Source organism: Salinicola salarius (genome assembly GCF_002179555.1).
Classification (GTDB): domain Bacteria; phylum Pseudomonadota; class Gammaproteobacteria; order Pseudomonadales; family Halomonadaceae; genus Salinicola; species Salinicola salarius_A.
Window position 1 is genome coordinate 1 of the sequence record NZ_NHOU01000007.1, and the last position, 195,956, is coordinate 195,956.

160 protein-coding genes, 1 tRNA gene, 1 pseudogene and 1 riboswitch are annotated in these 195,956 nt (G+C 62.8%); of the genes and pseudogenes, 92 read left to right on the forward strand and 70 right to left on the reverse strand.

All coding sequences use genetic code 11. The features are described from left to right. Window positions 1-4: 4 nt before the first annotated feature. Window positions 5-943 carry a hypothetical protein gene (locus CCD76_RS07335; RefSeq protein WP_218776989.1) on the reverse strand — a complete coding sequence of 313 codons (939 nt, stop codon included), beginning with the start codon at window positions 941-943 and terminating at the stop codon, window positions 5-7. Next, a complete protein-coding gene (locus CCD76_RS20635) occupies window positions 940-1,302 on the reverse strand; it encodes a site-specific integrase (RefSeq protein ID WP_332779561.1) in 363 nt (120 codons plus the stop codon). The genes CCD76_RS07335 and CCD76_RS20635 overlap by 4 nt, the downstream gene beginning before the upstream one ends. Here CCD76_RS20635 and CCD76_RS07345 point away from each other — a divergent pair. Next, window positions 1,227-1,634, forward strand: a complete 408-nt coding sequence (locus tag CCD76_RS07345) for an amidohydrolase family protein (protein WP_256961190.1) — start codon at window positions 1,227-1,229, stop codon at window positions 1,632-1,634. The two genes, CCD76_RS20635 and CCD76_RS07345, sit on opposite strands and share 76 nt — an antisense overlap. Next, complete coding sequence (locus CCD76_RS07350) at window positions 1,631-2,419, forward strand: 2-keto-4-pentenoate hydratase (RefSeq protein ID WP_087718882.1); 789 nt, start codon at window positions 1,631-1,633, stop codon at window positions 2,417-2,419. Before CCD76_RS07345 ends, CCD76_RS07350 begins: the two co-directional genes overlap by 4 nt. Before the next feature lie 424 nt (window positions 2,420-2,843). Here CCD76_RS07350 and istA read toward each other — a convergent pair. Continuing rightward, window positions 2,844-3,481 (reverse strand): annotated as a pseudogene (istA, locus tag CCD76_RS07355) (IS21 family transposase); the annotation flags it as partial. 393 nt (window positions 3,482-3,874) lie between these two features. Next, on the reverse strand, window positions 3,875-4,072 hold the full coding sequence (locus tag CCD76_RS07365; RefSeq protein ID WP_087718883.1) for a hypothetical protein: 198 nt from the start codon (window positions 4,070-4,072) through the stop codon (window positions 3,875-3,877). Between the two features lie 225 nt (window positions 4,073-4,297). Between CCD76_RS07365 and CCD76_RS07370 the strand changes: the two genes are divergently transcribed. From CCD76_RS07370 to CCD76_RS07380, 3 genes are all read left to right on the forward strand, one after another. Beyond that, complete coding sequence (locus tag CCD76_RS07370; protein WP_087718884.1) at window positions 4,298-4,981, forward strand: GntR family transcriptional regulator; 684 nt, start codon at window positions 4,298-4,300, stop codon at window positions 4,979-4,981. A 717-nt stretch (window positions 4,982-5,698) separates the two neighbouring features. Continuing rightward, window positions 5,699-5,772, forward strand: a tRNA-Gly gene (locus tag CCD76_RS07375). 175 nt (window positions 5,773-5,947) lie between these two features. Then, window positions 5,948-6,175, forward strand: coding sequence for a hypothetical protein (locus CCD76_RS07380; RefSeq protein WP_087718885.1), 228 nt, complete (start codon window positions 5,948-5,950; stop codon window positions 6,173-6,175). A 653-nt stretch (window positions 6,176-6,828) separates the two neighbouring features. On the opposite strand, the gene CCD76_RS20030 is transcribed toward CCD76_RS07380, so the two are convergent. The 3 genes from CCD76_RS20030 to CCD76_RS07395 form a co-directional block, all read right to left on the reverse strand. Then, entirely contained in the window at window positions 6,829-6,978 is a 150-nt protein-coding gene (locus tag CCD76_RS20030) for a hypothetical protein (protein WP_179208873.1), read from the reverse strand. Window positions 6,979-7,049: 71 nt separating this feature from the next. Further along, window positions 7,050-7,247: a hypothetical protein gene (locus tag CCD76_RS07390; RefSeq protein WP_087718887.1), complete on the reverse strand. Its 198-nt coding sequence runs from the start codon at window positions 7,245-7,247 to the stop codon at window positions 7,050-7,052. 123 nt (window positions 7,248-7,370) lie between these two features. Further along, the gene (locus CCD76_RS07395; RefSeq protein WP_087718888.1) at window positions 7,371-7,691 is read right to left on the reverse strand and encodes a hypothetical protein; all 321 of its coding nucleotides are present in this window, start codon (window positions 7,689-7,691) and stop codon (window positions 7,371-7,373) included. A 313-nt stretch (window positions 7,692-8,004) separates the two neighbouring features. On the opposite strand from CCD76_RS07395, the gene CCD76_RS07400 reads away from it, so the two are divergent. Together CCD76_RS07400 and CCD76_RS07405 are read left to right on the forward strand one after the other, a co-directional pair. Then, window positions 8,005-8,259 (forward strand): hypothetical protein, encoded by a 255-nt coding sequence (locus tag CCD76_RS07400; RefSeq protein WP_087718889.1) that lies wholly within the window; start codon window positions 8,005-8,007, stop codon window positions 8,257-8,259. 219 nt (window positions 8,260-8,478) lie between these two features. Next, window positions 8,479-8,637 (forward strand): YqaE/Pmp3 family membrane protein, encoded by a 159-nt coding sequence (locus tag CCD76_RS07405; RefSeq protein ID WP_075569000.1) that lies wholly within the window; start codon window positions 8,479-8,481, stop codon window positions 8,635-8,637. A gap of 50 nt (window positions 8,638-8,687) precedes the next feature. Here the strand turns inward: CCD76_RS07405 and CCD76_RS07410 are convergent, their stop codons facing one another. Next, window positions 8,688-9,176: a DUF6314 family protein gene (locus CCD76_RS07410; RefSeq protein ID WP_087718890.1), complete on the reverse strand. Its 489-nt coding sequence runs from the start codon at window positions 9,174-9,176 to the stop codon at window positions 8,688-8,690. On the opposite strand from CCD76_RS07410, the gene CCD76_RS07415 reads away from it, so the two are divergent. Further along, the gene (locus CCD76_RS07415) at window positions 9,175-10,065 is read left to right on the forward strand and encodes an EamA family transporter (RefSeq protein ID WP_087718891.1); all 891 of its coding nucleotides are present in this window, start codon (window positions 9,175-9,177) and stop codon (window positions 10,063-10,065) included. The genes CCD76_RS07410 and CCD76_RS07415 overlap by 2 nt on opposite strands. Here CCD76_RS07415 and CCD76_RS07420 read toward each other — a convergent pair. The 3 genes from CCD76_RS07420 to CCD76_RS07430 form a co-directional block, all read right to left on the reverse strand. Further along, the gene (locus tag CCD76_RS07420; RefSeq protein ID WP_179208874.1) at window positions 10,001-11,023 is read right to left on the reverse strand and encodes a DUF1853 family protein; all 1,023 of its coding nucleotides are present in this window, start codon (window positions 11,021-11,023) and stop codon (window positions 10,001-10,003) included. The two genes, CCD76_RS07415 and CCD76_RS07420, sit on opposite strands and share 65 nt — an antisense overlap. 86 nt (window positions 11,024-11,109) lie before the next feature. Beyond that, entirely contained in the window at window positions 11,110-11,697 is a 588-nt protein-coding gene (locus CCD76_RS07425) for a cell wall hydrolase (protein ID WP_256961191.1), read from the reverse strand. 28 nt (window positions 11,698-11,725) lie between these two features. Beyond that, window positions 11,726-12,061, reverse strand: a complete 336-nt coding sequence (locus CCD76_RS07430) for an antibiotic biosynthesis monooxygenase family protein (RefSeq protein ID WP_087718894.1) — start codon at window positions 12,059-12,061, stop codon at window positions 11,726-11,728. Between the two features lie 219 nt (window positions 12,062-12,280). Between CCD76_RS07430 and CCD76_RS07435 the strand changes: the two genes are divergently transcribed. After that, window positions 12,281-13,201, forward strand: coding sequence for a LysR family transcriptional regulator (locus tag CCD76_RS07435; protein WP_087718895.1), 921 nt, complete (start codon window positions 12,281-12,283; stop codon window positions 13,199-13,201). 31 nt (window positions 13,202-13,232) lie between these two features. Here the strand turns inward: CCD76_RS07435 and CCD76_RS07440 are convergent, their stop codons facing one another. From CCD76_RS07440 to CCD76_RS07475, 8 genes are all read right to left on the reverse strand, one after another. Then, window positions 13,233-14,105, reverse strand: a complete 873-nt coding sequence (locus CCD76_RS07440) for a VOC family protein (protein WP_087718896.1) — start codon at window positions 14,103-14,105, stop codon at window positions 13,233-13,235. Window positions 14,106-14,193: 88 nt separating this feature from the next. Further along, a complete protein-coding gene (locus CCD76_RS07445) occupies window positions 14,194-15,321 on the reverse strand; it encodes an aminotransferase class V-fold PLP-dependent enzyme (RefSeq protein WP_087718897.1) in 1,128 nt (375 codons plus the stop codon). Between the two features lie 149 nt (window positions 15,322-15,470). Further along, a complete protein-coding gene (locus CCD76_RS07450; RefSeq protein WP_087718898.1) occupies window positions 15,471-17,030 on the reverse strand; it encodes an aldehyde dehydrogenase family protein in 1,560 nt (519 codons plus the stop codon). Continuing rightward, entirely contained in the window at window positions 17,027-17,938 is a 912-nt protein-coding gene (locus CCD76_RS07455) for an NAD(P)-dependent oxidoreductase (RefSeq protein ID WP_087718899.1), read from the reverse strand. The genes CCD76_RS07450 and CCD76_RS07455 overlap by 4 nt, the downstream gene beginning before the upstream one ends. 94 nt (window positions 17,939-18,032) lie before the next feature. Continuing rightward, a complete protein-coding gene (locus tag CCD76_RS07460) occupies window positions 18,033-19,193 on the reverse strand; it encodes a M20 aminoacylase family protein (protein ID WP_087718900.1) in 1,161 nt (386 codons plus the stop codon). Window positions 19,194-19,353: 160 nt separating this feature from the next. After that, complete coding sequence (locus CCD76_RS07465) at window positions 19,354-20,649, reverse strand: DUF3100 domain-containing protein (protein WP_087718901.1); 1,296 nt, start codon at window positions 20,647-20,649, stop codon at window positions 19,354-19,356. 204 nt (window positions 20,650-20,853) lie between these two features. Next, window positions 20,854-23,022 (reverse strand): pyrroloquinoline quinone-dependent dehydrogenase, encoded by a 2,169-nt coding sequence (locus CCD76_RS07470; RefSeq protein ID WP_256961192.1) that lies wholly within the window; start codon window positions 23,020-23,022, stop codon window positions 20,854-20,856. A gap of 11 nt (window positions 23,023-23,033) precedes the next feature. Then, window positions 23,034-23,399: a hypothetical protein gene (locus tag CCD76_RS07475; protein WP_087718903.1), complete on the reverse strand. Its 366-nt coding sequence runs from the start codon at window positions 23,397-23,399 to the stop codon at window positions 23,034-23,036. Window positions 23,400-23,683: 284 nt separating this feature from the next. Between CCD76_RS07475 and CCD76_RS07480 the strand changes: the two genes are divergently transcribed. From CCD76_RS07480 to CCD76_RS07505, 5 genes are all read left to right on the forward strand, one after another. Further along, complete coding sequence (locus CCD76_RS07480) at window positions 23,684-24,565, forward strand: NAD(+) kinase (protein ID WP_087718904.1); 882 nt, start codon at window positions 23,684-23,686, stop codon at window positions 24,563-24,565. Window position 24,566: 1 nt separating this feature from the next. After that, a complete protein-coding gene (locus tag CCD76_RS07485; protein WP_179208875.1) occupies window positions 24,567-25,544 on the forward strand; it encodes a metallophosphoesterase in 978 nt (325 codons plus the stop codon). A 371-nt stretch (window positions 25,545-25,915) separates the two neighbouring features. Beyond that, window positions 25,916-26,812 (forward strand): rhomboid family intramembrane serine protease, encoded by an 897-nt coding sequence (locus CCD76_RS07495; protein WP_087718906.1) that lies wholly within the window; start codon window positions 25,916-25,918, stop codon window positions 26,810-26,812. After that, on the forward strand, window positions 26,809-27,075 hold the full coding sequence (locus CCD76_RS07500) for a YeaC family protein (protein WP_087718907.1): 267 nt from the start codon (window positions 26,809-26,811) through the stop codon (window positions 27,073-27,075). Before CCD76_RS07495 ends, CCD76_RS07500 begins: the two co-directional genes overlap by 4 nt. Next, entirely contained in the window at window positions 27,063-27,947 is an 885-nt protein-coding gene (locus CCD76_RS07505) for a DUF2797 domain-containing protein (RefSeq protein ID WP_087718908.1), read from the forward strand. Before CCD76_RS07500 ends, CCD76_RS07505 begins: the two co-directional genes overlap by 13 nt. 19 nt (window positions 27,948-27,966) lie before the next feature. Here the strand turns inward: CCD76_RS07505 and CCD76_RS07510 are convergent, their stop codons facing one another. Next, window positions 27,967-29,454 carry a RimK family protein gene (locus CCD76_RS07510; RefSeq protein WP_087718909.1) on the reverse strand — a complete coding sequence of 496 codons (1,488 nt, stop codon included), beginning with the start codon at window positions 29,452-29,454 and terminating at the stop codon, window positions 27,967-27,969. A gap of 258 nt (window positions 29,455-29,712) precedes the next feature. Here CCD76_RS07510 and rimI point away from each other — a divergent pair, with 258 nt between their 5' ends. From rimI to CCD76_RS07550, 8 genes are all read left to right on the forward strand, one after another. Beyond that, window positions 29,713-30,198 (forward strand): ribosomal protein S18-alanine N-acetyltransferase, encoded by a 486-nt coding sequence (rimI, locus tag CCD76_RS07515; protein WP_087718910.1) that lies wholly within the window; start codon window positions 29,713-29,715, stop codon window positions 30,196-30,198. Between the two features lie 62 nt (window positions 30,199-30,260). Beyond that, complete coding sequence (locus CCD76_RS07520; RefSeq protein WP_087718911.1) at window positions 30,261-30,746, forward strand: YajQ family cyclic di-GMP-binding protein; 486 nt, start codon at window positions 30,261-30,263, stop codon at window positions 30,744-30,746. Window positions 30,747-31,069: 323 nt separating this feature from the next. Beyond that, window positions 31,070-34,072, forward strand: a complete 3,003-nt coding sequence (locus CCD76_RS07525; RefSeq protein ID WP_087718912.1) for a xanthine dehydrogenase family protein molybdopterin-binding subunit — start codon at window positions 31,070-31,072, stop codon at window positions 34,070-34,072. After that, window positions 34,069-34,893 carry an FAD binding domain-containing protein gene (locus tag CCD76_RS07530; protein WP_087718913.1) on the forward strand — a complete coding sequence of 275 codons (825 nt, stop codon included), beginning with the start codon at window positions 34,069-34,071 and terminating at the stop codon, window positions 34,891-34,893. Before CCD76_RS07525 ends, CCD76_RS07530 begins: the two co-directional genes overlap by 4 nt. Window positions 34,894-34,912: 19 nt before the next feature. Next, window positions 34,913-35,434, forward strand: a complete 522-nt coding sequence (locus tag CCD76_RS07535; RefSeq protein WP_087718914.1) for a (2Fe-2S)-binding protein — start codon at window positions 34,913-34,915, stop codon at window positions 35,432-35,434. Then, window positions 35,422-36,951, forward strand: coding sequence for an AMP-binding protein (locus CCD76_RS07540; RefSeq protein WP_087718915.1), 1,530 nt, complete (start codon window positions 35,422-35,424; stop codon window positions 36,949-36,951). The genes CCD76_RS07535 and CCD76_RS07540 overlap by 13 nt, the downstream gene beginning before the upstream one ends. Window positions 36,952-36,983: 32 nt before the next feature. Next, entirely contained in the window at window positions 36,984-37,787 is an 804-nt protein-coding gene (locus tag CCD76_RS07545) for an enoyl-CoA hydratase/isomerase family protein (protein WP_087718916.1), read from the forward strand. Between the two features lie 60 nt (window positions 37,788-37,847). Next, window positions 37,848-39,119, forward strand: a complete 1,272-nt coding sequence (locus tag CCD76_RS07550) for a benzoate/H(+) symporter BenE family transporter (protein ID WP_087718917.1) — start codon at window positions 37,848-37,850, stop codon at window positions 39,117-39,119. A gap of 20 nt (window positions 39,120-39,139) precedes the next feature. Here CCD76_RS07550 and CCD76_RS07555 read toward each other — a convergent pair whose 3' ends face one another. Then, complete coding sequence (locus CCD76_RS07555) at window positions 39,140-40,039, reverse strand: alpha/beta fold hydrolase (RefSeq protein ID WP_143543261.1); 900 nt, start codon at window positions 40,037-40,039, stop codon at window positions 39,140-39,142. A 77-nt stretch (window positions 40,040-40,116) separates the two neighbouring features. Between CCD76_RS07555 and CCD76_RS07560 the strand changes: the two genes are divergently transcribed. Then, window positions 40,117-40,968: an AraC family transcriptional regulator gene (locus CCD76_RS07560; protein WP_087718919.1), complete on the forward strand. Its 852-nt coding sequence runs from the start codon at window positions 40,117-40,119 to the stop codon at window positions 40,966-40,968. On the opposite strand, the gene CCD76_RS07565 is transcribed toward CCD76_RS07560, so the two are convergent. Then, on the reverse strand, window positions 40,946-41,749 hold the full coding sequence (locus tag CCD76_RS07565; protein ID WP_087718920.1) for a DODA-type extradiol aromatic ring-opening family dioxygenase: 804 nt from the start codon (window positions 41,747-41,749) through the stop codon (window positions 40,946-40,948). The genes CCD76_RS07560 and CCD76_RS07565 overlap by 23 nt on opposite strands. A 217-nt stretch (window positions 41,750-41,966) precedes the next feature. Here CCD76_RS07565 and CCD76_RS07570 point away from each other — a divergent pair, with 217 nt between their 5' ends. Both CCD76_RS07570 and pepN read left to right on the forward strand, forming a co-directional pair. After that, window positions 41,967-42,377: a YbaN family protein gene (locus tag CCD76_RS07570; RefSeq protein ID WP_306298797.1), complete on the forward strand. Its 411-nt coding sequence runs from the start codon at window positions 41,967-41,969 to the stop codon at window positions 42,375-42,377. Window positions 42,378-42,598: 221 nt separating this feature from the next. Then, window positions 42,599-45,265: an aminopeptidase N gene (gene pepN / locus CCD76_RS07575; protein ID WP_087718922.1), complete on the forward strand. Its 2,667-nt coding sequence runs from the start codon at window positions 42,599-42,601 to the stop codon at window positions 45,263-45,265. Between the two features lie 104 nt (window positions 45,266-45,369). On the opposite strand, the gene aldA is transcribed toward pepN, so the two are convergent. The 3 genes from aldA to nfo all read right to left on the reverse strand — a co-directional run bounded on the left by aldA (window position 45,370) and on the right by nfo (window position 48,302). Continuing rightward, the gene (gene aldA, locus CCD76_RS07580) at window positions 45,370-46,845 is read right to left on the reverse strand and encodes an aldehyde dehydrogenase (RefSeq protein WP_087718923.1); all 1,476 of its coding nucleotides are present in this window, start codon (window positions 46,843-46,845) and stop codon (window positions 45,370-45,372) included. 176 nt (window positions 46,846-47,021) lie between these two features. Next, on the reverse strand, window positions 47,022-47,309 hold the full coding sequence (locus CCD76_RS07585; RefSeq protein ID WP_087718924.1) for a hypothetical protein: 288 nt from the start codon (window positions 47,307-47,309) through the stop codon (window positions 47,022-47,024). 144 nt (window positions 47,310-47,453) lie between these two features. Next, window positions 47,454-48,302, reverse strand: a complete 849-nt coding sequence (gene nfo, locus CCD76_RS07590; protein WP_087718925.1) for a deoxyribonuclease IV — start codon at window positions 48,300-48,302, stop codon at window positions 47,454-47,456. Window positions 48,303-48,538: 236 nt separating this feature from the next. On the opposite strand from nfo, the gene CCD76_RS07595 reads away from it, so the two are divergent. Next, complete coding sequence (locus tag CCD76_RS07595) at window positions 48,539-48,742, forward strand: putative motility protein (RefSeq protein ID WP_087718926.1); 204 nt, start codon at window positions 48,539-48,541, stop codon at window positions 48,740-48,742. Between the two features lie 124 nt (window positions 48,743-48,866). Here CCD76_RS07595 and CCD76_RS07600 read toward each other — a convergent pair whose 3' ends face one another. From CCD76_RS07600 to CCD76_RS07610, 3 genes are all read right to left on the reverse strand, one after another. After that, a complete protein-coding gene (locus CCD76_RS07600) occupies window positions 48,867-49,664 on the reverse strand; it encodes an HpcH/HpaI aldolase family protein (RefSeq protein WP_087718927.1) in 798 nt (265 codons plus the stop codon). A gap of 135 nt (window positions 49,665-49,799) precedes the next feature. Continuing rightward, the gene (locus tag CCD76_RS07605; protein WP_087718928.1) at window positions 49,800-50,777 is read right to left on the reverse strand and encodes a tripartite tricarboxylate transporter substrate binding protein; all 978 of its coding nucleotides are present in this window, start codon (window positions 50,775-50,777) and stop codon (window positions 49,800-49,802) included. Window positions 50,778-50,893: 116 nt separating this feature from the next. Then, entirely contained in the window at window positions 50,894-51,391 is a 498-nt protein-coding gene (locus CCD76_RS07610) for an Lrp/AsnC family transcriptional regulator (protein ID WP_087718929.1), read from the reverse strand. A gap of 236 nt (window positions 51,392-51,627) precedes the next feature. Here CCD76_RS07610 and CCD76_RS07615 point away from each other — a divergent pair, with 236 nt between their 5' ends. Beyond that, window positions 51,628-53,331, forward strand: a complete 1,704-nt coding sequence (locus tag CCD76_RS07615) for a 2-isopropylmalate synthase (RefSeq protein WP_087718930.1) — start codon at window positions 51,628-51,630, stop codon at window positions 53,329-53,331. A gap of 145 nt (window positions 53,332-53,476) precedes the next feature. On the opposite strand, the gene CCD76_RS07620 is transcribed toward CCD76_RS07615, so the two are convergent. From CCD76_RS07620 to CCD76_RS07630, 3 genes are all read right to left on the reverse strand, one after another. Continuing rightward, entirely contained in the window at window positions 53,477-54,019 is a 543-nt protein-coding gene (locus CCD76_RS07620) for a FlgO family outer membrane protein (RefSeq protein ID WP_256961194.1), read from the reverse strand. 25 nt (window positions 54,020-54,044) lie between these two features. Then, window positions 54,045-54,704, reverse strand: coding sequence for a hypothetical protein (locus CCD76_RS07625; RefSeq protein ID WP_087718932.1), 660 nt, complete (start codon window positions 54,702-54,704; stop codon window positions 54,045-54,047). A 189-nt stretch (window positions 54,705-54,893) separates the two neighbouring features. Then, window positions 54,894-55,742, reverse strand: a complete 849-nt coding sequence (locus CCD76_RS07630; protein ID WP_087718933.1) for a formate/nitrite transporter family protein — start codon at window positions 55,740-55,742, stop codon at window positions 54,894-54,896. Window positions 55,743-55,895: 153 nt separating this feature from the next. On the opposite strand from CCD76_RS07630, the gene CCD76_RS07635 reads away from it, so the two are divergent. From CCD76_RS07635 to CCD76_RS07650, 4 genes are all read left to right on the forward strand, one after another. Beyond that, the gene (locus CCD76_RS07635) at window positions 55,896-56,570 is read left to right on the forward strand and encodes an MgtC/SapB family protein (protein ID WP_256961195.1); all 675 of its coding nucleotides are present in this window, start codon (window positions 55,896-55,898) and stop codon (window positions 56,568-56,570) included. A gap of 70 nt (window positions 56,571-56,640) precedes the next feature. After that, on the forward strand, window positions 56,641-57,831 hold the full coding sequence (locus CCD76_RS07640) for a multidrug effflux MFS transporter (protein ID WP_218776992.1): 1,191 nt from the start codon (window positions 56,641-56,643) through the stop codon (window positions 57,829-57,831). 198 nt (window positions 57,832-58,029) lie between these two features. Further along, a complete protein-coding gene (gene yegS, locus CCD76_RS07645; protein WP_256961196.1) occupies window positions 58,030-58,959 on the forward strand; it encodes a lipid kinase YegS in 930 nt (309 codons plus the stop codon). A gap of 145 nt (window positions 58,960-59,104) precedes the next feature. Beyond that, on the forward strand, window positions 59,105-59,545 hold the full coding sequence (locus CCD76_RS07650; protein WP_087718936.1) for a nucleoside deaminase: 441 nt from the start codon (window positions 59,105-59,107) through the stop codon (window positions 59,543-59,545). A gap of 112 nt (window positions 59,546-59,657) precedes the next feature. Here CCD76_RS07650 and CCD76_RS07655 read toward each other — a convergent pair whose 3' ends face one another. Then, the gene (locus CCD76_RS07655; protein WP_035471072.1) at window positions 59,658-59,864 is read right to left on the reverse strand and encodes a cold-shock protein; all 207 of its coding nucleotides are present in this window, start codon (window positions 59,862-59,864) and stop codon (window positions 59,658-59,660) included. Between the two features lie 508 nt (window positions 59,865-60,372). On the opposite strand from CCD76_RS07655, the gene CCD76_RS07660 reads away from it, so the two are divergent. Continuing rightward, window positions 60,373-60,789 carry an NINE protein gene (locus CCD76_RS07660; RefSeq protein WP_256961197.1) on the forward strand — a complete coding sequence of 139 codons (417 nt, stop codon included), beginning with the start codon at window positions 60,373-60,375 and terminating at the stop codon, window positions 60,787-60,789. Window positions 60,790-60,860: 71 nt separating this feature from the next. Then, on the forward strand, window positions 60,861-61,439 hold the full coding sequence (locus CCD76_RS07665) for an exopolysaccharide biosynthesis protein (RefSeq protein ID WP_087718938.1): 579 nt from the start codon (window positions 60,861-60,863) through the stop codon (window positions 61,437-61,439). A gap of 140 nt (window positions 61,440-61,579) precedes the next feature. On the opposite strand, the gene CCD76_RS07670 is transcribed toward CCD76_RS07665, so the two are convergent. Beyond that, entirely contained in the window at window positions 61,580-63,556 is a 1,977-nt protein-coding gene (locus CCD76_RS07670) for a transglycosylase SLT domain-containing protein (RefSeq protein ID WP_087718939.1), read from the reverse strand. Window positions 63,557-63,930: 374 nt separating this feature from the next. On the opposite strand from CCD76_RS07670, the gene CCD76_RS07675 reads away from it, so the two are divergent. The 19 genes from CCD76_RS07675 to CCD76_RS07765 all read left to right on the forward strand — a co-directional run bounded on the left by CCD76_RS07675 (window position 63,931) and on the right by CCD76_RS07765 (window position 96,062). Further along, the gene (locus CCD76_RS07675; protein WP_256961198.1) at window positions 63,931-64,266 is read left to right on the forward strand and encodes a YkvA family protein; all 336 of its coding nucleotides are present in this window, start codon (window positions 63,931-63,933) and stop codon (window positions 64,264-64,266) included. 93 nt (window positions 64,267-64,359) lie between these two features. Then, entirely contained in the window at window positions 64,360-66,258 is a 1,899-nt protein-coding gene (htpG, locus tag CCD76_RS07680; protein WP_087718940.1) for a molecular chaperone HtpG, read from the forward strand. Between the two features lie 344 nt (window positions 66,259-66,602). Beyond that, window positions 66,603-67,319 carry a glucosaminidase domain-containing protein gene (locus tag CCD76_RS07685; protein WP_256961199.1) on the forward strand — a complete coding sequence of 239 codons (717 nt, stop codon included), beginning with the start codon at window positions 66,603-66,605 and terminating at the stop codon, window positions 67,317-67,319. A 118-nt stretch (window positions 67,320-67,437) separates the two neighbouring features. Further along, complete coding sequence (locus CCD76_RS07690) at window positions 67,438-68,910, forward strand: protein adenylyltransferase SelO (RefSeq protein WP_087718942.1); 1,473 nt, start codon at window positions 67,438-67,440, stop codon at window positions 68,908-68,910. Window positions 68,911-69,722: 812 nt separating this feature from the next. Continuing rightward, the gene (locus tag CCD76_RS07695) at window positions 69,723-77,657 is read left to right on the forward strand and encodes a malectin domain-containing carbohydrate-binding protein (RefSeq protein ID WP_143543262.1); all 7,935 of its coding nucleotides are present in this window, start codon (window positions 69,723-69,725) and stop codon (window positions 77,655-77,657) included. A gap of 874 nt (window positions 77,658-78,531) precedes the next feature. Then, window positions 78,532-79,542, forward strand: a complete 1,011-nt coding sequence (locus CCD76_RS20360) for a putative Ig domain-containing protein (RefSeq protein ID WP_256961209.1) — start codon at window positions 78,532-78,534, stop codon at window positions 79,540-79,542. 1,062 nt (window positions 79,543-80,604) lie between these two features. After that, window positions 80,605-82,176 (forward strand): Re/Si-specific NAD(P)(+) transhydrogenase subunit alpha, encoded by a 1,572-nt coding sequence (locus tag CCD76_RS07705; RefSeq protein WP_087718945.1) that lies wholly within the window; start codon window positions 80,605-80,607, stop codon window positions 82,174-82,176. Window positions 82,177-82,192: 16 nt separating this feature from the next. Further along, complete coding sequence (locus CCD76_RS07710) at window positions 82,193-83,635, forward strand: NAD(P)(+) transhydrogenase (Re/Si-specific) subunit beta (protein WP_087718946.1); 1,443 nt, start codon at window positions 82,193-82,195, stop codon at window positions 83,633-83,635. A gap of 180 nt (window positions 83,636-83,815) precedes the next feature. Then, window positions 83,816-84,865: an NAD(P)H-dependent glycerol-3-phosphate dehydrogenase gene (locus CCD76_RS07715; RefSeq protein ID WP_087719031.1), complete on the forward strand. Its 1,050-nt coding sequence runs from the start codon at window positions 83,816-83,818 to the stop codon at window positions 84,863-84,865. Next, window positions 84,865-85,329 carry a phosphohistidine phosphatase SixA gene (sixA, locus tag CCD76_RS07720; protein WP_087718947.1) on the forward strand — a complete coding sequence of 155 codons (465 nt, stop codon included), beginning with the start codon at window positions 84,865-84,867 and terminating at the stop codon, window positions 85,327-85,329. The genes CCD76_RS07715 and sixA overlap by 1 nt, the downstream gene beginning before the upstream one ends. Window positions 85,330-85,561: 232 nt before the next feature. Next, a complete protein-coding gene (locus CCD76_RS07725; protein WP_218776994.1) occupies window positions 85,562-86,530 on the forward strand; it encodes a LacI family DNA-binding transcriptional regulator in 969 nt (322 codons plus the stop codon). Window positions 86,531-86,729: 199 nt separating this feature from the next. Continuing rightward, window positions 86,730-87,860, forward strand: coding sequence for an L-talarate/galactarate dehydratase (locus tag CCD76_RS07730; RefSeq protein WP_087718949.1), 1,131 nt, complete (start codon window positions 86,730-86,732; stop codon window positions 87,858-87,860). A 171-nt stretch (window positions 87,861-88,031) separates the two neighbouring features. Further along, on the forward strand, window positions 88,032-89,360 hold the full coding sequence (locus CCD76_RS07735) for an enolase C-terminal domain-like protein (protein WP_087718950.1): 1,329 nt from the start codon (window positions 88,032-88,034) through the stop codon (window positions 89,358-89,360). 306 nt (window positions 89,361-89,666) lie between these two features. Continuing rightward, on the forward strand, window positions 89,667-90,668 hold the full coding sequence (locus tag CCD76_RS07740) for a TRAP transporter substrate-binding protein (protein ID WP_087719032.1): 1,002 nt from the start codon (window positions 89,667-89,669) through the stop codon (window positions 90,666-90,668). A 73-nt stretch (window positions 90,669-90,741) separates the two neighbouring features. Then, window positions 90,742-91,263: a TRAP transporter small permease gene (locus tag CCD76_RS07745; protein ID WP_087718951.1), complete on the forward strand. Its 522-nt coding sequence runs from the start codon at window positions 90,742-90,744 to the stop codon at window positions 91,261-91,263. A gap of 4 nt (window positions 91,264-91,267) precedes the next feature. Further along, window positions 91,268-92,548 (forward strand): TRAP transporter large permease, encoded by a 1,281-nt coding sequence (locus tag CCD76_RS07750; RefSeq protein WP_087718952.1) that lies wholly within the window; start codon window positions 91,268-91,270, stop codon window positions 92,546-92,548. Window positions 92,549-92,639: 91 nt separating this feature from the next. Beyond that, a complete protein-coding gene (locus CCD76_RS07755; RefSeq protein WP_087718953.1) occupies window positions 92,640-93,449 on the forward strand; it encodes an NAD-dependent epimerase/dehydratase family protein in 810 nt (269 codons plus the stop codon). 120 nt (window positions 93,450-93,569) lie between these two features. After that, a complete protein-coding gene (locus CCD76_RS07760; RefSeq protein ID WP_087718954.1) occupies window positions 93,570-94,313 on the forward strand; it encodes a FadR/GntR family transcriptional regulator in 744 nt (247 codons plus the stop codon). A gap of 171 nt (window positions 94,314-94,484) precedes the next feature. Then, on the forward strand, window positions 94,485-96,062 hold the full coding sequence (locus CCD76_RS07765) for an aldehyde dehydrogenase (NADP(+)) (RefSeq protein ID WP_087718955.1): 1,578 nt from the start codon (window positions 94,485-94,487) through the stop codon (window positions 96,060-96,062). Between the two features lie 140 nt (window positions 96,063-96,202). Here the strand turns inward: CCD76_RS07765 and CCD76_RS07770 are convergent, their stop codons facing one another. Continuing rightward, the gene (locus CCD76_RS07770) at window positions 96,203-97,150 is read right to left on the reverse strand and encodes an AEC family transporter (RefSeq protein WP_087718956.1); all 948 of its coding nucleotides are present in this window, start codon (window positions 97,148-97,150) and stop codon (window positions 96,203-96,205) included. Between the two features lie 332 nt (window positions 97,151-97,482). Between CCD76_RS07770 and CCD76_RS07775 the strand changes: the two genes are divergently transcribed. From CCD76_RS07775 to CCD76_RS07785, 3 genes are read left to right on the forward strand one after another with little or no spacing between them, the layout of a single operon-like run. After that, the gene (locus CCD76_RS07775) at window positions 97,483-98,289 is read left to right on the forward strand and encodes an alpha/beta fold hydrolase (protein ID WP_087718957.1); all 807 of its coding nucleotides are present in this window, start codon (window positions 97,483-97,485) and stop codon (window positions 98,287-98,289) included. Beyond that, window positions 98,286-99,167 (forward strand): alpha/beta fold hydrolase, encoded by an 882-nt coding sequence (locus CCD76_RS07780; RefSeq protein WP_256961203.1) that lies wholly within the window; start codon window positions 98,286-98,288, stop codon window positions 99,165-99,167. The genes CCD76_RS07775 and CCD76_RS07780 overlap by 4 nt, the downstream gene beginning before the upstream one ends. Then, a complete protein-coding gene (locus CCD76_RS07785; protein WP_087718959.1) occupies window positions 99,164-100,240 on the forward strand; it encodes a patatin-like phospholipase family protein in 1,077 nt (358 codons plus the stop codon). Before CCD76_RS07780 ends, CCD76_RS07785 begins: the two co-directional genes overlap by 4 nt. Window positions 100,241-100,249: 9 nt before the next feature. Here the strand turns inward: CCD76_RS07785 and CCD76_RS07790 are convergent, their stop codons facing one another. Beyond that, window positions 100,250-100,819, reverse strand: coding sequence for a Smr/MutS family protein (locus tag CCD76_RS07790; RefSeq protein ID WP_087718960.1), 570 nt, complete (start codon window positions 100,817-100,819; stop codon window positions 100,250-100,252). A 155-nt stretch (window positions 100,820-100,974) separates the two neighbouring features. Here CCD76_RS07790 and prmB point away from each other — a divergent pair, with 155 nt between their 5' ends. Both prmB and aroC read left to right on the forward strand, forming a co-directional pair. Then, on the forward strand, window positions 100,975-101,931 hold the full coding sequence (gene prmB, locus CCD76_RS07795; protein ID WP_087718961.1) for a 50S ribosomal protein L3 N(5)-glutamine methyltransferase: 957 nt from the start codon (window positions 100,975-100,977) through the stop codon (window positions 101,929-101,931). A gap of 35 nt (window positions 101,932-101,966) precedes the next feature. Then, window positions 101,967-103,058, forward strand: a complete 1,092-nt coding sequence (gene aroC, locus CCD76_RS07800; RefSeq protein ID WP_087718962.1) for a chorismate synthase — start codon at window positions 101,967-101,969, stop codon at window positions 103,056-103,058. A gap of 230 nt (window positions 103,059-103,288) precedes the next feature. On the opposite strand, the gene CCD76_RS07805 is transcribed toward aroC, so the two are convergent. Both CCD76_RS07805 and CCD76_RS07810 read right to left on the reverse strand, forming a co-directional pair. Then, window positions 103,289-104,548 carry a tripartite tricarboxylate transporter TctB family protein gene (locus tag CCD76_RS07805; RefSeq protein WP_087718963.1) on the reverse strand — a complete coding sequence of 420 codons (1,260 nt, stop codon included), beginning with the start codon at window positions 104,546-104,548 and terminating at the stop codon, window positions 103,289-103,291. Window positions 104,549-104,603: 55 nt separating this feature from the next. Then, complete coding sequence (locus tag CCD76_RS07810; RefSeq protein WP_087718964.1) at window positions 104,604-105,503, reverse strand: LysR family transcriptional regulator; 900 nt, start codon at window positions 105,501-105,503, stop codon at window positions 104,604-104,606. Window positions 105,504-105,860: 357 nt separating this feature from the next. Here CCD76_RS07810 and leuC point away from each other — a divergent pair, with 357 nt between their 5' ends. The 18 genes from leuC (at window position 105,861) to CCD76_RS07900 (ending at window position 126,150) form a co-directional block, all read left to right on the forward strand. Beyond that, the gene (gene leuC / locus CCD76_RS07815; RefSeq protein WP_087718965.1) at window positions 105,861-107,309 is read left to right on the forward strand and encodes a 3-isopropylmalate dehydratase large subunit; all 1,449 of its coding nucleotides are present in this window, start codon (window positions 105,861-105,863) and stop codon (window positions 107,307-107,309) included. Between the two features lie 12 nt (window positions 107,310-107,321). Beyond that, complete coding sequence (gene leuD, locus CCD76_RS07820) at window positions 107,322-107,966, forward strand: 3-isopropylmalate dehydratase small subunit (RefSeq protein ID WP_087718966.1); 645 nt, start codon at window positions 107,322-107,324, stop codon at window positions 107,964-107,966. Beyond that, window positions 107,932-108,735, forward strand: coding sequence for a class I SAM-dependent methyltransferase (locus CCD76_RS07825; protein WP_256961204.1), 804 nt, complete (start codon window positions 107,932-107,934; stop codon window positions 108,733-108,735). Before leuD ends, CCD76_RS07825 begins: the two co-directional genes overlap by 35 nt. A gap of 30 nt (window positions 108,736-108,765) precedes the next feature. Next, window positions 108,766-109,845, forward strand: coding sequence for a 3-isopropylmalate dehydrogenase (gene leuB / locus CCD76_RS07830; protein ID WP_087718968.1), 1,080 nt, complete (start codon window positions 108,766-108,768; stop codon window positions 109,843-109,845). 257 nt (window positions 109,846-110,102) lie between these two features. Beyond that, window positions 110,103-111,218 carry an aspartate-semialdehyde dehydrogenase gene (gene asd / locus CCD76_RS07835; RefSeq protein WP_087718969.1) on the forward strand — a complete coding sequence of 372 codons (1,116 nt, stop codon included), beginning with the start codon at window positions 110,103-110,105 and terminating at the stop codon, window positions 111,216-111,218. A gap of 146 nt (window positions 111,219-111,364) precedes the next feature. Further along, window positions 111,365-113,707 (forward strand): type IV pilus assembly protein FimV, encoded by a 2,343-nt coding sequence (locus CCD76_RS07840; RefSeq protein WP_087718970.1) that lies wholly within the window; start codon window positions 111,365-111,367, stop codon window positions 113,705-113,707. A gap of 24 nt (window positions 113,708-113,731) precedes the next feature. Further along, window positions 113,732-114,697 (forward strand): tRNA pseudouridine(38-40) synthase TruA, encoded by a 966-nt coding sequence (gene truA, locus CCD76_RS07845; protein ID WP_087718971.1) that lies wholly within the window; start codon window positions 113,732-113,734, stop codon window positions 114,695-114,697. After that, window positions 114,694-115,428 (forward strand): phosphoribosylanthranilate isomerase, encoded by a 735-nt coding sequence (locus CCD76_RS07850; RefSeq protein ID WP_087718972.1) that lies wholly within the window; start codon window positions 114,694-114,696, stop codon window positions 115,426-115,428. Before truA ends, CCD76_RS07850 begins: the two co-directional genes overlap by 4 nt. A 10-nt stretch (window positions 115,429-115,438) precedes the next feature. Then, window positions 115,439-116,653, forward strand: a complete 1,215-nt coding sequence (gene trpB, locus CCD76_RS07855; RefSeq protein ID WP_087718973.1) for a tryptophan synthase subunit beta — start codon at window positions 115,439-115,441, stop codon at window positions 116,651-116,653. Window positions 116,654-116,701: 48 nt separating this feature from the next. Then, window positions 116,702-117,532: a tryptophan synthase subunit alpha gene (gene trpA, locus CCD76_RS07860; protein ID WP_087718974.1), complete on the forward strand. Its 831-nt coding sequence runs from the start codon at window positions 116,702-116,704 to the stop codon at window positions 117,530-117,532. A gap of 128 nt (window positions 117,533-117,660) precedes the next feature. Next, window positions 117,661-118,596: an acetyl-CoA carboxylase, carboxyltransferase subunit beta gene (accD, locus tag CCD76_RS07865; protein WP_256961205.1), complete on the forward strand. Its 936-nt coding sequence runs from the start codon at window positions 117,661-117,663 to the stop codon at window positions 118,594-118,596. A gap of 14 nt (window positions 118,597-118,610) precedes the next feature. Further along, on the forward strand, window positions 118,611-119,897 hold the full coding sequence (locus CCD76_RS07870; RefSeq protein ID WP_087718975.1) for a bifunctional folylpolyglutamate synthase/dihydrofolate synthase: 1,287 nt from the start codon (window positions 118,611-118,613) through the stop codon (window positions 119,895-119,897). Between the two features lie 82 nt (window positions 119,898-119,979). Then, window positions 119,980-120,720: an SPOR domain-containing protein gene (locus tag CCD76_RS07875; RefSeq protein ID WP_087718976.1), complete on the forward strand. Its 741-nt coding sequence runs from the start codon at window positions 119,980-119,982 to the stop codon at window positions 120,718-120,720. After that, window positions 120,720-121,343 carry a CvpA family protein gene (locus CCD76_RS07880; RefSeq protein WP_087718977.1) on the forward strand — a complete coding sequence of 208 codons (624 nt, stop codon included), beginning with the start codon at window positions 120,720-120,722 and terminating at the stop codon, window positions 121,341-121,343. The genes CCD76_RS07875 and CCD76_RS07880 overlap by 1 nt, the downstream gene beginning before the upstream one ends. A 29-nt stretch (window positions 121,344-121,372) precedes the next feature. Beyond that, a complete protein-coding gene (purF, locus tag CCD76_RS07885) occupies window positions 121,373-122,887 on the forward strand; it encodes an amidophosphoribosyltransferase (RefSeq protein WP_087718978.1) in 1,515 nt (504 codons plus the stop codon). Window positions 122,888-123,108: 221 nt separating this feature from the next. Beyond that, the gene (locus CCD76_RS07890) at window positions 123,109-124,341 is read left to right on the forward strand and encodes an O-succinylhomoserine sulfhydrylase (RefSeq protein WP_087718979.1); all 1,233 of its coding nucleotides are present in this window, start codon (window positions 123,109-123,111) and stop codon (window positions 124,339-124,341) included. A 583-nt stretch (window positions 124,342-124,924) separates the two neighbouring features. Further along, window positions 124,925-125,479: a cytochrome b gene (locus CCD76_RS07895; protein WP_087718980.1), complete on the forward strand. Its 555-nt coding sequence runs from the start codon at window positions 124,925-124,927 to the stop codon at window positions 125,477-125,479. A gap of 89 nt (window positions 125,480-125,568) precedes the next feature. Further along, window positions 125,569-126,150 (forward strand): YceI family protein, encoded by a 582-nt coding sequence (locus CCD76_RS07900; RefSeq protein WP_087718981.1) that lies wholly within the window; start codon window positions 125,569-125,571, stop codon window positions 126,148-126,150. Window positions 126,151-126,286: 136 nt separating this feature from the next. Here CCD76_RS07900 and CCD76_RS07905 read toward each other — a convergent pair whose 3' ends face one another. After that, window positions 126,287-127,429, reverse strand: a complete 1,143-nt coding sequence (locus CCD76_RS07905) for an FAD-dependent oxidoreductase (protein WP_087718982.1) — start codon at window positions 127,427-127,429, stop codon at window positions 126,287-126,289. 231 nt (window positions 127,430-127,660) lie between these two features. On the opposite strand from CCD76_RS07905, the gene dkgB reads away from it, so the two are divergent. Next, the gene (gene dkgB, locus CCD76_RS07910) at window positions 127,661-128,473 is read left to right on the forward strand and encodes a 2,5-didehydrogluconate reductase DkgB (RefSeq protein WP_087718983.1); all 813 of its coding nucleotides are present in this window, start codon (window positions 127,661-127,663) and stop codon (window positions 128,471-128,473) included. A 184-nt stretch (window positions 128,474-128,657) separates the two neighbouring features. Continuing rightward, entirely contained in the window at window positions 128,658-129,092 is a 435-nt protein-coding gene (locus CCD76_RS07915; RefSeq protein WP_087718984.1) for a hypothetical protein, read from the forward strand. A 100-nt stretch (window positions 129,093-129,192) separates the two neighbouring features. Here the strand turns inward: CCD76_RS07915 and CCD76_RS07920 are convergent, their stop codons facing one another. Continuing rightward, window positions 129,193-130,383 carry an amino acid aminotransferase gene (locus tag CCD76_RS07920; protein WP_087718985.1) on the reverse strand — a complete coding sequence of 397 codons (1,191 nt, stop codon included), beginning with the start codon at window positions 130,381-130,383 and terminating at the stop codon, window positions 129,193-129,195. Window positions 130,384-130,532: 149 nt separating this feature from the next. Further along, complete coding sequence (locus tag CCD76_RS07925) at window positions 130,533-131,519, reverse strand: aldo/keto reductase (RefSeq protein ID WP_087718986.1); 987 nt, start codon at window positions 131,517-131,519, stop codon at window positions 130,533-130,535. Window positions 131,520-131,664: 145 nt separating this feature from the next. Here CCD76_RS07925 and CCD76_RS07930 point away from each other — a divergent pair, with 145 nt between their 5' ends. The 3 genes from CCD76_RS07930 to CCD76_RS07940 are packed head-to-tail and all read left to right on the forward strand — an operon-like array spanning window position 131,665 to window position 139,100. Then, window positions 131,665-133,116, forward strand: coding sequence for a hypothetical protein (locus CCD76_RS07930; protein ID WP_087718987.1), 1,452 nt, complete (start codon window positions 131,665-131,667; stop codon window positions 133,114-133,116). A gap of 3 nt (window positions 133,117-133,119) precedes the next feature. Continuing rightward, window positions 133,120-134,094: a hypothetical protein gene (locus tag CCD76_RS07935; RefSeq protein ID WP_256961206.1), complete on the forward strand. Its 975-nt coding sequence runs from the start codon at window positions 133,120-133,122 to the stop codon at window positions 134,092-134,094. Then, complete coding sequence (locus tag CCD76_RS07940; protein ID WP_087718988.1) at window positions 134,091-139,100, forward strand: hypothetical protein; 5,010 nt, start codon at window positions 134,091-134,093, stop codon at window positions 139,098-139,100. The genes CCD76_RS07935 and CCD76_RS07940 overlap by 4 nt, the downstream gene beginning before the upstream one ends. Window positions 139,101-139,566: 466 nt before the next feature. On the opposite strand, the gene cfa is transcribed toward CCD76_RS07940, so the two are convergent. Then, window positions 139,567-140,718 carry a cyclopropane fatty acyl phospholipid synthase gene (cfa, locus tag CCD76_RS07945; RefSeq protein WP_071232162.1) on the reverse strand — a complete coding sequence of 384 codons (1,152 nt, stop codon included), beginning with the start codon at window positions 140,716-140,718 and terminating at the stop codon, window positions 139,567-139,569. A 421-nt stretch (window positions 140,719-141,139) separates the two neighbouring features. Between cfa and CCD76_RS07950 the strand changes: the two genes are divergently transcribed. Further along, window positions 141,140-141,442: an MTH1187 family thiamine-binding protein gene (locus tag CCD76_RS07950; RefSeq protein ID WP_087718989.1), complete on the forward strand. Its 303-nt coding sequence runs from the start codon at window positions 141,140-141,142 to the stop codon at window positions 141,440-141,442. Window positions 141,443-141,514: 72 nt separating this feature from the next. On the opposite strand, the gene CCD76_RS07955 is transcribed toward CCD76_RS07950, so the two are convergent. Next, entirely contained in the window at window positions 141,515-141,895 is a 381-nt protein-coding gene (locus CCD76_RS07955; RefSeq protein WP_087718990.1) for a hypothetical protein, read from the reverse strand. Window positions 141,896-142,040: 145 nt separating this feature from the next. Then, a complete protein-coding gene (locus tag CCD76_RS07960) occupies window positions 142,041-142,949 on the reverse strand; it encodes a LysR family transcriptional regulator ArgP (protein ID WP_087718991.1) in 909 nt (302 codons plus the stop codon). Window positions 142,950-143,041: 92 nt separating this feature from the next. Here CCD76_RS07960 and CCD76_RS07965 point away from each other — a divergent pair, with 92 nt between their 5' ends. Continuing rightward, window positions 143,042-143,665 (forward strand): LysE/ArgO family amino acid transporter, encoded by a 624-nt coding sequence (locus tag CCD76_RS07965; protein ID WP_087718992.1) that lies wholly within the window; start codon window positions 143,042-143,044, stop codon window positions 143,663-143,665. Window positions 143,666-143,693: 28 nt separating this feature from the next. Here the strand turns inward: CCD76_RS07965 and CCD76_RS07970 are convergent, their stop codons facing one another. Further along, window positions 143,694-145,061 (reverse strand): TrkH family potassium uptake protein, encoded by a 1,368-nt coding sequence (locus CCD76_RS07970; protein ID WP_087718993.1) that lies wholly within the window; start codon window positions 145,059-145,061, stop codon window positions 143,694-143,696. Between the two features lie 46 nt (window positions 145,062-145,107). Further along, window positions 145,108-145,764: a potassium channel family protein gene (locus CCD76_RS07975; protein ID WP_179208876.1), complete on the reverse strand. Its 657-nt coding sequence runs from the start codon at window positions 145,762-145,764 to the stop codon at window positions 145,108-145,110. Between the two features lie 260 nt (window positions 145,765-146,024). Between CCD76_RS07975 and CCD76_RS07980 the strand changes: the two genes are divergently transcribed. Then, window positions 146,025-147,470: a sodium-dependent transporter gene (locus tag CCD76_RS07980; protein ID WP_087718995.1), complete on the forward strand. Its 1,446-nt coding sequence runs from the start codon at window positions 146,025-146,027 to the stop codon at window positions 147,468-147,470. A 371-nt stretch (window positions 147,471-147,841) separates the two neighbouring features. On the opposite strand, the gene CCD76_RS07985 is transcribed toward CCD76_RS07980, so the two are convergent. Continuing rightward, window positions 147,842-148,663 (reverse strand): SIMPL domain-containing protein, encoded by an 822-nt coding sequence (locus CCD76_RS07985; RefSeq protein ID WP_087718996.1) that lies wholly within the window; start codon window positions 148,661-148,663, stop codon window positions 147,842-147,844. Window positions 148,664-148,799: 136 nt separating this feature from the next. Between CCD76_RS07985 and CCD76_RS07990 the strand changes: the two genes are divergently transcribed. Then, window positions 148,800-149,720, forward strand: a complete 921-nt coding sequence (locus CCD76_RS07990) for a cobalamin-binding protein (RefSeq protein ID WP_179208877.1) — start codon at window positions 148,800-148,802, stop codon at window positions 149,718-149,720. A gap of 136 nt (window positions 149,721-149,856) precedes the next feature. Here the strand turns inward: CCD76_RS07990 and cobO are convergent, their stop codons facing one another. The 4 genes from cobO to CCD76_RS08010 form a co-directional block, all read right to left on the reverse strand. Then, on the reverse strand, window positions 149,857-150,456 hold the full coding sequence (gene cobO, locus CCD76_RS07995) for a cob(I)yrinic acid a,c-diamide adenosyltransferase (RefSeq protein ID WP_087718997.1): 600 nt from the start codon (window positions 150,454-150,456) through the stop codon (window positions 149,857-149,859). Window positions 150,457-150,514: 58 nt separating this feature from the next. Continuing rightward, window positions 150,515-150,823, reverse strand: a complete 309-nt coding sequence (locus CCD76_RS08000) for a winged helix-turn-helix domain-containing protein (protein ID WP_087718998.1) — start codon at window positions 150,821-150,823, stop codon at window positions 150,515-150,517. Between the two features lie 88 nt (window positions 150,824-150,911). After that, complete coding sequence (locus CCD76_RS08005; protein WP_087718999.1) at window positions 150,912-151,901, reverse strand: SDR family NAD(P)-dependent oxidoreductase; 990 nt, start codon at window positions 151,899-151,901, stop codon at window positions 150,912-150,914. A gap of 85 nt (window positions 151,902-151,986) precedes the next feature. Continuing rightward, window positions 151,987-153,609, reverse strand: coding sequence for an ArnT family glycosyltransferase (locus CCD76_RS08010; RefSeq protein ID WP_143543263.1), 1,623 nt, complete (start codon window positions 153,607-153,609; stop codon window positions 151,987-151,989). A gap of 226 nt (window positions 153,610-153,835) precedes the next feature. On the opposite strand from CCD76_RS08010, the gene CCD76_RS08015 reads away from it, so the two are divergent. After that, entirely contained in the window at window positions 153,836-154,498 is a 663-nt protein-coding gene (locus tag CCD76_RS08015; RefSeq protein ID WP_087719001.1) for a response regulator, read from the forward strand. After that, window positions 154,495-155,895, forward strand: a complete 1,401-nt coding sequence (locus CCD76_RS08020) for an ATP-binding protein (protein WP_087719002.1) — start codon at window positions 154,495-154,497, stop codon at window positions 155,893-155,895. Before CCD76_RS08015 ends, CCD76_RS08020 begins: the two co-directional genes overlap by 4 nt. Window positions 155,896-155,969: 74 nt before the next feature. On the opposite strand, the gene CCD76_RS08025 is transcribed toward CCD76_RS08020, so the two are convergent. The 4 genes from CCD76_RS08025 to fnr all read right to left on the reverse strand — a co-directional run bounded on the left by CCD76_RS08025 (window position 155,970) and on the right by fnr (window position 159,956). After that, window positions 155,970-157,727, reverse strand: a complete 1,758-nt coding sequence (locus CCD76_RS08025; protein ID WP_087719003.1) for an ArnT family glycosyltransferase — start codon at window positions 157,725-157,727, stop codon at window positions 155,970-155,972. A 15-nt stretch (window positions 157,728-157,742) separates the two neighbouring features. Then, on the reverse strand, window positions 157,743-158,039 hold the full coding sequence (locus CCD76_RS08030; protein ID WP_087719004.1) for a lipid-A-disaccharide synthase N-terminal domain-containing protein: 297 nt from the start codon (window positions 158,037-158,039) through the stop codon (window positions 157,743-157,745). Then, window positions 158,036-158,851: a glycosyltransferase family 2 protein gene (locus CCD76_RS08035; RefSeq protein WP_087719005.1), complete on the reverse strand. Its 816-nt coding sequence runs from the start codon at window positions 158,849-158,851 to the stop codon at window positions 158,036-158,038. Before CCD76_RS08035 ends, CCD76_RS08030 begins: the two co-directional genes overlap by 4 nt. Before the next feature lie 334 nt (window positions 158,852-159,185). Further along, window positions 159,186-159,956: a fumarate/nitrate reduction transcriptional regulator Fnr gene (fnr, locus tag CCD76_RS08040; protein WP_087719006.1), complete on the reverse strand. Its 771-nt coding sequence runs from the start codon at window positions 159,954-159,956 to the stop codon at window positions 159,186-159,188. Window positions 159,957-160,393: 437 nt separating this feature from the next. Between fnr and glgP the strand changes: the two genes are divergently transcribed. Further along, the gene (gene glgP, locus CCD76_RS08045; protein ID WP_087719007.1) at window positions 160,394-162,919 is read left to right on the forward strand and encodes an alpha-glucan family phosphorylase; all 2,526 of its coding nucleotides are present in this window, start codon (window positions 160,394-160,396) and stop codon (window positions 162,917-162,919) included. 232 nt (window positions 162,920-163,151) lie between these two features. On the opposite strand, the gene CCD76_RS08050 is transcribed toward glgP, so the two are convergent. Further along, complete coding sequence (locus CCD76_RS08050) at window positions 163,152-164,225, reverse strand: NAD(P)-dependent alcohol dehydrogenase (RefSeq protein WP_087719008.1); 1,074 nt, start codon at window positions 164,223-164,225, stop codon at window positions 163,152-163,154. Window positions 164,226-164,544: 319 nt separating this feature from the next. Between CCD76_RS08050 and CCD76_RS08055 the strand changes: the two genes are divergently transcribed. Then, the gene (locus CCD76_RS08055) at window positions 164,545-164,961 is read left to right on the forward strand and encodes an Hsp20/alpha crystallin family protein (protein WP_087719009.1); all 417 of its coding nucleotides are present in this window, start codon (window positions 164,545-164,547) and stop codon (window positions 164,959-164,961) included. A gap of 68 nt (window positions 164,962-165,029) precedes the next feature. Here CCD76_RS08055 and CCD76_RS08060 read toward each other — a convergent pair whose 3' ends face one another. The 4 genes from CCD76_RS08060 to CCD76_RS08075 are packed head-to-tail and all read right to left on the reverse strand — an operon-like array spanning window position 165,030 to window position 170,404. Continuing rightward, window positions 165,030-166,145: an ABC transporter permease gene (locus tag CCD76_RS08060; protein ID WP_087719010.1), complete on the reverse strand. Its 1,116-nt coding sequence runs from the start codon at window positions 166,143-166,145 to the stop codon at window positions 165,030-165,032. 1 nt (window position 166,146) lies between these two features. After that, the gene (gene rbbA, locus CCD76_RS08065; protein WP_087719011.1) at window positions 166,147-168,867 is read right to left on the reverse strand and encodes a ribosome-associated ATPase/putative transporter RbbA; all 2,721 of its coding nucleotides are present in this window, start codon (window positions 168,865-168,867) and stop codon (window positions 166,147-166,149) included. Then, on the reverse strand, window positions 168,864-169,940 hold the full coding sequence (locus CCD76_RS08070; RefSeq protein WP_087719012.1) for an HlyD family secretion protein: 1,077 nt from the start codon (window positions 169,938-169,940) through the stop codon (window positions 168,864-168,866). Before CCD76_RS08070 ends, rbbA begins: the two co-directional genes overlap by 4 nt. Next, on the reverse strand, window positions 169,937-170,404 hold the full coding sequence (locus CCD76_RS08075) for a universal stress protein (RefSeq protein WP_087719013.1): 468 nt from the start codon (window positions 170,402-170,404) through the stop codon (window positions 169,937-169,939). Before CCD76_RS08075 ends, CCD76_RS08070 begins: the two co-directional genes overlap by 4 nt. Window positions 170,405-170,503: 99 nt before the next feature. On the opposite strand from CCD76_RS08075, the gene CCD76_RS08080 reads away from it, so the two are divergent. Continuing rightward, window positions 170,504-173,338 carry a cation-translocating P-type ATPase gene (locus CCD76_RS08080; RefSeq protein ID WP_256961207.1) on the forward strand — a complete coding sequence of 945 codons (2,835 nt, stop codon included), beginning with the start codon at window positions 170,504-170,506 and terminating at the stop codon, window positions 173,336-173,338. Between the two features lie 152 nt (window positions 173,339-173,490). Here the strand turns inward: CCD76_RS08080 and CCD76_RS08085 are convergent, their stop codons facing one another. The 6 genes from CCD76_RS08085 to CCD76_RS08110 all read right to left on the reverse strand — a co-directional run bounded on the left by CCD76_RS08085 (window position 173,491) and on the right by CCD76_RS08110 (window position 180,324). Then, entirely contained in the window at window positions 173,491-173,955 is a 465-nt protein-coding gene (locus CCD76_RS08085) for a universal stress protein (RefSeq protein ID WP_087719015.1), read from the reverse strand. A gap of 153 nt (window positions 173,956-174,108) precedes the next feature. Then, the gene (locus tag CCD76_RS08090) at window positions 174,109-175,182 is read right to left on the reverse strand and encodes a PA0069 family radical SAM protein (RefSeq protein WP_087719016.1); all 1,074 of its coding nucleotides are present in this window, start codon (window positions 175,180-175,182) and stop codon (window positions 174,109-174,111) included. 162 nt (window positions 175,183-175,344) lie between these two features. Next, window positions 175,345-177,198, reverse strand: coding sequence for a TonB-dependent receptor domain-containing protein (locus tag CCD76_RS08095; RefSeq protein WP_179208878.1), 1,854 nt, complete (start codon window positions 177,196-177,198; stop codon window positions 175,345-175,347). A 185-nt stretch (window positions 177,199-177,383) separates the two neighbouring features. After that, window positions 177,384-177,654, reverse strand: a riboswitch (cobalamin riboswitch). Window positions 177,655-177,706: 52 nt separating this feature from the next. Then, entirely contained in the window at window positions 177,707-178,564 is an 858-nt protein-coding gene (locus tag CCD76_RS20365) for an OmpA/MotB family protein (protein WP_087719018.1), read from the reverse strand. After that, on the reverse strand, window positions 178,561-179,379 hold the full coding sequence (locus tag CCD76_RS08105; RefSeq protein ID WP_087719019.1) for a motility protein A: 819 nt from the start codon (window positions 179,377-179,379) through the stop codon (window positions 178,561-178,563). The genes CCD76_RS20365 and CCD76_RS08105 overlap by 4 nt, the downstream gene beginning before the upstream one ends. 141 nt (window positions 179,380-179,520) lie before the next feature. After that, window positions 179,521-180,324 (reverse strand): glycerophosphodiester phosphodiesterase family protein, encoded by an 804-nt coding sequence (locus tag CCD76_RS08110; protein WP_087719020.1) that lies wholly within the window; start codon window positions 180,322-180,324, stop codon window positions 179,521-179,523. 383 nt (window positions 180,325-180,707) lie between these two features. Here CCD76_RS08110 and CCD76_RS08115 point away from each other — a divergent pair, with 383 nt between their 5' ends. From CCD76_RS08115 to CCD76_RS20370, 3 genes are all read left to right on the forward strand, one after another. Then, window positions 180,708-181,280: a hypothetical protein gene (locus CCD76_RS08115; RefSeq protein ID WP_087719021.1), complete on the forward strand. Its 573-nt coding sequence runs from the start codon at window positions 180,708-180,710 to the stop codon at window positions 181,278-181,280. A gap of 115 nt (window positions 181,281-181,395) precedes the next feature. Then, a complete protein-coding gene (locus tag CCD76_RS08120) occupies window positions 181,396-182,373 on the forward strand; it encodes an NADPH:quinone reductase (protein WP_087719022.1) in 978 nt (325 codons plus the stop codon). A 235-nt stretch (window positions 182,374-182,608) separates the two neighbouring features. Continuing rightward, on the forward strand, window positions 182,609-183,187 hold the full coding sequence (locus CCD76_RS20370) for a septal ring lytic transglycosylase RlpA family protein (protein ID WP_256961208.1): 579 nt from the start codon (window positions 182,609-182,611) through the stop codon (window positions 183,185-183,187). A 488-nt stretch (window positions 183,188-183,675) separates the two neighbouring features. On the opposite strand, the gene CCD76_RS08130 is transcribed toward CCD76_RS20370, so the two are convergent. The 5 genes from CCD76_RS08130 to betA all read right to left on the reverse strand — a co-directional run bounded on the left by CCD76_RS08130 (window position 183,676) and on the right by betA (window position 195,891). Next, entirely contained in the window at window positions 183,676-186,144 is a 2,469-nt protein-coding gene (locus CCD76_RS08130) for an acyl-CoA dehydrogenase (protein ID WP_087719023.1), read from the reverse strand. A gap of 195 nt (window positions 186,145-186,339) precedes the next feature. Further along, on the reverse strand, window positions 186,340-189,441 hold the full coding sequence (locus CCD76_RS08135) for an efflux RND transporter permease subunit (protein ID WP_087719024.1): 3,102 nt from the start codon (window positions 189,439-189,441) through the stop codon (window positions 186,340-186,342). Continuing rightward, on the reverse strand, window positions 189,438-192,557 hold the full coding sequence (locus tag CCD76_RS08140; protein WP_087719025.1) for a multidrug efflux RND transporter permease subunit: 3,120 nt from the start codon (window positions 192,555-192,557) through the stop codon (window positions 189,438-189,440). The genes CCD76_RS08135 and CCD76_RS08140 overlap by 4 nt, the downstream gene beginning before the upstream one ends. After that, window positions 192,554-193,810 carry an efflux RND transporter periplasmic adaptor subunit gene (locus CCD76_RS08145; RefSeq protein ID WP_087719026.1) on the reverse strand — a complete coding sequence of 419 codons (1,257 nt, stop codon included), beginning with the start codon at window positions 193,808-193,810 and terminating at the stop codon, window positions 192,554-192,556. Before CCD76_RS08145 ends, CCD76_RS08140 begins: the two co-directional genes overlap by 4 nt. 392 nt (window positions 193,811-194,202) lie before the next feature. Beyond that, window positions 194,203-195,891: a choline dehydrogenase gene (betA, locus tag CCD76_RS08150; protein ID WP_087719027.1), complete on the reverse strand. Its 1,689-nt coding sequence runs from the start codon at window positions 195,889-195,891 to the stop codon at window positions 194,203-194,205. Window positions 195,892-195,956 lie beyond the last annotated feature (65 nt).

A 195,956-nucleotide genomic window follows, 5' to 3' on the forward strand; every position in this document is an offset into this window, starting at 1 on the left:
ACCGTCATCCACCAGATTTGACAATAACTCCAGTCATCCGATCAACAGCGGCAATGAAGGCAGCGCAAGTAGACATGCTCCAATCGATGGGCGCTGCAGTGTCGGGTTGCTCACGTTTCAACCAAAGACCAGTTCTCAGGAGAAAACTGTAATTACTTTCACGTGTGTGGGGACGTAAGGTGGATGTATCACGCCAGCGACGACACCACATTACCCAAGCTGGGTCGATGCCTTCGATGCTTTTTTCTCGCCAACTGATATAGCCTCGCATACGAATAGGTTTCGACAGGATGCCCATTGCAGCTAGTCCGTGAGATACCTTTCCAATCGATCTCGCAACACCTTCGCTTCGATGCTGCTGACCCTTCAAAAGCAGTTCCTCAGTGAATGTCTCCAGTCGCGGATCGCCATTTTCCAGCATCAATGTGCCCAGTACGCTGGAAAGGAACTGTTCAAGATGAAGCGCAGCATAACCTAGCGATCTCAACGCTCGGCTTAATCGAACGTGCTCATGTCTGAATACTTCATGGCCAAAGATAAAAGAGGCGTATGTCGCCGGGTGCCGGAATTTATCAAGGCGCTGTGGTACTCGAAAACCGCCAAGGTGATAGGCAACAGAAGCAAGGTAAGGTCGTGATCCTGCTTTGCTAATGAGTAAAGTCAGCCACTGTGACTCAGTCCAAAGCCAGTGGGGTTTGCCAGTCTTGCTGATATTCCAGAGAATGGCTGCCACCGAAATGATTGCTAAACGCATGGAAACCCCACTGTGAGTCGCCAGGTCAATGAGCGGTCTCATGAGTCCGGGTATCTCCGATTGTAGATAGCACCAGTCCGAACGGTAAGAACGATTGGAAAGTATGGTCAGTTCCAGATTCGATAGAGTAGTTTGACGTTCGTATTGACTCACATCGAATGGAATATAGTCGGCGGAAGAGGTGTTCATTGTGATACCTCATTCTCGAAGAGTTCACAAAAAATCCGAGCATCTAGGCTGCTTACAGAGTGCGACATCTTTGCAGTTAAGTCTGCTCCCGATAGATGGAGGTAAGCCAACGTGGTTTTGGGATCGCGATGTCCTGCATAGGTGGTTAATTCATGAAGCTTCCAGCCGGCCCGGGCCAGATGGGTCAGACGAAGATGACGAAAGGTATGAGTGCTAATGTGCGATAGTTGTGCCTTCTTTGCCCAGCCTTCAACTGTTTTGCTCCACGTCCAATGAGTCAATGATGAGCCACGATTGCGGTCCGATTCTGATCGAAACAGCGAACCACTTGACCAGCCGGCACGGCGAAGGACATGCATATGCTCGATTAATACTCACATCTACCAATGCCGCCAAGATGTATGGTTTGTACCCACGCAAAGGCAGCATCGCAATCGGGGCGGATGCTGACCTGGTCATCTGGAATGAAGGCGACCCGGTACGGGTTACCAACGACATGTTGCATCACAACGTTGATTACACCCCCTATGAAGGCATGCAGCTAAGTGCATGGCCTGCAGTAACGCTGGCACGAGGCGAGGTCGTCTGGGACGGCGAACCAAGGGCTAAGCCGGGGCATGGGAAGTTTTTAACCTGCGAAAGGCCTGTTCCCGCTCAATCCCGTCGTCGTCAAAATGAACTGCCGCTATGAATGGCACGACCGAGGTAGCAGCGGCATTGCTTCATGCTTGGCGAGAGCGGCGAAATTTGCCGCATGATGGGCTCGGTTTGATGACCGAAACCGACGCTTATCGGGTTCAGCAAATCGTCGCCTCGGAGCTTGGTTGGTTCAGTGAGTCTTCGGTGACAGCCTGGAAGCTTGGTGGAAGCCCAGGGAAGTTGGTCAGCGCCGCGCGTGTCCCGAGCCGCGCAATTCATCTATCAGGTTGGGAGGTTCCTGATGGCTATTGCAACCGGTTCGGAATCGAGGGTGAACTGATCGTACAACTTGGACGAGATGTCGATGGCGATGTCGATCGCGCGGCAGTATATGAAGCGATCGAAGCATGGCAGGTCGGGATTGAGTTGTGCGATACGCGTTTTCAAAATGGTGAGCGAGCTCATCCATTGCTTCGTCTGGCCGACCAACAACTCAACCGCGCGTTGGTTTTAGGGGAAATAATCCACCCTCCCGCAGACTGGTCGGAGCAGGCTGTCGAGGTTTGGGTAGATGGGAGACTGCAGATCTCCGGTATTGGAAGCCATCCCTTCACGGACCCCTTGGCTTCGATACCATGGTTGGCGAGGCATGCAGCGACTCAGAACCGGCCATTGAAAGCTGGTGATTTGTTCGCCACAGGAAGCTGGACAGGCCTGCTTTGGGCCCGGCCAGGCGCAAATGTGAAAGTTGCGTTTCCAGTCTTAGGAGAGGTGTTGCTCTCAACCGGCCCGCTTAGAAACGATTTGAAGATGCCACCCTTGATTTCATGGGGTTGAATCACGATGTTCATACAAACACGGTGAGTTATGGCGAATTGCGCAATCTGATGACGGAGCTGCGCGACAGCTTCTGAAGGTGAGGCGAGCAGGCTCGCCTCTGGTTTTTCGGACAGCCCGTTTTCGGCCGATTCTGTTGAAAAAGTAGCTGTTTCCCCATGCCGCCGGTAAAGCTCTTTCACCGGCACACCGGCCCCTGCCTGCTTGAGAAGTCGAAAATCTGTTCTCCCGTAAAATGCTTTTCACTGCCGTCTCCCGCTCGGAAAACGGACTCCACTAACTTCAGCTTGGGACTGAAATCGGGGAGCAGGTCACTTGCTACTTCAATCGCGTGTTATTAAAGAATCGAATTTATGAAAAAGTCTCCTCCAATACACATGAAGTCACCTTGTAAAAATAATTTTTACAGCAGTGTTCTATTGGATGATTTGCTCACCGCGCTGCGCAGGTTGTCCGGCACCACGATCTCCGGCACGCCGCCGAGGAAGGCGAAGCAACGGGTGTGCGAGCCCAGCCAGTCCGGCAGTTGCTGCGACCAGGTGGCTTCGGCGAAGGTGTAGCCGGACGCACCAAGCACCGCGACGAACATCTGCTCCTGGCGGATCTCGCCGCTATGGCGGTCGATCACCGGCACCGTCTGGCCAGCTTAGTCGACGGATAGCTTCTCGCCGACGCGGTGCTCCTGACGCATCACCACGTCCAGCTTGCTCTGCCAGACTCGGTAATTTTCGCAGAACCAGCTGTACCGGAAGCCCTGCGGCTGGCTCAGGCGGTACTCCTGCCAGAGCAGCGCCAGGGTTACGCCGGGGCGGCGCAGTTCGGCATGCACCCATGCCCAATCGGGCAGGGGCCGCTGCTCACTGGCAACCGCAGGGGCCGGCGGGAACAGTTGCTACTCCAACTCGGCATTCGACAACGAACAGGGCCAGGTGAGACCGCTGGTGGCAAAGCGGCAGAGATAATCACCGGCACTGCTGTGGCTAATGCCCAGGCTGCGGGCGATCTTGCGCACGGACAGGCCTCAGTCGAACTGAGGCGCAACATCTCTCGGATTTTACGCATGGATAAACGCTCCACGGCGACCTCTTCGCTTTGAAAAAGAGGCCGATGGTAGCGAAATCCTGCGTAGCTGCCTGCCAGAAAAGTGTCCGGTTGGCCGTAGAATCACTGTCCGGATGTGCGTGGAATGGGTGTCCGAGTTAGCATGGAGTCCGCTATTTTGCAGAGCCTCCGCGCCGCGTCAGCCGCAGCCCGAGGACTTCATCCGCGGCGACCGCCTGGTGGGTGTACGAGCGCGTCGCCCAGGGGATGGCGGCTGCGCAGAAGTCCGGGGTGTTGGAACTGGGTGGGCTTCGTGACCGACCCGGGCAGCGACCAAGGTGAGCCGAAAGACACCCCCATGAAACTGCATCGGCACGCCCGCTGACGCTGGCGTGTCATCGTCGGCTGCACCGATCACGGACACCAGCATGTGTGAGCGCCTTCGTCGAAGATTCGACGATCACCGATGATGACCAGGCGCGCGGCACGGTTGACGGCGTCGTCCGCTGCCAGTTTTGCCGTCAACTCGGCGCTGATGCCGGCAGGGTCGCCCATGGCCAGGGCGATGATCGGCAGCTCGGATACGTCGTGACGCGGGGGGGAAAGAGCCATGGTGTCTCCTCATCGTGGGGAGCAGCACTTCGTGGGAAGCACTCGCTTGAGGAGGAGATTGCGCTCAAATCTAAAATGTATACATTATACGTTGGTATGGAGGCAGAAATTGGTCAGGGCGCAGTATGATGGCTTCAGACTTTTCGCGGAGGCGTCCTTCATTGAGCGCTTCCAAGCTGAATCGATACATTCCATGCATCAATTTCAACTACTGGTCTGACATTCATGAAGAAGACAACCGTGTCCGCCACGTCATCGCCTCGATCCGCGATTGCCCGGCATTCGCTTCATGATGCGATTACCAGCCACCTTCGTGACATGATCATCGAGGGGGAGCTTGAACCGGGTAAGCGCATCTACGAAGGCCCGTTGTGCGAGCGTCTTGGCGTATCGCGGACCCCCCTGCGGGAAGCGCTGCGCTATCTGGCCAGCGAGGGCCTGGTTGAGCTGACACCACAGCGTGGCGCCTCGGTTCGCCGCTTTTCGGCCAAGGACATTCAAGACATGCTCGTGTTGATTCGCGCGCTCGAGGAGCTGGCGGGGCGCCTGGCCTGTATCGAAGCGAGCGACGAGGAGATCGCCGAGGTGCGAAAGCTTCACGACGACATGCTGGATTACTATCGGGAGGAAAATCGGCTCGATTACTACAAGACCAATCAGCGTATCCACTCTGCCATCGCGGCGTTGAGTCATAACGAGTCGCTGATTCAGGTTCATGCCTCGCTGCAATCAAAGCTCAAGCGCGTACGGTTCATCGGACACGAAGGGCGGGAAAAGTGGGCGGCGGCGGTCGCCGAGCATGAGTCGATGATCAAGGCCCTCGAGGGGAGAAATGCGCCAGCGCTGGTTAATGCGCTGAGCGAACACCTCGAACATGCCTGGGAGCGAGTGCGTGATGTCGTGTCGTAATCGCGGCCAAAGGGTTAAGGAGGGGATTTCCGACATCCATATACTCATAAACCAACTTGCATTGTCGGCAATCTCTTACACGAAAATCAGATCTTAGATCTATTTACTTCCAAGCCGTGGCGCTATGATTTTGGTCCGTTGTAGATCCTTGGGCTCCCCCCGACTTCGGTCGGGGGTTTTTATACCAGGAACTGACCTCCATTTTTTTCAGTCGTCAGCCAGCTGGCCAGAAAATTTAGCCCAGACGGCGCTTTCGACTATTCGGATTTGTCGGTACAAAAGTTACCTCTAAATTAGATATGTTATTTAACACAGGATAATTTATTTTGGGTGAGCGGGGTTTAACGGGCTCATGGGTTGGCAACGAAGCTTATTGGCCGGGTAAAGTCATCCATAACTGAAGCGGATAGATTGAAGAATAGCGGTAACAGCCGCATTCAGGGATAGCGGCATTGAAGCGATCTATTGGATAGATCGCCTTTACTTTCTTTCAAGGATGGCGGTAGAGGAACCCGTGAAGGAAGACGGAGCCATGGAAGCGGTACAGAGCAGTCCGCGACTTTCAGCAAGTTAGGCGTGTGCTGATCGAAAGCCCGGCCGGCCAGCGATGATCGGTCGGGCTTTCTCTTGTCTGATGGGGAGAGCCCATCCTGGGTATCACTACTGGCATGGAGAAGCTTGCAAGTCTAAGTGGTTGGATTTACTATCAAAACCGTTGCGGGTGTAGCTCAATGGTAGAGCAGAAGCTTCCCAAGCTTAAGACGAGGGTTCGATTCCCTTCACCCGCTCCATCCTTGTTTATCCGTCACCTTATCTTATTGCTTATAAATGATTGTTTATAAAGAACAATCGTGATCTTTTGCTCCGCTTGGCCCAGCTTAGGCGCCGGATGGCAGACGAGGCAACGCGAATCTACAGTAGATCCGCTACGCTGATGAGGACAGCTCAGAAAAAGGAGACGTCCTCATGGCAGAAGCCCTTACCAAATGCCCGAAATGTGGTAACGAAACGCTTGATGTTCCCTCTGGCGATGCACCGGATCAGGAGGTTCGTTGTACGTCCTGCGGTGCCGTCGTTGGTAAGAGATCGGACTTTACCAGTGACATGCAGAAGCGAGAGGAGGCTTTCGTCAAGGAAGAGGTTGCAGACAAAGTCGATAGATCGCTTCCGGGCAGCGATACGACGAAAAAGTAAACATTGACTCGTGAGCGGTGATCAAGATCAATAACGCCACTCTCCAGGAGTGGCGTTGTCGGTCACTTCCTGTCATTCATGCCTGGGGCGGCCTTGCGGTCCTATCGGATTTTTGAGCGCCAGGCGAATGGCATTGTCTCTATCAAAGCCTTGGTCGGTCAATTTCTTTACCCGCGTCTTGAGTGTGCCTAGAGGCATCCCGTGTTGTTCGGCGAGAGCTGCCAGACTTTTCTTATCAGAGGTTATCCTTTTTTTTATGAGAGGCTCCACTCGATCCTTCACCATCATCCTCATTACGACCTCATTGTCAGCCATTTGCGATACGCAATATCTCCTATTACGCATTGATATATAAACGGCAGGAGGCCAAGAAAATTTAGGCTTTATATGACTATCAGACAAACTTATTCAGTATTGTCTTCGATGGACGGCTTCTCGAGGCCCAATCAAGGAGCTTGGCCTTGTTATTTGGCTTATTTGGAAGAACTCATACGGCGCTGCTGAGGTCACTGACTCCTGGAAACAGAGTCGAAGAGAGGCTAGATAGCATCGATTAGAGAGCGTGTCATGAAATTGAGCGGTGAGGCGGTGGCCTAAGGCAGGGTGGCGGTTGTTCGCGAGACGCCACAGCCGCCACGATCCTGCGAGGAGCTTTAGCGGGGATTACGATCCGAGCCGGGTTTCGGACCGTTTTTACGCTGTTGGTACTTGTCATAGGCTTGTTTGGCCGTGCGTTTGGCTTTTTCCCGGTTCTCCGGCTTTCTTAGCCAGCTGGCGATGGCCGCGCCGATCATCTTCTTCATGTCATCCTCCTGATTCGGAGTGGTCGAAACACCGGTGCGTTGTTGCAGGATCCCATCTGCGGGAGCCTGGCTCAATCGACGCTCCCGATGGGTGACGTGTCATTACCGTTGAGGCGTTCGGCCTCCATCTCGGCCTCCTCCGAAAACGCATGGCGGGAATGGATCCAGCGGTCATCGCCGCTTTCGTCATAGCGGCTGTCGACGACCAGCCATTCAGGAGCTTGTTGCGTTTCGTTGATGTCGGAATGACGCACGACGAATGAGTTCACGGAATCTCCCTGTCTTGACCGCGTTCTGTCTTGATGATGGCGTCAATCTTGGCAGCTATCCTGCTGATGCGACACCGTTGACATCGAAAAGGGGCCGAGGCCCCTTTGGCTCGCCCCGCAGGGTCACTGGCTCTCGATGGCGTCACCGGCCGCGTCGCTTTGACCTTCGGCGTTGATATCATCGAGCTGGTCGGAATCGGGAACGTCGGTCGTTTCGTCCGTCTCGGACTCGACGGCGTTCAGAGACTCTTCCGTGGCCTGGCTATGGCCCGACGCCGCATCCGACTGCTCGCCGCTGGATTCGGTGACACCGCTACCTTCGGTCAAAGGTTCTTCATTGGCTTCGTAGGCTTCCTCCATCGCCTCGCTCTGCGCGAGCGCGTGGCCTGCTGCGCCCATCAGTAGCATGGCAGTCAAGGAGGCAGTGATCAGATTCTTTCTCATGACAAGGTCCTTTTGCTAGAGATCTACGTGATTAAGAGAACTACGGTGATATAGAGAACGACAGCGTCGAAGATGACGATACCGAACACGATAGGAGGTGGACACGGCAACCACCTACAGTGTCACGCACCTTCACTATAGTTCATAAACCCGATCTGACGGGAGGAATCCATTCCTTATGGCGCTGTTGGCGCCGTTGTCACTAGGGGATGTCGTTGTCGGCTTGAAGTAGGGCGAGGTCGTCGCCATCTCTCGTCATTATGGATTCACGCGTTGTGCGTGGATCCGACGTGGCGGCCAGGAGGATCTGACCATGAATGCTCAAGATTATCTTGCCAAAAAGGGAATCGCGCTCGACAAGGAAGAGGAAAAGCCGCAGTCGCTCGAGGAGAAGGCCTGGGCCCGAGCCAGAGAGGCCATGGAGCATGGCCCTCGCAGCGGCACGCCTCATGACTGGGAGGACTGGGAGCGCCATCATGAGGCGCTGGCTTCCGAGTCCCGCTCGATCAGCGCCAAGGTCAGCTCGCGTCGCTCGTCTCGCGAGGCCCCGGAAGACGATCACGAGTGAGAAGAGCGCCCAGGTCGGCAGCGTTGGAGGCGAAAGAACGCTATGCTGTGACCGGGTGAATCAAGATTTTTCAACGGGATGTCGTCATCTCGTCTACTTTGAGAATCCAAAGGTTTCGGTTTCTCGAAGCACTGGGATTTTTCGAAGTACTGCGATTTTTCGAAGCACTGCAACGGATTGTCGAACACAAACGATGTCGTTCCGAGCATAGGAGGCCATATGGACATCATTCGCATCATCTTCGCTATTCTTCTACCGCCGGTTGGGGTATTCCTGCAGGTGGGGCTGGGGCTGCAGTTCTGGATCAACGTCGTGTTGACGTTGCTGGGGTACATACCGGGCATCATCCACGCGATCTGGATCATCGCGACGCGCTGAGGCTGCGCAGCGACTCGTTCATCGGCTTCCTTCGGGAAGCCGATGTCGTTTCAGCGACTCCGATAATGGTAAAGAATCCGTTCGTCCTTGCGCGGCCCGACGATGCGCCACGCGAGATCGATCCCGTCCTCCGTCAACGTCAGTCTGGCGCTATAGGCATCGGCAGCACACTGATGTACCTCTGCGCTGACCAGGGTGTCATCGTTTTCGACGACCAGGTCGAAGAGCGAGACGGCATCCTCAACGCCACGGCGCTCGTGGGAAAGCGCAATTCGATCCGGGTGGATATCCCAGCGGTAGACGTTGCGCATGGGTACGCTGCGGGTCTGGCCATCCAGGGTGAAGGTGCCCGACTCGAAGAAGCGCACGCTGTGGTTCTCTCGAGTCACCTCGATCCTGCCTTCGCCACGACCATTCCAGCCTACCGCCGAGGCCTGGCCCGATTGCGCGCTGAACACGAAGCGCGAGAGGTTGGGCAACAGCGACTCTAGCCGTATAATGGCTGTCAACTTGTCGTTTTCATAAGGTTGACCATTCATGTCGTATCTCGTCGGTGTCACGGCGTTGTGGGCTTTTTCGTTCAGTCTGATCGGTGTCTATCTCTCCGGCCAGGTCGACAGCTACTTCGCCGTCATGGCGCGAATTTTGCTCGCGACCGCGATTTTCCTGCCGTTTCTGCGTCCCGCTGCCCTGCGCTGGTCTTCCCGCCTCGGCTTGATGGCCATCGGCAGTCTCCAGCTTGGCGTGATGTACCTTTTCTTCTACCAGTCCTTCCTCTTGCTTACCGTGCCGGAAGTGCTGCTGTTTACCATTTTCACGCCGCTTTATATCACGCTTGTCGATGACCTGCTGGCGCGGCGCTTTTCGCCACGCTACCTGGTGGTGGCAGCGTTGGCCGTGGTGGGCGCGGCCGTCATCCGGTATGACGGCGTCACGAACGATTACTGGCTGGGGTTCCTGGTCGTGCAGGGCGCCAACCTGAGCTTTGCGCTGGGGCAGGTCGCGTATCGGCACCTGGCACGCAGCCTGCCCGATGGCGTGGCGCATCGCCACCTGTTCGGCTGGTTCTATCTGGGAGCGCTATGCATCGCCATACCGGCTTTCTGGCTGCTGGGAGACTCGGCGAAGTTGCCCACGACGCCGCTGCAGTGGGGCGTTCTGGGGTGGCTGGGTCTCGTCGCCTCGGGGCTGGGTTATTTCCTCTGGAACAAGGGGGCCTGCCGCGTCGATGCCGGCACGCTGGCGATCATGAACAACGCCCTGATTCCCGCCGGGTTGATCGTCAACCTGGTGATCTGGAACCGGGACGCCGACCTGGCCCGCCTGGGGATCGGTGCCGTGATCCTGGCCGGTTCGCTGTGGCTCAATGCGCGCTGGGCGAAGCGCTCCGGGGTGGTAGCGGCAACGCCGGCGGCCAGTCGTCCCTGACCAAGAAGAGCCGGCATCGCCGATCATCTGGAAGGATCAGCAGCAGATGCGCGGGCCTGCCGGGAGCGCTGAAAGAGTGGGCCAGTTCATGGTCCAGCATCGCCAGCGGCATCGGTTCGGTCGCGGGCGGCGCAAGCCAGTGAGGCTTGGCCAGCCGATGGCCGCGAGTCCCTTCCGGCAGCAACCGGATCAGTGAAGGCCAGGCTTGCCAGTGACACCACAGGCCCTGCTCGGCCCGGGCATTGGCCAACTTCGGCAGTGGCAGACGCCGATTCCACGGGTGATAAAGACATCCCGGCATGATGATGCGCTGTTGCAGCGCTCCAGTGGCGTCCAGGGCCTGGCGCTCGCGATCGGCTGCCGGGGATCGGCCCCCGGGGAGCTGATGAGACGCCAGGCGATGGCATTTGATGGCCAGTGAGTCGAAGCTGCCGATGCCGATCCAGCGCGCGGCATTTCGGTCGTCGCCCGGACCTTGGGGCAGGCCGAGAAAAAACTTGATCGCCAGCTCGGCATGGAAGGTCTGTGGATCGTGGCAACCTCGATTCGCTTCCGTCACCGAGCCCTCGGCCCACCCGGAAGCGTAGAGCAGGTCGAGCTCGCCAAGGGTCTGCCTATTCTCGCGCAGCGCCACGTTATGGGCCAGAAGCCGGGTGCGCGGTGCGTGATCCAGAATCCATTGCCATAGCGTTTCGTGATAGATACCCAGACGCTGTGATCGGCGTGCCAGGCGCCTTTGCTGGAAGCGCTCCCCTTGATCCTCTTGCTGACGCAGCCAGGTGCGCCTTCGTCGCGGTTCCTCCAACCCGAGCTCGGCCAAGGTGGGCCGGCCGACATAGTCCAGCGTCGCCATGTCTGGCGCATGCAGCAGCCAGGCGATATCGCGGACCCAAGGCTGACGAAGCGATGCCAGATCTTCCCGCAGCGCGTCATCGAGAGGGACGAAGGCATCGAGCAAGAGGGAGGCTCCGTGGGGTCGTGCATTGGCCGGCATGACGCTGTACGCCTTCGGTACTCCGCGGTCTCGTCATCGACGGCATTCCATCATTCGGGCTCGCGGTAGAAGTTGAATTCGCGTGTCCGCGCCGTCCGCTCCAGGGTAGCCATCCAGCCCGGTGAGATGCTGCGGTGATGGAAGAACAGCGCGCCGTGGGTGATGTCGGGAAGGGTACCGTTGAGCGCACGGCGCGCCACGTCTCTTGCCGCCGCGTATTGCTCGGGCTCGGTGGCTTCGTCGGGGCGGCCATCGCACCACCACGAGAACTGGCACTGCCCGGTCTCCGAGCCTTGCTGGACGATGTCGCACAGGCTCGATGGAAATTCCGGATTTCCCAGCCGGTTCATGATCACGTTGGCTACCGCCTGCATCTCGCGCTGATCGGTGCCCTTGGCTTCCCAGTAGATCGATCTCGCCAGGCAGGTAATGGCGTCGTCGAGCGGTGCCAGGCCGCGAGGGTCGACCGCCTCCGTGCCCGCTGGTGTCAGTCGTGCCGCGTCCGGGGCCGGTTCGATCTTGTCCGTCTCGACGACGCGCTGTTCGAGCTGCTCGGCTTTCTGGCGGGCGATCTCGGCTTTCGTCAGTGGCGGTTCGGCCAGTGCCGACGCGCCTTGCAATAGCAGACCCGTCAGCAAGAGAGCTCCCGTCAGGCGCCGATATCGATCAGATGGCCTGATCATCGCTGCCGATCGTCTGGATGACCTCGAAGCCTTCGAACTTGGGCGGCCCGAGATAGAGACCCTCGCGGCGGCTCTGGCCGGCGTTGGCGTGGGCGGCACGGAAGGCCTCCGAGTGCGTCCACGCCTCGAAATGCTGGCGGGTGCGCCAGAGGGTATGGGAGGCGTAGAGAACGTGATCTTCCTCCGCCGGACCGCGCAACATGTGGAATTCGACGAACCCGGGCAGCCCCTGAAGATGCGTTTCGCGCTCCAGCCACAGCGTCTCGAACTCCTCGGTGCGTTCCGGATTGACGCGAAAGCGGTTCATGGCGATGAACATGAGTCGACTCCTGATTGGGAAAACCGGCGCCCGGCGGCGAGGGAGCCGTATGAACGAACCGAACGAACGACGTCGCCGCGCGTTTTCGGACATGACCGAGCAACATTGCCAGCATCCGGTGGCAAAAGTCGAGCCGGCAAATGGCGAGTCGGGTCCGTTGACGTCCATGCGAGTTAGTGGACTAATCGAGGCAACAGTTCCCGCTCCCGGTCATCATCCATGGATATTCCGCACCAGCGCCTGGTCTACTTTCGCGTCACGGTCGAATCCGGCTCGTTGCGCAAGGCGGCGGCAAGGCTCGATATCGCCCCCTCGGCAGTCAGCCGACAGATTGCGCTGCTGGAATCGGCCTTCGGGGCGCCATTGCTCGAGCGCACGCCGCGAGGGATCAGGCCCACGCCCGTCGGTGAAATGGCACTGGATTATTGCCGCAGGCGAGGGGAGCTGGACGACGATTTCATCACGCGGCTGGAGGCCTATCAGCGCCTGGAAACCGGTACGATCTCGCTGGTCGTGGGCGAGGGCTTTATCGACGACCTGATCGATGCGCCGCTAAGAGCCTTCGCCGAGCGCTACCGCGGGATACGTCTCGACATCGAGCAGGCCGGCACCGACGAGATCATCGAGTCCGTGGTCGAGGATCGGGCGCATATCGGGCTGATGTTCCATGAGCGAGTGCATCCGCAGATCCGCTTCTGGGCCTCCAGCGGGCAGCCGCTGCTGGCGATCTGCCCCGTCGATCACCCCCTGGCGCGGGAGGCGCATCCGGTCTCGCTGCAACGGCTCGGCGAGATGCCCATGGCGCTGTGGAACACCGGGCATGGTGTTCGTCGGCTGGTGGATCAGGCCTTCGTGCAAGCGGGGCTGCGTCCGCAAGTCGCCGTGGAAACCAACTCGATGGCGGTGCTGCGCCGCGCCGTGGTGGCGGGAATGGGGATCACGCTACTGCCGCGCTTTGCCGTCGCTCGTGAACTGGCCGAAGGGAGTGTCGTCGCCGTTCCCGTTGCCTCGATGCTTTTCCAGAACTCCCAGGCGCACATGATCACTCGGGTGGGTCGGCGTCAGCCTGAGGCCAGTCTCAAGCTGCTGCGTCATCTGAGCGCCTGGATGCAGGCATTCCGCTCGCCCGGCGATCCTTGACTGCCCGGTGTCGGCGTCGTTCGGGTCGTATCTAACGTTGCTCGAAGCGGAGTAGCGTCCCCAGTACGCCGGACGCGATGTCGGCCTGGGTCTCGCTGTGACGGTGGTAGTCGATGCCCTGGCTGTCCCAGCAGGCGATCGCCGCATCCAGGTCTCGGCAGGTAAGCGTAAGCGCCACGGCGCGCGGCGGTTCCGGTTCGATATCGCCGAGGGTCGGGAAGGTCGCCGCCAGTGTCTGGCGATCGAGCAGGTGACAATCGCCCTTGTGGGTATGGATGGTCCAGGCGGTGTCGCTGCCGCGGACCGAGCTGTCGCCGTGAATGCGCCGGAAGTGCTCGATGTCGTAAGCCGGGTCGTCGCTGACGTACCAGACATCGGCGATCGAGGTTGCGGTATTGGCATGAGCTTCCTGCGTCGGATCGACACGAAACAGCTCGGGGCGCAGTTGCTGGCAGAGGAACTGGGTCAGAAAGGGACGTTCCGGATCGTGCAGCATGTCCAGCGCCACGCTCACTTCCTCGTTGCGGCCGCCGGGCAGATGCGCCATGCGGCGGAAGATGATCGGGCACGCCTCGGAAAATCCCCGTGCCGCCACCAGAGCGTGATCGCGCTGGATGCTGTCGCTGTCGAGCGCCACCATGGCGATGCCGTCACCCACCGTGATCAGGCGCGCCTCGATCAGACGACCAAACTGGAAACCGTTGTCGTCCTGATAGTCCAGGCATTCCGGGCGACCGATGCCGATCAGCTCGATGAAGTTGTTGCTGAAGAACAGCAGATGGTTGTCTGTGCCCCAGGGGTGCCGGTGGCGCGAATTGACGTTGAAGCCGAGATCTCTCGCCGCCTGGGCGGCGTGATCGAGATGATTGACCGCCAGTAAGGGGTGATCGATGCCGAAGCTCATGAGCCTTTCATCCGTGGTGTGGTTGTCTGCAGTATTGCCCAATATCGGAATTCCTGAAGGCAGGGTACGGGATAAGCCTTCGGTTTTCTCACCTCAGCGCCGCCATGGCGCGGTCGATGTCTTCCTTCGTGTTGTGCCAATGCGGCGAGATCCGCACCAGGGCGCCGGCGGTCGGCAACCTGACGTTCAAGGGTTCGGCGGCGGTATCGCATACCTTGGCAACGATGCCGGCCGCATCGAGCTTCTGGTGAATCTGTAACGGTGCAGCGTCCGGCAGGTGGATCGTGGCGATGCCGCTTTCCGGCCGTTGCAGCAGCGGCCGAAACCCTCGTTCGCGGGCCAGCTCGTAGACCCGCTCGGTCAGCGTCGTCAGATGTTCGCGCAACGCCTCCAGCGTGATCTGCTGCAGTTCGTTGATCGCCGCTGTCAGCGCGACCTGATTCATGATCGAGACGTCCGAGGCATCGAAGCGCCGCGCCTGGGGGAGGTCGAGAAAACGCTGGGTTTCCCGGTCCAGCCGCAATCCCGCCAGTTCCGGCGCCGGGTTGGGATGCATCATGGCCACTGCCGGCTGGCTGACGTAGAGCAGCGCCATGCCGCGGGGGCCACGGAGCCACTTGCGAGTGGTGGCGACCAGTACGTCGCAGCCGAGCCGGCGCACATCGACTTCAGTCTGACCCAAGCCCTGGGCAGCATCCACGATCAGCGGGCAGTGTGATGGTCGAGGCAGATTCCCCAACGCTTCGACATCGTAGCGACGGCCTTCGATACTGGTCACCAGCGGCGTCAGAATCGCCGCCACGTCCTCGCCGATCTGACCCGCGATCGCCACGGGATCGAACTGACCGTCGGCATCGGTCGCCAGCAGCTCGATGTTGCGTGGCGACTCGTCGCTAAGGCGTCGCAGCAAGACGATATTAGAGGCCCACTCGCCGGGTGCGATCAGTAGACGCCGGCCGGCGAGATTCAGATTACCGACCACCTGGGCCATGAGCTGGGACGTGCTCGTGCCGAAAGCGACCTGAGGTTCGGGAGCGCCGATCAGGGTGGCGGCCCGGGTTCTCGTTGTCGGCAGGTCCCAGATCGCACTTTCGAGACGCTGGCGCGGGTAGGCCGCCATCTCCGCTTCCAGCCACTCTCCTAGACGTGCCGAAACCGCCGGGCTTTGCAGACCGACGGAGGCGTTATTGAGATAGCACAGATCGGATGGCTGCACGGGAGTTCCTGCCTTGGCGGTCGGGTTCACCCTGTATGCTGCCGGGGAATCGCTACCCGCGCCACCTCAATGGGTGCGAATCGAGCAGGATGCCTGCCTCGTTCCAACGAATTCGGGGCAGGCGGGCGACCGAGGCCGCCCGGAACCGATTATTCGTGGCCGCTGCCGTAGCCCATGGCGACGCTGGCTTCGACGCCGGTCTCGACCCAGACGCTCTGCGGTACGGTGTACTCACGCAGACCGTCGAGGCCGCTGGAGCGGCCAAAGCCGCTATCGCGGAAGCCACCGAAGGGCGACATCACGTTGATCGCCTTGTAGCTGTTGATCCAGACGGTGCCGGCGCGCAGTTGGCCGGCGACACGATGCGCCTTGGCCGGGTCCTGCGTCCATACCGCGCCGGCGAGTCCGAAGCGGGTGCCATTGGCGAGACGAATGGCGTCGGCTTCGTCATCGAACGGCATGGCGACCACGACCGGGCCGAAGACTTCCTCGCAGGCGATCTCCATCGAGGCATCGACATCGGCGATGACCGTCGGCGCGAGATAGTAGCCGTCGGCGCCTTCCGGCAAGCCCAAGGGGCGCGTACCGCCGGTGACAACGCGAGCGCCAGCGGCCCTGGCGCGCTCGATCATGCCGGTGACGTGCTCGAACTGGCGCACATTCTGCAGTGGGCCCATGCGGGTGGCTTCGTCTGCCGGCAGGCCGACGGTGATCTGGCTGGCGGCGCGGCCGACGCGTTCGACCACGGCGTCGAAAACATTCCGCTGGATCAGCAGCCGCGACCCGGCCACGCAGCTCTGCCCGGCTGCGGCGAAAACTGCCGCCTGCGCACCCGCCACGGCATCGTCGAGCCGGGCATCGTCGAAGATGATATTGGCCGATTTGCCTCCGAGCTCGAGCACGCTGGGGACCAGCCGACGGGCGCCAGCTTCGGCGATCAGGCGGCCGCTGTCGGGAGAGCCGACGAACACTAGCTTGCTGATACCGTCGTGGCCGGTTAGTGCCGCACCGGTGGTCGGGCCGAGGCCGTTGACGATGTTGATCAGGCCTTGCGGCAGGCCGCCGGATTCGAGCAGGCGGGCGATGACGACCGAGGAGAACGGCGTCAGCTCCGATGGCTTGAGTACCACGCCGTTGCCCGCGGCGATCGCCGGTGCCAGCTGCCAGGCACAGGTGAACATGGGCGCGTTCCACGGCGTGATCTGACCGACCACGCCGAACGGCACGTGGCGCACGTAGTTGAGGTGCGAGGTGGGCACCGGGATGACCTCGCCGTGCTGCTTGTCGCACCAGCCGGCGTAGTACTCGAACATTTCGCGAACCTTGCCGACCTCGCCGCGGCAGTCGCGGATCGGCTTGCCGGCGACCACGCTCTCGAGCTGGGCGAGCGCCTCTTCATGGCCCTCCAGGCGACGAATGGCAGCGTTCATGCGGCGGCCGCGTTCGCTGGCAGTCAGCGCCATCCATTCGACCTGAGCGCGCGAGGCGGCTTCGACAGCCTGGTCCAGCAGGTCGGCGCCGGCATCGCGGTAGGTGATCAGTTCGCCGCCGGTAGCCGGATTCGTCAGCGCGATGGCCTCGCCCCGGCCGGCGACCAGATCGCCATCGATCCAGTTGGAGCAGGGCAGCCCTCCGGCTTCCGGCGACAAGCCGAATTGGGTCAGGAGATCGCTCAACGTCTGCCGTGCCTGGATATCCAGTGCATTCATGCGGAGATCTCCTCGTCGCTGGCAGAGGATTGGACGAAATCGATGCCGGCCTGGGCCAGGATCGGTGAGGTGATGTGGTTGAAATCATCGCCGTCAGCAGGTCGCGTCGAATCAGCATGCCAACCTTCGACGACACGCTGCAGCAGTTCAAGATCGAGCTCAAGGCCACTGGCGGCATCGCGCGCCAGGCGCAGGTCCTTGCGCATCAGGCCGCTGGTGAAGCCGGAATCGAAGCGCCCGGAGAGAATCCACTCAGGGAAATTGACTTCGCTGACGGCACTGCGGCCCGAGCCGCTGTTGAGACCGGCCAGACAGGCCGCCGGGTCGACGCCGGCCCTGGCGGCAAGGGTCACCGCTTCGGCGGTGGCGATCAGGTTGGTGGCGCAGAGATAGTTGTTGGCCAGCTTGACGACGTGACCGCTACCCGGCCCGCCCACATGAGTGCGCTTGGCGGACATCGCTTCCAGCATCGGCATGAGGCGCTCGATTGTTGCCATGTCGCCGCCGAGCAGCATGCCGAGCTGGCCGTTCGCGGCCCCCCTGGGGCCGCCACTAACCGGCGCATCCAGCCATTCGAGACCGGCATCGATCACCTTGGCGGCGAGTTCGCGGCTGACCACCGGATCGCTGGTGGAGGAGTCGACGATGACGCTGCCCTTGGGGGCCAGTTCGAGCAGCCCGGGTGACCTTTCGATGACTTCACGCACATGTTCAGAGGTGGGCAGTGACAGAAGGTACACATCGCTGGCCGGCAGGGATTCAGGGTTCACGGTGGCAAGACCCTGCTCGGCGAGGCGCTGGCGCGCCGCTTCGAACACATCGCTGCCGGTGACGTCGAAGCCGGCGCCGTGAAGCGTCAGCGCCATGTTGCCGCCCATCTGGCCAAGGCCAATGACGGTGATTTTCATGAAGCTCTCCTGGATTGTTCTTGGAATGAATCGCTCTGGAATGAATTGCTTCGGTATGGCGAAACCGAAACCGAAACCGAAACCGACGCCGTCGTCACTCGTTCAGCAGTTTCTGCACTAGCGCCTGCCAGTAGGCAACGCCGAACGGGGCGATGGCGTCGTTGAAGTCATAGGCCGGGTTGTGCAGTGCTGCGCTGTCGCCGTTGCCGAGCCAGATGTAGGCCCCCGGGCACTGCTCCAGCATGAAGGCGAAATCCTCCGATCCCATGCTGGGCGCCATGTCACGGTGGACCTTGCCGATACCCGTGAGCGTCTCGAGCACTTCGGCACAGCGCGCGGCATGCTGGGGAGTATTGATCGTCGCCGGATAGCGTGCCTGATAATCAAATTCGGCCTTGAGACCATGAAACTGCGCGGTGGCATCAACGGCGTCGCGAAAGCGCTGCTTCAGCTTGGCCTTGAGTGCCGCATCGAAGCAGCGCACGGTGCCGCGCAGCTCGACCGTCTCGGGGATGACGTTGTAGGCATCGCCGGCATGGAACTGGGTAATGCTGAGCACGGCGGACTGGTGCGGCGGCGTCTCCCGGCTGATCAGCCCCTGCAACTGGTTTGCCAGCTGGCAGGCGGCGAGCACCACGTCCGTACCCAGATGCGGCATGGCCGCGTGACAGCCTTGCCCCGTCAGGCGCAGGGTGAAGACGTCGAAGGCGGCCATGACCGGGCCGTCGTGCACCGCCGCCTCGCCGACGGCGAGCCCTGGCCAGTTGTGCAGGCCGTAGACCGCATCCATCGGGAAGCGCTCGAACAGGCCTTCCTCGACCATCACGCGGCCGCCGCCTTCGCTCTCTTCGGCGGGCTGGAAGATACAGTGAACCCGGCCGGCGAAGTCCGGAGCTTTCGCCAGTGCGCAGGCAGCGCCCAGCAGCATCGTGGTGTGGCCGTCGTGGCCGCACGCATGCATGCGACCCGGTATCGACGAGCGGTAGTCGATATCGTTGAGTTCCTCGATCGGCAGGGCATCGATATCGGCACGCAGCCCGATGGCACGGCCCGGGCCTCGGTTCCCCTCGATGGTGACAACGACGCCGGTGCCGCCGCCCAGGCCGGTGACCGGATCAAGGCCGTGTTCGCGCAGAATCTTGACGATACGTTGGCTGGTGCGGGTCTCCTCGAAGGCGATCTCCGGATGACGATGGAAATCGCGGCGCCATTCGGTCAATGTTTCAGGATCGGGATAGACAGCGGGTTGATTCATGATCTCCTCCGGCAATGGCTCATGATCTACTCGGATCATCGAGTGGCGCGCTCTGCATAGGTTGGGCTTGCAGAGGTGGAATAGGCCGAGCGCGCCGATGAAAGGACGTTTACAGCAGTGTCTGGTTTACAGCAGCACCTGATTTACAGCAGCGCTTGATTTATAGCAGTACCTGGGCCACGACCGCCGAACCGACATAGGTGCCGGTGAATACCAGCAACGAAATGATGATCAGCTTCCAGCCGGTCTGGCGGAACATCGTGAATTCGCGACGGCTGAGCGCCAGACCGGCGTAGGCGAGCACCGGCGTGACGATGGCGAGAAAGTTGACCGCGGCGAGCTGGTCGACGATCCATCCGCTGCCGGGGAAGAACGGCAACGTCATGACGATACTGACCAGCGATACCCAGGCGACGCCGGGCAGATAGAACGGGGCCGCCCGCGTGATCACCAGGCCGATCAGGGTCATGACGTAGAGAATGATCATGCCCGGCAGGGCGTCGATCAGCGAGGCGCCGTTGATGGTGTTGGCGATCCAGCCGACCACGCAGGCCATGGCCAGTACCGCGGCGGTCTTGCCGAGATGGGCCTCGGGGCGTTCTTCACTGGGGAAATCGGCATCATTGCCATTGGCGGCCATGGCGCCGACCGAACTCGTCGCACGACTGCGCCCACCCAGGCGACGATACAGCCATTCAGCCATGGGCAGCGCGATGAACAGCGAGACATAGAGCCCGGTAGCGTAGGTCAGCAGGTTGCTGGCACCGGCGAAGGCGAGCAGGTCATCCGCGAGATCGGGCGCTGCCCCGGCCAGCGCGCCGGAACACGCCGCGACCATGCTGCCGCTGCCCACGCCGCAGGCCATCGCCAGTGCCCGCGGATCGAACCAGTCCAGCGAGGCCAGATAGCCGGCCATCAGCGCGAACCATAGCGTGCCGAACATGGTACCGACGACATACACGCCCATGACGCCGATCCCCTCCGGCCCCTTGAGGCCGTACTTGTCGGAGATGATCGCGATGTTGGGTTCGCGGGCGATCGAATAGGTGGCACCGATCGCCTCCCGCCCCATCTTGAGCACCAATACCGCTACCGGCAACGCGACCAGCATGGTGCCGAGGTTGCCCAGCTCCTGCAGGATCAGGGCAGGGCCGGCGCTGATGATCTGATCGATGGCGGGGCCGATGGTCGAGCCGAAGCGCGCGATGAACGGCATGATCGAGATCAGGATCAGCGGGGTCGCTGCCTGGCTGAGGCTCTCGGGGAGAAATCGCTTCGTCCCGGAGAACAGGTGCGGATTGAGCAGTACGCCGAGAACGAAGGCGTAGAACAGCGGCAGCAGGAGCAGCGTGCCGGGCCCGAGCGGAATCTTTAGAATGCCGACCCATTCGCTGAGCAGTGACAACACGACGACCAGCAGGTGCAGCCGCCAGTTGAGCAGTTGGGAGAGGGGCATCGATCTTTACCTCTTTGTTGTTGGTGGTGAGGTCATCCACCGAGTATCCAGAGAGAGCGTGATCGAATGAAAGGCGTGAGGTGTTCTGTTTTTTGGATGACTGGAACGGGATCAGCCATTCGCAACGAAAAACGGGGTGAGCCAAGGCCCACCCCGTCAATGCGATCATGATCGCAGCTGCCCGTCGGTTATCGGGCTAGGCGATCACTCTTCCGGCAGTGCGTACACCACGACCTGATCGCCGACCTGATCCTTGAGGATCGTGTTGCCGCCGGCCACGAAAGCGACGTACTGGCGGCCTTTGTACTCGTAGACCGAGGGATTGGCGACGGCAGGCGCCTGGGCCTGGTCTTCCCACAGCTCTTCACCGGTCTCGAGCGAGTAGGCACGCAGCTTGGCATCCATCGATGCGCCGATGAACACGACACCACCCGCGGTCACGGCCGGACCACCGATGGTCGGCGAGCCCCACCTCTCGGGCATGAAGAAGCCGTACTGTTGAGAGGCGCCGACCGGCTTACGCCATTTCACGTCACCGGTATGCATGTCGATCGCCACCAGTTCACCGAAAGGCGGTTCCCAGCACGGCATGCCGAGCCAGTTCATCGCCACTTTCAGGCGCATGCCATAGGGCGCACCTTTCTGGGGGGCGAAGCCACTTTCGTTGCCGGAGCCGCTATCGGCCTCTTCGTAGTCTTCACGGTTGTACAGCTTGACGTACTGCACGATATGCGAGGTGTTGACGATGGCGGTCTGGCTTTCGGGATCGAACGCCACGCCACCCCACTGCACGCCGCCCGAGCTGTCCGGGTAGGTCAGTGCACCTTCGCCTTTGGTGGTCGGCGGCGTGTACATGCCTTCGTACCAGAGGTCGTCCCACAGGCGCGAGCATTGGCCGCCGCCCACGGCGTCGGCGAGACCCCAGATCTTGGGTTTCTCGGATTGATCCAGCAACGGCGCCGGTTTGGTCGGGAAGGGCTGCGTCGGTGCATAGACTTCACCCTCGACGGTGCCGTCGCCCTGCGGTACCGGACGCTCCTCGATCGGCCAGACATCTTCGCCGGTCAGACGGTTGACCACGAACAGGAAGCCCTGCTTGGTCGCCTGAACCAGCGCCGGGATCTGCTCGCCGTCGACAGTGATGTCCATCAGCGTCGGGGCGGAGTTGATGTCGTAGTCCCAGATATCGTGGTGAACCCACTGGCGGGACCACACGACTTCACCGGTCTCGATATCGAGCGCAGTGGTCGAGGTTGCCAGCGGCGCCTCTTCGGTGCGGTTGCCGCCCCAGTAGTTCGGTGACGGCGAGGAGACCGGCAGGTAGAGCAGGCCGCTCTCGCGGTCGGCGGACATGTGCGTCCAGACGTTGGCGGTACCGCTCTTCTCGCGCATCTCGTCGGAAAGCGCCTGGAACGTCCATTCGAGCTCGCCGGTCTGGGCGTCGAGCGAGAAGATCGTTCCCGGCGGCGCCTGTTCGTAGGCCCAGTCCATGCCGGCCCAGCCGAGCATCAGATGGTCGCCGACCACGGTCGGTGGCTGGAGCACGGAAAGCGGCCACTCGGCGTGGGTGTCGTTCCACTGGTTGACGTTGAGCACGCCGTTGTCGGCGAAGCCCTTGCAGAGTTCGCCGGTATCGGCATCCAGCGCGAACAGCTGCGCGTCCATGGTGCCCATGTAGACGATCTTCTGGCACGGTTCGCCGGCGACCGGATTTTCGGCTTCCCAGTAGGAGACGCCGCGGTTCTTCAGCACCGGCTGGGTCAACGCCTCGCGCGAGGATTTCGTGTCGAAGCTCCACTTCTCTTCGCCGGTGCCCGGGTCCAGCGCAATCAGACGATAGAAGGGCGTACCGATGTAGATCGTGTCGTTGGCGAAGACCGGGGTCGCCGACCATACCGTCGCCGGGATGTCGCCGGAGCCGTCGGAGATATCGCCGGTGTGGTACTCCCAGACTTTCTCCAGTTCGCCGACGTTATCCGCCGTGATCTGGTCGAGCGGGCTGTACTTCTGAGCGTTGAGCTGACCGTGGAAGCTGTCCCAGGTCGGCTTCTCCGGCACCAGCGGAATCGGCGGCCGGTTGGCATTCTCCTGGTCGCTCGAGCCCGCGACGCTGACGTTCTGTGACCCAGAACTCTGGGAGTCAGAACTCTGGGAGTCAGAACTCTGGGAGTCAGGACTTTGGGAATCAGAGCTCAGGGAGTCGGACGACGACTGAGCGTCGCTCTGGCCCGATGTCTGGCTGGCGTCGGCTGGCTGATCCTGGGCGAACAGCGGGACCGGGGCGAGCAGTAGCGCCAGTGCCGTGGCGGTCCCCAACCGCTGTGCGGTGAGTTTCAGTGCAGGCACGGGCATTTGGGGCAAGGAAGTTGGCATGAATCGGCTCCTCATAAATGGGCTGGTGACTTGGAAGCAGCTGGACTGGCCATGTCCAGCAGCAGGCCGATCAGGCCAACCACCATGGCGGCCGTCAGCCACCACTGATGCAGCAATAGCCCGGCGAAACCGGTGCCGACGAGATCCAGCAGGATCAACACTCGCAGCGCCACGCGTCCGCTGCGGCAGGAAAGCGGAGCCAACACCAGCGTCATGATGACCAGCGCAATCGACGTGAGGATGACGACGAGGGCGCCAAGCGTACCGTCGACGCCGGTCAGCGGAGTGAAATAGGCATAAAGCGATACGGCGAGCCCGGCAAGCGAGGCCACCAGCAGCACTATGATGCCCGCCCTGAATGATCGAGATTGGGACATGAGGTCGTTGTCTCCTGATGAGATCGATTGGTGCACCTGGCGGCTGTTTCTGCATCGTTCTGATGTTGCATCAGGCCAATTGATAGTGTCGAAACAGTCGGGTGTGGTTACGTGTGCGCGGAATCCACACGCCAGGCAGACTAAAGTGTAGGATATTTTCGGACGTTAGCGTGGAAACGATTGATTTTTTTGACGGAAACTTTGAGCGTCGCGGCGGTCCGTTTGCGGCAAAGCAAGCGCAGCCAGCATAATGGCCGACCGTCACGCCGCGAGAGTCACGTTGTATGGAATCGTTCAACACCATCGGTCTGATTGGCCGTCTGGGCAGCGACAAGGTGGTCGAGACGCTCAAGCGCCTGGTGATCTTTCTCGAGCGTCATGGTCTCGAGATCGTGATCGAGGATCGTACCGCCGCACTGCTTTCCGGCCATGGCCACAGGGAAGCCCGGCGCCGGGAGCTGGGCACGTTGTGCGATCTGGTGATCGTGGTGGGCGGCGACGGCAGCCTGCTGGGGGCGGCGAGGGCTCTGTGCCATAGCGCGACGCCGGTACTCGGCATCAACCGTGGGCGGCTGGGCTTTTTGACCGATATCTCTCCCGACGAGGTCGAACAGAAGGTGGCCGAGGTGCTGGAAGGGCAGTACGACACCGAGAGACGATTTCTGCTCGAGGCGGAGCTCTATCGCGGCGAGCGTCTGATCGGTTCCGGCACTGGTCTCAACGACGTGGTCGTGCATCCCGGCAAAGCTGCTCGGATGATCGAGTTCGAGCTTTTCGTCGACGACCGCTTCGTCTATTCCCAGCGCTCCGATGGCCTGATCATGGCGACACCCACCGGTTCCACGGCCTATGCGCTTTCCGGTGGCGGTCCGATCGTGCATCCGGGGCTGGAGGCGATCACGCTGGTGCCGATGTTCCCGCATACGCTCTCCAGCCGGCCGATCGTGATCGATGCCGCCAGCGAGATTCGCGTGCATATCGGCGATATCAACCAGGCCTATCCCCATGTCAGCTGCGACGGCCAGACTCGCGTCGTCTGCAAGCCTGACGACATCCTCTACGTCCGTCGCCACGCCGAGCGCCTGACGCTGATTCACCCACGCGGGCACAGTTTCTTCGAAGCCTGCCGCTCCAAGCTGGGTTGGAGCAGCAGGCTGGGAGACTGACATGGCGCAGGACAGCGAGATCGACGGCTACGATCTGATCGGAGATGTCCATGGCTGCGGCCGGAGCCTGATCCGGCTGCTGGAGAAACTCGGATACCGGGCAGAAGATGGGGTGTTTCGCCACCCGCGCCGCCGGGTCATCTTTCTGGGCGACCTGATCGATCGCGGGCCCACCATCCGGCTGGCGGTTTCCGTTGCCAAACGCATGGTCGACGCCGGCGAGGCGCATATCGTGATGGGCAATCATGAAGCCAACGCGCTGGCCTACTGTCACGAGGCGCCAAGCGACAGCGAGCGCGAATGGCTTCGCGATCATACCCCGCGCAACAATCGCATCATCGGTCGTACGCTGGAGCAGTTTCACGATTTTCCGCTGGAGTGGGAAACCTGCCTTTCCTGGTTCATGACGCTACCGCTGTGCCTCGATCTGGATGGCCTGCGGGTGGTGCATGCCTGCTGGGACGAACTGTTGATCGCCGACTTTCTGGCGCGTTGTCCCGATGCCCGAATCGACCGCGATTTCCTGGTCGAATCGACACGGCATGGCAGCCTGGCGCACCGCGTGCTGGATCGCCTGACCCGGGGCACCCAGATGCCGCTGCCGCCCGGCGTCGAGATTCGTTCGGGGGACGGATTCACGCGGCGCTCGTTCCGTACCCATTTCTGGTGTCGAAACCCGCGCACTTACGGGGATGTGGTCTTCCAGCCCGACAATCTGCCGCTGGGACTCGAGGATCGCCCGCTGGACGACAGTGAACGGGAACGGCTGACCTACTACCCGGAATCGGCGCCGCCTCTGTTCGTGGGGCATTACTGGTGCAAGGGCGTACCGGCGTTGCCGCGAGCGAACATCGCTTGCCTCGATTACAGCGCGGTGAAGTACGGCCGGCTGGTGGCTTATCGCTGGGACGGGGAGTCGCGGCTCGATGCCAATCGCTTCGTCTGGGTCGACGTGTCTCAGGAAGGGATTCATGACTGATGCCGTTGCGGCATATCAGGGAAATTGCATTTTTTTACATTAGCCGCAGCTAACTGATTTGGCGGATTTTTTACCGTTACATGAAACGGATCAGGGAAAAAATGGGAAATTTTTCGCCGCGTGCGGGAACTCCTGCCACTGACGACCCTCAAAGTCAGTGTTCCCTTGAATGATCCCTTGCTCTTATCCGGCGGCCCTCCCGCCGGATTTTTCTTTGTTGGGTCTGTAAAATTTCGCGGTGCCTGTAGAATGGCGATTTCGAACCCGTCACGGGTTCGCGCTCCATGACATTTCCATGCTGGGCTTCAGCGCCCTGCGTCTCAGCATCGGGCTTCTCGATATTCTCTCGGTAAGCGGGTCGGACATCTTCCATGTACAAACTCCTCGAACTGCCTGGCGATCTGGATACGCGTCCTCTGAGGCAGGCGCTCTGGGCGCACCACATCGGCCATCGCTTCACGCATCAGGAGAATCGGCAGGTGCTGTGGATTGCCGATCCCGATCAGAGAGACGCGGCCGCGCGACTGATCGAGCTCTGGCACCGGGGGGAGCTGGACACCGCTTCCACGACCGGAGCACCACGGCGTCGGCCCGGTATCACCCGCCAGGCGTTCGGACAGGCACCATTCTCGGCCGGGCTGATCGCCGTCTGCGTGCTGATCTTCCTGGCCATGATCTTCGCGGGCGATGCCATCGTTCGCGCTTTCACCATCGTGCCGCTCGACATCGTCGGCCAGCGGCTGGTGGCGGGGGATCTCGTCTCCGACACCCTGGCCGGCGGCCAGATATGGCGTCTGTTCACGCCGGCGCTTTTGCACTTCGGCTGGATGCACCTGATCTTCAACATGCTGTGGGTATGGTATTTCGGCCGTCAGGTCGAAGCGATCCAGGGATGGCGCCGGCTCGGCCTCATCGTGCTAATCGCGATGCTGGCTTCCAACCTGGCGCAGTACGTCACCGGCATCGTGCTGTTCGGGGGCATGTCGGGGGTGGATTATGCGCTGCTCGGCTACGTGTGGCTGATGTCTCGCCGCCGGCCGGAAAGCGGCTTCTTCGTGCCCCAGATGCTGATGGTCTTCATGCTGGTCTGGATGGTCTTTACCATGACCGATCTTGCCGGGGCCTTCGGCTTCGGTAACGTCGCCAACGAGGCGCATCTGGGCGGATTGCTGATCGGGCTGTTCATGGGCTGGTTCGCCAGCCGCAATGCATCGGGAGGCGCCGGGCACGACGCTTCAGGAGAAAGCTCTTCAGGAGAAAATAAGTGAGCGAGATGAATTTCGACCGCATGGTCGCGCAGATGACCCAAGAGATGTACGAGAATTTCAAGCAGGCCATTCAGTTGCGTAAATGGCCCGACGGCCGCCGCTTGACCACCGAGCAGACCGAGCTGTGTCTGGAAGCGGTCATCAAGTACGAAATGATCCATGAGGTGCCGGCGGAACAGCGCGTCGGTTATCTCGAGCGCAACGAATGCGCCTCCGGCAATCACGCCTCCGCCGAGGAAGCCGCGGTCAAATGGATCAACTGATCCCGGCCGCGCAGGTCGCGAGCGAGTCCGGCCGCTTTGCCAGCGGCCAGCTCCGCAAGCTCGATATCCGGTTGCCGGCAGAGAACGGCCAGGCGGACTACACCCTGCGGGCCGGCGAGCAGCGGATGGGGCTCAATGCCTGGCTGGGGCAGCGTGTCCGGTTGCACCATACTGGCGAGATCCACTGCGTCGAATGCGGGCGATCCACGCGCAAGAGTTTCGGTCAGGGGCATTGCTACCCCTGCTTTTCCTCGCTGGCGCATTGCGATCTCTGCATGATGCGTCCGGAGACCTGTCACTACTTTCAGGGCACCTGCCGCGATCCGGCCTGGGGCGAACGGCACTGCTTCCGCCCGCATACCGTTTACCTGGCCAACGCCTCGGGTCTCAAGGTCGGTATCACGCGAGGCACCAATACACCGACGCGCTGGCTGGATCAGGGGGCGATCCAGGCGCTGCCGATTCTCGATGTCGACACGCGGCAGCAGTCCGGGCTGGTGGAGACGCTGTTCAAGTCGCACGTCTCCGATCGCACCAACTGGCGTGCGATGCTCAAGGGCGAGGTCGAGCCGCTCGATCTGATCGCCGAGCGTGACCGCCTGCTGGCCCGGCTCGAACCGGGGCTGGCAGCGCTGCGCCAGCGCGTCGGCGAGGACGCCATCCGGACGGTCGACGACGCGCTGCCGCTGGCGATCGACTACCCCGTGCTCGAATGGCCGCGCAAGATCGTCTCGTTCAATCTCGACAAGTCGCCGACGGTCGAGGGCACCCTGATGGGGCTCAAGGGGCAGTACATGATCCTCGATACCGGCGTCATCAACCTGCGCAAGTTCGCCGGCTATCAGGTCTCGGTGGCGGCCGAGGCCGCGTGATGACGCCAGGCCGGGCGGATCAGCGCGGCTTGTGCTCGAGCTGGCGCTCCATGCGCTTGAGAAATACCGACATGACCTGCTCGTAGAGCGCATCCTTCAGCACCACGTCTTCCACGCCGGCATCCAGGTTGGGATTGTCGTTGACCTCGATGACCACCACGCGATCACCGATCTGCTTGAGATCGACCCCGTAGAGGCCGTTGCCGATCAGCTTGGTCGCCCGCAGCGCCGCCTTGACCACCTGCGGTGGCACCTCCGACGGATCGTGGGTGGTGAAGCCGCCGCTGCGGGTCTTGCCGCTGGAGTGGTCGTAGATCTGCCAATGGCCGCGTGCCATGTAGTAGCGGCTGGCGAAGAGGACCTGGCCGTCGAGCACGCCGATGCGCCAGTCGAAGTCGGTCGGCAGCCACTCTTGCAGCAGCAGCAGCGCCGAAGACTCGAACAGCTTGGGCGCTTCCGCCTCCAGCTCTTCACGCGAGCGAATCTTGACCACGCCCTTGGAAAAGGCGCCGTCCGGCACCTTCAGGACCAGCGGATAGTCCAGATGGGCGAGCTTCTCGTCCAGTCGGCTCATGTCGCCGCGATGAAGCAGCTGGCCGCGAGGCGCGGGAACCTTGTGAGTGCCCAGCAGCTCGTGGAGAAAGATCTTGTTGGTACAGCGAAGGATCGACTGAGGATCATCGATCACCACCAGCCCCTCGTGCTCGGCCTTCTTGGCCATGCGGTAGGTGTGATGGTCCAGCCGAGTCGTCTCGCGGATGAACAGGGCGTCGAACTCGGCCAGCCGGCCGGCGTCCCGATGGGTGATCAGGCTGACATCGATGCCCAGCCGCCGGCCGGCGCGAATGAAACGCTTGAGCGCCCCCTTGTTGCTGGGCGGCAACTTCTCTTCCGGATCGATCAGGATCGCCAGATCGAAGCGATAGCGACGGCGTGCGCGTGGCGTGCGCCAGACCCGGGTCGAATGGCGGTTCAGCGCCGTCGCGAACAGGTCTTCCTCGCCGGACTGCAGCGCCGTCAGCGCGATGGGCTTGAGCCGCGCCAGGCGCCAGACGTTCTGGCGCTTCTCGAAGCGGGCTTCCAGCAGCGGGTGAGGCAAGCGCTCGAACAGGCGCCGCGCCAGGCGCTGCAGCTCCGGTTCCCGGCACTCGCCGAAGAAGACGCGCAGCGTGAAGGATTCGCCCTCGAGAACGCCGCGCTTGTTCAGCTCCATCAACAGCGGGTCGATGGCGGCCAGCTGCATGTCGATCAATGCCTTGCGCGAGAGCTGGTTGAGCGTTTCCACGCTGGGCAGAACACGCTGGTTGCGCGCCTGGGCCAGCAGCGAAACGTAATAGCCGGTTTCCAGATAGTCGAGATTGGCGCACAGGTTGATGACGTGCGTGGCGTCATCCGCCGTTGCCGCGCCATCCAGCGCGAGAAACTCATCGGCGCTGATCAGATCCTCGGAGGGGTAGTAAGGTTGCCAGTCGGCAAGGCGATCAACGACGATACGCAGGCGTGACATGAATCGGTGGCTCCTTTTCCGACATCTTCCCGTTGGGGTGGTCGGCGATCGATGCGGCAAGCTGCCGGGGCTGCAAAAGGGAAATAGCATGCGATGATGTGAAGGCGGCGACAAGTCGTTGCCGGCGTGAAATAATTTCAGCATCGTCGGCGTCATCGCCTCGGCGACTGCCCGCCTGACGGGCCACCGGCGCGGTCCCGGTCGAACGAAGGCCGTGGCTGCACCCAGATCCCAGATGAATCAGATGAGAGCGCACGCATGCTCCGCACCATTCGCTACGGCCTGCCTGCCGATTGCGACGCCTTGTATGAATTGGAAGAACGCTGCTTTGACAGTGATCGCTTCAGCCGCCGCCAACTCGCACACCTGCTGACCCGGGCCAACGCCGCCAATCTGCTGGCGGTCGCCGAAGACCAGCGAGTCATCGGTTACGGCACGCTACTATTCCGGCGCAACAGCACCACGGCCAGACTCTACTCGTTCTGCGTCGATCCGGCCGCTCGCGGTACCGGCCTGGGACGGGAACTGCTCCAGGCGCTGGAGGATACGGCGCGAGAGCGGGGCAGCCAGCGCATGCTGCTGGAAGTTCGCGCCGACAATCGCGTGGCGATGGGGCTCTACCGCCGGATGGGGTTCATCGCTCATCGCTGGCTGGAGGACTATTATGCCGACGGCTGTGCCGCCTGGCAGATGGATAAGCGACTCGACCCGCCCGAGCCGCCCGAGTCGCCGGCTGCCGACTGATACCGGCCGCGGACCGATTCTGGTCGCATCGCGGCTCCACTTTTGATTGAGGACCGAGGCTCATGCCATCTTTCGACATCGTTTCCGAATTCGATCGCCACGAAGCGACCAATGCCGTCGACCAGGCGAGTCGTGAAATCCAGACCCGCTTCGATTTTCGCGGCGTCGACGCCAGCTTCACGCTGGAAGGCGAGACCGTCTCGATCGAGGCGGACGCCGAATTTCAGCTCCAGCAGATGATCGACGTACTGCGCAACAAACTGATCGCCCGCGGCATCGACCCGCGCTGCATGGATATCCAGGACGCCCAGACTTCCGGCGTCAAGGCGCGCCAGCAGATCAAGCTCAAGCAGGGCCTCGAACAGCCCGACGCCAAGGCGATCGTCAAGCTGCTCAAGGATTCCAAGCTCAAGGTCCAGGCCGCGATCCAGGGCGACAAGGTTCGCGTCAGCGGCAAGAAGCGCGACGACCTGCAACAGGCGATCGCGCTGCTCAAGAGCGAGGACGGCCCGGACCTGCCGCTGCAGTACGATAATTTCCGGGACTGACTGTCGTTATTCTTGCTTCCCCTCGCTGCTTTTCGTCCAGCTGTTTAGCCTCTTCCCGACGTCCTTCGCTTGTCTTGCGAAGCGGAGGCGTTGGTCATTTCGGACGTATCTTCTCTCCAAATTCTGAGTTCTCTCCCGTCTGCCTAGCCGAGCGCTGAAGTCTGCCTCTTCTGATTTCCGTTATTAAACTTTGGTCTCGAAATCAGACTCAGAGGTAAATCTTCCGACTCCAGGGATAAATCCCGTATCGATAGGCAATGCATCCAAATTACTCACGCTCATAGACTCCCCAGCACAGGGCCATGCCCATCGGGGAGTTTTCGATGCATTCAGAAGTATTGCTCGACCAGAACCAGCAGCGCTCCTATATCGGCAAGCGTCAGGCTCGTGTCGAGGATGAAGCGCTTTTGCGAGGGCTGGGACGCTACGCTGACGACCTCGCCACGCCACCCGGGACTCTTCATGCGGCGATCGTTCGCTCGCCCCATGCTCATGCCGAGATCAAGCGGGTCGATATAGACGCAGCCTTGCAGATGGCGGGGGTGCGAGATGTATTGACTGGCGAAGACGTCAAGCGTTGGGCGTTACCGTTCCCTGTGGGAGTGCGTAAGCCCATGGAGCATTGGTGTTTGGCCGTCGACAAGGTTCGTTACGTGGGTGAGCCGGTGGCAGTGGTCATCGCCGAAGACCGTTATCTGGCCGAGGATGCGCTAGACGCGGTCAAGGTCGAATACGAGATTCTGCCCGCGCTTGTCGATCCCGAAGCGGCGGCCGGTGACCGGGAGACGCTGCTGCACGATGCCGTGGGCGATAACGTCGTCAACGATCGTCACTTCCGCTACGGTGAACCCGAGGCCGCATTTCGGGCGGCGGATCGCACGCTCTCGCTCAAGGTACGCTACCCGCGCAGTTCCTGTACGCCAATCGAGTGCTATGTCGTTTTAGGCCAGTACGACCCCGCAGAGGGTGGCTACGATGTCATGGCTAATTTTCAGGGGCCTTACGCGATTCATTCGGTGATGGCGCGCGCCTTGCAGGTGCCCGCCAATCGATTGCGACTGCGCACGCCTCCAGATTCCGGCGGTAGCTTTGGGATCAAGCAGGGCGTTTTCCCCTATGTCGTGATGATGGGATTGGCGGCACGCAAGGTCGGGGCGCCGGTGAAGTGGGTGGAGGATCGCCTGGAGCATTTACAAGGCGCATCTTCGGCCACCAATCGGGTCACCACGATCGACGCCGCCTTCGACCGCGAAGGGCGGGTGTCCGCGCTGCGCTTCGACCAACTGGACGACTGCGGAGCGTACCTGCGCGCGCCTGAGCCGGCGACGACCTATCGCATGCACGGCAATCTCACTGGTGCCTACGCGATTCCCCATCTCGCGGTTCGCAATCGCATCGTGATGACCAACAAGACGCCGAGCGGGCTGAACCGCGGCTTCGGCGGCCCGCAGGTCTACTTCGCCCTCGAGCGCTTGATGCAGCGGATCGCGATCGAGCTCGACCTCGATCCGCTGGAAGTGATCCGGCGCAACCTCGTCCCCGCGGATGCCTTTCCCTACCGCTGTGCCGCCGGGGCGCTGCTGGACTCGGGAGATTACGCACGTGGCCTCGAGCTGGGTGTCGAGCAGGGCGGTCTCGCCGAGTTGCGTGCGCGCCGCGACGCCGCCCGCCGCGAAGGGCGGCTCTACGGCATCGGTTATTGCGTGGCGGTGGAGCCGTCGATCTCCAACATGGGCTACATCACCATGGCGATGACGCCGGAGGAGCGGCGTCGCGCCGGGCCCAAGAACGGTGCGGTGAGTACCGCGACGATCAGCGTCGATCCGCTCGGCGGCGTCAGCGTTCACGTCTCCTCGACGCCGCAGGGCCAGGGCCATCGTACGGTGGTTGCCCAGGTCGTGGCCGAGGTACTCGGTATCGCCATCGAAGCCATACGCGTCGATGTCGAACTGGATACCGGCAAGGATGCCTGGTCGATCGCCTCGGGCAACTACTCCAGCCGTTTCGCCGGCGCGGTGGCGGGAGCCGTACATAAGGCCGCGCTCAAGGTGCGCACGCGTCTGGCCGCGATTGCCGCTGCGCAGTGGCGGGTCGAGCAAGACGATGTGCGCTTTGCCGAAGGCCGTGTATTCACTCTGGATGGGGCGCATTCCGCCTCGTTCCACCGCCTCGCCGGCGCCACCCACTGGGCGCCGGGCACGCTGCCCGAGAGCGAAGCCGGCGGCCTGCGCGAGACGGCCTTCTGGACCCCCGCCGAGCTGACCGCGCCGGACGATGACGAACGCATCAACAGCTCGCTCTGCTACGGCTTCATCTTCGACTACTGCGGCGTCGAGATCGACACCGTCACTGGCCAGGTACGTATCGATCGCTACGTGACGCTGCACGATGCCGGCCGCATGCTCAATCCGCAACTGGTGGATGGACAGGTACGCGGCGCCTTCGCCCAGGCCGTCGGAGCGGCGCTTTATGAGGAATTCAGCTATGGCGCCGATGGCAGTTTCGCCTCCGGTACGCTGGCCGACTACCTGATCCCGACCAGTATGGAAGTGCCGGAGCCGGTGATTCTGCACATGGAGACGCCGTCGCCATTCACGCCGCTCGGTGCCAAGGGGGTCGGTGAAGGCAACAACATGAGTACGCCGGTGTGCATCGCCAATGCGGTAGCCGATGCGCTAGGTGAACGCGTCGAGCCGAGTGCTATCGAATTGCCGTTGACGCCCTCGAAAGTCCGCACGCTGCTGGGCATCAACGAACCAGCGCGACCTGAAGGGGTTGGTGAAGAGCCGGTGGATTCGACCGCCGGGGACGGTTCCAAGTTGACCGCCAGCGATAGTGTCGAGATTCCCGCTTCGCCCCAGCAAGTCTTCGACAGCATTCTGGATCCAGCCACGCTGCAGGCAATCATCCCCGGTTGCCATGCGCTGGAACTCACCGGCGAGAACACCTATCGCGCCGATGTCACTGTTGGCGTGGGCATGATTCGGGCCCGCTTCGATGCTCGCGTCGAGCTGAGCGAGCTCGATCCTCCGCACACGTTGCGTCTTTCCGGCGCCGGGAGCAGTGGCATGGGCAACGCCAACGGCGCGGCGCAGATCCGCCTGAGCGAGGTCGAGGGTGGCCATACCCGGCTCGACTACGACTATGAGGTGACGATTGGCGGCAAGATCGCTTCGGTCGGCGGACGCATGCTCTCCAGTGCCTCGAAGATGATTATCGGTCAGATTTTTTCGCGGTTATCGCAACAGGTCAGCGGCGGCAGGGTTCGACAACCGTTGCTGCAGCGTCTGCTGGGCCGGTTCGGCAAGGGTGGAGGCAAGTCATGAAACCTTGCGCTTTCGATTATTACCGTCCGCAGACGCGGAAGGAAGCCATCGATCGATTGATCGAGTTCGGCGACGAGGCCCGCCTTGTCGCTGGCGGCCAGTCGCTGATGGCGGTGCTCAACATGCGCCTGGCCCAGCCGCAAATACTGATCGATGTCGGTGCCATCGACGAACTGCGCTACATCGAGCGGCGCGACGATCATCTGGCGATCGGTGCCGCGACCACTCAGGCCGAACTGCTGGAGTACGCCGCCCTGGCCGACGAGTTGCCGCTGGTGGCGCAGGCCTTGCCCTGGGTGGGGCATTTCCAGACACGTAACCGTGGCACCGTCTGCGGCTCCATCGCCCATGCCGATCCCAGTGCCGAATTGCCGCTGTGCCTGGCGACGCTGGGGGGCGAGGTGGTGCTCGAGACGCGTCGCGGGAAAACGCGGCGGGTCACTGGCGCTGACTTCTTTCAGGGCGTGCTGACCACGGCACGTCGCCCCGACGAACTGATCACCGAAGTGCGCTTTCCACTCAAGCGCGAAGGCCATGCCTATCGCTTCCGCGAAGTCGCCATGCGTCATGGCGACTTCGCCATCGTCGCGCTGGCCGCCGATATCGGCGAGTCGGAAGTTCACCTCGGCGTGGGTGGCGTCGCCGACCGACCGGTCGTGCGCAAGCTATCCCTCGATGACGATCTCGACGAAGCCCTCAACCATTTGGCGTGGTCGCTGGGGGCCCAGGATGACGCCCATGCCAGTGCGGCCTATCGACGCCATCTGGTCCGCGAGCTGGGACGGCGCCTGATTCTGGAGGAGCCCACTTTTGAACAGTAAGCCGCAGAGGAGAGTGCCGATGCACGTACGAGGCGATGAACTGCATCGCGTGACCTTCAGGCTCAATGGCAGGGAGCGAAGCGGGTCTGCCGCACCGCGCATGCAGCTATGTGATTTCCTGCGCCACGAGCTTGGCGCGACAGGCACCCACGTGGGCTGCGAGCACGGCGTTTGCGGCGCCTGCACCGTCCTCGTCGACGGACGGGCGACTCGTTCGTGTCTGATGCTCGCCATACAGGCCGATGGCCGCTGCGTGGAGACAGTCGAATCGTTGGCAGGGGAAGCAGGACTGAATGATTTGCAGCGTGCGTTTCGCGAGCATCACGCGCTGCAATGCGGGTTCTGCACTGCCGGCATCCTGATGTCGTGCCACGAGTTCCTGGGCCGCGTGCCCGATCCGAGCGAGGCACAGGTGCGCGACATGCTATCGGGGCATCTGTGCCGTTGCACTGGCTATACCGGCATTGTCCAGGCCGTACTGCAGGTCGCGCGTGCTCGCCAGCAAGCCAATCGACGGGAGAACGACGCATGTTCGATCTAGGTCGCAGTTTTCTTGCCACGGTGGAGCGTCGTCCGCAGGCGCTGGCGGTGTCTGACGGAGCTTTCCGACGTACCTACGCCGCCTGGCTCGAAGATATTCAAAGCGTGGCGCGAGGTTTGGGGAATCTGGGGCTGGACAAGGGTGACCGGCTGTTGGTGGTGATGCAGAACCGCTGGCAGATGGCCACGCTGCACTGGGCTTGCCAGTTCGCCGGCATCGTCGTGACGCCGATCAACTGGCGCTCGACCGCGCAGGATGTGCGTTATTGCCTCGATAACGGTGACATTCGCGCGTTGGCTTATGATGCTTCCGGCAGCGAGGCGGTCGAGGCCTGTCCCGAGGCGCGAGCCTTGCCTCGGATCGTCGTCGATAGTACTCGGCATGATAGCGTGACGTCATTCGAGGCGCTGTTGGGGGCGCCGGGGGAGACGATCCTGCGTGCCTCACCGGAAGATGTCTCGATAATGCTCTACACCTCCGGCACCAGCGGCAAACCCAAGGGCGTACCGCGTACCCATCGGGCCGAGCGCGCCGCAGCGCTGGCGCATGTTGCCCAAAACCTCTATCGCCACGACGAATGCACGCTCGGCGTGATGCCGATGTATCACACCATGGGCGTGCGTTCGCTGCTGGCCATGACGCTGATCGACGGTCACTTCGTGTGTGTGCCCAAATTCGATCCGCTAGCGACGTTGGAGGCGATCGAACGCGAGGGCGTCACCAATCTCTATCTGGTGCCGACGCTCTATCACATGCTGATTGAACACCCCGAGTTTTCATCTTCACGGGTCGCCAGTGTCGACAAGATCGGCTTTGCCGGTGCCGCGATGAGTGCCGGTTTGATGGCCAGGGTCGAGAAAGCTTTCCAACCGAGTCTGTTCGTCAATCACTACGGCTGCTCGGAGATCTACACCTTCACCATCGATCAGCGTGCCAATCGGAAACCGGGATCCTCCGGACGCGCCTCGCTCAACCAGCGCATCCGCGTCGTTCGGGTCGGTGCCGAATCGCCCGACGAGATACTGCCGCCCGGCGAAGAGGGCGAGATCATCGCCGATCTCGCCGGCGACGAGGCTTTCCAAGGCTATTGGCGGCGTCCCGATGCCGATACCAAGGCGATCAAGCAGGGCTGGTACTTCACCAGCGATACCGGCTACTTCGATGCCGACGGCGACCTGTTCGTCACCGGTCGGGTTGATGACCTGATTATCACTGGCGGCGAAAACGTGAGCCCGGCGGAAATCGAGAACGTACTTTCGGTACATCCCAAGGTCGAGGAGGTCGTTGTCGCCGGTTTGCCCGACGAACAGTGGGGCCAGGTCGTCGCCGCTTTCGTCAAATGTCGCGAACCAATCAGCGAGGAAGAACTGGGCCGTCATTGCGTGTCCGCCGGGCTGGCGCGGTTCAAGCGCCCGCGTCGTTATCTCTTCGTCGAAGAGATTCCGAAGTCGGCCGTCGGCAAGGTGTTGCGCCGCGTGCTGCTCACCGAGCGTGCCGACCAGGTGCAGGCCAACTAATCCGCTTTCGAGCAATCAATAGGAAGAATGCAATGAATCAACATTCTCTACAGGACTTTCTGGCTTCCGAGTTCGATGGTTTCGAGGTCCACGTCGACACCAAACACGAGCGTGCGGACATTGTCCTCAAACGGCCACCGTTGAACGTGATCTCCATGCCCCAGCGCGAGGTGATGCGCCAGGTATTCGAGGCATTGGATGCCCATGATGGCGTGCGCGTGATCGTTTTGCGTTCGGAAGGCGAGCACTTTTCCAGCGGTGGCGATATCAAAGGCTTCCTCGAAGCCTCGCCCGAGCACGTCTCCAAACTGGCGTGGAACGTGGCGGCTCCGGTGCGCTGCGAGAAACCGGTGATTGCAGTCAACCGCGGCTACACCTTCGGCGTCGGTTTCGAATTGTCGCTGGCCTGCGATTTTCGTATCGCCTCGGAGACCACGCTCTACGCCTTGCCTGAGCAGAACCTGGGACAGATTCCCGGCTCGGGCGGGTCGGCGCGGCTGCAGAAAATCATCGGTATCACCCGCACCAAGCACATGGTGATGCGCGCCAAACGTATCTCGGGGGCCCAGGCTCTGGAATGGGGTATCGCTACCGAGTGCGTGGCAGACGACCAATTGGAAGCCGCCACGCAGTCGCTGGTCGACGAATTGCGTCGCTTCTCGCCGCTGGCACAACGCACTGCCAAGAAGCTGATCAACGACAACGAGGACGCACCGCTCGCGGTCGCCATCGAGATGGAAGGGCACTGCTACAGCCGCCTGCGAAGTTCGCAGGATTTCCGCGAGGGAGTCGAGGCATTTCACGCCAAACGCAAGGCGATATTCCGCGGAGAGTAAACCCTCGCGACGGATCCGCCTGCATCGATAAACAACATAATAATCATGAGGAGTCACGCCATGTCTCACGAGCAGCTTCCATCCTCACATTCAGCGGACCACCGGACCGGCTTCTGGCAGGAGCTACCCAGGGCGCTTTCGATCAAGGCCATCAGTACCGGCGTGGTCGCAGCGTTATTCGGTTGCTCCGGGCCGGCATTGATCGTGATCAGTGCCGCGAACGCCGGTCATTTGACCAACGGTCAAACCGTGGCCTGGTTGTTCGCGGTCTACTTCCTGGGAGGATTGATCAGCCTGGTCATGGCGATACGGTACCGCCAGCCGATCACTGGCGCTTACTCGATCCCAGGCGCTGCCATCATGAGCGTCGCCCTGGTTTCGATCCCGTTTGCCGAGGCCGTCGGGGCTTTCATCATGAGCGGTGTCATCGTGCTGCTGCTCGGTGTCAGCGGGCTGATCGGTCGCATCATGCGCTGGCTGCCGATGCCAATCGTCATGGCCATGATCGCCGGGGCGCTGATTCGGTTCGGCGTGGGTGCCGTGGAGTCCGTTGGCGCAGCGCCGTTGATTGCTGGCACGGCACTCGTTGCGTTTTTTCTGGCGTCCCGTTTCCTGAATTCGGTGCCGCCGGTTCTGGTCGCCGCGGTGGTCGGCTTCGTCGTGGCTTATTTCAGCGGTGCGGTGCAGTCGGCCGACGTGGACATCGCCATGGTAGCGCCGCAGTTCACGCTGCCGCATTTTTCGTTCGACGCCTTCATGGCGATATCGGTGCCTCTGGCGGCGCTGGTGATCGGCGCCGAGAACGCCCAGGCCACCGGTGTGCTGATGGCTGAAGGTTACCGGCCTCCGGTCAACGCGATGACGGTGATCAGCGGCATCGGTGGCATCCTGGCGGGTGCCTTGGGTGGTCACAATGCCAACATAGCCGGACCAATGACCGCGATCTGCGCCTCCGAGCAGGCCGGCGATGACCGAGACAAACGATTTGGCGCCACCTTGGTCAATGGGGTGCTCTTCTGTCTATTCGGTCTGTTCGCGGGAATGGCGGTGCCGCTGATTCTCGCGCTGCCCAAGGCGCTGATTGCCAGCGTCGCCGGTGTGGCGATGATCGGCGTGTTGCTGGCGGCGTTCCAGCAAGCCTTCACCAAGTCGGTCGGTTATCAGGTTGGTGCCTTCGTCGCCTTGGTCGTAGCCATGAGTAAGCTCAGTCTACTGGGTATCAGCTCGCCTTTCTGGGCCTTGGTGGCGGGAATTCTGGTATCGGAATTGCTTGGTGAAGCGGCAAAGACACGGAAGCATCGGGAAGCGGCCGGTCCGGCGGCTGAGCACTGAAGGTGATGTCTCGATGCTGCTCAGGTTGCCGTCCCGATTGTGTGGGCAAATGTCAGGATAGATAGAAGCGTATCTTGCTGGCGTTCGAAATAGGGCACGTGGCCGCATTGAGGCAGCCAGACCGTTTGGCAACTGGCTTTGGCATGCTGCCGAACGAGCTCAACATGCTTCGAGCTGGCGTACTCATCGTCTTCGCCTTGAATCAGCAGTAATGGAACCTCGATACCGCTCAGTAATGACGTGATATCCCAGTCAGAGAAAGCGGGGGATAACCAGGTGTCGCTCCAGCCGTGAAAGGCGCCATCGACATTGTCGCCATGGTAGCGTTCAAGCCGTTGGCGCAGGTCTCCTTGCTCGAAGCGTCGGGTGGTCGCTCGGATCGCCTCGATGCATCGGTCCTCGGCGAAGACATGGGGAGCCATGGCGACGACACCGCGAATGCGAGGATCGGAGAACTGGGCGGCGTAGGCGAGGGCGATCGTCGCTCCGTCGCTATGACCGACCAGAACGATATCTTCCAACTCCAGTGCGTCTAGAACCAGTCGTAACTCCAGGCAACCCTGGTTTTCGAGGTAATCGGGGGCGCGTGGCAGCGATAGTCGAGAGGAGCGGCCATAGCCTTGACGGCTGTATAGGATCGCTTCCCGGCCTAGCGTCTCGGCGAGCCGTTCGGGGAAACCCTTCCATAGCTCGACGCAGCCGAGGCCTTCGTGCAAGAACACATAGGTCAGGGTGTCATTCAGTGGTGTTCCTGAGCGTGCATATTCAAGGCTGGCGTGGGGCAGTTCGAGAAAGTGGGAAGGCATCGGCACTCCAGACCTGTAACGATTCGATAAACATTCAGGCATATTGACGAAGCCGTTGCTAGTGGAGAGTTGGCTGGACTTCTTCGGTGGAAAGCGTCTTCTTCTTTGGTTCAATGCCGCGCTCACCGAGAGCCCGAATGATAGGCTATGAGCTAAGGCAGCAACGTATTGAGGTTGGGCTTCGAGATACAATGTCGAATGCTTATCGAATTTTTCATGGTGGTTTCGGACGGATCGCCCTGCTGGATATGGATGAGCCGCTGGTGCCGCATGCGCACTCGGAATGTCATGTACTACTCAAGGCGACGGGGCAGAATACATTCTTCTCGGTTCGTGGCCGGCGCCTGCCTCTGACCGATGATACCGCTGTGTTGGTGAATGCCTGGGAGCCTCACTATTACGATCATCAGGCGGGTGAGTCCGAAAGCGTGATCCTGGCGCTCTATATCGAACCTCGTTGGCTGGCAGCATTGAAGACCGATCTTTCGACCAGCGCGCGCCCCGATTTCTTCTCGCAGCCGTGTATCGAGCTTACGCCACGCATGCGTCGTCAGGCAGATATTCTCATCGACGAGATGATGAGTTTCGGCCCCAAACCGCGGGAAAAAATGGAGAGTATGCTTTTCGATCTCCTTATCTCGATCATGGAGAAGCACTCCGACTGGCATCATCTGGCCCGTTTGAAGGCGGGACTCGCCAATGACTTCTACGATGCCCGTATTCGGCGCGCGACCGGAATCATTCTTGAGGCACCGCTCGGCGAGTTGGACCTCGACGCCATCGCCCGCCAGTGTGGTCTGTCACGCGCGCACTTCTATTCGCTATTCAAGAAGACGACCGGCATGACGCCGCAGATGCTGGCCAATATGGGACGGATGCGTTCCGCTTTTCAAGGTCTATCGGATAATCCCCATGGTTCTCTGGGGGAGCTCTCATTGGCGTTGGGATTTACCGAACAAGGGCATTTCACGCGGTTCTTCCGTCGCCATATCGGGGCCTCACCCAGCCAGTATCAGCGTGTCATGGACGACTATTCGCGCTGATTGTCACATCGCTCCCCAGCGCCAGCATGCTCAAGTTGCCGTACATGAAACTCTCGTGAAGCACATGCAGCGGCTGGCCTTCCATCGCGCCGAGGCACATCAGCAGCGGCAGAAAATGTTCCGGCGTCGGGTGGGCGTAACGTGCGTTGGGGGCCACTGCCTGCCAGTCCTGCATCGCTTTCAGATCGCCGCGTGCGGCGATGTCGATGACCCAGTCGTGGAATCGCCTGGCCCACGCGTCGGGCGCGTCGTGAATGAAGTGCCGGTCACCGAGATTGTGAGTGGCGGCACCGGAGCCGATCAGCATGAAGTCGTTCTGCTGCGCCCAGCGTCCCAGGGCCGCGGCGATCTCGAGCTGGGCGGGTGTGCTCGTCCGTGTTGGCACGCTGATCGGGATCAATGGAACATTCGCCCGCGGCCAGAGCAGCGAGAGCGGCGACCAGATGCCGTGATCCAGCGCCCGCTCGGGGTCCAGTTGTGCCTCGATACCCGAGGCGGCGAGTGCTGCCACCAACCGCTCGGCGGTCTCCGGCATGCCGGGGGCCGGGTAACGCATGCGATAAAGCGCGTCGGGGAAGCCATGGAAGTCGTGCCAGGTTTCGGGCTGCCTGGCGCCGCCGACGACCAGTCCGGGTGTCTCGAAGTGTGCCGAGATCACCAGCGCGCCGGATGGTTTGGGCAAACGCCCGCCTAGTTCCTTCAGGAAGGTGCGTGCCGGATGATCGGTCAGGCTGAGGTCGGGGGAGCCGTGGGAGAGATAGAGTACATGGCGCGTGGTCATGATGTCCGTTCCGGAGGTAGAGGGGCGTTACGCCGAAGCCTACGCCGATGGCGCGGCGGGACTAGCCGTCATCTGGCGAATGAACGGTTTCCCTATCGTCAATATTGGCCTTTTCCATCGCCGTAGGTTGGAGAGCACGGTAAAGGCTGGTTTACACTATTGATCCAAGCGCCCTCTTCGGGTGGCGCCTCGATCAATCGCAGTGGGGATGTTCGGCATGCGTAATGCCATCTATGTCACCTTGGCCGCCATCAGTTTCGCGCTGGGCGTGATCGGTCTTTTTCTGCCCGTGATGCCGACCACGTGTTTCATGCTGGCGGCGGTCTGGCTCGCCTCGCGAGGGTCCCCCCGATTCGCCGGCTGGATTCGCAACCACCCGCGCTTCGGCCCGCCGATCCAATCCTGGGAGCGCGAGCGCGCCATCCCCAAGCACGCCAAGATCATGGCCGTGATCATGCTCAGCGTGTCATGTCTGGTCATTGCCTTTACCGTGCCCAGTTGGCCGGTCAAGATCGGCCTGATCGTCGGGCTCGCGGGGCTGGCGATCTGGATCGTGACCCGCCCGCTGCCGAGCCTCCAGTGCCCGGTGCGTGGCGTATGGTCGGAAGAGGCCCCTGAGCGGCGTTGATTCGTCGATAGGCACCGCCGTTCCCTCCCCCTTGCACTGCCCACGTTCCTGCGTTGCGACATCGATTCGATATCGTTCCGGTGACGTGGGTAGAATGGTTGCCGATCGTCGGTCGGCAGGCTTTTTTGGCCCACTGGGTTGTCATCCCACTGGGGTTACTGGCTGTTGTCACGGGTTCGAGCTGTCGATTCGACTTACCCATTTCTGCAAGGAGCGTTGCCATGTCTGAGATGCAAGCGACCTATCTCAAGGATTATCTGCCGCCGGCGTACCGCGTCACGCACACCGAGCTCACCTTCGATCTCGAGCCGTCCGCAACCCGGGTCAAGGCGCGCTTGCACGTGGAACGCCATCCGGATCGCGAGCCCGATGACAAAGAGTCCGGCCTGCCGCTGGAACTGGCCGGCGAGCAGCTCAAGCTGATCAGTATCGCCATCGATGGCCAGACGCTGGAGGCCGGGGAATTCGAGGTCGGCGAAGACAAACTGACCGTGACCTCGGTGCCGGCGCGCTTCCGGCTCGATACCGAAGTCGAGATCGATCCCGACGCCAACACCGCGCTGGAAGGGCTCTACCGTTCCAACGGCATGTTCTGTACGCAGTGCGAGCCGGAAGGCTTTCGCCGGATCACCTTCTATCCCGATCGTCCGGACGTCATGGCGACGTTCTCGACCACGGTGATCGGCGATCGAGAGTCGCTGCCGGTACTGCTCTCCAACGGCAACCCGGTGGAGAAGGGCGAGTTGCCCAATGGCCGCCACTTCGTGACCTGGGAAGACCCGCATCCCAAGCCCAGCTATCTGTTCGCGCTGGTCGCCGGCAGCCTGGAGAAGGTGGAGGATCACTTCACCACCATGAGCGGTCGCGACGTGCTGCTGCAGATCTGGGTCGAGCCGGAAAACCTCGACAAGACCGAGCACGCCATGGCGTCGCTCAAGCGTTCCATGCAGTGGGACGAGGAGACCTACGGCCGCGAATACGACCTCGACCGTTTCATGATCGTCGCCGTCAACGACTTCAACATGGGGGCGATGGAGAACAAGGGGCTCAACATCTTCAACTCGGCGGCGGTGCTCACGCATCCGCAAACCGCAACCGATGCAGCCTTCCAGCGCGTCGAGGGCATCGTCGCTCATGAGTACTTCCACAACTGGTCCGGCAATCGCGTCACTTGCCGCGACTGGTTCCAGCTCTCGCTGAAGGAGGGCTTCACCGTCTTCCGCGACCAGACCTTTTCCGCCGATGTCAACTCGGCGCCGGTCAAGCGGATCGAGGACGTCTCGTTCTTCCGCACCGCGCAGTTCGCGGAAGATGCCGGCCCCACCGCGCACCCGATTCGCCCGGATCACTACATCGAGATTTCCAACTTCTACACCCTGACCATCTACGAGAAGGGGGCGGAAGTGGTGCGCATGCTGCGCCACCTGCTGGGTTGGGAAGATTTCCGCCGCGGCAGCGATCTCTATTTCGAACGCTTCGATGGCCAGGCGGTGACGATCGAGGATTTCGTCGCCTGCATGGCGGAAGTCTCCGGGCTGGATCTCGATCAGTTTCTGCGCTGGTACTCCCAGGCGGGGACGCCGGAGATCGATGCCCATGGCGAGTATGACTACGCCAAGTGCGAATATCATCTGCGCCTCTCCCAGCGGACACCGGCGACACCGGGCCAGACCGAGAAGCTGCCGCTGCACATTCCGGTGCGCATGGGGTTGGTCGGCACCAAGTCCGGCCACGACTTGACCTTGAAGCTGGATAACGGCAGCGAGAGCCCGGCCGATCTGGGCAAGGACGGCGTGCTGCATCTGCGTGAAGCGGAGCAGACCTTCGTGTTCACCAATGTCGAAGAGGCGCCGGTGCCGTCACTGCTGCGCGGATTTTCGGCGCCGGTGAAGCTGCGCTACCCCTATTCGCGGGAAGAGCTGGCGTTTCTGCTGACGCATGATTCCGACGGCTTCAACCGCTGGGATGCCGGCCAGCGGCTGACCATGCTGGCGCTGGACGATCTGATCGCGGCGCATCGAAACGGCGTCGAGAAGGTGATGGACGTGCGTCTGATCGAGGCGTATCGCAGCCTGCTCAACGAACCGGGCGACGACAAGGCGGTGCTGGCGGAGATGCTGACACTGCCGTCCGAAGCCTATATCGCCGAACAGCAGCCGACGGTCGACGTCGATGCGATTCACGCCGCGCGGGAATTCGTGCGCCAGTCGCTGGCCTACCAGCTGCGCGACGAGTTCCTCGCCGTCTATCGCGACAACCTGAGCGACGAGTCCTACGCGCCGACGGCAGAGCAGATCGCCCAGCGTCGTCTCAAGAACGTGGCGCTAGCCTACCTGATGAGTATCGAGGACGACGAGGCCGTCAGCCTGACGCAGCGGCAGTTGGAGCAGAGCGCCAACATGACCGATGTGCGCGCAGCGCTGACGTTGCTGGCGCACAGCGATCGCACCGATCTGGCCGAACCGGCGCTGAAGGCCTTCGGCGACAAGTGGGCTCACGACCCGCTGGTCATGGATCAGTGGTTCACTATCCAGGTCACGCGGCCGCAGGCCGACGTGTTGGAGCGCGTGCGCTTCTTGATGGGGCATCCGCTGTTCTCGATGAAGAACCCCAACAAGGTGCGCGCCCTGATCGGGGCCTTTGCCCAGAATCGGGTCAACTTCCATCGGCTCGACGGGGAAGGGTACAAGCTGCTGGCCGATGTGGTGATCGAGCTCAACCGCCTCAATCCGGAGATCGCCGCGCGCATCATCACGCCGCTGACGCGCTGGCAGCGTTTCGACGAGACGCGTCAGGCCCTGATGAAAGCCGAGCTAGAGCGCATTCGCGCCGAGAAGCTCTCGCCCAACGTCTACGAGATGGTCGAGCGGGCGCTGGCGGATGCCTGATAGAGTGATGACGTTCAGGTAGGAACACGAAGGCAGCAAAGCGAAGGCAGAAAACGGCCGCGATGGAAATCGCGGCCGTTGTCGTTGCGAATGCCGAAAGCCGATCAGGCGTAGTGAACGTACATCGTCTTGCTCTTGACGTAAGCCTCGAGGCCGTACTTGCCGTCCTCGCCGCCGAGGCCGCTATTGCGGTAGCCCTTGTGGAAGCCCTGGACCGATTCGCCGCCGCCGCGATTGACGTAGATCTCGCCGAAGTCGAGCTCGCGGGTCAGTGCCATCAGCTGCTTCACGTTCTGGGTGAAGACATAGGCAGAAAGGCCGTACTCCGAGGCGTTGGCGTACTCCATCGCCTGTTCGAAGCTATCGACCTTCATGATCGGAGCCACCGGGCCGAAGATCTCCTCCTTCATGATGTCCATGTCGTTGTCGACGTTGGTGAGGATCGTCGGAGCGTAGTAGTTGCCCTTGTCGTAATCGCCGCCGGTCAGACGCTTGCCGCCCGTCAACAGCTGCGCGCCCTGGCTCTGGGCGTGCTCGACCATGTCGTGGATCTTGTCGAGTTCGGCGGCGTTGATCTTCGGCCCCATGTCGACATCCTTGTCGGTCAGCGGGTTGCCGACCTTCAGAGCCTCGACACGCTGCTTGAAACGTTCGAGGAAGCGATCATAGATGCCGGACTGGACATACATACGCTCGTTGCAGGTACAGACCTGACCGCAGTTGTTGTAGCGCGAGGCGATGGCGGCATCCACGGCCGGATCGAGGTCGGCGTCGTCCATGACGATGAACGGCGCCTTGCCGCCCAGCTCGAGTCGCACGATCTTGAGGTGTTCGGCGGCCGCCTTGTTGATCTCGCGGCCGCCGCGCACGCTGCCGGTCATGCTGATCAGTTGGGTGATCGGGCTCTGGATCAGGTGATTGCCGATGTCCCGGCCGCGACCGTTGACCAGGTTGACCACGCCATCCGGAATGCCGGCCTGGCGCGCCAGCTCGACGATCTCCAGCGCGGTCAGTGGCGTCTCCTCGGACGGCTTGAGCACGATCGTGTTGCCTGCCGCCAGGGCCGGGCCGAGCTTGCGACCGATCAGCGCGGCGGGGAAGTTCCAGGCCGTGATACCGACCACCACGCCATGCGGCACTTTCTGGATCCAGATCTGCTCGTCGGGATCGTCCGCCGGAATGATGTCGCCTTCCAGACGGCGCGTGTTCTCGGCGGCGAAGCGAATCAGGTCGCAGCACATGCCGACATCCGCGTCGGATTCGGAGAGCGGCTTGCCCTGTTCGGTGGTGATCAACCTGGCCAGGCGATCACGATTCTCCTGGAGGAGATCGACCAGGCGGTAGAGATAGTCGGCGCGTTCCACCGCAGTCTTGCGCGACCAGGCGGGAAAAGCCTTTTGTGCCGCCTGCAGAGCCTGATCCGCGAGTTTTTCATCGGCCAACTGCGCTCGGGCGATGACTTCACCGGTCGCCGGGTTCAGGACGTCCAACAGCTCACCGTCGCCGGTAAGCCACTGGCCACCGATGAACTGGTTGTAGACGTCGACGCCGTTCTGCTGCGATTTGAGTGACTGACTCATGGTGATATCTCCTTGTCTGATGCGGCGACGGATCCTGTCGTCGATCGGTCACCAATCGGTGTGACCTTGTAAATTCAAGGTGGTAGACGAAAGGATAGATGACAAGGAGATCGCGTTGATCTAGCAGGAATAGGCATACCTTCCCGTCAATCGATATAAACGGGCAGGCACCCGGCTCAGCGAATCAGCCAGCTCAGGATCACCAGCCCCAGCAGCAGCCAGACGATGCCGCCGACGATGCCGCCGCGAATCAGTGAACGTATGCCGCTGATCAGCAGCAGCACGCCAACCACCAGTGCCGCGATGCTGAAGATCGAATCGCTGATGCCGAGCGAGCCGGTCAGGCCGTCGACGAAGCCGTCGATCGCCTGCCACAGGTTGCCGAATATGGCGTGCAGACCGTTGACTACGGTGCGAATCACGTTGCCGATCGCTTCGCCAAGCCAGTTGAAGAATCCATCCATGTCGAGCAGGTTCCTTGGGCGTGAGGGTTGGGAATGCGGGGTCCGGGGTCAGCCTGTGATGGCCGGCCATCGGCGAGCCATTCGTGAAGCCCGCCGGAGAAGCTTCGTCAATGAAGGTTAGTCGGTAAGGTCAGTCAGTGAAGGTCAGTCGGTACGCTGCTGACCGCGCAGCCACTGGATCTCTTCGGCCCAGATTTCGGGCTCGATGGTTTCCAGAATCAGCGGAATGCCGTCGGTACGGTTGTCGCGCATCAGCGCGGTGAAGGCGGGGAGGCCGATGTTGCCCTTGCCCAGACTGTGGTGACGGTCGACCCGGCTGGCGAACTCGCTCTTGGCGTCGTTGAGATGCATGCCGCGCAGATAGCGAATACCCACCACGTGCTCGAAATCGTCGAGCATGGCGACGGCGTCCTCCTCGGTGCGCAGATCGTAGCCGGCGGCGAAGGCGTGGCAGGTGTCGATGCAGGCGCCGACGCGATCCTTGTCGTCGACCCGTTCGATGATCTCGGCCAGCTGCTCGAAGCGAAAGCCGAGGTTGGAGCCCTGACCGGCTGTATTTTCGATCACGGCGACGACGGATCGGGTCGCGGCATGAGCCTCGTTGATCGACTCGGCGATTCGCGCCAGGCAGTCGCGCTCGCTGATCTTCTTGAGATGGCTGCCGGGGTGGAAGTTCAGCAGCTCCAGCCCCAGCTGCTCGCAGCGCTGACATTCGTCGAGGAACGCCGCGCGGGACTTCTCCAAACCTTCTGTGTCGGGATGGCCGAGATTGATCAGGTAGCTGTCGTGGGGAAGGATCTGGGCCGGGCCGAAACCCTGCGCGCGGCAGGCCGCCTTGAACGCCTCGATCGTGGTCTCCTCCAGTGGCTTGGCCTTCCACTGGCGCTGATTCTTGGTGAACAGCGCGAAAGCATTGGCACCGATCTCGGTTGCGCGGCTCACGGCCTGGTCGACGCCGCCCGCGGCACTGACATGGGCTCCGATGTATTTCATACGATGATCCGGTCCTGGGGGATGAGCGCTCGCAGTTTAACAGCCGCCTCGTGGCGGCGTCCCGCGCTGGAGCCGAGGACAAGATCGAGCCGGCACGCGATCCTCGTCCGGGGGCCTTTCGAGGCGGGGGCTGCGCCGTTAAAGTTGACGAACGGACTGGCCGATAGCCTGATGGATGGACCGAAGACCGCAAGACCAATAAACGCACGACCTGCTTTCGGAACAAGGAGTTTGCGATGGATACCTCAGTCAATGCCGCCGTGGGCGCCGCCCTGGCACTGCAGAACTTCAATCAGAGCCAGGAGGCGCAGGGTAGCCTGCTGAAGCAGTCCCTGGATGGGCAAGCCGCTCATATCCAGCAGTTGATGTCCTCCGTGTCGCCTTCGCCGGAGCTGGCGGTTTCCGGCACGCTGGGAACCCAGGTCAACGCCTACGCGTGACGATGGGCAGCAAGTGTGGCAAGCAACGAACGCGCTCCAGGGAGCGCGTTTTTTTGGCTGGTATCCTCGGGCAATCGGACATTCGGACAGTCGACTATCCGGGCGATCTTGGTGAGGGCTCGCTTCAATATCCCAGGCTCGACTTGGGCTTTGGCGTTTCCGGCTTGTAGCGGGCAATCGTCTCGACGGCCGCCTGTCGCAGCAGGCTGATATCGATACCCACGGCGATGAAATCGAACCCCCACTCGGCATAACGCTTGGCATCTGCCTCGGCGGGGGCGAGGATGCCGGCCGCCTTGCCTGCGGCCTTGGTCGCTTCCAGCGTGTGGCGAATCATCGCCTGCACATCCGGGTGATTGGGGTTGCCGGCATGGCCGACGCCGGTAGAGAGATCCACCGGGCCCACGAAGATGGCGTCGACCCCCTCGGTGGCCGCGATCGCTTCGGCGTTGTCGACGCCGCTGCGGGATTCCACCTGCACCACGAGGCAGAGCTCTTCATGGGCGCGGGCCAGGTAGTCTTCCACGCTATCCCAGCGAGTGGCTCGGGTCAGGCCGCCACCGACGCCTCGGAATCCGTGGGGCGGGTAGCGTGTCGCTGCCACCAGCCTGGCTGCCTGCTCGGCGGTATCGACCATCGGAATCATCAGCGTCTGGGCGCCGATATCGAGCAGCTGCTTGATGAGCGCCGGGTTGTGATTGACGGTACGAACGACCGGCGCGCTGGCGTAAGGCGCCACGGCCTGCAGCTGTGCCAGAACGGAAGGCACGGTGTTGGGAGCATGCTCGCCGTCGATCAGCAACCAGTCGAAGCCGGTCGTGGCCAGAATTTCGGTGGCGTAGCCGGTGCCGAATCCGGCCCAGCAGCCATAACGCGGATTGCCGTCGAGCGAGCGTTTGAAGGGGTTCTGTGGGAGTTGCATGGCTGTGGCTTCCTTATCGTCGCCGAGGGAAAAATATAGCCGCCGTGGGAAAGATAGCCCGGGCGGAATGAAACGAGCCGGGGCAATCGCTGCGCCGGCCCGATCGGGGTCAACGCTTGTTGCAGGATTGGCGGCCTAGTTCGTCAGGCCCATCTCGCCCATGATCTTGCCGAACTTTTCGTCATCTTCGGCCATTAGTTGCGCGAAGTCATCGGCGTTTCGCCACACCACGCCGTAACCCTGCTTGGCCATGAAGTTCTGATAGGCCTCGCTGTCGTAGGCTTTCTTGAGGGCAGCTTCCAGCGTTGCCACGACATTCTCGTCCATCCCTTTGGGGCCGACGATGCCGCGCCACGCCCCCAGCGTGAAGTCGCTGCCGATCTGTTCCTTGAAGGTAGGAATGTCGGGAAAGCCTTCGAGTCTTTCCGGCGTCATGACGCCGAGGCTTTCAAGCTCTCCTGCGCCGATCATCGTCCTCGCCTCGGGGAGCGAGGAGGCCACCAGGTCGATGCTGTTGGAAGCCAGCTCGGTCATGGCGGGAGCCGAGCCCTGGCTGGGAACCCAGGTGATCTTGCCGGCGGGAATGTCCTGATCCATCAGAAAACCGTTGAGCGCGACGTGCCAGATGCCGCCGAGACCGGTGCCGGATGCGGTATAGGTGCCCTGGGGCTCGTTCTTGACCTGGGTCACGAAGTCTTCGAGGTTCTGGAAAGGGGAGTCGTTGGCGATCGAGAGGCTGGCGGAGTCGAAATTGATCTGCGCGATCGGGGTGAAGTCCTGGTAGGTAAGATCGGTGAGCCCTTGCCAATGCATCATCGCGACTTCGACGGTGGCCAGGCCCAGGGTATAACCGTCGGGCCTGGCGTTGGCAATGGCGGTATGGCCGACGACACCGCTCCCGCCGGTACGATTCTGGACGTTGATCGTCTGGCCCAGCTGTTCCTCGAGCGAGGAGGCGATGATACGGGCCGTGGCGTCGGTGCCACCGCCGGCTGCCCAGGGCACGATCAGCGTGATCGGCTTTTCGGGGTAGTCGGCCAGCGCCAGCGGCGAAGCCAGCACGGCGGCAGACAGCAACAGACTCAGGCGACGGGGAGCCGTTGATCGTTTCATGATGACCTCGCTTGGCGTACTTGTTATTTCCAAGATGAACTTTGCATGCAAAGTCATAGCAAGACGCTGTCTTCGCTACAATTGCGCAATCGTCTAATGGCATGGCGATGGGCGTCTCAGGTCGTGGTGACGAGGTCGGTGGGGATGGGGCGATTCTCGAACACGCGACGCAGCACGAAGCTGGTGTGCGCGCCGGTGACGCCCTCGATGCGGTTGATGACGTGCAGGAGAAGGTGCTGATAGTCGTCCATGTCGCGAACCAGGATCTTGAGCTGAAAATCCGCGGTCTGGCCGGTGATGATCAGGCACTCGATGACGTTGGGGACGTCCCGAATGTGTCGCTCGAAATTGTCGAAGCGCTCCGGGGTATGAAGGTCCATCGAGATATGCAGCAGCGCCATGAGCTGGTAGCCCAGGGGGCGCGCATCGATATCGGCGCGGTATCTCACGATCAGGCCGCTCTCTTCCAACGCTCTGACGCGTCTGAGACAGGGCGAGGGTGACAGGCCGATACGGTCGGCCAGCTCCTGGTTGCTGATACGTCCCTCTTGCTGCAGGACTTCGAGTATGCGCCGGTCATATCGGTCCAGCGCCAGGGGTGTGGGCTGATTCATGGATAGTTCCTGCCTATATTTTCAGTATTTCAGCAATATCATGCCAATATACTTCGTTTTCTACCTTCATTCGCAATAAACTGTCGCGGAAAACGTTTTACACTGTTGCTGTCGTCAAATTCTGTCGCCACAAGCTGCGGATGCGTCCGCATGGCACACCCCGCCATGCGGCACGATGACCGGACCGCCATCAGCGGTCGGAACGCACCGAATTCTTCACCTTCAGGAATTTCACCATGTCTGCTTTCGATCATCGCGCCTTTGACCATAGAAAATACCGCCCGGCGCCTCGTGTGCCCGCCTTCGATCGCCAATGGCCGGATCGTGATCTCGATCACGCGCCGATCTGGGTGAGTGAAGACCTGCGCGATGGCAACCAGGCGCTACTGGAGCCGATGAGCGTCGAGCAGAAGAAGCGCTTCTGGCACCAGATCGTCAAGGTGGGCATCAAGGAGGTGATGGTCGGGTTTCCGTCGGCGAGCCAGCCGGACTACGATTTCGTGCGCTGGTTGATCGAGGAAGAGCAGATCCCTGAGGACGTGACCATCGCCGTGCTGGTGCAGTGCCGCGAGCATCTGATCGAGAAGACCTTCGAGTCCCTCGTCGGCGCCAAGCGGGCCATCGTGCACCTGTACAACTCTACATCGACCGTCCAGCGCGAGCGGGTGTTCGAGATGGATCGCGATGGCATCGTCGATATCGCGGTGCAGGGCGCCACCTGGGTCAAGACCTATTCCGAGCGCTATCCGGAAGTGGAGTGGCGTTTCGAATACACCCCGGAGAGCTTCTCCAGCACCGAGATCGATTTCTCGTTGCGGATCTGCGAAGCGGTCATGGATGTGTGGCAGCCCACCCCGGACAACAAGTGCATCCTCAACCTGCCGACCACGGTGGAAGTGGCGGGGCCGCACCACCATGCCGATCAGATCGAGTATTTCTGCCAGCACATCAAGAATCGCGACAGCGTGATCATCTCCGTTCATACGCACAATGATCGCGGCGGCGCGGTGGCTTCCGCAGAGCTGGCGCTGCTGGCCGGCGCCGAGCGCGTCGAAGGCACGCTGCTGGGCAACGGCGAGCGCACCGGCAACATGGACATCGTCACCCTGGCAATGAACCTCTACAGCCAGGGCATCGATCCGGAGCTGGACCTGTCGCGGCCGGACGAGATCATCGAGGTGGTCAACGACTGCACCAACATTCCGATCCATCCGCGTCATCCGTGGGTCGGCGAGATGGTCTACACCGCCTTCTCGGGCAGCCACCAGGACGCGATCCGCAAGTCGCTCAAGAAGCAGCAGCCGGACGAGCCGTGGCAGGTCGCTTACCTGCCGATCGATCCGCGCGATATCGGCCGTGACTATCAAGCGGTGATCCGCGTCAACAGTCAGTCCGGCAAGGGCGGCATGGCGTTTCTGCTCGAGCGCGATTACGGCATCAGCCTGCCGCGCTGGATGATGCTGGCGCTGGCACCCCATGTGCAGCAGGAGAGCGAGAAGCGGGCCAGCGAGCTGTCCAGCGAGGTGGTTCGCCAGGTGATGTTCGATCGCTTCACCAGCGAGACGCCGTTGTCGCTGGCGGACTACCGGCTGTCGAAGGGCCAGGACGAAGGCATCGACGTGACCCTATGGCAGGGCGCCGAGACGCTCCGTCTTTCGGGCAAGGGTAACGGCGCGATGTCTTCCTTCACCGATGCGTGGCAGAAGCATTCCGGTATCAGCGTTGGGATCATCGACTATGCGGAGCATTCGCTGGGCGGCGACAGCGAGGCCAATGCCATCGCCTTCGTCCAGCTCAATATCGACGGCCAGCGTGTCTGCGCCGTGGCCGAGGACAGCGACACCGTCAGTGCCTCGCTCAAGGCCTTGATCGCCGGGATCAACCTGGCGGCCAAGGAGGCCGAGCCGAACAAGGCACGCGAGAGGGAGAGGGAAGTCTAGACGTTTTCGATGACTGTCCGATAAATGAACGGGGCGCCATGTCGGCGCCCCGTTTCGTTGGGTCTGTTTCCTTAGGCTCCGTTTCGTTAGCGCCTCGTTTCTTTGGAGCCCGTTCTTGGAGTCACGTTCGTTGAAGTGATGAGCCTCAACGATAACTGACGGGCAGCAGGTACCGAAGGTCGTTGGTCAAGGGTAGCGAGAAGCTCGTGGCGCCGAGAATGGTCCGGTTGGCGATCTCCACCAGACGCACGTTGATGAACACCTGATCCTGGGCCTGGGCGTAGGTGCCGACCAGTACGGCCTCCGCGTTGTAATCCTGTCCCAGCCGCTGAACGTTGCGCGAGAGGATCAGCTCGCCCGTGTTTTCCTCGATGTACAGGCTGTTGCGTAGCTTCACCTCGATCACGTTGAGCCCGGCCTGTACCATTCGGGAAGTGAAAGTCTCGCTCAGCGTGCGGCCAAGCGTCGAGGACTGTCCGAGCTGGTCCACGTTGACGAGCGTCGTGGCGATGATCGGTTGCTGGGTGTCGATGCGGTCTCGAGCGCTGGCGATCAACTCGCCGGCAGCGTCGTCTATGCGTTCCAGCGTGGTGGCTTCTCGAGGGGACGTGGTGGTATCCAGCAGCGAGCAACTCGCCAGCAGTAGCGGCATCAGCAGCAGCGCCACCAGGTTTGCGGTCTTTTTCAAGGTCATGTCTACGCTTTCTATCCGTTTACCAGTCTGAAGATACCGCCAGGCGGCCCTGTTCTCGGTCATACTGGCCGCTGTCGCCGCCGCTGATGTAGTAGAGGTTCGACGAGGAATACAGCAGCGTGTCGTATTCGTCGGCGGATACCGTGATGATGACTTCGTGGTTCGTCTCCGAGGTCCAGCTGCCGCTGAAGACATCGGCGACTGCCGCCGCGGGGATCAGCCCCAGTGCCGGTTCGGTCCAGTGATTGTAGGGAAGGGTGGCGACGGCAATGCCGGTCGCCAGTGCGGTCAGCGCACCTTGAGGCGCGCGTATGGCCGTACGGTCGCGGTGGCGGATCACCTGGACATCGAAGTCGATCTCGACGGCCGCTTCCGGCCGGGTCTTCACGATGGCGCCGCGGCTGACCAGTTCGCTGGTCAGCAGGGCGCGGAAGCCCTCCGCGAACGCGGTCGTCGGCATTTCGGGGTCGATGTAGAGGGCTTTCTGTCTGAGCCTTCGATCCGAAAGAATCGCGCGGGCTTCATGCTCGGCAAGCACTTCCCAATGGTGAGCCGCCTGCATGCGCTGCTGCTCGCTGATGGGATAAGTGGTGGCGATGGGAGCTTGCGACGTGTTGACGCCGAAGCAGCCGGAGAGCGCCGTTGCACCCAATACGACGGCCCAGGTCTTGAATGACATGGAGATAAGGTTCCCGTTCGATAATCTTGTCTCGATGCGGACTCGAGAATGTATTACCAGTATCGGCGAGCTACCGGGAGGACTTGAGGAGGAGGACCGGTCGGATGACAGCGGGCGCCGCTGTGACGCCCGCTGGATTCCGACGCGTCGGTCGTCGACGCCCGCCGGTCATAGACGCCCGGTGGTGGCTCAGTTGTCGCTATCGCTGCGGATCTGGGCGTGACTGATCAGGGCGAAGATGAAGGTGCCGCCGACGACATTGCCGAGCAGGGTGGGCAGGCCGAATCGGAACAGGTATTCGGCCCATCCCGCGTGACCGGAGAAGACCAGATACATCACTTCGGTCGAACCGACGATGATGTGGGTGAATTCGCCGATCGCGACGAGGTAGGTCACGATCAGGATGACCCAGATCTTGGCGCTGCCCGCGCTCGGCAACAGCCATACCATGGTCGCGATCATCCAGCCGGCGACGATGCCCTTGGCGAACATCTGCATCGGGGTGTTCACGAGGATGTGTTCCCCCAGTGCCAGAAAGGCTTCATGGGTCTGGGTCGAGAAGATCGGCAGGGCCAGAATCGCCCAGGCCGAGACGGCCACGCCGACCAGATTACCGGCCAGCACCACGCCCCAGAGGCGAAGCAGACACAGGAATTTACCGATCCGGGGTTGGCTCATCACGGGTAGTACCGCGGTGACAGTGTTCTCGGTGAAGAGCTGCTGGCGAGCCATGATCACGACCAGAAACCCTACCGTGTAGCCCAGCGATTCCACCAGGAATCCGATGTCGTTGTCCGGCAGGTGGGCGCGCAGCAGGCCTTTCGCCAGCATTGAAAAACTCATCGAGAGACCGGCGGCGATGGCCGACCAGAGCAGGGCGGAAACCGTGCGGCTCAGTTCCTTCTCGCCTTCCTCGCGAATGAACTCATGGACGGCAGCCGCTTTTGAGGGCAGCTCGTCACCGTTGAGATGAAGATCATGTTCCTCATCGTCTTTCGCGACACGGCTGGGTGGCGTGAGATCGTGATGTTTGGTCAAGCGTGCGTTCCTCTCGGTAGCGGGAAAAGACGCGCTGGACAGGCAAAGTCGCCCTCAGGTTTCCCTGCGACGGCTGGCGGCAAGCGCTATGCTGAAACGATAGTCGTAAACGAGACAAGGAGATAGCCAAGGATGTCGCCGGAATCGTGGACGATGCTGACTCATTTGGGAATAGCCTGGCTGGCTGGAAGCCTGATCGGCCTGGAGCGAACTTTTCACGGGCGTCCGGCGGGATTTCGCACGCATGCGCTGGTCTGTGTCTCTTCGGCGCTGTTGATGATGGTCACGATGTATCAATGGCAGTGGCTGGGCACGGAGGTGCCGGAAGCCACGATCCGCACTGATCCCACGCGAATGGCTCAGGGCATCATGACGGGGATCGGCTTTCTGGGCGCCGGGGTGATTTTCAAGGAAGGCTTGACGGTTCGAGGGCTGACCACGGCCGCCTCGATCTGGATAACCTCGGCACTGGGCATTCTGTACGGCATCGGATTTCTGTTCCCGGCGGTACTGGCAACCGTCGTCACCTTGTTGACGCTTTCGTTGTTTCGCGTGGTGGAAGGTCGCATGCCGAGCCGGATCTTTGCCCGGTGCATCCTGCGTTTCGATAGTCAGGCCGTGATGCCCGAGGCACAGGTCCACGATCTGATGGCTTCGCATCGGTTTCGGATCGAGAGCTTGAGCTATCGCACACGCGACGAGGGCCGTCAGTTCGAATATCGCATGATATTGCGGACTCACGATCGCAAATATATTCCGCCGCTGGCCGCCGATCTGCGTGACGACGCTCGCCTGCTGGAGTTTCAGCTTTCCCCCACGGGTGATTGATATCGGGAGTGGTTGTCATTCCCTTGCCAGCCGATAGAGTAGGCGCTCTTGAAATGGTGGCGAGGCAGTGATGCAGGCACGCGAGGAACGTCCGGCTTTCTGGATATTGATGGGTGCGGTGATGCTGTCGCCATTGGCGATCGACATCTATCTGCCGGCGTTGACGGCCATGGCCGACGAGTTCGAGCGTCCCTACGCTGCGCTGCAATTGACCATCACCCTGTTCTTGATGAGTGTCGGCGTCGGGCAACTTCTGGTGGGGCCGTTGACCGATCGCTTTGGTCGCCGTCCGGTACTCCTGGGGGGCGTGGCTATCTACATGGTAGCGGCAGTGATCGGCATGGCTGCCAGTTCGATCGTGATGCTCTATCTCTCGCGTGTCCTCCAGGGGTTGGGAGCCTGTGCATCCGTGACTGTCGCCTTCGCCGCCATTCGCGACAGCTATACGCCGACCCAGGGCGCCAAGCTCTACAGTTATCTCAATGGTTCCCTGACGCTGGTGCCATCGCTGGCTCCGGTATTGGGCGGGGCACTGACCGTGGCGCTGGGGTGGCGCAGCAATTTCGCCTTCATGACCGCGTTCGCGGGGATGCTGTGGCTGAGCGCGTATTGGCGTTTCGGCGAGACACGGCCATTGGGGACGACGATCGAAAAGCGTCTCTACCGTTGGTCCCGTTATCGTCCGGTGCTTTTCCATCGGCGGTTTCTCTACTACGCGACGCTCGTCAGCACGATGATGGCGGCCATTCTCGTCTACGTATCGGCGGCCCCGGTGGTCATGATGGATCGCCTGCGCCAGCCGGAGTGGGTCTTCAGCCTCTGGTTCGGCGGCAATGCCCTGGTCAGCACGGTAGCATTCTTCATCGTGCCGAGACTGATGGCTCGGTGGGGAAGAAAGTCGACCGTGCAGCGGGGGCTGCTCGTCGTCATTGGTGGGGGTGCCCTGATCGCCTGCCTCTACTGGGCAGTGCCGGTGTCGGTAATCACCTTCATGGGGCCGGTGGCGATACTCTCGATCGGCTTCTCGATGGTGCTGGGGGCGGCCGCTAGCCTGGCGCTGGAGCCGTTCCCCGAGCGTGCGGGAACCGCGGCGGCATTGCTCGGGGCGATTCAACTGGGCGGCGGCGCCACGCTGGCGACACTGCTGTTGATGACGCCGCTGGCGCCGCAGACATCGCTGGCATTGATCTGCTGTGGCGGCGGGCTCGTGATGTGGACCCTCGCAAGAGGGCTTGCCGAGCGCGCCGACTCCGGGGCGTGATTGCGGTGGCGGAGCGATTTTCCGAGAGCGTTGTCACAGCCATGCCATCTCGAGTCGTTTGCTACGGCCCCGGGCGGCTGCGTTGGCGTGAGGTTTAACGCGCTCGACATCGCGGTGGCATGAACAGGCTAGAATGAAGCGGTTAGCGAGAGATTTCGGCACGACGAAGGTGATCGTTCGGCCTCAGGAAAGGAAAAGATGGGTATGGCCACTCATGGCAAGGACAGCACATGGTTGATTCTCAACGGTAAATCCGCCCAGCAGCCAGAGGTCCGGGAAGCGGTCGAGCATCTGCGCCGCCAGGGGCACGACCTGCAGGTGCGGGTGACCTGGGAGGGCGGTGATGGCGTCTGGCTGGTGGAGAGCGCGATGGCTGGCGGTGCTGCGCGAATCGTCGCTGGCGGGGGAGACGGATCTATCAACGAGATCGTCGCCGGCCTGATGCGACAGCCACCCGAGCGGCGTCCGGCACTGGGTATTCTGCCGCTGGGAAGCGCCAACGACTTCGCGCATGGCTTGAATCTGCCGATGACACCGCTGGCGGCGCTGGAGCTGGCCCTGACCGGGTCCGTTCGTCAGGTGGACATCGGCAAGCTGGACGACGAGGCGTTCATCAACGTGGCGTCCGGCGGCTTCGGTGCCGAGATCACTACCTCGACGCCGGTCGCGCTGAAGCGCCTGTTGGGTGGCGGCGCGTATTCGCTCATGGGCATGCTGAAAGCCTGGAATTACCAGCCCTTCGAAGGGCATATACGCTGGCCGGAGGGGGAAGCACGGGTCCCGCTCTTCATGCTGGCGATCGGCAACGGCTGCCAGGCAGGCGGCGGCCAACGGCTGGCGCCCTCTGCCAAGCTGGATGACGGTCTGTTCGAGCTGCTCTTCGTGCGCCACTTCAATTCGCTGGGCGAACTGAAGCGAATCATCGACGAGCTCGAAAACCTGCCCCAGGACGGAGAGTTCGTGCGCTATCTGCGTGTGCCCTGGGTCGAGTTCGACAGCGACGGCGCCTTTCCCCTGAATCTCGATGGTGAACCGCGTCGCTATGAGCATTTTCGTGCCACGCTGGATCGTGAAGCACTACCGCTAGTGGTGCCAGAAAACTGTCCTCTGCTGCGCCACGGCAAGTAGCTCGAGAATCACCGGTATCCTGGGGAGCTGTTGCCGTTTCATGCACGGCCGCGCCTGGCCTGGCGCCATTTGGCGCAGCAACGTGGTTTGCGCTGAAATGGCAACAGCCCCTGATGCATCGACCCGTGAGAAAGGAGTGGATCACATGGATAATTTCATGCAGGAAGCCATCGAACAGGCCAGGCTCAGCCTCGACAATGGCGGTGTTCCCATCGGTTCCGTTCTGGTTCACCGGGGGGCGATCATTGGCCGTGGTCATAACCAGCGCCAGCAGAAGGGAAGTGCAATCCTGCACGGGGAGATGGATGCGCTGGAAGATGCGGGGCGTCTGCCCGCCTCGGTCTACCGTGACTCGGTGCTCTACACCACGCTATCACCCTGTTCGATGTGCAGCGGGGCCATCCTGCTCTACGGCATACCCAAGGTCATCATCGGTGAGAATCGCACCTTTCTCGGAGAAGAGGCATTGCTGCGCGAGCGCGGGGTCGATGTCGAGGTTCTCGACGATCCGGTCTGCCGCGAATTGATGACGCAGTTCATCGCAGCCTATCCGGAAGTGTGGAACGAGGATATCGGAGAGCCCTGAGCGGCTCGGATCATTGGCAGGTGACATGAAAAAGCCCACCTGACGGTGGGCTTTGCTCAAGGCGGTGAGACTTCAGGATCGAAATCCCGGAGTCTGGAACCCTTGACTGGGATTAGCCAGATACCTTGATGTTGGCGGCCTGAAGGCCTTTCTTGCCCTGAGTAACGTCGAAGGTAACCTTCTGGCCGTCCTGCAGAGTTTTGAAGCCTTCTGCCTGAATTTCGGAGAAGTGTGCGAACAGATCATCGCCGCCGTCATCGGGAGAGATGAATCCGTAGCCTTTCGTGTCGTTAAACCATTTGACAGTGCCAGTTGCCATTGTCGATATCCTTAACTTGCATAGTGATGTAGCCGAGCGTCCCGGGGGGATGCCCGAAATGCGTGGTCAGACTAGGGGGGAATGCGCACTAGGAGTTCGACGAGATCGACTAACAACTGACGACATTCTGCCTGCAAACCTACGCAACGGATGTTGCATCGGCGGATATACCGGGTCAAGCAACAGCAGCTTGACTTTGGTAGAACCGTTTCCCATGCCCCGCTTACGAACCATAGATGGAAATTCCATGCACGTCTATAACCTGCCAGACCCTTTTTTTCGGGTTGATCGCGTCACACGGTATGGTTTTATTAACGCTTTTTAAGAAGATTGATATAACACCGTCACATCGTCGGAAGCCGACGACGCAGCGTGCAGCGAGGCTATTTATCGTGAACATGTATCGCAGTAGGGTCCTCGGGTAAGCTGTCACTCGCCTTTTCGGGTCGCTGCGGCAATCGCGCCTAGGGCCAGTGACCATTCATCATTCGAGTCAGGAGCAATGTGCGTGGCACAACGTGAAATCAGTTTCAATGACACTCACAGCAAGGCCATTGGTTATTTGCTGTGGATTTTCGGGTTCACCGGAGCGCACCGCTTCTACTATGGTAAGCCCGTCACCGGAACTCTATGGTTTCTTACCCTGGGGCTGTTCGGGATCGGTTGGTTGATCGACCTGTTTCTGATCCCGGGCATGGATCGCCAGGCCGATCTGCGCTTCCGGGCCGGGCCGACCAGCTATACGCTGGCCTGGATCCTGCTGACGTTCCTGGGGGTTTTCGGGATCCATCGGATGTACATGGGGAAATGGATCACGGGTTTGATCTATCTGCTCACGGGTGGTCTGTTCCTGGTCGGGGTGCTCTACGACTTCTGGACGCTCAATGACCAGATTTCTCTGAAACACGCGCGCCGCGGGCTGTAATCCGCCCCGGTCGACTCGTTCCAGGCGCTCGACGCCAGGGAACCCTTTTCGACGTCACAGGGAGGTGGCGCATGTCGGAGCGACTCCAGCTTACCGATATTCTCGAAACGCTCGACCGTCAGGTCGAGGATGACAAGATCACGCTGCAGGACATCGTCGATACCTTCAATTCCCGGGGCTTCGGACCGGTGGTATTGCTGCCGGCGCTGATTGCATTATTGCCGACCGGCGGTGTCCCGGGCGTGCCCAGCGCCTGTGGTATCTTCATTGCCTTGATGGCGATCCAGCTGGTATTTGGCCGCAGGAGCCCATGGCTACCAAAGGTATTGAGTCGACGCGGCGTCAGCCACGAGCGCTGGCATCGTGTTACTCAGCGCGCTAAACCCTGGACTCGGAGAATCGATCGGTTCCTCGAGCCTCGGTTGCGCTGGTTGATGGGTGACGTCACTCAGCGCTTGTTGGCGCTGCTGATGGTCGTGCTCGGATTGGGGATGATCCCGCTGGAGCTGCTGCCGTTTGCCGCTGCCATACCGGCGCTGGCGATCGTCGTCATGGCCTTGGGGCTCACGGCCGGCGACGGGGTAATGATGCTGCTCGGCCTTGGCGTTACCCTGGCTGGCGGCGTCGGCATCGGATTCTGGATGTTGTAATCGATCACGGCGAATCAGCCACGACGAATCAATCACGAATCAACCGCGCACGCCAACGGAAAGCCCCCGACGATCCATCGGACCGTCGGGGGCTTTGCCGTGGCAGAGCAGACGCGAGCATCCACCGCTGCGATGCCGTATCAGTTCCGTGCGATCAGGGTCGGATCGTAGTCGCCCTGGCGCTCGGCCTGGGACAGCATGGCGACGCCGCGAGTGTCGCCCTGCTTGGCCAGGCTTTCGAAGATGACCCGGTAGGCCAATACGGCCTGCACGTAGTCACGCGTTTCTCGGAATGGGATGCTTTCGACGAATCGATCGAATTCGCGCGGGGCGGTGGCAAGCCAGCGGTCCACGCGATGGGGGCCGGCATTGTAGGCCGCCGTCGCCGCGATGCGATTGCCGCGGTAGCGCTCCAGCATCGAGCGGATGTAGGTGCTGCCGAGCTGGATGTTCACCTGTGGCTCGAACAGCTCCGCAGTACTGGGTGCGCTGATGCCGAGTTCTCGAGCGACGTGGTCGGCCGTCCCCGGCATCAGCTGCATCAGTCCACGGGCCCCGACCGGTGAAGCGGCACGGGGGTTGAATGCGCTCTCGCGTCGCGCGATACCCATCAGCAGATAGGGATCGACCTGATTGACCTCTGCCCATTTCAGGAACGAATCGCGGTACGCTGCCGGAAACCGCCAGGGCAACGCGTCCCACTGCTTGGCAGCGATCGTGGTCTGGATCGCCATGCCGTACCAGCCCTGGCGAATGGCGTAGTCGGCCAGCGCTGCGGCCTGGTCCGGCGTATCGCGGGCGGCGGCCGTGAACCACTCGCTGCGCGCAAGACCCTCCTCGCTAATTCGCATCAATGCCTCGGTACGCTGCACGACCGGCAGCATGCCCGTCAGCTCCTGCTGCAGCGTCGAGACGCTGGTGTCTGCCATCTCCAGCTGATAGGGCTGACCCAGACGATCGGCGGCGGCAAAGCCGAAGAAGCTGCGATTCTGCGCGGCCATTCGGTAGGCCTGGTGTGCCTTGGCATCGTCGCCCATGGCTTCGCTGGCACGCCCGAGCCAGTACTGCCAGTGGGCTTCTGCGCGCACCTCCGGGGGAAGCGCCTCGCTCCAGCGCGCGACGTTAGCCCAGTTGCCTTCGGTCACCGCGTTACGGATACGCAGCTCGATGAGATCGGCATCCGCGAGGCGTGGTAGCGTCGTATCGACCCAGCCCTGGTTGTTATCGATATTGCGAACCATGGAGTAGAACGCCAGATCGTGCTCGACCTGGTGGCGCCGGTCCTCGCCGATCGATACATGGGGAGAAATCTTGCGCCAGGCTTCCAGGGCGGCCTCGGTATCCGCGCGGATCAGACCATGCATGGCGGCAGCGATCAGCGCGCCACTGGCCTGGCCGTCGGGGCCGAGATCCAGCGGGACCTGGGTGACGGCGGCGTAATTGCCGCGGACCGTGTCGAAGCTGTTGATGGCCCGCTGCCAGGTGTCGTCCAGGCCACGCTCGAGATAGGTGACCAGCCCGCTCTGGCCGTTTTCCCAGGCCAGCATCATGCGCTCCCAGGTGTCCTCGTCTGTCAGCACGCCGCGATCCTCGAGCGTCGCGAATAGCGGGTCGCAGGCTTCGGGCTGCGAGGTGCCGACGTGCCACAGTGCCTCACCGCCCGCCGCGGCCCTGGCCGGCTCCCGGTCGAGCAGGGCAGTGTAGTAGTAGCACTGCCGGATGGTGCTGGAAGGCTCGCCGTCGCTGATTGCCAGGAGATCGTCGTAACGCCCCAGCTCGCCGAATCGTGTCTGCGCGGCGCCGCGCATCCAGTCGGACAGCGGAGAGTCGCCGTAGCGGGTGACGAAGTCGTTTACCTCCGCGGCCGAAGCCGTGGAAAGCCGGGAGCGAAGGCGGTGATATTCCACGTAGCCAGCCAGGACGTGGCCCTCGATAGCGGCCTGATCGATATCGTTCCAGCGGCGATCGCGGGCGGCATCCAGCGCCTGCTTCATGGCCTGGTCGGCCTGGGTCGTGGTGCTCGGTGTCGTCACCGCGGCTTGCGCGGTCGCACTCAATCCGATGGCGCCGACGAGGCACCAGCGTAACCAACGTCTGCGGGTGGGCAATGCGGGCATTGGGTCTCTCTCTTTCTCGAAGGGCCGTTCTTCAACGCGCACGCTTGAAAGGGGCTGCTCTTTTCGGGGCTGCCTTGCAGCAGGCCACTCCGACAGACCAGGGTAGCGCTGCGTTCTCGGCGAGATACGCGTGTCACTTCGCCAATTCACCAATTCACCAATTCACCAATTCACGGCCCCATCGTCGCCGATGCAGGCCCGCTTGGGTAGTACCGTTTCGCAACGATCTGGTGCCTTCCGGTGACGCTATCGCCTCTCGCGGCGAGGAGAACATTGAATCCTGGCCCGATCGTGACCATCTAAGGGCTAGTTCAGTCTTTAGTCGGCGTCGATCGTGCCTGCTTCGCCCCAACGTCACTACCGGAGATTCCACCATGAATCCTTGGCGTTTTCTGACCCAGCTGTCCCGTCTCAAGCAGCGCAGCGGCGCACTGGCCCGCATCGGCCGCGCCTTTCGGGTCTTCGGCCCCATGACGCTGGACGTCTTGCGCGGGCGCTACCGGCCGATTCCGTGGGCTGCCTTCGGCTGGATGGCGCTGGCACTGGTGTACTTGGTGTCGCCGCTGGATCTGATTCCCGATTTTCTGATGATCCTCGGGCTCGTCGATGACGTCTTCATCGTGGGCTGGCTGCTGACCCGGGTCGACCGGGCGATGAGTGACTACCGGCGCTGGAAGGGCATCGACGACGAGGAAGTCACCACCGAGTGACGGCTCGGCTTGAAATGGGGCTGGCGAGCCCCATATCGCTGAACACCGTGATTTCATTAGCTTTATTTCGTAACCGCCTCGAGAGGCCCGTCAATGACCACTGCGACTCAAGAAGAAACGCTCGGCTTCCAGACGGAAGTCAAACAGCTTCTCCATTTGATGATTCACTCCCTGTATTCCAACCGGGAGATTTTCCTGCGTGAGCTGATCTCCAACGCTGCCGATGCCTGCGACAAGCTGCGCTACGAGGCGTTGGACAACGACGGTCTCTACGCAGGCGACGCCGAGTTGCGCATCGAGATCGAACACGATGCCGACGCCGGCACCGTGACCGTGCGCGATACCGGTATCGGCATGAACCGTGACGAGGTGATCCAGAACCTGGGCACCATCGCCAAGAGTGGTACTGCCGAATTCCTCAAACAGCTTTCCGGCGAAAAGCAGAAGGATGCCAAGCTCATCGGCCAGTTCGGCGTGGGCTTCTACTCCGGCTTCATCGTCGCCGACGAAATGGTCGTTCGCACGCGTCGCGCCGACAGCGACCAGGGCGTCGAGTGGCGCTCCAGGGGCGAGGGTGAATTCACCATTGCCGAGATCGATCGCCCCGAGCGTGGCACGGAGATCGTGCTGCACCTGAAGGAAGACGCCAAGGAGTTCGCCGACGAGTTCCGCCTCAAGAATCTGGTGCGCAAGTACTCCGACCATATCGACGTGCCGGTGCGCATGCCCAAGGTCGAGAAGGCTCGCGACGAAGAGGGCAAGGAGATCGAAGGCAGCGAGACCGTCAGCTGGGAGACCGTCAACGAGGCGACCGCACTGTGGGTGCGCCCCAAGGCGGAGATCGATGATGACGAGTACAAGGCGTTCTACAAGCACATCGCTCACGATTTCAGCGATCCGCTGACCTGGAGCCACAACAAGGTCGAAGGCAAGCTCGAGTACACCAGCCTGCTGTACGTGCCGCAACGCGCGCCGTTCGATCTCTACCAGCGTGATGGCGTACGCGGGCTCAAGCTGTACGTGCAGCGGGTCTTCATCATGGACGACGCCGAGGCGTTCCTGCCGCTGTACCTTCGCTTCGTCAAGGGCGTGCTGGATTCCCGCGATCTGCCGCTCAACGTCTCCCGCGAGCTGCTGCAGAAGTCGCCGCAGGTCGATTCGATGAAGGCGGCGTTGACCAAGCGCGCGCTGGACATGCTGAAGAAGCTGTCCAAGGACAAGGAAGCCTACCAGACCTTCTGGAACACCTTCGGCGACGTCCTGAAGGAAGGGCCGGCGGAGGATTACGCCAACCGTGACAAGATCTCCGGCCTGCTGCGCTTCTCCACCACGCATACCGACAGCACAACGCAGGATCAGTCGCTGGCGGATTACGTCGAGCGCATGAAGGAAGGTCAGCAGAAGATCTATTACATCGTCGCGGATGGCTTCAAGGCGGCCAGCCACAGCCCGCATCTGGAGATCTTCCGCAAGAAGGGCATCGAGGTCCTGCTGCTGCACGATCGCATCGATGAGTGGCTGATGAGCCATCTCACCGAGTTCGACGGCAAGTCCTTCGCCGACGTCGCCAAGGGTAATCTGGAGCTCGACGACATGGCCGACGAGGCCGAGAAGCAGGCGCAGGAAGAAACCGCCAAGGCCAAGGAGGATCTAGTCAAGCGGGTACAGCAGGCGCTCGGCGACAATGTTCAGGAAGTTCGGGTCACGCATCGCCTGACCGATTCCCCGGCCTGCGTGGTGTTGCCGGAGCACGAGATGGGCTTCCAGATGCGTCGCATGATGGAAGCGGCCGGACAGCCGTTGCCGGAGGTGAAGCCGATCCTCGAGCTCAACCCCGATCACGCGCTGGTATCGCGTCTCGAAAGCACCGAAGGGGGCAACTTCGACGATCTGGCCCATATCCTGCTGGATCAGGCAGTCATCGCCGAGGGTGGACATCTCGACGACCCGGCGGCCTACGTCAAGCGCCTCAATACGCTGCTAAGTGCTTGATCGTCATCGATCATCGCGCGCTCGAGCGTGTCATGGCCGGCCCTCGTGGCCGGCCATTTGTTTAGTGTAAATGGCCTAATTGCACGTTCTTTCCTCAACTTTGCAGCCAACTACTGGTAACCTGCCGACTTCTTCATGATGGAGGAGCGAGTATGTCGCTATCCTTCCCGAGGCTTTTTCACCGACGTTCCGTCCGTGAATGGCCCTTTCTTCGACGACCTTTTCGACACGAGACCCAGCCTGCCCGCCGACAACGCATCCTGGCGGTCGTGACGGGGACAGTCCTGACACTAGGCTTCGCAGTGTTCCCGATAGCGTCTCGAGCCGAGTCGATATCCGAAACCGTGCCAACCCTCGAAAGCCAGATCCAGCGGCCCGCGCTGGACCCCGTCACCGAGCTGCCCGACCTGCGTGACATCAAGGCTGGCCCCAAGCGCAAGGCGGCGTTCCTGGGCATGCTGGTGCCGCTGGTACAGGCCGAGAATGCGCGTATCCAGCGCGACCGCAACTGGCTGATCGGCGTCGGCAGCCGCATCAATCCGATGACGGCGGACGAAAAGCAGCGGCTGGCTCAGCTATGCGACGACTACGGCGTCGAATGCGAGCCGGGCGAGGTGAGCCAGGAGCTGCTGGCGCGGGTCAATACCGTGCCGCTGGAGATGGTGGTGATCCAGGCGGTGGAGGAGTCCGGCTGGGGCACCTCGCGGCTCGCCCGGGACAGCAACAACCTGTTCGGCATGCGCTGCTTCAGCGAGGGGTGCGGTATCGCTCAACTTGGAACCTCGCGGCGTTTTCAGACGTTCGACAGCGTGCGTGATGGCGTCGGCGCCTATCTGCACAACCTGAATACCCATCGCGCCTATACTCAACTTCGCGGGCAGCGCGCCGCGCTAGCCGCCAAGGGCAAGTCGATTTCCGCCGAGAAGCTGATCGGCACGCTGCACAACTATTCGACCTCGCCCGATTATCAGCAGCAGCTCCTGTCGCTATTGCGCACCAACGGCGACTTGATTCGCACCCACGGCGCCGATAACGCCTTCGTGACGGGCAGCACGGCCTGATACCCCGAACCTCTCCGTCGACCGGTATTCGGATGATGTCCGCGTACCGGTCGAACGTGTGCGATCGGCCAGTTGGGCTAGACTACAGCCACTTTCCTGCCAACCCGAGGAGGCCCCCATGGCCAGCGATAGCTCCCTCGAGACATTGACTTTCGATAATGTCTGGTCCCGCTTTCCCGAGGACTTCTTTACGCGGGTGAAGCCAACCCCGTGGCGCGATACCCGGCTGCTCGACGTCAGTCCGAACGGGGCGGCGCTCCTGGAGCTGGATCCCGAAGAGGTCGACCGCGACCGCCTGACCGCGTTGATGAGCGGCGAGCGACTCTTGAGCGGCATGGATCCGCTGGCCCAGAAGTACACCGGGCATCAATTCGGCACCTACAACCCGGCGTTGGGTGATGGGCGCGGTCTGTTGCTCGGTGAAGCGATGACATCGCAGGGACCGATCGATCTGCACCTCAAGGGCGCCGGGAAGACGCCGTATTCGCGATTCGGCGATGGCCGCGCCGTGTTGCGCTCCTCGATTCGCGAGTACCTGGCCGGCGAAGCGATGGCCGGACTCAAGATCCCGACGACCATGGCGCTGGCCGTCGCCGTCAATGGCGAGAAGGTCATGCGCGAGCGGGTCGAGCCGGGGGCGACCCTGCTGCGGCTGGCCGAGAGCCACGTGCGTTTCGGTCACTTCGAATGGCTGTATCAACAGCAGCGGGTCGAGGATCTCGAACGGCTGATGCGCCACGTCATCGATCGCCACCGCCCCGATCTGGCGCAGGAGGCGGCGCCGCTCGAGGCGCTGTTCCAGGACGTGGTCACGCGGACCGCGGAATTGATCGCTCGCTGGCAGGCCTATGGCTTCGTTCATGCGGTGATGAACACCGACAACATGTCGATCCTGGGGCTGACGCTGGATTACGGCCCCTATGCGTTCATGGATCGCTTCGAGTCCAACCTGACGCCCAACCATACGGATACGACCGGGCGCTATGCCTTCGACCAGCAGCCCGGCGTGGCGCTATGGAATCTGACCGTGCTGGGGCAGTCGTTGACGCCATTGATCGCGGTGGAACGGTTGCGAGAAATCCTCGATACCTACGAGCCCACGCTTCAGGCGGCGTATGCCATTCTGATGCGCGGGCGTCTGGGGCTCGAGACCGAGCAGGAAAGCGACGGCAAGTTGATCGACGACTGGCTATCGCTGCTCGAGAGCTCACGGGCTGATTTTCATCGCAGCTTCCGCGCCCTGAGCGATCAGGATGTCGTCGGTGGCCTGTCGTTGCGCGAGGAGATCGTCGGCTCGGGTTCGGGTAATCAGCTCGATGAGTGGCTCGAGCGCTACCGCCAGCGTCTTGCCGACGAGTCGCGTGGAGAGACGGAGCGGCTGGCGGCAATGCGGCGGGTCAATCCGCTTTATGTCTTGCGTACCCATCTGGCGCAGCAGGTCATCGAAGCGGCGCAGGAAGGCGATACGCGCCCGTTGCAGACGTTCCGCGAGCTGCTGTCGTCTCCCTTCCTCCAGCGGCCGGGCATGGAAGTCTGGAGCGAGGCGCCATCGCCCAGCGCGCCTCCCGTTTGTCTCTCCTGTTCGTCCTGAGCGCTGTCTGATCGATACTCTTGATGATTGAATGCCGGCTCCCGATGCCGGCATTTTCTTAGGTGTATGGTCCCGAAATACACGAAGCGACGGATTCGAACAGGCGTTGTGCCTTCGCTCCGGCATCAATCCCAAAACCGCACGCAAGTAGCGCAGCAGGGAGACCATCGAGGCCTTCCGGCTGGCCCCCAGGGTTCCCTGTTTCACGTCGCTGATACCGATGGGCGCATTCCCTGTAGGGAGCTGCACCAATTTGAAATGCAGCGGTTTCATTTGCCTATTTGATACGCCTGGCAGGCTGTCCACTCACTTCTAAATCACTATCTTGGCGATAGTTCACCAGCAAGTGAACACTTGGATAGTTCATGCGTACTGTCATGTTTCATCTACGCTGCTGTGGCTAAAAATTAGCAGAAACGACTTTTCTTAAAGCGGCCTGAACTATCATTCGGTTTAATGCTTAAATACGACTTGCTAGGCAACTCATTGCTGAGATAACTCATGCTTTTAGACTGGCAATGCATATGGTTGGTAGTCAATATCTAAGTATGTAATTAGTTAATTTCCCTGGTTTTTGTGGGCGCTTCGTGATCCCTGTTCTGCTTGTTAACTTTAATTAATGTACTAGCTTTAAAAAGCTACTGTGATGCAAGCAGGTTTCTCTCTCTGCAGAAACAAGGGGATTCTTCATGGTTACTAATAACTTTTCTAAAAGCAGCCTCGACCTTAACGGCAAGATTTCCCTTAATATGCCTACGGCGCTCGACTGGGGCGTGGATGGCCGCCTTTACGTCACTGAGGTGAGCGGGGACGTGAAGGTACTGACAGTCGCTTTTGGCGACCCCAACCCGAACGATGGGGACAATGCAGCGAGCTTCTATGTCACCGAAGCCGAAACCATTTCGCTGATAAAGACCATTCCCAACCATAATGACGATGGTTCGAGCAGCGGCTCGAATAGTCGCGAGGTCACTGGAATCGACGTGACCGCTCAGTTCGATGAAAACGGCGCTCCGGTCCTTGTCAACGGCAAACCTGCAGTTACCGTTTATGTCACGTCAAGCGATAGCCGCATTGGTGCAGGCGGCGGCGGAGGCGATACCGGGCTGGACACGAATTCAGGGATCATCACGCGCCTGACCCAGACAGAAGATGGCTGGGATGCGGTGGATCTCGTTCGTGGCTTGGCTCGTTCCGAGGAAAATCACGCTCTCAATGGGCTCGAGGTCATCCAGGAGCTCGATGAAAATGGTCATCTGGTAAGCGAGCGGCTCATTGTGGCGAGTGGCGGCAACTCCAATACCGGTGCGCCATCGAACAACTTTGCCGGCCAGCAGGAGACCGCTTATAGCGGTGCCATCCTTGAAGTCGATCTCGACCAACTCAAGACGATGGAAATCAAGACGGATGGCGGTCGACAATATATTTATGACGTACCGACGCTCGACGATCCCTCTCGTGCCGGTGCGGAGGATAGCAACGAACCGTTCGGCGGCAACGATGGATTCAATGGTGGCAAGATCGATCCCGATGGCCCGGTGCAGATCTATTCTGCGGGATACCGCAACTCTTATGACGTGGAGGTCACCGAAGACGGGCGTGTCTGGACTTACGATAACGGCTCCAACAACAGCTGGGGCGGCCGGCCCATCGGTGAAGCAGGGGATAACGGCAGTACTACTGACAAAGCACAGCAAGCCGGCTATATCGCCACCAACCTGAACAATGGCGACGGTAACGGTAGCGACACCATCAACCTCGAGAACGGTTGGAATCCCAAGAACTACGATCAGTTCCACGAGATCACGCGTTCTGACGATCTTGCCGGACGCATTCTCTCCGCTGGGCAGGGTGGGGCCGCGACTTACACCATGACGCACCCGGATTTCGATGAGCCGCTGACCCTGGTTTATGGAGGCCATCCCAATCCGACGCGCGCCAGCGGGGGGGAAGCCGGTTTGCTGTTCACCCCCAAGAACGGAGTCGAGGACGCTTTTCTGCTGGTATCCGAGGACCACTACGATGCGGTCATCGATTGGTTCACCACCGTCGAGAACGCGTCTGGCGGGGCAGGTGCAGGAGAACTGACGAGTCGCGTGATCAGCGTGGCCCCGGGAGAGCTGTATTACATCACCGAGAATGGCAATGCCTATCTGGTCAGCGAAAATCCCGGCAGTCCATCGAGTATTCAAGGGTCGAGCGTGCTGGGCGAAGCCGGCATACCCTCGGATTTCGATGATGTCGTGGCTGCACTGAACCCCATCGAAGGTAATTATCTGGAAGGTGGCTATACCGATGGTTCGCTCGATACGGGGCTCGGATCCATCAATGGTCTGACAGAGTACACCTCGACTGTCTTCGATGACGGAAACACCAAGATGTCGGGAGCGATCCTGGCATCGCAGTACGGCGGCGGTGATCTGATCGTGATGGGGCGCGATGAGAACGGTGTCATGCAGACTGCAAGCGGCTCAGGAGCGACGAAAGCGGCCGATCGAATCACGCTGGAGCTGACCGGCAGTCCCTTGGGCCTGACTTCGATCGGTGATGATCTATCCGCCTGGGACAATCAGTCGGCATTTCGTGGCTCGGTCTGGGCCTCCGTTTACAGCGGTAGCGGTACCAAGGTCGAGATCCTGCAGCCGAACAATGGTGCCGTGCCGCTGGCAGGCTCGGAAGTCAGTGATTCGACGGATCATGATCTCGACGGCGTGGACAATATCCATGACCCCTTCGAGTACAGCGCCACGAATGGCCTCGAACTCACGCCTGACAAGGCAATCATCCTGGATTTTCAACCGACCGAGGCGCCTTATCCGGGAACGCTCGCGGATACCGGTCTGATGGGCGCGGCGCTGGATGGTTCAACGCCCAACCAGGACGCCAATCCCGATCAGGGCACTTCGGGGCTATTCGATAACGGCGGCAATATCATTCCTGGCGCCAACGCGCCGATCTTCCAGATCAAGAACGTGGTTCCCGGCAGCGTGGTCGGTTCGGAAAACGGGGTTCGCGACGCCATGCATGTGGGTGTCAATCCCAGCGACGATGTGCAACGTCTGGTCGCGACCACGCAGGTACAGAACTGGATACCCACGGCAGGAGGCGTGGCGGAGGGACAGCTGACCGGCATCATGTTCGGTGACGGCACGCAAGCCAACTTCGTGCGCTTCGTATTCGGCGAGGTGAATGGCGAGCCGGGTTTCGAGGTCGGCTACGAAATCGGCGACAGCAACTATCAAACCTTGGCGCAGGTGGCTTTGCCGGCGCTGGCCGCTAGCGGGACCGCCGAGGTCGAACTGCGCCTCGAAATCGACATGGCGAACGATTTCGCCCTCCATGCCGATTATCGTCTCAATGGTCAAGACGAGTTCACCGCTTTGCCGCTAGAAGGCTTCACCCTGCCTGAAGGGGTATTACAGGACATCCTGACCGGCTCGCACACCATCGGCGATGACGATACCCAGCTATCATCGGGAGCGGCTTTCGGTTTCCTTGCCGAAACCAGCGAAGGTGCACCGCTGGCACCGGTCAACTTCAACAACCTGCACATCCACGGATTCGGCAACGAGATCGCGGCCAGCACCGCAGAAGGTGTCGGCACCGCGGGCTCTGGTGGCGTGGATACCATTCTTTATACGGGTACCGATACCCAACTGGCACCGCTCGACGGTAGCGTCGAGAACTTCGATGGCTCCGGCTCCGCGGCAGACTTCCATGCCTCGGGCAATAGCGGCGCCAACGTAATGATCGCCGGGAGTGGAGACAATACGTTTACCGGGGGCGGCGGTGCCGACAGCTTCCAGGGGACGCTGGATAATCTCGACGGCACGGAAATCACCGATTTCTCTGCCGACGATGAAGTCGTGGTCCAGGGTGCTTCGTTCGATGCCAGCGACGTGAGCTATCAAGCCGGATCGGCGATCATCACCATCAATGGCGAGACGGCGATCACCTTCAGCGGCGAGGATTTTGCCGACTTCGATCCCAGCACCGGCGCATCCGTATTCAATTTTACGTCCACCGCCAACGGCACGCGCATTACCACGGCGACTGGGTTGACCCCGGTTGCCGCCATCAGCTCGGGCGGGCCCGATATCAACGGTGTCACCCTGCGTGATCAGCAGATCGATTTCCTGTCCGACATGACCAATGCCGAGATCAGTGGCTGGGTCAGCGGTGTCGCCTCCAAGAATTACGTCAATGCAATCGACGTCGATGGCAGCGTACCCGATGCGCTGCATCAGTCCGAGCGTTCGGCAGTGGATACCGGGGAGTGGGGGTATTCGATTCCAGTCGAGAACGGCGAGTACCTGATCGATATGTACTTCGCCGAGATCTACCACGGGGTGGAAAACGGCAATGGTACCGGCGCGCGCGTTTTTGATATCAGCGTCGAAGACGCACTGGTGGAGGATGACTACGACATCATTGGTGATGTCGGCAGCGCCGCTACCGAAGTGGTCAAGACCTATGCCGTCACCGTCACTGACGGTGTGCTCGACATCGGCTTCGATGCCTCGGTCAACCAGGCCAAGATCAGCGGCCTGGCGGTATGGAAGGTGGGCGGCGCCTATGTACCATCCGAGGATGCGACACCGCCGGAAGTGGTCTCGATAACGCTTGATCAACCGCTCGATAACGACAGCGCCATTCTGGCCACGGTCGTGGTGACCGATAATGCAGGCATCGACGTACAGTCCATCACCGGTGATGAACTGATCTTTACCGGATATACGCCAGGAGACGTCTCGCTGGCAACCGGCAGCGACGCGATTACGCTCAGTAGCGATGGCAAGACGGCCACGATCCAGTATCTGATTTCTCCGCCATCGGACAGCAATGCATGGAGCAGTGGTTCGTTCGAGGTGGGCGTTGCCGCCGGTAGCTACACCGATACCGCGGGACTTGGCGTTGCCGCCTACGAGACCGACGCCTTCATCGTCACGAACCTGGACAGTCTGGTAAAGGGCGCGCTGCAACGTGCCATCAATGTCGGCCCGACTAGCGACTCTATCGATAACAGCCTCGAAGGCGATGACAAGCACACCTACGGCGGTGCGATTACCGACGACCCGATTCTGGGTATCGCTCTCGAAGCGGACAATCCCAATTACTACTCGCCAGGCACCAAGACAGGCAGCAATATCGACGGCAAGGCCGGAACCACCGGTAGCAACAGCGGAGGTATCGATCTCGACGGTTCGGCCTACCATACCTATCGGGACTCTTCCGCCGGTTCGTATACCGCTACCTATGAAGTGCCCAACGGTGTCTATGTCGTCGAGCTGCATTTCGCCGAGCTTTACCAGTCCCAGGCGGGGCAGCGCCAAGGTGACTACACGATCCAGGGCGAGATATTCGCCGAAAACTTCGATGCCTTCACCCAGGCGGGAGGGGCCGATACACCGGTCGTGCTGACCAGGAACGTCGTCGTCACCGACGGCAAGATCGTGGTCGGCGTTCATGCCGACACCGGCCAGCCGGGCTTCAATGCCATTGCCATCTACCAGGCGGTCGAGGGCGATACGCCGATTGCCAATATTCTCTCCATCGCTGCACCGGAATCGAGCGATGGGCAAGTGATCGTCAGTGTTCGATATACCGACGATGACGCCATTGCGCAGGCGCAGATCGATGCCAATGACATAACGGTCTCGTCTTCGGCCGGCGGTGCGCCGGTGTCTCCTTCACTGGTGGCTTACGACGATGCCAGTGGCGTAGCCACCTATACCTTCGATGCACCGAACGGCGGCTGGCAGACCGGGACCCTCACCGCTTCGGTCGCCGCCAATGCGGTGCTCGATGGCGATGACAATGGCAACGGCGCGACAGCCAGCTCGGTCTACGCCAACTACTCGACCGACGGTGCCATTCTCGAACTTGATTTCGAGAATCCCGGATCGCCGCTCGAGGAGGGCGGTTTCGACGGCACGCTAGGGAATATCTCGGATGACTCCGTGGTGACGACCGTCGAAGATGGCGAGCTGGTCGTGTGGACGTCCAACGGCGACATCTCCCAGGCGGCCAACCCCAGTGCCAATGACTTCGTCAAGCACGTGGCATTGGGCAGCGAATCCCTCAACGAGATCAATATCTCGTCACGCTTCGATAACCCCTTCCCCGAGGCGCTCGCAGGGCAGGGGCTGGATACCACGACCGTGCCCAACTATGCCCAGCAAGGCATCGTCTTTGGCTTGGGTAGCCAGAACAGCAACCAACTGATCAAGCTGGTGTTCGGCGGCAACGGTGGCACGGTGGTACAGATATGGTCGAAGGGCAGTATCGACACGCGCATCGGTCTGGAGGACATGTTGAGCGATGCCTCAACAGGACTGGCGGATATCGCCAAGGTCGAGCTCACGCTTTCCATCGACAAGGCCGCGGGCACCGTAACACCAATTGCGACGTTCTTTGATGCTAACGATAGCGTTCTGGGCGGGCTGCGCGCCGAGCCGACCGAGGGTTTCGCAACGGCAGTCGCAGAAACCCTGCCGGCCGCGGTATTGGCCAACCTGACTGACCCCAGCGGGGAAACGGCTGTCGGGGTGACCTCGACCGATTACAACAATCCGGTGGGATCCTTCAAGGCCAGTTGGGAGCACCTCAACGTGACCTCGCCGGACCTGAGCGATCAGCCCGGTTCGCAGATCGCGATTTCCATCGCAGAGGCTCCAACCGTTGTCGAAAATGGTGATGACGGTACGACCGCGCTGAGTTTCGGTCTGGACGCCTCGGGGGGCTTCAGCGGCGAGGTCGAACTGGAGCTGACCGTCGATGATACGGCCGAGACCCGCACGGTGAGCTTCAGCGACGGCCTCGGGACGCTGGCAGTCGAGGTGGCCAACGATGATCAGGATAACGGTCCGGAGGATGTCACTGTCACCCTGACCGGTGTCGATGACACCGCCTTCACCATCGATGCCGGGTCCGCCTCGGCAACCGGTAGCGTTACCGAGGATGATGCTGATATGAATGCTTCAACGGTCAATCTCGAGTTCAATGATGGCGACACGCTCGAAGAGTTGTTCGATGGCGTCACCGATGGTTCGAAAACCGATACCGAAGAAACCGGCACGGCCACGATTACCGATGGTAATCTGATCATCGGGACCACCGACGGCGATGCCGGAGGCGGCAACGATGCCAATGACAACTACTACACCAACGTGTCTGGAGGAGACGGTTTCAGTGCTTCGCTGAAGTTCGGCAACCCCTTCCCGACACTGCCGGCGCAGTATTCTCAGCTCGGCATGAATGTCAGTCTCAGCCAGAACGAGTACTTGAAGGTCACGTTCGGCAATACCGGCGGCGGCCAGCAGATCGAGTACTCCTACGAGAATGGGGGAGTGCAGACCAAGCAGACCTTCGGCCTGCCCAGCGGTGTCAGCATCGCGCAGATTGCCGACGTGGTCATTGCGCTCGACGCGAGTGTGGCCAACGACGTGGCGACCTTCTCGGGCAGCATGACCTTCCTCGACGCGTCGGGGCAGGCTTTGGGTTCGACCGCGCTACCGGCGCTCGCTCTGCCGGACGGGCCGCTCAATACGGCCATTGTTACCGAGGGGGCAACGTTCGGGGTGGGGGTCACGCAGACCTCTATCGGTAGCGGTCCGAACTTCGATGCCAGCTATGACTATCTGCGCATTCAGCCAAATGATGGGGAAGCACCGGATGATTCTGCTTCGGAAGAGGATATCGATGGAGATGGTATCGCCAATCAGGATGACGGTGATGTAGACGGTGACGGTGTCAGCAACGGGGACGATGTCTTTGCCTACGACGGTCAGCCTCTCGCCGATGGCGATAACCTGCGACTGGACTTCGATGTCGACGGAACGCCGTATCAGAATGGCTTTACGGGCGTGATGGCCAGCTCGAACCCGGCGTTCGATGAGGAAGATACTGGAGCGGGGGTGGTCGAGAATGGCCAGCTTAGAGTGACGACGACCAGCGGTGATACCGGGAGTGCCAACACGCCGCAGAACGACTATCACCTTGGCATCGTCCGTGAGGGCGGCTTTGTGCTGGAGACGGTGGTCGATAACCCATTCACCACGACGCCAGGCAGCTACTCGCAACTGGGCATTGCCGTCAGCGTCAACAGCGACGACTTCGTGAAGCTGGTCTTCGGCAGCGTGGGGCAGGATATCGAGTTCTCGACACGTGACAGCGATGTCGAAGCCAAACTTGGCGCCGATTTCCCGGGGGGGTATGGTTTTGCGGACTTCGACAAGGCTAAGCTGGTCATGGAGGTCGTCGTCGATAACAGTGGCAATGCGACGGCCAATGCCACGATCACCTTGCTGGATAGCGCTGGAGCGGCGTTACCCAACAATGCCAGTGTCACGATCAACGGGCTTGACCTCACCGGCTCGCTTGAGCAGGCCATCATCAGCCCGACGGCCTCGGTAGGCGTCGGGGTCACCCATACCCACGGTGGCGCAACCCCCTTCACCGCCGCCTATGACTATCTCGAGGTCACGGCAATGGAAGTCGACGACGATACGGACACCCCCCCCGGTACCAGCCACGCAGATCGAGGAGATATTCGACGCATCCAATCTCGACCTCGGCGACGCTTACGGGCAAGGCGATATCGGTTCGGCGCTCGTGACGGTGACGCCAGGCAACAACAATGTTCAGATATCGAACTACGGCAACGACTCGTTCAAGGTCCAGAATACCGGCGACAAGAAGATCGCGGCCGTGTTCTTCGATGTCACCACGGCCCTTTACGGCGATAGCGTCTTCGATCCCGATGGCAAGGGAGGAGACACTACGTTCAAGGAGTGGGCGATCAATAGTGATGGTAACACCGGTGCCATTCAGCCCAGCGGCTATGAGCATTACTTCCTGCCGGGCGCCGATCTCGATCCGTCCAATCCGAACGATAACGGCGGCTTCCGGGGCGCCCTGGTGAAGTTCTCCGCGACGGACGATGGCGGCTTTACCAATGGCGAAGTGGTCGGCTTCAGCGGGGATATGGACCCCAATTCCATTGCCGGCTTCGACAAGGGTGGGGCTGCGGGCGTCGATACCGGTTCGGTTCCGGCATGGGATGTCGGGGGCGTTTCCGGCGCAGAGCTCATCGGTTCCAACGTCTACATCAAGTTCACCGACGGCAGCACGGCCAGTGGCCAACTGATGAGCGATGGCAGTCAGGCGGGCGCGCAGGTTCAGATTACCGAGGCGTCGCCGAACCTGACGGCGGAGCTGTCCGTCAACGGGGTATCATCCGGCGGCCAAGGTACCTATGGCGGAGTGGTACCGTCTGTCATCGTCAGCGGCCCGGCAGGTGAATGGGTCAGGGTGGTGATGACCAAGGGCCATCAGCCGGTAGCCAACGACCAGAACAATATCGTCGATACCGTCGAGGAACGCTTGGCTGACAAGGATTTCCCGGCTAACAACGCGGCGGAGTTCCAGATCGTTGATGTTCAACTCGGGGCAAGCGGCACTGCAGACGTCTCACAAGCATTCACCTACGGTGATTTCCTCAATGGCACGTCCAGCTTTGGTGGGGATGACACCCTCCCGCTTGGCTTTGTAGCATCAGTCATTGACAACCCGAATACCTCCGAAGGATTGGCGCTGGGTCCGGTCTCGCAACCCATCTATATGGTCTCCAATGGCACGCCGGTCGATGGCAGCAATCCGGTCGATACCGAGCCCTTCGTTAATCATTCGATAGATGATCAGACGATTAAGTTCGAAGACGGATTTGTGTTCGAGATTCCTGATGATGTTTTCGTCGATCTTGATGGTGATGAGCTTACGTATGAAGCTCTGAATCTTCCCGATGGCGTCTTGTTCGATGCTCAAACAAAGACTTTCTCAGGCATGCCGACTTCTGGCGAAGGCAGGTACTCGCTGGAAGTTCAGGTAGTCGATGAGGATGGCGCCTCCGCTACAACAGGCTTTGAGTTAGTGGTGTTGCCTGAAGGACAGAGTGAGCCCGGTGATTATTTTGTAGCCGCAATCGAGCAAGCTAGCGATGACGTCGAGCAGGGCTTTAGTGTTTCTAGCCCTGATCTCGAAATAGGATCCTACGTTATCGGCCTGCAATTTACTGTACCCGATAATATCAATCTGGATAACGGGGATACTATAGGCAGCGCGGTTATCAACTGGGTGTCTGATAGGTCGCACTCGGCGAACACGACCCTGACTTTCTCTGTAGAAGATACGCTCAACGGTGATGGGTTCGGCTCGGTTACTGACCGAAACTATCTCGCAGAAGAGGAAGTGTGGCAGGCTTCAGGAACCTGGCAGGACGGTGAAAACATCACTGCGGGTATCGACTTGGCGAATCAACTTAACTCTCTTGTTGCTCAGAATGGGCTTAGCGCAGGAGATGTAATCACGGTCAAGGTAGAAGGTGCTGGGGGTACTCGATACATCGAGGCGGCCGGTGGTGATCGCACTGCCCCAACGCTTGCCATTACTATGGCGGATTACGCAAGTATTAACCAGTCGAGTAATGATGCAGCCTACATGCTAGGGAATGGCGAACTTAATGAAACGATGTCTGTAAATAGTGATGTTGATGATATGAGTGCTATGTCAATCAGCGATGAAGTTGGTCTGCTTGGCATCAACGAGAGTGCTATGGGAGGAGAAGTTTTATAAGACAGCAGGTGTCGGGCCCCGGGTAATGTAGGTGCCTATCCAGAAGAGGCCCCGATAACCATTACCATAGCCTGATAACATCTTTTGCACATGGAGCCTCAGGGGTTGGAAGGCCGAGCAGTTTCGATAAACGACGCGCTTTCCCCTGTTGCTTTCATGGATGGCCCGGGAGTGGCGCGTTCTTGATAGGCGGCACGTTCTGGATAGGTGGCATGTTCTTGAGAGAAAGTCGAATCTCGGTGCATGGCTGAATATCGGGAGGTAGCGAGTGAAGATTGGAGCCCCTAAGGGGCCGGCGTTGCCGGGTTGGCTGCCATGCGGCGGGTCAATCCGCTTGATGTCCTGCGTACCCATCTGGCGCAGCAGGTAATCGAGGCGCCGTCGCCCAGCGCGCCTCCCGTTTGTCTCTCCTGTTCATCCCGATCGATGCCTGATCGGATATGTCCCGATGACGGAATGCCGGCTCCTGCAGCCGGCTTTTTTTGGAGGCTGGTCGACGTTTCAGTACTAAGCTCTGTCTGAAAAATCGACGAGCGATGGCCAGACAAGGCAAAAATCGGCGAAAAAGCGGAGTTTACAGGGAAGTAAATGAGCCTTTTGAGCCGATTTTTAACGCAGTATGGGCGAGCGCAGGCATTTTTCAGACAAAGCGTAACCGCGTTGCCGCGCCAAATTCGTCGTGCAAGGCGCGGGATGCAGAAAAGCGGGCTTCCTTGTCGAATCCAGTAGCAATAAGTCATTCATTATATGTTTGATAACGGAAACCGTAGGTCCGGCTTTTAATATTTAAAACAAGAGTTTAGTGCTGTTTTTAAACATAACGCTTTGGTTATGCCTGCCATAAAATATTGATCGGGTTGGTTTTTCTCCTAAACGCTTGATTCGCCTGAGGGAACTCCGGAAAACTGTGGGTACCTACCGCAGTATCCTGCGATAAATGATGACGACTTTCCTGCCATGGCTTTCCGTAAATGGTCAAGGTGTGGTGCGTCATTGATATACGACTATCGATATACAGCATGAGGAGTATCGGTGCATGGCTGACCATCGGGAGAGAGGCCAATGAAGATCGGGGCGCCCAAGGAGCTCGCCAGGGGGGAAGCGCGAGTGGCGCTGACGCCGGAGAGCGCGCAGCAGATACAGAAGTTGGGCCATGAGTGCCTGATCGAAAGTGGCGCCGGCAAGCTCGCCGGCTTCGATGACGATGCTTACCGGCAGGCCGGCGTCAGCGTGGTCGATAGCGCGGCAACGCTGTGGCAAGAGGCGGACGTGGTGATCAAGGTTCGGGAGCCGGTCGAGTCGGAAATCGACCAGCTGAAAGCGGGCCAGACGTTGATCACTTTCTTCTGGCCGGCACAGAACGAGGCGAATCTGGAGCGCTGCCGAGCCAAAGGCGCGACGGTCATCGCCATGGACATGGTCCCGCGTATCTCGCGTGCCCAGAAGATGGACGCGCTCTCCAGTACCGCCAATATCGCCGGCTATCGTGCCGTGATCGAAGCGGGCAACCAGTTTGGGCGCTTCTTCACCGGTCAGGTGACCGCGGCCGGCAAGGTGCCGCCGGCCAAGGTGCTGATCGTCGGCGCCGGCGTCGCCGGGCTGGCGGCCATCGGTACCGCGACGAGTCTGGGCGCGGTGGTTCGTGCCTTCGACGTGCGCCCGGAAGTCGCCGAGCAGATCGAGTCGATGGGCGCGGAATTCCTCTTCCTCGATTTCGAGGAGAGTCAGGACGGCTCGGGCACCGGCGGCTATGCGGCACCCTCCAGTCCCGAGTTCCGCGAGAAGCAACTGGCATTGTTCCGCGAGCAGGCGCCGGAGGTGGATATCGTCATCACCACGGCGCTGATTCCCGGTCGCCCCGCGCCGAAACTGTGGCTCGAGGACATGGTCGCGGCGATGAAGCCCGGTTCGGTGATCGTCGACCTGGCGGCGGAGAAGGGAGGCAACTGCGATTTGACCGTGCCCGACGAGCGTATCGTCACCGACAACGGCGTGATCGTGGTCGGCTATACGGATTTCCCGTCGCGGATGGCGACACAGGCGTCGCTGCTTTACGCCACCAACATTCGCCACATGTTGACCGACCTGACGCCGGAGAAGGACGGCGTGCTGGTGCACGACATGGAAGACGACGTCATTCGCGGCGCGACGGTGACCCATGCCGGCGAGATCACCTTCCCGCCACCGCCGCCGAAAGTGAAGGCGATCGGTGCCGCCAAGCCCAAGGAGAAGGTCAAGGAGCCGACACCGGAAGAGAAGAAAGCGGCCGAGCACGCCGCCTTCGTGGCCCAGAGCAAGCGTCAGATCGGCATTCTGGTCGCCGGCGGCGTTCTGATGTGGCTGCTGGGCATGGTCGCGCCGGCATCGTTCATGCAGCACTTCATCGTCTTCGTGCTGGCCTGCTTCGTCGGCTTCCAGGTGATCTGGAACGTCAGCCACTCCCTGCATACGCCGTTGATGGCGGTGACCAATGCCATTTCGGGCATCGTGATTCTGGGTGCCGTGCTGCAGATCGGCTCCGGCAGCTGGGTGGTGGCGCTGTTGGCAGGGCTTTCGGTGCTGATCGCCTCGATCAACATCGTCGGCGGCTTCCTGGTGACCCGCCGCATGCTCGCCATGTTCCAGAAATCCTGATCCGCGGAGAATCGATATGTTGCAACACGAGTTCGTTTCCGCCGCGGCGATCGCGGCGAGTGTCCTGTTCATCCTCTCGCTGGGGGGGTTGAGCAACCAGGAGAAAGCCAAGCGTGCGGTCTGGTACGGCATCGTCGGCATGGCGATCGCCGTGCTCTTCACCGCGCTGGGCCCGAAGGTCGGCGGCTATGGCTGGATGATCCCGATGATGCTGATCGGCGGGCTGATCGGCGTGTGGCTGTCGCGCAAGGTCGAGATGACCGAAATGCCCCAACTGGTAGCGGCGCTGCACAGCTTCGTCGGCTTGGCTGCGGTCTTCATCGGCTGGAATGCCGAACTGGAGCGCGCGCGAGTCATGGCGATCAAGGCGGCCGGCGTCTCTTTCGATGGCCTGTCGGCGTTTGCCTCGACGCTGGCCCACAAGACCCCGGCGGAACTCGCCTTCCTGCAGGGTGAGGTGGTGCTGGGTGTCTTCATCGGCGCGGTCACCTTCACCGGCTCCGTGGTGGCGTTCGGCAAGCTGGCAGGCAAGATCGGTGGCAAGCCGCACAAGCTGCCCGGCGGGCACCTGCTGAATGCCGGAGCGGTAGCGCTGTGTCTGTTGCTGGCCATCGCTTACTTCAACGGCGCCGGGTTCTGGACACTGCTGCTGCTGGCGGCGCTGGCGTTCTTCATCGGCTGGCACCTGATCATGGGCATCGGCGGTGCCGACATGCCGGTGGTGGTTTCCATGCTCAACAGCTACTCGGGCTGGGCTGCCGCGGCGATCGGCTTCACGCTCTCCAATGACCTGCTGATAGTGACCGGCGCGCTGGTTGGCTCGTCCGGGGCGATTCTCTCCTACATCATGTGCAAGGCGATGAACCGCAACTTCGTCAGCGTCATCCTGGGCGGCTTCGGTGGACCGCAGGGGCCTGCGGCCGAGATCGAGGGCGAGCAGGTCGCCATCGACGCCGGCGGGGTGGCCAGCGCGCTCAACGACGCCGACAGCGTGATCATCGTGCCCGGCTACGGCATGGCCGTGGCGCAGGCGCAGAATGCGGTCAGCGATCTGGTGCGCAAGCTGCGTGCGGCCGGCAAGGAGGTTCGCTTCGGCATCCATCCGGTGGCCGGGCGCCTGCCGGGCCATATGAACGTGCTGCTGGCCGAAGCCCGTGTGCCGTACGACATCGTGCTGGAGATGGACGAGATCAACGACGACTTCGCCAACACCGATGTGGTGATCGTCATCGGCTCCAACGATATCGTCAATCCCGCGGCCCAGGAAGATCCCGCGAGCCCGATCGCCGGCATGCCGGTACTGAGAGTCTGGGAGTCGAAGCAGGTCTTCGTCTGCAAGCGCGGGCAGGGGACCGGCTACTCGGGCATCGAGAATCCGCTGTTCTTCAAGGACAATACGCGCATGCTCTACGGTGACGCCCGGTCCAGCATCGACTCCCTCGTCGGGATGATCGACTAGCCCCGGCGATGTCTGGCTGAACGCGTTTCCTGCACGATCAACGCCCCGTTTTCGGGGCGTTTTTTCGTTACACTGTGGGTATCGCTCATCGTCAATGGAACGGCTATGTCGGATAAAAACGAGTCGGATAAAAACGAGTCGGATAAAACCAGGTCAGGCAAGAACGGGTCGGAAGAACGCATGACGGTCGCGGTACTCGGCGGGGGCAGCTTCGGTACCGCCATCGCCAGCATCGCCGCCGATAATGGCGCCGAGGTTCGTCAGTGGCTGCGCGACGAAGCGCTGGTGGAACAGATCAATCGCGAACACCGCAACGGTCGCTACCTGCCCGATTACTCGATCAATCCGGCAGTGGTCGCATCCACCGATCTGGCGGAGACGGTTGCCGAAGCTGCCGTGGTTTTCATCGCGATTCCCTCCAAGGCCTTCCGCAAGGTGTTGCAGCAGGCGCGGCCGTACCTGCGGCCCGAGCAGATTCTGGTCAGTACCACCAAGGGGATCGAGGCGGACGGCTTCAAGCTGATGAGTCAGGTGATCGAGGAAGAGACGGGCTCTTCGCACATCGGAGCGCTGTCCGGCCCGAACCTGGCTGCCGAGATCGCTCAGAAGCAGCTGACGGCGACGGTGATCGCCAGCGACGATCCCGTCACGCGGGCCTACGTGCAGGCGGCGCTGGGGTGCAGTTATTTCCGCGTCTACGCCGGCAACGATCGCTACGGCGCCGAGCTGGGCGGCTCGCTGAAGAACATCTACGCCATCGCGGCCGGCATGGCCGCCGCGCTGGGCATGGGCGAGAACACGCGCAGCATGCTGATGACCCGCGCGCTGGCGGAGATGAGCCGGTTCGCCGTCGCGCTCGGCGCCAACCCGATGACCTTCCTGGGACTCTCCGGCGTTGGTGATCTGATCGTCACCTGTTCTTCCGAGCTCTCGCGCAACTATCGCGTCGGCTACGCGCTGGGGCAGGGGCACGATCTCGATTCCGCCATCGAAGTGCTCGGTCAGGTGGCCGAAGGCGTCAATACGGTCAAGCTGGTGTGCGAGAAGGCGCATCAGGAAGATATCTACATGCCGCTGGCGCAGGGGCTTTATCGGGTCATGTTCGACGGCATTCCGGCCAAGGACATGGCCAAGGCGCTGATGGAGAGCGAGCAGAGCAGCGACGTCGAATTCATGCTGTCGCGGGAGTCGGTATCCCGCGCTCACGAACTCGCGCCGGATCCCGAGTGATGGGCTGGCTCGCGGTAGTCCGGCATGGAGAGGCAGGGCCGGGCAGCCCGGATGCGGCGCGTCGGTTGACGACCCGCGGGGAGGGCGAGGCCGCGGAGGCGGGCCGATGGCTGGCCTCGCGACAGACGCTGGCCGGCGCCACGATCTGGGTCAGCCCCTACGATCGGGCACAGCAGACCGCACGGGCGGTTGCCGAAGCCATGCACGGCGAAGTCGAGACGGTCGGCGGCGTGACGCCGGACGATGATGTCGGCGCGCTGATCGAACGGCTGACCCTGTTCGATGCGACGCGACCCTTGATCGTCGTCAGCCACATGCCGCTGGTCGGGCTGCTCACGGGTCGTCTGACCGAGGGGCGCTCCAACGCAGGCGTCATGTTCCCTACGGCAGGTATTGCATTGCTGGAAGCGGATGTCTGGGCAGCCGGATGTGCGTCGTTGAAGGCTTTCTTCTCTCCCTCTTAGGGTGGCGGTTTCAGCTCGACGACAACTGGCAAATGGGCGGAGGCATGTTTGCGCTATCACCTTGACAGCATTCATGTTCGCCAAAAGGGCAGAAGGTCTGATGTCGAGAATCGAGCGTCGAACTGAATGGATTTCGTATGGATGAACAGTCTGATGAGTAGTCACGTCGATGGACGATAGCGGCGATAAACCACGTTCCTCGCGCTCGACCGGCAGCGCACGGCTGACCGATGTGGCTCGCGTTGCAGGCGTGGCGCCGATGACAGTGTCGCGAGCGCTCAACCGCCCCGAGCTGGTGAGCGAAAGCACGCGACTACGTGTTCAGCGAGCGGTGCTCGAAACCGGTTACGTGCCCAATCGGGTCGCCGGCGCGCTGGCGTCGAGTCGGAGCCGGCTAGTGGCGCTACTGGTGCCGACCGTGGCGCACTCGCTGTTCGCTGAAGTCGTGCAGACGGTGATGGGGGCGCTCTCTTCCCAGGGCTATCAGGTGCTGCTGGGTCTGGTCGGTTATACGCCGGAGCAGGAGGAGACGATTCTCGAGACCGTGTTGAGCCGCCGTCCCGACGGGATCGTACTCACCGGCTGTCGCCATTCGGCGCTGACCCGCCAGCGGCTCAAGGCGGCCGAGGTGCCGCTGGTCGAGATCTGGGACATGACCGATGATCCGCTGGACATGCTGGTCGGCTTCTCCCATGAAGCGGTGGGGCGCGCCGTGGCCGAGCATCTGCTGTCACGGGGTTATCGGCGCTTCGGCATCATCAGTGCCGACGATTCTCGCGCGAAGCTGCGGGTCGCCGGTTTCGTGTCGGGGCTCGAGAGCGCCGGCATTGGGGAGTACCAGCTGCGGGAAGTCGGTACGCCTTCGAGCATGCCCTGGGGGCGGGAGAAGAGCGCCGAACTGCTCGATCGCCATGCGCTGGATGCCATCGTCTGCAGCTCGGATATCCTCGCGCTGGGGGTATTGTCGGAGGCGCAGAGTCGCGGGCTGACGGTGCCGGGGCAACTGGCGATCATGGGATTTGGCGACAGCAGTTATGCTGCCGCCAGCTTCCCGGCGTTGAGTACCGTACGTATCGACGGCGCTGCCATCGGCCTGCGGGCGGCCGAGCATCTGTTGCAGCGCATGGCACAGCCGACGTTCGAGCGGGCCGGGCAGGTTCTGGATGTCGGCTTCGAGATCGTCGATCGGGATACCACCTGAGCCGCTTCGGCATGCGGCACGGTGCCGTCGCGAGTCGTCATCCTTTGGTCGTAATCGCAGGGTGGCCTCTTTGTCATACAAATTGATTGCGCTAACATCCCGTCCGTTAGCGGCTCGGCATTTTCGATGATAGCGCAATCATATCGGCGCCGAGCAGATCGGGAGGAGAGTCTCTCAGCCACATCCATGAGGTAGTCCGATGTCCAACGATGCCATTAGCTGGATCCGTTTTTCCCATGTCCTGTTGCCGCTGGCGACACCCATCAGCGACGCGAAGGTACTGACCGGCCGCCAGAAGCCGATGACCGAAGTGTCGTTTTTGTTCACCGAGATCGAAACGCGTGATGGCCATCAGGGGATCGGCTTCAGCTACTCCAAGCGTGCCGGGGGATATGGCCAGTTCGCCCATGCCCAGGAGATCGCGCCGGCCATTCTGGGCGAAGATCCCAACGACACCGGCAAACTGTGGCAGAAGCTGGTGTGGGCCGGGGCATCGGTAGGGCGCAGCGGTCTTTCGACGCAGGCGATTGCCTCGGTCGATGTCGGGCTGTGGGATCTCAAGGCCAAGCGCGCCGGGCTGCCGCTGGCCAAGCTGCTGGGGGCGCATCGCGACTCCGTGCAGTGCTACAACACCTCCGGTGGCTTTCTGCATACGCCAATCGAAGAGGTCAAGGAGAACGCGACGCGATCTCTCGAGAACGGCATCAAGGGCGTCAAGATCAAGGTGGGACAGCCCGACATGCGGATCGACCTTCAGCGCGTCGAGGCCGTGCGCAAGCATCTCGGTGACGACGTGCCGTTGATGATCGACGCCAACCAGCAGTGGGATCGCGCCACGGCCCTGCGCTTCGGCCGGGCCATGGAGCAGTACAATCTGGTCTGGATCGAGGAGCCGCTGGACGCCTACGACGTGGAAGGTCACGCGGCGCTGGCCAGTGCTCTCGACACGCCGATCGCCACTGGCGAGATGCTGGCCAGTGTGGGCGAGCACATGGAGCTGATCAAGCATCGCAGCGCCGACATCATCCAGCCGGATGCTCCGCGGATCGGCGGGATCACCCAGTTCCTGAAACTGGCGACGCTGGCGGACGCTGCCGGCCTGCAACTGGCGCCTCACTTCGCGATGGAGATTCACCTTCATCTGGCCGCCGCCTATCCCGCCGAGCCCTGGGTCGAGCACTTCGACTGGCTGGAGCCGCTGTTCAACGAGCGCCTGGAAACCCGGGACGGCCGCATGCTGGTGCCGGATCGCCCGGGCCTGGGTATCACCCTGACCGAGCAGGCGCGGAAGTGGACGGTGAATAGCGCCGAATTCGGCAAGCGCGGCTAGTAAACACTGAATCAATGGCTGCGCAGGTGAATCGCTGCGTTGCCCGGTGCGCGGAATCCTCACCTATACCCCACATAGGCTCCGGTTCCTGTGCGCCGGGCGCCTTGCGCTGCACCTTGCTCGCCGATTCCTTCAGCGTTTCCGCAACGATAGAATATCGAGGAGTGCAATATGAATTTCCCCAAAGTCAGCAAGATGACGGTGGTGCCGGTCGCCGGGTACGACAGTTTTCTGCTCAACCTGAGTGGCGGCCATGCGCCGTGGTTCATTCGTTGTCTATTGATTCTCGAAGATGACGCGGGCAACCAGGGCGTCGGCGAGATTCCCTCCAGCGAGGGGATTCTCAAGGGGCTGGAACAGTGTCGTCCGCTGGTCGAGGGAGCGGCGGTCAACGAGGTCAAGCAGACGCTCAACCGCTCGCGCCTGCTGCTGGCGAGCAACGGGCGAGAGGAGCGGGGGCGTCAGACGTTCGATCTGCGCGTGGCGGTGCACGTGCTGACCGCCATCGAATCGGCACTGTTCGATCTCTACGGCCAGGCGCTGGGGCAGCCGGTCGCCGATCTGCTGGGGCGTTTTGGCCGTCAGCGTGACGAAGTCGAAGCGCTGGGCTATCTCTTCCTGCTGGGCGATCCCGCCAAGACCGATCTACCGTATCCCAAGCCTGAAAATCCGGTCGACGCTTGGGATGAAGTCCGTTGCCAGGAGGCGCTGACGCCGGATGCGGTGGCCAATCTGGCCAAGGCGGCCTATGAGCGTTACGGTTTCAAGGACTTCAAGCTCAAGGGTGGCGTGCTGCGGGGCGAAGAGGAGGCCGACTGCATCCGTGCACTGCACGGCGCCTTCCCCGAAGCCCGGCTGACGCTGGATCCCAACGGGGCCTGGAAGCTCGACGAGGCGGTTCGGATTCTCGATCCGATCAAGCACATCCTCAGCTATGCCGAAGATCCCTGCGGGCAGGAAGAGAGCTGGTCCGGACGCGAGGTGATGGCCGAGTTCAAGAAGCGCACCGGCTTGCCCACCGCCACCAACATGATCGCGACCGACTTCAAGCAGCTGCAGTACGCGGTGGCGCTCAATGCCGTCGACATTCCGCTGGCGGACTGTCATTTCTGGACCATGCAGGGCGCGGTGATGGTCGGTGAGCTGTGTGACGAGTGGGGAATGACCTGGGGCTCGCACTCCAACAACCACTTCGATGTCTCGCTGGCGATGATGACCCACGTGGCGGCAGCGTGCCCGGGCAATATCACGGCCATCGATACACACTGGATCTGGCAGGACGGCCAGCGCCTGACCGAGGAGCCTTTCGCGATCCGCGGAGGCAAGCTGAGTGTGCCGAAGACGCCGGGGCTCGGGATCAAGCTCGACATGGCTCAGGTCGAAAAGGCCCATGCCCTCTACAAGTCGCTCGACGTGCGTAGCCGCAACGATGCGATGGCAATGCAGTATCTGATCGATGGCTGGTCGTTCGATCCCAAGCGGCCAGCGCTGGTGCGCTGACTTCCCGTCAGTCACCCTCGCGGCTCGATATCGATAGATCAAGGCAGCATCTTCGGATGCTGCCTTTTTACGTTCGATGACGATCAGAGCCAACCGATTCCCGAAGGCAGCTATCGTACCGGTTGGATCCACTAATATGAAACTGTCTTTTTTTCAATAGTTTACAGAAATAACTAACATTATATCTCGCTGATGGTTCGCCATTATCTGCCAATTCCAAAGTCTAATATTACGTCAAGTATGATGTATGGCATTCTGCGTTTCGACAATCACAATTCGCTTTGAGTCGAGCGAGGGAGTCATATGATGGCAAGACGTTTTTGGGGCAATCTTTCCGCTTCGCTACCCGCGGTCGCCGTCGCTGGCGCGCTATCTGTCGCGGCCTTTCCTGCTCACGCGGAAAACTGGAGAGGGTGGAACGTTCATCCGGATGGCTACCCGAACTCGGTCGCGTTGAAGTCTTTTGCCGACGAGGTTTCCGAGAAGACGGAAGGAAGAATCAACCCTCGCGTATACAACAATGCGGTGCTGGGCGATCAGCCTGATGCCATCGACCAGGCCCGTAGCGGTGCCCTGGATTTCGGTAACTTCAACATGGGGCCTATGGGCCCGATCGTACCCGAAACCAACGTGCTGTCGTTGCCGTTTCTGTTCGATAGCGTCGATCAAATGTACCGCGTCATGGATGGGGAAATCGGCCAGCGCTTCGCTGATGCTCTTGCGGAAAAGGATCTGATCGCTCTGTCCTGGTTCGGCTCCGGTGCTCGCAGTTTCTATAACACCGATCACCCGATCGAAGAGCCGGACGATGTGAAGGGGCTCAAGCTTCGCGTCATGAATAACGACCTTTACGTGCAGATGGTCGACGCCCTCGGCGGTAATGCGACGCCGATGTCCTACGGCGAAGTGTTCCAGTCGTTGAAGACCGGCGTCATCGATGGGGCCGAGAACAACTACCCGTCGTTCGACTCCAGCAACCATTACGAGGTCGCCAAGTACTTCTCCGAAACCGGCCACCTGATCATTCCCGAATGTCTGTGCATCGCCGAGTCCAGCTGGAACGAGCTCTCCGACGAGGACAAGTCGATCGTTCGCACGGCTGCCGAGAATGCGGCGAAGGAACAGCGTGAGCTGTGGGCCGAAGGCGCGAAGAAGAGCCGTGAAGAAGTCGAGGCTGCAGGCGTGAAGGTCAACCAGGTCAAGGACAAGGCCGAGTTCCAGAAGCGGATGGAGCCGATTTATCAGGCCTTCATCAAGGAAAATCCTGACCTCGAATCACTGATTGATGATATCCGCAATACCCAATAAGCCGCCAATGGTGACGAGCCTCTGCTGACAGGGGCTCGTCTTTCGTCTTCGATATCAACTAGGGAAACCCATCGTGGATAACGTCCCGGATTCGGCCACCAATCCTGACACGGTGTCAGACAGGGTGCTGGACGGTTTGGCGCGTTTATGCCTGATCGTTGCTGGCGTGCTGCTGGTGTTCCTGATTTTCTCGTTCGGCTGGCTGGTTTTCGGCCGCTACGTGCTCAATGATACCCCGACCTGGATCGAGCAGTCCTCGCTGTTGATCGTGGTCTATATCACCTGCCTCGGTGCGGGTGCCGGTGTACGTTTCAATTCCCACCTGAGCATCGACTTTCTGCGTGAAGGCGCGCCGCGAATTCCGCGGGTGATCATGCACGCCATTTCCGACGGATTCGTGCTGCTCTTCGGTGGATTCATGGCATGGCAGGGCTGGTTGATGATGATGAACAACGCCGGCCGCCCGATCCCGATGATCGGACTCTCCGAAAGTTGGCGAGCCGCGCCTCTGGTAGCTTGTGGCGTGCTCCTGGTGATTTTCACCTGCGCCAATCTCATTCAACGCATCACGCGTACCGGCCGGGCAGGGAGCTGACACTATGGGGCTTGCGATTCTTTTCGGCGTCTTTTTCCTCGGGCTGATCGTGGGGGCGCCGATCGCGTTCGCGGTGGGGCTGGCCTCGATCGTGACGTTTCTCTACGAGGGGCTGCCGCTGTTCGTGGGGTTCCAGCGAATCGTCTCGGGCATTTCGGTGTTTTCGCTGCTGGCGATTCCGTTTTTCATCTTTGCGGGTGAGCTGATGCTGCACGGCGGCATCTCGAGCCGCCTGGTGCGGTTTGCCTCGGCTGCGGTCGGCCGCGTCCGCGGTGGCCTAGGGATGGTCAACGTAAGCTCGTCCATGCTGTTCGGCGGCATCTCCGGCTCTGCCGTCGCCGATACCTCGGCGCTGGGCTCCATTCTGATTCCGGTGATGAAGGAAAAGGGCTACGACACCGACTATGCGGTCAACGTGACGGTGACCTCCTCGATTGCCGGCGTGGTGATTCCGCCCAGCCACAACATGATTCTCTACGCGGTGGCGGCCGGTGGCGGGATCTCGGTCACCCAGCTGTTCGTGGCCGGTATCGTGCCCGGTATTCTCATGTGCCTGGCGCTGGCGGTGGCGGCCTATGTGGTGGCGGTCAAGCGCGGCTACGGCGGTGAACCCTTCCCGGGCTGGTACGCGCTGCTGATCAGCTTCGTCGCGTCGCTGCCGGGCCTGCTGACGGCGGTGATCATCGTCGGCGGCGTGTTGTCCGGCATCCTTACGGTGACCGAGTCCGGCGCGTTCGGCGCGATCTATGCCATCGTGATCACCGGGCTCGTCTACCGTGAACTCCGCTGGGAGTCGTTCAAGAAGGCGGTCTACCAGGCCGTCAAGACGACGGCGCTGGTGATGATCCTGGTCGGTTGCGCCTCGGCGTTTTCCTACCTGCTGGCGCTCTACAACGTGCCGGAAATGCTCGCCAATACGCTGACATCGCTCTCCGACAACCCCATCGTCGTGTTGCTGATGCTCAACCTGCTGTTGCTGGCGCTCGGCATGATCATGGACATGGCGCCGCTGATCTTGATCTGCACGCCGATTTTCCTGCCGGTGGCACAGCAGTTCGGCATGGACCCCATCCAGTTCGGCATCCTGATGATGATGAACCTGGGCATCGGCTTGTGTACGCCGCCAGTCGGCGGGTGTCTGTTCGTCGGTAGTGCAATCGGCGGGATCAAGATCGAGCAGACCGTCAAGACTATCTGGCCTTTCTATCTGGCGCTGTTCGTGGTGCTGATGCTGGTGACCTACGTGCCGGCGGTCTCCTTGACGTTGCCCAACCTGCTGCAGTGACGCGACAGCACAAGCTCGGTCTTCGAACTATTCGACATCCCTAGGGCGGCTACCGGACAACTGGCCGTCCAAACCAACAGGAGAGATCAACATGCTGAATCGATTACTGGTGACCGGCGCCGCCGGTGGCGTTGGCAAAGCCATCCGTCCGCATCTGGCGAAGCTGGCCCGGCACGTGCGTCTGTCGGACATCGAGGCAATCGACAACGCTGAGGAGCACGAGGAGATCGTCGCTTGCGATCTGGCCGACGCGGCAGCGGTGGCAAGGCTCGTCAGCGATTGTGATGGTATCGTCCACCTGGGCGGCATTTCGGTAGAGAAGCCGTGGGAAGGGATCCTGCAGGCCAATATCATCGGGACCTATAATCTCTACGAGGCGGCCCGGAAGCAGGGCAAGCCGCGCATCGTCTTTGCCAGCTCGAACCATACCATCGGTTTCTACGAGCGCTCGACGCGGATCGATAGCCAGGTCCCGCGTCGGCCGGATTCGCTCTACGGAGTTTCCAAATGCTTTGGCGAGGACCTGGCGAGCCTCTATTTCGACAAGTTCGCGATCGAGACGCTGAGCGTGCGCATTGGCTCCTGCTTCCCCAAGCCCAAGGACACGCGCATGTTGGCCACCTGGCTGGGTGTCGAGGATTTCGTGGCGCTGCTGGAGCGGGCGTTCGTCGCGCCCAAGCTGGGGTATACCGTGGTCTATGGCGCTTCAGGCAATGCCGAGCAGTGGTGGGACAATCGCCATGCGCAGTTCCTCGGTTGGGCGCCGCAGGAGAGCTCGGCACCATGGCGGGCCGAAGTCGAGGCCGAGGCGGCCAAAGCGCCTCAGGACCCGACGGACCCGGCGGTGGTCCATCAGGGCGGCAAGTTCGTGACGCTGGGTCACCCCGACGACGAAACGTGATCCGGGCCGGGGCCGGTCGAGCTGGTATGCTATTCACCTCGAACGTCATACAGCACCGACCGCCCCGAGTGATCGCGGACGCCGGCGTCGGACAGGAAAATCGATAAGGTAGGCAGCACGATGGAGCAGACCAAGGCTTGGGAGATAAAGCGCATCTCTTCTCAGGAGAGTCTATCGCGCCAGATCGCCCGACAGCTGGAAGCCCTGATCACTCAGGGGCATATCGAGGTGGGGGAAAAACTGCCGACCGAGAGCCAGCTGTGCGACATGTTCGGTGTCAGTCGGACGGCGGTGCGCGAGGCGATCGCTCACCTCAAGTCGATGGGCCTGGTCGAGACGCGTCGGGGTATTGGCACGCGCGTTCTGCGCTCTGCGCCGGATCATCAGTTTCCGGCAAGACGCATCAACGCCACCACGGTGGAAGACATTCTGCACGTGCTGGAAATGCGCATGACGCTGGATGCCCAGGCGGCGGCGCTGGCGGCCGAACGGCGCACGCCGGAGGATGTCGCGGCGATGCAGAGCGCTCACGAACGGTTCCTGGCGGCCTGCGAGACGGGTAGTCAGGCTCGCCACGAGGACTATGTCTTCCACCGGGCGATCGTCGAAGCCACGCACAACCCGTTCTTCGTCTCGCTGTACGATCAACTCAACGAAGGCGCTATCCCCCGGACCAAACTTCTGTCCGTCGAGCTCGACCCCGAAGCCATATCTTACTATCTTGAAAGGGTGGCTCGTGAGCACGCCGAGATCCTGCAGGCGATCGTCTCAGGGCAGACGGAAGCCGCACGGGACGCCATGCACCGCCATCTTCAACGGGCGTACGACAACTACGCCGCGTATCAGGATCGCTCCGAAGCTTGATCTCTTGCCGGCCCGGGCGATAAAGGCGGGCCGATCGATTCGAGATATCGTTCGATTGCACTGCCGTCCCACGGGGCGGCGGTGTCTTTCTGTTGGCATTGGCGTCCCGGCATTCGAGCGTTTTCGACATCCCAGCTTTCTCTAACATCCCAGCTTTCTCTAGGAGGCAATGTGAATCTGACTGGCGAACTATTGATCGGACAGCAAACCGTCAAGGGGACCCGCGATCCGATCGTCGCGATCAATGTGGCGACGGGCGAGCGCTTGCCGACCGAGTTTTTCGGCGGCACTTCCGAAGACGTGGCGCGAGCGTGCGAACTCGCCTGGTCGGCATTCGATACCTATCGCGAAACCTCACTCGAAGAACGAGCCAGATTTCTCGAGACGATCGCCGACGAGATCGAGGCGATCGGTGACGACCTGATCGAGCGGGCCGTGGCCGAGTCCGGGCTGCCTCAGGGGCGCATCCAGGGCGAGCGCGGACGCACCTGCGGGCAGCTGCGCCTGTTCGCCAAGACCGTGCGCGCCGGCGAGTGGCTCGACGTTCGCATCGACCCGGCCTTGCCGGATCGCCAGCCGATGCCGCGGGTCGATCTGCGTCAGCGCCACATCGCCTTGGGGCCGGTGGCCGTGTTCGGTGCCAGCAATTTCCCGCTGGCGTTCTCCGTCGCTGGTGGCGATACCGCGTCGGCATTGGCCGCGGGTTGTCCGGTGATTGTCAAGGGGCACCCGGCGCATCCCGGCACCTGCGAGCTGGTCGGTCGCGCCGTGCAGGCCGCCGTCAGGAAGTGCGGTCTGCCCGAGGGCGTATTCTCGATGCTGCACGATTCCAGCTTCGAGGTAGGGCAGGCGCTGGTCGCCGACCCGCGGATCAAGGCAGCGGGCTTCACCGGGTCGCGTAAGGGTGGTCTGGCACTGCTGGAGATTGCCCAGCGTCGTCCGGAACCGATCCCGTTCTATGCGGAAATGAGCAGCATCAACCCCGTGTTCCTGTTGCCGGCCGCGCTGAGTGCACGCGCCAAGGCGCTGGGCGAGGCGTTCGTGGGCTCGCTCAACATGGGGGCCGGGCAGTTCTGCACCAACCCGGGTCTGGTGATCGCGATCGAGGGGCCGGATCTCGACGCGTTCATCGAGTCCGCCAGCGAAACGCTCAAGGCCAGCACGGCCCAGACGATGCTGACGCCGGGGATTCACCAAGCCTACGGCCAGGGTGTAAGCGCGCTGGCGGCGAACGGCAAGGTTCGCGAGGTGGCGCGGGGACTGGAGGGCGAAGGCGCCAACCAGTGCCAGAGCGGCCTGTTCGTGGCTGCCGGCGAGGACGTGATCGCCGATGCCTCGCTGCAGGCGGAAGTCTTCGGCGCCTCTTCGCTGATCGTGGCCTGCCGCGACGCGGCGGAAGTCAAGCGTGTCGCCGAGAGCCTAGAAGGCCAGTTGACGGCAACGCTGCAGATGGATGACGCCGATTACGAGGCCGCCAAGGCACTGCTGCCGACGCTCGAACGCAAGGCGGGCCGTATCATGGCCAACGGCTGGCCGACCGGGGTGGAAGTGTGCGATGCCATGGTTCACGGCGGCCCGTTTCCGGCGACTTCCGACTCGCGCACCACGTCCGTGGGCACCGCAGCGATCTTCCGCTTCCTGCGTCCGGTCTGTTACCAGGACCTGCCGGATACGCTGCTGCCGGAAGCCGTGCGCGAGAGCAACCCGCTGAAGCTGCGTCGCCTCGTCGATGGCGAACGCGAAAGCTGATCTCGTCAGCTTGTGTGCCAATCAACGGCATGACGATGACAGGCTGATAAGATAGGGTAATGAGAAGGGCCGCTCGATAGAGCGGCCCTTTTTTCGTCCGGCATCTTTCGTCCGGCATCCGGCATCCGGCAGCGTTCGGGCTATACCAGCCCCAGCCATTTCAGCAGGAACAGCCCCAGGCTGAGGGTGAACATCGACGCGAAGGTCGTGATGACGATGATATTGGCAGCCAGCTTGTCGTTGCTCTTGAACGCCTTGGCCATGACGAAACTGGCCGCTGCGCCCGGGCAGCCCAGGTAGAGGAAGATGATCCCCAGTGCCGGGCCGTGAATTCCCACGGCGAGAGCGCCCAGCACCCCGAGCAGGGGAACCCACACCAGCTTCCACAGGCTGGCGTCGAGGGCGATGGTGCTGCTGCGCTTGAATGCACTGACGGAGAGCGTGCCGCCGATGCAGATCAAGCCCAATGGCAGCGACATGCCGGCGAGATAGCCGCCCGACGTCATGACCCAGCCGGGGAGTTCGATATCCGCCAACGCCACCGGAATCGCGAAGACGACGCTCAGGATGAGCGGGTTCTTGGCCAGATTCTTGATCAGGCTGCGGAAGTCCGTGGCGACCTCGTCGCTGTAGAGCGACAGGATGAAGACCGAGAAGATGTTGTAGATGACAATGACCGCGCCGGCCAGCACCCCGCCTACGGAAAGGCCGTAGTCGCCGTACTGGCCGGCCGCCAGGGCGAGCCCGACGATGCCGTTGTTGGCGCGGAATGCTCCCTGGGTGAAGATGCCTCTTTCCACGCGGGGGTGCCGCCAGATCGCCCAGGCCCAGGCGAGAAAGAAGCTGATGATGGTGTAGCCGATGAAATAGCCGATCAGCTCCGGCTGCAGGGCGCGACTCAGGTCCGCCTTGATGATGCTCAGAAACAGCAGCGCCGGCATGGTGACCTTGAACACCAGCATCGATGCTGTGGTGATGAAGTGGGAATCGATCCAGCCGAGCCGCTTGAGACCAAGCCCCAGGAAGACCATCAGAAAGACCGGCAGCGTGATTTCCAGCGTATGGGTAAAAGCGGCCAACAGCCCCATGATTCACTCTCCGCCGCGGACTAACCAGAAGCCGACCACGAGCGCCGCGATCAGCAGCGCCCAAAACAAGCGGTTACGCAGACGGGTATCGCGGTGGGATCCTTTGCGAGACACAGTACAATCCTTGCTGGGTAAAAGGGTCGAATGCCGCCGGGACGCGAGCCCGTTTCATGATCGTGACCGTCGAATCCTGTCAGCGGCGATCATGGCCGATGCCACCCGAATGTCGAGCGACGATATCGTGAGGCATGGGCGTTGGGGACGTTCGACCGGGTCGTGAATTTGAAGCCATGCATTTATAGCCGATTAGCCGATAGTCTAAGGGAATTCAGATGTCGATGCTGCGTTATCCACTGGTCTTTGCCCACGCCAACGGGTTTACCGGTGCCAGTTACCGGACGCTGTTGTCGCCGTTGGCGACGCATTTCGAACTGCATCCGCTGGACCGCCTGGCGCATGATCCCCAGTTCCCGGTAGGGCGGAACTGGCTGGCATTGCGCGAAGAGTACCTGTCGGCCACCGAGTCGTTGTCGACGCCGATCGTCGCCGTGGGGCACTCCATGGGCGGCGTGCTTTCGATCATGGCTGCCTCCAAGTCGCCGGATCGCTTTCGCGCCGTGGTGGCTCTGGATCCGCCGCTGCTGCTCGGGCGGGACGCCTGGATGTTGAAGTTCGCCAAGCTCGCCGGCTTCGTCGACCGGGTGACGCCGGCCGGCAAGACGCTGCGCCGTCGCGAGGTCTGGCCCAGCCGGGAAGCGATGGCCGCTTCGCTGCGTCGCCGTTCGCTGTTCCAGGGCTTTACCGAAACCGCGATGGAGGATTACGTCACCGGGGCGACGACCATCGTCGACGATAGCGGCGCGGCGAAGCTGCGCTATGCACCGCGTACCGAGGCCGCCGTGTTTCGCCACCTGCCGGATCATCTCACCTCGGTGCTACGCAAGATCGAGGTGCCGCTGACCGTGATCGCCGGTGAAGACTCCGATCTGCTGACGCCCGAGCGGCGACGCACGCTCTCGCGGCTGGGCATTCGGTTGCGCTGTGTGCCCGGTGGTCACATGTTTCCGTTCGAGCATCCGCAAGCGACCCGTCAGGCGATTCTGGAGGCCGTCGACAGCATGCTGGGAGAAGAGTCTTGAGGGCACGAGAAATGATTCTGGGTGAAGGGCGTCTGGCCGCGTTGAGCTGGGGCGACGATGCCGCGCCCACCTGGGTGGCCCTGCATGGCTGGCTCGATAACGCCGCGACGTTTTCCCGCCTGGCGCCGGCGCTGGCCACTGCGCTGGGGATTCGCCTGGTGGCGCTGGACCTGCCGGGGCACGGCCATTCACCGCATCGTGGCGTGCGGGCCGAGTACCCGTTGTGGGGTTACATGCCGGACGTGCTCGAAGCCGTGGACGCCCTGGAGCTGAGCTCGACGACATTCGTCGGCCACTCGATGGGCGCCGGCGTTGCCAGTCTGATCGCTGCCGCCGCGCCGGAGCGGGTCGACGGACTGGTGTTGATCGACGGGCTCGCCTCGACCACCAGCGAACCCGGCGAGACGGTGACGCAGCTGCAGGCGGCGTTGCGGGCGCGGCGGCGTTCGCGCAGCGCTGCCGGCAGCTATGCGAGCGTCGACGAGGCGGTCGCGGCGAGGGTTCATGGTGGCGTCACCCGGATCGATGCCGATACCGCGCGGCCCATCGTCGAGCGTAATCTCGGCCGGCAGGAGGACGGGCGCTACTACTGGCGGACCGACCGCCGTCTGGTCCATCCGTCGCTGCTGCGCTGGACGCCGGACCAGATGCTGGCGACGGTGGCTGCCATTCGCGCCCCGGTGCTACTGGTGCAGGCCACTGCCGGCGTGTTGACGCAGCGGCCGCACCTTGGCGAGGCCTGTCGCCGGATCGGCAGGTTCGAGCGGCGCCTCGTCTCTGGCGGACATCATCTGCATCTGGAGGGCATCAGAGTGGCGCAGGTCGCCTCGGAAATCGTACGCTGGTATCAATCGACGGTCGTGGAGTCCATGTCATGAAACCTCGTGTCTCGTTGGTACTGGGGAGCGGCGGCGCACGGGGCTATGCCCACATCGGCGTGATCGAGGAGCTCGAGGCGCGAGGCTACGAGATCGCGTCGATCTCCGGCTGCTCCATGGGTGCCTTGATCGGCGGCATCTACGCCGCCGGCAAGCTCGACGGCTACCGTGACTGGGTCTGCCAGCTCGACTATTTCGACGTGTTGCGCCTGGTCGACATCACCTGGAGCGCCATGGGGGCCATGCGTGCCGGCAGGGTGATGACCAAGCTGGAAGCGCTGGTCGGGGATATCCGTATCGAGGACCTGCCGATGCCGTTCACGGCGGTGGCAACGGATCTGAGCCGCCAGCGGGAAGTGTGGTTCCAGAGTGGCCCGCTGCTGCGCGCGATCCGCGCCTCGATCGCGGTACCCGGCATCATCACCCCGGTCCAGGACAACGGCCATGTGCTGGTCGATGGAGGGCTGCTGAATCCGCTGCCGATCATTCCCACGGTCTCCGTCAACGCGGACATCGTGCTGGCGGTCAATGCTACCGCCCAGACGCCGACGCCCGTGACACTGGAAGATCTGCTGCCCGCCGACCAGGCGGCCCAGGAACATGCCCGTGAAATCGAACGCGAAGCCGAAGGCCAGAGCTTCAGCGGCTGGCTGAAGAACGTGCGCACGCGGGTGCAAGGGATGGTCTCGTCGTTCAGCGACGAAGAGGAAGCCTCGGAAAACACCAGTTGGTCGAGCCAGACCGAACGCGCCTGGAGCAAGCTCGACATGATGCTGGCCTCGTTCGATATCACCCAGGCGGCGCTGGCCAAGTACAAGATCGCCGGTTACCCGCCCGACATTCTGATCGAGGTGCCCAAGAGCGTGTGTGGCGCCTACGAGTTCCATCGCGCCGAGGCGCTGATCGAGCTGGGGCGCTATCTTGCCTCCCAGGCCCTGGATCGCCACGAGCGCCAGCGGGACCGGACTTCCGTCGCTGCCGAACCGGTCGATGGCCGCCGCCACCCGGCCAGCAGCGCCGACCCGCAAGGGCGCCTGCCGCTGCCGCTATCCTCACCCAAGCGCCACGGTTGACGCCGCTCGTCAGTCGCCGCGCGTGCGCAGCAGCACGTAGAGGGCGCCGGTGCCGCCGTCGATCTCGCTCGCCGAGCAGAAGGCCAGCACCCGCGACCAGTTCTTGAGCCAGGTGTTGACGTGGCTCTTGATCACCGGGTAATCCGCGCCGCTACCGCGATAACCGCGTGCCTTGCCATGTACCACCAGCACGCAGCGAACCCGGCTGGCGATGGCGTCGTCGATGAACGATTCGAGCTCGACACGGGCTTCGTCGAGGGTGTAGCCATGAAGGTCGAGCCCGCCTTCCCAGGCGATGTGACCGCGCTTGAGCTGGGCAAAGGTTCGCGGTGGCAAATCCGGAATCGAGAACTCCAGGCGCTGATGCGGCGTGACCGCCTCGACGCCGCCATCCGATAACCGGGATTGCACGACCGGCGGCGCCTGCTCGGCGGCTTCACGCCGCGCGTCGGCGTTGAGCGCGTTGCGCCGCGGGCGACCCGTGGCCGCGCGGTTGAGCCTGAGCCGCTGAACGCCGGCCGCTTCCAGTGCCTGGCGGAAGGCGTTGTGATCGTCGTCGTCGCTCGGGGAGTGGGTCATTGCGATTCTGCCTTTGCTGACCGCTGTCTTTGGCTTGAGTGATTCAGCGGGCGGAAGGGTAACCGATTCCGCGCGTCATGACATGGCCGGCTGTGAACGCGCGAGCCTTGCGCGTACAATCGTCGTCCGTTTTCCAGCCAGATGCGAGTTCCCCCATGTCGCCACCGCAGTCGACCCTGACGCTAGCGGACGATGCCATCGTCGAAGACCTGTTCAGCGTGCGGGACTGCCTGCGCTGGGCCACCACCGAATTCCATGCCCATCGGCTGCATTTCGGCCATGGCACCGACAGCGCCTGGGACGAAGCGGTTGCCTTGGTGCTGGGCGCGCTGCATCTGCCGTGGGACATCGACCCGGCCGTGCTCGACGCGCGTCTGCTGGGCATCGAGCGGCGCCGGGTCGTCGCGCTGGTGAGAAGCCGCATCGAGTCGCGTCGGCCGTTGCCCTACCTGCTCGGCGAGGCGTTTTTCGCCGGCTTCCCGTTCGAGGTCGACGAGCGGGTGCTGATTCCCCGTTCGCCCATCGCCGAGCTGATCGAGCAGGGCTTCTCGGCCTGGTTCGATGACCTGCCGCCGGCGCACGTGCTCGACCTGTGCACCGGCTCCGGCTGTATCGGCATTGCCACGGCGCTCTACCTGCCCACCTGCGAGGTGGATCTGGTCGATATCAGCGTGGAAGCGCTCGAGGTCGCCAAGGCGAATATCGTGCGTCATGATGTCGGGCGGCGCGTTCGCGCGGTGGCGTCCGACCTGTTCGAAGGCGTCGCGGGGCAGCATTACGATCTGATCGTCAGCAATCCGCCCTATGTCGACACTCGCGATCTGGCGGCCATGCCGGCGGAGTATCGGCACGAGCCCGATCTGGCACTGGGCGCCGGTCGCGATGGTCTCGACATCGTCCGACGTATCCTGCGCGAAGCCCGCGCCTACCTGAACGATGGCGGCATGCTGATCGTCGAAGTGGGCAACTCCCAGCGTCATCTGGAGGCGGCTTTCCCGGAAGTGCCGTTCCTGTGGCTGGAGTTCGAACGCGGCGGGGAAGGGGTCTTTGCGCTGAGCGCCGAGGATCTCGATACCTACGCGGATCACTTCGCCGCGTCTCATCCGGCCTGAACCTGAATCTTTCTTCCCTTTCCTGAGGATCGCGCATGTCCGGCAACACCTTCGGCAAACTGTTCACCGTCACCACTTTCGGTGAGAGTCACGGCCCCGCGCTGGGTGCCATCGTCGACGGCTGCCCGCCGGGGCTCGAACTCAGCGAGGCGGATCTGCAGCGCGATCTGGATCGCCGCCGGCCGGGCTCGTCGCGCCATACCACTCAGCGCCGCGAGCCGGATCAGGTCCGGATCCTCTCCGGGGTGTTCGAAGGCCGCACCACGGGCACGCCGATCGGACTGCTGATCGAGAACACCGATCAGCGCTCCAAGGACTACTCCAAGATCGCCGAGCAGTTCCGCCCGGCCCACGCCGATTACACCTATCACCACAAGTACGGCATTCGCGACTATCGCGGTGGTGGCCGCTCCAGCGCCCGCGAGACCGCCATGCGCGTTGCCGCCGGCGCCATCGCCAAATCATGGCTCGCACGGCAGGGTATCCGGGTGCGTGGTTACATGAGCCAGCTCGGCCCCATCGCGATCGACTTCAAGGGATGGGAGGGCGTCGATGACAATCCGTTCTTCTGCCCGGATCCGGACAAGCTGCCGGAACTCGAGGCCTACATGGATCAGCTGCGCCGTGACCAGGACTCGGTGGGCGCCAGGATCACGGTCGTCGCCGAAGGCGTGCCGGTGGGGCTGGGCGAGCCGGTCTTCGATCGTCTGGATGCCGATCTGGCCCACGGGCTGATGAGCATCAACGCGGTGAAGGGCGTCGAGATCGGCGACGGCTTCGATGTCGTAACCCAGCGCGGCACCGAGCATCGCGATGAAATGACGCCGGCAGGGTTCCTGTCCAATCACGCTGGCGGCGTGCTCGGCGGCATCTCCAGCGGCCAGCCCATCGTCGCGCATCTGGCGCTCAAGCCGACCTCCAGCATCACCCAGCCGGGGCGTTCGATCGACATTCACGGCGAGCCGGTGGAGGTCGTCACCAAGGGGCGTCACGATCCCTGTGTCGGTATCCGCGCCACGCCGATCGCCGAGGCGATGATGGCGCTGACGCTGATGGATCACCTGCTGCGCCATCGTGCCCAGAACGGCGACGTTCGCGTCGACACGCCGCGCCTCGGACTTGTCTGAGAACTGGCTGCGCTCGGCCATGCAGCGTTATAAATCGACTCGGCATGCTCATTGACACCAGTAAACTACGCTGCCTCGTCGATTTTGATTCGCTACGCTCACCCTTCGGGCCAGCCTTCGGCCGTTACTCCCTACGGTCGTTGCGCCTTGCCTGACCATCGCTCGCCGAGTTCCTCCGTGTTCAAAATTTTTCAAGAGGGTTCCTCGGAGCTATTGGTACGACAAAATCGTCACATCGATGAATCCCTATCCTCCTGCTGCCTGTCTCGCTGTTGGCGCTCCTTGACCTTGCGCTGGCGCAACTGCTGGCGGTAGCCATAGGTGGCGCCGCGGATCGTCTCGTCGCTCTCCAGGCTCGACCCGAGTGCGCCGGCCACGGTCGCCACCGATGTCGCCAGCCAGGCCAGCGCCGGAAAGGCGAGCCAGCCGACCGATCGGCCGACCGTTGACTCCAGCAGGCTGGCGGGAACGAACAACACGACCGCCACCAGAAACAGTGCGAAGAGGATGACGTAATAGCACGCCACGCCCGCCAGTAGCGTCATGACCGTGGTCAGATTGTAGAATCGGGTCAACCGGGCGTTGTGGGTATAGTGCTGTGGTTCCCATAAGCCGTGATCGAGGATCAACCAGACGATCATGGCGACGATCGCGGCGATCATCAGGGCGACGAAGCGATAGAGTTCATAGGCAGCGCTGAGTTTCCACAGCGTCGGGAAGATCAGCCCGTAAGCCCCGGTGGCGAAGGCGACCGCGACGATCCGCCGGAACGCGGGCAGGATCGTCCAGGGGCGGTTCGCTCTGACCATGCCGCCCAGCAGCTTGGCGTAGCCCGGCCACTTGGTGGCACTGACGAAACGGACGTCGACGTTCTTCTCGCTGTCATCGGCTGGTGTGACACGTTTTATCGGCACCAGGCGCTCGAAGAGCCGCGAACCCATCAGCTCGCGGGCGTTGCTGTTACGGAGACCGCTCTGCTCGCGGGCCTCACGGCCGTCCTCCATGTGCTGCTGCTGGCGTTCACGGTCGTGGCGGTCGCTGCCGTGATGCATCTCGTTGACCAGGTGCAGGATCGCCTCGCGCAGGCGCTGCCTCAGGGGCGAGATGCACAATGCCGGCAGGGAGATGATCGCGACGCCCAGGTTTTCGCTGGCTTCCGCGAGCGCCATGCGATCGCCACGCAGCAGCGGCAGGTCGGTGATGCAGACCGCGTAATCCCAGCCGTTGGCGCGCTTGATGTTTTCGCCCTGCTCGATGACGTCGGCGGTCGAGTCGTCGGCGCCGATCAGCGGATCGGTGAGGCAGTCGACCCGCCACTGGTGACGATCGTCGGTATGGCGTGCGAGCAGCTCGGGAAGCTCGTCGGCGATGAGGCTGGCGACCCGCTCCGGCAGTTCCGGCGCCGGCACCAGACCCAGCCGCAGGGTGCTTGAGGGCGTGTCCTGCTGTCGTGCCGATTCCCGGGACCTGCCCCGGTCTTCCTGCTCCATGGGTGACTGCTCCTTGATCCGAGTCCGCGGTTGATTGTGCCCTGGGCGGGTGTGACTAAGTGTAGTCGCTTCGTGGGACTTCGGCGGCCCTGAGCGCGTCGAGTTCCGCGATCATCGCGCGTCCGGCGTTGGAGAGCGTGCGCTGCTTGTGCACCAGATAGCCCAGCCGGCGCTCGATCGGCGGGTGCGCCACAGGCAGTACCGCGATGTCGTCGTCGACCATGCTTTCCGGCAGCACGCTCCAGCCCAGCCCGATACCCGCCATCATCTTCAGCGTCTCCAGGTAATTGGTGGAAAGCGCCACATCGATGGTCAATCCCGCGCGACTGAACGATCCCACCACGATATCGCGGGTGAAAGTGAGCGGCCCCGGTAGCACCGCCGGATAGTCCACCAGCGTCGACAGCGGCAGCTCGCCGCGTGCCGCCAGAGGATGGTCGGGCGCGGCGACGAAGCGCAATCGATCGATCCACACCGGCACCGATTCCACCTGCGGATTGGGCCGGGGCGATAGCGTCACCACGGCCAGTTCGATCTCGCCGGCGACGACGCCGTGGTAGGCCTGCTCGGAATCGAGAAAGCGCAGATCCAGATCGACGTCCGGGTAGCGCTGGGTGAAGGCCTTGAGTACCGGAGGGAGCCGGTGCAGGCCGACATGGTGGCTAGTGGCGAGCGTCAGGCTGCCTTCGACGCTGCCGCTCAGGTTGCTCAAAGTACGCCGGCTATCCTCTACCAGCTGCAGGATCTGGCGGGCGCGGGGCAGCAGCAGCCGGCCGGCCTCGGTCAGGCTGACGCGGCGATTGATGCGGTCGAAGAGCTTGGCGCCGGTCTGATGTTCCAGCGTGGCGATGCGCTTGCTGATGGCCGGCTGGGTGAGGTGCAGTTGCTCGCCGGCGAGCGAAAACGACGTCGTGTCGGCGACCGCGATGAAGGCTTGCAGGCTCTGGGTGTCCATGGCGTCGTTCGCTTTCCGTCCGAGGTATTGATGAATTACGAATCGGTGAATTCTGTTATGGAATCCAAAGCATAATCAAGATGAATTGATTTTATGCATGACCGCGCCGTATCTTGGTCGCCACACCATTCGCGAGGCGCTGTCACGGCGTCGCGATTCGCAAGCGTTACGTCACCAAGCTGCCTAAGCTCTGTCTGAAAAATCGACGAGCGATAGCCAGACAAGGCAAAAATCGGCGAAAGAGCGGAGTTTACGCGGAGTAAATGAGCATTTTGAGTCGATTTTTAACGTCGTATGGGTGAGCGCAGACATTTTTCAGATAAAGCGTAAGACAGCGTGACGGAGGAGATAACACACATGGCAAGCCAGACGCTCTACGACAAACTCTGGGCGCAGCACCTGGTGACTCAGCGCGACGACGGTTCGGCGCTGATCTACATCGATCGTCACCTGCTGCACGAAGTCACCTCGCCGCAGGCGTTCGAAGGGCTGCGTCTGACCGGCCGCAAGCCGTGGCGCCGCGACGCCAACCTGGCGACGCCGGACCACAACGTGCCGACCACGCTCAAGGAGCGCAGCGCCGGTAACGCCGGGATTCTCGACGATGTCTCGCGCATTCAGGTGGAAACCCTGGATGCCAACTGCGAGAGCTTCGAGATCGAGGAGTTCCGCATCAACGACGAACGCCAGGGCATCGTTCACGTGGTCGGGCCGGAGCAGGGCGCCACGCTGCCGGGGATGACCGTGGTCTGCGGCGATTCCCACACCGCGACCCACGGCGCCTTCGCTGCGCTTTCCCACGGCATCGGCACGTCCGAGGTCGAGCACGTGCTCGCCACCCAGTGCCTGATCGCCCAGAAAATGAAGAACATGCAGGTGCGCGTGGAAGGCAAGCTGGGCCTCGGCGTCACCGCCAAGGATATCGTGCTGGCGATCATCGGCCGTATCGGCACCGCTGGCGGCACCGGGTACGCCATCGAGTTTGCCGGCAGCGCGATCCGCGAGCTTTCCATGGAAGGCCGCATGACGATCTGCAACATGGCGATCGAAGCTGGCGCCCGCGTGGGACTGGTGGCGGTGGATGACACCACGATCGATTACCTGAAGGGTCGCCCCTATGCACCCACTGCCGAGCAGTGGCCGGCGGCGGTCGAAGCCTGGCGTGATCTGGTCTCCGACGACGGCGCGCACTTCGACAAGGTCGTCGAACTCGACGCCGCCGAGATCGAGCCGCAGGTGACCTGGGGCACCAGCCCGGAAATGGTCGCCAACGTTTCCGCCGCGGTGCCCGATCCGGCCAGTGCCGATGACGAGACCGTCACTCAGGGCATGACGCGTGCGCTGGAGTACATGGGGCTGTCCGCCGGGCAGAAGATCACCGATATCCGGCTCGACAAGGTGTTCATCGGCTCCTGCACCAACTCGCGGATCGAGGATCTGCGCGAAGCCGCCAAGGTCGCCCGGGGGCGCAAGGTCGCCGACAACATCCAGCTGGCGATGGTGGTGCCGGGCTCCGGGCTGGTGAAGCGGTTGGCCGAAGCCGAAGGGCTCGACAAGGTCTTCATCGAAGCGGGCTTCGAGTGGCGCGAGCCGGGCTGCTCGATGTGTCTGGCGATGAACGCCGACAAGCTGGGCGCCGGCGAGCGTTGCGCATCGACCTCCAATCGCAACTTCGAGGGGCGTCAGGGTTATGGCGGGCGTACACACCTGGTGAGCCCGGCAATGGCGGCGGCCGCCGCCATCGAAGGCCACTTCGTGGATGTCCGAAGCTATGACTATGACCGCGCCGATGCGATGAGTGCCTAAGGAGACCAGACGATGAAAAAGTTCGAACGCCTGCAGGGTCTGGTCGCGCCGCTGGATCGCGCCAATGTCGATACCGACCTGATCATTCCCAAGCAGTTTCTGAAGTCGATCAAGCGTACCGGCTTCGGCCCCAACCTGTTCGACGAGCTGCGCTATCTCGACGAGGGCTATCCGGGCCAGGATACCGCCAGCCGCCCGCTCAATCCGGATTTCGTGCTCAATCAGCCGCGCTATCGCGATGCGCAGGTGCTGCTGGCACGGCGCAATTTTGGCTGCGGCAGTTCCCGCGAGCACGCCCCCTGGGCGCTGGACGATTTCGGCTTCCGCGTGGTGATCGCGCCGAGTTTTGCCGATATCTTCTACAACAACTCGTTCAAGAACGGCATCCTGCTGATCACGCTCGACGAGGCGACGGTGGACCGGCTGTTCCAGGAAACGGAAGCCAGCGAAGGCTATCGTCTCGATATCGATCTCGAAGGGCAGCAGGTGATCACGCCGAACGGCGAGGCGATTCCGTTCGAGGTCGATGCGTTCCGCAAGCACTGCCTGCTGGAAGGCCTCGATGACATCGGGCTGACGCTCGAGCAGGCCGGCGCCATCCGCGACTACGAAGGCCATCATCGTGCCGCGAACCCGTGGCTGTTCCGCGATGCATGATTCGGGCAGAAGTGGCGGCCACAGCGATGTGGTAGAACGCCAGTTCGGCGGTCAGGCGGGCGCCTATCTGTCGAGCCAGGTGCACGCCCAGGGCGCCGAGTTCGCCCAGTTGCGGGAGCGTGTCGCAAGGCTCGATGCGCCCCGTGTGCTGGATCTCGGCTGCGGCGCGGGACATGTCAGCTTTCAGGTCGCCGATCTGGCGGAGGAGGTCGTGGCTTATGATCTCTCTCCGCGGATGCTCGAGGTGGTCGGCGAGGCGGCCAGCGAACGCGGCTTCGGCAATATCCGCACGGTGCAGGGTGTCGCGGAGTCGCTGCCGTTTGCCGACGATAGTTTCGATGTCGTCTGCAGCCGTTTCTCCGCCCATCACTGGCGCGATGTGGGGCTGGCGCTGCGCGAGGCGAGGCGCGTCCTCAAGCCCGGCGGTCTGGCGGGTTTCATCGACGTCGCCGCTTCCGAGCAGCCGCTGTTCGACAGCTTTCTGCAGACCGTCGAGATGCTGCGGGATACCAGTCATGTACGCGACTACGCGCCGAGTGAGTGGGCGCAGATGGTTGGCGAGGCCGGGCTCGTGGTGACGGCCAGTTCGCGCCAGCGACTGCGGCTGGATTTCGATACCTGGATTGCGCGAATGCGTACGCCCGACGTCATGCGCGACGCGATCCGTCATCTGCAGCAGCAGGTGGGTCAGGAAGTCCGCGATGCCTTCGAGATCGGCGATGATGGCTCCTTCACCACGGACATGCTGGTGCTGTGGGCCACGAAGTGACAAGTCAAGGAACACGTTCGAGGAAAATGCATGAGCAAGAAGATTCTGGTGTTGCCCGGCGATGGCATCGGCCCGGAAATCACCGCCGAGGCGGTCAAGATCCTGAATGCCTGCCGTGAGGCGGGGCTGGACGCGGAGCTGGAAGAGGGGCTGGTCGGCGGCGCCGGTTTTGATGCCGAGGGGCATCCGTTGCCCGAGTCCACGCTGGAGAAGGCCAAGGCCGCCGATGCGATCCTGCTCGGCGCCGTGGGCGGCCCCAAGTGGGATACGCTGGAAGATCTGAGCAAGCGTCCCGAAAAGGGGCTGCTGGGGCTGCGCAAGAACCTCAACCTGTTCGGCAACCTGCGCCCGGCGCTGCTCTATCCGCAGCTGGCCGAGGCGTCGACGCTGAAGCCGGAAGTCGTCTCCGGGCTCGATATCATGATCGTGCGCGAGCTGACCGGCGGTATCTATTTCGGCCAGCCGCGCGGCATCGAGGAGCGCGACGGTGAGCGGGTCGGGTTCAATACCTACGTCTACTCCGAGTCCGAGATCGAGCGCATCGGTCGCGTCGCCTTCGAGATGGCGCAGAAGCGGGGCAAGAAGCTCTGCTCGGTGGACAAGGCCAACGTGCTGGAAGTCACCATCCTGTGGCGCGAAGTGATGAATCGGCTGGCCCCGGAATACCCGGACGTCGAGCTGTCGCACATGTACGTCGACAACGCCGCGATGCAGCTGGTGCGCGCGCCCAAGCAGTTTGATGTGGTGGTGACCGGCAACATGTTCGGCGACATTCTGTCCGATGCGGCGGCCATGCTCACCGGTTCGATCGGCATGCTGCCGTCCGCGTCGCTCAACGAGAAGCAGCAGGGCATGTACGAGCCGTGTCACGGCAGCGCGCCGGATATCGCAGGCCAAGGCCTCGCCAACCCGCTGGCGACGATTCTGTCGGTGGCGATGATGCTGCGCTACTCGCTGGGCGAGCCGGCGCTGGCCGATCGTATCGAGCGCGCCGTGGGCAAGGTGCTGGATCAGGGCCTACGCACCGCGGACATCGCCTATCCGGGCACCCGCCAGGTTTCCACCAGCGAAATGGGCGACGCGGTGCTGGCGGCTTTTGCCGAGTCCTGAGCCGAATGCGCTAAACTGGTATCATTCACGTCTTCACTTGCTGATGATGCGACGACCAAAATGGGTCGTCGTGTCACATCCATAGTTACTAAAAGTGCCAGTTGGATCGGCGAGCGGAGTCAAGCGCGAGGCGCACGGAGCGCAGGATCCCGAGCATATGGGCTATATGTGAGGTTTCCGAGCACCGCGCAACGAAGCGATTGATCCGCGTAGCCATTCAAATGGTGCTTTTTCTAAAAAATTCGGGGTACGCCATTATGTTGAAAGTCGGATTCGTCGGCTGGCGCGGTATGGTCGGTTCCGTGCTGATGCAACGGATGCTGGACGACAATGATTTCGCCGGGCTCGAGCCGGTCTTCTTCTCCACCTCCCAGGCCGGTCAGGCCGGGCCGGGTATCGGCGTCGAAGTGCCGGCGCTTAAGGATGCCAACGACATCGAATCGCTCAAGGCGATGGACGTGATCGTGACGTGCCAGGGAGGTGACTACACCAGCGCAGTCTATAAGCCGCTGCGTCAGGCTGGCTGGAAGGGCTACTGGATCGATGCGGCCAGTACCCTGCGCATGGCGGACGAGTCGACCATCGTGCTCGATCCGGTCAACCGTCACGTGATCGATGCCCAGCTGGCCAAGGGCGCCAAGACCTTCGTCGGCGGCAACTGCACCGTGAGCCTGATGTTGATGGGCCTGGGCGGGCTGTTCGAGGCCGACCTGGTCGAGTGGATGACCTCCATGACCTATCAGGCCGCTTCCGGTTCCGGCGCCAAGCACATGCGCGAACTGCTGTCTCAGATGGGCTCGCTGCACTCGGCCGTCGCTACTGATCTCGCCACGCCGTCCAGCGCCATTCTCGACATCGATCGCGACGTTACCGCTCGCATGCGCAGCGGCGAGTTCCCGGTCGACAACTTCGGCGCGCCGCTGGCCGGCAGCCTGTTGCCGTGGATCGACAAGGCGATGGACAACGGCCAGAGCAAGGAAGAGTGGAAAGGCGGCGTCGAGACCAACAAGATTCTCGCCACCGGCGACAACCCGATTCCCATCGACGGCCTGTGCGTGCGCATCGGCGCGATGCGTTCGCACAGCCAGGCATTCACCATCAAGCTCAAGCAGGACGTGCCGCTCGACGAGATCGAGGATCGGCTGGCCAAGCACAACGACTGGGTCCAGGTCGTGCCCAACGACAAGGACGCGACGCTTGAGCACCTCACGCCGGCAGCCGTTAGCGGTACTCTGACAATCCCGGTGGGTCGCCTGCGCAAGCTGGCCATGGGCGGCGAGTACCTGACCGCGTTCAGCGTCGGCGACCAGCTGTTGTGGGGTGCCGCCGAGCCGCTGAAGCGCATGCTCAAGATCCTCCGCGAACAAGCCTGAGCATCACGCCGACATGAGTTGTCCGAGCCCCGCCAGTGACACTGGCGGGGCTCTTTGCTATTCAGGCCGTGGCGCCATATTCAAGTTTATCCAGTCCTTGCCGATGAGTGAGTCGAGGCTTACCCCAATTCGTCGGCGAGGAAACCATGCGGCAACGGCTTACAACGATCACCGGCGGGCTCTGCCTGGTGCTTGCCTCGTCGGTCCATGCCCTCGGCATCGGCGATCCACAGCAGGTATCACCGCTCAACCGGCCGCTGCACGTGGTGCTGCCCCTGACCGATGGAAGCGGCCTCGAGGCCTCGCAGATATCGGTAGCCGTTGCCGATGACGCGGCTTACCGGCAATCCGGATTGTCCCGCAGCCCCTTGGTGGACGCGCTGTCGGCCAAGGTCGTGCGCCGTGACGGCGATCTGGCACTGATTCTCGATAGCTCGCGCCGCGTGCGGGAGCCGTTTCTCGATCTGCTGCTGGTGGTGACCTGGCCAGGCGGTCAGTGGCGGCGCGATGTATCGCTGCTGTTCGACCCCGTCGACTACGCCAGTTCGCAGCCACTGCTGAATGGCGATCGCGATCCCGCGTCGGGATATCCGGTAGCGCGGGGCGTGGTAACGCAGGCCACGGCGATGCGAAGCTCTGCTGCCGGGCCTGCCGACGCCGTCGAACCAGCATTGAGCGATCCGCCCGCATGGCCCACACAAGTCACCGTTCGCCCCGGCGATTCACTATCCACCCTGGCGGCTTCACTGTTGCCTCGAACCGGGGTTGGCCGCCAGCCGCTGATGCTGGCCCTGTATCGCTCCAACCCCGGCGCCTTCATCGAGGGAGACATCGATCGGCTGCGGGCTGGCGTCAGCCTGGAAGTGCCCGCAATCGCGGCCGTGACCGATATCTCGCCAGGGGAGGCGGCATCCCGGCTCGGCGAGCTCGCCCGTCAAACGGACGACGGCCGCCCGATGATCGATATCGTGGCGCGCGCTGCGGCTTCGGAGGCGTCCGACCCCGATCGGCTCGCTGCACTGACACAACAGTTAGCCGACCTGACTGCCATCACCGAACGCCAACGCGCGACGATTGCTGCGTTGCAATCCGAGCGTGACGCGCTGCAGGGCGCGCTCGCGGCCGTCTCTGAGCCATCCACGACGGCAACAAACGCAAACAATGCAAACGCAACCGATGGCGCCTCTGGGCAGGAAAGCGTGCAGAGCGGCACGCCTGTCGTCAGTGCTGTCGCCATTGCGGCTGCGCAGGCCGCGGCCCCGGCGCCTTCCCGCGCGGAGCCGCCCGAGACCGCTGCCAGCGAAAAGACCGTAACGGCATCGACCGGGCCGGCGCCCGCGTCGTCACCTTCGCTATGGCAGCGGCTGCTGGGGCATCTCGACTGGATCGGCGGCGGAGTCCTGATCGTCCTGCTGCTGCTATGGATCTGGGAACGACGCCGCCGTGCGCGTCACGAAGTCGACGAGCCCGCCGATGAGGTGGTGCCGGATGCCGCCGATCCGTCCCCGCTGGCGGCCAGTCGCCAGGCTGCGGTATCGGTAGCGCCGCGTCGGTCGCTGCCGGAAGTGGATGTCGACTCGGTCTCGATCAGTCAGGCGGATATCTTCATGGCCTATGGGCGCCATGCCGAGGCGCGCGACTGGCTGCGCCAGCAACTGGCCCAGAAAGAAAATGCGCAATTTCGTCTGGGGCTGTTGAGAGCTTTGGGCGAGTTGCGTGACATGGACGCGCTGGAACAGGCGCTCTCCGGCTTCGGTGACGACGCCACTCCCGAACAGCGCCGGGAAGGGCAGGCTCTGGTCGATGATTATCGTGCCCGCTACGTCGAGGAGAGCTGGCAGGAGGCGACCGGCGAAACGGAAGAGGAGGGCGAGACGGCCCCGCAGGATACGGTGGAGGATGTCGACGCGTTGTTCGAGTCGCAGGCCAGTCAGGTCGAGTCCGGCGCAGTTCGTGACGAGGCCGATGAGGTGCGTACCAATACCGATGAGGTTCGGCCCGAGACCGACGCGGTGCGTGACGAGACCGATGAGCCCGCCGTGCGTTCGGAAGCCTCGTCCCCGGCTGAATCCGCTTCCCGGACCAATTCCATGTCGGTGCTGTTCGATGACGATCTGACACCGTCTGCCGAGTCTTCGACCCTCACCCATATCGACTACGAAGCCCCAAAGCTGGAACTGGACGCCGGGCGGCGCGAGGTCACGTCGCCAGCGGATTCGGCATCCTCCTCGCTGGACGGCGGGAGCGAGGCATCGTCGCTGACGATGCCGGACATCGATTTTTCCGCCCTCTCGCTGGAATCGACGAGCGAGATGGCACCAGACGGCGGGTCTTGGGCGGACACGGGCAGCGATCGTCCCGAGGTGCCGGATGTCGCTTCGCCGGCGCGTAGCGGCGAGACGCGTGACACGCTTCGGGAAGTTCCTGCGGGGTGGGATGTCGAGGAGGTGGAATTCGAGCCGTCGCATCGGGATAATGGGCGCCCCTAACGACTTTGGGCTGCACAGGTTTCGATGGCGTTTTTCTCCCGGCAGGACGACAACCATCCGCTCAGCGGTCGCTTGGCCCTCGGCGTCGAGTATGACGGTACGCGTTACTGTGGCTGGCAGCGGTTGCGCCATGCCGACTCGGTGCAGGGCGCGCTCGAGGCGGCATTGAGCAAGATCGCCGCCACGCCCGTGCGTGTGCTCTGCAGCGGCCGCACCGATAGCGGCGTCCATGCCACGCGCCAGATCGTTCATTTCGATGCGCCGGTGGTGCGTACCCAGAAAGCCTGGCTGTTCGGCGCCAATGCCCAGTTGCCGCGCGATATCGCGGTACGCTGGCTGACGCCGGTTTCCGACGATTTTCACGCTCGCTTTTCGGCCCTGGCAAGACGTTACCGCTATATCATCCTCAACCAGCCGACGCGCCCGGTGATGGAGCGTCACAATGTGACCTGGTGTCGCGAGCCGCTGGATGCGGAGCGCATGCATCGCGCCGCCCAGGCGCTGGTCGGCGAGCATGATTTCTCCAGCTACCGGGCCGCCGGCTGTCAGTCGAAGGTGCCGATTCGTCATCTGCATTTCATCGACGTCCGCCGTTTCGGGCCGATCGTGATGATCGATGTTCAGGCCAACGCCTTTCTTCATCACATGATTCGCAACATCGCTGGCGTACTGATGGCGGTCGGCCGGGGGAATGAGGACGAGGCGTACCCCGCGCGGCTGTTGTCGCTCAGGGATCGCAAGTCGGGCAACGTGACGGCGCCGGCCTGCGGCCTGCATTTCGTCGATGTGCGCTTCGATGAGCGCTTCGCGCTGCCGGAAGAACCGGTGGGCCCGCAACTGCTATCCTTTCTCGGTGAGTGGACCGGTGAGCGTGGTGAAATCCCGGATACGCCGCTGATGCGCCGCCGTCGCGTGTGGCCGAAATGGATCGACGATCAGGGCCGGGTAGTCGATCAGCCTCCCCAGGCCTGCTTGGAGACCACGTCATGAATCCCGTCAGGATCAAGATCTGCGGTTTGACCCGTCGTGAAGACATCGCGGCGGCCGTTGCCAGCGGGGCCGATGCACTCGGCTTCGTGATGTGGCCGGGAAGCGCGCGCGCGCTCGATCTCGATACGCTCGCGTCGCTCAGCGCCTCGGTGTCGCCGTTCGTGACACGTGTGGGGCTGTTCGTCGGCCCGAGCGTGGCCGATGTCGAGATGTGTCTGCCTTATCTCGACCTGCTACAGTTCCATGGTGACGAGTCGCCCGAATTCTGCGCGCGTTTCGGCAAGCCCTGGATCAAGGCGCTGCGCATGCACGATGATATCGATCTGCAGGCAGCAGTCGATACCTACGCCGGTGCCGGCGCGCTGCTGCTCGATGCCTATCGCCCCGGCGTGCCCGGTGGCACCGGGAAAACCTTCGACTGGCAGCGTATCCCGGCGGATCTGGCGAAACCCGTCATTCTCGCCGGCGGCCTGACGCCGGACAACGTCGCCGACGCCGTGGCGCAGGTACGACCCTATGCGGTCGATGTCTCCGGCGGCGTTGAAGCGATGCACCCTGTCGACACGTCTTCCGTGGCGTCGTCGCCTGAGACGGGCACGCGAAAGGGAATCAAGGATGCCTCTCGCATCCGAGCCTTCTGCGAACGCGTACAGGCGATGAACGTTTCGCTCGCGTCGGCACCGTCCAGTGCCGATCCAGTCACGTCCCATTCATCCACCGCCACATCATGAGGGTCCCTTCGTGAGCCGATTCCACGATTTGACGCAACTGCCGGATGCTCGCGGCCACTTCGGTCCTTACGGTGGCCGCTTCGTTTCCGAGACCTTGAGTTTCGCTCTCGAAGAGCTCGAAAACATCTATGCGAGTCTCAAGAACGATCCCGAATTCCAGGCGGAGTTCGACTATGACCTGAAGCATTACGTCGGCCGGCCGTCGCCGCTCTACCACGCCGAACGCTGGTCGCGCGAGATCGGTGGTGCGCAGATCTGGCTCAAGCGCGAGGATCTGAATCACACCGGCGCGCACAAGGTGAACAACACCATCGGTCAGGCGCTGCTGGCCAAGAAGGCCGGCAAGCCGCGCGTGATCGCCGAGACCGGTGCCGGTCAGCACGGCGTCGCCACGGCGACGGTTGCCGCGCGCCTGGGGCTGAAGTGCGAGATCTACATGGGCGCCGAGGACGTCGAGCGCCAGAAGCTGAACGTCTACCGCATGCATCTGCTGGGCGCCAAGGTGGTGCCGGTGGAGTCCGGCTCGCGCACGCTCAAGGATGCCATGAACGAGGCGCTGCGCGACTGGGTCACCAACGTCGACGACACCTTCTACATCATCGGCACGGTGGCGGGTCCGCACCCCTATCCGATGCTGGTGCGCGATTTCAGCGCAGTCGTCGGCCGCGAGGCGCGTCGTCAGTCGCTCGAGCAGATCGGTCGGTTGCCCGACGCGCTGGTGGCCTGCGTCGGCGGTGGTTCCAACGCCATGGGCCTGTTCTATCCGTTCGTCGAGGATGACGATGTCGCCATGTACGGCGTCGAGGCCGGTGGTGAAGGCGTCGCCACCGGGCGCCACGCCGCGCCGCTGACCGCCAATGCGCCTCGCGGCGTGCTCCACGGCAACCGGACCTACCTGATGTCCGACGAGGGCGGGCAGGTCGCTGACACGCAGTCGATCTCCGCCGGTCTCGACTATCCCGGCGTCGGCCCCGAGCACGCGCTGTGGAAGGATGTCGGTCGCGTGCGCTACGTGGCGGCGGACGACAACGAGGTGCTGGCGGCCTTCCGTGAGCTGACGCTCGTTGAAGGCATCATGCCGGCGCTGGAGTCGTCGCATGCCCTGGCTCACGCCAAGAAGCTGGCAGGGGAGATGTCCCCGGAGCAGCATATCGTCGTCAACCTGTCCGGGCGTGGTGACAAGGATATCCATACCGTCGCCAAACTCGACGGAATCGAATTTTGATGGCCGGCGCCGACAGGACGATGGCCGGCGACATGACTCGAGGGCGACATGAATCGTATTGAACACAACCGTATCGACCAGCGCTTTGCCGAACTGAAGGCTCAGGGCCGTACGGCGCTCATTCCCTATATCACCGCTGGCGACCCGGCTCCGGCGCACACGGTCGATTTCATGCATGCCTGCGTGGAAGCTGGCGCTGACGTGATCGAGCTGGGTGTGCCGTTCTCGGACCCGATGGCCGATGGTCCGGTAATCCAGAAGGCCTGCGAGCGGGCGCTGGTACACGGCACGCGACTGCAGCATGTGCTGGAGATGGTCGCTGAATTCCGCCAGCGGGACAGCGAAACGCCCGTGGTGCTGATGGGGTATCTCAATCCCATCGAGCGGATGGGGTATGACGTCTTCACGCGCCAGGCCCAGGCTTCCGGGGTCGATGGCGTGCTGGTGGTCGACATGCCCCCGGAGGAGGCGGGCGATAACGCCGCACTGTTCGCGGAGCACGGCCTGCAGTCGATCTTCCTGCTGGCGCCGACGACCTCCGAGGCGCGCGCTCGCGCGATCTGCGAACACGGCGAGGGCTACCTCTACTACGTCTCTCTCAAGGGCGTGACCGGGGCCGCCACGCTGGACGCCGACGCCGTCGGCGAGCAGTTGAACAAGTTGCGCCGTATCACCGAACTGCCGCTGTGCGTGGGCTTCGGCATTCGCGACGGGGCCACCGCAGCGGCCATCGGCCGTGTCGCCGATGGCGTGATCGTCGGCAGCGCCCTGGTCGGACGCATCGCCGAGCATGCCGATGACCCGGCGTCCATTCCCGCCGCGCTGAAATCGATTCTCGGCGAGATGCGCGAAGCGCTCGACCGGGAAGCGGCCGGCTGAGCCGCTGCCGCCGATTTGGTATCATTCAGCGTTTGCGGTTGTCGCGACAGCCGTTCGTCGCGGTTGTCGTCATTACTTTTTATGTCGTCATTACTTTCTATTTAGGCAAATAGGGAATCGTTCCTGACATGAGCTGGCTAGACAAGATCGTCCCGTCGATGAGCCGCATCCAGCGCAACGACCGCCGCGCCAGCGTGCCGGACGGCCTGTGGCGCAAGTGCCCGAACTGTGAATCGGTGCTCTATCTTCCCGAGCTGGAGAAGCACCAGAACGTTTGTCCCAAATGTCAGCATCATCTGCGGCTGACCGCGCGCAAGCGTCTCAACTGGTTCCTTGATGCCGAAGGGCGTGAAGAGATCGCGGGGGATCTTCAGCCGAGCGACCGCCTCAAGTTCCGGGACTCCAAGAAGTACAAGGATCGCCTGGCATCGGCCCAGAAAGCGACCGACGAGAACGACGCGCTGATCGCCATGCGCGGCACGCTGGATGACCTGCCCGTCGTCGCGGTAGCGTTCGAGTTCTCCTTCATGGGCGGCTCCATGGGCGCCGTGGTCGGCGAGAAGTTCGTCCGTGCCGCCACGCTGGCCCTGGAAGAAGAGATTCCGCTGGTCTGCTTCGCTGCCTCCGGCGGCGCCCGCATGCAGGAAGCGCTGTTCTCGCTGATGCAGATGGCCAAGACTTCCGCGGCGCTGGAGAAGCTCAAGCTGGCCGGCGTACCCTACATCTCCGTGCTCACTGATCCGGTCTTCGGGGGCGTTTCGGCGTCGCTGGCGATGCTGGGTGACCTCAACGTGGCCGAACCCAATGCGCTCATCGGGTTTGCCGGCCCGCGCGTCATCGAGCAGACGGTGCGAGAGACATTGCCGGAAGGCTTCCAGCGCAGCGAATTCCTGCTCGAACACGGCACCGTGGACATGATCATCCCGCGTCCCGAGATGCGTGAGCGGTTGGGCAGCATTCTGCGCAAGCTGACGCACCAACCGCCGGCTGGCCAGGTCGCGGACGAGAGCGAGGATTTCTCGCCGCTGGCCGACGAGCCGGACGCGATCCAGGCACCCCGTTGAGGAACCGCTGACCCATGAGTGCCACCCTCGACGACTGGCTGGCGCGTCTTGAGCGCCAGCATCCGGTCGCCATCGACATGGGGCTCGAACGGGTGGCGGTGGTTGCCGAACGGCTGGGGCTGATGCAGGGTCCGATCGCACAGCGGGTGGTGACGGTCGCCGGCACCAACGGCAAGGGCTCCACCGTGGCCATGCTCGAGCGCCTCGCTCGGGCTCACGGCCTGTCCACGGCCAGCTACACTTCGCCTCATCTGCTGCGCTACAACGAGCGGCTCTGCTTCGATGGCGTCGCGGCCGACGACGCCACCCTGATCGCCGGGTTCGAACGCGTCGAATCGGCACGCCTGGCCGGCGATCCCGTCAGTCTCACCTACTTCGAGGCCGGAACCCTGGCTGCGCTGGTTGCGATCGCCGAGGCGCGCCCCCAACTGGCCATTCTCGAGGTCGGGCTCGGCGGCCGTCTGGATGCGGTCAACGTGATCGACAGCGACATCGCCGTCATCACCACCATCGCCCAGGATCATGCGGACTTTCTCGGCACCGACCTCGACGTCATCGGATTCGAGAAGGCCGGTATTCTCCGCCAGGGGCGACCGGCGGTGCTCGGCAGCCGCGCATTGCCGCCCAGTGTCTCGCAGCGCATCGACGCGCTTGAGATACCCGCTTACTGGCTGGGGCGCGATTTCGATCATCAAGACGTCGATGGCAGCGAGTGGCGCTGGCAGGGCCGAGGGGCGAAGGGTCTTCGCTATCGACTCGATAGCTTGCCTGATCCGGGGCTGCCGCTCGACAATGCCGCCGTCGCGTTCCAGGTGCTCGGCCTGTGCGGCATCGTGCCGCAGCCCGCCGAGTCCCGCCAGGCGATGTCCACCGTCGCGCTGACGGGCCGGTTGCAGTGGTTGGGGAACTGGTGCTTCGACGTGGCGCACAATCCCCATGCCGCGCATTATGTGGCAGCGAGGCTAGCGTCGCGATCGCCGGCGCCGCGTCGCCGTATCGGCCTGCTCGGCGTCCTCCAGGACAAGGATGCAGCGGCACTGATCGAGGCGCTGTCCCCGGTGATCGATGCCTGGCTGCCGGTAGGGCTGGCAGGCCCGCGCGGTCGCTCGGGCGAGGCACTGGCCGAATCCATCACTGGCCGAGGCGGTGAGGTGCTGGCGACCGCTTCGTCGCCGGCAGCCGGCGTCGACTGGCTGGCATCACGTCTTGCGCCCGATGAAGAAGTGTTAGTATGCGGCTCGTTTCTGACCGTGGCCGGCGCGCTGGAAGCGCTGACGGCGCTGGCGGGCGACGAAGTGTAGTGAAGGCGATTGCCGGGATGCTCGATCGGATGCCGGATCGTGCTCAAGGAAATCAAGGTGCTATCAAGGAGGTCGAGGTCCCATGAAGTACGGATGGCGTGAACGTATCAGCGGTGCGGTCATTCTCGTCGCATTGGGGGCCATTTTCCTGCCGATGCTTTTCGATGATCCCGAACCGCGTCAGCAGGAGCCTGGCCCGGTCATGGTCATCGAGCAACCGATCGGCGGTGGCGAAACCCGTCAGCGCATCATCGAATCGCCCGAGCCGCCGGCATCGGTCGCCGCCAACGGCAATCAGGGTGCCGGCAACGGTGGCAGCATGAACGCTGATGGTGGTAGCGCAGGCGAAAACGCCGTGCCAGAACCGGATACGCGTAGCCAGCTCGGTGCGGGCAGCGAGGATACGTTCGGCCAGAGCGGCACGACCTCCGGCGGCGACAGCGATCCGATCGCCGAGATCGCGCAGGCGGAGCAGAGCCAGCCGCAACTGCGTCCGGCCGAGCCGGAGCCCACGGCGCCGGTGCAATCCTCGTCGCAGCCGTCCTCCTCGCAGCAGGCATCGGCACCCGAGCGCACCGCCGCGAGTAATGACGGCGGCTGGGTCGTGCAGGTTGGCAGCTTCGGACAGGCGGACAACGCATCACGCCTGACCGCCAAACTCAAGGAGCAGGGCTTCGCGGCCTATTCGCAGCCGCGGGACAATAACCTGACCACGGTCTACGTTGGCCCGTTCTCTTCGTCGGATGCCGGCGAGAAGGCGCGATCCGAGCTCAAGCAGGCCGCCAATATCCAGGGACTGCTGATTCGCAAGCCGGGTAGCTGATGACTTTGACCTGGCTCGACTACGCTTTCCTGCTGGTATTGACGATATCGATGCTGGCAGGTTTCATGCGTGGCCTGGTGCGGGAGGCGCTGGGACTCGGCGCCTGGATCGTGGCGCTGCTGGCGGCGCGGATATTCGCCAAGCCGATCGCCGATCTGCTGGAGCCCTACATCTCGCATCCCGATGCGCGTCTGGTACTGGGGTTCGTGCTGATCATCTTCGTGGTGGTGATGATCTGCGGATTCATCATCCGGCTGCTCAACGCGGCGATCGAATGGGTCGGCATGGGGTTCTTCAATCGTGTGGCCGGAGCGATCTTCGGTCTGGCTCGCGGCGGGGCGATCCTGGTAATCGTCACGGTCGTCATAGGCTTGACTCCGCTGGCCCAGCTGCAGGCCTGGCAGCAGGCGCAGTTGAGACCATCGTTCGAGTCGTTGCGGACCTGGGCGGTGGTTCAGCTGCAGAGCTGGGACGTCGACCCGTCCGCCGCCGAAGAGGCGATGCGGCACCTGCCGATGACGCTACCGGGGCGAGACGACGCTTCATCCAGCTCTTCATACAGTCAGGACGGGCAGGGGGTGACGATTCCCGCCCCTGTTCCGGCCGAAAAACCGGCGCCCTGAATGGGTGCGACCAAGCGAGGTAAGTCGGCATGTGCGGTATCGTAGGCCTCATGGCCAATGAAGCGGTCAATCAGTTGATCTATGACGCGTTGACGGTCTTGCAGCACCGCGGACAGGATGCCGCCGGCATGATGACCTGGGATGAAGGTCGCTTTCTGCTGCGCAAGAACAACGGGCTGGTACGGGACGTGTTCCATACGCGTCACATGAAGCGGCTGAAGGGCAATGTGGGCATCGGTCATGTCCGCTACCCGACCGCCGGTACGGCGAGCGAGGCCGAATCCCAGCCTTTCTATGTCAATTCGCCCTACGGCATCACCCTGGCCCACAACGGCAACCTGACCAACTCCGATCAGCTCAAGCAGGAGCTGTTCTCCTCCGATCTGCGCCATATCAATACCAGCTCGGACTCCGAGGTGCTGCTCAACGTGTTCGCGCACGAGCTGGGCAAGCAGGGACTGTATCTGACGCCGGAGGATATCTTCGATGCGCTGCGCCGCGTTCACCGGCGCTGCAGCGGGGGTTACGCCGCCGTGTCGATCATCAACGGCTTCGGGCTGGTGGCGTTTCGCGATCCCCACGGCATTCGTCCGGTCGTCTACGGTACGCGTCAGACGCCCGAGGGCCAGGAGGTGATGATCGCCTCCGAGTCGGTGGCGCTCGATGTGGCCGGCTTCGAGCTGGTGCGGGACCTGGCGCCGGGCGAAGCGATCTTCGTCGACATGGACAAGAACATCCATACGCAGATGTGCGCCGACAAGCCGCGGCTGACCCCGTGCATCTTCGAGCACGTCTATCTGGCGCGGCCCGACTCCATGCTCGATGGCGCTTATGTCTACGGTACCCGGATGCAGATGGGCCGCAAGCTGGGCGACCGGATCCAGCGCGAGTGGCCGGATCACGACATCGACGTGGTGATTCCGATTCCCGATACCTCCCGGACCACGGCGCTGGAACTGGCACAGCACATCGGCGTGACGTTCCGCGAAGGCTTCATGAAGAATCGCTACATCGGTCGGACGTTCATCATGCCTGGGCAGACCCAGCGCAAGAAGTCGGTCCGCCAGAAGCTCAACGCCATCGCCAGCGAGTTCGAAGGCAAGAACGTGATGCTGGTGGACGACTCGATCGTGCGCGGGACGACCTGCAAGCAGATCATCCAGATGGCTCGCGATGCAGGTGCCAACAAGGTCTACTTCGCCTCCGCCGCGCCGGCCGTGCGCTATCCCAACGTCTATGGTATCGACATGCCGGTCGCCACCGAACTGGTCGCTCATGGCCGCACCGATGCCGAAGTGGGCGAGCTGATTGGTGCCGACCGGTTGATCTACCAGGATCTCGAGGATCTCAAGGCGGCCTGTCGCGAGGTCAATCCGGCGCTGGACGATTTCGACTGTTCGGTCTTCGACGGCAACTACGTCACGGGCGATGTCGACGAGGAGTATTTCACGGCGCTGGAAGCGGCGCGTAACGATGCTGCCAAGTCCGGTCGCGAGAGCCTCAATGCCGTCGTCGATCTACATAACGACAGTGAGGACGATTGATCGCCAGGGCGATCGAACCTGGGCCTGGCCGCATGTGCCGGGCTCTCACGGGATCTTGGAAACCTCTGATTAACTATTCCGCCGGGCAATACGGTGTTAAAAATCAACTCAGAAGGCTCATTTACACCCTCGTAAACTCCGCTGTTTCGTTGATTTTTGCCTTGTCTTGCCTGCGCTCATGACGTTAATCCGAGGCTCCCTTGTTTTTCAGGAGCTGAAGGATGAGTTTTGACGACGCCCCCACGCCGGGGTTGGAAACACCGGGTCTGGAAACGCCGGGGCTGGAAACGTTAGGCCTGGAGACGCTGGCGATTCGTGCGGGACATGAGCGCACCCACGAACAGGAGCACGGCGAGCCGATTTTCCCGACTTCCAGCTTCGTCTACGGCAGCGCGGCGGAAGCGGCGCGCAAGTTCAAGGGCGAGGAGCCGGGCAACGTCTATTCCCGCTTCACCAACCCGACGGTGCGCAATTTCGAGCGGCGTCTGGCGGCGCTGGAAGGCGGCGAGCGCTGTGTCGCCACCAGCTCCGGCATGGCGGCGATTCTCTCCACCGTACTGGCGCTACTCAAGGCCGGCGACGAGGTGATCGTCTCGCGTTCGGTGTTCGGCTCGACCATCGCGCTGTTCGACAAGTACCTGGCCAAGTTCGGCGTCGTCCCGCGCTATGTCGAGCTCAACGACCTGGCGCAGTGGGAAGCGGCTATCACGCCGAAGACCAGGCTGCTGTTCGCCGAGACGCCATCGAATCCGCTCAACGAGCTGGTCGACGTTGCGGCGCTGGCCGAACTGGCGCACCGTCATGGTGCTTTGCTGGCGATCGACAACTGCTTTCTGACCCCGGCACTGCAGCGGCCGCTGGATCTGGGCGCGGATCTGGTGATCCACTCCGCCACCAAATACCTCGACGGTCAGGGCCGGGCGATCGGCGGCGCCGTGGTCGGGCGCGATGCGGAGCTCGAACAGCTCTATGGCGTGGTGCGTACCTGCGGCCCCTGCATGAGCCCGTTCAACGCCTGGATCTTCCTCAAGGGGCTGGAGACGCTCAGCCTGCGCATGCAGGCGCATAGCCGCAACGCACAGGCCATGGCGGAATGGCTCGAGTCCCAGCCCGCCATCGAGCGCGTCTATTACAGCGGGCTCGATAGTCACCCGCAGCATGCGCTGGCCAAGCGCCAGCAGCAGGGGTTCGGTGCGGTCATGGGGGTCGAGGTGAAGGGCGGCCAGGAGGCCGCGTGGAAGGTCATCGATAATACGCGCGTGATGTCGATCACCGGCAACCTGGGCGATGTCAAGACGACGATCACTCACCCTGGCACCACCACCCATGGCCGTCTCACCGACGAACAGCGCGCTTCCGCCAGCATCCGTGATGGCCTGATTCGCATCGCCGTCGGGCTGGAAACGCTGGACGATCTCAAGGCCGATCTCGAACGCGGATTGAATCTGCTCTAGGCGGCTGAACGGGCTCGGTTCGTCGTCTTCGAAAATCGGGTGCCGGGCTCGGGGAATGCCCTTGGCAGCGGCTTTCCGATGGCAGGCAAGGCTCCGGCGTCTTCGCTGGAGCCTTGTCGTTTCTGTCCGACGAGTTCCGGCCGGCTACGTCTATCTATCGCTCATGCATGGGGCCATACTGAGTTTGCCACAACAGTCTGGCTGTCTGAAAAAGTCAGTGAATCGCCGCAGCCATCAGGTTCGCTAAATTGACTTTATGAGGAACCCGTCATGAGTAAAGGGCAAGATCGTAAAAAGAATACCAAGAAGAAACCCCTTCTCACCGCAAAAGAGAAGAAAGCAGCAAAAGTATCCAAGAAGTCGACAACGAGTATCTTCGACAAGTGAGTTGCCAAGGCCATCGGGTTGCCGATGGCCTTGCTCTATCCCCCTGTTTTTCCGCGCTCTATAGCTGCTCTTCGTCGTAATCTGATCATGTGCGAGGCTATTGTTTCCCTTTCGTCACTAATCGGTTTACGAATCCCGGCCTAGCTTCCTGTCCGGCAAACCGTATGCTGAGTGAAGAACAACGGGGGAACGTACCGTGTGGAAAAATACGCGATCGGGTTGGGGATGGGTCAGCATTGCCGTTCACTGGGCGAGCGCGCTGGCGATTTTCGGCCTGTTCGCGCTGGGCTGGTGGATGACCGGGCTGGGCTACTACGATCACTGGTATCATTTGGCGCCGTGGTGGCATAAATCGATCGGCATCGTGGTGCTGCTGGTCAGCGTCTTTCGGGTCGTCTGGCGACTGGTGCAGCCGACACCGGCCGCCCATGGCAAACCGCTGGAGCAATGGGCGGCGCATGTCGGGCACGGGTTGATCTATGCGCTGATGTTCGTGGTGATGATTTCCGGCTATCTGATTTCCACGGCGGAAGGCGAGGGGATCAGCGTGTTCGGCTGGTTCACGGTGCCGGCGCTGGTCTCGGGGCTGCCGGATCAGGCTGTGCTGGCAGGCGACGTACACTGGTACGCGGCCTGGGCGCTGGTCATTCTGGCACTCGGTCATGGGCTGGCAGCGTTCAAGCATCACTGGGTGGATCGTCAGGATACGCTGACCCGCATGTTGACCTCCCGTGCGGCCAGACGCCGCTGAGGATTTCATTTCCGGCCTGGCCGTCGGCTGCCGTCGCCAGGACCGGACCGTTTGGCAAGATGACTCAAACCGCTTCGAGGAGCATGACGATGTTGAAGAAGACTGCACTGGCAACGCTGATCGCCGCCGCTTCGGCAATGCCGCTGGCCCAGGCCGCCGACTACCAGATCGACACCGAGGGTCAACACGCCTTCATCCAGTTCAAGATCAGCCATCTTGGGTATTCGTACATTCTGGGCGACTTCAAGTCGTTCGACGGGGGCTTCAGCTACGATCCCGAGTCGCCGGACGACGCCAGCGTCAATGTCACCGTGGATGTGAACAGCCTGGAAACCAACCACGCCGAGCGGAACAAGCACATTCTGAGCGGTGACTTCCTCGACGCGAGCGAATTCCCGCAGGCGACGTTCAAGTCCACCGGCTTCGATGTCGACGACAACGGTGACGAGGCCGAGATGACCGGCGACCTGACGATCCATGGCGTCACCAAGTCGGTGACGTTCGAGGTCGATCATATCGGCGGCGGCGACGACCCGTGGGGCGGCTACCGCCAGGGCTTCGAGGCAACGACGGAGCTCAACCTGGCCGACTACGATATCGACATGAGCGCTTTCCCCGAGTCGATGCGTACACTGGAACTCTATGTGGTGCTGGAAGGCATCCGCCAGTAACGAGGCTCGGGCCATGAGCCTCGCCTGAAGCAAGTGGTTCGATAGACGCGATCCCGGCCCTGGCGCCGGGATCGTGCGTTATGCGCTGCCGTTTTCGGGAAGGTGTTCAACAGCCCGCGCGGGCAATATCTCGCGGCTATGCGTTGCCCAGGTAGTGCGCCACCTCGCGGCGATCTCGGCGATGCTTCCAGCGCCGGACCCAGCGGCCGCGACACCATAGCGAGCCGCGCCAGGCGATGTCGCGGAGATCGCCCAGATTGAGTGCCTTCCAGCGTTCGAATTGATCGTAGCGCAGCGTCCGGGGCTCGCCGCTGAGTGTCTGATCCAGCGATTCCAGCAGCAGTGCCGCTCGCTCGCGTGTCGTCAGCGGATGATCGCGATCTGGCGGCGTCTCCCGGGCCAGGAACAGTCGCGAATCCTCACGGCTGCGTAACATGAGGTCGACGTCGAGGTGGCCCGTCTCGTCAGGCGTCAGGTCGAAGAGAGCCTGTGCCGGTGAAGGCTGCAGGTGGTCGGTGACCAGCAGCAGATCGGCATCGACCGCGCTGCCATCGTCCAATATCAGTTGATGTCGATCGTAGCGGGTCGCCGTCGCGACCAGTTCCAGACGCAAGCCTCGGCGCAGCAGCCGCTTCATCAGCCAGCGATTGGCCCGCTGGCAGGCGCCGGGCAGCGGGCGGCGGTCGTTACCGATCAGGGTGACCGGAAGCCGGCGGCCATAGCGTTCACCCAGCGCCAGCAGGTTGGCCGCGAGTTCGACACCGGCAGGGCCGCCACCGATGACGGCGACGGCGGGAAGCGAGCCCGTAGCGTTGGCAAGACGGGTTTCCAGCTGCTGGCGTAACTGCCAGAGATCGTCGGCGGCAGCGGTGAACACGCCTTTGGCGCTATAGAAGCCGGGAATGGCATGCTCGTCGAGAACGGGCGGCAGGTCGAGCGACAGCCAGTCGTAATCGAGCTGACGGCCGCCACCGAGCGTGATTCGGCGCTTCTGGCGCTCGACCTGGATCACCTCGGCGCGAACATGGGCGCCGCCGTGGGCGACGATGCGGTCCGCCGGCAAGCGAACGTCTTCGTGCTGCCACTCGCCGCCCAGCATCCCGCCGAGCCAGTCCGAGAAAGCGAAGTCCTGTTGCGTCACCAGTGTGACGCGAGCGCCATGGGCAACAAGGCGCTCGGCGTGGGCGGCCACGTGAAGATGGGAATCGCCGTTGCCGACGAGTACCAGATGCTGGCCCTCGGGATGGTTATCGGAGGAGCTCGGCTGGGTATTGGGCATGCCTCGATCCGGGCGGGAAATCGGACTTCAGTCTAGCATGTGCATGGGGCCTGTCCGAAAACCGACGGTGCATGGCCGTGCCTGGCGTGCCCGATATTCGGACAAGCCCTCGGAAGAGGCTTGAAGACGCCGGTAGTTATCCGTAACTGTAATTTGTCTGTACTGCTGGTCTGCACTGCTGGAGCTGCGCTCTGGCCTCGACTGACTTTTCATCTCAAGGAGAAAGCATTCATGGCACGTCATATTCTGCCGCAACCCGGCCTGGGAACGTATCGTCTCAAGGAGCAGGCGGTGATCGACTCGGTGACGTCCGCCCTCGAACTCGGCTATCGTCATCTCGACAGCGCTCAGATGTATGAAAACGAAGTCGCGGTGGGCAAGGCGATTCGTCAGAGCGGCATTGCGCGTGACGAGCTGTTCGTCACTACCAAGATCTGGTGGGACAAGCTCGAACCGAAACAGTTGACCGCAGCCATCGAACAGAGCCTCGAGAACTTCGGTCTCGACCGGCTCGATCTGGTGCTGATCCATTGGCCATCCCCCAACGGCGAAGTGCCGATGGCCGATACCATCGGTGCGCTGGATGCGGCGCGTGCCCGCGGGCTCACCCGGCATATCGGCGTGTCCAATTTCACCATCGGCCAGATCGACGAGGCGCTGACACTGCCGGGCGGTGAAAACATCGTGACCAACCAGATCGAGGTGCATCCCTTCCTCGCCAATCGCAAGCTGGTCGAACACTGTCAGTCCAAGGGGCTGGAAGTGACGGCCTACATGCCGCTGGCGGTGGGCAAGGTGATGGACGACCCGGTACTCAAGCGCATCGCGCAGGCGCATGACGCCTCTCCGGCACAGATCGCGCTGGCCTGGATCGCGGCGCGCGACATCATCGTGATTCCCTCCTCGACCAAGCCGGCCAACCAGAAATCGAATATCGAGGCGATGAACATCCGCCTGAGCGACGACGAGATCGAGCAGATCAACCGTCTCGATCGCGGCGACCGTCAAGCCAATCCCTCCTTTGCCCCTCGCTGGGACGAGTGACGCCAGCCCCCTGTGGGACGACGCGCAGGGCGCCGGACGTCCGCCTGCTTAGGGCGGGCATCCGGCCCGAACCTTGCGATACGATGCCGAAATTCGGCCCCGGCGAATTTTTGCCGAGCCCACGGGTCAAAGCGTCACCGTTTCAAGAGGATCAGCGATGCGTACACGAATGATGAGAAAGGCCATGTTATCGGGCCTGGGTGCCGGCTTGGTGGCAGGCCTGCTGGCGCTGCCGGCCTGGGCTCAGGACGCCACGGCCATGGAGGAGGACTCGACACCGGCGCAAAGCTCGGGGCTGAACGTGAAGCAGGACAGCGGCGAGCCGGAGGCCCCCGCCAATGCCTCCCAGGTCGATCACGAATCGATCGAGAAGTCCGGCGGGGTCGGGCGGGAAAACGCCGGCTTCACCGATGGCGGCGCACAGACCCCGGTCGATCAACGGCCCAATGCCTTGAGTTTCGATCAATTGGATGTCGATGGTAGCGGCGTCATCGACGAGGATGAAGCGGTCAGCGCCGAGCGGCAGACGATGTTCCAGCAACTCAACGAGGCGGACGCCGGTGGCGTGACCCGGGAACGCTTCGAGCAGGCGATGGGATCGGACACGCTGGCCGAGTGATGACATGGCGACTCTGACCCTCGCGAGATCGTCGCGGGGGGCAAAAAAAATCCCGGCCTAGGCCGGGATTTTTCGGTCTACTGCCGGTGCTGAACCGAGTTCAGTCGACGACGGCAGCGATCGCCTTGGCCACGTAGGGCAGGTTCTCGCTGGTGAAGCCGGCGACGTTGGCGCGACCGGAGCCCACCATGTAGATGCTGAACTCGTCGCGCAGGCGCTTGACCTGCTCGGTGGAAAGACCGGTATAGGAGAACATGCCGCGCTGTTCCGCCACGTGGGCGAAGCGCTGATCCAGGCCATAGGGCTTGAGCGAATCGACCAGCTCGCGACGCAGCGAATTGATGCGATCGCACATCTCGGTCAGTTCGCTCTTCCAGAGCTGGGTCAGCTCTTCGGATTCGAGAATGTCGATCACGATGGCGGCGCCGTGCGACGGCGGCGTGGAGTAGTTCTCGCGGGCGACGATCGCCATCTGCGAACGCACGTTCTCCATCTGCTCGGCGGTCCTGGCGATCACGATCAGGCAGCCGGTACGTTCGCGGTAGAGGCCGAAGTTTTTCGAGCAGGAACTGGTGATCAGCATCTCGTCGAGATTCTCGGCCAGCAGGCGCACGCCGAAGGCATCGACATCCAGGCCGTCACCGAATCCCTGGTAGGCGAAATCGACCAGCGGCAGCAAGCCGCGCTCCTGAACCACGGCCAGCACCTGGCGCCACTGATCCTGGTTCAGGTCGAAGCCGGACGGGTTGTGGCAGCACGCGTGCAGCAGCACGACATCGCCCTGCGGGATCTGCTTGAGCGCGGCCAGCATGCCGTCGAAGTCGAGACGGTTGTCGCTGTCGACGTACGGATAACGCTGAATCGGGATCTCGGCGCCTTCGAAGATGCCAATGTGGTTCGGCCAGGTCGGGTTGGAGAGCCAGATGCTCTTGCCTGGCAGTTGGGTGCGGATGAAGTCCGCCGCCAGACGCAGCGCGCCGGTGCCGCCCGGCGACTGAGTGGCGCTGGCCCGGTTGGCGGCCAGTACCGGCGAGCCGGCACCCAGCACCAGCGGAAGAATCGCCTTGCCGTAGCGGGGATCGCCGTGAGAGCCGATATAACTCTTGGTCTTCTCGCTTTCCAGCAGACGCGCCTCAGCCTGTTTCACGGCCCGCATGATCGGCGTATTGCCATTCGGATCCCGATAGACGCCGACACCCAGGTCGACCTTCTGCGGGTTGGGATCCTGATTGTAAGCTTCGATCAGCCCGAGGATGGCATCCCCGGGGACGCGCTCGATCTTCTCAAACATTAGCGTGCACTACCTCGCTATTTCTGGGGACCATGACGATCTTTCGACAACTCATCGCATGATGCCACTGCCTATGGCGATCCGCCACTCGGGCCGGGCCGGCTCCTGCGAACGCTTACTCGAAGCCCACGACTATTCGAAGCCCACAACTATTCGAAGCCCACGACCTCGTGCGGCACGTAGGGGGCTTCCAGCGTTTCGATTTCATCTGCCGTCAGCGTGATCTTCAGCGCGCCCAGCGCCTGGTCCAGGTGATGCGACTTGCTGGCGCCGATGATCGGCGCGGTGATCCCCGGCTTCTGCAGCACCCAGGCCAGCGCGATCTGGGCGGGCGAGACGTTTCTTGCCTCGGCGACCTGTTGCAGCGCTTCAATCACTGGTGCGTCACGATCGAGCCCCAGCTTCCAGTTGCGCATCTGCTCGTCGCTTTTGGCGCGCGTGGTGCTGCCTTCGCTGCCCACCGGCTTGCTGCCGGCGAGAATGCCGCGGGCCAGCGGACTCCAGGGGATGACGCCCACGCCCTGATCCAGACACTGCGGGATCATCTCGCGCTCTTCCTCACGATAGATCAGGTTGACCATCGGCTGCATGGTCGCGAATTTCGTCCAGCCGTTGCGCTCGGCGACATGCTGGGCCTTGGCGAACTGCCAGGCGTGCATGCTGGAAGCGCCGATATAGCGCGCCTTGCCTGCCTTGACGACCTCGTGGAGCGCTTCCATGGTCTCTTCGATCGGCGTGTCGTAATCCCAGCGATGGGTCTGGTAGAGATCGACGTAATCCATCCCCAGGCGCTCGAGCGAGGCATCGATGGCGTGATGGATGTGCTTGCGCGACAGCCCGCGCTCGTTGGGGGACTTGTTGCCGGTGGGGTTGTAGACCTTGGTCGCCAGCACGACCTCTTCCCGGCGCGCGAAATCCTTGAGCGCCTTGCCCACGACGCGCTCCGATTCGCCGTCGGAGTACATGTCGGCGGTATCGAAGAAATTGATGCCGGCATCCAGCGCCTGCTGAATGAAAGGGCGGCTCTGGGCATCGTCCAGCACCCAGTCCCGCCACCGCGGCGTGCCATAGGTCATAGTGCCGAGGCACAACGGGGAAACCTTGAGGCCGGTACGGCCGAGACGACGGTAATTCATGAAATTCTCCCGATGACGCGTGAATAAAGGGCGTTCCTTACCATAGCATTCAATGACGAGATCGTTACTCGGATCGCCATGACCCGGCAGAGCAACCTTGGCATAATGCGGCGCTTTCCTTCGTTGTTCCCCGTCTGGAGTCGACATGACCGCCTGGAACAAGCTGCTGGTCGCGACGACGCGGCTGCTGGATCTACATGACAGCGCCCACGAGCCGGGCTCGCCTTTCGTGCAGGTAACGCAGGAGCAGCGCCGCGGCCTGCGCGACGGCTACTGGCTCGATCTGGGCTGCCTGCTGCTGGACTATCTGCTGGAGGTGGATTTCGCCACCAACAGCGCCTTCGTCACCCAACGCCGCTGTCTGGCCCACCTGCGCGGGGATTACCCCGACCTGCCCGCCGACGACCTGAGCTTCGTCATCAACCTGCTGGCGACACCCAGCGAGATCCACTACCGCGAATGGCAGGCGAGCCGCGACGACAGGGAGGAGTCCGATGACGACGACGCAGCGCCGGGCATACGCGGCGGCCGCAGCACCAAGCGCACCGCGCTGATCGAGAAGCAGGGCCAGACCGGCCAGGTCAGGCTGACGCCCAGCGGCCGCCAGGCGGTCACCCTGGCGAGCCAGGTCGAAGACCTGCTCTACTCCGAATACGATGCCGCCAAGGTCGTCGCTGCCCTGTCCCGCGGGGACTATGCGCGCGTGCCCGATATCACCCAGCAGATCCTGATGGCGATTCGTGCGCTGACCCAGGAGCTGCGTCGGGTGCGCGAGAACCCCACTCATGAAGGCAAGCTGGCCGCCCTGATGGACAACGAGCGCCACTATCACAATGCCTTGAGCACGATTCAGAGCACCTTGCTCAGCGCCCGCGCGCAGCTCGCCACGCCCGCCCTGATCGCCCAGTTCGACAACTGGGCCGAGCGCCAGGAAGAGGAGTGGGACCTGCGGATGCTCTCCGGCGCCATCGGCCGCGTGCTGAACGCCATCGAAAACCTGTCGCGGCGGCTTTCCGAACTGTTGTCGGACATCGCCGAGGGCCGGATTCAGTCCATGGGCGTGATCGATTTCGCCGGGCTGGCGCACCGATTGCTGGTCTCGCCGCCGCCCAGGCGCCTGCAGGAAGCGGTCGTCGCGCGGATGATGCCGCTGGGAACGGCAGTGGTGATGCCTCGCGTCGAAACGCTGCTGCCGCTGGTCGAAACCCGCCGCGCCGAGCGCAGCGGGGCGGCGCTGGTCTTCGACGAGACGCGTGACAAGCCCAGCGCCGATCCGCTGCTGGCGCGCTACCTCAAGGCCCGCGGCCCGGCACTGCGCCAGCGCCTGCGCCAGGCGCCGCTGTCGCTACCCGACGCGCTCAGCGAAGGGTGGCACCACTTCGAGTCGGGTTCGGATTCGGCCAACGCCGAAATCCTGGACTGCCTGCCGCAGCTGCTCAACACCTTCGTCGATACCCAACTGCTCGATACCCGGCTCAGCGTCGGGATCGACGAGACCCCCTTTTCGATCGAGCTCCCCGACGGCCGGCGCATCGAAGGTGCCGTCACGCCCTCGCTGCGTCTGCTCGAGACGACGACAGAAGAACAGGAAGTTTGACCTATGAACATGATGGAAATGGGCGAAGTCGTCGCGTACCTGTTGCGCTACCGCACTGCCGAAAGCGTGCCCAGCGGCGGCCGCAAGCGCCGTGCGGCGCGCGAAGGCCAGCTCTCCGAGCGCGATGTCTGCGCGCTGATCGACGACGCCCAGGAGAACGAGCGCGAGGCGCTACGAGACTTTCTTGCCGGGCAGGGGCTGCGTCTCAAGGCGTTCGAATCCGGCGACTATCCCGGGATCGCGCCGGGCTCGCGCTTCTTCGCGCTATTGCCGGACCCGGAGCTCGAGCAGCCGCCGCTCTACACCCGCGAACCGGTGTTCGAGGCACTCAAGCTGCGCCAGGAGAGCCGCGCCGAGCTGGCGCTGTGGTATCTGCAGCTGTGGCTTTTGCTGCATACGCTGATTTACACCCGCCTGAATCGCGCGCTGTCCGACGTCAGCCGCTACCAGGAGGCGACCTTCACGCCCCGCGAGCTGGTGGAACTGGTTCGCGATCAACTCGAGACCCTGCGGGGGCTGGGAGACCGCGCGCCGGAGAACAGTCGCGTCCTGCTCGACGAGCGGGGTGAAGACATTCCCCGGCGGGTGAAGGCCTTCATCGACCTGCTGGCCCGTGCCGGTCATCTCGATATGGTGCGCGAGGCCGGCGACGAGGATGTCTGGCAGCAGACGCTGCTCGGTGCGCTGGAAGCCGAGCAGATCGGCGTGCATCACCTGACGCACCTGATCGAACTGACCTCGGCCCAGGAGGACGCCGATTCGACGCCTCGGGCAGACCTCGACGACGAAGCGCCTGGCGGCACGGAAGTCGACGGCGACGTTCCCGAGACGGCCTCGCCGGCCGAGAACGAGGCGCACAAGGAAGCCGACCTGTTCGAGACGGATCGAGCCGACGTCGATGCCGGCAAGGCGGCCGAGGAATCGACATCCGATGTCACAAGCCATTCCATGGACGAGCCTGGGGAGAATCGCCGGTGAGCGTCATCAACCGTATCGAAATCGCCAACCTTCTCAACAAGCACGGTGATATCGCCTCGCCCTGGGAAGCCAAGATGCGCCACCTGCTGCTCGATCTGCGTGGACAGTCGAGCGCGGTGAGCATGGAGAACGGCTTCGGCAAGACCACCATGGCCGAAGCGCTGATCGGCATGCTCTCGCGGGATCGGCAGTTGCTGACGCGCACCCGGCGCAAGTGCTCGCCGTCGAAGGTCAACGGCGAGGGCCGCAGCTGGACCCATCTACGCGTCGAATTCCGCGCCCAGGGGGGCGATGCCCAGCAGGAGGACATGCTCGCGGCGGCCGGAGAAGAGGTCGCCGGCGAGACCTTCGTCTTCGGCATGTACGGTTACAGCGATGGCAGCGGGCTTACGTTCTATCACTATCCCGGCAAGCTGGCCGACGTGCCGGTGCATCACGTCACCCGCGACGGCAAGCTGGCGCTCTACCCCAATGCCGATTTCCAGAGCATGCTGCGAAACCATGGCGCCACACGAGCCCACAACCGCGAAGAGTGGCTGGAAGCGGTGGGCGCGCACATCTCCCGGCGCGAGCTGGCGCAGCTGGCGGCGTTTCAGAAAGAGGGCGGCGCCGACAAGAGCCAGATCTTCAACGCCATCAAACCGCGTGCCGGCGAGAAGGCCGACCAGGCGTTCTTCTACGAAGTGCTGGCACCGCAGATTCTCTCCGGGGCCACTCGCGGCGAGACTGATGAAGAAGAAGAGCTGATCGAAGATGTCATCCTGCACTCGGGGACGCGTATCACCGAGCTGCGCCATCGCCTCGCCGAAGCCGAGAGCGACCAGCAGCGTGCCGACGAGAAGGTCGAACGGCTGGCATCGCTCGACCAGGAGGGCGAGGCGCTGCTCGAAGCGCGCAGCCAGCTCATCATGCAGGATGCGGCACTGCTGGAGGCCGAGCGTCTGCTGGGGGGCCAGGCGCTGGCGCCGCTGCCGGGGCTGCCGGGTCGTGACGCTGATCGCGACGACAATGGTCGTGACAGTAATGGTCGCAACGACAATGACCGCGACGACAATGACCGCGACGACACGAACCGGGAGATCGACGAGGCCGTCGTTGGCTTCGCCTGGGCGATCGGCGATATCGAGCGGCCGCGAGTCTCCACCTGGCTGCTGGCGCGACTCACCCGCCAGGCGGAGCGTAACGTGCGTCAGGCGCTTTCCGAACGCGGGGCGCGGGTCGATACCCACCGCCGGCTCGTTCACCTGCCGACGGCCGGCTGGATCGGTGGGCGCGATATCGGTCACGTCGCTTTCGACCAGGCGCGTGCCTGGCTCGCCGACAGCCACGCCTTCAACGACGACGCCGCGCGCTACCGGGCGCTCGGTCTGCTCGAGGATGCCGCCGAAGCGTTCGAAGGGCTGGACGGCAACCGCTTCCGGGAGGAGGTGATCGCCGACCGCGAGTATCGTCGTTCGCTGCGTCTCGATGCCGAACAACTCGACGAGGAGATGGAGCGGCTGGAGCAGGAGCGCGAACAGCTCGAATCGCGCCAGCGCGACTTCATCGATAACCAGAGCGTCTACACCCAGGCCCTGGCCGAAGGGCTCTTCAGCGAGGCCGAGCTGGAAGCGCCGGAGACCACGCGGGACGCCGCGCAATCGACGCTCGCCGAAGCGCGCAAGGCGCACGCCGATCATCTCGGCCGGCTGGGCGAACTCAAGCAGCCGGCGCAGTGGCACGAGGAGTTCGTTCGCGAACATCCCGACACGACCCCGGGCGAGCTGCTGGCGCTGAAGAGCGAACGGCAGGAGACGCTGGAAACGCAGCTCGCCGAATGGAACGACGAGTGGACCGCGCTCGACGAGCAGCGCAATTCGCTGCGGGAAACCCTGCAGGCGCGCCGCGAGCAGCGCCAGCGCCTGGAAGGCGAGCTGGGGCCGCTACAGGCCGGCCGCGAAGCCTGGCAGACGTTCGTCGAAGGCTGGCCGGACGCCTCCGCGATCGGCTTCTGGAGCGAGCGCAAGAACGCGCTGGCGGAACTCGAGCAGACGCTGGCCCAGGCGCGGCGGGAGAGTAGCGACGCCGCCGCTCGGCTGGATCGACTGACGCCGCTGGCGGATTCGGCCGAGCGCTATCGGCACTGGCATGGCGATGCCTCGCCGGTACACCTGCGCGATACGCTCTATCGCCAGTCCCGCGAGTGTCAGGACCAGCTGCATCGCATCGCGCAGGAGTCCGCCCAGTTCGCGGCGCTGGATCAAGCCTATCGCCAGTTCCGCGAAGTCGGCGGCGACGCCGCTCCCCAGGCCTGGTTGAAGGATGCCAAGGCGCGTTATCCACGCCTGCTGCGCGAGGCCGAGACGCTGGCCGAGACGATCGAGTCTCGCGAGCGCTACCTGGAGAGCCTTAGCGGCGATCCGCTGGCGCGACAGGCGGCAGAAGCCCAGGCGCATCAACTGCTGGAGGCCCGCGAGATCGGCTTCCGCGCGCTGCACGAGGTGCTCTCCGGCGGCGACGCCGACGACGAACGGCGTCGCGAGTGGCTGGCGCAGGCCGCCGGCCAGCTGTTCGCGCCGGTCGTCGAAGGCGAGGAGGCAGCGCGGCAAGCCTCCCAGTGCCTGATCGATGCCGGCTGCGGCGTGCCGGTGCTGGAAGCGGAACGTCTGCTGGCGCTCCTGGAGCAGGGCGAGCTGCCGCTGGGGGCGGTACAGGGCGTCGAGACGCTGGCGGTGAAGGCGGCGCTGGACCCGGCCTTTCTCACGGCGCTGCGTGAAGAGACCCAGCAGCGGCTCGAGATCGACCGGCAACGCCAGCAGGCGCTGACGGAAGAGATATCCCGACTCGATCCTCACGGCGAGCGTTTCCGTCTGGCCCTGCAGGCGGCGGAAGCGCTGGAGCAAGAGGCCGAGTTGCACCTGGCCGCGCTGGAAACGCAGCGCATGGAGACAGAAGCGGAGCAGGAGGCACTGACGCCTCGGCTGAGCGAAGCGGCGCTGAAATCAATCGATGACTACCAGCGATATCTCGAAGAGGGCGGCGAGCGGGCGCTGGAAGAGGCGCGGGAAGCGCGCGAACTTGCCGCGGAAAGACTCGAAACGCTGCAGCCGCAGCGTGAACAGGCAGCTCGCGAGCTCGAGACGCATGGCAGCAACTGGCTGGCGGCGGAACGCTTCGCCGAGGCCGGCGGGGTCGAGCGTCTGCGCGAAATCGATGCCAGCCTGGAAGCGTTGCTCGAAGAGATCGCCGAACTGGACGAGCGCGTTGTCGAGCTGACGCTGCGCAGCGAGGCGCTCGACGAGCGGCGCAGCCAATGCCGCGAGCAACTGAGCGGGCTGTTCGCCGACGGCGAGCGCGAGCGCCTGCGTCGTCTGGATCGGTTCGTTGCCGAGGGCGGCCCGGCATTCATGGATCGGGCCGAAGCGCGGGAAGCGGAGCTGACCGCGGCGCTGGCGCAGGCCAGCCGGCGTGCCGATTTCGATTTCGCCCGCATTCGCGCCTTCCTTCAGGTACGTGACGAAAAAGGCGGCAATCGCACCCTCGAGCGGGATATCGGCCGGGTGAAACAGTTGCTTAACGACACGCGCGACAAGCGCAAGCGCAACACCCGCGAACAGAGCGAGATCGACTCGCGTCTCGCTCGCCACCAGCAGGCACTCAACGTAACCGATCAACTGGCGGTAGCGTGGCTCGAAGTGCTGCGGCAGCTACCGGAAGGCTGGTCCGAACGGGCGCTGGCCGATGGCCGCGCCGGCTGGCCGTCCGATCACGCCGAGGCCGAACGTCTCGATGCTGCCATGGCCGAGTGGCGGCGCTGGCAGGCCGCACCGCTCGATGGCTCCAGCGAAGGTTCTGGTGAAGGTTTTGATGAAGGTTCCGGCGCGGATGCGAGCGTTCAGCCGTTCGAGCTGGAAGCACTCGAAACCTATCAGCAGACGCTGCTCGATGGGCTCGGCAGTCTCAATCTGGGCGAGCGCGCGCGCAATCGCGAGCGCCAGGCACGGGACGTGGCGGCCAGGGAAAAGGCGCTGGCATCGTCGCTGGAAGCGGCCAGTGCCAGCCGGTTGTTCAACGAGTCCGAGCGCGCCCGGCTGGGTACGCTGGAAGGCGTCACGCCGGAAGCGCTGGAGTCGCTGCGCGGCCTCCATCGCCAGCTCGAAGGCCAGCTCAACGAGCATCGCAGCCGGGTGACGCGGCTGCATGCCTCCCGCGAGCAGATCGAGGACACACTCGTCGAGCGTCTCAGCTCGATCATCATCGACGCCGCCGGCAACCTGGAAATTCTGCGTCGGGTAGCCCGCCGCTCCGCCGATGGCGGTGCCTACTTCGAGGTCAAGGCGGATCTGATCGCCGACGAGTCGGTGCGTGAGCTGATCCATCAACTGCTGGCCGACATCGACGCCCATCTCGCTGTGCAGCGTCGCCGGCTCGAGCAGGCGGGTGACGGGACACAGGCCAGGGGCGGTCGCGACGACGATCTGACCCGCCAGATTCGCCGGCGCATCTATCGCGGCCTGTTCCGCGACGTCACCATTCGCATCAAGCACGACGCCATTCGTCCACACGGCCGGCTGTTCTCGCTCAACGAGGATATGTCGGAAGGCCAGCGCGAGGCCGTTTCGCTGATGTGGCTAGTGAAGCTCTCCGAGTTCGCCATCGAACGGGAACTGCGCGAACTGCCGGGTAGCCACAAGCGTCGTGCCCGCGCCAGCCGCGAGAGCGTCATCCTGCTCGACGGCCTGTTCTCCAAGCTCTCGCATCGGCGCCTGATCCAGGACTCGCTGGAGTCGCTGCGCAATACCCGCGGACGCTTCCAGATGATCGGGCTGATCCACAACCCCAACTACGAGAATGACCCCAGCATCTTCCCCACCTACCTGGTCGGCAGCGTGATCGGCGGGCAACAGGGGCAGGGCGGTCACGTCATCGTGCGGGAAGGTCGGCAGGTCTCACCCGAGGAAACGGGGCGCGGCGAAGGCGAGGCGAGCCTGTTCGGGATTCATGTGACCCCGGCGGCGGTGGAGTAATCGGCAAGGCCCGCTTTGGTGGGCCTGGAGATAATGGACTTATGGTTAGATTCGATAGGATCGGCTTACTACTGGCCGAGCCTTAACCACCCTCTCGCTCGTGATTGCGAGGGGCAAGCCCCTCGCGCTCCCCTTTTTGACGCCACAGACGGCGAACCCCTGAACGCCAATCGTCCGCGCTCGGGTCGGCGCGAAAGGGCATCCATGCCCCACGCGCCTCTTGCGTCATCCATGACGCAAGACCCGGCACGGGCGATAGTCGTTCAGCGCCGTTCTGGAAGGCGTCGTTGGGGTGGCAAAGCCCATGATAGCGGCTTAGTGTCAGCCTTAGTGACGCTTGCAGCGCTGAACCAAAGAAAAGAGGCCTGCCGCTGTGGCAGGCCCCTTTTCTTTCATGTGAGTTGCATCTTCAATAACTTTCGTAGCTCGTAGCTCGTAGCTCGTAGCTCGTAGCTCGTAGCTCGAATTAACGCGGCGAGTCGTAACGTCCGCCACGGCCGTTGGAGTAAACCACCTGCCACAGCTGGATGTCTCTTGCCCGGAAGGCGCCAGCGCAGGAGCCGAGGTAGTAGAGGAACATCCGCTTGACGCGTTCGCTGTAGTTACCGGCGATCTCGTGCCAATGGGCGAGGAGGTTCTCCTGCCAGGCCATCAGCGTGGTGTCGTAGTCGGCGCCGAAATTCTGCCAGTCTTCCATGACCAGCTTGCTTTCGCTGGCATCGGCGATCTGCTGAACCGAGGGCAGGATGCCGTTGGGGAAGATGTACTTGTTGATCCAGGGGTCGATGCTGACTTCATTGGTATTGGAACCGATGGTATGCAGCACGAACAGGCCGCCCGGCTTCAGCAGGCGCTTGACGGTGTCGAAGTAGGTGGCGTAGTTGCGCTGACCCACGTGCTCGAACATACCGATCGAGACGATACGGTCGAATTCGCCGCTGAGCTCGCGATAGTCTTCGAGAATGATCTCGACCGGCAGGCCGGCACAACGCTCGCGGCCCAGCTTCGCCTGTTCTTCGGAGATGGTGATGCCGGTGACTTCGACGCCGTAATGGCGGGCCGCGTGTTCGGCGAAGCTTGCCCAGCCACAGCCGATATCGAGCACTTTCATGCCGGGTTCGAGACCAAGCTTGCGGCAGGCCAGATCGAGCTTGGCGACCTGCGCTTCGTGCAGCGTCCGGGCTTCCTTCCAGTAGCCGCAGGAGTAGCACATGGTCTCGTCGAGCATGCGGGTGAAAAGATCGTTACCGAAATCGTAATGCTCCTTGCCGACGATGTAGGCCCGCGCCTTGCTCTGCAGGTTCACGAAGCTCGACTGCAGCTTGTAGACGACGCGCTCCTTGGTGGTATGGGCGACGCCGCCAAGCCCATGACGGAGCAGTCGGTGAATCATTTCGTCGATACGGTCGCACTCCCACCAGCCGTCCATGTAGGCTTCGCCGAAGCCGATGGAACCCTGGCGGACGACCCGGGAGAACAGGTCGGGGTGGTGGACGCGAATGTCCCATGGCTGGTCGCCGTTGAGGGTGACACCGGATCCTTCCAGCATTTTCTCGATGGTGTGACGAGCGCGAGTGTCGGGCAGTGCGACTGGGGCGATTGGTGTATTACTGGTCATGGTTTTTCCTAGCAAGGGGCGCGTAACGTACCCTGGCCATCCGGCGCTATCACTCCGGTTGAACGGCGAAAAACGACCCGTTGACTTGCGGGTTCGACCGCGCTGACGCATTTGTTCGGTCATTTTCCACTCGATTGAAAACAGTCCGAAGAGTCAAGCCATGGCCTGGAAACGTGACGCTCCACTGTCCCTGTTCCCTATTGTTAGACGACTTCATCAGCGTTGATACATTGCGTGCTAACGGCTTTACCGTCAATAAGCCTAGCGCTATTGGCGCAATAGTCTAGGCTCGGTCATGCCTTTCCAGACGATTGGCGTTCGATGGCCTCTTTTGGCTCGTCTAACGACTCACAGTGAACCTTAGGCCAAAATATGCATAGTTGATGTCGATCAAGTTGAAAAATCGACACAGGAGGGAAAAATGCACGTCATCGTTGATCTATGTGTCGTCCCGTTAGGGGTCGGCGTATCGGTATCGCCTCACGTGGCGGCATGCCAGCGCGTGATCGAGGCTTCGGGGCTCCATTATCGAATGCATGCCTATGGCACCAATATCGAAGGCCCGTGGGACGAGGTGATGGCCGTCGTCAAGGCCTGCCACGAGGAGGTGCATGCCATGGGCGCGCCGAGAATTACCACGACGCTGAAGATGGGAACCCGCACGGATCGGGAGCAGCGCATGGATGACAAGGTCGAGAGCGTGGAAAACCTGCGCCGAGCGTAGCGTAGAAAGCCCCGGCGGTCGTTTGACCGGCGGGGCTCGATGATCTTGTCTGGTTGGGAACTGGGTCAGAATTCAGCGACAGCGGATCGTCCAGGTGGCCTTGTAACCATCTCCTTCTTGCGTGGCGGCCTGAAGTTCGGTGTCTTCGTCGACGGTCGCGCCTTCGAGCTGGTCGTTGGCATTGGCCGCCTTGCTGGCGCCGTCTTTCGGTCCCATCATGTCCTGTTCGACGATCACGAACTCGTCACGATCCTGAGACTCGCATTGTTCCAGGGCGCGCTCCTTGGCGTTGGCCAGTGCCTCGTCCTGATCATCGCCCAAACCGGTCACGACATAATCGGTAGTGTCCTTCTCGATCGAACTGCTGTCGCTGGCGCAGCCGGCAAGGGCGCCTAGTGTAAGCAGTCCGGCCAGGGCCATCCATACCGGGGTTCTGGTGGCTGTCTGCATCATGTCACTCACTCCTTGTGTCGTGGTTTCCCGCATTCATGGTGGCATCGTCCATTTGACTTGCCATTCATTCTAGACCGTGCCTGCTGATCTTCAAGCCATTGGTTATCAAGAGGAATCCTGTCGCCATTGTGCGACGAGGGCGTTTTCAGCCAACGGCAGCCGACGACGCTTCCGGGGCTCTCAGCCAATTGTCGCCAGCGGAAACGAGGTGGGCCGTAAGCGCATCGAGCAGTTCACCGCCATGGCGCCAGAAGTGCCAGTACAGCGGCACGTCCAGCGGTCGCTGCGGATCGAGGTCGACCAGGTCGCCTCGGGCCAATCCATCGGCCCCCTGGCTCTCGGGGATCAAGGCATAGCCGATACCGGCAAGCACCATGTGCAGCACGCCTTCCGACGACGGACACAGGTGATGCGGGAACGGATCCTTGAAACCATGGAAATCGAGATAGCGTTGGTGCAGACGATCGTCCGGGCCATAGAGAATGGCGGGCGCCAGTTCCAGCGCCTGATGGGTCACGCCCTCGGCGAAATGGCGATCAGCAAACCTGGGGCTGGCCATGACCCGATAACGCATGGACCCGAGCGCGCGGGCACGAGCGCCCTGTACCGGACGTGCGGTGGCGCAGATGCAGCCGGCCACCTCGCCGTCGCGCATGCGGCGCAGCGCCACTTCCTGATCGTCCACGACCAGGTCGAGCAGGACGCCGCGTCGATGGCAGAAGTCACCCAGCGTCGGCGCCCACCAGGTCGCCAGGCTGTCGGCGTTGAGCGCCAGCCTGAGACGATGCTTGCCCTCGCCGAGTGCCGGAATCCTGTCGAGAAGATCATGCTCCAGCAGACGCACCTGCTGAGCGTGATTCAGCAGCCGCTGGCCCAGCGGGGTAGGCATTAACCGGGGCGTACGGACCACTACCGGTTGCCCCAGTCTCGCTTCCAGCAACTTGATGCGCTGGGAGACTGCCGACTGGGTCAGATTGAGTTGCTGCGCGCCGCGGTCGAACCCACCTTGATCGACGATGGCAGCCAAGGCCTCCAGAAGTTTGTAGTCCAGCATCAAATTTTCTAATGCCTCATTAACATGTTCATTTTTATTAATAGTCGATTTCTCGGCATGATGCGAACCGCTGCCTTTTCGAGATCACGATAGTGGGAAATTCTCTTCTTCACGGCCTGTTGATCGGCGCCAGCTTGATCGTGGCCATCGGCGCGCAGAATGCGTTCGTCCTGCGCCAGGGCCTCCGCCGCGAGCACGGCTGGCTGGTGGCGGGCATCTGCGCGGTGTGCGATCTGCTGCTGGTCGCGTCCGGGGTGGCGGGGCTCGGGCCGCTGATCACCTCCAGCGCCGTGCTCTTGCTGCTGGCGCGATGGGGCGGCGTGGCCTGGCTCGTGTGGCAGGCGCTGGTGGCGTTCAAGCGCGTCGCCCGCCCTGAGTCCATCGCGTTGGCCGTGAACCACGTGCCCGAGACCGGCATGAGTCTCGCTAGCGCCAGGCCGGTGGTGATCGCGACGCTGGGCGTGACGCTGCTCAACCCGCATGTCTATCTGGATACGGTGGTGATGCTGGGTATCATCGGTGGCCAGCAGGCCAGTCCGGCGGGATTCGTGGCCGGGGCATCTCTGGCTTCGCTGATCTGGTTCTTCGGGCTGGTGGGGTTGGCTCACTGGCTGTCGCCGCGGCTGCAGAATCCGCGTTGGTGGCAGGGCATCGATATCACCGTCGGGGCGATCATGCTGCTGGTCGCCTGGCAACTCGCCTCGCGAGCGCTGTGAACGCGGTCTCGAGCGTCTGAATCCATCATTAGCCGATCTGAATTTCACCCTTGGCGTAGCGCACGCCCTTCGCCTGGCGAGTGGCGAGGAAATAGCCCACCGAGAGCGGCCCGACACGACCCAGCAGCATCGTCAGGCCCAGCAGGAATTGCCCGGGCAGCGAGAGATCGCTGGTGATGCCGCGGGACAGCCCCACGGTGCCGAACGCGGAAACCGTCTCGAAGGCCAGATCGAGGAACGAATGGTCGCCGTCGGTGATGGTGAGGCCGAACAGCGTCAGGACGACCAGCAAAACCCCGGCCAGCGCGACGGTGATCGCCTTGATCACGGTTTCCTGAGTCATCGAGCGGCCGAAGGCCGTGGGGTGTTCGGTATTGCGGTAGAACGCCCGGGCGGTCAGCAACAGCACGACGAACGTGGTGATCTTGATGCCGCTGGCGGTGGAGCTCGAACCGCCACCGATGAACATCAGCAGCATGACGAGGAGGGTGGAGGCATCAGTGAGCGAGCCGATCTCCAGCGTGTTGAAGCCGGCCGTACGCGGCGTGACGGCCTGGAACCAGGCCGCCTGCACCTTGGTGAAGAGGTCGCCCAGCCCGCCGAGGGTGGCGGGATTGGACCACTCCAGCCCGAGCAGCATCGTGGTGGCGATCACGTTGAGCCAGAACGTGGCCAGCAGCACGACCTTGGTCTGCATGGCCAGGCGCGACCAGCGGCGGTGGCGATAAAGATCGCTCACCACCACGAAGCCGAGGCCGCCGACGATGAACATCAGCGTCACCGCGCCGTTGACCAGTGGGCTGCCCGCTTCCTGAATCAGGCTATCGGTAAAGGTCGAGAAGCCGGCGTTGTTGAATGCGGAAACGGCGTGGAAGAGACTGTGCCACAGGCCTGCCTTCAGTCCGTACTCGGGGACCCAGTGCCACGCCAGCAACAGCGTGCCGACGCTCTCGGTGAGCAACGCGAAGGCGACGACCAGCTTGATCAGATCGCGGATGTCGCTGAAGGCGATCTCGCCCAGCGCCTCGCGGACGAGATTCTGCTGACTCAACGGCAGACGCGTTCCCAGCAGCAGGACCGTGAGGGCGGCGAAGGTCATGAATCCCAGGCCACCGATCTGGATCATCACCAGCACCACCAGCTGGCCGACGAACGTCAGGTCCTGGCCGATATCGATCACGCTGAGGCCGGTGACGGTGACCGCGGAGGTCGCCGTGAACAGCGCTTCGTGCCAGGCCAGGGAGTGCGTTGCACTACCGGGTAGCCAGAGCAGCAGCGCGCCGAGAGCGCAGAGCAGGGCAAAGCCGATCAGCAGGATTTCCGGCGGCGACAGCCGAATGACCCCGCCATGAGGCGAGCGGCGAAAAGGTTGTTTCAGGCGTTGCCAGCGTCTCACGAGGGCAGCTCCGAACCGGGATCGGAGTGGGTGGGCATCGGGGAATTCATATCTGCTTGCCGATCTCGCGCAGGGCCTGCAGATCGCCCATCAGGATCAGGCTGTCGCCGGTCTGCAGCGGGGTCTCGTCGGAAGGATTGTGGAGCACCTCCTGGCCACGCTTGATGGCGACCAGAAACAGCGCATCGCGATCGAGCGCGAGACTGGCGACACTGGTGGCGTTTTCGAGCAGGCGTTCGGTGGTCTCGATCTCGACGATGAACTGGCGCTCGCCCAGTCGAATGAAATCGACCATGGCATGGTAGTTGAGACTCTCCGCCACCCGCACACCGACATCGTATTCCGGGTAGACCACGCGATCGGCACCGAGGCGCTTGAGCAGCTTGTAGTGGGAATCCGAGTCCGCCTTGGCCCAGATCTCCTTCGCGCCCAGTTCCTTGACGTGGAGCGTGCAGATCACGCTGGTCTCGACGTCGTCGTCGACAGCGATGACGACGACATCGTAGGCGTCCAGCGAGAGCTCGCCCAGCGCCTTTTCGTCAGTGAGGTCGGCGATCACGGCGTGATCGAGGATGTCCGAGAGGGCGTCGACCCGGGTGTCGTCCGAGTCGACGCCCAGCACCTGGTTCTGGTGGCGTTTCAATTCACGCGCGACGGTACTGCCGAAATAGCCCAACCCCAGAATGGCGAAGTGCCGGGACATCGGAATCTCCTTGCGAAGCTCTGTCTGGAATGAAACACCCACCGAACGGGTTGGATCATCGTCGTGTGCCAAGCTTTGCACAAGCCCCGGCATCGCACCAACCATGAGGCGGTCGCGCATAGGCCTCGTCGACGCTACAATCCCCCGCCGCATTGCCCGTCATCGGGACACTTCCGCCCGTCATGGGCGACTCTTTGCGCCGGATCCGGGCTTGATAGGGCCTGACTCGATCAGGCCTTCCACTGGAACGACGAGGAAGCATGACCGCAATCGCATCACCCAAGAACCTGTGGCTGGGACGCTGGGGCTTCGTCCTGGCGGCGACCGGCTCTTCGGTAGGCCTGGGCAACATCTGGAAGTTCCCCTACATGACCGGCGAGTATGGCGGCGGGGCGTTCGTCATGGTCTATCTGCTGTGCATCGCCGCCATCGGCGTGCCGGTGATGATGACCGAGATTGCGCTGGGGCGACGCGGGCGGGGCAGCCCGATCGACGCCATCCGCCGGGTGGCGAGAGAATCCGGGCGCAGCGGCCTGTGGTCGGGGCTCGGCTGGATGGCGATGCTGTGCGGCTTCATGATCCTGTCGTTCTATGTCGTGGTCGCCGGCTGGGCGGTCTCCTATCTGTGGAAGTCGCTCAGCGGCGGCCTGAGTGCCGATAGTGTCGAAGGCATGGCGGCGATCTTCGGCGCCAACAACGCCAACCCCTGGAACCTGGGGTTCTGGAGCACGCTGGTCACGCTGGCGACGATGGCGATCGTGGGACTGGGCGTGCAGGCGGGTATCGAACGCAGCGTGCGCTGGATGATGCCGGGGCTGGTGATCATGTTGGTGATCATGATCGTCTATGCGTTCTTTTCCGGCAGCTTCGGGGCCGGGGTGCATTTTCTGTTTGCCTTCGATCCCGGCAAGCTCACCGGACAAGCGGTACTGGCCGCGATGGGGCATGCCTTCTTCACCCTGTCGCTGGCCTCCGGCGCCATTCTGACTTATGGCGCCTATCTGCCGGCCGGCCAGTCCATCGGTCGTACCACGCTGATGGTCGCCATCTGCGATACGCTGGTGGCGTTGATGGCCGGGCTGGCGATCTTCCCGGTGATCTTCGCCAACGGCATGGACCCGGCCTCCGGCCCGGGGCTGATCTTCATGAGCCTGCCGCTGGCGTTTCAGCAGATGCCGCTGGGCGGCGTGATCGAGACGATCTTCTTCTTGATGCTCACCGTTGCCGCGCTGACATCCGCCATCTCGATGATCGAAGCCACGGTCGCGTGGCTGAACGAAAGCCACGGCGTATCGCGTGCCAGGGCAGCCTGGGGCGTCGGTATCCTGTTGTGGGTGGTGAGCACGCTCGCCATGCTGTCGTTCAACGTCGGCGCGGACTGGAAGCTGGCGGGGCGCCACTTCTTCGACTGGCTCGACTTCCTGACCTCGCGCTTCCTGATGCCGCTGGGCGGGCTGGGAACGGCAATACTGGCCGGATTCGTGTTGCGGCGGGAGAGTCTCGAGGAGGAACTGGGGCTGCCTTCGGCGGTTCACGCGCTGTGGCGATTCGCGATCCGTTACGTCTGCCCGCTGGCCATCGTGGTGGTATTCCTGGACGCGCTCGGCGCCCTGGGGGCCGGGTTCGACTGGCGCTGGATCGCTGCCATTCTCGCCCTGGCGTTGATCGGCGAGGTCGTTGTCGGGCGCATGACGCGGCGGGCATGAGTCCCGTTTAGCCGGATGGGTGGCCCGCCATCATGTCATTCAGAGCGCTGGTAGCATCTGTTCGTCAGGGTGATGAATTCAGCCAAGGCAAGCTTACCACTGACCGAGCATTGACTATCCTTTTGCTCGTGACTGCGAGGGGCATAGCCCCTCGCGCTCCCCGCTTTGACGCCTCGGACGGCGAAAGCCTGAACGCTTGATCGCTGAACTCGGGTCGGCGCGAAAGGGCATCCTGCCCAACGCGCCTCTTGCGTCATCCATGACGCAAGACCCGGCTCAGCGCTCCATCGTCCAGCGCCGTCCGGAAGGCGTCATAAAGGTGGAGTATTCGATGATGTGGTTTTTTGAGTCAACTGGTTTCAGATGAGTCGTCAGTCGTCGATTTCCCAGATGACGCTGACGCCCGCGTCGATGCTGATCTCGCCGCTGCGGTACTCGGCCGAGCTGCCGCTGCTGTCGGCCTCGGCGGCGCGCATCATCATCTGCGGCTGATAGCGGGGCGCGGTGGTTTCCTGGATATTGACGACATCGCCCAGATCCACGTCCAGCGTCTTCGCCATCATCCTGGCCTTCTGGCGCGCCCGCTCGAGCGCCTGCTCGAGCGCTCGGTCGTCGGCGGCGTTGCTGTCCTGCAGCCCGTAGCTGACACCGTCGAGGGAATCGACACCGGCGGCGGTCAGGGCGTCGAGCACGCGCGGCAGCCGGTCGAGTTCGTTCAGCGTCAACGACACCGAGCGCTCGACCTGGGTGCGTACCTTCGGCGGCGCACTGTCTTCGCCCCGGCTGGCGGTCTGCATGTAATCGGGACGCACGCTGAGCGAGCCGGCGCGGATCTGCTTGCTGTCGACACCGGCATTTTCCAGTGTCCGTATCAGCTCGCCGGTGCGGGTTTCGAGCCGGTCCCGCGCTTCCTTGATGGCGTCGCTGTTGCCCGACGTTTCCTCTCCCTGGACCTGGGCGGGCGTTCGCTCCCACAGCCGGGCATTCAGCGTCGCCTGGTCCGGCGCGACATCGATCGTCGCGTTGGCCTGGACCTGAATCTGACGCGGTGTCTTGTCGGCGAGTGCCGGCGTGGCGAGCGTGAGCGTCGCCAGCGCGCCGGCCAGACCCAGGCCGATGGCGCGGCCGAGCGCGCCATGGCGTTTCAACGGCCGGGCGGCAACCCGTGAGTGGTTGAGCGTGGAGAGAGACATGGCATTTCCTCTGTCGAGAAACCGGTATCGAGAAGCGTCGTTCGCGCGGAGGCGAACGTTGCATGGACGCCTGCAGCGCCATTCGGTTCCCATGCTATGCTCGCCCGCGCCATTAACCCAACCCGCCGAGTCGATGATGCGCTGTCTTTCCCTATTGCCGAGCCGATCGAGATCCGCCGTCGGTCGTCGGTCGCCAGGTTCGTTGCTGGCGCTGGCCTGCTGGCCGCTCGCCTGCGTCGCGGCCGGTGACGCCGAGACCATCAGCGTCGAGGACGCCAGCGGTCATACCGTGACGCTGGCGCAGCCGGCCGAGCGCATCATCGCGCTGGCGCCGCATCTGGTGGAGTCGAGCTATGCCGTCGGCGCCGGCAGCCAGCTGGTCGGCGTCATCGACGGCAGCGATTTCCCGCCGGCGGCGCGGCAGATCGATCGTGTCGGCAGCTATCGCGGCATTCCGCTCGAACTGATCGTCGCCAAACGGCCCGATCTCGTGCTCGCCTGGGGAAGCGGCACGCCAGCGTCGCTGGTCGAGCAGTTGGAGCGGCTGGATATTCCCGTCTATCGCAGCGAGCCGCGCCGGCTCGGCGAGACCGCGGATGAACTGCGGGATATCGGCCGGCTCACCGGACACGCCGCGAAAGGGGAGCGCGCCGCGCAGCGTTTCGAGGCGGCGCTGGACGAGACCGCCCAACTGCTCTCGCCGCCGCCGCGGGTGTTCTACCAGTTGGGGCAGTCTCCGCTGACCACGCTGGCAGGCGGCCAGATCGTGACTCAGGTCATTCGTCATTGCGGTGGGGCGCCACTGTTCGACGACGCTCCGGTGCTGGTTCCGCAGATCGGCTGGGAATCGCTGATCGAGGCGCAGCCGCAGGTGATTCTGGCAGCGGGCAACGACGATGGCTGGCAGGCCTTCTGGGCCAGCCACGACGAGCTGCCGGCGGTACGCGACGGCGCGCTCTACACACTGGAACCGGACGCCATCAGCCGCCCCGGGCCGCGCATGGTTCAGGCCGTGCGAGAGGTGTGCCGGGTTTTGGGCAGATACCGTAGTCGATAATCTCGAGAAGCCTTGGAAAAACGTAAGCGAGGCAGGCGGGACAAGGCAAGAAAGGCCAGGCAAGCGCAGTTTAGCGAGCTAAATGCGCCTTGTGAGGCCGTTTTTAACGCAGTATTGCCAACGCAGATCATTTTTCTCAGTAGTCGATACCGCGACGCGCCTGCACCCCCGCATTGAAGGCATGCCGGGTCTCTTGCATCTCGGTGACGGTATCCGCCATCTCGACAAGCTCGCGGTGCGCATTGCGCCCGGTGACGATGACGCTCTGCTCCGGCGGACGGTTGGCGATGGCGCGCCTGACCGTTTCGAACTCCAGATAGCCGAACTTGAGCATGTAGGTGAGCTCGTCGAGCACCACCAGATAGACGTCGGGATCGGCGAGCATCCGCTCGGCTTCCCGCCACACTTCTAGACAGGCCGCGGTGTCGCTGTCGCGGTTCTGGGTCTCCCAGGTGAAGCCCGTGGCCATCACGTGGACCTCGAGACTGGGATCGTCGATCAGCCGGTCGCGCTCGCCGCACTCCCACAGCCCCTTGATGAACTGGATCACGCCGACACGATAGCCGTAACCCAGCGCGCGGGTGACGGTGCCCCACGCCGCCGTGGTCTTGCCCTTGCCGTTGCCGGTGAAGACCAGCAGCAGGCCACGCTGCTCGGTGGCGGCGGCGATCTTTTCGTCGACGTGGGATTTGAGTTTCTGCATGGCTTGCTGGTGACGCTGCTGGCGATCACTCATGGGGAGCTCCAAACGGTATCGATTGCCTTTGCCGGGCGGTGCGAAGAGAGAGCCGGACTCAGACCCCGGGAAGCGGATAACCCAGGGCTTCGGCGATCTCGCCGGCGTGGCGTTCCAGCCAGGCCGGCGAGATCGGCCCCCAGTCGCGGATCACGTAGCGCCCGATCTGGTGACGCTCGCCCTCGGACTGTTCGAATTCACAGCGGATATCGAGCTCGCCCAGCGCTGCCAGGGTGTCCTGGGCGGTACGACGCGGCATGCCACTGATCTCGACGATGGCCGGCACGCTCGCGGCGAGGCCGGTGTCGATCAGGTGGGCGACATAGAGGCGGCGGTAGAAGCTGGTGCGGGTCTTGCTCAGGGGCATGCGCGGGCTCGTCGAATGGGCATCAGAGGCCAGATGCTACGCCAATGCGGCCCGTTCGACGACCGTTGACCGCGTGAGGGGACGCGGCTCAGGTGGGCATCGCTTCCAGCATGAGCTCGCGATAGTCGAGCAGCCAGGCAACGAAGCGATCGATGCCCCGCTCGAGAGAGACCTGAGGCGTGTAATCGATGACCGACCGCAACTTGCGGGTATCTGCCCAGGTGCGCTCGACGTCGCCCGGCTGCATCTGCTTGAAGTGTCGGGTGGCAGTGGTGCCCAGGCGCTTTTCCAGCGTGTCGACGAAGTCGAGCAGGGCGATCGGCTTGCCGCGGCCCAGGTTGTAGATTTCGTGGGGTGCCGAACGATCCGGGCCGAGGCCGGGCGCGTGGGGCAGCAGCCGCACGATGCACTCGACCACATCGTCGATATAGGTGAAGTCTCTCGCCATGCGGCCGTGGTTGAAGATCGCGATCGGCTCGCCGCGCAGCAGGCTGGCGGCAAACAGGCAGGGCGCCATGTCCGGTCGCCCCCACGGGCCGTAGACGGTGAAGAAGCGCATGCCGGTGGCCGGCAACTGGTGCAGGTCGGCGTAGCTGTAGGCCATCATCTCGTTGGCGCGCTTGGTCGCGGCGTAGATCGAGGCCGGCTGATCCACGGGGTCCGTTTCCCGAAATGGCAGTGTCTTCTGGCGACCATAGACCGAACTGGAGGAAGCGTAGAGCAGATGCTCGATCCCGTGGCGCTTGCAGACATCGAGCACGTTGAGAAACCCCGTCAGGTTGCTGCGGCCGTACTCGTGGGGATGGTCGACGGAATGACGCACGCCGGCCTGCGCTGCCAGATTGACGACGTGGGTGAAGCCCTCGCGCGCGAAAAGCGCATCCAGCGATGCCAGATCCGCGATATCCAGATGGTGAAAGGGGACGCCCGTTAACCGGTCCACGCGCGCCTGCTTGAGCGAGACGGCGTAGTAGTCGTTGAGATTGTCCAGCGCGACGACCTCGTGACCATCGCGAGCGAGGCGGTTGGCCAGGTGGAAGCCGATGAACCCGGCGGCGCCGGTGACGAGTATTTTCATGCCAGTTTTCTATCCTTAAACGAACCTTCACCGCTTTTATCTTGAGCGAATCTTCATTGCTTTGGCCGCGGGTGACGATGGAATGTCATCCATCACACGCGGGTATCCGGGAATCCAGCGCTAGTGCCCTGACGGGGACGATATCCAGCTTGCCTCCACGATAATCGAAGACGTGAGCAGCGCCATCGTTGGCGATCAATGAACGAAGATCGCGGTCGCGGCCCACGATCCAGCCGTCGGGCGCCCGATGCCTGAATTCGCACAGCTCTGCAGGGTCACCGCTCAATGTGACGAGCGGCTTTTTCAAACGGCCTGCAAACTGGAAGGTCGCCTGGTAGCCGTCACCATTGAAGGCGACGGGCACGCCGTCGAGTTCCAGCCGGGCGAGCAACTGACTGGCCGCACTGACGTCGTATCGGCTCCAGAGGGGAGCCAGCATCAGCTGGGTGGCGATCAGCACGGCGATACCTGTGCCGAGGGCGAGTCCTCGAGCCGCCTCGGCACCGCCATGCCAGCGCTGGCGCCAGAGAATGACGGCGAAGGCGATCAGTACCAGAATGCCGAAGGGCGACACCATCGAACGGGTCACGGCATCGGCACCGAAAACTCCCAGCCCCAGGGCTACCACACCGAGCACGACGATGGCCGCCGCTGCCAGACGGGGGCGAAGGACTTGCCGAGGGTCGACACGGCCAAGGCCGTCCATGACGAGCAGCGCCAGCGCCGGCAGTAGCGGCATCAGGTAGTGAATCTGCTTGCCGCTGATCAACGAGAAGGCGAGCAGTGGCCCGGCCAGCCAGATCCAGGCCAGCCGTTGATGCCGATATGTCGGGAGCCGCCACCATGCGCCCGACGACAGCGACCAGGGAAACGCCAGCAGTGGCAACCAGGGCAGATACCACCAGGTCGGTCTGGCATGGGCCATGGCGTGCTGCAAGCGATTGACGCTCTGGCCCCAGAGCAAGTCCTGGGCATAGTCACGCCCGCCGATCCAGGCGGCAGGTAGCGCCCAGGCCAGCAGCATGGCGAATCCCAGCATCAGCGCCAGGGCAAGGTGGCGCCGCCCCGACTGGCCCAGCGGCGTGGCTCGCCAGAGCGGAATCGTCAGCAGAATCGGGGCCAGCGTCACGAAGGCGGCCGGACCCTTGGCGAGCAGGGCCAGCCCCAGCCAGATCCCGCTGATCGATGCCTTGCGCAGAGTGAAGACGCCTGCGATCAGGGGAGAAATGGTGCCCAGCAGGCAAGCACTCAACAGCACATCGAACATCAGTGCGCTGCTATAGAGAGACCACATCAGCATGGCGCTGAGCACCATGGGGGCCAGCCGTGCCTGGCTGCCGGCGTAGCCCAGGCGGCGGGCGATACGGTAGAGATGCATCATCGCGACCAGCGATGCCAGCGGCGAGATCAGCTTGGGCCACCAGTCGTTGACCCCGAACAGCGACCAGCCGGACTGGATCAGCCAGAACAGCAGCGGCGGCTTGTCGGCGTAGGCTTCGCCGTTCATCAGCGGCAGCCAGAAGGCGTGGGCGTTCCACATCTCCCAGGCGACCGAGACGTAGCGGGTCTCGTCGATGGGTGTCAGCGGCCTGGCCAGGGCGCTGGCGAGCGCCATTGCCCAGAGCAGGGCGATGACGAAGGTATCCCGGTATCTGGCTTCCCACTGCAGGAGCGATAGAGTGTGCGAGAGTCTGCGGGTGGTGATCATCAGATCGCGCCCCAAGATGGCTGAGGGAGGCTACTTTGATGGCGTTCCCTTAACGAAACATTATCGGGAACGGAAGGCGATCGGCGGCCAGCCTGGCGCTGGGCGCCGGTGGCATGAATGAGGCGCAAGGCGCGATAAGAAACCGTTAAGGTGGGTATGTCTCAATAGGATCGAATGGGCGAGTTCCTGTCGAGCTCCCTGATGGTCAACGAAGACGGAAACCGCAATGCGCGTATTGTTGGTGGAAGACGATCCCCTGCTGGGGGACGGTATCCGGACTGCCCTGATCCGGGAAGGTTACGTGGTGGACTGGCTGATGAAGGGACGGGATGCACTGGAAGCGGTGCGTGTCGAGCCATTCTCGCTGGTCGTTCTCGATCTTGGCCTGCCGGATATCGATGGTCTGGACGTACTCAGAAGTATCCGGCGCCAGCATCCGCTGCCGGTCTTGATCCTGACGGCGCGGGATGCGGTCGAGCAGCGGATCGCCGGGCTGGATGCCGGGGCCGACGACTACGTGCTCAAGCCCTTCGACCTGCAGGAGCTGCTGGCGCGAATGCGGGTCGTGACGCGGCGTGCCGAGGGCCGCTCGACCCAGTTGCTGTCGATCGGGCAATTGACCATCGACGAATCGCAACATGAAGTCAGCTGGAAGGGCAACGCGATCACCCTGGGTCGCCGGGAGTTCGCCCTGTTGCTCGAATTGGCCAGAAACCGCGACAAGGTCATGTCGCGCCCCAAACTGGAAAGCCTGCTGTACGGCTGGGGAGAAGAGGTCGGTTCCAACGCGCTGGAAGTCCATGTCCATCATCTGCGCCGCAAGCTGGACAAGCACCTGATCACCACTGTCCGCGGGATCGGCTATCGGTTGGACAGCCGCGCGGCATGACATCGATTCGCCGCTACCTCAACTACATGCTCATTGGGGTCCTGCTGGTGGTCATGGCGCTGGCAGTGACCGCCGCGTACCTGATTACGCGCCACGAGATGGAAGAAATCTTCGATGCCCAGCTCAGCCTGCAGGCACGAGTAGTCGCGGCACTGGTCGATGTCGATACGACACCACAGGAATACCGGGCGGTCGCCGAGAAGCTGTCGCAACCGGGGCATTTCGCCCGCTGGTATGGCGAGACCGACAATCCCATTTCGCAGGTCGCCAAGCCGAAGCTCTACGACCATGAAGAACGAATGCTGTCGCTGGGCTTCTGGGGTGCCGACCGTCAACCAATCTTGATGGGAGCGCGCTGGGATGCCCGGGACGAGGAATTTCCCCCGCCCGACAAGGAGGGGCACCGCTGGGTCAGTTACGGTGACCATCGCTGGCGTGTGTTCAGCATGCCGATCGATGGCGGACGCTGGATCAGCGTGGGCCTGCGCGAGTCGTTCCAGGATGAACTTTCCAACAAGGTCGCCTGGGGCAACTTCGTACCGCTGCTGCTGGCGCTGCCGATCCTGATCTGGCTGATTGCCAGACTGATCCGGCGCGGGCTGAAACCGATCGATCATCTTTCCCGCCAGGTTCAGACCCGAGACGAAAGAGATCTCAGCCCGATCCGGGTGGACGTGCCGCAAGAGCTGCAGACACTGCGCGGGGCGCTCAACGATTTCATCGAGCGTCTGGGCCAGACGCTCGAGCGCGAGCGGCGCTTTACCGCCGATGCCGCGCACGAGCTGAGAACCCCGCTGGCGGCGATGAAGATCCATCTCGACAACGCCCGCTTCGGCGAGCCCAGTGCGCTGGACAAGGCCTACAACGGGATCGAGCGCCTGCAACGGGTGGTCGAGCAACTGCTGCTGCTGGCGCGCCTGGATATCCGCCAGGAGCGTCCGGCGCCGGAGAGGGTCCGGCTGCCGGCGCTGGTCATGGATCTGGCCGCCGATCTCTGGCCGCTGGCCGAATCCCGACAGCAGACGCTGGATATCGTCGAAGGCGAGCCGGTAAACGTCGTCGGCAATGCCACCGAGCTGGGGATTCTGATCCGCAACCTGATGGACAATGCGCTGCGCTATACCCCACCGGGAGGCGAAGTGAGCGTGGCGGTCGGTGTCGATAAACGTCACCCATGGCTGACTATCGACGACTCCGGCCCCGGCATTCCGGAACCGCTGCTGGAGGCCGTGACGCAGCGCTTCCAGCGGGCTTCCGACCAGCGTATCAGCGGCAGCGGGCTGGGGTTGTCGATCGCCTCCGAGATGGCCGAGCGGCAGCGCTTGACGATGACGCTTGCCAACCGCGAGGGCGGCGGCTTGCGGGTTCGGCTGGACTGGCTTGATCCCGTCGTTTGATCCGCCGCCCGGTGGCGTGATCGACTCCTCCAGCGAGCTTTTTCCTGCATTCCTTTCGCTTGCGTCCGTTTCTTCTACACCCGAGGCGCGCTGCCGGTCTCGTCCGGCAGCGTCGTCGGTGCGACGAAGATCGGCGCTGCCGTTTCGTCTCCCCGACACTCGCCGACGGCGGTGGCCGGCACCAGCCACCAGGCGTCCCCGTTCTGGATGCCCATGTCGTGAATCCGGGTCTGGTCGATACAGGCGTAGTCCTCGGCCTGGCGTTTCATCGCGAACATCCAGCGGCTATCGTCCTGCTGCAGCCACGCGAAAGCGCGCAGGAACTGGTCTTGGGCCGGGGTCTTGTCGCCGAACTGGATGCTGGGCTGGCGCGACTGCAGCAGAAACTCCTCGTCGTAATCCGGCAGGGCCAGCCAGGCTCCGGCACCGGTGATCGATTCGACCTCGGTCATCATGTCGCGAGGCGAGCGGGCGTGGTCCTGCAGGGCGTAGCCCCAGGTCGACCAACTGATCCAGAACACCGCCAGCCAGCTGCCCAGCGCCCACAGCCCGCGGCGGGGCCGCATGACGACCAGCAGCCCGACGGCGACGGCGCCGATGACGATCCACCACGCCCAGGGCGATACGGCATGACGCTCGGCGATCTTGGTCAGTGCGGGCAGGCCGGCGAGACCCAGGATGCCGGCGATCATCAGCAGGCCGCCCAGCAAGGCCAGCAGGCCGAACCCCAGCCAGTGCAGGCGCTTCCTTGCGATCAGGCCGGGCAGCAGCGGCGCCATCGCCAGCACCAGTAGCGGCACGGTCGGCAGCATGTAAACGCCGCGTTTTCCGGGTGACAGGGAGAAGAAGGTCACGATCAGGACCACCGAACTGAGCGGAAGCCAGATCCGCGCGTCGGATCGCTGCAACCGTCGCCACCAGGCCGGAATCGCCCAGGGGAACGCCAGAATCAGCGGCATCCAGGCCCAGGGCAGTACCTTGACCAGGTAGTAGTACCAGGGCTCGAGATGGGCCCAGGAGTCGGCATAGCGCTGGCCGGTCTGCTTGAACAGGATATTGTCCCGGTAGGCGGCCAGTGAAGGGTCGTCTCCCCAGGTCGCCATGAGGACCATCGGCACGGCCCAGGCGGCCACGCACAGCAGCATGACGCCAATGCCCCGAATGGCATCCTTGAGCGTGATGCGTGTGATTTTTCCGCGAGCGTTCTTGCGAAAATCGCCGAGATAGCCCATCCAGAGCCAGGCTGGCAGCAGCGTCAGCGGCAGGATGCCGACGCCCTTGGTGATGATGCCGAGTCCCATCGCCGCCCAGCCGATCAACCACCAGCACCGGTCCGGCCCCAGCAGCGCGTGTCGCAGCAAGCCGTAGGACGCCAGCGTGGTGAAGAAGGTCAGCATCATGTCGATCTGCGCCGTCTTGGCCTGCAGCACGAACTGGAAGGCCGTCAGCAGCGCCAGGCCGGACAACAGCGCGACGCGCCTGCCGTGAAGACGCCGACACAGATCGACGACCAGCAACAGCGTACCGACGCCGGCCAGTGCCGTCGGAATCAGGAATCCCCAGCGCACGGAGCCGGTGAGCCAGATGCTCAGGGCCGAAGCCCACATGAACACCGGCGGTTTGTCGGGGTAGAGCTCGCCGCCGCGGTGCGGAAACCAGAATTGCCCGGTGCGCAGCATTTCCAGCGCATTCAGGGCAAAGCGCGGCTCGTCGGCCGGCCACGGATCGCGCAGGCCGATACCGATGCCCAGCAGCACCACGGTGAACAGCAGCAACAATAGCCAGGCACGCCGATAGCGTGCCTGTGATGGATCGGTCAGAAAGCGTCGCATGGAGAGAGTTTCCGTTCAGGAGTTCGAGACATCTTCCGGCGGGGCCGTCTGCCGCTTTTCACGCCGGATCAGCATCAGGTTACGCACGTAGATGATCAATCCGGCACCTTGGCCGGCGATGAATACCGGATCGCGCCGATAGATCGCGTAGGCCAGCAGCGTGGCACCGCCGCCCAGGCTGAAGAACCAGAATGCGACCGGGATGATGCTGCGCCTGGCGCGCTCGCTGGCGAGCCATTGAATGATGAAACGCGCCGAGAACAGCGCCTGGCCGATGAAGCCGATGGTCACCCACAGCCATTCCTGATTCATGGCGCCGGCTCCACGTCGTTCGACTCCGTGCGGTTTTCGACGGGCGCCGGACCGGGCTGGATCGAGTCGGCGATGACTGCCGGCAGCCGGCTTCGTCGCCGCAGCCAGATCACGCCGACCATGTCCACCAGGCCGACCCATAGCCGGTTGTTGAGGCCGTAATGCGACTTTCCCGCGCCGCGCGGACGGTGATTGACGGGGACCGAGACGCACTCGCCGCCTTGGGCGCGTACCAGCGCCGGCAGGAAACGGTGCATGTGATCGAAATAGGGCAACGACAGGAAGGCGTCGCGGCGCACCACCTTGAGGCCGCATCCGGTGTCGGGCGTCGCGTCGTTGAGCAGCGCAGAGCGAACCCGGTTGGCGACCCTGGACGAGACGCGCTTGATCCAGTCGTCCCGGCGGTTGGTGCGATGGCCGGCGACGAGTGTCACGTCGCCACGCTGGGCGCGTTCGAACAGCCTGGGCAGGTCGGCCGGATCGTTCTGACCGTCGCCATCCAGCGTGCCCAGCCAGGTGCCGCGGGCCGCCCAGGCCGCCTGCCAGACCGAGGTGCTCTGCCCGGCGCTCCGTGCATGCCGCAGCGGGCGCAGGCGGGCATCCTTCTCTGCGCGCTGTCTCAGCATCTCCCAGCTGCCGTCCGTCGAGGCATCGTCGACCACGATCACCTCGTGGTCGACATCGGCGAGTGCCAGGCTGATTTCATCGAGCAGGCCGGGGAGGTTGCCGGCTTCATCCTTGGCCGGTATCAGGATCGAGAGCAGGGGTGGCGGAACGGATGACAGGAGGGAGGATTGGAGAGAGGAATGCATCAATGACAATTTTCCTGGCAATGGGACCGGTAAGCGCGGTTCGCCCCGTCACGTGCAACGACGTTGCGGACGGAGCGCTTCTTCATGCGCAATGAGCACACTCCCGCTTGATGAAATGGGCTTGATGAAACGTCGCTTGCGGCTTTCATGAAAGTGTCGTCTACCAAAAATAAGCCAGACGCGGGCCGACCGCAGTGCGGGGGCCAATATGGTGGGCAATGGTCGCGTTTCAGACTTAAAGAAAGCTTAAGGGGCTCGGTATCTCAAGGGGCTCGATATCCCCTAGCCGGGTACCGGCCATGGCGGTGCGCCGCGCGGAAGGCCCACCGCAGGATCAATGCTGGTGGACGGCGGCGGATCTGGCTCGGCAATTGGCGCTCTGGGAGCGCTGGTAGAGGGCTTCGGGCTGCAGAATGCGAAGCTCCCGGCCGTCGAGCGCTATCAGCGACTGCTGCTGCAGTCGGCCGAGAATCCGGCTCACCGTTTCGAGAGCGAGCCCCAGGTAATTGCCGATATCGGTGCGGGACATCGGCAGGCGGAAGCGCTCGGGGGAGTAGCCGTAACGCTCGAAACGTCGTGCCAGATCCAGGAGAAAGCTCGCCATCCGTTCGTCGGCGCTTTTGCAGGTCAACAACCGGATCAGGCGATGTTCGTCACCCATGATGCGGCTCATGCTGCGATAAAGCTGGTTGCGCAGCTCCGGCATGCGCTCGGCGAGGGCGTCCAGCTGATGAAAGGGAATCTCGCAGGCCGTCGACCGTTCCAGGGCGATGATGAACCCTGCATGGCTTCCTTCTTCGATACTTTCCAGTCCCATCAGCTCGCCCGGCAGATGGAAGTGACTGATCTGTTCTTCGCCATCCTGATCGAGCACGACCTGCTTGAAGCTCCCGGAACGAACCGCAAAGATCTGCGCGAACGGCTCCCCTTGACGGCAGAGCACTTCGCCGCGGACCAGCGGCGCTCGGCGCTTGATGATGGCGTCGAAGTCTTCCATGGCTTGCGCTTTCAGAGCCAAGGGCAAACATAACGAACTGAGGCTGCAAGTACGACAGTGAGTACCGGGACCGGGGCGGCAGGGACCACCAATGGGCGATACGGACATGACGCCACCCCTCGCTTCGTGACTTGACGACGTTATCAAGTCTGGCCTTGTGACAGGGAACAACGGCTTGTGCGAACATGATGCATAACGGCGGTAGTAGAGCGAGAAGTAGTAGAACGAGAAAAGGCGGGGAGTTCAACAGTGATGATGTAAGCAGGCTGTCGCCGCGAGCGGGGTTTCTTTACATTCGGTAAGCCGAGCGGTTACGGAGTGCTCGTTGTTCGATCAGGCGCTTTGTTCGTCATCATCGTTCATCTCTCGGCCTGCCTTTTACACCCGCCGGCAGCGCGCGGAATTGATCCCGGTCAAGCCGTGGCACCGAACAGCGGTATACCTTCCGACAGGTGGCTATCCACATCCTCCGGGGCGACCATCGACCCGACAATGGCGGCGTTCCGTATCGAGCATATCGGTTCGGCAGTGAAGGAGCATGCACCGTGACATCACCGTACGAACTGCCTGGGGCGGCCATCGAGGGCTTCGATACCTTGGTCGAGCTGGCACTGGATCTGAGCGGGACGTGGAAGCATGCCACCGACAGGATCTGGCGGGAGCTGGATACCACCCTCTGGAACCTGACACACAACCCCTGGGCGGTGCTGCAGGCGGTATCGCGCGAGAAGCTCGCCCGGACGCTGGCCGATCCGGAATTTCGAAACCGACTGGAGCAGCTGGCACGCCGCGACCGCGAGCAGCACGGTCTTCCCAGCTGGTTCGAGCAGAGTCACCCCAGGGCGCCTTTCACCGCTGTGGCCTACTTCAGCATGGAGTTCATGGTCAGCGAAGCACTGCCGATCTATTCCGGCGGGCTGGGTAACGTGGCCGGCGATCATCTCAAGGCAGCGAGTGATCTCGGCGTTCCCATCATCGGTATCGGACTGCTCTATCAGCAGGGCTATTTTCGCCAGCTGATCGACAGCGACGGTAGGCAACACGCGCTGTATCCCTACAACGACCCCGGGCAGCTGCCCATCACGCCGCTGCGCACCGCGAATGGCGAATGGCTGCGCCTGCAGATCGTGCTGCCGGGCTACTCGGTATGGCTGCGGGCCTGGCAGGCCCGCATCGGGCGGGTGACGCTCTATCTGCTGGACAGCAACGACGTCGCCAATTATCCCGCCCACCGCGGCATCACCAGCGAACTCTATGGCGGCGATGCCGAGCTCCGGCTCAAGCAGGAGATGGTGCTGGGCATCGGCGGCTGGCGCTTGCTCGAAGCCCTCGATCTCCATCCGCAGGTCTGTCATCTCAACGAGGGGCATGCGGCGCTGGTCGTGCTGGAACGGGCGCGCAGCTACATGCAGCGCACCGGCACCGACTTCAAGACGGCACTGACCATTACCCGTGCCGGCAATCTCTTCACCACCCATACCGCGGTCGCCGCCGGTTTCGACCGGTTTTCTCCCGCGCTGATCGCGCAGTACCTGCAGCACTACGCCGAAGAGAAATTGAAGATTCCGCTGGCCGAGCTGCTTGCGCTGGGGCGTAGCCGCTCGGGGGAGGATGACGAGCCCTTCAACATGGCGTGGCTTGCCTGCCGGGGCAGCGGCTTCATCAATGGTGTTAGCCAGCTGCATGCCAGGGTCAGCCGTCACATTTTCCAACCGCTGTTTCCCCGTTGGCCGACGCCGGAGCTGCCCATCGCTCACGTCACCAATGGCGTCCACATGCCGAGCTGGGATTCGGCGCCGGCCGACGCGCTCTGGACCCGAGCCTGCGGCAAGGAGCGCTGGCTGGGGTGCAGCGAGCCGCTGGCGATGAGCATCCGTCACCTCGATGATGCCACCCTGTGGCAGTTTCGGACCGAGGCCAACCGGGAGCTCGTCGAGCAGCTTCGTGAGCGCCTGGCACACCAGCTGGCGACGGCTGGCGCAACGCCGGAGGCCATCGAGAGCGCCCGGCAGGTGTTCGAACCGCGGATCATGATGCTGGGCTTCGCCCGACGCTTTGCGACCTACAAGCGCCCCAACCTGCTGCTTCACGATCCGCAGCGCCTGAAGGCGTTGCTGACCCACCCCGAACGCCCGATGCAACTGGTGCTGGCCGGCAAGGCACATCCGGCGGACAGGACGGGGCAGGCGTTGATCCAGCAGTGGGTGCGGTTCATTCGGGAGGAGAATGTCGGCCATCGGGTGGTGTTCCTGGCCGACTACAACATGCAACTGACCGAACAGCTGGTGCAGGGCGTCGACGTATGGCTCAACACCCCGCGGCGTCCGTGGGAGGCCTGCGGCACCAGCGGCATGAAGGTGTTGGTCAACGGTGGGCTCAATCTCTCCGAGCTGGATGGCTGGTGGGCCGAGGCGTACGCCCCCGAGGTGGGGTGGGCGCTGGGCGACGGCCGCGAGCACGCGGACGACCCCGGCTACGATGCCCAGGAGGCCGAAGCGCTTTATCACTTGCTCGAGCACGAGGTGATGCCCGCCTTCTATACACGCAATGAAGCGGACATCCCGGTGGGCTGGGTGGCACGCATGCGCGAGAGCATGGCACGGCTGACGCCGCTGTATTCCACCAACCGATCGCTTCCCGAGTATGTCGAGCGGTACTACATTCCCCTGGCCGAAGCCTGGCGTGACCGGACGGCCGATGACGGCGCCCGGGGACGCCGGATCGTGAATCGTCGCCGGCAACTGGATCGGTACTGGTCCGAAGTCGCCTTCGAATCGGTGGAGACGGAAAGCGATGGTCATCAGCATCGATTCCGGGCACGCGTCCGGCTGGGCGAGCTCGCTCCGGAGGCGCTTCTGGTCGAGCTCTATGCCGATGGCGTCAGTGGAGGGGCCGCTATTTGCCAGCCGATGGCCCACAACGTGAAATTTTCTCGCAGCGGCGAGGCGATCTACGAAACCCGGATCACCAGTTACCGGCCGGTGACCGATTTTACCGTGCGGCTGCGTCCTGCACCCATCGACCTGATCAGTATCCTCGAAGAACCCCGGGTACTGTGGCAGGGCGGCTAGGCTTTGTCTGAAAACTGCCTGCGCTCGGCCATACGGCGTTAAAAATCGGCTCAAAGTACTCATTTACACCGCGTAAACTCCGTCTTTTCACCGATTTTTGCCTTGTCTGACCTTCGCTCGACGACTCTTCAGACAAAACCTAGGGAATTCGGATAGAAAAGAAGCGATGAAATGCCCGGCTCATCGCTTGATGGCGTTGCGATAGGGCGTTGCGATAGAGCCGGGCCGACCGTCATGGCGTGATGGCGACCTTCAACACCCCGTCACGCTGGTGCGCGAACAGGTCGTAGGCCTCGACGATGTCGTCCAGGGCATAGCGGTGGGTGACCAGCGAGGCGGTATCGATCCGGCCAGCCTTGACGACGTCGAGCAGCCGGCGCATGCGCTCCTTCCCGCCCGGGCACAGGGACGTGACGATGCGATGATCGCCGAGACCGGCGCAGAAGGCGTCGAGCGGAATGGTCAGATCCCCGGAATAGACGCCGAGACTGGAGAGCGTGCCGCCGGGCTTGAGCACCCGCAGGGCGGCCTCGAAGGTGGTCTGGGTGCCCAGCGCCTCGATGGCGGCATCGACGCCACGACCGCCGGTCAGGCGAAGGATTTCGCTGATGATATCGACCTGGTGGAAGTTCAGCGTGATGTCGGCGCCCATGTGGCGAGAGATATCCAGCCGCTGATCGATACCGTCGACGACGATGATGCAGCTGGCGCCGCGCAGCCGGGCGCCGGCAGTGGCGCAGAGTCCGATCGGGCCCTGGGCGAAGATCGCGACGGTATCCCCGATGCCGATATTGGCGCTTTCGGCCCCGACGAAGCCGGTCGACATGATGTCGGGACACATCAGCACCTGTTCGTCGCTGAGCCCGTCCGGAATCGGGGCCAGATTGGCCTGGGCATCGGGCACCAGCGCGTACTCGGCCTGCACCCCGTCGATGGTATTGCCGAAACGCCAGCCGCCCATCGGCTTGTAGCCGTGGCCCTGGCAGCCACCATCCTGCGCCGGATGGCCGCCCTGGCAGGCGTAGGAGGTGAAGCCGGGGCAGATCGCGCCGGCGATCACCCGCTGCCCCACGTGATAGCCATGCACGTTGTCGCCCAGCTCCACGATGGTGCCTACCGGCTCATGGCCGATGGTCAGTCCGGGCTTGACCGGATATTCGCCCTTCATGATGTGCACGTCGGTACCGCAGATGGTGGTGGTCGTGATGCGCAGTAAAGCGTCATTGGGGCCGATGGGGGGTATCGGCTTTTCGGTCAGCTCGATGCGACCGGGCTCGACATAGATGGCGGCTTTCATCGTGGACATGACTGTCTCCTTCGTCTGGTGGACGCTATCCGGTAATGACCATGGTGACGAAATCAGTATCCGCCGGATTCCAGCCAGTGACTTGATTCAGATCAAGCTTGAATAGGTCGATAGGGAGCGGTGGGTTTGAAGCAATTTTTTTACTGATGAATATCAATTATTTGCGGTATTTATCGTTCGCGGAAGGTGTCACGGGCGAAGCGATCGGCTCGCTTTCTTCGAGAACCTTGACCCAGGTCAAGCTCGAATTCGTGCAGCGGTACACACTGATATCCGGCTTCGGCCATTGTCATCGTCTTGAACAGGGAGCGCACAAGCCATGGAACTCACCACCTGGAATCCTTTCAACGAAATGGAAGCCTTCTTCGATCGCTACAACCGCAATCGTCCGGCGACATCCCGCGATGTCTGGGCACCGACGGTGAATATCAGCGAGACGGAAAAGGAGTACCTCATTACGGCGGAACTGGCGGGGATCGACAGCAAGGATGTCGAGATCACCGTGCAGAATAACGTGCTGACGCTCAGGGGCGAGCGGCACGACACGAAAGAGAGTAAGGACACCAAACGCCATCTGATCGAAACCAGCTTTGGTCGCTTTTCGCGCAGTTTCTCGCTGCCATCCGATGTCATCGAGGAGCGAATCAGCGCCAAGGGCAAGGACGGCATGTTGACCATTCACGTGCCGAAGGCGGAGATCGCCCCGGCCAAGAAGATCACAGTGAAGGCGGAATGAGCAGGAAGCTCTAGAGAGCGCAGGATTGCCGCATCGTCGAGCAGGCGATGCGGCTTTTTTTCGTGGTCTCAGGCAAGCGAACGGCGCAACCGGAGCAGGGCGACGAGGAAAAAGGCCGTGCCGATCAGGGACAGCGCCAGGAGTTGTGGCCAGACGGTTTCCAGGCCGGCATCACGGAACAGGATGTTCTGCCCGAACTCCACGAAGTGGGTGGTCGGTGTCAGCAGCATGATGTTCTGCACCGTCTCCGGCATGCTCTCCCGCGGGGTCATCCCGCCTGACAGAACCCGCAGCGGAATCAGCGTCAGGATGATCAGCAATCCCAGCTGTGGCATCGAGCGGGAGACGGTACCGAAGAAGATGCCCATCGAGGTGGTGGCGAACAGATGCAGTATCGTGCCAGCCAAGAATAGCGTCATCGAGCCTTGCAGCGGTACGCCCAGCCAGTCACCGACGACGAAGCGCAGCGACAGGAGAGCGGCCACCAGCACCACCAGCCCCATCGACCACACCTTGGCCGCCATGATCTCGAACGGGGTCACCGGCATTACCAGCAAATGCTCGATGGTGCCGTGTTCGCGTTCGCGAATGAGCGCCGCGCCGGTCAGGATGATCGACAGCATGGTGATCTGGTTGATGACCTCGTTGACGGCGCCGAACCAGGATTGAGTGAGATTGGGGTTGTATCGGGTGCGGATTACCGCCTGCACGGGCTGTGCCGATGGCATGTCGCTATGCTGCAGGAATGATGCGACCTCGTCGTCGATGATCTGCTGGATGTGTCCGGCGCCGGTGAAGGCCTGGCTGATCTGGGTGGCATCGACATTCAACTGGATCGAGGGCTGCCGGCCGCGTAGCAGGTCCTGCTGGAAGTCGGGCGGAAAGTCGAGGGTGAAGGTATAGCGCCCCTTGTCCATGCCGATGTCCATGTCGGCATGGTCGGTCAGCACCGGTTCGAGGAAGTAGGGCGCCTGGAAGGCGTCGATGATGCGTTGCGTGATGGGCGAGCGATCCTCGTCGACCACCGCGATACTGGCCCGATGGGGCGTTTCCGGAATGCCGTTGGCGCTGGAGTAGACGCTCAACGTGAAGGTGTAGGCGATCAGCAGGAGCATCGCCGGATCGCGTGCCAGGGTGCGCAGCTCCTTGATGCCCAGTTGCAGGATATTCGATAGCGTACTCAACTCATTTTTCCTGCTTCTTCAGGCCGGCCACGCTGGCCAGCAACAGCAGCGGAGACGTGACCAGCAGCGCCAGGAAACTCGGCCATAGCTCGGCGGCGCCGAGCGCCTTGGAGAAAATGCCGCGAGTGATGATGAGGAAGTGACTGGTCGGGTAGAGATGACCGATGACCGCGGAAGCGCCTTCCAGGGCGGAGACGGGATACAGCAGGCCCGAAAACTGGATCGCCGGGACGACGGTGCCGATGGCCGTGCCAAACACGGCGGCAATCTGGCTGTTGAACAGAGCCGAAACCAGCAATCCGAAGCCGGTGGCGCAGAACACGTAGAGCAGGGCCGCCACGCTGAGCATCGGCAGGCTGCCCTTGAGCGGCACGCCGAAGACGAAGACCGAGAGCAGTACCAGCAGGAAGAAGTTGAGCATTCCCATGACCACGTAAGGCAGCTGCTTGCCGAGCAGGAACTCCAGGCGGGTGACCGGGGTGACGTAGAAGTTGGTGATCGAACCCAGCTCCTTCTCCCGGACGACGCCAAGAGCGGTGAGCATGGCCGGGATCATCATCAGTAGCAGCGGAATCATCGCCGGCACCATCGCCGGCAGGCTTCGCACGTCCGGGTTGTAGCGGTAGCGCAGAGCGACCTCGACCGGCCGGCTGTCGTCGTTGCCGGAGGCCTGGGCCAGTTGCTGCAGATAGGTGGCATGGATTCCCTGCACATAACCGATGATGGTCTGGGCCCGGCTCGGCATCGCCCCGTCGACCCAGAATGCGACCTGGGGCGAGGCGCCACGCTTGAGATCGCGTCCGAACCCGGGCGGAATCTCCACCGCGAGGCTGATCTCGCCTCGACGCAGGCGCTCGTCCATCTCTTCGTAGCTCTGCAGGGGCGCCTTCTCCTTGAAATAGCGCGAGCCCGAAAGGTTGAGGACGTAGTTGTCGCTGGTGGTGGTCCGGTCGCGATCGAGCACCGCAAAGGAGAGGTCCTCGACATCCATGTTGATGCCGTACCCCATGATGAACATCAGAATCAGGGTGCCTGCCAGGGCCAGGGTGGCGCGGATCGGGTCGCGCCGCAATTCCATGCTCTCGCGCCGGGCGTAGCTCGATAGCCGACGCCAGCTGAAACGAGGGGGAGTGCCCCTGGGCGCCGTTGCGGCTGCGACGGTGATGCTCTCGTGCACCGCCGGGGGAGCCGCCGCCTCGCTGGCGTCCTTGAGATAGTCGATGAAGGTCTGTTCCAGGTTGTCGTGCCCGCGCCTGGCCATCAACGCCCGGGGCGCGCCGCTGTCGAGTACCTTGCCGGCGTGCATTAATGAAATGCGGTCGCAGCGCAGCGCTTCGTTCATGAAATGGGTGGAGATGAAGATCGTGACGCCATCTTCGCGCGACATCCGCACCAGCAGTTCCCAGAAGCGATCGCGGGCCACCGGATCGACCCCGGAAGTGGGCTCGTCGAGAATCAGGATTTCCGGCTCGTGCAGCATGGCCACGGCCAGGGAGAGACGCTGGCGGATACCTAGAGGCAGGCTGCCCGGCAGTTGCCCCTCGACACCCTGCAGCTCGAACTGTTCCAGCAATTGCCGGCGACGGGTGGCGTGTCGCTGTGGCGGAAGGCGAAACAGCCGCGCGTGCAGGTCGATGTTCTGGCGCACCGTCAGCTCGTTGTAGAGCGAGAACGCCTGCGACATGTAGCCGACCCGACGCCGGGTTTCGATATGCTCGGGGGCGACCGGCTGTCCGAACAGCTGCGCCTGCCCCTCGTCGAAGGGCAAAAGGCCCGTCAGCATCTTCATGGTGGTGGTCTTTCCGCAACCGTTGGAACCCAGGAAGCCGAAGATCTCCCCGCGCTCGATGCGGAAGTCCACGTGATCCACGGCGGTGAAGTCGCCGAAGCGCTTGGTCAGACCGTGCGCTTCGATCGCCACCTCGTCGTGGGCCTTGCGGGGCGGGATCTCGAGATCGGTATGTCCCGATCGCTTCTCCGCAGGCAACAGCTGGATGAAGGCGGCCTCCAGCGAATCGCATCCCGTCCGTTCGAGCAGCGTCGCGGGCGCGCCCTGGTCGAGCACCTTGCCGGCGTCCATTGCGATCAGCCAGTCGAAGGCCGAGGCCTCGTCCATGTACGCGGTGGCGACGATCACGCTCATCCGGGCCTGCTGGTGGCGTATCCGGGCGATTAGTTCCCAGAACTGGCTGCGCGACAGCGGATCGACCCCGGTGGTGGGCTCGTCGAGGATCAGCAGGTCGGGATCGTGGATCAGCGCACAGCAGAGCCCCAGCTTCTGCTTCATGCCGCCGGAGAGCTTGCCCACCGGGCGCTCGGTGAATCTCTCCAGCCCGGTGCTGGTCGCCAAGTCGTGGATACGCCGCTCGCGCTCCTCGGCATCCTGGCCGAACAGCCGGGCGAAGAACTCGAGGTTCTCGCGCACGCTGAGCGTGGGGTAGAGATTCCTGCCCAGCCCCTGGGGCATGTAGGCGATGCGCGGGCCGGTCACGCGGCGCTGGGTGGCGCTGGCCATGTTCGCGCCGAGCACCTGGACCTGCCCCGACTGGATCCGCCTGGCCCCGGCGATCAGCGCCAGCAGGCTGGACTTGCCGACTCCGTCCGGGCCGATCAGGCCCACCATGCGGCGGGCGGGAATGTCGAGCGTCAGCGCCTCGAGGGCCGTGCGCTTGCCGTAACGCAGGGTGACCCCCGACAGCGCCGCGACCGCGTTGGCACTCATCGGGAGACGTTCACGCGCAGTGCTTCCGGCCATTCGGCCGCCGGGTCCAGCTTCAGGTAGGCTTCGCCGGGCAACCCCGTCTTCACTTGGCGGATGTGTTCGCGCAGTAGGTCGGAATCGATACGGGCGCGGATGCGGAACATCAGCTTTTCCCGTTCGCTTTCGGTCTCTACCGTCTTGGGGGTGAACTGCGCTTCGCTGGAGACGAAGCTGATCCGGGCCGGCAGCACGTAGTCGGGCAGCGCATCCAGAATCAGATGAGCGTCGTCGCCCGGCGCGACCCGCCCGGCCTGGCTGGTGGGCAGAAAGAACGTCATGTAGACGTCGGTCAGGTCGATCAGGTTGAGCACCTTGCCGCCGGCCGCCAGCACCTCGCCGGGTTCGCTCACGCGATATTGCACCCGGGCCAGCCGGTCGGAGCGCAGCAGACTGTCCTCGATGTCCGACTGGACGCGCTCGACGTTGGCCTGGGCCGCGTCGATTGCCGACTGGGCTTCGATCACCTGGGAGCGGGCCGCTGCCACGCTGGCCCGGGCCGCCGCCACCTCCGCCTGGGAGGCCGACAGCGCAGCGCGGGCGCTCTGCATCGTCGCACGGTCGTCGTCCACTTGCTGATACGAGATCACGTGGCGCTGAAGCAGCGCGCTGGAGCGCTCGAAGCGTTTGCGGGCGGCGTCGAGCTCGGCTTCACGCTGATGCACCGTCGCTTCGGCGGCTGCCTGGTGACTCTCGTTCTGGGCCACGCCGGCACGGGCGGTCTGCAAGGCGTTGCGGCTGCGCTGCAGCTCGGCCTCGGCCTGGCGTCGCTCGGCTTCCAGACTTCGGGTATCCATGCGCGCCACCACCTGATCCGGTTCGACGAAGTCGCCCTCGTTGACCAGGATCTCCGCCACCCGTCCTGCGAGCTTGGTGGCGACGTCGATCTCCGTCGCTTCGATGCGGCCGTTACCGCGGGCGAAGGCATCGTCCAGCATCTCGGGCTGGAGCCAATACCAGAGCGTGACGCCAGCGAGGAGGAGGGCGGTGCCGATGACCAGCCAGCGCAGGATGGCAAAGGGGAACGGATGTTTCATGCGCCTGTGTGCGGCTGGCCATGAACGCTGATGACCGTGCACCCGGCGACATGACTGACCTTGTGCGAGACGCTGCCGACCAGCAAGCCTTTGATGTCACTGAGTCCCCGGCTGCCCATGACGATGGCGTCGACACCGAGTCGCTCGGCTTCCTCGATGATGACCTCCGCCGGGGAGCCCAGACGCAGCAGGGTCCGTACGCCGTCTTTCGGCGCGCCGTCCGGCATGAGCGCCACGGCACCATCGAGAATGGCGCGCCCTTCCTTTTCGGCGTTGTCGTTGACGGCTTCCCTCACGATCTGCTGCACCCGATAGTCGCCGCCGTATTGCATCGGTTCGAAGGGCTCGATCACGGTCAGCAGATGGATCGTGCCCTGGGCCGGTTCGGCCAGTCGACAGGCGACTCGTAGCGCAGCCTGGGCGTAGTCGGAACCATCGACGGGAACCAGCAGTGACCTGAACATGGCTTCTACCTCGCGGTTGGCAATGGGATGTCGACTGTGTATGGCGAGGTTATCGGACTGGTCGGCGGGCAGATTTGACCGGCATCAAGAAAGTATCGAATGGCCGGGGATAGGCTGAGCGGCAATGATCGCACCCGCGCGATCATGCCTGAATCCCGGGTATCCGACCCGAGGGTCGGCCCTTCGGGAGAGGCAGTGATGGAGCCCAGACAGTGGCATACCCTGGCCACGGACAGGGTGTTGAGCGAGCTGGATTCGGCCATGACCGGATTGAGCAGCGACCAGGCAGCTGTCCGTCTGCGCAGCGACGGGGCAAACCGGCTGCCGGCGCCCCCGAAGCGCAGCCTGACCAGGCAGTTCCTTTCCCAGTTCCACAACGTATTGATCTACGTGCTGCTGGGGTCGGCGCTGATCACGACCCTGCTCGGCCATGTCGTGGATACGGCGGTCATCCTTGCCGTCGTCGTCATCAATGCTGTCATCGGCCTGATTCAGGAGCATCGTGCCGAGCGGGCGCTGGCCGCCATCCAGGAGCTGCTGGCACCGTACGCGACGGTGCTGCGCGACGGCGGGCGATGCCGGGTGAAAGTCGAGACCCTGGTGCCCGGGGACATCGTGCTGCTGGAAGCCGGGGATCGGATCCCTGCCGATCTGCGGCTGCTGCAAAGTCATGGGCTGAGCATTCAGGAATCGATGCTCACCGGCGAATCGACGGCGGTGGAAAAACATACCGACCCGGTTCCCGTCTGGGCGGAGCTGGCCGAACGCGGCTGCATGGCCTTCGGTGGCACGCTGGTGGTCGGCGGTCAGGGGATGGGCGTCGTGGTGGCGACGGGTATCGCCACCGAGATGGGCCGGATCAGCCGGCTGCTGGCCCATGTCACGCCCAGGACCACGCCGCTGGTCAGGCAGATGAATAGCTTTGCCCGCTGGCTGACGCTGATCATTCTGGTGCTGGCGGCTGCCGTGATGGCGCTGGGCCACTTCCTCTGGGATTACCCCTTCGGCGAGCTGTTCACCGCTGTCGTGGGGCTGTCGGTGGCGGCGATTCCGGAAGGGCTGCCGGCGGTACTGACCATCACGCTGGCACTGGGAGCCCAGGCGATGGCGCGGCGCAATGCCCTGATACGTCATCTGCCGGCGATCGAGACGCTGAGCAGTGTCTCCGTCATCTGCACGGACAAGACCGGCACGCTGACGCGCAACGAAATGGTGGCCACCGAGCTTGTGACCGTGGACGAGCGCTTCAGCATCGACGGCGTGGGGTACGGGCCGGATGGCGAGATCCGGGGGGTTACGCCGATGGATCTCCGAGCCAGCCTGCGGCTGCAGGAATTGGCGTGGGTCGCGGTACTGTGCAACGACGCCGCGCTGCAGCACAGCGACGGTATCTGGCGGGTCGAGGGTGATCCGATGGAGGGCGCGCTGCTGACCCTGGCCGCACGAATGGGGATGAGTCGCCCCGACGCACAGCGGTGCTGGGTACGCACCGACGTATTGCCGTTCGATGCCGAGCACCGCTACATGGCGACCCTGCACCACGATCACGAGCGTCACGCCCGCCTGTTCATCAAGGGCGCCCCGGAGCGGGTGCTGGCGATGTGCAGCCGAGTTCGCACCGCCGATGGCGGAGAGGCGATACTGGACCACGCCTGGTGGCATGCGCAGGTCGAACAGTTGGCTAGCCGTGGCCTGCGAGTGCTTGCCCTGGCGACGCGCAGGGTGCCGGTCTCGCAGACCGTGCTTTCCCGCGCCGATGTGGAAGGCGGCATCATTCTGCTGGGGCTGGTCGCCATGATGGACCCGCCGCGCCCGGAAGCCGTGGCCGCCATTGCCGAATGCCGGCGTGCGGGGATCGGTGTGCGCATGATCACCGGCGATCACGCTGCCACGGCGGCGGCCATTGGGCAGATGATCGGGCTGGAGCGCACCCGGCGGGTCATCACCGGTGCCGAACTGGAGGCGATGAGCGACGACGAGCTCAGCGCGGCGGCAATGGAAACGGATGTCTTTGCCCGCACCAACCCCGAGCACAAGCTGCGGCTGGTCATGGCGCTGCAGGCGCGAGGCATGACCGTGGCGATGACCGGCGACGGCGTCAACGATGCCCCGGCGCTCAAGCGTGCCGATGTCGGCATCGCCATGGGGCGCAAGGGCAGCGAAGCGGCGCGGGAGGCGGCCGATATCGTGCTGGCCGACGACAACTTTGCCTCTATCGTGGCGGCGGTGCGTGAAGGCCGCAACGTCTACGACAAGATCGTACGGGTGATCGCCTGGACCTTGCCGACCGATGCGGGCGAGGCCGTCACCATCGTGACGGCGCTGCTGTTTGGCATGGTATTGCCGGTCACGCCGGTGCAGATTCTCTGGGTCAACCTGATCACGACCGTCACGCTGGGTCTTGCCCTGGCCTTCGAGTCCGGCGAGACGGGCGCGATGCAGCGTCCGCCACGCTCGCCCGATGCGCCGCTGCTGGGGCTGGCCTGGCTATGGCATATCGGGCTGGTGACGGCGCTCTTTCTGCTGGGCACGTTCGGTATCTACGCCTGGGCCATCGAGCGGGGCCACGACATCGCTCTGGCGCGCACCATGGCGATGAATACCCTGATCGCGATGGAAATCAGCCACCTGTTCTTCATCCGCAGCATTCACGACTCGGCCTTCAGCCTGCGGATCCTGCGCGGTACCCGGGCACTCTGGGTGGCCATCGGCATCGTCGTGGCGTCGCAGGCCGCCATGAACTGGCTGCCACCGATACAGGCGGTGTTCGAGACCCGCACCATTCCGCTCTTCGACGGGGTGGCGATTCTTGCCGTGGGCGTGTTGCTGCTGCTGGCGGTGGAGACCGAAAGACAACTGCGGCGCAAACTCAAGGCGGGGCGGCGTGACGCTCCTCCGCCTTCCCCATCCGATGGCCAGGAGGCCATGCGCTGACCGATGCTGAACTTCGACCATTGCTGGCAAACGCTGGATGTCGCGGGGGCCGTGCCGGTCTGGCAAACGTCGGGCTGTTTGGCATTATTGGCGCCCGACGTTGCAGAGTAGAAGGAGGAAGAAGAAGTAGGAGAAGAAGGAGGAGATAAAATCTACCCGGCGTGACGCTGATGGATGCTGATGACCATGCAATGGGCGACATGAGTGACCTTGTGCGACACGCTGCCGACCAGCAACCCTTTGATGTCACTAAGCCCTCGGCTACCCATGATGATGGCATCCACCTCGAGTCGCTTGGCTTCCTCGATAATCACCTCGGCTGGCGAGCCTTGCTTGACCAGGGTATCGAACTCGTTTTCGTAGCCTGGCATGGAGGTAATCTCTTTCAGCGCCTCCGCGATGATCGCTTCTCCCTCCTTTTCGGCGAGCTCCACCGAAACTGCCTTGATCGCGGCCGCGACGGTCAACATTTCACCCTGATAGAGATCCGGATAGGGATCGCGCACGTTCAATACATGGATCTTGCCTTGAACCGGGGCCGCCAGTTGACAGGCGACCTTGAGCGCAGCGTAGGAGTCTTCCGATCCATCGATCGGGACCAGCAGTGAGTTGAACATGGCGCGTACCTCGCAGAGGGCGATGGATTACGAACTTGGCTTGCTCGAGTCAAGTTATCCGCTCGACCACCCTCCGGCTTGACCTGTATCAAGAAAGGATCGAATAGCCGATGGCGGACGTACTGCCCGGCCGCGCCTGCCAGGCGGGAAGCGTCAATCGAACAGATCCTGCTGGGCATGAGGCGCACGGAATCGCGTGGAGTCCAGACCCAGGTCGGCCCGCCGTTCCAGCCCCAGGCGAGCGGCCGCCCGGCGGAAACGCTGGCCGATCATGTCCACGAACAAGCCGTCGCCGGTCATGCGATGACCGAAGCGGCTGTCGTTGTTCTGGCCGCCTCGGGACTGGCGGATCAGGCTCATCACCTTGCCCGCGCGCTCCGGGTAGTGTTCCTCGAGCCAGGCTTCGAACAGCGGCGAAACCTCGCGCGGCAATCGCAACAGCGTCCAGCTGGCGGTGCGGGCGCCGGCATCGGCTGCACGCGTCAGCAGCGTTTCGATCTCGCTGTCGTTGATGGCGGGGATCACCGGCGCCACCAGCACGCCCACCGGCACGCCGGCTTCATGCAGCTCCCGAATGACCTTGAGCCTTGCCGCGGGAGAGGCGGTGCGCGGCTCCAGGGTGCGTTTCAGCTCGTTGTCGAGCGACGTCAGGCTGACGAACACCCGGACCAGCCGCTCGCGCGCCATCTCGGCGAGCAGTTCCCGATCGCGCAGAATCAGCGCGCTCTTGGTCACCAGCGTGACCGGATGGCGGCACGCCAGCAGCAGCTCCAGCAGCGAACGCGTCGTACCGTGCTGCGCCTCGATCGGCTGGTAGCAGTCAGTGTTGCCGGAGAGATTGATCGGCCGGCAGACATAACCCGGTTTGCACAGCTCCTCGCGCAATCGATCCGCCATGCCGGTCTTGGCGATCAGGCGCGTCTCGAAATCGATGCCGGGCGACAGATCCCAATAGGCGTGGCTGGGGCGGGCATAGCAGTAGATGCAGCCATGCTCGCAGCCGCGATAGGGATTGAGAGAGCGGTCGAAGCCCAGGTCCGGCGACTGATTCCAGGAAAGCGCCGAGCGTGGCGCCTCGAACTGCACGTGCGTCGAGATGCGCTCCGGCAACGCCTCCTGCCACCAGCCGTCGTCCTCGACGGTGCTGTGTGTCGGCTGGAAACGGTTGTCGGGGTTGTAGGTCGCGCCGCGGCCTTTCAGCGGGCCGGGTCGAGAGGGAGACGACATGGCAGCGACTCCTATAAATGCTGTTTATATATACAGTATCACTCCGCGCGGTCGGGGAAAAACTGTTTAAAGAGGGAAGAGGGAAGAGGGAAGAGGGAAGAGGGAAGAGGGAAGAGGACGAAGCGGCGCCGTGGTGCCGGCGCCGCTGAAGAGGAAAAGCGGTTAGAAGCTGAGTTTCACGCCGCCTTCGAGGTATCGGTCCTGGGTATTGTAGCCATCGACCAGTTGGTAATCCTTGTCGAAGGCATTCTCCAGCTTGGCCGATAGCTCGACGGTCGGCGTGACCTGCCAGGCCGTGCGTAGATCGACGACGCCGTAGCCGGCGTTAATAGCGTCGCTATAGTCGCTGTCGGGACGTTCTTGAGCGGCGCGTAGCGTCATGCCGACACTGACTGCGTGGTAGCGGTAGTCTGCATCGATACGTCCGTAGAGTTCGGCGCGTCTGGCCAACTGGTCGCCGGTTTCACGATTCTCGGGATCTTGATGTGTCAGTGAGGCATTCAGACTCAGGCTGCCATACGTCCAGCCGCCTGATAGCTCGACGCCTCGGATTCTCGCTTCGTCGACATTGTAGTAACGGTACTTTCCGTCTGGCCCTGTCTCGGTGTTGAGCAGATCGTCGATACGGTTCTCGAAGATCGATATCCTTCCGTGCCAGCCGTCGCGCTGATAGGACCAGAAGAGTTCGGTAGATTTGGACTTTTCGGCATCGAGGTCGCGATTGCCGTAGTCCCCATAAGGGCTGGCGCTATAGAGTTGATAGAGCGTCGGTGCTTTGTAAGCGGTGCCATAGCTCGCGCCGAATTGCTGGTAGGTCGTCAGCTGGTAGGCATAGGCGATGTTGCCGGTGGTCTTGTCGCCGAATAGCGAGTCATCGTCGTAACGTAGAGAACCGCTAAGTTGGTGGCGACCGTATTCACGCTGGATCAGTCCATAGATCCCGTAATTTTCTCGACTGTCGCGGTTAATAGAGTCCCAGATGCTATCGTAATCAATTGCCTCGTGGCGGTAGTCCACGCCTAGGCTTTCTATACCATGTTCATGAGTGAAGGTGTGCTGAATGCCCAGTTCATCGCGCTTGGTCTTGGCTAGTGTCTCTCGTTGGCCGTCGTTGCGATCATCGCGGCGTTCGTCGAAATGTCCGGCGGTCAGGCGCATGTTCCAGTCAGGTTCCAGCGCCACGTCCAGATTACCGCTGAAGCTTTGTTGATAGCCTTCGCTGGTATAGTTGCTGGCACCCCCGTAGTCGTAGTCGCTGTCAAAGTCCTGGCGCAAGGCTCGGAAACTGCCCTGAACGCTATCGCTGAAGCGATGCGACAGCCCGACCTGGGCGCCGGTGGATTCGAAGCCGTCATCTTCGCCGCTGGTGTCGTCCTCGGTGGCATTGAAGCCATCGCCATCGCGATGGAACAGCGTCGCATTGAGGCGTGTATCCGCGTTGCCCGTCGCCACGTAGGCGCTCTGCTTGCCGAAACCATCCTCTCCCGCGCGCAGATTCAACTCGGCTTGGGTACCTTTGCCGCCGTTGCGAGTGAAGATTTGAACGACGCCGCCGATGGCATCGGAACCGTAGGCCGCGGCCCGTGGGCCGCGTACAATTTCGATCCGCTCGATCATATCGGGGGAAAGGAACTCCAGACTGGAGGCACCGTTCGATGAAGCGGCGGAATTGATGCGTACACCGTCAATCAATACCAGGGTGTGATTGGAGTTCGTGCCGCGCATAAAGAGACTTGAGACTGTTCCCGGTGAACCGCTTTGGGTCATCTCGATCCCGGCCCGGCCTTGCAGCAGCTCGATCACGCTATCAGCCTGGCTGCGTTCGATCTCGTCGCGATCGATAATGGTGGTGCTGGCCAGTACGTCGGCCTGTGATTGCGGCAGGCGATTGGCGGTGACCTGGACGTCGCCGAGCTGCTGCGGGTCTTCGACGTACTGCTGGGCCTGGGCCGACAGCGTGGTCATGGCCATGGCGAGCGCGACGCCTGAGGCGACGGCATTCTTCTTATAACGCATGTGATGTGATCCCCAACTGCGTTGTGCCCCGCGGTTCATCGGCACTGTGGCCGGACGCGATGACACGGAGTACTCGAAACGAGTACTGAACGAATACGCAATGGGAGGACGGACGTGACGATGCCCGCCTCGGACGTCATGGAGTCCGGGCAGGGGAGCCGCCACTGGATGAGCCCTCCGCATCAACCAGTGAAGAGAAACGCGCCGGTCTCCGGACTCTCACGCGATGACCCAGGCGGTAAACCCTGGTCATCCGACACGCACGCCTTCCCATGTCGATGGACGTTCCCTTGAAGTTCCCTCGAAGGGCAGTCCATGCGATCACAGTGGCTGGATGGCCTGGCGGCGCATCCGGTGGTGTCGAAGAAAACGCTATGTTTTCTAACGCAATTACCGTTGCGGGGGCAGTGCGGGGTTCTCACCCGCTTCCCGAGCACACGTCTCTCGACGCGCCGGATTGTCGCAGCTTCCTTGCGGCAAGTGAATCCGAATCGGGAAACCGGGGCTGTCACGGTGTCGGCGAGCTGGGCTCCTGCAGTACCAGCTCCACGCGGCGGTTGCTGGCGCGGCCGGCCGGGGTGTGGTTGCTGGCCAGCGGGTGCGTCGAGGCATAGCCGATCGCGCGCAGCCGGTCGCCGTCTAGGCCGGCCTGGCGCAACACGCGAACCACCGCCGAGGCGCGCGCCGCCGACAGTTCCCAGTTGGAGGGGAAGCGGGAAGTCGAGATCGGTACGCTGTCGGTATGACCCTCGACGGAGATGGTGCCCTTGAACTCCTGCAGCATCGGGATCAGCTTTTCGACCAGTTGCCTTCCGCTATCGCTAAGCCCGACCGCACTGCTGTCGAACAGCAGGTGATCCTGAATGCGCAGGTTGAAGCCGTGGGGAATCGCGGTGACCTCGACGCCGTCGATCTGCGGCAGTACGGGCGTCGGTTCGGGATCGGGCAAGTCGAACAGCGGCACGCTGAACGCCATCGGCGTCATGGCGAAGATCTCGGTGGGCGCCGGCTTCGGTTCGGGCGAGTAGAAGCCGATATCGCTCGCCAGCGGCGCCGGCTTGAGCTGACGCGGCGGCTGGTAGAACTCGCCGATGTCGGCCAGCGGCAGTCTCGGCGGCGGTTTCAACGCCGGGATGTGCAGCGGCAGCGCCGTGACGGGCGGCGCCTCGGTCACGTCCCGGTCGATGAGCTGGCCGCCGTAGAGCGCCAGCATCAGTACGAAGAACGTGATCAACAGCATGAGCATGTCGAGGTAGCTCATCAGCCACGAATCGCTCTCGCTGTTCCGCCCGCTGTCGACCAGGGGGTCATCGTCGAACAGCAGATCGGCGAAGGGGCCGCCGGGGGAGATCGCGGCCTGGCTCATGCGGACTCGGCCGGCGCGTCGGCGCTCTGCGGTCGGCGAGCATCGCGCATTTCGTCGCGGTGCTCGGCGCGGTAGGTGTTCAGGGCCTCTTCGATGAACGACGGCAGGCGGCGCTTGCTGACCATGATGACGCCTTCCAGGATCAGTGTCATGGCCATCAGCCGGGCCTCGGTGCGGCGTTCGAGCTTGACCGCGATCGGCTTGAACACCAGGTTGGCGAGCAGGATGCCGTAGAAGGTGGACATCAGCGCCACTGCCAGGCGCGGCCCGATCACCGCCAGGTCGCCGGCCTGGATCACCTCGAGCATGTTGATCAGGCCGACCAGGGTGCCGAGCATGCCGAAGGCCGGCGCGTAGACGGCCATGGTTCGCAGGATCTGCGCTTCGGCTCGCTCCTTGGCCTTGACCCGAACCATGCGCCAGCGAAGCATCTCGCGGATCTCTTCCTCGCGGGTATTGGCAATCACCATCTGCATGCCGGTGCGCAGGAAGGGGTTGGTGGTGCTCTCCAGCGCGCCTTCGATGGCGCGGATGTTGCCGCGGCTCCAGTGGCGGGACATGTCGATCAACTGATCCAGATCGCTTTCCAGTTCGCTGGCCTGGGGTTCGCGCCGGAATACCACGGCGACCTGCCGGCACAGCCGCTGCATCTCCTGAAGGGGGTAACTGATGAAACTGGCTGCCAGCGTGCCGGTGAGCACGATTGCCAGCCCCGGCAGGTTGAAGAAGCTACTCGGGGCCTGGGCAGTGAACAGCACGACGGTCGCCAGCAACAGAGCACTGGCGATGATGCCGATGAGCGTGGAAGGATTCATGAACGGCTCGCAACCTGGTAAACGGGCATGGTGCCCATCTTAAGCCCGAGGGCCCACCGTCAAAGGCGCTAATTGGCGCGTGTATCAGGCGCTTATTGTCGGCGGGAATGCGTCGGCGAGCGGTGATCGATGTAGCCAATCTCAGGCGTCGTCGTCCGTCCGGCGCGCTGCCGCCTCCCTGGCGTGGGTGACGAAGCGCGTCGGATCGTCGCTGATCACGCCATCGACGCCCCAGTCCCAGAGCTTTTCAAAGGTGACCGGATCGTTGGCGGTGTAGCAGAACAGCTTGATCTCCTCGTCGGCGATCTCCTGCGCCCGCTTGATCTTCAGCTTGCGCCAGTCGAGGTGGAGGCTGTAGGCGGAGAGGCGTTCGGTTTCCAGCCACCAGCGCTTGGGCGCCTTGTCGTCCAGCACGCCGAGGCGCAGGCGCTCGGGGTCGGATTCCAGCGCCCGCGCGGCGGTCAGGGCATGGCGGTCGAACGAGGAGACGATCAGCTTGTCGGCCGGCAGCGCTTCCAGCGTCGGCGGCAGGGCGGCCTGGACGAGCTCGATGGCGTTGCGGCCGCGGCACACCTTCAGTTCCAGGTTGAGCCCCATGCCGAGTCGCTTGATCAGCTCGAGCATCGCCTCCAGCGTGGCGATCGGCTCGCCGCGATACTGGGCGCCGAACCAGCTGCCGGCGTCCAGTTTGGCGGCGCTTTCGGCATCGAGCTTGAACAGCTTGCCGCGACCGTCGGAGCAGCGCTTCAGACCCGCGTCGTGCCAGATGACCGGCGTTCCGTCGCCGAGCAGCTGAACGTCGAGCTCGACCCATTGGCAACCGGCATCGTGGGCGGCCTGAACCGCTACCAGGGTGTTTTCGGGGGCTCGCGCGGAAAGGCCGCGATGGGCGATGTAGCGGGGCGTGTCGTTGTCGGCGCTATCGGCGGGGCGCGGCTGGGTCATGCGGTCAGAGTCTCCGTCGAACACCGGGGCAGGCGTTCATGGCTGTCGTGAGCGAGGGGCGAGTATAGATCGGTGGCAGTCGCCGCCAAAAGGTCGACCTTCGGTCACCGCGCGCACGGCGTCAAGGCGAATCCTCGTCGGGTCGGGTGCGGATCGCGTCGGCCGGCTCGAAGTCTAGCCGAACGAGGTTGCAGGTCGATGACGGCGCGTTGGATGATTCGGGGGATACTAGGTCTGTCGGCGTACACGGGGAGCGTGGTCGAGGGTGGATTGTGCTAGGCTGCGCGTTTTTGCCCGGCGCGCCATTTGCTGGCGGTCCACGCGATAGCGTCGCGCCGATGTTATTCGTCATGAGTGCGGAAGAGTCCGTTGAAGAGAGTCCGATGAAGGTCGTTCACGTCAAGAACCCCGAAACCCGCGAGGCGTGCCTCGCCAAGCTGTGCGCCAGTGTCTACGGGCAGAACGCGGGCCTGGCCCCGCTGGTGACGTTCGCCGGTACGCTGGGCGTGTTGTTCGAGCAGGACGCTGCCCGGCTCTTCGCGCTGACCGAAGATGACGGCACCATTCTCTGCCTGGCGCTGATTTCTTCCGATGTCGACGGCGGGACCATGGAAGTAGGCATGCTGTCGACGCCGGAGGGGAAAGGCAACACCCGGCATAGCCGGCAACTGGTCAAGACCCTGGCGGAAAAGGCGCCGCTGCGTGTGACGGCCGGCGACGAGGCGGGAGAAGCATTCTTCCGGCGTTGCGGTATCGAGCGCTGGGTCGATGGTGAAGGCGGCCTGCGTATCGGTCTCGGGCCGCTGCATCCGGCGCCGGTGAAAGGGGCGCTGCCCGACATGGTGCGCTTCAACGGTGACGGCATCGTGCGGACCTTCAAGCAGCAGCCGAAGACCTTCGAGGAGTACAAGACGCGCTTCGTCGCTGCCCTGGAACGTTACCCGAATAGTTTGTAAAGCCGGCTTCGACCAATGTCTGACGGCACACGGCGCGTGCCGTCCCTGACTTGACCCGCCTCGGGAATGGCGCTTGGATGTCAGGCCGAGAGTCATCACCCAACAAGGAAACGTCATGGCCAAGCGTATTCAGTTCGCCCGCACCGGCGGCCCGGAGGTTCTCGAAACCGTCGAATTCGAACCCGTTGCCCCCAAGGCGGGAGAGGTCAGGGTCAAGAACCACGCCATCGGACTCAACTTCATCGATATCTACTTCCGCACCGGTCTCTATCCGGCTCCCTCCATGCCATCCGGCCTGGGCACCGAAGGGGCCGGGGTGGTGGACGCGGTCGGCGAAGGCGTGACCCACCTCGAAGAAGGGGATCGCGTCGCCTACGCCCAGGGGCCGCTCGGCTCCTATTCGGAATATCACGTGCTGCCGGCGGACAAGGTCGTCCAGTTGCCGGAGAGTATCTCCTTCGAGACCGCCGCGGCTGCCATGCTCAAGGGCCTGACCACCCAGTATCTGCTGCGCCAGACGTTTCCGCTGGAAGGGGGCGAAACCATCCTCTTCCACGCCGCCGCTGGCGGGGTGGGGTCGATCGCCTGCCAGTGGGCCAACGCCCTGGGCGTCAAGGTGATCGGTACCGTCGGTTCCGCCGAAAAGGCCGAACTGGCCAAGAAGAATGGCGCCTGGGCAACGATCAACTACCGCGAGGAAGACGTGGTCGAGCGCGTACGCGAGCTGACCGGCGGCGCGATGGTGCCGGTGGTCTATGACTCCGTCGGCAAGGATACCTGGATGACCTCGCTGGACTGCCTGGCGCCGCGCGGCTTGATGGTCAGCTTCGGCAACGCTTCCGGCGCGGTCGAAGGTGTCAACGTGGGCATTCTCAACCAGAAGGGCTCGCTCTATCTGACGCGCCCCAGCCTCAACGGTTACGCCGATACGCGGGAGCGCTTCGAGGAGATGTGTCTCGATCTGTTCGACATGCTCGAGAGCGGCAAGGTCAAGATCGATGTCGCCCAGCGCTTCAAGCTGGAAGAGGCCGGCAAGGCGCAGGAGGCGCTGGCGTCACGCCAGACGACGGGATCCACGATTCTGATCCCCTGAGCCATCGCTGCCAATGCAGAGGCCGGGGTCGCCCAAACGGGCGACGCCGGCCTTTTGGTTCCCTGATCGAGCGACGGTCGCGACGTGGGCGACTCTGCCATCGCGTTCACTTTATTTGGCCGCTTTCGTGAGTCGATCAGCGATTGTCGTTGTCGTAGTACGACGATGGCGCCCGCATTCCGCCAGTTTCTCCGCGGGGCGTCGAGGCCAGATGATCCATGCCAGGTCAATCACGATGACATTCGATATCACCGACGACAGGCTCTCGCCGGCAAGGCCGGCACCCTCTCGAGAACGCCGTGTTCGAAAGACGCTGTTCGCCACTGCCATCGCGTCGATCCTGCTGGCGGGCTGTGCGTCGCCCTATCACCCGCAGGGCTGCGAAGCGACTTCGTCACCGCCGCCGGTGGCCGCGACCGGCAAATCCGGCAGCAAGCCCGGCAAGAAGGAGTCCGCCAGGAGAGACGCCAGCGTCAAGCGCAAGGCCGCCGACACGCGGGCCAGCGCGTCGCCGATGGGCAGGCCGCGCCGGGGCGAGGCGACCTACTATGCCTCCTACTTCGAAGGGCGACCGACCGCCAGTGGCGAACCCTACGACAGCCAGGCGATGACGGCGGCGCACAAGACCTTGCCGTTCGGGACCAAGGTAAAGGTGACTGCGCTGGATTCCGGCGAGACGGCTGTGGTGCGTATCAACGATCGTGGCCCGTTCGTCGACGGTCGCATTATCGATCTTTCCCGGAAAGCGGCGGAGCAGCTCGGCATGGTTCACGAGGGTGCCGCCGAAGTGCAGCTGCAGGTGTTGGGGCAGTAGATCGTAATCTGCATCTGCATCTGCATCTGCATCTGCATCCGTATTGGGTCGTAAAGCGGGGGGCTTCTGCTTAGCGGGACTTCTGCTTAATGAGGGGTAAATCGCTGACAACGTTTCCGAACGTCGCCAAAGCCACCTCAAGCACCTGCCAAGACCGTGCTGGACGACAATCGCTAAGCTGGGTCTTGCGACATGGATGTCGCAAGAGGCATGCCGGGACAGGGATGTCCTTGCATGCCGACCCAAAGCGCGAGCGATTGATCGGCCAGGGTTTCACGGTCTTGTGGTGCTAAAAGAGGGGGAGCGGCGAGGGGGCGAGCGTTAAGCCCCCTCGTCATCATGAGCGATAGATAGGTAAGAGCGCGACAGTTGTCAGTTTACCTCGCCAGAATAGGTTGCTTTGGCAAAGGTTTTTTCATCAAGCAGAGACTCCCCTCGACAAGCAGAAGCCCCGCTCGATGAGCGGGGTCTCTGTGGTCTGGCGGGGGTCAGGCAACGGTTTCGTCGGTCTGGCGGCTGGCGCTTTCGCTGCTCTGCCGCATCGCGAAGGCGTCGAAGGCGAAGTCGTCCACCGTCAGCATGTCCAGCACTTCGGCTTCATGCGCGCGCATGAACGCGGCGTCTTCGTCGTTCAGCAGCCCGGTTTCGTGGGCCGCGTCGATCCACTGTTCGGGGTGCAGCGCGACCTCGGGCAGGGCTTTCTTGACTCGCGCCTTGTTGAGCGTGCGATAGATCGCCTCGGCGCGCTCGGCGTTGGCCAGCAGCGCGTTGTAGCGTGCCAGCGGGTTGTCCTTCTGTCCTTCCTCCCAGGTATCCCAGGTATTGCGCGTCAGCTTGTGGCGCAGCGCGCTGTCGGTAGAGATCGCTCTGGCAATCTCGCGGGTCAGCGTATCCTGCGGCTTGTGCCAGCGACGCCCCAGCGGTTGCGTGACGAACGACAACGTATTGGCCAGCGCCCGGTTGGGCAGGTTGTCGAACAGGTCGATCAGCGCCTGCTCGGCACGATTCAGCAGCAGCCGGCAGCTGTAGTGGAATAGCGCGGCTTCGTTGTCGACGCGATCGGTTTCGTGCCACTGCTTGAGCACCATCGACATCAGATAGAGGTTCGACAGCACGTCGCCGAGACGCGCGGAAATCATCTCGCGCTGCTTGAGCTTGGAGCCGAGGCTGGCCATCGCCGCATCCGCGCACAGGCTGAAGGCGGAAGAGAGCCGGGCGGCGTCCTGCGCGTAGGGCGCGGCAATCGCGTCGAAGGGCACCTTGGACCGGCCCAGACCGAGCGCCTGAGTGAAGGCGCGCGCGCCGTTGCCGAAGATCAGCCCGATATGGCGGAAGAACAGCCGATCGAAGGCCTCGAAGTCGTCGGCATCCTTGGCCGCCAGTTCCTTGAGCACGTAGGGATGACAGCGGATCGCGCCCTGACCGAAGATCATCAGGTTGCGGGTCATGATGTTGGCACCTTCGACGGTGATCGAGACCGGGTTGGCGCTGTAGCCGACGCCGAGATAGTTGCGCGGGCCGAGCGTCACCGTGCGGCCACCGTGAACGTCCATGGCATCGGCCAGCACGTCGCGCTGGAACTCGGTCAGCTGGCTCTTGAGAATCGCCGACGGCACCGCCGGCTTGACGCCGTGGTCGATGGTGTTGGCGGTCTGCATGACCGCCGCCTGGGAGATGTAGGCCTTGGCGGCGATGCGCGCCAGCGGCTCCTGCACGCCTTCCATGTCCGCCACGGCGATGTTGAACTGGCGACGAATCCGCGTGAAACCGCCGCTCCAGCCCACCGCGTAACGGCCGATACCCGCGGCGCCGGAGGGCAGAGTGATGCAGCGGCCCACCGAGAGACACTCGACCAGCATGCGCCAGCCCTGGCCGGCCATGTCGAGCCCGCCGATCAGATAGTCCAGCGGGATGAACACGTCCTTGCCGCGAATCGGGCCGTTCATGAACGGGCTGCCGATGGGATGGTGGCGACGACCGATCTGCAGGCCTTCCGTCTCGCGGGGAATCAGCGCGCAGGAGATGCCGATATCGCTCTCGCCGCGCTCCAGCAGGTTGTCCGGGTCGAACATGCGAAACGCGAGACCGACCACCGTGGCGATCGGGGCCAGCGTGATCCAGCGTTTCTCGAAGGTCAGCTTCAGGCCCAGCACCTCTTCGCCATCGTGCATGCCGCGGCAGACGATGCCGACGTCCGGGATCGAGGTGGCATCGCTGCCGGCGCGTGGCCCGGTCAGCGCGAAGCAAGGGACGTCACGGCCATCGGCGAGGCGCGGCAGGTAGTGATTCTTCTGTGCTTCGGTGCCGTATTTCAGCAGCAGCTCACCGGGGCCGAGCGAGTTGGGCACGCCGACCGTGCTCATCAGGGTTTCGTTGAAGGCGAGCTTCTGCAGCACGGCGGATTGCGCCTTGGCCGAGAACTCGAGACCGCCGTAGGCCTTGGGAATGATCATGCCGAAGAAGCGTTCCTTCTTCAGATAATCCCACAGCGCTTCCGGCATGTCGGCACGCTCGCGGGCGATTTCCCACGCGTTGCACATCCCGGCGGCCACGGAGCACTGGTTGTCGATGAACGCCTGCTCCTCTTCGCTCAGGCCGGCATTGTTGAAGTCGAGCAGCTTCTGCCAGTCGGGGCGGCCGCTGAACAGCTCGCCATCCCAGGCGACGGTGCCGGCATCCAGCGCGACGCGTTCGGTTTCGGAAACGCGCGGCGCGATCTTCTTGAACAGCGAGAACAGGCGCGGCGACAGCCACAGGCGGCGGATCGGCTTGAGGCCACAGGCGGCGACGCCGATCGCCGCGATCAGCAGCAGCGTGCCGATGACGCCGGCACCCAGCGCCAGCCCGACGAGTCCCAGCACGGCAAGCACGGCGATTGCCGCGAGCGCGCCGGCTTCGCGACGCATGACGACCAGACAGCCGATGACGGCGAGGACGATGAGCAGCAGTGTGATCATGACGAGCTCCGAGAGGGAAAACGAAATTCAGACGAGCGTTTGAATTTGGTTTTCAGACTAGCCGATCCCGTGACGGCTGACTAGAGCCGCCGGGATCATCCTTTGGGACTATTGGTGACGAGCGACGAGCGACGAGCGACGAGCGACGAGCGACGAGCGACGAGCGACGAGCGACGAGCGACGAGCGACGAGCGATCACGCTTCGCGGGTCTGTGTCGACTCTATGTGCCGCGGTCGCAGCCGACGGTGGAGCCGGTCGAGATAGAGATAGACCACCGGCGTGGTATAGAGCGTGAGGATCTGGCTGACGATCAGCCCGCCGATGATGGTGATGCCCAGTGGCGCCCGCAGGCCGGCGTTCTCGTCGGTGCCGAGCAGCAGCGGCAGCGCGCCGAGCAGTGCCGCCAGCGTGGTCATCATGATCGGCCGGAAACGCACCAGCGCGGCATGGCGAATCGCGTCCTGCGGCGTCATGCCCTGGTCGCGCTCGCAGACGACCGCGAAGTCGACCAGCATGATCGCGTTCTTCTTGACCACGCCGATCAGCAGGATGATGCCGATCAACGCGATCAGAGTGAAGGGCGTGTCCAGCGCCATCAGCGCTAGTAGCGCACCCACCCCGGCGGAAGGCAGCGTCGACAGAATCGTCAGCGGATGAATATAGCTCTCGTAGAGAATTCCCAGCACCAGATAGACCGTGACCAGCGCGGCCAGGATCAGCCACGGCATCGCCTCGATACCGCTCTGGAAGGTGCCGGCGCTGCCCTCGAAATCGACCTGGACGTCGGTAGGAAGGTGAAGCGCGTCGACGGCCTGGCGAATACGTGTCGTGGCGTCGCCCAGCGAAATGCCATCTTCCAGATTGAACGAGATCGTCGAGGCGGCGAACTGTCCCTGATGATTGACGCTGACTGGCGTCGTGCTGCGCTCCACGTGGCTGAACGCCGAGATCGGGATCATCTCGCCGTCGGTCCCGCTGACGTAGAGATCGCCGATCGCGTCCGGCGCCTGGCGATAGGGCGCAGCCACCTCCATCACCACGTAGCGCTGCTCGTCGGCATCAAAGAGGCTCACAACCTTGCTCTGGGCGAAGGCGTTGCCCAGCGCGGTATCGATGGTGCGCATGTCGACGCCGAGACGCGAGGCGGTCTCCCGGTCGACGACCAGCTTGGCAGCCAGGCCTTCGCCACGGCTGTCGCTGTCGATGCCGGTAATGCCGTCGACCTGCTGCATCGCCTGCCGGACCTTGCCGGCCCAGTCGCCGAGCAGATCGAGATCGTCGCTCTTGAGCGTGATCTCGTACTGTGACGCGCTGCTGGAACGGCCGCCGATGCGAATGTCCTGCAGCGGAAACATGAACGTGCTGACCCCGGTCAGGCCCTGAAGACTTGCTGTCAGGCGATTGCCGATGGCCTGCGTCGAGCCCTGACGCTCGGCTTTCAGAGTGATGAAAAGCGTTGCCGAGGAGCCGCCACGTCCCGGGCCGCCGCTGCCCATGAAGCCCAGCACGCTCTCCACCGCCGGGTCGGCCTGCAGCCGCTCGCGAACCTGGCCGAGCTTGTCCGAGACGGCCTCGAACGACAGCGCCTGGTCGCCGCGCATGGTGCCGAGCAGGCGGCCGGTATCCTGGTCGGGGATAAAACCCTTGTCGACGACGGCATACAGGTAGCCGTTGAGGACGATCACGGCGACCAGCGAGAGCAGCGTCAGCCGGCGATGCTTGAGAGCGACATCCAGCGACCTGGCGTAGCCGCGCACGAACGCATTGCCGGTCGCGGTCAGGGCTCTCTCCCAACGGGGCTGGCGCTGACGTTCGGGATGCGGCTTGAGCCAGCGCGCGCAGAGCATCGGTGTCAGCGTCAGCGACACCAGCAGCGAGACGCCGATGGCCAGCGACAAGGTCACCGCGAACTCGTGGAACATCCGGCCGATGAAGCCGCCGAGCAGCAGCAGCGGAATGAACACCGCCACCAGCGAGACGCTCATCGCTGTCACCGTGAAGCCCACCTCCCTGGCGCCCAGCAGCGCGGCCTGGAAAGGCTTCACCCCCTGCTCGATATGCCGCGCAATGTTCTCGACCACGACGATGGCATCGTCGACCAGAAAGCCGATCGACACGATCAGTGCCATCAGCGACAGCGTATCGAGGGAGAAGCCGAAGGCCCACATCATGGCGAAGGTGCCGACCAGCGACACCGGAATCGCGACGCTGGGAATGATGGTGGCGCGAGCGTTGCGCAGGAACACGAACACCACTAGCACCACCAGGACCACCGCCAGCAGAAGCGTCAGCTGGGTTTCATGCAGCGAGGCCTGGATGCCAGGCGCGCGGTCGAGCTGCACGCTGAGATTGATGTTCTGCGGCAGCAGGCTGCGGATTTCGTCCATTCGCTCCCTGACGCCGGCGATGGTGTCGATGATGTTGGCCCCGCTGGCGCTGCTGATCACCAGCAGCACGGCGGGCAGATCGTTCTGGAAGCCGACGTTGTAGCGGTCTTCCACGCCATCGGTGATGGTGGCCACGTCGCCCAGGCGCATCTGCGAGCCGTCGTCGCGGGCGATCACGATCTGGCTGTAGTCGCTCGCTTTCAGCAACTGGGAGTCGGTCTGCACTTCCCAGCGATGTTCGACGGTCTGCACGAAGCCGGTGGGAGATTGGGTCGTCGCTGCCCTCAGCGCGCCGGCCACCGCGTCGAGCGTGATGCCGGCATGGTTGAGCTTGCGCGGATCGAGTGAGACGCGTACTGCCGGTGACGAGCTGCCGCCGACGTTGACGTCGCCGACCCCCGGCACCTGAGCGATGGGCGGCGCGATCTTGCTGTCGGCGAGACGATAGAGCTCGCTGGTGGGCAGCGAGTCGGAGGTCAGCGAGAGGATCATCACCGGCGCCGACGCCGGGTTGAGTTTGCGATACTGGGGGCGGCTGGTCATGGCGCTGGGCAGCAGCGGCTGGGCGTCGTTGATCGCGGCCTGGACTTCCTGCGCCGCGACGTTGATGTCCTTATCGAGATCGAACTGGATGATCACGCTGGTGGAGCTATCCGAACTCGACGAGGTCATCTGGGTGATACCGGGGATGCGGCCCAGCGAGCGTTCCAGCGGTGTCGCTACCGTCGAGGCCATGGTTTCCGGATTGGCGCCGCTCAGGCTCGCCGATACCAGGATGGTCGGGAACGACACGTTGGGCAGCGGGGCCACCGGAAGGCGCTCGTAGGCGAGCGAGCCCAGCAGTACGATGGCCAATGCCAGCAGAATCGTTGCCACCGGCCGACGAACGAAAGGTGACGACAGACTCACGATGTGACCTCGATGCCGCTCTCGTTTTCAGCGTGCCGCCAGCGCGAAGCGAGACGGTCGAAGAACAGGTAAATCACCGGTGTGGTGAACAGTGTCAGCAACTGGCTGAACAACAGCCCGCCGACCATGGTGATGCCCAGCGGCTGACGAAGCTCGGCACCGTAGCCGCTGGCGAACATGAGCGGTAGCGCGCCGAGCAGTGCCGCGCAGGTGGTCATCATGATCGGCCGGAAACGCAGCAGCGCGGCGGTGTGAATCGCCTTCTCCGCCGACATGCCGCGCTCGCGCTGCGCCTCCAGCGCGAAGTCGATCATCATGATGGCGTTCTTCTTGACGATGCCGATCAGCAGGATGATGCCGATGATTGCTACCAGCCCCAGCGAGTAGCCGCTGATCTGGAGCGCCAGCAGGGCGCCGATGGCGGCGGAGGGCAGCGTCGACAGGATCGTCAGCGGGTGGATATAGCTCTCGTAGAGAATCCCCAGCACGATGTACATGGTGACGATGGCGGCCAGGATCAGCCACAGGGTATCGCTGGTGGACTGGGTATAGGCCAGCGCTGAACCGCGGTAGTCCAGCGAGGTCTGGCCGCTCAGCGTCTGGGCCGCCGCCTGGTCGACCGCCTCGAAGGCGTCCGACAGCGAGTAGCCGTCGGCGACGGCGAACGACATCAATACCGAGGGGAACTGGTTCTGACGCTGCAACGAGAGCGGCGTGGTGCGCTCGGCCAGGGTCACCAGTGTCGATAGCGGTATCAGCTCATCGTCGTCGTTGGTGACGTAGAGGCGTGATAGCGCTTGCGGACCTTCGCTGTCGGTCGTGTTGGCGGCGAGCACGACGCGATACTGGCTGGCCTGGGTGAAGATGGTCGAGATCAGGCGCTGGCCGAAGGCGTCGTAGAGCGCATCGTCGATATCGGCGACGCTGATGCCGAGCTGGCCGGCACGAGCGCGGTCGATGATGACCTCGAGCTTGCGCCCGGCGTTCTGGACATCGCTGCTGACGTTGGCGATGGCCGGCGATTGTTCCAGCGCCGCGAGCAGTCTGGCGGCATCGTCGTTCAGCACCTCGCGGTCGCCCTGGGTCAGCGCGAACTGATACGGGTAGCGGCTGATGGTGTCTTCCAGCGTCAGATCCTGCACCGGCTGCAGGGCGAGCGACAGGCCGGGGACGTCCTGGCTTTCGCTGCGTAGCCGTGCCAGCACGCTATCCATGTCGTCGCGCTCGTCCAGCGGCTTGAGATTGATCGAGAGGCGCCCGCCGTTGAGCGTAGTGTTGGTGCCGTCGATACCTACGCTGGAGGAGAGGCTTTCGACCGCGGGATCCTGGAGCAGGCGGTCGACCAGCTGTTGCTGGCGCGCCGACATCGCCTCGAACGACGTCGATTGCGTGGCGGTGGTGATGCCGCGAATGACGCCGGTATCCTGCACCGGGAACAGCCCCTTGGGCGTGGCGAGGAACAGCAGGGCGGTGACGCCCAGTGTGGCGACCGCGACCAGCAGCGTCAGCGTCTGGTGACCTAGAATCCAGTCCAGAGCATGCTCGTAGCCCCGTGTCAGGCGACCGAACAGGCCCTGGCGATTGCGGACCATGGCCTCGTCGTCTGACGCCTCTTCGCCGTTCCCGGCGGCTTCGGGACGATGTTTCAGCCAGCGCGCGCACAGCATCGGCGTCAGCGTCAGCGAGACGAAGGCGGAGATCAGGATCGAGATCGCCAGGGTCAGTGCGAATTCGCGGAACAGCACGCCGACCACGCCACTCATGAACACCAGCGGTATCAGCACTGCCAGCAGCGAGATCGTCAGCGAGAGAATGGTGAAGGCGATCTGTCGGGAGCCTTTGAGCGCCGCCGCCAGCGGCTTCTCGCCCTTCTCGATGTAGCGGGTGATGTTCTCCAGCACCACGATGGCGTCATCGATGACGAAGCCGGTGGCGATGGTCAGTGCCATCAGGGTCAGGTTGTTGAGGCTGAACCCCGCCAGGTACATTGCGCCGAAGGTGCCGACCAGCGACAACGGTACGGCCAAGCTGGGGATCAGGGTGGCCGGCAGATTGCGCAGGAACAGGAACGTCACCATCACCACCAGCCCGATGGCGAGGATCAGCTCGAACTGCACGTCTTCCACCGCGGCACGGATGGTGGTGGTGCGGTCGGTGAGTACCTTGACGTCGACACTGGCCGGCAGGGTGTTCTCCAGCGCCGGCAGGCTCTGCTTGATGGCATCGGCGACGCCGACCACGTTGGCGCCGGGCTGACGCAGCACGTCGATGAGAATCGCGCCTTCGCGGTTGGCCCAGGCCGAGAGATAGGCGTTCTCGGCGCCATCCTCGACACTGGCCACGTCCGATAATCGCAGCACCGAGCCGTCGTCGGCCTTGAGAATCAGGTCGCGATAACCGCTCGCCGACAGCAACTGGTCGTTGGCATCGATGCTGTAGGCGCGGTAGGGGCCGTACAGCGTGCCCTTGGCCTGATTGACGTTGGCGGCATCGACGGCACTGCGTACCGCCGCAAGGTCGAGCCCGTAGGCCGCGAGCTGGCGCGAATCGACGGTAATCCGCACGGCCGGCTGGTGGCCGCCGGCCAGCTTGACCTGGCCCACGCCGCTGATCTGGGCGATCTTCTGCGCCATGCGCGTGTCGACCAGATCGTAGACCTGGGTCAGTGGCAGGGTGTCCGAACTGACGGCCAGCGTCATGATCGGCGTGTCCGCCGGGTTGACCTTGCTGTAGCTGGGCGGGCGGGGCAGGTCGTCCGGCAGCAGCGTTTCGGCCTGGCTGAGCGCTGCCTGGACCTCCTGCTCGGCGACGCCCAGATCGGAATCGAGCGAGAACCGCAGCGTGATCAGCGAGGCGCCGCCGGTACTGGTCGAACTCATGTCCTCCAGCCCCGAGATTTCGCCGAGCTCGTCCTCCAGTGGCGAGGTGACGTGAGAAAGCATCACGTCCGGGCCGGCGCCGGGATAGAGCGTGGTGACCTGGATCGTTGGGAATTCCACCTCCGGCAGCGACGAGATCGTCAGCAGCCGATAGGAGAGGGCTCCCGCGATCAGGATCGCCAGCATCACCAGTGACGTGGCGACCGGACGCAAGATGAAAAGACGAGACGGATTCATGACGCGCTGCCGTCACCGCCGGCCTGGTTCGCCACGTCACCGCTGGCCGGGTCCGTAACCTCGTCGCTCGACTCTCCCGGCAGGGCATCGCTGACTACCCGTACCCTGGCGCCTTCCCGCAGGCTGTCGACGCCATCGACGACCACGCGCTCGCCCGGCTCGACGCCGGAGGAGAGGGCGCTCTGCGAGTCCTGCGTGGCGGCCAACGTCACCTCGCGGCGGGTGACGGTATCATCGTCCTCGACCACATAGACGTAGTTGCCGTCCTGGCCGGTCTGTACCGCCGGTTCCGGCACGATCACCTGGTCGCGAAGGATCTGCGAGACCAGGCTGACATCGACGTAGGCATTGGGATAGAGGCCGCCGGCCGGGTTGTCGAAGGTGGCGCGCAGTCGAATCGTGCCCGTGGCGCTGTTGATGTTGCTGTCGATGCTGCTCAGCTGGCCCGAGTAGGTTTCGCCGTCGGTGCCGGTCACGCTAACCGCCGGATGCTCGCCTCCCTCGAGGCGCCCTCGGACCGTGTCGACATAGCGGCTGGGCAGCGAGAAGATCACCGAGATCGGATCGAGCTGGGTGATGGTGACGATCGGATCATCGTCGCCGAGCTGGATGATGTTGCCGGGGTCGACGTTACGAATCCCCACCACGCCGGTAATCGGCGCGACGATATCGGTGTAGTCGAGCTGGACCTGAGCGCTCTGGACGCTGGCTTGGTCGCTGGCGACGGTGCCCTCGTACTGACGTACCAGCTGGCGCTGCTGTTCCAGCTCCTGCTGAGACACATAGTTGGAGCCGATGAGCTTCTCGTAGCGGGCCAGATCCTCGCGGGCGGAGGCTAGCTGGGCCTGGTCCTGGGCGAGCTGGCCCTTGGCCTGATCCAGCTGCGCCTGATAGTCGCGTGGGTCGACCTGCGCAAGCTGCTGCCCTTTCTGGACCGTCTCGCCTTCCTCGAAATCCACCGACAGCAGTTCGCCTTCGACGCGGGGCCGCACGGCGACGCTCTGAAGCGGGCGTACCGTTCCCAGCGCGGTCAGCTCGATCGGCAGATCGCCCCGGCTGGCGGCCACGGCGGAAATGGCAGTCGTCATCGCGCCGCGCCCACCGGCTTGCCCGGCGTTGCCATCGGGTGCTTGCGAGTCTTCGCCTCGGCCGAACACGTAATAGGCAACGGCGGCCACGATGATCACCAGCAACAGCAACCACAGCCAGCGTAGCGGTCGACGATTCTGGGGCGACGAAGAGGAAGAGGGCATAACGGGCAACGGTCCTTGTACTGGCTTTATGACGAACTCACGACAGGGGCGGGGCTAGCGTAAAGACGAACCCAGTGTAACGGAACACTGTTCGAACAATGCGCAATTAGCGCGCAAATCATCTTCGCGGACAAAAATCGTCTATGCGGACAAAAATCATCTCTGTGGAGAAGAATCGTTCCGCGGATCGCGGATAAGAGAGCGAACGTTGCATCAGTCGTTTTCGAAGCGCAACCGCCATGGATGGCGCCGAGGACGGTGCCCGGCCAGGGCAGTGCGGGGCAGGCAGAGAGCGTGGGGAAAGGGCGTCTCAGTGCGGCAATGGCGGTCGGGCGGGCGCGTGTCGCGGGGATGGTTGTCGGTCAGGGGCGCGTCGGCGCCCCGTGATGTCGTCAGGCGCTTTTGGCCGGGGTCTGGCGTGCCGGCGCGCCGTTGGCCACGTAGTAGGGTGCGTCGGAGCGCGGCAGCGGTTCGCGGCCCCGCACACGGTCGGCGAGTTTCTCGGCGATCATGATGGTGGTGGCGTTGAGGTTGCCGGTCACGATCTGCGGCATGATCGAGGCATCGATGACGCGCAGGCTTTCGATGCCGTGGACACGGCCTTCATGATCGACCACCGCATCGTCGCCGGTGCCCATGCGGCAGGTGCCACAGGGGTGGTAGGCGGTCTCGGCGTGCTCGCGCACGAAAGCGTCGAGCTGTTCGTCGGACTGCACGTCCGGCCCCGGCGAGATTTCCCGGCCGCGATAGGCATCCATCGCCGGCTGGTCGATGATCTCGCGGGTCAGGCGAATCGCGGCGCGGAACTCTTCCCAGTCGCGCTGGGTAGACATGTAGTTGAACAGGATGCTGGGCGCACTGCGCGGGTTCCTGTCCCGCAGCTGGACGCGCCCGCGGCTTTCGGAGCGCATCGAGCCGACGTGGGCCTGGAAGCCGTGCGCCTGGACCGCGCTCTTGCCGTTGTAGCTGATCGCGATCGGCAGGAAATGGTACTGGAGATTGGGCCACTCCTCGCTGTCGCCGGTGCGGATGAAGCCGCCGGCCTCGAACTGGTTGCTGGCGCCGACGCCCTTGCCCAGCAACATCCACTCCGCGCCGATCTTCGGCTGGTTGTACCACTTGAGCGCCGGATAGAGCGATACCGGCTCCTTGCACTCGTACTGGATGTACATCTCCAGGTGGTCCTGCAGGTTCTCGCCAACGCCCTTGAGCGGATGCACGACGGGAATGCCCAGCTTCTCCAGCAGCGCCGGATTGCCCACGCCCGATCGCTGAAGAATCTGCGGCGAGGCGATCGCGCCGCCGCACAGCAGCACTTCGCGACGCGCCAGCGCTTGGCGCGGCTGGCTCTTGTGAAGATAGTTCACGCCGATGGCGCGCTGATCCTCGAACAGGATGCGATCGGTCGTGGCGTGGGTGACGATAGTCAGGTTCTCGCGCCGCTTGGCGATATCCAGGTAGCCGCGAGCGGTCGAAGAGCGCCGGCCGTTGGGCGTCGTCGACCGATCCATGGGGCCGAAGCCTTCCTGCTGATAGCCGTTGAGGTCGTCGGTACGCGGATAGCCCGCCTGCACGCCGGCCTCGATGAACGCCTGATAAAGCGGGTTATTGTCTTCCTTGGGCGTGGCAACACTCAGCGGACCGTCGCCGCCGTGATAGTCGTTGGGGCCGATATCGCGGGTTTCCGCCTTGCGGTAATAGGGCAGGCAGTCGCGGTAGGTCCAGTCCTCCAGACTGGGCTGCCTGGCCCAGTTGTCCAGATCCATGGCATTGCCGCGGATATAGCACATGCCGTTGATCAATGACGAGCCACCCAGACCCTTACCGCGACCGCACTCCATGCGACGGTTGTCCATGTGCGGTTCCGGGTCGGTTTCGAACGCCCAGTTGTAGCGCTTGCCCTGCAGCGGGTACGCCAGCGCCGCCGGCATCTGGGTGCGGAAGTCGGCGCGGTAATCCGGCCCGCCGGCTTCCAGCAGCAGCACGCTGACCGCCGGATCCTCGGTCAGGCGTGTGGCGAGCACGTTACCCGCCGAACCGGCACCGATGATGATGTAATCGAATTCCTGAGCCTGTTGCATACACACGCTCCTTCTAGAAAATTAAGCGACGAGCTTCGAGCTACGAGCTACGAGCTACGAGCTAC

Excerpts from the sequence above, each read along its gene's own strand:
- CCD76_RS07335 (WP_218776989.1), bottom strand. The coding sequence starts at position 943 with ATGAACACCTCTTCCGCCGACTATATTCCATTCGATGTGAGTCAATAC.
- CCD76_RS07345 (WP_256961190.1), top strand. The coding sequence starts at position 1,227 with ATGAGCCACGATTGCGGTCCGATTCTGATCGAAACAGCGAACCACTTG.
- CCD76_RS20635 (WP_332779561.1), bottom strand. The coding sequence starts at position 1,302 with ATGCATGTCCTTCGCCGTGCCGGCTGGTCAAGTGGTTCGCTGTTTCGA.
- CCD76_RS07350 (WP_087718882.1), top strand. The coding sequence starts at position 1,631 with ATGAATGGCACGACCGAGGTAGCAGCGGCATTGCTTCATGCTTGGCGA.
- CCD76_RS07365 (WP_087718883.1), bottom strand. The coding sequence starts at position 4,072 with ATGGCTCTTTCCCCCCCGCGTCACGACGTATCCGAGCTGCCGATCATC.
- CCD76_RS07370 (WP_087718884.1), top strand. The coding sequence starts at position 4,298 with ATGAAGAAGACAACCGTGTCCGCCACGTCATCGCCTCGATCCGCGATT.
- CCD76_RS07380 (WP_087718885.1), top strand. The coding sequence starts at position 5,948 with ATGGCAGAAGCCCTTACCAAATGCCCGAAATGTGGTAACGAAACGCTT.
- CCD76_RS20030 (WP_179208873.1), bottom strand. The coding sequence starts at position 6,978 with ATGAAGAAGATGATCGGCGCGGCCATCGCCAGCTGGCTAAGAAAGCCG.
- CCD76_RS07395 (WP_087718888.1), bottom strand. The coding sequence starts at position 7,691 with ATGAGAAAGAATCTGATCACTGCCTCCTTGACTGCCATGCTACTGATG.
- CCD76_RS07400 (WP_087718889.1), top strand. The coding sequence starts at position 8,005 with ATGAATGCTCAAGATTATCTTGCCAAAAAGGGAATCGCGCTCGACAAG.
- CCD76_RS07405 (WP_075569000.1), top strand. The coding sequence starts at position 8,479 with ATGGACATCATTCGCATCATCTTCGCTATTCTTCTACCGCCGGTTGGG.
- CCD76_RS07415 (WP_087718891.1), top strand. The coding sequence starts at position 9,175 with ATGTCGTATCTCGTCGGTGTCACGGCGTTGTGGGCTTTTTCGTTCAGT.
- CCD76_RS07410 (WP_087718890.1), bottom strand. The coding sequence starts at position 9,176 with ATGAATGGTCAACCTTATGAAAACGACAAGTTGACAGCCATTATACGG.
- CCD76_RS07430 (WP_087718894.1), bottom strand. The coding sequence starts at position 12,061 with ATGTTCATCGCCATGAACCGCTTTCGCGTCAATCCGGAACGCACCGAG.
- CCD76_RS07435 (WP_087718895.1), top strand. The coding sequence starts at position 12,281 with ATGGATATTCCGCACCAGCGCCTGGTCTACTTTCGCGTCACGGTCGAA.
- CCD76_RS07440 (WP_087718896.1), bottom strand. The coding sequence starts at position 14,105 with ATGAGCTTCGGCATCGATCACCCCTTACTGGCGGTCAATCATCTCGAT.
- CCD76_RS07450 (WP_087718898.1), bottom strand. The coding sequence starts at position 17,030 with ATGAATGCACTGGATATCCAGGCACGGCAGACGTTGAGCGATCTCCTG.
- CCD76_RS07455 (WP_087718899.1), bottom strand. The coding sequence starts at position 17,938 with ATGAAAATCACCGTCATTGGCCTTGGCCAGATGGGCGGCAACATGGCG.
- CCD76_RS07460 (WP_087718900.1), bottom strand. The coding sequence starts at position 19,193 with ATGAATCAACCCGCTGTCTATCCCGATCCTGAAACATTGACCGAATGG.
- CCD76_RS07465 (WP_087718901.1), bottom strand. The coding sequence starts at position 20,649 with ATGCCCCTCTCCCAACTGCTCAACTGGCGGCTGCACCTGCTGGTCGTC.
- CCD76_RS07470 (WP_256961192.1), bottom strand. The coding sequence starts at position 23,022 with ATGCCAACTTCCTTGCCCCAAATGCCCGTGCCTGCACTGAAACTCACC.
- CCD76_RS07475 (WP_087718903.1), bottom strand. The coding sequence starts at position 23,399 with ATGTCCCAATCTCGATCATTCAGGGCGGGCATCATAGTGCTGCTGGTG.
- CCD76_RS07480 (WP_087718904.1), top strand. The coding sequence starts at position 23,684 with ATGGAATCGTTCAACACCATCGGTCTGATTGGCCGTCTGGGCAGCGAC.
- CCD76_RS07485 (WP_179208875.1), top strand. The coding sequence starts at position 24,567 with ATGGCGCAGGACAGCGAGATCGACGGCTACGATCTGATCGGAGATGTC.
- CCD76_RS07495 (WP_087718906.1), top strand. The coding sequence starts at position 25,916 with ATGTACAAACTCCTCGAACTGCCTGGCGATCTGGATACGCGTCCTCTG.
- CCD76_RS07505 (WP_087718908.1), top strand. The coding sequence starts at position 27,063 with ATGGATCAACTGATCCCGGCCGCGCAGGTCGCGAGCGAGTCCGGCCGC.
- CCD76_RS07510 (WP_087718909.1), bottom strand. The coding sequence starts at position 29,454 with ATGTCACGCCTGCGTATCGTCGTTGATCGCCTTGCCGACTGGCAACCT.
- rimI (WP_087718910.1), top strand. The coding sequence starts at position 29,713 with ATGCTCCGCACCATTCGCTACGGCCTGCCTGCCGATTGCGACGCCTTG.
- CCD76_RS07520 (WP_087718911.1), top strand. The coding sequence starts at position 30,261 with ATGCCATCTTTCGACATCGTTTCCGAATTCGATCGCCACGAAGCGACC.
- CCD76_RS07525 (WP_087718912.1), top strand. The coding sequence starts at position 31,070 with ATGCATTCAGAAGTATTGCTCGACCAGAACCAGCAGCGCTCCTATATC.
- CCD76_RS07530 (WP_087718913.1), top strand. The coding sequence starts at position 34,069 with ATGAAACCTTGCGCTTTCGATTATTACCGTCCGCAGACGCGGAAGGAA.
- CCD76_RS07535 (WP_087718914.1), top strand. The coding sequence starts at position 34,913 with ATGCACGTACGAGGCGATGAACTGCATCGCGTGACCTTCAGGCTCAAT.
- CCD76_RS07540 (WP_087718915.1), top strand. The coding sequence starts at position 35,422 with ATGTTCGATCTAGGTCGCAGTTTTCTTGCCACGGTGGAGCGTCGTCCG.
- CCD76_RS07545 (WP_087718916.1), top strand. The coding sequence starts at position 36,984 with ATGAATCAACATTCTCTACAGGACTTTCTGGCTTCCGAGTTCGATGGT.
- CCD76_RS07550 (WP_087718917.1), top strand. The coding sequence starts at position 37,848 with ATGTCTCACGAGCAGCTTCCATCCTCACATTCAGCGGACCACCGGACC.
- CCD76_RS07560 (WP_087718919.1), top strand. The coding sequence starts at position 40,117 with ATGTCGAATGCTTATCGAATTTTTCATGGTGGTTTCGGACGGATCGCC.
- CCD76_RS07565 (WP_087718920.1), bottom strand. The coding sequence starts at position 41,749 with ATGACCACGCGCCATGTACTCTATCTCTCCCACGGCTCCCCCGACCTC.
- CCD76_RS07570 (WP_306298797.1), top strand. The coding sequence starts at position 41,967 with ATGCGTAATGCCATCTATGTCACCTTGGCCGCCATCAGTTTCGCGCTG.
- pepN (WP_087718922.1), top strand. The coding sequence starts at position 42,599 with ATGTCTGAGATGCAAGCGACCTATCTCAAGGATTATCTGCCGCCGGCG.
- aldA (WP_087718923.1), bottom strand. The coding sequence starts at position 46,845 with ATGAGTCAGTCACTCAAATCGCAGCAGAACGGCGTCGACGTCTACAAC.
- CCD76_RS07585 (WP_087718924.1), bottom strand. The coding sequence starts at position 47,309 with ATGGATGGATTCTTCAACTGGCTTGGCGAAGCGATCGGCAACGTGATT.
- nfo (WP_087718925.1), bottom strand. The coding sequence starts at position 48,302 with ATGAAATACATCGGAGCCCATGTCAGTGCCGCGGGCGGCGTCGACCAG.
- CCD76_RS07595 (WP_087718926.1), top strand. The coding sequence starts at position 48,539 with ATGGATACCTCAGTCAATGCCGCCGTGGGCGCCGCCCTGGCACTGCAG.
- CCD76_RS07600 (WP_087718927.1), bottom strand. The coding sequence starts at position 49,664 with ATGCAACTCCCACAGAACCCCTTCAAACGCTCGCTCGACGGCAATCCG.
- CCD76_RS07605 (WP_087718928.1), bottom strand. The coding sequence starts at position 50,777 with ATGAAACGATCAACGGCTCCCCGTCGCCTGAGTCTGTTGCTGTCTGCC.
- CCD76_RS07610 (WP_087718929.1), bottom strand. The coding sequence starts at position 51,391 with ATGAATCAGCCCACACCCCTGGCGCTGGACCGATATGACCGGCGCATA.
- CCD76_RS07615 (WP_087718930.1), top strand. The coding sequence starts at position 51,628 with ATGTCTGCTTTCGATCATCGCGCCTTTGACCATAGAAAATACCGCCCG.
- CCD76_RS07625 (WP_087718932.1), bottom strand. The coding sequence starts at position 54,704 with ATGTCATTCAAGACCTGGGCCGTCGTATTGGGTGCAACGGCGCTCTCC.
- CCD76_RS07635 (WP_256961195.1), top strand. The coding sequence starts at position 55,896 with ATGCTGACTCATTTGGGAATAGCCTGGCTGGCTGGAAGCCTGATCGGC.
- CCD76_RS07640 (WP_218776992.1), top strand. The coding sequence starts at position 56,641 with ATGCAGGCACGCGAGGAACGTCCGGCTTTCTGGATATTGATGGGTGCG.
- yegS (WP_256961196.1), top strand. The coding sequence starts at position 58,030 with ATGGGTATGGCCACTCATGGCAAGGACAGCACATGGTTGATTCTCAAC.
- CCD76_RS07650 (WP_087718936.1), top strand. The coding sequence starts at position 59,105 with ATGGATAATTTCATGCAGGAAGCCATCGAACAGGCCAGGCTCAGCCTC.
- CCD76_RS07655 (WP_035471072.1), bottom strand. The coding sequence starts at position 59,864 with ATGGCAACTGGCACTGTCAAATGGTTTAACGACACGAAAGGCTACGGA.
- CCD76_RS07665 (WP_087718938.1), top strand. The coding sequence starts at position 60,861 with ATGTCGGAGCGACTCCAGCTTACCGATATTCTCGAAACGCTCGACCGT.
- CCD76_RS07670 (WP_087718939.1), bottom strand. The coding sequence starts at position 63,556 with ATGCCCGCATTGCCCACCCGCAGACGTTGGTTACGCTGGTGCCTCGTC.
- CCD76_RS07675 (WP_256961198.1), top strand. The coding sequence starts at position 63,931 with ATGAATCCTTGGCGTTTTCTGACCCAGCTGTCCCGTCTCAAGCAGCGC.
- htpG (WP_087718940.1), top strand. The coding sequence starts at position 64,360 with ATGACCACTGCGACTCAAGAAGAAACGCTCGGCTTCCAGACGGAAGTC.
- CCD76_RS07690 (WP_087718942.1), top strand. The coding sequence starts at position 67,438 with ATGGCCAGCGATAGCTCCCTCGAGACATTGACTTTCGATAATGTCTGG.
- CCD76_RS20360 (WP_256961209.1), top strand. The coding sequence starts at position 78,532 with ATGGTCTCCAATGGCACGCCGGTCGATGGCAGCAATCCGGTCGATACC.
- CCD76_RS07705 (WP_087718945.1), top strand. The coding sequence starts at position 80,605 with ATGAAGATCGGGGCGCCCAAGGAGCTCGCCAGGGGGGAAGCGCGAGTG.
- CCD76_RS07710 (WP_087718946.1), top strand. The coding sequence starts at position 82,193 with ATGTTGCAACACGAGTTCGTTTCCGCCGCGGCGATCGCGGCGAGTGTC.
- CCD76_RS07715 (WP_087719031.1), top strand. The coding sequence starts at position 83,816 with ATGACGGTCGCGGTACTCGGCGGGGGCAGCTTCGGTACCGCCATCGCC.
- sixA (WP_087718947.1), top strand. The coding sequence starts at position 84,865 with ATGGGCTGGCTCGCGGTAGTCCGGCATGGAGAGGCAGGGCCGGGCAGC.
- CCD76_RS07730 (WP_087718949.1), top strand. The coding sequence starts at position 86,730 with ATGTCCAACGATGCCATTAGCTGGATCCGTTTTTCCCATGTCCTGTTG.
- CCD76_RS07735 (WP_087718950.1), top strand. The coding sequence starts at position 88,032 with ATGAATTTCCCCAAAGTCAGCAAGATGACGGTGGTGCCGGTCGCCGGG.
- CCD76_RS07740 (WP_087719032.1), top strand. The coding sequence starts at position 89,667 with ATGGCAAGACGTTTTTGGGGCAATCTTTCCGCTTCGCTACCCGCGGTC.
- CCD76_RS07750 (WP_087718952.1), top strand. The coding sequence starts at position 91,268 with ATGGGGCTTGCGATTCTTTTCGGCGTCTTTTTCCTCGGGCTGATCGTG.
- CCD76_RS07755 (WP_087718953.1), top strand. The coding sequence starts at position 92,640 with ATGCTGAATCGATTACTGGTGACCGGCGCCGCCGGTGGCGTTGGCAAA.
- CCD76_RS07760 (WP_087718954.1), top strand. The coding sequence starts at position 93,570 with ATGGAGCAGACCAAGGCTTGGGAGATAAAGCGCATCTCTTCTCAGGAG.
- CCD76_RS07770 (WP_087718956.1), bottom strand. The coding sequence starts at position 97,150 with ATGGGGCTGTTGGCCGCTTTTACCCATACGCTGGAAATCACGCTGCCG.
- CCD76_RS07775 (WP_087718957.1), top strand. The coding sequence starts at position 97,483 with ATGTCGATGCTGCGTTATCCACTGGTCTTTGCCCACGCCAACGGGTTT.
- CCD76_RS07785 (WP_087718959.1), top strand. The coding sequence starts at position 99,164 with ATGAAACCTCGTGTCTCGTTGGTACTGGGGAGCGGCGGCGCACGGGGC.
- CCD76_RS07790 (WP_087718960.1), bottom strand. The coding sequence starts at position 100,819 with ATGACCCACTCCCCGAGCGACGACGACGATCACAACGCCTTCCGCCAG.
- prmB (WP_087718961.1), top strand. The coding sequence starts at position 100,975 with ATGTCGCCACCGCAGTCGACCCTGACGCTAGCGGACGATGCCATCGTC.
- aroC (WP_087718962.1), top strand. The coding sequence starts at position 101,967 with ATGTCCGGCAACACCTTCGGCAAACTGTTCACCGTCACCACTTTCGGT.
- CCD76_RS07805 (WP_087718963.1), bottom strand. The coding sequence starts at position 104,548 with ATGGAGCAGGAAGACCGGGGCAGGTCCCGGGAATCGGCACGACAGCAG.
- CCD76_RS07810 (WP_087718964.1), bottom strand. The coding sequence starts at position 105,503 with ATGGACACCCAGAGCCTGCAAGCCTTCATCGCGGTCGCCGACACGACG.
- leuC (WP_087718965.1), top strand. The coding sequence starts at position 105,861 with ATGGCAAGCCAGACGCTCTACGACAAACTCTGGGCGCAGCACCTGGTG.
- leuD (WP_087718966.1), top strand. The coding sequence starts at position 107,322 with ATGAAAAAGTTCGAACGCCTGCAGGGTCTGGTCGCGCCGCTGGATCGC.
- leuB (WP_087718968.1), top strand. The coding sequence starts at position 108,766 with ATGAGCAAGAAGATTCTGGTGTTGCCCGGCGATGGCATCGGCCCGGAA.
- asd (WP_087718969.1), top strand. The coding sequence starts at position 110,103 with ATGTTGAAAGTCGGATTCGTCGGCTGGCGCGGTATGGTCGGTTCCGTG.
- CCD76_RS07840 (WP_087718970.1), top strand. The coding sequence starts at position 111,365 with ATGCGGCAACGGCTTACAACGATCACCGGCGGGCTCTGCCTGGTGCTT.
- truA (WP_087718971.1), top strand. The coding sequence starts at position 113,732 with ATGGCGTTTTTCTCCCGGCAGGACGACAACCATCCGCTCAGCGGTCGC.
- CCD76_RS07850 (WP_087718972.1), top strand. The coding sequence starts at position 114,694 with ATGAATCCCGTCAGGATCAAGATCTGCGGTTTGACCCGTCGTGAAGAC.
- trpA (WP_087718974.1), top strand. The coding sequence starts at position 116,702 with ATGAATCGTATTGAACACAACCGTATCGACCAGCGCTTTGCCGAACTG.
- accD (WP_256961205.1), top strand. The coding sequence starts at position 117,661 with ATGAGCTGGCTAGACAAGATCGTCCCGTCGATGAGCCGCATCCAGCGC.
- CCD76_RS07870 (WP_087718975.1), top strand. The coding sequence starts at position 118,611 with ATGAGTGCCACCCTCGACGACTGGCTGGCGCGTCTTGAGCGCCAGCAT.
- CCD76_RS07875 (WP_087718976.1), top strand. The coding sequence starts at position 119,980 with ATGAAGTACGGATGGCGTGAACGTATCAGCGGTGCGGTCATTCTCGTC.
- CCD76_RS07880 (WP_087718977.1), top strand. The coding sequence starts at position 120,720 with ATGACTTTGACCTGGCTCGACTACGCTTTCCTGCTGGTATTGACGATA.
- purF (WP_087718978.1), top strand. The coding sequence starts at position 121,373 with ATGTGCGGTATCGTAGGCCTCATGGCCAATGAAGCGGTCAATCAGTTG.
- CCD76_RS07890 (WP_087718979.1), top strand. The coding sequence starts at position 123,109 with ATGAGTTTTGACGACGCCCCCACGCCGGGGTTGGAAACACCGGGTCTG.
- CCD76_RS07900 (WP_087718981.1), top strand. The coding sequence starts at position 125,569 with ATGTTGAAGAAGACTGCACTGGCAACGCTGATCGCCGCCGCTTCGGCA.
- CCD76_RS07905 (WP_087718982.1), bottom strand. The coding sequence starts at position 127,429 with ATGCCCAATACCCAGCCGAGCTCCTCCGATAACCATCCCGAGGGCCAG.
- dkgB (WP_087718983.1), top strand. The coding sequence starts at position 127,661 with ATGGCACGTCATATTCTGCCGCAACCCGGCCTGGGAACGTATCGTCTC.
- CCD76_RS07915 (WP_087718984.1), top strand. The coding sequence starts at position 128,658 with ATGTTATCGGGCCTGGGTGCCGGCTTGGTGGCAGGCCTGCTGGCGCTG.
- CCD76_RS07920 (WP_087718985.1), bottom strand. The coding sequence starts at position 130,383 with ATGTTTGAGAAGATCGAGCGCGTCCCCGGGGATGCCATCCTCGGGCTG.
- CCD76_RS07925 (WP_087718986.1), bottom strand. The coding sequence starts at position 131,519 with ATGAATTACCGTCGTCTCGGCCGTACCGGCCTCAAGGTTTCCCCGTTG.
- CCD76_RS07930 (WP_087718987.1), top strand. The coding sequence starts at position 131,665 with ATGACCGCCTGGAACAAGCTGCTGGTCGCGACGACGCGGCTGCTGGAT.
- CCD76_RS07935 (WP_256961206.1), top strand. The coding sequence starts at position 133,120 with ATGAACATGATGGAAATGGGCGAAGTCGTCGCGTACCTGTTGCGCTAC.
- cfa (WP_071232162.1), bottom strand. The coding sequence starts at position 140,718 with ATGACCAGTAATACACCAATCGCCCCAGTCGCACTGCCCGACACTCGC.
- CCD76_RS07950 (WP_087718989.1), top strand. The coding sequence starts at position 141,140 with ATGCACGTCATCGTTGATCTATGTGTCGTCCCGTTAGGGGTCGGCGTA.
- CCD76_RS07955 (WP_087718990.1), bottom strand. The coding sequence starts at position 141,895 with ATGATGCAGACAGCCACCAGAACCCCGGTATGGATGGCCCTGGCCGGA.
- CCD76_RS07960 (WP_087718991.1), bottom strand. The coding sequence starts at position 142,949 with ATGCTGGACTACAAACTTCTGGAGGCCTTGGCTGCCATCGTCGATCAA.
- CCD76_RS07975 (WP_179208876.1), bottom strand. The coding sequence starts at position 145,764 with ATGTCCCGGCACTTCGCCATTCTGGGGTTGGGCTATTTCGGCAGTACC.
- CCD76_RS07980 (WP_087718995.1), top strand. The coding sequence starts at position 146,025 with ATGACCGCAATCGCATCACCCAAGAACCTGTGGCTGGGACGCTGGGGC.
- CCD76_RS07985 (WP_087718996.1), bottom strand. The coding sequence starts at position 148,663 with ATGTCTCTCTCCACGCTCAACCACTCACGGGTTGCCGCCCGGCCGTTG.
- CCD76_RS07990 (WP_179208877.1), top strand. The coding sequence starts at position 148,800 with ATGCGCTGTCTTTCCCTATTGCCGAGCCGATCGAGATCCGCCGTCGGT.
- cobO (WP_087718997.1), bottom strand. The coding sequence starts at position 150,456 with ATGAGTGATCGCCAGCAGCGTCACCAGCAAGCCATGCAGAAACTCAAA.
- CCD76_RS08000 (WP_087718998.1), bottom strand. The coding sequence starts at position 150,823 with ATGCCCCTGAGCAAGACCCGCACCAGCTTCTACCGCCGCCTCTATGTC.
- CCD76_RS08005 (WP_087718999.1), bottom strand. The coding sequence starts at position 151,901 with ATGAAAATACTCGTCACCGGCGCCGCCGGGTTCATCGGCTTCCACCTG.
- CCD76_RS08010 (WP_143543263.1), bottom strand. The coding sequence starts at position 153,609 with ATGATCACCACCCGCAGACTCTCGCACACTCTATCGCTCCTGCAGTGG.
- CCD76_RS08015 (WP_087719001.1), top strand. The coding sequence starts at position 153,836 with ATGCGCGTATTGTTGGTGGAAGACGATCCCCTGCTGGGGGACGGTATC.
- CCD76_RS08020 (WP_087719002.1), top strand. The coding sequence starts at position 154,495 with ATGACATCGATTCGCCGCTACCTCAACTACATGCTCATTGGGGTCCTG.
- CCD76_RS08025 (WP_087719003.1), bottom strand. The coding sequence starts at position 157,727 with ATGCGACGCTTTCTGACCGATCCATCACAGGCACGCTATCGGCGTGCC.
- CCD76_RS08030 (WP_087719004.1), bottom strand. The coding sequence starts at position 158,039 with ATGAATCAGGAATGGCTGTGGGTGACCATCGGCTTCATCGGCCAGGCG.
- CCD76_RS08035 (WP_087719005.1), bottom strand. The coding sequence starts at position 158,851 with ATGCATTCCTCTCTCCAATCCTCCCTCCTGTCATCCGTTCCGCCACCC.
- fnr (WP_087719006.1), bottom strand. The coding sequence starts at position 159,956 with ATGTCCGTATCGCCCATTGGTGGTCCCTGCCGCCCCGGTCCCGGTACT.
- CCD76_RS08050 (WP_087719008.1), bottom strand. The coding sequence starts at position 164,225 with ATGTCCACGATGAAAGCCGCCATCTATGTCGAGCCCGGTCGCATCGAG.
- CCD76_RS08055 (WP_087719009.1), top strand. The coding sequence starts at position 164,545 with ATGGAACTCACCACCTGGAATCCTTTCAACGAAATGGAAGCCTTCTTC.
- rbbA (WP_087719011.1), bottom strand. The coding sequence starts at position 168,867 with ATGAGTGCCAACGCGGTCGCGGCGCTGTCGGGGGTCACCCTGCGTTAC.
- CCD76_RS08070 (WP_087719012.1), bottom strand. The coding sequence starts at position 169,940 with ATGAAACATCCGTTCCCCTTTGCCATCCTGCGCTGGCTGGTCATCGGC.
- CCD76_RS08075 (WP_087719013.1), bottom strand. The coding sequence starts at position 170,404 with ATGTTCAGGTCACTGCTGGTTCCCGTCGATGGTTCCGACTACGCCCAG.
- CCD76_RS08080 (WP_256961207.1), top strand. The coding sequence starts at position 170,504 with ATGGCCGGGGATAGGCTGAGCGGCAATGATCGCACCCGCGCGATCATG.
- CCD76_RS08085 (WP_087719015.1), bottom strand. The coding sequence starts at position 173,955 with ATGTTCAACTCACTGCTGGTCCCGATCGATGGATCGGAAGACTCCTAC.
- CCD76_RS08090 (WP_087719016.1), bottom strand. The coding sequence starts at position 175,182 with ATGTCGTCTCCCTCTCGACCCGGCCCGCTGAAAGGCCGCGGCGCGACC.
- CCD76_RS08095 (WP_179208878.1), bottom strand. The coding sequence starts at position 177,198 with ATGCGTTATAAGAAGAATGCCGTCGCCTCAGGCGTCGCGCTCGCCATG.
- CCD76_RS20365 (WP_087719018.1), bottom strand. The coding sequence starts at position 178,564 with ATGAGCCAGGCCGCGATCTCCCCCGGCGGCCCCTTCGCCGATCTGCTG.
- CCD76_RS08105 (WP_087719019.1), bottom strand. The coding sequence starts at position 179,379 with ATGAATCCTTCCACGCTCATCGGCATCATCGCCAGTGCTCTGTTGCTG.
- CCD76_RS08110 (WP_087719020.1), bottom strand. The coding sequence starts at position 180,324 with ATGACCCAGCCGCGCCCCGCCGATAGCGCCGACAACGACACGCCCCGC.
- CCD76_RS08115 (WP_087719021.1), top strand. The coding sequence starts at position 180,708 with ATGAAGGTCGTTCACGTCAAGAACCCCGAAACCCGCGAGGCGTGCCTC.
- CCD76_RS08120 (WP_087719022.1), top strand. The coding sequence starts at position 181,396 with ATGGCCAAGCGTATTCAGTTCGCCCGCACCGGCGGCCCGGAGGTTCTC.
- CCD76_RS20370 (WP_256961208.1), top strand. The coding sequence starts at position 182,609 with ATGACATTCGATATCACCGACGACAGGCTCTCGCCGGCAAGGCCGGCA.
- CCD76_RS08130 (WP_087719023.1), bottom strand. The coding sequence starts at position 186,144 with ATGATCACACTGCTGCTCATCGTCCTCGCCGTCATCGGCTGTCTGGTC.
- CCD76_RS08140 (WP_087719025.1), bottom strand. The coding sequence starts at position 192,557 with ATGAATCCGTCTCGTCTTTTCATCTTGCGTCCGGTCGCCACGTCACTG.
- CCD76_RS08145 (WP_087719026.1), bottom strand. The coding sequence starts at position 193,810 with ATGCCCTCTTCCTCTTCGTCGCCCCAGAATCGTCGACCGCTACGCTGG.
- betA (WP_087719027.1), bottom strand. The coding sequence starts at position 195,891 with ATGCAACAGGCTCAGGAATTCGATTACATCATCATCGGTGCCGGTTCG.